General features: G+C 68.2%; 186 protein-coding genes, 3 tRNA genes and 2 pseudogenes (2 of these 191 cut by a window edge). 86 read left to right on the top strand and 105 right to left on the bottom strand.

Going from position 1 to position 230,686, the window contains the following annotated elements:
• Positions 1 to 732, bottom strand: the 5' portion of a protein-coding gene (locus BO221_RS31600; protein ID WP_043405802.1) for a deoxyhypusine synthase family protein. Its footprint begins 480 nt before the window's first position; 732 of the gene's 1,212 nt are visible here — the first part of the coding sequence; the start codon lies at positions 730 to 732; its stop codon lies off the left edge, out of view.
• A gap of 44 nt (positions 733 to 776) precedes the next feature.
• Positions 777 to 1,037 (bottom strand): hypothetical protein, encoded by a 261-nt coding sequence (locus BO221_RS31605; protein ID WP_073564558.1) that lies wholly within the window; start codon positions 1,035 to 1,037, stop codon positions 777 to 779.
• Between the two features lie 105 nt (positions 1,038 to 1,142).
• Here BO221_RS31605 and BO221_RS31610 point away from each other — a divergent pair, with 105 nt between their 5' ends.
• Together BO221_RS31610 and BO221_RS31615 are read left to right on the top strand one after the other, a co-directional pair.
• On the top strand, positions 1,143 to 1,970 hold the full coding sequence (locus BO221_RS31610) for a PHP domain-containing protein (protein ID WP_073564559.1): 828 nt from the start codon (positions 1,143 to 1,145) through the stop codon (positions 1,968 to 1,970).
• 92 nt (positions 1,971 to 2,062) lie between these two features.
• Complete coding sequence (locus BO221_RS31615) at positions 2,063 to 3,418, top strand: cytochrome P450 (RefSeq protein WP_158079945.1); 1,356 nt, start codon at positions 2,063 to 2,065, stop codon at positions 3,416 to 3,418.
• 85 nt (positions 3,419 to 3,503) lie between these two features.
• Here the strand turns inward: BO221_RS31615 and BO221_RS31620 are convergent, their stop codons facing one another.
• Positions 3,504 to 5,102: a methyl-accepting chemotaxis protein gene (locus BO221_RS31620; protein ID WP_073564561.1), complete on the bottom strand. Its 1,599-nt coding sequence runs from the start codon at positions 5,100 to 5,102 to the stop codon at positions 3,504 to 3,506.
• 211 nt (positions 5,103 to 5,313) lie between these two features.
• Between BO221_RS31620 and BO221_RS31625 the strand changes: the two genes are divergently transcribed.
• From BO221_RS31625 to BO221_RS31665, 9 genes are all read left to right on the top strand, one after another.
• Positions 5,314 to 5,697: an NADH-quinone oxidoreductase subunit A gene (locus BO221_RS31625; protein WP_073564562.1), complete on the top strand. Its 384-nt coding sequence runs from the start codon at positions 5,314 to 5,316 to the stop codon at positions 5,695 to 5,697.
• Between the two features lie 15 nt (positions 5,698 to 5,712).
• Positions 5,713 to 6,270 carry an NADH-quinone oxidoreductase subunit B gene (locus BO221_RS31630; protein WP_073564563.1) on the top strand — a complete coding sequence of 186 codons (558 nt, stop codon included), beginning with the start codon at positions 5,713 to 5,715 and terminating at the stop codon, positions 6,268 to 6,270.
• 187 nt (positions 6,271 to 6,457) lie between these two features.
• Entirely contained in the window at positions 6,458 to 7,801 is a 1,344-nt protein-coding gene (locus tag BO221_RS31635; RefSeq protein WP_233166330.1) for an adenylate/guanylate cyclase domain-containing protein, read from the top strand.
• Positions 7,802 to 7,889: 88 nt separating this feature from the next.
• Positions 7,890 to 8,402 carry an NADH-quinone oxidoreductase subunit C gene (locus tag BO221_RS31640; protein ID WP_073564793.1) on the top strand — a complete coding sequence of 171 codons (513 nt, stop codon included), beginning with the start codon at positions 7,890 to 7,892 and terminating at the stop codon, positions 8,400 to 8,402.
• Between the two features lie 36 nt (positions 8,403 to 8,438).
• Positions 8,439 to 9,704 (top strand): NADH dehydrogenase (quinone) subunit D, encoded by a 1,266-nt coding sequence (nuoD, locus tag BO221_RS31645; protein ID WP_073564564.1) that lies wholly within the window; start codon positions 8,439 to 8,441, stop codon positions 9,702 to 9,704.
• A complete protein-coding gene (locus tag BO221_RS31650; RefSeq protein WP_073564565.1) occupies positions 9,701 to 11,572 on the top strand; it encodes a 2Fe-2S iron-sulfur cluster-binding protein in 1,872 nt (623 codons plus the stop codon). The genes nuoD and BO221_RS31650 overlap by 4 nt, the downstream gene beginning before the upstream one ends.
• 2 nt (positions 11,573 to 11,574) lie before the next feature.
• Positions 11,575 to 13,059, top strand: coding sequence for a complex I subunit 1 family protein (locus tag BO221_RS31655; protein WP_073564566.1), 1,485 nt, complete (start codon positions 11,575 to 11,577; stop codon positions 13,057 to 13,059).
• A 17-nt stretch (positions 13,060 to 13,076) separates the two neighbouring features.
• Entirely contained in the window at positions 13,077 to 13,838 is a 762-nt protein-coding gene (locus tag BO221_RS31660; RefSeq protein ID WP_073564567.1) for an NADH-quinone oxidoreductase subunit I, read from the top strand.
• 177 nt (positions 13,839 to 14,015) lie between these two features.
• A complete protein-coding gene (locus tag BO221_RS31665; protein WP_073564568.1) occupies positions 14,016 to 14,372 on the top strand; it encodes a ferredoxin in 357 nt (118 codons plus the stop codon).
• Positions 14,373 to 14,395: 23 nt separating this feature from the next.
• Here BO221_RS31665 and BO221_RS31670 read toward each other — a convergent pair whose 3' ends face one another.
• A complete protein-coding gene (locus BO221_RS31670) occupies positions 14,396 to 16,969 on the bottom strand; it encodes an adenylate/guanylate cyclase domain-containing protein (RefSeq protein ID WP_198956223.1) in 2,574 nt (857 codons plus the stop codon).
• A gap of 113 nt (positions 16,970 to 17,082) precedes the next feature.
• On the opposite strand from BO221_RS31670, the gene BO221_RS31675 reads away from it, so the two are divergent.
• Positions 17,083 to 17,955, top strand: a complete 873-nt coding sequence (locus BO221_RS31675; RefSeq protein ID WP_233166331.1) for a hypothetical protein — start codon at positions 17,083 to 17,085, stop codon at positions 17,953 to 17,955.
• A gap of 66 nt (positions 17,956 to 18,021) precedes the next feature.
• Here the strand turns inward: BO221_RS31675 and BO221_RS31680 are convergent, their stop codons facing one another.
• From BO221_RS31680 to BO221_RS31715, 8 genes are all read right to left on the bottom strand, one after another.
• Positions 18,022 to 19,272, bottom strand: coding sequence for a hypothetical protein (locus BO221_RS31680; RefSeq protein ID WP_369865905.1), 1,251 nt, complete (start codon positions 19,270 to 19,272; stop codon positions 18,022 to 18,024).
• A 119-nt stretch (positions 19,273 to 19,391) separates the two neighbouring features.
• On the bottom strand, positions 19,392 to 19,673 hold the full coding sequence (locus tag BO221_RS31685) for a YtxH domain-containing protein (RefSeq protein WP_073564569.1): 282 nt from the start codon (positions 19,671 to 19,673) through the stop codon (positions 19,392 to 19,394).
• Positions 19,674 to 19,713: 40 nt separating this feature from the next.
• A complete protein-coding gene (locus BO221_RS31690) occupies positions 19,714 to 20,151 on the bottom strand; it encodes a hypothetical protein (RefSeq protein WP_043403451.1) in 438 nt (145 codons plus the stop codon).
• A 37-nt stretch (positions 20,152 to 20,188) separates the two neighbouring features.
• Positions 20,189 to 20,389, bottom strand: a complete 201-nt coding sequence (locus BO221_RS31695; protein WP_073564570.1) for a hypothetical protein — start codon at positions 20,387 to 20,389, stop codon at positions 20,189 to 20,191.
• A gap of 52 nt (positions 20,390 to 20,441) precedes the next feature.
• On the bottom strand, positions 20,442 to 20,663 hold the full coding sequence (locus tag BO221_RS31700; protein ID WP_073564571.1) for a DUF3618 domain-containing protein: 222 nt from the start codon (positions 20,661 to 20,663) through the stop codon (positions 20,442 to 20,444).
• Entirely contained in the window at positions 20,653 to 21,096 is a 444-nt protein-coding gene (locus BO221_RS31705; protein ID WP_073564572.1) for a phage holin family protein, read from the bottom strand. The genes BO221_RS31700 and BO221_RS31705 overlap by 11 nt, the downstream gene beginning before the upstream one ends.
• Positions 21,097 to 21,228: 132 nt before the next feature.
• Entirely contained in the window at positions 21,229 to 21,993 is a 765-nt protein-coding gene (locus BO221_RS31710) for an endonuclease/exonuclease/phosphatase family protein (RefSeq protein ID WP_073564573.1), read from the bottom strand.
• Between the two features lie 21 nt (positions 21,994 to 22,014).
• Positions 22,015 to 22,479, bottom strand: coding sequence for a hypothetical protein (locus tag BO221_RS31715; RefSeq protein ID WP_073564574.1), 465 nt, complete (start codon positions 22,477 to 22,479; stop codon positions 22,015 to 22,017).
• Between the two features lie 239 nt (positions 22,480 to 22,718).
• Here BO221_RS31715 and BO221_RS31720 point away from each other — a divergent pair, with 239 nt between their 5' ends.
• Positions 22,719 to 23,630, top strand: a complete 912-nt coding sequence (locus BO221_RS31720) for a M23 family metallopeptidase (protein WP_073564575.1) — start codon at positions 22,719 to 22,721, stop codon at positions 23,628 to 23,630.
• A gap of 17 nt (positions 23,631 to 23,647) precedes the next feature.
• Here the strand turns inward: BO221_RS31720 and BO221_RS31725 are convergent, their stop codons facing one another.
• The 12 genes from BO221_RS31725 to BO221_RS31780 all read right to left on the bottom strand — a co-directional run bounded on the left by BO221_RS31725 (position 23,648) and on the right by BO221_RS31780 (position 38,371).
• Positions 23,648 to 24,436 carry an enoyl-CoA hydratase/isomerase family protein gene (locus BO221_RS31725; protein WP_073564576.1) on the bottom strand — a complete coding sequence of 263 codons (789 nt, stop codon included), beginning with the start codon at positions 24,434 to 24,436 and terminating at the stop codon, positions 23,648 to 23,650.
• On the bottom strand, positions 24,379 to 25,092 hold the full coding sequence (locus BO221_RS31730; protein ID WP_073564577.1) for a TetR/AcrR family transcriptional regulator: 714 nt from the start codon (positions 25,090 to 25,092) through the stop codon (positions 24,379 to 24,381). Before BO221_RS31730 ends, BO221_RS31725 begins: the two co-directional genes overlap by 58 nt.
• A 92-nt stretch (positions 25,093 to 25,184) precedes the next feature.
• Positions 25,185 to 26,729: an Ig-like domain-containing protein gene (locus BO221_RS31735; RefSeq protein ID WP_073564578.1), complete on the bottom strand. Its 1,545-nt coding sequence runs from the start codon at positions 26,727 to 26,729 to the stop codon at positions 25,185 to 25,187.
• 88 nt (positions 26,730 to 26,817) lie between these two features.
• Positions 26,818 to 27,168, bottom strand: coding sequence for a helix-turn-helix domain-containing protein (locus tag BO221_RS31740; RefSeq protein WP_043403443.1), 351 nt, complete (start codon positions 27,166 to 27,168; stop codon positions 26,818 to 26,820).
• A gap of 391 nt (positions 27,169 to 27,559) precedes the next feature.
• A complete protein-coding gene (locus BO221_RS31745; RefSeq protein WP_233166332.1) occupies positions 27,560 to 29,008 on the bottom strand; it encodes an AMIN domain-containing protein in 1,449 nt (482 codons plus the stop codon).
• A gap of 175 nt (positions 29,009 to 29,183) precedes the next feature.
• A complete protein-coding gene (locus BO221_RS31750) occupies positions 29,184 to 30,461 on the bottom strand; it encodes an alpha/beta fold hydrolase (protein ID WP_073564580.1) in 1,278 nt (425 codons plus the stop codon).
• Positions 30,462 to 30,470: 9 nt separating this feature from the next.
• Complete coding sequence (locus BO221_RS31755) at positions 30,471 to 31,775, bottom strand: folylpolyglutamate synthase/dihydrofolate synthase family protein (protein ID WP_073564581.1); 1,305 nt, start codon at positions 31,773 to 31,775, stop codon at positions 30,471 to 30,473.
• 12 nt (positions 31,776 to 31,787) lie between these two features.
• The gene (gene accD / locus BO221_RS31760; RefSeq protein WP_073564582.1) at positions 31,788 to 32,633 is read right to left on the bottom strand and encodes an acetyl-CoA carboxylase, carboxyltransferase subunit beta; all 846 of its coding nucleotides are present in this window, start codon (positions 32,631 to 32,633) and stop codon (positions 31,788 to 31,790) included.
• A 160-nt stretch (positions 32,634 to 32,793) separates the two neighbouring features.
• Positions 32,794 to 34,419, bottom strand: a complete 1,626-nt coding sequence (locus BO221_RS31765) for a VWA domain-containing protein (RefSeq protein WP_158079946.1) — start codon at positions 34,417 to 34,419, stop codon at positions 32,794 to 32,796.
• A 179-nt stretch (positions 34,420 to 34,598) separates the two neighbouring features.
• Positions 34,599 to 35,240: a hypothetical protein gene (locus BO221_RS31770; protein WP_143195792.1), complete on the bottom strand. Its 642-nt coding sequence runs from the start codon at positions 35,238 to 35,240 to the stop codon at positions 34,599 to 34,601.
• A gap of 1,723 nt (positions 35,241 to 36,963) precedes the next feature.
• Positions 36,964 to 37,719, bottom strand: a complete 756-nt coding sequence (locus BO221_RS31775; RefSeq protein ID WP_073564585.1) for an MBL fold metallo-hydrolase — start codon at positions 37,717 to 37,719, stop codon at positions 36,964 to 36,966.
• Position 37,720: 1 nt separating this feature from the next.
• Positions 37,721 to 38,371, bottom strand: a complete 651-nt coding sequence (locus BO221_RS31780) for a Crp/Fnr family transcriptional regulator (RefSeq protein ID WP_043403437.1) — start codon at positions 38,369 to 38,371, stop codon at positions 37,721 to 37,723.
• A gap of 200 nt (positions 38,372 to 38,571) precedes the next feature.
• Between BO221_RS31780 and purM the strand changes: the two genes are divergently transcribed.
• The 8 genes from purM (at position 38,572) to murQ (ending at position 45,766) form a co-directional block, all read left to right on the top strand.
• Positions 38,572 to 39,609, top strand: a complete 1,038-nt coding sequence (gene purM, locus BO221_RS31785) for a phosphoribosylformylglycinamidine cyclo-ligase (RefSeq protein WP_073564586.1) — start codon at positions 38,572 to 38,574, stop codon at positions 39,607 to 39,609.
• Positions 39,606 to 40,268 (top strand): phosphoribosylglycinamide formyltransferase, encoded by a 663-nt coding sequence (gene purN, locus BO221_RS31790; RefSeq protein WP_073564587.1) that lies wholly within the window; start codon positions 39,606 to 39,608, stop codon positions 40,266 to 40,268. The genes purM and purN overlap by 4 nt, the downstream gene beginning before the upstream one ends.
• Positions 40,265 to 40,744, top strand: a complete 480-nt coding sequence (locus BO221_RS31795; RefSeq protein ID WP_073564588.1) for a DUF523 domain-containing protein — start codon at positions 40,265 to 40,267, stop codon at positions 40,742 to 40,744. Before purN ends, BO221_RS31795 begins: the two co-directional genes overlap by 4 nt.
• Before the next feature lie 97 nt (positions 40,745 to 40,841).
• Positions 40,842 to 42,092, top strand: a complete 1,251-nt coding sequence (locus tag BO221_RS31800; RefSeq protein ID WP_073564589.1) for a S8 family serine peptidase — start codon at positions 40,842 to 40,844, stop codon at positions 42,090 to 42,092.
• Positions 42,093 to 42,182: 90 nt separating this feature from the next.
• A complete protein-coding gene (locus BO221_RS31805; RefSeq protein ID WP_073564590.1) occupies positions 42,183 to 42,944 on the top strand; it encodes an arginyltransferase in 762 nt (253 codons plus the stop codon).
• Between the two features lie 83 nt (positions 42,945 to 43,027).
• Positions 43,028 to 44,548, top strand: coding sequence for an NAD(P)-binding protein (locus tag BO221_RS31810; protein ID WP_073564591.1), 1,521 nt, complete (start codon positions 43,028 to 43,030; stop codon positions 44,546 to 44,548).
• Between the two features lie 100 nt (positions 44,549 to 44,648).
• Positions 44,649 to 44,840, top strand: coding sequence for a 50S ribosomal protein L28 (gene rpmB / locus BO221_RS31815; RefSeq protein WP_043403428.1), 192 nt, complete (start codon positions 44,649 to 44,651; stop codon positions 44,838 to 44,840).
• 23 nt (positions 44,841 to 44,863) lie between these two features.
• Positions 44,864 to 45,766, top strand: a complete 903-nt coding sequence (gene murQ, locus BO221_RS31820) for an N-acetylmuramic acid 6-phosphate etherase (RefSeq protein ID WP_073564797.1) — start codon at positions 44,864 to 44,866, stop codon at positions 45,764 to 45,766.
• A gap of 113 nt (positions 45,767 to 45,879) precedes the next feature.
• Here the strand turns inward: murQ and BO221_RS31825 are convergent, their stop codons facing one another.
• The 3 genes from BO221_RS31825 to BO221_RS31835 form a co-directional block, all read right to left on the bottom strand.
• Positions 45,880 to 47,055 carry a DUF6051 family protein gene (locus BO221_RS31825; protein WP_073564592.1) on the bottom strand — a complete coding sequence of 392 codons (1,176 nt, stop codon included), beginning with the start codon at positions 47,053 to 47,055 and terminating at the stop codon, positions 45,880 to 45,882.
• 117 nt (positions 47,056 to 47,172) lie between these two features.
• Positions 47,173 to 48,918, bottom strand: coding sequence for a VWA domain-containing protein (locus tag BO221_RS55020; protein WP_073564593.1), 1,746 nt, complete (start codon positions 48,916 to 48,918; stop codon positions 47,173 to 47,175).
• Positions 48,919 to 49,364: 446 nt separating this feature from the next.
• Positions 49,365 to 51,173: a hypothetical protein gene (locus BO221_RS31835; RefSeq protein WP_143195793.1), complete on the bottom strand. Its 1,809-nt coding sequence runs from the start codon at positions 51,171 to 51,173 to the stop codon at positions 49,365 to 49,367.
• Positions 51,174 to 51,643: 470 nt separating this feature from the next.
• Between BO221_RS31835 and gstA the strand changes: the two genes are divergently transcribed.
• Positions 51,644 to 52,252 (top strand): glutathione transferase GstA, encoded by a 609-nt coding sequence (gstA, locus tag BO221_RS31840; protein ID WP_073564595.1) that lies wholly within the window; start codon positions 51,644 to 51,646, stop codon positions 52,250 to 52,252.
• Between the two features lie 122 nt (positions 52,253 to 52,374).
• Entirely contained in the window at positions 52,375 to 53,694 is a 1,320-nt protein-coding gene (locus BO221_RS31845) for an amidohydrolase (protein WP_073564596.1), read from the top strand.
• An 8-nt stretch (positions 53,695 to 53,702) separates the two neighbouring features.
• Here the strand turns inward: BO221_RS31845 and BO221_RS31850 are convergent, their stop codons facing one another.
• The 3 genes from BO221_RS31850 to BO221_RS31860 form a co-directional block, all read right to left on the bottom strand.
• Positions 53,703 to 54,449, bottom strand: coding sequence for a hypothetical protein (locus BO221_RS31850; RefSeq protein WP_073564597.1), 747 nt, complete (start codon positions 54,447 to 54,449; stop codon positions 53,703 to 53,705).
• A gap of 191 nt (positions 54,450 to 54,640) precedes the next feature.
• Positions 54,641 to 55,528, bottom strand: a complete 888-nt coding sequence (locus BO221_RS31855; RefSeq protein WP_073564598.1) for a pirin family protein — start codon at positions 55,526 to 55,528, stop codon at positions 54,641 to 54,643.
• A gap of 87 nt (positions 55,529 to 55,615) precedes the next feature.
• Positions 55,616 to 56,071 (bottom strand): MarR family winged helix-turn-helix transcriptional regulator, encoded by a 456-nt coding sequence (locus BO221_RS31860; protein ID WP_073564599.1) that lies wholly within the window; start codon positions 56,069 to 56,071, stop codon positions 55,616 to 55,618.
• Between the two features lie 191 nt (positions 56,072 to 56,262).
• Between BO221_RS31860 and BO221_RS31865 the strand changes: the two genes are divergently transcribed.
• The 4 genes from BO221_RS31865 to BO221_RS31880 all read left to right on the top strand — a co-directional run bounded on the left by BO221_RS31865 (position 56,263) and on the right by BO221_RS31880 (position 61,316).
• The gene (locus tag BO221_RS31865) at positions 56,263 to 57,447 is read left to right on the top strand and encodes a hypothetical protein (protein WP_143195794.1); all 1,185 of its coding nucleotides are present in this window, start codon (positions 56,263 to 56,265) and stop codon (positions 57,445 to 57,447) included.
• A 269-nt stretch (positions 57,448 to 57,716) separates the two neighbouring features.
• Entirely contained in the window at positions 57,717 to 58,907 is a 1,191-nt protein-coding gene (locus BO221_RS31870) for a hypothetical protein (RefSeq protein WP_073564601.1), read from the top strand.
• Positions 58,908 to 59,001: 94 nt separating this feature from the next.
• Positions 59,002 to 60,147, top strand: coding sequence for an anhydro-N-acetylmuramic acid kinase (locus BO221_RS31875; RefSeq protein ID WP_073564602.1), 1,146 nt, complete (start codon positions 59,002 to 59,004; stop codon positions 60,145 to 60,147).
• Positions 60,144 to 61,316 (top strand): ATP/GTP-binding protein, encoded by a 1,173-nt coding sequence (locus BO221_RS31880; protein ID WP_073564603.1) that lies wholly within the window; start codon positions 60,144 to 60,146, stop codon positions 61,314 to 61,316. The genes BO221_RS31875 and BO221_RS31880 overlap by 4 nt, the downstream gene beginning before the upstream one ends.
• Positions 61,317 to 61,328: 12 nt before the next feature.
• Here the strand turns inward: BO221_RS31880 and BO221_RS31885 are convergent, their stop codons facing one another.
• Genes BO221_RS31885 through BO221_RS31895 form a run of 3 tightly spaced genes read right to left on the bottom strand, consistent with a single transcriptional unit; the run spans position 61,329 to position 63,871 of the window.
• Positions 61,329 to 61,874 carry a non-canonical purine NTP pyrophosphatase gene (locus BO221_RS31885; protein ID WP_073564604.1) on the bottom strand — a complete coding sequence of 182 codons (546 nt, stop codon included), beginning with the start codon at positions 61,872 to 61,874 and terminating at the stop codon, positions 61,329 to 61,331.
• Between the two features lie 18 nt (positions 61,875 to 61,892).
• Positions 61,893 to 62,729, bottom strand: coding sequence for an SIR2 family protein (locus tag BO221_RS31890; RefSeq protein ID WP_073564605.1), 837 nt, complete (start codon positions 62,727 to 62,729; stop codon positions 61,893 to 61,895).
• 59 nt (positions 62,730 to 62,788) lie between these two features.
• Positions 62,789 to 63,871: a DUF4388 domain-containing protein gene (locus BO221_RS31895; RefSeq protein ID WP_073564798.1), complete on the bottom strand. Its 1,083-nt coding sequence runs from the start codon at positions 63,869 to 63,871 to the stop codon at positions 62,789 to 62,791.
• A gap of 33 nt (positions 63,872 to 63,904) precedes the next feature.
• On the opposite strand from BO221_RS31895, the gene BO221_RS31900 reads away from it, so the two are divergent.
• The 4 genes from BO221_RS31900 (at position 63,905) to BO221_RS31915 (ending at position 67,376) form a co-directional block, all read left to right on the top strand.
• Positions 63,905 to 64,840: a metalloenzyme gene (locus tag BO221_RS31900; protein WP_073564606.1), complete on the top strand. Its 936-nt coding sequence runs from the start codon at positions 63,905 to 63,907 to the stop codon at positions 64,838 to 64,840.
• Between the two features lie 2 nt (positions 64,841 to 64,842).
• Positions 64,843 to 65,694, top strand: coding sequence for a hypothetical protein (locus tag BO221_RS31905; RefSeq protein WP_233166333.1), 852 nt, complete (start codon positions 64,843 to 64,845; stop codon positions 65,692 to 65,694).
• A gap of 156 nt (positions 65,695 to 65,850) precedes the next feature.
• Positions 65,851 to 66,375, top strand: coding sequence for a GbsR/MarR family transcriptional regulator (locus BO221_RS31910; RefSeq protein WP_143195795.1), 525 nt, complete (start codon positions 65,851 to 65,853; stop codon positions 66,373 to 66,375).
• Positions 66,376 to 66,542: 167 nt separating this feature from the next.
• Complete coding sequence (locus tag BO221_RS31915) at positions 66,543 to 67,376, top strand: carboxypeptidase regulatory-like domain-containing protein (protein ID WP_073564608.1); 834 nt, start codon at positions 66,543 to 66,545, stop codon at positions 67,374 to 67,376.
• A 56-nt stretch (positions 67,377 to 67,432) separates the two neighbouring features.
• Here the strand turns inward: BO221_RS31915 and BO221_RS57115 are convergent, their stop codons facing one another.
• On the bottom strand, positions 67,433 to 68,260 hold the full coding sequence (locus tag BO221_RS57115; RefSeq protein WP_073564609.1) for an Ig-like domain-containing protein: 828 nt from the start codon (positions 68,258 to 68,260) through the stop codon (positions 67,433 to 67,435).
• 315 nt (positions 68,261 to 68,575) lie between these two features.
• On the opposite strand from BO221_RS57115, the gene BO221_RS31925 reads away from it, so the two are divergent.
• The 4 genes from BO221_RS31925 (at position 68,576) to BO221_RS31940 (ending at position 73,694) form a co-directional block, all read left to right on the top strand.
• Entirely contained in the window at positions 68,576 to 70,171 is a 1,596-nt protein-coding gene (locus BO221_RS31925) for a serine hydrolase (RefSeq protein WP_073564610.1), read from the top strand.
• 103 nt (positions 70,172 to 70,274) lie between these two features.
• Positions 70,275 to 71,225 carry an NAD(P)/FAD-dependent oxidoreductase gene (locus BO221_RS31930; protein ID WP_073564611.1) on the top strand — a complete coding sequence of 317 codons (951 nt, stop codon included), beginning with the start codon at positions 70,275 to 70,277 and terminating at the stop codon, positions 71,223 to 71,225.
• A 31-nt stretch (positions 71,226 to 71,256) separates the two neighbouring features.
• Positions 71,257 to 72,201 carry an AraC family transcriptional regulator gene (locus tag BO221_RS31935; protein ID WP_073564612.1) on the top strand — a complete coding sequence of 315 codons (945 nt, stop codon included), beginning with the start codon at positions 71,257 to 71,259 and terminating at the stop codon, positions 72,199 to 72,201.
• A 98-nt stretch (positions 72,202 to 72,299) separates the two neighbouring features.
• Positions 72,300 to 73,694 carry an NAD(P)/FAD-dependent oxidoreductase gene (locus BO221_RS31940; protein ID WP_073564613.1) on the top strand — a complete coding sequence of 465 codons (1,395 nt, stop codon included), beginning with the start codon at positions 72,300 to 72,302 and terminating at the stop codon, positions 73,692 to 73,694.
• Here the strand turns inward: BO221_RS31940 and BO221_RS31945 are convergent.
• Together BO221_RS31945 and BO221_RS31950 are read right to left on the bottom strand one after the other, a co-directional pair.
• On the bottom strand, positions 73,682 to 74,173 hold the full coding sequence (locus BO221_RS31945) for a VOC family protein (RefSeq protein ID WP_143195796.1): 492 nt from the start codon (positions 74,171 to 74,173) through the stop codon (positions 73,682 to 73,684). The two genes, BO221_RS31940 and BO221_RS31945, sit on opposite strands and share 13 nt — an antisense overlap.
• Positions 74,174 to 74,228: 55 nt before the next feature.
• Positions 74,229 to 74,864 (bottom strand): hypothetical protein, encoded by a 636-nt coding sequence (locus tag BO221_RS31950; RefSeq protein ID WP_233166334.1) that lies wholly within the window; start codon positions 74,862 to 74,864, stop codon positions 74,229 to 74,231.
• A 96-nt stretch (positions 74,865 to 74,960) separates the two neighbouring features.
• Here BO221_RS31950 and BO221_RS31955 point away from each other — a divergent pair, with 96 nt between their 5' ends.
• The gene (locus BO221_RS31955) at positions 74,961 to 75,449 is read left to right on the top strand and encodes a YciI family protein (protein ID WP_083681665.1); all 489 of its coding nucleotides are present in this window, start codon (positions 74,961 to 74,963) and stop codon (positions 75,447 to 75,449) included.
• Between the two features lie 75 nt (positions 75,450 to 75,524).
• Positions 75,525 to 75,866, top strand: a complete 342-nt coding sequence (locus BO221_RS31960) for a DUF2845 domain-containing protein (protein ID WP_073564615.1) — start codon at positions 75,525 to 75,527, stop codon at positions 75,864 to 75,866.
• 121 nt (positions 75,867 to 75,987) lie between these two features.
• On the opposite strand, the gene BO221_RS31965 is transcribed toward BO221_RS31960, so the two are convergent.
• Entirely contained in the window at positions 75,988 to 77,301 is a 1,314-nt protein-coding gene (locus tag BO221_RS31965; protein WP_073564616.1) for a pectin acetylesterase-family hydrolase, read from the bottom strand.
• A 141-nt stretch (positions 77,302 to 77,442) separates the two neighbouring features.
• On the opposite strand from BO221_RS31965, the gene BO221_RS31970 reads away from it, so the two are divergent.
• From BO221_RS31970 to BO221_RS31980, 3 genes are all read left to right on the top strand, one after another.
• Positions 77,443 to 78,129, top strand: coding sequence for a hypothetical protein (locus BO221_RS31970; RefSeq protein WP_073564617.1), 687 nt, complete (start codon positions 77,443 to 77,445; stop codon positions 78,127 to 78,129).
• Positions 78,130 to 78,223: 94 nt separating this feature from the next.
• The gene (locus BO221_RS31975; protein ID WP_073564618.1) at positions 78,224 to 78,529 is read left to right on the top strand and encodes a hypothetical protein; all 306 of its coding nucleotides are present in this window, start codon (positions 78,224 to 78,226) and stop codon (positions 78,527 to 78,529) included.
• 198 nt (positions 78,530 to 78,727) lie between these two features.
• On the top strand, positions 78,728 to 80,107 hold the full coding sequence (locus tag BO221_RS31980) for an L-serine ammonia-lyase (RefSeq protein WP_073564619.1): 1,380 nt from the start codon (positions 78,728 to 78,730) through the stop codon (positions 80,105 to 80,107).
• Positions 80,108 to 80,195: 88 nt separating this feature from the next.
• Here BO221_RS31980 and BO221_RS31985 read toward each other — a convergent pair whose 3' ends face one another.
• The 5 genes from BO221_RS31985 to BO221_RS32005 are packed head-to-tail and all read right to left on the bottom strand — an operon-like array spanning position 80,196 to position 87,633.
• Positions 80,196 to 83,333, bottom strand: coding sequence for an efflux RND transporter permease subunit (locus tag BO221_RS31985; protein WP_073564620.1), 3,138 nt, complete (start codon positions 83,331 to 83,333; stop codon positions 80,196 to 80,198).
• A 9-nt stretch (positions 83,334 to 83,342) separates the two neighbouring features.
• Entirely contained in the window at positions 83,343 to 84,956 is a 1,614-nt protein-coding gene (locus tag BO221_RS31990; protein ID WP_073564621.1) for an efflux RND transporter periplasmic adaptor subunit, read from the bottom strand.
• Complete coding sequence (locus tag BO221_RS31995) at positions 84,953 to 86,236, bottom strand: TolC family protein (RefSeq protein WP_158079947.1); 1,284 nt, start codon at positions 86,234 to 86,236, stop codon at positions 84,953 to 84,955. Before BO221_RS31995 ends, BO221_RS31990 begins: the two co-directional genes overlap by 4 nt.
• 18 nt (positions 86,237 to 86,254) lie before the next feature.
• On the bottom strand, positions 86,255 to 87,241 hold the full coding sequence (locus BO221_RS32000; protein WP_073564623.1) for a M56 family metallopeptidase: 987 nt from the start codon (positions 87,239 to 87,241) through the stop codon (positions 86,255 to 86,257).
• Complete coding sequence (locus BO221_RS32005; protein ID WP_158079948.1) at positions 87,241 to 87,633, bottom strand: BlaI/MecI/CopY family transcriptional regulator; 393 nt, start codon at positions 87,631 to 87,633, stop codon at positions 87,241 to 87,243. Before BO221_RS32005 ends, BO221_RS32000 begins: the two co-directional genes overlap by 1 nt.
• A gap of 230 nt (positions 87,634 to 87,863) precedes the next feature.
• On the opposite strand from BO221_RS32005, the gene BO221_RS32010 reads away from it, so the two are divergent.
• Positions 87,864 to 88,505: an SRPBCC family protein gene (locus BO221_RS32010; protein WP_073564625.1), complete on the top strand. Its 642-nt coding sequence runs from the start codon at positions 87,864 to 87,866 to the stop codon at positions 88,503 to 88,505.
• Between the two features lie 38 nt (positions 88,506 to 88,543).
• On the opposite strand, the gene BO221_RS32015 is transcribed toward BO221_RS32010, so the two are convergent.
• Positions 88,544 to 89,032 carry a tetratricopeptide repeat protein gene (locus BO221_RS32015; protein ID WP_073564626.1) on the bottom strand — a complete coding sequence of 163 codons (489 nt, stop codon included), beginning with the start codon at positions 89,030 to 89,032 and terminating at the stop codon, positions 88,544 to 88,546.
• A 101-nt stretch (positions 89,033 to 89,133) separates the two neighbouring features.
• Between BO221_RS32015 and BO221_RS32020 the strand changes: the two genes are divergently transcribed.
• Positions 89,134 to 93,486 (top strand): carbohydrate binding domain-containing protein, encoded by a 4,353-nt coding sequence (locus BO221_RS32020; RefSeq protein ID WP_073564627.1) that lies wholly within the window; start codon positions 89,134 to 89,136, stop codon positions 93,484 to 93,486.
• A 75-nt stretch (positions 93,487 to 93,561) separates the two neighbouring features.
• Here the strand turns inward: BO221_RS32020 and BO221_RS52955 are convergent, their stop codons facing one another.
• On the bottom strand, positions 93,562 to 96,474 hold the full coding sequence (locus BO221_RS52955; protein WP_143195797.1) for a hypothetical protein: 2,913 nt from the start codon (positions 96,472 to 96,474) through the stop codon (positions 93,562 to 93,564).
• A 413-nt stretch (positions 96,475 to 96,887) separates the two neighbouring features.
• On the opposite strand from BO221_RS52955, the gene cglD reads away from it, so the two are divergent.
• On the top strand, positions 96,888 to 99,626 hold the full coding sequence (cglD, locus tag BO221_RS32030) for an adventurous gliding motility lipoprotein CglD (RefSeq protein WP_073564628.1): 2,739 nt from the start codon (positions 96,888 to 96,890) through the stop codon (positions 99,624 to 99,626).
• Between the two features lie 50 nt (positions 99,627 to 99,676).
• On the opposite strand, the gene BO221_RS32035 is transcribed toward cglD, so the two are convergent.
• The 6 genes from BO221_RS32035 to ptsP all read right to left on the bottom strand — a co-directional run bounded on the left by BO221_RS32035 (position 99,677) and on the right by ptsP (position 108,059).
• Positions 99,677 to 100,162: a hypothetical protein gene (locus BO221_RS32035; protein WP_083681672.1), complete on the bottom strand. Its 486-nt coding sequence runs from the start codon at positions 100,160 to 100,162 to the stop codon at positions 99,677 to 99,679.
• A 216-nt stretch (positions 100,163 to 100,378) separates the two neighbouring features.
• Positions 100,379 to 100,990, bottom strand: coding sequence for a hypothetical protein (locus BO221_RS56490; protein WP_233166335.1), 612 nt, complete (start codon positions 100,988 to 100,990; stop codon positions 100,379 to 100,381).
• A 124-nt stretch (positions 100,991 to 101,114) separates the two neighbouring features.
• Positions 101,115 to 102,296, bottom strand: a complete 1,182-nt coding sequence (locus BO221_RS32050; protein WP_198956224.1) for an epoxide hydrolase family protein — start codon at positions 102,294 to 102,296, stop codon at positions 101,115 to 101,117.
• A 98-nt stretch (positions 102,297 to 102,394) separates the two neighbouring features.
• Positions 102,395 to 104,224: a PTS fructose-like transporter subunit IIB gene (locus tag BO221_RS32055; RefSeq protein ID WP_073564630.1), complete on the bottom strand. Its 1,830-nt coding sequence runs from the start codon at positions 104,222 to 104,224 to the stop codon at positions 102,395 to 102,397.
• Complete coding sequence (gene pfkB / locus BO221_RS32060) at positions 104,221 to 105,186, bottom strand: 1-phosphofructokinase (RefSeq protein WP_073564631.1); 966 nt, start codon at positions 105,184 to 105,186, stop codon at positions 104,221 to 104,223. The genes BO221_RS32055 and pfkB overlap by 4 nt, the downstream gene beginning before the upstream one ends.
• Positions 105,186 to 108,059: a phosphoenolpyruvate--protein phosphotransferase gene (ptsP, locus tag BO221_RS32065; RefSeq protein ID WP_073564632.1), complete on the bottom strand. Its 2,874-nt coding sequence runs from the start codon at positions 108,057 to 108,059 to the stop codon at positions 105,186 to 105,188. Before ptsP ends, pfkB begins: the two co-directional genes overlap by 1 nt.
• A gap of 112 nt (positions 108,060 to 108,171) precedes the next feature.
• Between ptsP and cra the strand changes: the two genes are divergently transcribed.
• The 11 genes from cra (at position 108,172) to BO221_RS32115 (ending at position 120,941) form a co-directional block, all read left to right on the top strand.
• A complete protein-coding gene (gene cra, locus BO221_RS32070; protein WP_073564633.1) occupies positions 108,172 to 109,155 on the top strand; it encodes a catabolite repressor/activator in 984 nt (327 codons plus the stop codon).
• A gap of 105 nt (positions 109,156 to 109,260) precedes the next feature.
• Positions 109,261 to 110,298 carry an aldo/keto reductase gene (locus BO221_RS32075; protein ID WP_073564634.1) on the top strand — a complete coding sequence of 346 codons (1,038 nt, stop codon included), beginning with the start codon at positions 109,261 to 109,263 and terminating at the stop codon, positions 110,296 to 110,298.
• Between the two features lie 71 nt (positions 110,299 to 110,369).
• Positions 110,370 to 110,879, top strand: coding sequence for an enoyl-CoA hydratase/isomerase family protein (locus tag BO221_RS54110; protein ID WP_073564635.1), 510 nt, complete (start codon positions 110,370 to 110,372; stop codon positions 110,877 to 110,879).
• 150 nt (positions 110,880 to 111,029) lie between these two features.
• Entirely contained in the window at positions 111,030 to 112,913 is a 1,884-nt protein-coding gene (locus BO221_RS52960) for a diadenylate cyclase (RefSeq protein WP_233166336.1), read from the top strand.
• Positions 112,914 to 113,164: 251 nt separating this feature from the next.
• Positions 113,165 to 113,917 (top strand): hypothetical protein, encoded by a 753-nt coding sequence (locus tag BO221_RS54120; RefSeq protein WP_143195798.1) that lies wholly within the window; start codon positions 113,165 to 113,167, stop codon positions 113,915 to 113,917.
• 124 nt (positions 113,918 to 114,041) lie between these two features.
• Positions 114,042 to 114,836 carry a hydroxyethylthiazole kinase gene (gene thiM, locus BO221_RS32090; protein WP_233166337.1) on the top strand — a complete coding sequence of 265 codons (795 nt, stop codon included), beginning with the start codon at positions 114,042 to 114,044 and terminating at the stop codon, positions 114,834 to 114,836.
• Between the two features lie 13 nt (positions 114,837 to 114,849).
• Positions 114,850 to 115,512 carry a thiamine phosphate synthase gene (gene thiE / locus BO221_RS32095; RefSeq protein WP_073564637.1) on the top strand — a complete coding sequence of 221 codons (663 nt, stop codon included), beginning with the start codon at positions 114,850 to 114,852 and terminating at the stop codon, positions 115,510 to 115,512.
• 90 nt (positions 115,513 to 115,602) lie between these two features.
• Entirely contained in the window at positions 115,603 to 116,688 is a 1,086-nt protein-coding gene (locus BO221_RS32100; RefSeq protein WP_073564638.1) for a hypothetical protein, read from the top strand.
• Between the two features lie 124 nt (positions 116,689 to 116,812).
• The gene (locus BO221_RS32105; RefSeq protein ID WP_073564806.1) at positions 116,813 to 117,730 is read left to right on the top strand and encodes an aldo/keto reductase family oxidoreductase; all 918 of its coding nucleotides are present in this window, start codon (positions 116,813 to 116,815) and stop codon (positions 117,728 to 117,730) included.
• A gap of 99 nt (positions 117,731 to 117,829) precedes the next feature.
• Positions 117,830 to 118,654 (top strand): SDR family oxidoreductase, encoded by an 825-nt coding sequence (locus BO221_RS32110; RefSeq protein ID WP_073564639.1) that lies wholly within the window; start codon positions 117,830 to 117,832, stop codon positions 118,652 to 118,654.
• Between the two features lie 97 nt (positions 118,655 to 118,751).
• The gene (locus BO221_RS32115; protein ID WP_073564640.1) at positions 118,752 to 120,941 is read left to right on the top strand and encodes a spermidine synthase; all 2,190 of its coding nucleotides are present in this window, start codon (positions 118,752 to 118,754) and stop codon (positions 120,939 to 120,941) included.
• 100 nt (positions 120,942 to 121,041) lie between these two features.
• Here BO221_RS32115 and BO221_RS32120 read toward each other — a convergent pair whose 3' ends face one another.
• The 3 genes from BO221_RS32120 to BO221_RS32130 all read right to left on the bottom strand — a co-directional run bounded on the left by BO221_RS32120 (position 121,042) and on the right by BO221_RS32130 (position 124,806).
• Positions 121,042 to 122,160, bottom strand: coding sequence for an arginine kinase (locus tag BO221_RS32120; protein WP_073564641.1), 1,119 nt, complete (start codon positions 122,158 to 122,160; stop codon positions 121,042 to 121,044).
• Positions 122,161 to 122,403: 243 nt separating this feature from the next.
• A complete protein-coding gene (locus BO221_RS32125) occupies positions 122,404 to 123,267 on the bottom strand; it encodes a ketopantoate reductase family protein (RefSeq protein ID WP_073564807.1) in 864 nt (287 codons plus the stop codon).
• 81 nt (positions 123,268 to 123,348) lie between these two features.
• The gene (locus tag BO221_RS32130) at positions 123,349 to 124,806 is read right to left on the bottom strand and encodes a chondroitinase-B domain-containing protein (protein ID WP_233166338.1); all 1,458 of its coding nucleotides are present in this window, start codon (positions 124,804 to 124,806) and stop codon (positions 123,349 to 123,351) included.
• A gap of 202 nt (positions 124,807 to 125,008) precedes the next feature.
• Here BO221_RS32130 and BO221_RS32135 point away from each other — a divergent pair, with 202 nt between their 5' ends.
• From BO221_RS32135 to BO221_RS32150, 4 genes are all read left to right on the top strand, one after another.
• On the top strand, positions 125,009 to 125,743 hold the full coding sequence (locus tag BO221_RS32135; RefSeq protein ID WP_255408497.1) for a patatin-like phospholipase family protein: 735 nt from the start codon (positions 125,009 to 125,011) through the stop codon (positions 125,741 to 125,743).
• Positions 125,744 to 126,485: 742 nt separating this feature from the next.
• Positions 126,486 to 128,510 (top strand): hypothetical protein, encoded by a 2,025-nt coding sequence (locus tag BO221_RS32140; RefSeq protein ID WP_073564643.1) that lies wholly within the window; start codon positions 126,486 to 126,488, stop codon positions 128,508 to 128,510.
• A gap of 22 nt (positions 128,511 to 128,532) precedes the next feature.
• Positions 128,533 to 130,356: a GMC family oxidoreductase gene (locus BO221_RS32145; RefSeq protein ID WP_073564644.1), complete on the top strand. Its 1,824-nt coding sequence runs from the start codon at positions 128,533 to 128,535 to the stop codon at positions 130,354 to 130,356.
• Positions 130,357 to 130,504: 148 nt separating this feature from the next.
• The gene (locus tag BO221_RS32150) at positions 130,505 to 131,938 is read left to right on the top strand and encodes a DUF4476 domain-containing protein (RefSeq protein ID WP_158079951.1); all 1,434 of its coding nucleotides are present in this window, start codon (positions 130,505 to 130,507) and stop codon (positions 131,936 to 131,938) included.
• Between the two features lie 63 nt (positions 131,939 to 132,001).
• Here BO221_RS32150 and BO221_RS32155 read toward each other — a convergent pair whose 3' ends face one another.
• From BO221_RS32155 to BO221_RS32170, 4 genes are all read right to left on the bottom strand, one after another.
• On the bottom strand, positions 132,002 to 133,345 hold the full coding sequence (locus tag BO221_RS32155; RefSeq protein ID WP_073564646.1) for a TfuA-like protein: 1,344 nt from the start codon (positions 133,343 to 133,345) through the stop codon (positions 132,002 to 132,004).
• Entirely contained in the window at positions 133,342 to 134,574 is a 1,233-nt protein-coding gene (locus BO221_RS32160; protein ID WP_073564647.1) for a YcaO-like family protein, read from the bottom strand. The genes BO221_RS32155 and BO221_RS32160 overlap by 4 nt, the downstream gene beginning before the upstream one ends.
• On the bottom strand, positions 134,574 to 135,299 hold the full coding sequence (locus BO221_RS32165; protein ID WP_073564648.1) for a hypothetical protein: 726 nt from the start codon (positions 135,297 to 135,299) through the stop codon (positions 134,574 to 134,576). Before BO221_RS32165 ends, BO221_RS32160 begins: the two co-directional genes overlap by 1 nt.
• Positions 135,300 to 135,362: 63 nt before the next feature.
• Complete coding sequence (locus tag BO221_RS32170; protein WP_073564649.1) at positions 135,363 to 138,761, bottom strand: serine/threonine-protein kinase PknK; 3,399 nt, start codon at positions 138,759 to 138,761, stop codon at positions 135,363 to 135,365.
• 121 nt (positions 138,762 to 138,882) lie between these two features.
• Here BO221_RS32170 and BO221_RS32175 point away from each other — a divergent pair, with 121 nt between their 5' ends.
• Positions 138,883 to 140,613 (top strand): sigma-54 dependent transcriptional regulator, encoded by a 1,731-nt coding sequence (locus BO221_RS32175; protein WP_073564650.1) that lies wholly within the window; start codon positions 138,883 to 138,885, stop codon positions 140,611 to 140,613.
• A 183-nt stretch (positions 140,614 to 140,796) separates the two neighbouring features.
• Positions 140,797 to 143,523: an alkaline phosphatase family protein gene (locus BO221_RS32180; protein ID WP_073564651.1), complete on the top strand. Its 2,727-nt coding sequence runs from the start codon at positions 140,797 to 140,799 to the stop codon at positions 143,521 to 143,523.
• A 92-nt stretch (positions 143,524 to 143,615) separates the two neighbouring features.
• Here BO221_RS32180 and BO221_RS32185 read toward each other — a convergent pair whose 3' ends face one another.
• A complete protein-coding gene (locus tag BO221_RS32185) occupies positions 143,616 to 146,015 on the bottom strand; it encodes a hypothetical protein (protein ID WP_073564652.1) in 2,400 nt (799 codons plus the stop codon).
• Positions 146,016 to 146,183: 168 nt separating this feature from the next.
• The gene (locus BO221_RS32190; RefSeq protein WP_073564653.1) at positions 146,184 to 148,850 is read right to left on the bottom strand and encodes a penicillin acylase family protein; all 2,667 of its coding nucleotides are present in this window, start codon (positions 148,848 to 148,850) and stop codon (positions 146,184 to 146,186) included.
• Positions 148,851 to 149,240: 390 nt separating this feature from the next.
• On the opposite strand from BO221_RS32190, the gene BO221_RS32195 reads away from it, so the two are divergent.
• Complete coding sequence (locus tag BO221_RS32195) at positions 149,241 to 150,023, top strand: Dickkopf N-terminal cysteine-rich domain-containing protein (protein WP_158079952.1); 783 nt, start codon at positions 149,241 to 149,243, stop codon at positions 150,021 to 150,023.
• Positions 150,024 to 150,081: 58 nt separating this feature from the next.
• Here the strand turns inward: BO221_RS32195 and BO221_RS32200 are convergent, their stop codons facing one another.
• Both BO221_RS32200 and BO221_RS32205 read right to left on the bottom strand, forming a co-directional pair.
• Positions 150,082 to 151,659 (bottom strand): DUF2357 domain-containing protein, encoded by a 1,578-nt coding sequence (locus BO221_RS32200; RefSeq protein WP_083681687.1) that lies wholly within the window; start codon positions 151,657 to 151,659, stop codon positions 150,082 to 150,084.
• 2 nt (positions 151,660 to 151,661) lie between these two features.
• The gene (locus BO221_RS32205; protein WP_073564656.1) at positions 151,662 to 153,941 is read right to left on the bottom strand and encodes an McrB family protein; all 2,280 of its coding nucleotides are present in this window, start codon (positions 153,939 to 153,941) and stop codon (positions 151,662 to 151,664) included.
• A 491-nt stretch (positions 153,942 to 154,432) separates the two neighbouring features.
• On the opposite strand from BO221_RS32205, the gene BO221_RS32215 reads away from it, so the two are divergent.
• Positions 154,433 to 155,338: a hypothetical protein gene (locus BO221_RS32215; RefSeq protein WP_073564658.1), complete on the top strand. Its 906-nt coding sequence runs from the start codon at positions 154,433 to 154,435 to the stop codon at positions 155,336 to 155,338.
• A 79-nt stretch (positions 155,339 to 155,417) separates the two neighbouring features.
• Here the strand turns inward: BO221_RS32215 and BO221_RS32220 are convergent, their stop codons facing one another.
• From BO221_RS32220 to BO221_RS32230, 3 genes are all read right to left on the bottom strand, one after another.
• Positions 155,418 to 156,170, bottom strand: a complete 753-nt coding sequence (locus BO221_RS32220) for an SDR family NAD(P)-dependent oxidoreductase (protein WP_073564659.1) — start codon at positions 156,168 to 156,170, stop codon at positions 155,418 to 155,420.
• A gap of 704 nt (positions 156,171 to 156,874) precedes the next feature.
• Complete coding sequence (locus tag BO221_RS32225; RefSeq protein ID WP_143195800.1) at positions 156,875 to 158,353, bottom strand: hypothetical protein; 1,479 nt, start codon at positions 158,351 to 158,353, stop codon at positions 156,875 to 156,877.
• A gap of 11 nt (positions 158,354 to 158,364) precedes the next feature.
• Positions 158,365 to 158,688: a hypothetical protein gene (locus BO221_RS32230; protein WP_073564661.1), complete on the bottom strand. Its 324-nt coding sequence runs from the start codon at positions 158,686 to 158,688 to the stop codon at positions 158,365 to 158,367.
• A 796-nt stretch (positions 158,689 to 159,484) separates the two neighbouring features.
• On the opposite strand from BO221_RS32230, the gene BO221_RS32235 reads away from it, so the two are divergent.
• A complete protein-coding gene (locus tag BO221_RS32235; RefSeq protein WP_073564662.1) occupies positions 159,485 to 159,856 on the top strand; it encodes a leukotriene A4 hydrolase C-terminal domain-containing protein in 372 nt (123 codons plus the stop codon).
• A gap of 90 nt (positions 159,857 to 159,946) precedes the next feature.
• Here the strand turns inward: BO221_RS32235 and BO221_RS54130 are convergent, their stop codons facing one another.
• The 6 genes from BO221_RS54130 to BO221_RS32260 form a co-directional block, all read right to left on the bottom strand.
• Positions 159,947 to 161,320 carry a hypothetical protein gene (locus tag BO221_RS54130; protein WP_143195801.1) on the bottom strand — a complete coding sequence of 458 codons (1,374 nt, stop codon included), beginning with the start codon at positions 161,318 to 161,320 and terminating at the stop codon, positions 159,947 to 159,949.
• A complete protein-coding gene (locus tag BO221_RS32240) occupies positions 161,320 to 162,477 on the bottom strand; it encodes an ATP-binding domain-containing protein (RefSeq protein ID WP_073564663.1) in 1,158 nt (385 codons plus the stop codon). The genes BO221_RS54130 and BO221_RS32240 overlap by 1 nt, the downstream gene beginning before the upstream one ends.
• The gene (locus tag BO221_RS32245) at positions 162,477 to 163,838 is read right to left on the bottom strand and encodes a serine/threonine-protein kinase (RefSeq protein WP_158079953.1); all 1,362 of its coding nucleotides are present in this window, start codon (positions 163,836 to 163,838) and stop codon (positions 162,477 to 162,479) included. The genes BO221_RS32240 and BO221_RS32245 overlap by 1 nt, the downstream gene beginning before the upstream one ends.
• A gap of 425 nt (positions 163,839 to 164,263) precedes the next feature.
• Positions 164,264 to 165,763, bottom strand: a complete 1,500-nt coding sequence (locus BO221_RS32250; protein WP_073564665.1) for an IS66 family transposase — start codon at positions 165,761 to 165,763, stop codon at positions 164,264 to 164,266.
• 56 nt (positions 165,764 to 165,819) lie between these two features.
• Entirely contained in the window at positions 165,820 to 166,218 is a 399-nt protein-coding gene (gene tnpB, locus BO221_RS32255) for an IS66 family insertion sequence element accessory protein TnpB (protein ID WP_083681689.1), read from the bottom strand.
• Positions 166,215 to 166,592: a transposase gene (locus BO221_RS32260; RefSeq protein ID WP_073564666.1), complete on the bottom strand. Its 378-nt coding sequence runs from the start codon at positions 166,590 to 166,592 to the stop codon at positions 166,215 to 166,217. The genes tnpB and BO221_RS32260 overlap by 4 nt, the downstream gene beginning before the upstream one ends.
• A 79-nt stretch (positions 166,593 to 166,671) precedes the next feature.
• Between BO221_RS32260 and BO221_RS32265 the strand changes: the two are divergent.
• Positions 166,672 to 167,319: pseudogene (locus BO221_RS32265) on the top strand (IS3 family transposase); the annotation flags it as partial.
• On the opposite strand, the pseudogene BO221_RS32270 reads toward BO221_RS32265, so the two are convergent.
• A pseudogene (locus BO221_RS32270) lies at positions 167,267 to 167,920 on the bottom strand (IS5 family transposase); the annotation flags it as partial. The pseudogenes BO221_RS32265 and BO221_RS32270 overlap by 53 nt on opposite strands.
• Before the next feature lie 296 nt (positions 167,921 to 168,216).
• Positions 168,217 to 169,944, bottom strand: a complete 1,728-nt coding sequence (locus BO221_RS32275; RefSeq protein WP_073564668.1) for a TldD/PmbA family protein — start codon at positions 169,942 to 169,944, stop codon at positions 168,217 to 168,219.
• A gap of 147 nt (positions 169,945 to 170,091) precedes the next feature.
• On the opposite strand from BO221_RS32275, the gene BO221_RS32280 reads away from it, so the two are divergent.
• A complete protein-coding gene (locus tag BO221_RS32280) occupies positions 170,092 to 170,871 on the top strand; it encodes an SDR family oxidoreductase (RefSeq protein ID WP_073564669.1) in 780 nt (259 codons plus the stop codon).
• Between the two features lie 110 nt (positions 170,872 to 170,981).
• Here the strand turns inward: BO221_RS32280 and BO221_RS32285 are convergent, their stop codons facing one another.
• Positions 170,982 to 172,307, bottom strand: coding sequence for a nucleotide sugar dehydrogenase (locus tag BO221_RS32285; protein WP_073564670.1), 1,326 nt, complete (start codon positions 172,305 to 172,307; stop codon positions 170,982 to 170,984).
• Positions 172,308 to 172,365: 58 nt separating this feature from the next.
• A complete protein-coding gene (locus BO221_RS32290) occupies positions 172,366 to 174,441 on the bottom strand; it encodes an alginate lyase family protein (RefSeq protein ID WP_073564671.1) in 2,076 nt (691 codons plus the stop codon).
• Between the two features lie 245 nt (positions 174,442 to 174,686).
• Between BO221_RS32290 and BO221_RS32295 the strand changes: the two genes are divergently transcribed.
• The 4 genes from BO221_RS32295 to BO221_RS32310 all read left to right on the top strand — a co-directional run bounded on the left by BO221_RS32295 (position 174,687) and on the right by BO221_RS32310 (position 177,489).
• Entirely contained in the window at positions 174,687 to 175,655 is a 969-nt protein-coding gene (locus tag BO221_RS32295; RefSeq protein ID WP_143195802.1) for a histidine kinase dimerization/phospho-acceptor domain-containing protein, read from the top strand.
• 23 nt (positions 175,656 to 175,678) lie between these two features.
• A complete protein-coding gene (locus BO221_RS32300; RefSeq protein WP_073564673.1) occupies positions 175,679 to 176,230 on the top strand; it encodes a YaeQ family protein in 552 nt (183 codons plus the stop codon).
• Positions 176,227 to 176,586, top strand: a complete 360-nt coding sequence (locus tag BO221_RS32305) for a hypothetical protein (RefSeq protein ID WP_073564674.1) — start codon at positions 176,227 to 176,229, stop codon at positions 176,584 to 176,586. The genes BO221_RS32300 and BO221_RS32305 overlap by 4 nt, the downstream gene beginning before the upstream one ends.
• A 120-nt stretch (positions 176,587 to 176,706) precedes the next feature.
• Complete coding sequence (locus BO221_RS32310) at positions 176,707 to 177,489, top strand: alpha/beta fold hydrolase (RefSeq protein ID WP_073564675.1); 783 nt, start codon at positions 176,707 to 176,709, stop codon at positions 177,487 to 177,489.
• Between the two features lie 6 nt (positions 177,490 to 177,495).
• Here BO221_RS32310 and BO221_RS32315 read toward each other — a convergent pair whose 3' ends face one another.
• The 7 genes from BO221_RS32315 to BO221_RS32345 all read right to left on the bottom strand — a co-directional run bounded on the left by BO221_RS32315 (position 177,496) and on the right by BO221_RS32345 (position 185,377).
• Positions 177,496 to 178,125 carry a DedA family protein gene (locus BO221_RS32315; RefSeq protein ID WP_073564676.1) on the bottom strand — a complete coding sequence of 210 codons (630 nt, stop codon included), beginning with the start codon at positions 178,123 to 178,125 and terminating at the stop codon, positions 177,496 to 177,498.
• A 90-nt stretch (positions 178,126 to 178,215) separates the two neighbouring features.
• Positions 178,216 to 180,741 (bottom strand): response regulator, encoded by a 2,526-nt coding sequence (locus tag BO221_RS32320; RefSeq protein WP_073564677.1) that lies wholly within the window; start codon positions 180,739 to 180,741, stop codon positions 178,216 to 178,218.
• A gap of 12 nt (positions 180,742 to 180,753) precedes the next feature.
• On the bottom strand, positions 180,754 to 181,332 hold the full coding sequence (locus BO221_RS32325) for a chemotaxis protein CheW (protein WP_073564678.1): 579 nt from the start codon (positions 181,330 to 181,332) through the stop codon (positions 180,754 to 180,756).
• A gap of 9 nt (positions 181,333 to 181,341) precedes the next feature.
• The gene (locus BO221_RS32330; RefSeq protein WP_043403209.1) at positions 181,342 to 181,719 is read right to left on the bottom strand and encodes a response regulator; all 378 of its coding nucleotides are present in this window, start codon (positions 181,717 to 181,719) and stop codon (positions 181,342 to 181,344) included.
• Positions 181,720 to 181,750: 31 nt separating this feature from the next.
• Positions 181,751 to 183,364, bottom strand: coding sequence for a methyl-accepting chemotaxis protein (locus BO221_RS32335; protein WP_073564679.1), 1,614 nt, complete (start codon positions 183,362 to 183,364; stop codon positions 181,751 to 181,753).
• 28 nt (positions 183,365 to 183,392) lie between these two features.
• Entirely contained in the window at positions 183,393 to 184,814 is a 1,422-nt protein-coding gene (locus tag BO221_RS32340; RefSeq protein WP_073564680.1) for a CheR family methyltransferase, read from the bottom strand.
• Complete coding sequence (locus BO221_RS32345; protein ID WP_043403340.1) at positions 184,811 to 185,377, bottom strand: chemotaxis protein CheW; 567 nt, start codon at positions 185,375 to 185,377, stop codon at positions 184,811 to 184,813. Before BO221_RS32345 ends, BO221_RS32340 begins: the two co-directional genes overlap by 4 nt.
• 246 nt (positions 185,378 to 185,623) lie before the next feature.
• On the opposite strand from BO221_RS32345, the gene BO221_RS32350 reads away from it, so the two are divergent.
• Positions 185,624 to 187,642 carry a TonB family protein gene (locus tag BO221_RS32350; protein ID WP_073564681.1) on the top strand — a complete coding sequence of 673 codons (2,019 nt, stop codon included), beginning with the start codon at positions 185,624 to 185,626 and terminating at the stop codon, positions 187,640 to 187,642.
• Between the two features lie 86 nt (positions 187,643 to 187,728).
• Here the strand turns inward: BO221_RS32350 and BO221_RS32355 are convergent, their stop codons facing one another.
• The 4 genes from BO221_RS32355 to BO221_RS32370 are packed head-to-tail and all read right to left on the bottom strand — an operon-like array spanning position 187,729 to position 190,901.
• The gene (locus BO221_RS32355) at positions 187,729 to 188,427 is read right to left on the bottom strand and encodes an HAD family phosphatase (RefSeq protein ID WP_073564682.1); all 699 of its coding nucleotides are present in this window, start codon (positions 188,425 to 188,427) and stop codon (positions 187,729 to 187,731) included.
• 28 nt (positions 188,428 to 188,455) lie between these two features.
• Entirely contained in the window at positions 188,456 to 189,400 is a 945-nt protein-coding gene (locus tag BO221_RS32360) for a myxosortase-dependent metalloprotease, MXAN_2677/MXAN_2678 family (RefSeq protein ID WP_369865906.1), read from the bottom strand.
• Positions 189,397 to 190,314: a myxosortase-dependent metalloprotease, MXAN_2677/MXAN_2678 family gene (locus tag BO221_RS32365; protein ID WP_073564683.1), complete on the bottom strand. Its 918-nt coding sequence runs from the start codon at positions 190,312 to 190,314 to the stop codon at positions 189,397 to 189,399. Before BO221_RS32365 ends, BO221_RS32360 begins: the two co-directional genes overlap by 4 nt.
• Positions 190,311 to 190,901, bottom strand: coding sequence for a hypothetical protein (locus tag BO221_RS32370; protein WP_073564684.1), 591 nt, complete (start codon positions 190,899 to 190,901; stop codon positions 190,311 to 190,313). Before BO221_RS32370 ends, BO221_RS32365 begins: the two co-directional genes overlap by 4 nt.
• Before the next feature lie 120 nt (positions 190,902 to 191,021).
• Between BO221_RS32370 and gltX the strand changes: the two genes are divergently transcribed.
• The 5 genes from gltX (at position 191,022) to BO221_RS32395 (ending at position 193,305) form a co-directional block, all read left to right on the top strand.
• Positions 191,022 to 192,461, top strand: coding sequence for a glutamate--tRNA ligase (gene gltX / locus BO221_RS32375; RefSeq protein ID WP_073564812.1), 1,440 nt, complete (start codon positions 191,022 to 191,024; stop codon positions 192,459 to 192,461).
• A 69-nt stretch (positions 192,462 to 192,530) separates the two neighbouring features.
• Positions 192,531 to 192,950, top strand: coding sequence for a hypothetical protein (locus tag BO221_RS32380; protein ID WP_073564685.1), 420 nt, complete (start codon positions 192,531 to 192,533; stop codon positions 192,948 to 192,950).
• 85 nt (positions 192,951 to 193,035) lie between these two features.
• Positions 193,036 to 193,106, top strand: a tRNA-Gln gene (locus BO221_RS32385).
• A gap of 27 nt (positions 193,107 to 193,133) precedes the next feature.
• A tRNA-Glu gene (locus BO221_RS32390) sits at positions 193,134 to 193,205 on the top strand.
• Between the two features lie 28 nt (positions 193,206 to 193,233).
• Positions 193,234 to 193,305, top strand: a tRNA-Glu gene (locus BO221_RS32395).
• A gap of 88 nt (positions 193,306 to 193,393) precedes the next feature.
• Here BO221_RS32395 and BO221_RS32400 read toward each other — a convergent pair.
• Positions 193,394 to 194,359: a response regulator gene (locus tag BO221_RS32400; RefSeq protein ID WP_073564686.1), complete on the bottom strand. Its 966-nt coding sequence runs from the start codon at positions 194,357 to 194,359 to the stop codon at positions 193,394 to 193,396.
• Between the two features lie 66 nt (positions 194,360 to 194,425).
• On the opposite strand from BO221_RS32400, the gene BO221_RS32405 reads away from it, so the two are divergent.
• Positions 194,426 to 195,028, top strand: a complete 603-nt coding sequence (locus tag BO221_RS32405) for a hypothetical protein (RefSeq protein ID WP_083681723.1) — start codon at positions 194,426 to 194,428, stop codon at positions 195,026 to 195,028.
• Here BO221_RS32405 and BO221_RS32410 read toward each other — a convergent pair.
• The gene (locus BO221_RS32410; RefSeq protein WP_073564688.1) at positions 195,000 to 196,157 is read right to left on the bottom strand and encodes a sensor histidine kinase; all 1,158 of its coding nucleotides are present in this window, start codon (positions 196,155 to 196,157) and stop codon (positions 195,000 to 195,002) included. The two genes, BO221_RS32405 and BO221_RS32410, sit on opposite strands and share 29 nt — an antisense overlap.
• A 204-nt stretch (positions 196,158 to 196,361) precedes the next feature.
• The gene (locus tag BO221_RS32415) at positions 196,362 to 196,661 is read right to left on the bottom strand and encodes a DUF2795 domain-containing protein (RefSeq protein WP_073564689.1); all 300 of its coding nucleotides are present in this window, start codon (positions 196,659 to 196,661) and stop codon (positions 196,362 to 196,364) included.
• Between the two features lie 174 nt (positions 196,662 to 196,835).
• On the opposite strand from BO221_RS32415, the gene BO221_RS32420 reads away from it, so the two are divergent.
• On the top strand, positions 196,836 to 197,048 hold the full coding sequence (locus BO221_RS32420; RefSeq protein WP_073564690.1) for a hypothetical protein: 213 nt from the start codon (positions 196,836 to 196,838) through the stop codon (positions 197,046 to 197,048).
• Positions 197,049 to 197,105: 57 nt separating this feature from the next.
• Here BO221_RS32420 and BO221_RS32425 read toward each other — a convergent pair whose 3' ends face one another.
• From BO221_RS32425 to BO221_RS32445, 5 genes are all read right to left on the bottom strand, one after another.
• A complete protein-coding gene (locus tag BO221_RS32425) occupies positions 197,106 to 198,713 on the bottom strand; it encodes a pyruvate dehydrogenase complex dihydrolipoamide acetyltransferase (RefSeq protein ID WP_073564691.1) in 1,608 nt (535 codons plus the stop codon).
• Positions 198,714 to 198,720: 7 nt separating this feature from the next.
• A complete protein-coding gene (locus BO221_RS32430; RefSeq protein ID WP_073564692.1) occupies positions 198,721 to 199,707 on the bottom strand; it encodes a pyruvate dehydrogenase complex E1 component subunit beta in 987 nt (328 codons plus the stop codon).
• A gap of 48 nt (positions 199,708 to 199,755) precedes the next feature.
• Positions 199,756 to 200,880, bottom strand: a complete 1,125-nt coding sequence (gene pdhA, locus BO221_RS32435) for a pyruvate dehydrogenase (acetyl-transferring) E1 component subunit alpha (RefSeq protein WP_198956235.1) — start codon at positions 200,878 to 200,880, stop codon at positions 199,756 to 199,758.
• Between the two features lie 147 nt (positions 200,881 to 201,027).
• Positions 201,028 to 201,771 carry a hypothetical protein gene (locus BO221_RS32440; RefSeq protein WP_073564694.1) on the bottom strand — a complete coding sequence of 248 codons (744 nt, stop codon included), beginning with the start codon at positions 201,769 to 201,771 and terminating at the stop codon, positions 201,028 to 201,030.
• 49 nt (positions 201,772 to 201,820) lie between these two features.
• Positions 201,821 to 203,383 carry a hypothetical protein gene (locus BO221_RS32445; protein WP_073564695.1) on the bottom strand — a complete coding sequence of 521 codons (1,563 nt, stop codon included), beginning with the start codon at positions 203,381 to 203,383 and terminating at the stop codon, positions 201,821 to 201,823.
• 148 nt (positions 203,384 to 203,531) lie between these two features.
• Between BO221_RS32445 and BO221_RS32450 the strand changes: the two genes are divergently transcribed.
• Both BO221_RS32450 and BO221_RS32455 read left to right on the top strand, forming a co-directional pair.
• On the top strand, positions 203,532 to 203,990 hold the full coding sequence (locus BO221_RS32450) for a YidH family protein (protein WP_083681693.1): 459 nt from the start codon (positions 203,532 to 203,534) through the stop codon (positions 203,988 to 203,990).
• A gap of 101 nt (positions 203,991 to 204,091) precedes the next feature.
• The gene (locus BO221_RS32455; protein WP_073564696.1) at positions 204,092 to 206,254 is read left to right on the top strand and encodes a cation:proton antiporter; all 2,163 of its coding nucleotides are present in this window, start codon (positions 204,092 to 204,094) and stop codon (positions 206,252 to 206,254) included.
• A gap of 52 nt (positions 206,255 to 206,306) precedes the next feature.
• Here the strand turns inward: BO221_RS32455 and BO221_RS32460 are convergent, their stop codons facing one another.
• The 4 genes from BO221_RS32460 to BO221_RS32475 form a co-directional block, all read right to left on the bottom strand.
• The gene (locus BO221_RS32460; RefSeq protein ID WP_073564697.1) at positions 206,307 to 207,125 is read right to left on the bottom strand and encodes a helix-turn-helix domain-containing protein; all 819 of its coding nucleotides are present in this window, start codon (positions 207,123 to 207,125) and stop codon (positions 206,307 to 206,309) included.
• A 10-nt stretch (positions 207,126 to 207,135) separates the two neighbouring features.
• Positions 207,136 to 209,259, bottom strand: coding sequence for a cation:proton antiporter (locus BO221_RS32465; RefSeq protein WP_073564698.1), 2,124 nt, complete (start codon positions 209,257 to 209,259; stop codon positions 207,136 to 207,138).
• 27 nt (positions 209,260 to 209,286) lie between these two features.
• Positions 209,287 to 210,756 (bottom strand): MFS transporter, encoded by a 1,470-nt coding sequence (locus BO221_RS32470; RefSeq protein WP_073564699.1) that lies wholly within the window; start codon positions 210,754 to 210,756, stop codon positions 209,287 to 209,289.
• 77 nt (positions 210,757 to 210,833) lie between these two features.
• Positions 210,834 to 211,508, bottom strand: a complete 675-nt coding sequence (locus BO221_RS32475) for an NUDIX hydrolase (protein ID WP_073564700.1) — start codon at positions 211,506 to 211,508, stop codon at positions 210,834 to 210,836.
• A 122-nt stretch (positions 211,509 to 211,630) separates the two neighbouring features.
• Between BO221_RS32475 and BO221_RS32480 the strand changes: the two genes are divergently transcribed.
• From BO221_RS32480 to BO221_RS32495, 4 genes are all read left to right on the top strand, one after another.
• Positions 211,631 to 214,030, top strand: a complete 2,400-nt coding sequence (locus tag BO221_RS32480) for a bifunctional UDP-sugar hydrolase/5'-nucleotidase (protein ID WP_073564701.1) — start codon at positions 211,631 to 211,633, stop codon at positions 214,028 to 214,030.
• Positions 214,030 to 216,090 carry a hypothetical protein gene (locus BO221_RS32485; RefSeq protein ID WP_073564702.1) on the top strand — a complete coding sequence of 687 codons (2,061 nt, stop codon included), beginning with the start codon at positions 214,030 to 214,032 and terminating at the stop codon, positions 216,088 to 216,090. The genes BO221_RS32480 and BO221_RS32485 overlap by 1 nt, the downstream gene beginning before the upstream one ends.
• A 90-nt stretch (positions 216,091 to 216,180) precedes the next feature.
• Complete coding sequence (locus BO221_RS32490; RefSeq protein WP_198956225.1) at positions 216,181 to 217,716, top strand: hypothetical protein; 1,536 nt, start codon at positions 216,181 to 216,183, stop codon at positions 217,714 to 217,716.
• 153 nt (positions 217,717 to 217,869) lie between these two features.
• Entirely contained in the window at positions 217,870 to 219,945 is a 2,076-nt protein-coding gene (locus tag BO221_RS32495) for a neutral/alkaline non-lysosomal ceramidase N-terminal domain-containing protein (RefSeq protein WP_073564703.1), read from the top strand.
• A gap of 193 nt (positions 219,946 to 220,138) precedes the next feature.
• Here the strand turns inward: BO221_RS32495 and BO221_RS32500 are convergent, their stop codons facing one another.
• Positions 220,139 to 220,327 (bottom strand): hypothetical protein, encoded by a 189-nt coding sequence (locus BO221_RS32500; protein ID WP_073564704.1) that lies wholly within the window; start codon positions 220,325 to 220,327, stop codon positions 220,139 to 220,141.
• Between the two features lie 81 nt (positions 220,328 to 220,408).
• Between BO221_RS32500 and BO221_RS32505 the strand changes: the two genes are divergently transcribed.
• Positions 220,409 to 220,780 (top strand): VOC family protein, encoded by a 372-nt coding sequence (locus tag BO221_RS32505; RefSeq protein WP_073564705.1) that lies wholly within the window; start codon positions 220,409 to 220,411, stop codon positions 220,778 to 220,780.
• A gap of 69 nt (positions 220,781 to 220,849) precedes the next feature.
• On the opposite strand, the gene BO221_RS32510 is transcribed toward BO221_RS32505, so the two are convergent.
• The 5 genes from BO221_RS32510 to BO221_RS32530 all read right to left on the bottom strand — a co-directional run bounded on the left by BO221_RS32510 (position 220,850) and on the right by BO221_RS32530 (position 227,680).
• Complete coding sequence (locus BO221_RS32510; protein WP_073564706.1) at positions 220,850 to 222,187, bottom strand: TldD/PmbA family protein; 1,338 nt, start codon at positions 222,185 to 222,187, stop codon at positions 220,850 to 220,852.
• 11 nt (positions 222,188 to 222,198) lie between these two features.
• Entirely contained in the window at positions 222,199 to 223,749 is a 1,551-nt protein-coding gene (locus BO221_RS32515) for a TldD/PmbA family protein (protein ID WP_073564707.1), read from the bottom strand.
• A gap of 181 nt (positions 223,750 to 223,930) precedes the next feature.
• A complete protein-coding gene (locus BO221_RS32520) occupies positions 223,931 to 225,778 on the bottom strand; it encodes a GspE/PulE family protein (RefSeq protein WP_083681695.1) in 1,848 nt (615 codons plus the stop codon).
• 88 nt (positions 225,779 to 225,866) lie between these two features.
• A complete protein-coding gene (locus tag BO221_RS32525; RefSeq protein WP_233166353.1) occupies positions 225,867 to 226,598 on the bottom strand; it encodes a uroporphyrinogen-III synthase in 732 nt (243 codons plus the stop codon).
• A 158-nt stretch (positions 226,599 to 226,756) separates the two neighbouring features.
• Positions 226,757 to 227,680, bottom strand: coding sequence for a hypothetical protein (locus BO221_RS32530; protein WP_073564710.1), 924 nt, complete (start codon positions 227,678 to 227,680; stop codon positions 226,757 to 226,759).
• A 62-nt stretch (positions 227,681 to 227,742) separates the two neighbouring features.
• Here BO221_RS32530 and BO221_RS32535 point away from each other — a divergent pair, with 62 nt between their 5' ends.
• Together BO221_RS32535 and BO221_RS32540 are read left to right on the top strand one after the other, a co-directional pair.
• Complete coding sequence (locus BO221_RS32535; RefSeq protein WP_073564711.1) at positions 227,743 to 228,984, top strand: MFS transporter; 1,242 nt, start codon at positions 227,743 to 227,745, stop codon at positions 228,982 to 228,984.
• A gap of 19 nt (positions 228,985 to 229,003) precedes the next feature.
• Positions 229,004 to 229,381 (top strand): hypothetical protein, encoded by a 378-nt coding sequence (locus BO221_RS32540; protein ID WP_073564712.1) that lies wholly within the window; start codon positions 229,004 to 229,006, stop codon positions 229,379 to 229,381.
• Between the two features lie 41 nt (positions 229,382 to 229,422).
• Here BO221_RS32540 and hemC read toward each other — a convergent pair whose 3' ends face one another.
• Both hemC and hemA read right to left on the bottom strand, forming a co-directional pair.
• Complete coding sequence (gene hemC / locus BO221_RS32545) at positions 229,423 to 230,364, bottom strand: hydroxymethylbilane synthase (protein WP_073564713.1); 942 nt, start codon at positions 230,362 to 230,364, stop codon at positions 229,423 to 229,425.
• A protein-coding gene (gene hemA / locus BO221_RS32550) for a glutamyl-tRNA reductase (RefSeq protein WP_073564714.1) crosses the window boundary here: on the bottom strand, positions 230,361 to 230,686 show its final stretch. It continues 985 nt past the right edge of the window; the window shows 326 of its 1,311 coding nt (coding positions 986-1,311); its start codon lies beyond the right edge, outside the window — the gene reads right to left on this strand; its stop codon occupies positions 230,361 to 230,363. The genes hemC and hemA overlap by 4 nt, the downstream gene beginning before the upstream one ends.

Raw genomic sequence — 230,686 nt, forward strand, 5'->3', positions numbered from 1 at the left:
GATCGCCGACATCCAGTAGACGTCGTCGTTGATGTCGATCTCGAACTTGAACTCATCGCCCATGAGGCGCTTGAGCTTGACGGCGTTGAGGAAGATGGAGCCGTCCTGCACGGCGCCCACGAAGATGGGCACGCCATACTTGTAGCAGGTGGACAGCAGCGAGGGCTGCTTCACGCCGAGCTTCTTCTCGATGGCCTGGATGTTCTTGCCGAGCAGGTAGTGGAACTCGGGCGTGGTCATCTTGCGCTGGAACTCGGGGCGGCGCAGGAGGGCGGAGAAGAGCCGGTCGGTGTCCAGCAGGGCCTCCTCCCAGAAGCCCAGGTCGTAGATGCGGATGATGCGGGCCAGGCGGTACTGGAGGTCACCCGCGTTGGGGTTCACCTCGCGGATGGCGTGGCCGATGATGCGGTGGGCGTCGTGGTAGAGGTTGGCGCCGGTGGTGGTGAGGGCGGAGATGACGCCCTTCTCGATGAGCGGGATGATGCAGCTCTGGTGCAGGCCGGCCGGCGTCATGGCGCCCGAGAGCGTGAGGAAGATGGAGGCATCCACCTCCATGGAGCGGCGCATCAGCTCGAACGCGGTGCGCTCCTGGCGTCCCACGTAGGCCGAGAAGGCGTGCTCGAGCAGCTCGGTGGGCGACTCCTTGCCGGTGATGGGACGCGGATCCGCCTTGCGTGCTCCCGAGTAGTGGGCGCGCAGGTTCTTTCGGTTGTTCGAGGGGTTCTTGGCCATGGCGCGCGATCTACCACCGCCCGCGCGCCGAGGGGAACACGGGTTTACTTGCGCTTCTTGTCCTTGGCGCCCTTGTCATCCGTCTCGGGAGTGCCAAGCACGCGCTCGCGTACCTGCTCGGCGGTGAGGTGCCCGGTGTCCGACACAACACAGGACACGTACGCCAACTCCGCCAGGGCCCGCCGCGCCCGGGCGCGCACGGCCTCGTCGTCGGAGGACAGCATCTCGGACGCGGCGGAGATGTAGCTGCTCGCCAACGACTCGAAGAGGTACACGCGGTTCTCGATGGTGTCGTCCTTGGCCATGACGCTCCTCCTCCCGGGGAACCCACAGGCTGGCGAATCCAAGGGATATCCCACATCCTATGGATGGTAGGCGGAGCGTACAACCCGAGGCCCCTGGAGTGAGCCGTGATCGATCTGCATTCCCACACCACGGCGAGTGATGGCCAACACTCGCCCGCCGAGCTGCTGTCCCTCGCGGCGAGCGCGGGGGTAACGGCGCTGGCGGTGACGGACCACGACACGGTGGCGGGGCTGGCGGAGGCGGCGGAGGCGGCGAGGGCGCACGGGGTGGAGCTGGTGCCGGGCATCGAGGTGTCCGCGTTCGTGCTGAAGAAGGAGGTGCACATCCTGGGGCACTTCGTGCGGCCGGACTTCCCGGAGCTGGCCCGTTTCGCGGAGCGGCTGCGGGTGGAGCGCGAGCAGCGCATGGAGCGGATGGTGGAGCAGATGCGGAAGCTGGGCTTCCCTGTGCGGATGGAGGAGGTGCGGGCGATTGCCGGGAGCGCGCAACTGGGGAGGCCGCACCTGGCGCGGCTGCTGGTGGAGAAGGGCTGGTGTCTGGACGTGAAGGAGGCGTTCGACCGGTTCCTGGGCGCGGGCAAGCCAGCGTGGACGGACCGGTTCAAGCTGGAGGGACGGGACGCCATCCGGCTCATCCACCGCGCGGGAGGCACGGCCACGCTGGCGCACCCGGGCAGCTCCAAGCTGGAGCGCTACGACATCCTGCAACTGGCTCGCGAGGGCCTGGACGGGCTGGAAGCGCTGCACACGGACCACAACCCGAGCGTGCGGGAGAAGTACCTGAGGTTCGCGAAGGAGTTCGATCTGGTGACCACCGGGGGCAGCGACTTCCACGGCGAGCAGGTGACGCCGGGCCGGCGCCCCGGTGACTCGACGACGCCCCCGGAGAACTTCGAGAAGCTGCGCGCCCGGGCCGCGTCGGCGCGGGCGTAGGGAATGGTGACTGTCGTGCAGATGCTACGGGCAATCCCATACACCGCGGGGTGGGGTTGTGCCGGGCCCGCGACGTTTGTATGCACGGTTCCATGCAAGCGCTGAAGAACCTGTTCTCCCGCTCCCCCGAGCAGATGGAACTCCGCGAGGGAATCCCCGTCCTCCCTGGCGCCTTCCCCATCCTGGGACACGCCCCACACACCCTGGGCAATGCCCTCGCCTTCCTCCGGGACGCGGAGGACAAGGTGGGCCCGCTGTTCTGGACGAAGAACATCGGCCGCTACACGCTCGTGTGCATGGGCGAGCCCGGCTTCGAGCTGCTCAAGAACAAGGTGACCAGCAGCGAGTTCATCCGCGAGGGGTCGCCGGATTTCATCGGTGACTCCCTCATGTCGCGGGATGGGGCCTCCCACCGGAACCTGCGCTCGGCCATGAGCGCGGCCTTCACGCCCCGGGGCCTGACCGCCAGCGGTGCCTCCGCCATCGCGGCCGAGGTCGTCGAGTCCTACACGTCCCGCATTCCCCAGGAGCCCTTCTCCCTGCTGGAGCTGACCCAGAGGATCACGCTCGACGTCATCTTCCGCATCATCGGCATCGACAACGAGGAGCTCGCGGCCTGGAACCACAACTACCGCGAGTTCGTGCTGGGCGCCCTCCCCATCAAGCTCGACTTCCCCTACTCGCCCGCGCGGCGCGCCAGGCAGGGGAAGCAGTGGCTCGATTCGCGCCTCTCCAGCCTGATCTCCAAGGCGCGCGGCAAGCCGGAGATGCCGGGCACGCTCTCGGCGCTGCTCAAGGCGCGCGATGAGGAGGGCAAGGAGCTCACCGAGGACGAGCTCATCCAGAACCTGCGCCTGCTGGCGCTCGCGGGGCACGAGACGTCCGCGTCGGTGATGGCGTGGATGGGCATCGTGCTCGCCCAGCAGCCCGCGCTCTGGGAACAGCTGCGGGATGAGGCCATGGCGTCTCCGTCCATGCCCCGCTCGCCCGAGGAACTCAAAAGCCATCCCTTCGCCGAGGCGCTCTTCCGCGAAGTGCTGCGCCTGTACCCGCCCGTATCGTGGACGGGCCGCGAGGCCATCCAGGACCTCGAGCTGTACGGCAAGCGGGTGCCCAAGGGCACGACGATCCTCGTCCCCGTGGGAACATACGGCCACGACCCGAAGCTCTTCCCGGATCCGGAGCGCTGCGATCCCACGCGTTGGATGGGGAGGCGGCTGCCGCCGTCGGCCATCGAGACCGCGGCGTTCGGGGGTGGTCCCCACTTCTGCCTGGGCTACCACCTGGCCTGGGTGGAGATCGTGCAGTTCGCCACGGGCTTCGCTCGCGAGGTGGCTCGCCGGGGAATGAAGCCTCAGCTGGCTCCGGGATCCGCGGAGCCCAAGCTGACCTACTTCCCCTTCGGTGCGCCCCCGAAGAAGACGCGCATCCAGCTCGTGCCGGCCTGATGGCGCTCACTCGTAGTCGACTACGAGTGGTGAACCCGGGGTGCGGATACCCTCACCCCGACCCTCTCCCGGAGGGAGAGGGAGTTCAGCGGTCGCGGGCCACCTTGAACTTGCTGGTGAGCACCGTGAGGCTGTCCGCCACGTTCTGCAGATCCTGCGCGATCCGCGTGGTACGGCCCGTGGCGTCCACGCCCTGCTTCACCAGCTCGGCCACGTTGCGCGCGCCCTGCACCGCCTGCTCGCTGGACTGACGCTGCTGCCTCGTGGCGATGGTGATCTGCCGCGCCGCCTCGCTCGTGCCACGCGCCAGCTCGACGATCCGCTGGAACACCGCCGAGGCCTGCTCCGCCACCTCCACGCCGCGGTCGCTCGTGGCCATGCCCACGCGCGCCTTGGTGGCCGCCTCGTTGCCCGAGTCCTGCACCTTCTCCACGATGCGGGCGATGTCCCGCGCCGACGCGGACACGTTCTCCGCCAGCTTGCGCATCTCCGCCGCCACCAGCGAGAAGCCCCGGCCCACCTCGCCCGCCTTGGTGCCCTCGAGCGCCGCGTTCAGCGCCAGCAGGTCCGAGCGCTCCGCCACCTGGTTGATCACCTGGGCGATCTTCGACACCTGCTGCAAATCCTGGTTGAGGCCCACGATGGCGTCCGCCACGCCCTTGGACTCCATGCGGATGTCGTTGATGCCCGCCACCACCTGCGCCACCACCGCCATCGCCTCGGCCACCGCCTCGTGCGTGCGCCGCGCGCTGGACTCCACCACCTCGGTGGAGCTCGAAATCTGTTCCGCCGTGCGGCTCAGCTCCTCGAAGGTCGCGGCGATCTGCTGGGCATACGCCGCCTGCTGGCTGATGACGTGCTCCTGGTCCGCCGACGCCCCCGTCAGCCCGCGCGAGGCGCTGGAGAGCTGCTCCAACCGCGCCAGCAGCTCCGACACCGTGCCGCGCAACGTGCCGAGCATCTCGTTGAAGGAGTGCGCCATCATGCGCACCTCGCCCGCGGAGGCCACGTCCATCTCGCTCAGCGACAGGTCTCCCTGCGACACCTCGCGCGCCGCCTGCGTCATGCGCGTCACCGGCTCGGCGATGGCCCGCCCGATGAAGAAGGTGATGAACAGGCCCACCACCATGGCGCCCAGGTACACCCAGAGGGCCTCCCGCATGGACTCCGGCTTCACCTGGTCGGCGTCGGCGTCCAGACCCACCACGTAGGTGTGGTTCCCGGACAACCTGCAGAAGACTACCGGCACCGGGTAGCCGGGCAGCTCCACCATCGAGCACTCCTCGCCCTCGGCCGGTCCACCCTTCAGCCCCTTCGGCACGGTGCCACGCTCGGACAGCACCTTGCCCCCGGGGGTGAGCACCGTCTGGAAGGACACCCCACCCGCCTGCTCCACCCGGTCGAAGACATTCAGGACCTGCGGCACGGCCCGCAGACTGGTGTCCCGCGAAGCCGTCGGCTGGGACTCTGAACGATCCGGGGCCGTCACCCCGGCCTGCTCCAGCACGGCCGAGAGATCATGCGATGCGATCAGGCCCACCACCCGGGTGCGATCCTCGAGCCGCGCCAGCGCCGACTTCCGCTGCTGATCCGGAAAGTAGAAACCGCTGAACAGGGCCACGGCGATGCTGGGAACCAGCACCGCGAACGCCACCTGCCAGCGCAAACTGAGACGACCCCACATGCCCGGGCTCTCTCCTATCTGATCGGAAGCCGCACCAGTCCGTGACCCTAGGCGCCCGGTGCGCGGAGCGTCAAACTCCCCGCCCCGGCCGCTGGGACCGGAGGGCGGACGGCCAGGCGTGTCCCGGGGCTTTCCGCTGTCATGTCCAGGGCTTGGCTTCCCGGGTTTCTCCATTGACACGGCTGCCCGGTGTCCCTAGGGTCCGCGCCGAATGAACCCCACGCTCGACCCCAATCCCCTGGCGCCCTACCTGCCGCTGGCGATCGTGCTGCTGCTCGCGGGTGTGCTGTCGCTCATCATCGTGAAGCTGGCCGCCGCCCTGGGCCCCAAGCGTCCGAGCTCCATCAAGTCCGCCCCCTTCGAGGCCGGCTCCGAGAGCAGTGGTCCGGCGCGCCAGCGCTTCGCGGTGAAGTTCTACGTGGTGGCCCTGCTCTTCATCGTGTTCGACGTCGAAGCCGTCTTCCTGTACCCCTGGGCGGTCAACTTCCAGGCGCTCGGCTGGTTCGGCTACATGGAGATGCTCGTTTTCGCTGCGACCCTCGTGGTGGGCCTTATCTACATCTGGAAGAAGGGCGCCCTGGAGTGGGAGCACTGAGGGCACTGAGGAATCATGGCTGAATCTGATATCGCACCCGTACTGACCACCCGCCGCGACGACGCCATGGGCTTCTTCGAGCGGATGGTGTCCAAGGGCCTGGGTTGGGCGCGCAAGTACTCGCTCTTCACCTACCCGTTCGCCACCGCGTGCTGCGGCATGGAGTTCATGTCCGTGGCCGCCGCCCGCCACGACATCGCCCGCTTCGGCGCCGAGTTCCCCCGGTTCTCGCCCCGTCAGGCGGACATGCTGATGGTGATCGGCACCATCAACCAGAAGCAGGCGCCCATCCTCAAGCGCGTGTACGAGCAGATGGCCGAGCCCAAGTGGGTCGTCGCCTTCGGCGTGTGCGCCTCCTCGGGCGGCTTCTACGACAACTACGCCGTGCTGCAGGGCATCGACCGCATCATCCCGGTGGACGTCTACATCCCCGGCTGCCCGCCGCGTCCCGAGCAGGTGCTCGACGGCCTCAAGCTGCTGCAGGACAAGATCGGCAACCAGGTGCACCGCGTGGGTCACAGGGGCTCGGCGCCGCACGATCTGCTGGCCTCCCAGTACAACCTCGGCAAGTAGGCCTCCGCGCACCCCACGGTGCCGCGGCCCCAGGGCCCCGCGAACCTCTCCGGAGGTGGCGGGGCCCTCGCCTTTTCACTGCCTCCAGTTGCAGTGGCAATCGAGTGGCGAGCAGGCGGGCTCGCGAACCGTGCGGACCTCCAGGGTACGTGCGAGAATGCGCCATTCCCCTTAACGCCGAGATCGCGTGGACGAGTCCGGGCAGACACGACCCCCTCTCATCGACTTCCTGAGGGAGCCGGTGGGGAGGGCCCTCGAGGAGGAGCGCCGGCACAACACCGTGCGCCTGGCGCTGCTGCGCTTCCTCGGCGTGTCCGCCATCCTGGCCGTCACGGTGTACCTGGCCCGGGTGCAGGGGCTGGCGGACTGGGAGGTGTACCTCCCGCCCTTCAGCGCCTACTGGGTGTGCACCGCGATGACGGTGGGCGTCGTGCTGCGCTGGCCCCCGGGAGCGAGCTGGGCCGGGCTGTCGCTCGCGGTGGTGGACGTGCCGGCCATCTACTGGCTGCAGCACCTCGCCCTGCCCGTCTCGCCTTCACCTGGAGGCGTGGCGGGTTTCACCCTGGGCCTCTACTGCTGCGTCATCGTCCTGTCCGCGCTGTCCCTGCGCCGTCCGGTGATCATCGCCGTGACGGTGACCGCCGCCCTGGCCGAAGTCACCTTGCAAGCGGAGGCCTCCATCGGTGTGGGGGCGCGGGTGGTGGCGGTGGTGGTGCTGGTGCTGACGGGCGCCGCCGCGCGCTACCTCTTCCACCGCATCCGCGTGCTCATCTCCGCGGTGACGAGCGAGGAGCTCAAGCGCGCCCAGCTCGGCCGCTACTTCTCCCCCGCGGTGGCCGATCGCCTCCAGGACCTGGCCTCGCCCGTGTCCACCCCCGAGCTGCGCGAGGTGACCATCCTCTTCTCGGACCTGCGGGACTTCACCTCGCTCAGCGAGCGGCTGCCCCCCGAGGCCGTGGTGGCCGTCCTCAACGAGTACTACGGGCACATGGTGGAGGTGGTGTTCCGCCACGGCGGCACGCTCGACAAGTTCATCGGGGACGCACTCATGGTGTACTTCGGCGCCCCCCTGCCCGATCCGGAGCACCCCCGGCGCGCCGTGGAGTGCGCCCTGGAGATGGTGCGCGAGCTGGAGGCGCTCAACGCCGAGCGGACCGCCCGGGGCGAGCCCGGCCTGCGCATGGGGGTGGGCCTGCACACCGGCCGGGTGGTGCTCGGCAACATCGGCTCCACCGCCCGCCGCCTGGAGTACACCGCCATTGGCGACACGGTGAACCTGGCCAGCCGCATCGAGTACCTCACCAAGCAGCACCGCACCCCGGTGCTCGTCTCCCGCGAGACCCGGGAGCGGGCGGGCGAGGGATTTCACTGGAAGGAACTCCCCCCCACCCCGGTGGCCGGCAAACGCGAGCCCGTCTCCACCTTCATTCCCGGGCCGCCGGGCGCCCGGGAGGGCACCGAGGAGTCGGCCCGGAAGTCCCATTCCGGCGAACGCCGGCTTCTGACTCGCGTAAGTAGTGAGGATGCCTGAGGGATTACGTTGACGCCCCCCGGGCCGCATCCTTATAACGCGCCGGATTCCATAGCCAGCATTGGGGCCCCCTTTGAGCACTTTCGCACTGGACAGGGTCACCGCCCAGTTTCCGGAGGCGGTGGCGGAGCGCTACCTCGACCGCACTGGCGGCGCCTGGGCCGTCATCCACGCGGAGCACCTTCCCAAGGTCGCCGCGTTCCTGAAGAACGAGCTGGACTTCAAGCTCTTCACTTCCATCGACGCGGTGGATCGCCTGCACCTCGCGGAGAATGATCCGCGCTTCGAGGTCGTCTACTTCGTCTACTCGCTGTCGCGGCACGAGCACGTGCGCTTCAAGGTGCGCGTGAGCGAGGCCCATCCGGAGCTGCCCTCCATCGTGTCCGTGTTCCGCGGCGCCGACTGGTGGGAGCGCTTCGTCTGGGACTTCTACGGCATCCGCTTCTCGGGGCACCCGGACCTGCGCCGCGTGTTGCTGTACGAGGAGTTCCAGGGCCACCCGCTCCGCAAGGACTACGCCCTGCGCGACCGTCAGCCGCTCATCCCCGAGCGGCCCATCAAGGACATCTTCCGCGGCCCCGGTACCAGCGGCGTTTCCTGAGCGCCCCCCACCGGCAGCCCCCCGAGGACAGACATCATGGCGGACTCCCACAAGCCCGTGTCACCCCCCACCCCCGAAGCGCCCAACCCGGACACCGACGCCTACGCCCACGAGGCGGAGCTGGAGGCCCACCTCCAGACCAAGCGGATGTACGTGAACATGGGCCCCTCCCACCCCGCCACGCACGGCACCGTGCGTCTGAAGGTGGAGCTCGAGGGCGAGAACATCGCCGAGATCGACTGTGAGATCGGCTTCCTGCACCGCGGCTTCCAGAAGAGCTGCGAGAACGTCACCTGGACGCAGTGCCTGCCGTACACGGACCGGTTGAACTACGTGTCCGCGATGATGAACAACTTCGGTTTCCTCAACGCCGTGGAGAAGCTCATCGGCCTGGAGATCCCGGAGCGCGCCCAGTACATCCGCGTCATCGGCTCGGAGCTGCACCGCATCCATGATCACCTGACGTGCGTGGCCGCGACGGGCATGGAGCTGGGAGGCTTCGCGCCCTTCCTCTTCGGCGTCGAGGCGCGCGAGCTCATCATGGACCGCGTCGCCGAGCTGACGGGCGCCCGGCTGACCACCAACTTCGGGCGCATTGGCGGCATGAACCGCGACCTGCCCGAGGGCTGGAGCGAGAAGGTCCTCAAGTCGCTCGACAAGGTGATGGAGCTGGTCGGCGAGATGGACGGGCTGCTCACGCGCAACCGCATCTTCGTGGACCGCACCAAGGACACGGGCATCATCACGGCCGAGGACGCGATCGACTACGGCTGGACGGGCCCCTGCCTGCGCGCCTGCGGCATCGACTACGACGTGCGCAAGGCGAAGCCCTACTGGGTCTACGACCGGATGGATTTCGACGTCCCGATCGGTGAGAAGGGCGACAACTACGACCGGTACCTGATGCGCATCGAGGAGATGAAGCAGTCGGATCGCATCATCCGCCAGGCGCTCAAGCAGATTCCGGCCGGCCCCATCATCCTGGACGACTGGCGCATCGCGCTGCCGCCCAAGCCCGAGGTGTACGGCACCATCGAAGGTGTCATCTCGCACTTCAAGCTGGTGATGGAGGGCGTGCAGGTGCCCGCCGGCGAGGTGTACGACGCCACCGAGGCGGCCAACGGCGAGCTGGGCTGGTACATGGTGAGCGACGGCAGCGGCCGTCCGTACAAGGTCCACGTGCGCGCGCCGGGCTACCCCATCCTGTCCGCCGTGCCCCACATCATCAAGGGCAAGCTGCTGGCGGACCTCATTCCCACCTTTGACACGATCAACATGATCGGCGGCGAGGTCGAGCAGTGAGCGACAACGACACCAAGAAGCCCACCGGAGACGCCCAGCCGCCCCCGAAGGGCGCGCCCACGGATACGCCGGCGGCGAAGATCGGCTCCGAGCCCTCCAACCCGCCCGCGGGCGCGAAGCTGGAGACGCCTCCGGCCGCGCACAGCGCTCCCACCGCGGCGCCTCCCCCGCCGCCCGCGCCCAAGCCGGCCGGGCCGCCCCCGCCGAAGAACCCGGGGTTCATCACCTGCACCATCGACGGCAAGGAAGTCGTCGTGAAGCCGGGGACGAACATGGTCGAGGCGGCCAAGATGGTCGGCTCGGACATCCCCTACTTCTGCTACCACCCGCGCCTGTCCATCGCGGCCAACTGCCGCATGTGCATGGTGGAGGCCTCCAACGCCCCCAAGCTGGTGCCCGGCTGCCAGACTCCGCTCGTCGAGGGCCAGGTCATCAAGACCAACACGCCCAAGGTGAAGGAGCAGCAGCGCGCCGTCATGGAGTTCCTGCTCCTCAACCACCCGGTCGACTGCTCCATCTGCGACCAGGCCGGTGAGTGCAAGCTGCAGGACTACTACATGCGCTACGACTACCGCCCCTCCCGGCTCGAGGGCGGCAAGGTCATGAAGAACAAGCGCAAGGTCCTGGGGCCCCGCGTGGTGCTGGACCAGGAGCGCTGCATCATCTGCAGCCGCTGCGTGCGCTTCATGAACGAGATTCCGAAGGAGCCGCAGCTCGGCATCTTCGGCCGTGGCAGCCACGAGGTCATCGACACCTTCCCGGGCAGCGAGCTCAACAGCAACTACTCGCTCAACACCGTGGACATCTGCCCGGTGGGCGCGCTGCTCAGCCGCGACTTCCGCTTCCGAGCCCGCTCCTGGTTCCTGTCCGCCGCTCCGTCCGTGTGCACCGGCTGCTCGCGCGGCTGCAACATCTACGCGGACTTCATGGCGCAGGACACCTACCGCTACCGCCCGCGCGAGAACGAGGCCATCAACAAGAGCTGGATGTGCGACCACGGCCGCGAGACCTACAAGGGTCTCAACACCGGGCGCGTGCTCAGCGCCGTGGTGGGCCGTCAGCAGGACACCGGCACCGCCCGTCCGGAAGTGGCGCGCAAGGAGGCCCTCCAGGCCGCCGCCAAGGCGCTCTCCGGCGTGAAGGGCCAGGTGGCCGTGCTCGCCTCGCCCGTGGCCTCCAACGAGGATCTGCTCGCCACGCTCACCTTCGCCAAGGCGACGCTGGGCGCGAAGGAGCTCTACGTGGGTGGCCGCCCGCAGGGTCAGGCGGACCACTTCCTCCTCACCGCGGACCGCAACCCCAACCGCAAGGGCCTGGAGCTGATCGCCCAGGGCCTGGGGCTGACGCTCAAGCCGTTCGAGGACCTGGTGAAGGCCATCGACGGTGGCAAGGTGAAGGCGCTCTACGCCGTGGGCACCGAGGTGCCGGGCAACGTGGAGACCTTCGCCCAGGCGGCCGCGAAGCTGGACGTGTTCGTGGCGCAGGCCACCAACGAGTCGCCCATCACCGCGCAGGCCACCGTGCTGCTGCCGGCCTCCGCGCATGTGGAGTTCGATGGCTCCTTCGTGCAGGGGGACGGCATCGTGCAGCGCTTCCGCAAGGCCTACCCGTCCAAGGGTGACGCCGTGGGGCACTGGGCGCTGGCGGCCGAGCTCACCCGTGAGCTGGGTGGCACCGCGGCCTGGACGTCCTCTCGCGAGGTGTTCCGCGAGCTGGGCAAGGCCGTGAGCGCGTTCGCCGAGTTCGATTGGGACAAGGCGGCTCCTCCCGACCGGGAGAAGCCGGGCATCAACCCGCTGCCGACCGCCGCCGACGGCCGGCCTCCGGGGTACCGTGAGTTCGGCGCTCCCAGGGTCCGGGGTATCTGACAATGAAGCGCACACTCACCATGCTGTTCTGGTTCGGCGTCATGTTCGCCCACTTCGTGGGCATCATGGCGTTGGCCTATGCCGTGGGCGGTCTCGTGGAGGGCGTCCTCCCGGGCGGCAGCCGCCTGACGAACATGGCCATCCTGATGGTGGCCGTCGTGATGGGCATCGCGTCCCTGCTCACGGTGGCCGAGCGCAAGTGGAGCTCGCTGATGCAGAACCGCATCGGCCCCAACCGCGCCCGCATCAACCTGCCCCTCATCAAGGACAGCGCCCTGGTGGGCATCCCCCACTTCCTGGCCGACGGCATGAAGATGCTGTTCAAGGAGGACTTCCTCCCGGCCACGGCCAACAAGCTGCTCTACAACCTGGGGCCCATGCTGGCCTTCGCGCCGGTGTTCGCCCTGTACGCGGTGGTGCCCTCCGGCCCCACGGTGCAGGTGTTCGGCCACACCGTGGACATGGTGGTGGCCACCCCGGACTTCGGCCTGCTCTACGTGTTCGCCATCGCCTCGCTGGCGGTGTACGGCACGTCGCTGGCCGGCTGGTCCTCCAACAACAAGTTCGCGCTGCTCGGTGGCGTCCGCGCCGCCTCGCAGATGATCTCCTACGAGGTCGCGCTGGGCTTGTCGCTGGTGGGTCTGATGATGGCCTTCTCCACGGTGCAGCTGCCCGCCTTCGTGGGCAACGTGACCAACGAGCTGGGCCTGGGCAACGCGGCCACCGGCCAGGCCCGCTACCTGTGGGAGGGGAAGATCGGCGGCTTCGACATCGGCCTGCCCGCCTGGGGCTTCCTGCTGCAGCCGCTGGGCTTCTTCCTGTTCTTCGCCGCCGCCTTCGCGGAGACCAAGCGCGCCCCCTTCGACACGCCCGAGGGTGAGTCGGAGATCATCGGCTACTTCGTCGAGTACTCGGGCATGAAGTTCGGCCTCTTCATGATCTCCGAGTTCGTGGAGATCGTGGTCCTCTCCGGCCTCATCGTGGTGCTCTTCTTCGGTGGCTACCACCTGCCCTTCGGCGGCGAGTGGCTGTCCAACCTGGCGCTGATGAAGGAGCACGGCTGGCTGTACGGCACCATCCTGGGCACCGTGTTCTGGGCGAAGGTGATGTTCTTCGTGTGGCTGCAGCTGGCCATCCGCTGGACGTTCCCGCGCTTCCGCTACGATCAGATCCAGACGCTGGGCTGGAAGATCCTCCTGCCCATCGGCCTCTTCAACGTGTTCGCCACGGGCGCGCTGGTGCTGTGGGATCCGTCCCTCCGGGCGCTGGCGGTGTTCGGCCTGCTGCAGATCGGCGTGCTGATCGCCCTGACCACGTCCTCCGCGCTCAAGTCCGAGGAGGGCCACGGGGGCGGCCATGGACACGGCCACGATGCCCACGGGCACGGTCACGATGCGCATGGTCACGGCCTGCCGGCCCACGGCCACGCCGCCCACGCGGACACCCATTCCGGTGCGCACTCCGGTGCCGCCGCGGCTTCGCACTAGGCTGAGAGAAAGACACCATGGCTTACAAGGCGACTCAGGATCCCCGCACCGACATCCGCGAGCGTTCCTACCTGCCGGAGCTGATCAAGGGTCTGGCCATCACCACGCGGCACTTCCTGCGCAACCTCTTCGGGACCCGCGAGGTCGGCGTCCCGTTCGAGGATCGCAAGGGCACCAGCCTCGTCACCACCGTGCAGTACCCCGAGGAGAAGGTTGCCTATCCTCCCGGGTACCGCGGTCTGCACCGGCTGGTTCCGCGCGAGGACGGCAAGCCGCGCTGCGTGGCCTGCTACATGTGCGCCACCATCTGCCCGGCCCAGTGCATCTACATCGAGGCCGGGGAGTACGAGGCGGAGGCGGCCGAGGGTGAATCGCGCGTCATCGAGAAGTTCCCCACCCAGTTCGTCATCGATGAGCTGCGCTGCATCGTGTGCGGCCTGTGCGTGGACGCGTGCCCCAAGGACGCCATCCGCATGGACACGTACACGCACACTCCGCCGGAGTACAACCGGCAGGGTTTCGTCTACGACATCCCCAAGCTGCTCAAGGGGCCCGCCGTGTCGCACCCGTCCGATCCGTGGAACAAGCGCCCGGGCTCGGAGCAGCCGGCCCACGTGCACAAGGAGGCCCATACCCGCATCGGCGAGGGCCACGAGGCGCACCACGGCGGCCACGAGCTCGCTGCGGGCCACTCGCACGGCGACCACGCCACCCCGGGCACCCGCTCCACCGTCGTCTCCAACGAGGGCCCGGTGCCCGTGACGAAGTTCCTCAAGTAGGACACGTCCGGCTCCGCCGGCTTCCGGCCCGCCTTCCCCGCTCGCATGCGGTGGACGGCGGGCCGGTGTCGTTTCAACCCCTACCTGCAACCCGGTTCCCTGCGTGCGAGGGGGCTGGCCCTCACCGGCCGCGCGACCCTTTCCGCCCATCCGCAAACGCCGTAGGGTGGGTGACGCATGAAGCGCTACCGCCTCTCCGTGTGCAAGGGCTCGAGCTGCAAGGCAGGCGGCTCCGACTCCGTGGCCGCGGCCGCCCGTGACGAGCTGTCCGCCCGCAAGCTCCAGGTGCGCTGCGAGCTGTACCGCGGAGGCTGCTACGGCTTCTGCCACATGGGTCCCAACGTCGTCATCCGCGAGGAGACGGGACGCAAGAGGGATCCGCTCTCCCCCGAGGACTTCCAGCTCATGGGCTGGGAGGGCGAGGTGTACTACTCGCACATGACCCCGGAGAAGATGAAGCGCGTGGTGGCCGAGCACATCGAGCAGGACAAGCCCGTCGTCGAGCTCTTCGGCCACCCGGACGAGGCGGAGTAGCCCGCCCCGCCGTCAGCCCTCCTTCACTGCCCCTCGAGCGCGAACACGCCGTCCCAGTCCTCCGGAGGCGCCGCCGCGGCGAACTTGCGGCAGCGCTCGGCATAGACGCCGGCCACTGGATCCTGGAACGTCTCCACGCCCTGCGTGAACAGCGCCAGCGCCTCGTCGAAGCGCCGCTGGTGGTACGCGGTGAGCGCCTGCTCGTAGAGCGCGAGCTGCTCCTGCATCTGCTGGGAGATTTCTCCCTTGCGGCCCACCAGCTCGTGCAGGCGCGAGGGCTCTGCCCGGTTCTTGAGCCGCACCCGATCCACTTCGCGGAAGACGTAGGCGTCCTGCGCCAGCCGCGCCGCCGTGTCCCCCACCAGCACGAAGGTGCCGTACGCACGGTTGAGGCTCTCCAGGAACATGGAGAGCTTCACCGACTCGCCCATGACGGAGTACTTGGACTCGAAGTCGCTGCCCATGCCGCCCACCAGCACCTCGCCGCTGTCGATGCCGATGCGGCACTGCAGGTGCTGGCCATACGTCTTGTCCCAGTACTCCCGGCGCTCCGACAGCGCCGTGCGCACCTTCAGCGCGGCCTCGCAGGCGTGGTGTGCATGGCGCTCGGTGCGCACGGGCGCGCCCCAGAAGGCCATCACCGCGTCGCCCATGTACTTGTCCACCTGGCCTCGCGTGGATCGCACCACGTCCGTCACGTCCGTCAGGTAGTCGTTGAGCAGCTGGATGAGGCGCTCGGGCGTCAGTTCCTTGGAGAGCCGCGAGAAACCAGCCAGGTCACAGAAGAAGACCGTTACCTCACGGCGCTCGGGCCGCGTCAGCAGGCGCAGGTCACGCGTGACGAGCCGCGCCACCTCGGGGCTGACATAGCGGCCGAGCACGTCGGTGACGAAGTGGCGCAGCTGCCGCTCGGAGCGCGAGGCCTGGACGATGGTGAAGATGAAGGTGAGGCCCATGGCCAGCAGCGGGCCCATCATCGCCACCCACATGCGCTCGTTGATGAAGACGTACCAGGCCCCCCATGCGTAGAGCAGGCCCACCGCGCCCATGGCGCTCAGGTACATCAGCACGTCTCCGAAGGAGCGCAGACCCCGGTTGAAGGTGAGCGCCACGAAGGCGCCAATGAAGGCCATGCCCAGCGTCAGGAAGAGATCCATCCGCGGCGTGGCGCGGGTGATGCCCTCGGACTGCAGCAGGTTCACCAGGGACTGCGCGAGCACCGCGCCCGCGGGCGTGTACTGACCAATGGGCGTGTGCTGGTAGTGCATGCCCTGGCGCGAGGTGTTGGTGAAGACGATGAGGCGGCCCTCGATGTCGTGCACCGCCCGGGGCGGCACTCCCTCGCGCACGGCGAAGAGGTTGAGCAGCAGGTTCCACGCGGGAATGGCCCGCGACACCGAGCCTCGTGAGCCGCGCCCTACTTCCGCCGCATCCCAGCGCACCAAGGTGTAGCCGGACTCATCCATGGGGATGGAGAAGCGGTCCCCCACGTACAGCCGACCATCCGCGTAACGCAGCTGGCGCGTGTTCGCCAGGCGCATCGCCGCCATCAGCGGCAGCGAGGGCAACACGTGCCGGGTTCCCTCGCGCGAGCGGTAGCTCACCAGGTGGGGCACGGACCTCACCACGCCGTCCGGCTCGGGCAGCACGGTGGTGGACCCGTACAGGCTCGCCGAGCCGAGCAGGGGCGCCACCGGGTGCTCCAACTGCCTCACCTCCTCCAGCTGCGCCACGTCCAGCCCCTCCACCTGCACCTCGGCCAGCGACACGAAGAGCTCGAGCGGGCCCACGCGGTGCGTGTCGTCCGTGACGCGGCGCTCCTGCACCTTCGGCGGCTCGCGCACGCCCTGCTCCAGTGCTACCCGCTGGCCCTCCTGCTCACTGGCCACGCCTGCCCACACCTCCAGCGCGTTGCCCGCGGGGAGGAGATACGCAGGACGCTGATCCGCCAGCACCTTCTGCACCCGGCTCCGGGCCTCGGCCTCGTTCGGGTAGGTGCCCAGACGCACGCGGTACGGCCACAACCGGCTGCCCGCGGGGATGCCCCGGTCCAGCGACCAGGAGAAGGCCAGCAGCGACTTCTCCGGGTGGCGATCCAACAGCTTGCGGAGGGCCTGATCGTCGTCCAGCCCCTCCAGACCCGGCGTGCCCTGCGCGAGGCAGGCGCGCGGGCTGCGCTCGGTGAAGGGGAAGTCGAGCAGCACCAGCTCCGCGCCCTCGTCGACGAGCCGGTTGGACAGGCCGCCCAGAATTTCCCGGGGCCACGGGTTGGAGGCGATGCCGGGGTGATCGTCCTGGCGGGCCTCGGCGAGCGTCTCGTCATCGAGCGCCACCACCACCACGCGATCCGAGCGCGAGGAACGGCCTCCCAACGAGCGGGCGCGCCAGTCATAGGTGCCGCGCTCCCAGGACTGCAGCAACGCCGAGGGCTGGGCCAGCAGCGCGATGGGTGTGGCGTCCTCGGTCAGCAGGGCACGGGGGACGCGGTAGAAGACGAGCAGCCCCAGGATGGCGCCGAAAAGCGTGGCCTGCAGGAGCGAGTAGCCGAGCCGCTGCAGGAAGCGGAGACCGGCCGAGTAGATGGGAAGGCTTCGCACGGGAGCAGGCACCATACCGCGTTCGGCCCCCGTCCCCAGCCCTCCCGTGGCCCTGATATGCTCGCTCGCCGGGCCGTCCTTCTGGACCGGGCCCTCCTTCTGGAAAGACGCATATGAAACGCATCCTGCTGTCCGCCGCCGTGACCGCTCTCCTGCTCGTCCCCCTTGCCTGCAACTTCGACCAGCTCCTGGCCGAAAAGGTGATGGTGGGTACCCTGCTGTCCACGCCGGACGTGGACGTGTCGCTGGTCGCCATGGCTGGAGGCGACGCCGGCACGCTGCCCGACGGCGGCATCCCCCCGGGCGAGGAGCGGATCACCATTCCGGGCCAGACGGCCGCCTTCGTCTTCCTCGCCACGCGCAACGGCGAGCAGGGCACCCCGGAGCCCATCACCGACGCCACCGTGCGCATCGAGGTCCAGAACGGAGGCACCATCGCCCTCGAGAACAATGCGTCGGGCACCTACGGCCTGACGAGCGCCTTCGGCGACGAGTCCGGCGTGAAGTATGTGAACGGCGCCACCTACAACTTCGTCGCCGTGCACGGCGGCAACTCGCACGTGGGCCAGGTGAAGGACGCGCCGGCCCTGGAGCGGATTGAAACGCTCCACCCGACCGGGGGCTACGTGCGGCACATGGCCAGCCAGTCCCTCTCGCTGACGCGGCCCCCGGTGGCTGGCGGCAAGGCGCGCACGCTCGGCTTCGTCACCGTCTTCCCGCTCGGCGACGGAGGCGCGAAGGGTCAGCCCACCTACACCAACATGCCGAAGGAGCCGCTGGACTTCCTCCAGCTCGTGACGGCGACTGGCGAGTGGCAGAAGGATACCCTCTCCATCCCGGGCAGCGCCTTCCCCCAGAAGGACAGCAACTACCTCGTCGTCTTCCAGACGGCGCAGCTCGGCGGTGCGCAGTCCGACAACCTGTTCACCGGCAGCACGCTGCTCGTGGGCACCGCCGACATCGGCCTGGTGCACACCCTGGAGTAGCCGCGGCCAATCCTCCCTCTCCCCTCGGGAGAGGGTCGGGGTGAGGGTGCCTGCCCCTCGGGTTCCCTACCCCGCCTCCACCTCGAGCTCGAGCCTGCCCTCGAGCTTGAGGCGCAACAGGTGGCCCGCGAAGCGCTCGGACTCCTCTCGCGTGAGCACCCCGCGGAAGCCCGGGCCCTCGGCCACCTCCACTTCCATCACCGGCCCGCGCTGCAGCAGGCGGAAGAAGTCCTCGCCGCCCTCGGGACGCGGGACGAAGACGGGCAGGAACCCCTTCACGGGCAGCACCTCTCCCGGCGCGCGCACCCGGGCCACCAGGGCCGGGGCCTCCGGACGCACCTCCGCCGGCGCAACCCCCTCCTCCGGGTAGAGCGGCGCGGGCGGGAGCGCCACGTCCTCGGTGGAATCATCGAAGAGGAACCCGTAGCGCGAGGGAATGCGCCCGGAGAAGAGGTACACCAGCAGCACGGGAGCATCCCCGCCCACCCGCTCCACATGGAGGATGGCGCGCGTGGCCCCCACCTTGCGCAGCAGCAGCCTCAAGCGAGGAGGCGAGCCGGCCAGATAACGCCGCACCCGGTCCATCACCGTGGAGCGGATCTCCTCGAAGGCAGCCTGGAAGCGCGCCTCGCTCTCGGCCTCCTCTTTCGCGAGCGCCTCGCGGGCCCGCGTCAGCTTCTCCTCGGCCTGGCGCAGGAAGTCCCGCATGGGGGCATCCCCGGAGGTGAGCGCCGGCTCCGCCGCCGGGGCGGGTTCCGCCGAAGCGGCCCGCTCCTGACTCGCCGCGCGCACCGCGCCCACCAGGAAGGAGCCCTGTTGATCCAACCGCTCACGCTCCTCCTGGAAGCGCACCCGCGCGGCGCCGTACGCCAGCCGCAGCTCGAGCCAGGCCTCATAGGCGGGCTCCAGCGTCTCCATGCCACGCACCCGGGCCAGGACTCCGCGCGTCACGGACTCCGCGGACGCCACGGGCGCTTCTGGCTCGCCGCTGGTGTGAGCCGCGGGCGTCCCTGCCCCACCACCCACCGCGGGCAGGTCGCGCGGAGTGTCCCGGCGCGGCGAGGACACGCGCCTGGACGAAAGCTCCTGTGCCGCTGGCCGCCGGGGCCGCACGGGCGCGGGGAGTGGACTCCCCTCATCCCACGCCCCATCGATGGCGGGCATCTCCCTCGGCGTCGCGCGGCGCAGGGGCGATTCCTCGCGCCTCACCACATCACGACCCCGGACGGAGGCCTCCACCTTCGGGTCCGTACCGGAGGCGCCCTTCCCTGCCCGGCCCTTGCCACTGGCCGGCTTGCGTCCCTTCCTCGACGTCACGCCGCGAGCTCCCGCATGGCCCTGGACTCTACCGCCTGGAAAGTCGAAGGGGCGACCCGGTCCGAGCGGATCGCCCCTCGACGGCCGCCCGGGTCACGGGCGGAACACGGACGACGGAATCAGGCGCCGCGAGACACGGGCTCCGGGCGCTGCTGGCCGGTGCCGTTGGACAGCGTGTCCCCGCCCTGCAGCCGGGTGCGCAGATCTCCGCGCAGCTCGGCACCGGGCTTGGGCGCCATCAGCAGGCCGAGGCCCGCGCCCACCAGCATGCCCACGGAAAAGGCGCCCAACGCGGGCAACAGCCAATCCGTGGGGCCCTTCTTCGTCTCGAGGCCAATCAGCTCGAGCACATCGTCCCTGTCCATCTTCTTCAGATCCCTGAGATCCTTGGCGCTGAACATCACGGGCACTCCATGTGAGGCGGGTGGGAAGGCCAGTCAATCACACCTGTGAACCCTGGGGGCGATCCGAACCACCGGCATTGCCGGTTCCGGCCATGCGGGCGCCCGTCTCGACGCCCCGCAGCGCCGCCTCGGCCATGCCGATGAGCTCGTCCTTGACCATGGGCAGCGCCGCCAGGCGCACGCCCAGCCGCAGCAGCCGTCCCGTGGTGCGCGTGAAGAGCCCACCGCCGAGCACGTAGCCCACGCCCAGGGCCGCGGCCATCATCAGGTACGGATTGCGATCCACGCGGCCCTTGATGTCCAACGTGTCCTGCAGGTCCGTCACCGCGCCGCGCGCGTCGTCCCACAGCTGCTGCGCGTCCGAGCCGATCCGGTCCACCCGATGGCCGAAGCCGTCCTGCCCCTCATTGCCCTGCGCCTGGGTGCCGTTGGAGGACGGGCCGCCATTGCCCGGGTTGCTCTGGAAGGTCGTCATGTCGGAACTCCGATGCGTCGAGAAAACGGTGATGGGCTCAGCGGCGCGAGGCGATCCGCCCGATGATGAAGCCCACGGCCACGGCGCCCAGCAGACAGGTGCCCGGGTTGGCGCGGATGAAGCTCACCGCGCGCGTGTTCATGTCCTCCAGGTTGCGCCGCGCCTCGTCGAGCTGCGGCAGGAGGTTCTCCTGAATCTGGCGGGCCTTGTCCTGCAGCTGCTGCGAATTGACGTCCATGGGAAACCGTCTCCTCTCGGGGATTGAAGGGTGGTTGCGAAGATGGGGCGTCTCAGCGCCTTTGGCTATTGCCGATGAGGAATCCGATGAAAAAAGCCGCCCCCACGCACGTATAGGGCCGCTCGATCACCCACTGGCGCCAGTCCGTGCGCCGAGCCACCTCCTGGCGCAGCTCGCCCACGGACAGGGCCAGCTCGGCGCGGGTGCGCTCGATCTCCGCGCGGATCTGCTCGGACGTCTGGGGCACGGCGCGCGCCTTGCCATCAGCGGCCATTGCCGGCCTCCGGGGGAAGGGTCGCGGGCTGGACCGCCGGAACCGGGGTCTGCGCGAGCGCCGTCACACTGCGGTTGAGCTCCTGGGCGGTATCGTCCATGAGCTGGAAGGACTTGAGCCGCGAGGCGGCGCGCGCGATGCCCAGGCCTCCACCCACGAGGTTGACGGCCCCCACCAGCGCGAGCGAGCCGTCCCAGCCGATCCACCGGGCCAGGAAGGCGGACAGCGCCGCGCACAGGAAGGCGTATCCCACCAGCACGAAGGGTACGAATGCGGCGATGCGCGCCACGTCCGAGCCCATGACGCGCGCGTCCTCCATCAACTCCACGCGCGCCAGCGTGAGGTGCTGAGTCACCAGTTTGCTGAAACCATCCGTCAAGCGCCCGAGAAGCACGGTCAGTCCGCGCTCCGTTTGTTCGCTGCCCAAGCCCATCTGCTCCCCAGCCGTCGCTCTCATTCGGAGGTCCCAACGTAGGATCCTCCCTTTCTCCGCGACAACCCTGTCACGAAGGAATCTGTCCGGCGTTCGTCAGCGTCGGCCATCCAACGGACCGGAGGCCCCAGGCTAGCCGATGAGCTCCACCGGTGCCGAGAGGGGGGGCTGGGCTTCCATGGGCGCCTCGAAGCGCATCACCAGGGGAAGATGGTCCGAGGCCACCGCCGAGAGCGGAGTACGGTGGGCCTGGAGGAACAACGGCTTCACACCCGCGTCCACGTAGATGCGATCCAACCGGAGCATCGGCATGCGGGAGTGGTAGGTGCGCACCCGGCTGCCCAGCTCCAGGGCCACGTCGTGGATGGCCTGGCGCACCAGCCCGGGCACCGCACCGGGGCCCCAATAGTTGAAATCCCCACACACGACGACCGGATCATTCCGCACGGCGTCGCGGAGGATGTCGGCGGACAGCAGCAGGGCCTCCTGGCGGCGGCGCTCGCTGATGCTCAGGCCCAGGTGCAGACAGAAGACGTGAAGCTGCCGGCCCTTGCCCAGATCCAGGTCACAGCGCAGGGCGCCCCGGGGCTCGCGGCGGGGCACGCTCAGGTCATAGTTCTTCGACTTGAGGATGGGCAGCCGCGAGAGAATGGCGTTGCCATAGCGGCGCCCATTGCGGACCACGTTGGGCCCGAAGGCCATGTGCAGCCCGAGCAGGTCCGCCAGGTGCTCGGGCTGATCCTCGCGGGGCGTCACGCCCCGGTAGTCCCCCACTTCCTGCAGGGCGATGACGTCCGCGTTCACCTCGCGCAACACGTCCCCCACGCGGTTCAGATCGAACCGGCCATCCGTCCCGACGCCACTGTGGATGTTGTAGGAGACGAGCGTGAGCTCCACGGGTGGCCTGCTCCCGGGCGACTAGCCCTGCACGAGCCGGATGCGCTGCGCGGCGAGACGGGCCGCTTCCATGGGCAGCGACAACAGCCGCCCCGTGGCCCGGGTGGCGTCCTGGAGGCCCGACTGGAGGGCGCGGAACTGGCGCAGGGCCTCGTCGAACACGTCCCGCAGGGCCGCGCGCGAGATCATCGTGGGCTCCTCGGCCACCGGCAACGCGCCGATGGGCTGGCCCCGGTTGGTGGCGGTGGGCTTCACCGGCGCGTTGGCCGACAGCCCCGCCAGCGCCTCGAGCTGCGCGTTCATGGCACGTACCTGGAACATCTCCTCCGTCTCCGCATGGCTGCGGCCGTAGTGGATCTCCTTGTCGGATCGGCGCTCCACCGCGTGCCGCGCGGACAAGGCCTGCTTGTCCCGGCGGCGCACCCCACGGGCCGGAGTCGACGTCTTGGGTGCGTTGAAGTGCTCGAAACGAAAGTTGCGCGGCATCCGATTATCTCCCCCTCAGAAACAGAAAACGGATGACGCGCAAGCTAGGGAGCCATGCGAGCGGAGGGAACTTCGAGGCTCACCATGGGCCCGCCCGTCCGCCTGCTCCTCGAAGGGCGGAGCATGCGCCCTCCCTCCCTCCGGCAAGCGGCGCTGACAGCCACGCGGCGGACATTCGGGGGGTTGGCGCTGTCGGCATTCGTTGACGCCCCCCCTCCCCGCACGCATATCTCGCCCCCGTGCACATCGCCCCGCTCAGAAGGCTTCCGTTCCTCCTGCTGGCCCTCGGCCTGTCCGCTCTCGCCGCCGAGGAGCGTCCCCTTCTCTCCCTTCAGCCCGCCACGGCCCGTCCGGGTGACCCGGTGCTCGTCACCGTGCGTGGCCTCACCCAGGTTCCCACCGGGACGCTCGGAGAGCGCCCCCTGCGCTTCTATCCGACGCGCGAGGGCTTCCAGGCCCTCACCGGACTTCCGGTGGAGCTGACGCCGGGCCAGGTGCCGGTGAAGGTGTCGGTGCCCGCCCAGGGGCTCATCGCGCCCATGGAGCTCACGGGCTCGCTGGACGTGGTGGCCGCGGGCTGGCCCTCGCGCACGCTGAAGGTGGCCAAGAAGTTCACCGTGAAGAAGCCCGCTCCGGAGGTGCAGGCGCGCATGGAGGCGGACAAGGCCGCCTTCGCCGCCGCCTTCGCGCAGGCCTTCGTCGCGCCCGTCTTCAAGGAGAACTTCGCCTGGCCGCGCCAGGACACCATCACCGCGCCCTATGGAGATCTGCGCACGTACAACGGCAAGAAGCAGAGCCAGCACTACGGCACGGACATCCGCGGCGCCACGGGCACGCCCGTGTACGCGGCCAACGCGGGCACGGTGGTGATGTCGCGCGATGCGTACGCCTCGGGCAACACGGTGCTCGTGCACCACGGCGCGGGCCTCTACACGGCCTACTTCCACCTGTCCGCCACGGACGTGAAGGATGGCGAGCGCGTGGAGCGCGGCCAGCTGCTCGGCAAGGTGGGCGCCACCGGCCGCGTCACCGGCCCCCACCTCCACTGGGGCGTGAAGGTGGATGACATGTGGGTGGACGGCGAGACGCTGCTCAAGCTCGACTTCACCGGCGAGCCCGCCCCCGCCGTCACCCAGCGCGACAAGGAGTAGCCGTCAGCGAGCCGCCGTCAGCGGTCCTTCCACTTCGGGGGCCGCTTCTCCATGAAGGCGGTGATCCCCTCGGCGGCGTCCTCGGCCAGCACGTTGAGGGACAGCTGCGAGGACAGGAACTCCAGCGCGGCGGGCAGGGGCATGTCCTCGGCGGTGAAGAAGGCGCGGCGCCCGAGCGCCAACACCGCCTGGCTCTTGCCCGCCAGCTTCTCCACGAGCCCCTCCACCACCGCGTCCAGCCCCGCCGCGGGCACCACCCGGTTGAGCAGCCCCAGCGCGAGCGCGTCACGCGCCGGCACCCGCTCGCCCGTCAGCACCATCTCCAGCGCCCGCTTGCGGCCCACGTGCCGCTGCAGCAGCGCCATCATCATCATGGGGAAGAGCCCCACGTCGATCTCCGGCGTGCCCAGCTCGGCGTGCTCGGCGGCCACGGCCAGGTCACACGCGAGCACCAATCCCAGCCCACCCGCGAGCGCGTGCCCGTTGACGCGTGCCACCGTGGGCTTGCGCACGTCCTGGAGCCGCAGCAGCAACCGGCCATAGGCACGGCGGCCCTCGTGGGTGGCGAGAAAACCTCCCTCCCCACCCATCTGCCCGAGGTCTCCCCCGGCGCAGAACACCTTCTCGCCAGCGCCGGTGAGCACCACCACGCGCACGGCGGCATCCGCCTCGGCGCGATCCAGCGCGGCCATCAACTCCCGCAACACCTCGGGCGAGAGCGCGTTGCGCGCCTTCGGCCGATCGATGGTCAGGAGCGCTTGCCCGCCTTGGGCCTGGTACCGGACGACACCTTCTCCTGCTTCCATGCTGCCTCCGCGGAAGGGGCGGCGCCGGGAAGGACGCCGCGAAGGAAGGACTCGGCGATCTGCAGCTTGGCGCGCTCCAGCGCCTCGGGGCCGCGATCCTCCATCAAGCCGGACACGAAGGCGGTGAGGCCCAGCTCGATGGCGCCGAAGAGCAGTGAGGCGCACAGCATGGGATCCAGGTCCGCGCGCAGCTCTCCGGTGCCCTGGGCGCGCGCGAACATGTCCGCGGCCATGCGGATGGTGTCGAGGAAGGCCTGCTGCCGGCTGACGACCTGGGTGCCCGCGGGGCTGCGGGCCACCTCGAGGATGAGCACCTTCACCGCACGCGGGTCCACCCGGTAGGCCTCGAAGGCCACGTCCGCGATGCCGCGCACCTTCTGCTCGAGCGAGTTGCCCTCGTCCTCGGCCACCGCGCGCATGCGCGAGACGAAGCCGCTCCACCCCGTCTCGACGACGGTCTCCAGCAGCTCGTCCTTGTTCTTGAAGTAGTGGTAGACGAGCCCGTAGGCCACGCCCGCCTCTCGTGCCACGTCCGCGATGCGGCACCCGTGGTAGCCCTTGCGCGCGAACACGTCGATCGCCGCGCGCAGGATGGTGCGGCGCCGCTCACTCTCCCGGTTCCCTGCCGCCTCCGACTTGCTCTGCCGCTGACTCACGCGGTGTCTCTCCCCGGCCGGTTGATTCGCCAATCAGCCGGGGAGGACGCTACGGATGCAGGGGCCCGGGGTCAATGCCCTTGCCGGGCCGCCTACTGAATGGTGCCCTCGACGGTGGGCGAGTTCACGATGACCACGTGACCCTGCACCGGCGAGGCGGTGAAGGCGCACGGCGCGGTCACCGAGTAGGCGATGGGCCGGGGGTAGTCCGGCGCCGGGGGGTTGGCGGCGGGATCGCGCACGTCCTTCACGGCGTAGGACATGAGCGTGACGGGCGGATAGGTGAAGGCCTGGCCCTTGAGGAACGTGGTCACCTCCACCGGGCCCACCGAGCCGTTCTCGCAGCCATCCGCCTCGCCGTTGCGGGCGATGCTGTTGAACCAGGGATCCGCCAGCAGGAACGAGGCGACGTACGCGTCGAACTTCAGCATGTTGCGGATGTTCCGGGGCGGGGTGCCGGTCGGCGCCGGCACCAGCTGGCGCACGACGGCCTTGGGGTTGCGCGAGGTGATGCCGCGGTCCAGGTCATGCGGCCAGCCCGTCCAGATGATGCGCTCCTGGACCCAGATGAGCGTGATGGGATCGTACTTGCCGTTCTTGCCGTCCCACTTGCCATTGCCGTTGGCGTCGACGTAGCGCTCCTTGGGATCCCACGTGCCGTTGTCGTTGTTGTCGACGAAGGGCTCGGTCAGGTCGACGTAGGGCTCCTCCGCGTCGCGCACGCCGTTGTTGTTGAGATCGTCGAAGGCTTCCTCGCCCGTGGTGACGGCGATCATGCTCACCAGGTTGTCGCGGGGGTTGTTCTCCTTGCCCGGACGGATGGGATCCGGCCGGCGCGGCTCCTGGAGGGTGGGCTCCGCGAGGTAGCCGGTGATGGGATCGTCCTGCCAGGTGAACGGGTGCATCCACAGCGGCGCGATGTACTCGCCGGTATGGGTCTCGTCGTTGAGCGGGGTCCACGAGAAGGTGCCCGGGGACACGTCGTCGGGCATCGGCAGCGAGGTCTTGTAGATGACCTGGGCGTTGCCCACCACGTCGGTGACGCTGGTGGCGCTGGGGCCGATGGTGCCGGCCTCGGTGAGGAAGGACACCTGCGCCCCGGCGATACCATCACCGTTGCGGTCGGCCACGTGGGCGATGCAGTCCACCTTCACGCCCGCGATGAGGTACCGCGTCTCGTCGTAGGCGCCAATGGAGTGAATACCACCGGAGCCATTGCCGGCGATGGAGCCGCACTGGAACGTGAACTGGCGGGAGTTGGAGGCGGAGCCCGCGAAGGTGACCGCGGGACTGGTCACCGTCAGCTCCTCCACCCGGGCGATCACCACCACGGAGGACACACGGCCGCCCTTGGCCACCACCTGGGTGGAAGCGATGCCGGTGCCTACGTCGGTGACGGACTCCGGGGGATTGATTTCGACACCCGAGACGGGCGCCTGCGTCTCGAAGACGATCCGCACACCCGGTTGCGGCTGACCACGAGAGTCGATCGCGCGGAAGCGCAACGTGGTGATCTCCCCCAGCTTGGGCTGAAGGGGCGATTGATCCACGAACTCCAGCGTGGCCGGGAGTGAGGGCTGGCATGCCGCGAGCATCCCACTCGCGATCGCCATGCAGACGGCGAGACCCAGACGCATCTGAGAAGACTCCTTAGAAGAGGACTTCCATCTTCCTGGTCTCAGATGCGTCCAGTCAAGGACAGCGGCCTTTTCAGGGCTGCCTGGGTCAGGCCGCGGAGCCGTTGAACATGGCCCGGGCCACGCCCAGCAGGCGGTCGACATCCCGGGCGGTCAGGCCCCTCGCGCGAGCGAAGTCCGACAACGGCCGCAGCAAATCCTCTGTCTGCGCCGGCGTCTCCTCCGTTCCCGCGAAGAGTTCGCCCAGGCTCACGCCCAGGGCCAAGGCCAGGGCGGCAAGGGTTTCCACATGCGCAACGCGCTCTCCCCGCTCGATCATCGAGAGGAAGGAGACACTGATTTGCGCCCGCTCCGCGAGTTCCTCCTGCGTCCAACGCTCCGGGCGCTGGGTGCGAAGTTCACGAATACGCTGTCCGATACGTTTGCCGAGTTCCGACACGAAAGACCTCGTCCTCCTCAGGGGGAATCCAGTCAAGGAGTGAAGAACCACGCACACGCGGCCGGGATTCCTGCCTCCCGGATCCGAACGTCCCCACGCTCCGTAACCATGCGGTTCACTCCGAAGCCCGGACACGCCCGCCCCCTTCTCGAATCCCGCCGTCCCTACCAAATGAGGAGGAAGAACTCGCCGCGAGTTTGTGGCGGTGTTGTAACGAACTCGTACCGCATCCCGAGTCCAAAGCCGAGCCCCACGTTCATACCCGCGGTGCGTCATCGGCCGCGTGGCCGTGGAGGGCACGTGGGAGCGGGCCCTTCAGGCAAAAAATTCAGGCTCGAGAGCTGGCATCCGAGCCCACGCTCTCCTACCTGGTGAAAGCCCTTACGGGAGCTCAGCGGCCGGAGGGGCTCTGGAACTCGATGGAGACCTCGTTGCCGTTCTGGCGCGTCTCGAACTGCACCTGCTCCTTGAGCTTGATGGCGACACGAACCGTGCGAGAGGGACCCGGGTCGGCGTCCACCGAGACCACCGCCGTGTCGAAGAAGGAGGTGTTCAGCGAGCGGGTGTTGTTTGACTCGGAGATGCGGGTGTTCTCCAGCTCCAGCACCACTTCCTTGTTCCCCTCGGTGACGTTGTAGCTGACGGGCTCGTTGGTGCGCACGAAGACGCGCGAGCCCGAGGGGGCGGGCCTGAAGCCCACCAGCGTCATGACCTTGCTGCGCGAGGAGACGTCCGCGCTGTCTCCCTGCGAGGGCGCCTGACGAGGCCGCTCCGCCTGGGCGACGCGGGCCTGGCGCGCCTCGGCCTGCTGACGCCGGCGCTCCTCGGCGGCGGCACGAGCCTCCTCGAGCTTCGCCTCCCGCTCCTCGGCGGCCAGCCGCTTCTTCTCCTCGGCGGCGGCGCGCGCCTCGTCCTGCTGGCGCTTCTTCTCCGCGGCCGCGGCCTGGGCCTCCGACTCACGGCGAGCCTTCTCATCGGCGGCCTGCTGCTTCTTCGCCTCGGCGGCGGCACGGGCCTCGTCCTGCTGGCGCTTCTTCTCCGCGGCCGCGGCGGCCTCCTTCGCCGCCCGCTCCTCCTGGAGACGCCGCTGCTCGGACTGTTGGGCCTGCTGGGCCGCCACCTTCGCGGCCTCCTCCTGCGCCTTGCGATCGGCCTCCGCCCGGGCCTGCGCCTGCCGCTGGGCCTCGGCCTCCGCCTGGGCCGCCGCAGCGGCCTGGGCCGCCGCCTTCTCCTGCTGCTGGCGATCCGCCTGGGCCGCCGCGGCCGATTGGGCCACCGCCTTCTCCTGCTGCTGGCGGTCCGTCCGCGCCGCCACGGCCGCCTGCTCCGCGGTGGTACCGGGCGTCGCCGCTGGAGCCGTACCCGTTGCCGCCGGAGCCGTGCCCTGGGCGGCGGCGGGCCGCTCCGCCACGGCCGTGCCTCCACCGCCCGCGATGGTCACCACCAACGTGTTGCCGGAGGCCTGGATGTCCGTCTCCACCTCCCGCTCGTAGCCGATAAGCACCCGGGCGATCGAGGACTCGTCCGAGCCGTAGCTGGCCGTGCGGATGCCGGTGATGGTGCCGTTGCCGACGGCGATCTCCTCCTTCACGCCGGAGAAGACGGCCTCGGAGATGTCGATGACGAGGCGGGGCGGATCCGTCATGGTGAAGGTGGTGAAGTTGGGCTTCTTCGAGCCCACGATCTCCACCCGGCCGCCCGTCACGTTGACGCTCGTGATGGTGTTGAGATTGCCCGGGGCCTGCCCCTCCTGCGCCAGGGCCAGGGCGGGCACCATCACGCAGGCAAGCACCACAACCAGGATGGCCTTCATCGGCGACTTCCCTTCGAACGGACGCATTGCGTCTCGAAGCTAGCACGCGGTGCCAGGGCTCCAATTTTCCAGCAATCCCGCCGCGAGCGTGGTGTTTCGTGCCTTGAAGATGGCCATCCGGCCCGGCACTTCCAGCCTTGAACGGCTGCTCCCCGGAAACCGGTCTACGAGCGGCGGTCGCTCCCCCCGTGCGGCGGCCCGCTCAGCGCAACCGGGGCAGTGCCGGCTTGCGGGTGCGGTGGGTGCGCGCGTACTCGATGAGGTTCTTGATGTCGTAGCAGATCTGCCGGATGTCGTGCCCCATCGTCAGCTCGATGTGGCTGTTGCCCTTTACCGGCCGCCACAGCAGGTACTCGCTCTGGGCCGCGTGGTACACGCTCCGGGTGGACTCCACCGAGGCCAGCGGATCCATGTCCCCGAAGATGATGGCCATGGGGATGTGGATCTTCGAGAAACCGCGCTTGAAGTCGAAGCCGGTGCGGTAGCAGACCATCTCCCCGCGGCGGATCCACCGGGCGAACTGCTCCACCACCTTGCGAGGCTCGCGCTCCCCGCCCTCGCGCAGCAGCCAGCGCACGTCCTTGGAGCTGACGCGGGCGGGATTGCTCAACCGGTTGATGCGGGTGGTGAGGCGGTTGAAGACGGGATGGTCCTCGGCCCGGGCGAGCTGCTTCTCCGCGAACTTCAGCCAGTCATCCACCGGGATGTAGTGGAAGCTGCGTTGTTGGGGCCCGTCCTTGGGCTCGAACCACCGGGCCAGCTTCTCGTTGACGGCGGAGGCGCCACGCGCGAGCAGCATCCGCCCGGTGTGCCCGACGCGCTCCTCCAGGTTGAGGCCGGCGATCCCCATGTCGATGGCCGCGCCCAGCAACGGAGTGCCCAGGGCCAGCACGCGCAGCGCCGCGATGCCCCGGCCCAGGTCCGCCGGAGAGCCGATGGTGATGAGGCCCTCGAAGTCGTCGTGGATGCCGGCGTAGCCGTACCCGAGCATCCCGCCCATGGAGTGGCCACAGTAGAAGATGCGCTCGCGCCGGGTGATGCGCTTGACCCCCGACACGGCCGCCGGCAGGTCATAGAGGAAGTAGCTGTCGATGTCCCAGCCGTAGTCCAGGTCCTGCGGCAGCGGGCGGCGGAAGCGCGCGGCGCGCTCCTTCTGGAACTCGATGGAGCTCTTTCCGTGCCCGCGCAGCTCCAGGATGTGGATGTCCACCCCGAAGAAGAGCAGGTTCTTCACGAACTGGCCGCTCGTCCACGCGTGCCGGTTCTGTGAGAAACCGTGCACCAACAGCAGGGGCTCACCGAACAGGGGCTGCGCGAAGGGCTGCTTGACGGGGCGATAGCGGGTGATGACGAGAGACCAGCCATCGGCCGTCTCCACCACGTACTTCGTCTTCTGATACAGCGACCGGAAGTCGAGCTCATCGACCGTCGGTGTATGGGGACCCGTTGGAGTCGCCGCTCTCCAATCCGGCAAGCGCATGCCTTGAATCTACGAACTGTGATGCAACGCGCCAAGGTTTCCGCCGATCCTGGCGCGTACGGAACCCACCAGGAACAGTGAACCGGTGCACAGGATGACGTCTGCTGGTGCGGCGCGAGCGCGTGCGCCTGCCAGGGCCGCGTCCAGCGATGGCCAGGCGCACACGTCCGCACACAAAGCACGAGCCTCGTCGAGGTAGCGCTCGGGGGCCAGCGAGCGAGGGGTATCGAGCGGCGTGAGATGGACCGACGTACAGCTTGGCAGGAGTGCGCTCAGCATCGGTCCGCGATCCTTGTCGGCCACGACGCCGAATACGCAATGTACCTTACGGCCCGGGTACAAGGAGCGCAGGCCCGCGAGCAGCACTTGCACACCGGCGGGGTTGTGAGCGCCATCCAGCAGCACAGGGGGCGAGCCGCCCAGTTCCTCCAGGCGTCCGGGCCAGCGAGCCCCGGCGAATCCCGCCCGCAGGGCCTCCGGGGAGACGGAGATACCGCGCGAGGCGAGCAGTTCCAGGCAGGCGAGTGCCACCGCGGCGTTCTGCCGCTGATGCTCGCCTCGGAGGCCCAGGGTGAGACCCTCCAGCGAGAGGCCCGGTCCCTCGTAGGCGAGGCGGCCGTCCGGGCGCGGCACCATGGAGAAGTCACGGCCCTCGAGCAGCACGGGAGCCCCCACCTCCCCTGCCCTGCGCTCGATGGCGGCGAGGGCCTCGGGTTCCTGGCGGCTCACCACCACGGGCACGCCCGGCTTGAGGATGCCGGCCTTCTCCCCGGCGATGGCCCCCAGGGTGTTGCCCAGGTACTCCATGTGATCGAAGGACACCGCGGTGATGGCGGTGACGAGCGGCTGGCACGCGCTCGTGGCATCCAGCCGTCCGCCGAGGCCCACCTCCACCACCGCCACGTCCACGGCCTCGCGGGCGAAGTGCCAGAAGGCCACCACGGTGCCGAACTCGAAGTACGTGAGCGAGGTGGCCGCGTCCGGGTGCCGCTCGAGCACCTCCAGAATCCGCTGACCGAACACCTCGTCGGAGATCTCCTCCCCGTTCACGCGGATGCGCTCGTTGACGCGCACCAGGTGGGGCGAGGTGTAGAGCCCCACCCGGTGGCCCGCGGCGTGGAGCGCGGCGGAGGAGAAGGCGCAGGTGCTGCCCTTGCCATTGGTGCCCGCGACGTGGAGCGCGGGGTAGCGGCGCTCGGGGTGGCCGAGCGCCGCCAGGGTGTCCTGGACGCGCTCGAGGCCGAGCTTGATGCTGGAGGGGCTGAGCCGGGAGAAGAACTCCAGGGCCTCCGCCGGCGTCCGGGGCAGCACCATGTCTCGCGGGGACTAGCCGAGCAGCGTGACGAGCTGGCCCAGCTTCGCGCGCAGCTCCTTGCGATGCACGATGGCGTCGATCATCCCGTGCTCGACGAGGAACTCGGAGCGCTGGAAGCCCTCGGGGAGCTTCTGGCGGATGGTCTGCTCGATCACGCGCGGGCCGGCGAAGCCGATGAGGGCCTTGGGCTCGGCGAGGATGATGTCACCCAGCCACGAGAAGGAGGCCGCCACGCCGCCGGTGGTGGGGTGGAGCAGCACGGAGATGTAGGGCTTGCCCACGTTGCGGAAGCGGGCGATGGCCGCGCTCGTCTTGGCCATCTGCATGAGGGAGAAGATGCCCTCCTGCATGCGCGCGCCGCCCGAGGCGGAGAACACGATGGCCGGGCACTTCAGCTCATGGGCGCGCTCGAAGACGCGGGTGACCTTCTCGCCCACCACCGAGCCCATGGAGCCGCCCATGAACTCGAACACGAAGCAGCCGATGGACACCGGCTTGCCCTCGATGCGGCCCACGCCGGAGATGAAGGCGTCGTTCTCGCCGAGCGCCTTGCGGGTGGAGCGCAACCGGTCCTTGTACTTCTTCGAGTCGGAGAACCCGAGCGGGTCCTGCGGCTCCAGCTCCTTGTCGAACTCCTCGAAGCTGTCGGGGTCGAGCAGGGACGTCAGGCGGGCGCGCGCCGCCCAGGGAAGGTGGTGCTCGCAGTGGGGGCAGACGTTGAGGTTCTTCTCCAGCTCCTGCCGGTAGATGATCTCGTCGCAGCTCTCGCACTTGGCCCAGAGCCCCTGCATGCGGCTGGGGGCTTCGATGGGCTCGGGGGCGGTGGCGATACGGGGCTTCTTGGAGAACCAGGCCATGGATGGGCGGTTAATCCCACTGCCCGGGGCCCGTCAACTCCCATGCGCGTCCGTGCCAGGGGAGAAGACCTGGGAAGTCGTCCGCCCGGGGAACGGCCGAGCCGCAGGACCCTGGGGGCCCTGCGGCTCGTTGTCTACATAGGGGTCTACCTGGGGCAGCTCACTTCTTCAGGCGTCGAACGATGTTCACGTCCGAGCAGCCCAGGAAGTCCAGCCCTCGGATCTCACCGCTCAAGCACCCCTCGACATCCGTCGGATCCAGGTGGGTGGCTGGGAAGTAGAAGTGGAACACCTTATCGGACACGCCATCACTGTTGTAGTCCTCGATGGCGCCGCGCTTGGCGAGCGCGTCCCCGATGGTCGTGGGCGCGTCACCAAAGTACACGGTGGAATTATCCACCTGGGTCACGTTGAAGGTGGCGGATCCGATGAGCGCGACCGGGATGTTCCCCTTGGAGTTGGCCCCGTAACTGCTCGGATCGCTGTGAGGCTTGATGTCGATGGACGCCGGCAGGGGCAGCCAGGTGTGCGCGGCGGTATCCGTCAGGACCCGGCTGACGTTGGGCTGCACGGCGGCGGTGGCCGTGATGGTATCGGGGGAGGCCTGCACATTGGTGTACGAGAAGGGCACCTGCCCGTTGGCATCAGTGATGCCACTTCCCGCGGAGGGGGTCGGGGCACTCGGCTCCCCATCCACGATGCTCGGCCCACCGGTCACGGAGAGACCCACCGTCACCCCGCTCACCGGATCACCGAAGTCATCGAGAACCCGGGCGAAGACCGTGTGCGTCTCGCCCACATAGTGGGTGCCCACCTTGGGCGTCAGGACCAGGATCGCGGCGCAGCCACGCACGTTGACGGTGGGGTTGGCGAACATCACCACATTGCCCTCGGCATCCGAATAGGTCGCCGACGCGTGGATCGGCAGCGCCCCACCCGGCTTGAGGTTGTCATGCGTGGCCACATACGTGAGCGTCACCGTTTCGGACATGAGCTGATCGATGGACCAGGTGATGAGGGACGGGGAGGCGGAAACGCTCCCCTTGCTCGCCGATGCACCACTCGCCGAGAAGCTCGGCTGGACGGCGAGCTTGACCACGACCTGCGTGGCCGCCGGCCGGACGATGACCGTCCCGATCTCATCGAAGATCTGCTGGAGGGTGCCTGCATCCTCCGTGAAGTAGGCGTGCTCGCTCACGGGCGCGGACACCCAGGAACGGACCGCGTTCTGGTTGATGGAATTTCCCAAACCGATTCCGAAGATCTCCGTACCGGCGTTGCGCGCTCTCTCCGCATCATCCAGCGGGTCATCACCCGCCGTGGTGTTCCCATCGGTGAAGATGATCATGACACGGGCATTCGGTGAAGAGGCAAGCTGCCCCTGACCGGTGGAGATTCCCGCCTCATGGTTCGTCTGGCCCGAAGCCACCAACCCATTGATGGCGGTCTTGACGCTATTGGCGGTCGAAGTGAGCGGCCGATCCAACGTGGCCTCGGACGCAAAACTGACCATGCCGATCCGGCTGCCATTGGCAAACACGCCATCTTTGGCCCCGTCGCCCGCGTCGAATTTGTCGACAAAGTCCATGGCCGCCTCCTTCAGGGTCCCCATGGAGCCCGCCATGCTTCCAGAGCGATCGAGCACCAGCATGATGTCCACGGGACGCCCGGAAGTACTCGACCCAGCGTCGAGCGTCACCTTGACCGTGGTCGCCCCATTGCACGGAATGTCGAGTGGACTGGCCGTGAGCTGACCACTCACCGCCTGCTCCATCGCCGCAGACATCGTCGTAGGCCCATCCTCGGCTCCACCGCAAGAGGTGAGCAGTCCGAGGGCAATACACCAACGTAACACGAGCTTCTTCATCGCCCGACTCCTAAGTCAATCATGGATTATCGACACACGCTCCCCGTGAGCGCCGGGAGAGCCGACACTTGAGAATGACCGCAAATACCTACAGTGCTCTATTCGACTGAAACCGTCAGGTTCCGGGTGACGGCGGGTGCAGTACCGTCATTGACGGTGAAGGCATAGGTCCACGTCTTCCCGGCTTCGCTGGCCTGGGTGCTCCAACGCCAGACGACCTCATGCGGCGTCTGGCCCGATCCCCCAAAGGGTGTAGCCTCGTTCTGAGGCGTTGACCCGGAAGCCAGCGCATAGGACCAGGAGAGCGTATCGGGATCCGGATCGACGAACCGCACCGTACAGGTGAGTTGGGCCCCGGCCGATACACGCACCGAGCCATCCGTGTCTCCACCGCAGTTGAACTCGACGCCAGGCGCTCCGTTCACCCCATCATCGGGGACGATGTTGACCTCGAGCCGGTAGCGAGCCGTGTGCTCGCCATCATCCGCCACCCAGACCACGGTGCGCTTCCCGCTCCCGAGCCTCGCGGTGGACATGATGAACAGTCCATCCTTGACCGGGAGTTTGTTGGAACCGAACGGCTGAAGCTGCATGGGCGAGGAGGAACCGCAGTCGATGGCGGCCCCCGACGCATCCTCACAACGGGAGGAGACAGAGCGGCCCGCTTCCCCCTCCAGGCGGAAGACACAGCTCAAGGACTTTCCTTCGACGATGGTCTTCCCACCCGAAACATCAGGCACACACTGGACATCCTCGAATCGGGGAGAGCCATTCCCTCCTGGATTGCCCATCGGATCTCCGCCCAGGCCATTACAGCCCGATAGCGCGGAGACGAGCAGCGCACTCCCAATCAACACCCGACTCTCAAACATGCATCGCATGAATATCTTCCCCCTCGTGACAACTGACAGTGACTCAAGAACGCTACTGGACCGTGACAACCAGGTCGCGAGTGACTGCCGGCGCGGTGCCGTCATTGACCGTGAATCTGTAGGTCCACGTCTTTCCGGCCTCGCTCGCAGCCGTGCTCCACCTCCAGGTGACTCCCAACGGTGCCTGACCGGAACCGCCGAAAGGCGTTGGCTCGTTCACTGGGGCCGCTCCAGTAGCCAGGGAATAGGACCAGGACAGCGAGCCCGGATCCGGATCAACAAACCGCACGGCACAAGTGAGTTGAGAACCTGCGGTCACACCCACCGAGCCATCCGTGTCCCCACCACAATTGAACTCGATACCAGGAGACCCGTTCACGCCATCATCGGCCACGATGTCCGCCTCGAACCGATGGCGGGCCTGCGTCGCCCCCTGCTCGGCCACCCAAACAACCACGGCCCTGGTCCCAGCAAGTCCATTGGTGCGCATGATGAACAAGCCATCCTTGATGGGCACCGGGTTGGAGCCGAAGGGCTGGATCTGTGTTGTCGAGGAGGCGCCACAATCGACAACAGCGCCAGACCCGCTCTCGCACTTCAGCGCCGCGTTCTCTCCCGAAGTGCCCTCGAGCTGAAACGTACAGCTGATGGACTGCCCCTCGACTACCGCCTTGGCCGATGGATTCGGGACGCACGAAATCTGCGTGAACTGGAGCGTCTCCGAGCCACCGTCTGGTTGATTCCCCGGACCACCGTCTGGTTGATTCCCCGGACCACCGTCTGGTTGATTCCCCGGACCACCGTCTGGTTGATTCCCCGGACCACCGTCTGCCCCTTGCCCATTTCCAGGCCGGACGGTGCCCGTCCCATCTTCTGTGCATGCCACGAACAAGCCGCACAGCAGCGCAGCAATACCTACCCGCATCCAATTCATGTCGCCCCCTCGCTGACAATCGGTCTGACTCAAGGCAGCAAAGCCAGGTTCACCGAAACCAGTTCGTTCGCTACGACAGAACAGCATTATTCCGGCTGTCGTGGATGCGGTCGAGTACCATTTTCAAAAAAAATGGAGTCGCCTGATTCACGACATTCATCCAAGACAACAAAGAAAGCCACGCATACCAAGAGGACGCGAGACACTGGTGGTACCTGGAGGCAGCCGCTCGTCCCTCGCAGGTCTCTCTTCACTGCAAATCGCAATCAAACGGAATTGCAAGGCAACTCAAAATCAAACGGAATCAATGAATATCGATCAGGAACGGGCCTCAAGGCCAAGACATGGGAGCGGCACATCGTCGAGGTGAAAGGTGGCGCGCACCTCCTCCACCTCCACCACGACGTGAGCGCTTCTTCCCAGGGCGAATGGGCTCCAACGGCCACGCACCGAGCATCTTTCGCTCCATGCCTTCGGGGCCCTGGCAGTTCCGCACTCGCTGGCATCCAGGGCGTGCTCCCGGTTGCCTTGTCACCGCCAGCAGCACGTGAAGCCTGCCCGCGTCACGGACAGACGGTGCGGAGGAAGTGCAGTCCACATCCCGCGCCACCGCAACGGGGGACACCCGCCTCTCGGCGGGGTGTCATCGGGCCCGCCTCAGAACTCGAAGGTATCCCCCAGCTCGAGGACTTCCACCGGCATGGTCCCCAGTTCCTTCTTGAGCTGGGGAAGGAAGGCCGGCTTGAGGTGGTAGACGAGCACGTTGCAGCCGTTGCGCTGGAACTTGGTCAGCTCGCTCTCGAGCATCTTCGGCGTGAGGTGGCCGGAGACGTCCGCCAGTTGATGCAGTGCGTTGGGGAAGCTCGTCTCCACCAGGAGCGCCTTGAGGGTGGGCGTCTGGTTGAGCACCTTCCACAGCTTGTCGGTGGGCCCGGTGTCCCCGCTCATGGCCATGGAGGTGCGGCCGCGGGTGATCACGAAGCCGCAGGACTCCACCGGGTGGTGCACGGGGATGGACTGCACCGTGTACGGGCCCACCTGGAAGGTGCTGCCGGCCCGGAAGGGCTTGATGCGCAGCACCGGCTCCTTGCGCGTGGGGATGCGCGTGAAGTCCGGCCAGAGCGCGTTGTTGAACATGTTCTCGCGCAGCGCACGGGCGCACTCGCGCGAGGCATGGATGGTGACCGGCTTGTCCCGCCGGCCGATGATCAGATCCGCCATCAGCGGCAGATCCTTCACATGGTCGAAGTGGCTGTGGCCGACGAGGATGTCGTCCACCTTGCAGAGCTGCTCCAGCGACAACGTGCTGGTGAGCGAGCCCGCGTCCAGCGCGAGCACGTCATCCACCAGGAAGCACGTGGTGCGGCACGAGGGAAGCTCACCGCCATGGCAGCCGAGGACCTGGAGCTTCACGCTAGAGCTCTCCGAACTTCCACTTCATCTCCAGGTATTGGAGGAAGTCGTGGACCCGGGCCGTGTCATACACGGTGAGTCTGTCACCGGAGCGATCCACCAGGCCGGCCCGCTCCAGACGGTCCAGCATGTTGCGGATGGCCGGCTCGCCCACGCCGATCTGCCGGGGCAGCTCGCGCACCACCAGCTCGATCTCCACGCCTTCCTCCGTGGGCCGCCCGCGCGTCTGGCACACCTGGAGGATGTGGTGCACCACCCGGCTGGCCGGGTCCGCGTGCAGCAGGTTCTCGATCTGCGCGTCCGCCTCGGACAGCCGCTCCGCCAGCTTCTTGATCATCCGCACGGCGATCTCCGCGTTGCCGCGGATCATCCCCTCGAACGTCTTGGGATCGATCACCAGGAGCTTGGCGTCCTCGCTCACGCTGGCCGAGGCGTTGCGCGGCTTGTTGGAGATGATGGCCATCTCGCCGAAGAACTCGCCCGGACCGAGCACGGCCAGCACCTTCTCCACGTCCCGCACTCGCTTGGAGATGGCGATTCGTCCCGACTGAATGACGAACATCTCCTTGCCAGGCTCGCCCTCTCGAAAGAGGACGGTGCCCTTCGGGAATTCCTTGCCGAAACGTTGAAAGAGGGTTTCCTCGGCGCCCATCGCAGGGCGAGTTAAGCCGTCCCCATCGACAGGGTCAAATTCCGACCGGAAATTGATGCCTTGTGGCCCTGAGGTGTCGTCCAGGCGCCCACCCCCTCGGGGCCCACCTGACGGGCAGCCGTCCAGGACGACGCGAATGTGACACCCGGGGTGCTTCCGGCCGAGACAAGCAGAGGGAGAAGCCGATAGAAGGCCCGGCCGTGGGAACGACCTACAAGCAGGCGGGAGTGGACATCGAGGCGGGCGATGCGTTCGTCGAGCGCATCAAGCCCTATGCGGCGCGGACGATGCGGCCCGAGGTGGTGGCCGGGGTGGGAGGCTTCGGGGGACTGTTCGCCCTGCCACCCGGGAAGTACCGCGAGCCGGTGCTGGTGGCGGGGACGGACGGGGTGGGCACCAAGCTGAAGGTGGCCTTCCAGGCGGGCCGGCATGGCACGGTGGGAGTCGACCTGGTGGCCATGTCGGTGAACGACATCCTCACCTGTGGGGCCGAGCCGCTCTTCTTCCTGGACTACTTCGCCACGGGCCGGCTGGAGGTGGACGCCGCGGCCGAGGTGGTGAAGGGGATTGCCCAGGGATGTGAGCAGGCGGGGTGCGCGCTGCTGGGCGGGGAGACGGCGGAGATGCCGGGCTTCTACGCGCGGGGCGAGTACGACCTGGCCGGCTTCTGCGTGGGCGTGGTGGAGCGCTCGGAGATCATCGACGGAAAGAGCGTGGCGCCGGGCGACGCGCTCATCGGACTCCCCTCCTCCGGCCTGCACTCCAACGGCTACTCGCTGGCGCGCAAGGTGCTGCTGGAGGACGCGAAGCTGAAGCTGGACGCGGTGCCCGAGGGCCTGGATCGGCCGCTGGCGGACGCGCTGCTGGAGCCCACGCGCATCTACGTGAAGGACGCGCTGGCGCTGGCGAAGGCGGTGAAGGTGAAGGGCTTCGCGCACATCACGGGCAGCGGGATTCCGGGCAACCTGCCGCGGTGCCTGCCGGACGGGACGCGGGCGGTGCTGGACGAGAAGACGTGGAAGCGGCCGGCCATCTTCGAGCTCATCCAGAAGCTGGGAGGAGTCGAGCGCAAGGAGATGTACGACACCTTCAACATGGGCCTGGGGCTCATCGCGGTGGTGGCGAAGGCGGACGTGTCGGCGGCGCTGGCGCTGCTGAAGGGGCGCGGGGTGGAGGCGGCGGAGGTGGGCCGGGTGGAGGCGGGCCAGGGCGAGGCCACGGCGGTCATCGAGGCATGAGCGGCCGGACGAAGCTGGGCGTGCTGGTGTCGGGCAGTGGGAGCAACCTGCAGGCCCTGCTCGACGCGTGCGCGAAGCCGGACTTCCCGGCCGAGGTCGCGCTGGTGGTGTCCAACGTACCCACGGCCTTCGCGCTGGAGCGGGCGAAGAAGGCCGGAGTGCCGGCGGTGGTGTTGGAGCACAAGGCCTTCGGCTCGCGGGCGGACTTCGAGAAGGCGCTGGTGGAGAAGCTGGTGTCGGCGGGCGTGGAGTGGGTGTGCCTGGCGGGCTTCATGCGGCTGCTGGGCGTGGACTTCCTGGGACACTTCGCGGGGCGGGTGCTGAACATCCACCCCTCGCTGCTGCCGGCCTTCACCGGGCTGCATGCCCAGCGGCAGGCGCTGGAGCGCGGGGTGAAGGTGGCCGGGTGCACGGTGCACTTCGTGGACCCGGGCATGGACACGGGCCCCATCATCGCGCAGGCGGCGGTGCCGGTGCTGCCGGGAGACGACGAGGCGGCGCTCACGGCGCGCATCCTGAAGGAGGAGCACCGGCTGTACCCGCTGGTGGTGAAGCTGGTGACCACGGGCGGGGTGCGGCTGGAGGGCGGACGCGTGGTGACGTCGGCGGGCCCGGCGGTGGGCGAGCTGAGCCTGCGCAACCCCGGGGAGCCGGGATGACGCGCGAGGAGCGGCTGGCGGCGCTGCGCGAGGCGCCGGTGGTGCTGGTGAGCGCGTGCCTGCTGGGCGAGGCGTGCCGGTACGACGGCAAGTCGAAGGGCTCGAGCCCGGTGATGCGGGCGCTGGAGGGCAAGGAAGTCGTCCCCGTGTGCCCGGAGACGGGCGCGGGCCTGGGCATTCCGCGGCCGGCGGTGGAGCTCAAGGGCGGCGCGGGGGCGGAGGTGCTGGCGGGCCGGGCCCGCGCGGCGGAGGTGGAGTCGGGGAAGGACCGGACGGAGGCCTTCCGGCAGGGCGCGGAGTTCGCGTTGGAGGCGGCGCGGAGCTTCGGGGTGCGCGTGGCGGTGCTCAAGGAGCGCAGCCCCTCGTGCGGCACCCAGGGCACCCACGTGGACGGCATGGTGGTGCGGGGCCAGGGCGTCACGGCCGCCCTGCTCTCCCAGGCCGGGCTCATCGTGGTGAGCGACGAGGAGCTGTGACGACGGAACGCCACTGACGCGGTGCGACAGTGATGGGGACGCAACATCCCCGTGGCTCTTCTCGATAACCAGGAAAACGGTTTTCGTCGGAGCCCCCATGTCGCTCAAGTCGATTGGCAACCCGCATCGCCCCCAGGTCCGCACGGAGCCGTCACAGGCCCAGACGACTCGTTCGCCCACCACCGCGCCCGCGGCCCCCGCCAACCAGGTGCTGGTGAGCCGCTTCGACAAGACGGCCGCGCAGCAGGGAGCGCGCCTGTCCCAGGCAGCGGATGGAACGAGTCCCGTGCGCTCCTTCCAGCAGCGCGCCGTGGAGGCCCGTGCCGCCACCACCAGCACGCAGGTGGACGGCGGCAAGGCGGTGAAGGACTTCCTCTCCCGCCTCAACCCGGGCGACGACAACATCGCCATCTTCGACTCCTTCGGTCCGGGCACCACCCACGGCGATGACGTGCAGCACGTCGTGGACGAGAACAGCGAGTACTCGGACGGGGACATCCGCACGGTGGGCGTGGGCTCCAGCTCTGCCCCCGCCGGCGCCTCCCTGGACGAGCGCATCGAGCAGCGTGCCTCCAGCTTCCTCGACAGCACCTCGGACGCCATGCAGGGCGTCCTGGACAACCCGGACGACATCACCGTCATCAATCAGTCCCAGAGCATCAGCCCGGTGCGTATCGCCGACGAGATGTGGAGTGACGTGCGCAACGATCCGGAGGCCAAGGCCGAGCTCGCCCAGGAGCTGGGGCTGGAAGAAGGCGCCTCCGATACGGAGATCCTCCAGGCGCTCGTGGACCGCGTGGACGGCGTCTTCGAGAACAGCCCGGAGATCGCCGCCTCCAAGAAGCGCTACGACAAGCTGTCCGGAGAGCTGGAGGACGCGGGCATCCTGCACGTGGTGACGGCCGGCAACACCGGAGACTTCCTCGACACCCTGGATGAGATGGGCGTCGAGTACGACGGGGACTTCGCCAACTCGGTGCTCTTCAACGAGCACACCCTCGTGGTGGCCGCTTCCACCGGGGGCAAGCGGGACCAGATCGCGGACTTCTCCACGCCGAGCGACTTCGTCACCGTGGCGATCGACGGCACGGACATCGAGGTCGCGGGGGGAGATACGGCCAACGGCACGTCCTTCGCCGCGCCCCAGGTGACGGCGCTCATCGCCGAGATGCGCCGCATCAACCCCGAGCTCACCAACGACGAGGTCCGCGACATCCTCGCCAAGGCCGCCACGGACACCTCGGCCACCTCGCAGGAGGAGGGCCACGGCATCCTGGATCCGGACAAGGCGCTGACGCTGGCGCGCCTCTCGCTCCTGAAGGACGTGCCCATCATGCGCGCGGTGTAGGCACCGCCCGCCTGCCCTCCGGCCATCCGCACGGCCCGTCCATCCCGCTTGACGGAAGGGCCGCCATCGCCCAGGAACCAGGGGGAAGCCATGGCCACCATCCTGGGACATACCGTCGAGCCGCCCGGCCCCTGCAACTACCTGCCGGAACAGAGTGCCTCACTCGAGCAGCTGGTGATGCAGGACGTGACGGCCGAGGAGTACGAGCGGATGCTCGTGCGCGGGTGGCGCCGCTTCGGCCCGCTGTACTTCCGGCCTGCGTGCCAGGCGTGCAACCGGTGCGTCTCCCTGCGCATCCCCACGGACACCTTCCAGCCCAACCGCAGCCAGCGCCGGGCCCGGGCCGCGTGCGCCCACTTCCGCGTGGAGGTGGGCCCGCCTCGCGTGGACGAGACCCGGCTGGCGCTCTACCGGGCCTGGCACGCCGAGCGGGAACAGACGCGCGAGTGGGACGCCTCACCGCTCGGGATGCGCGACTACTTCCTCCAGTTCGCCTTCCCCCACCCCTCCGCGCGCGAGGTGGCCTACTACGACGACACCGCCGAGGGCGGGCCCCGGCTGGTGGGCCTGGGCATCTGCGACGAGACGCCCAACGCCTGGAGCGCGGTGTACTTCTTCTTCGATCCGGCGTACGCGCGTTGTTCGCCGGGCTCCGCCAACGTGGTGTTCCAGGTGGAGCTGGCGCGGGCGCGGGGCATTTCCCACGTGTACCTCGGCTACCGCGTCCAGGAGTGCGCGTCCCTGCGTTACAAGGGCACGTTCCGCCCCCACGAGTTGCTCGAGGGCCGGCCCGATCCAGAGGAGCCGCCGCGCTGGCTCGCCCCGGAGCCGTCCGGGGAGCCCCCGCCGTAGCGGCGCATCCCCCCCCTTTTTGGACCCCTGGAGCGGGAAAGCGCTGCCGGGCCCACGGCAACGTGTGTAGTGTGCGCCCCGCAATGTCGACGCCAGTCGCCAGATCCAAGCCGCTCCCATCCGCCACGGCACCTTCCCGGCACGTCTATGACGTGATCGTCCTGGGCAGCCAGCTGGGCGGAGCACTCGCTGCGGCACTGCTCGCCAAGCGGGGATACAGCGTGCTCCTGGTGGAGCACGATGGGACCGGGCCGGGCTACGAGCATGACGGCTTCGTGCTGCCCTACGCCCCCTTCATCGCCCCGGCCCTCAAGGCGATGCCGGCGGTGGAGGAGGCCTTCACCGAGCTGTCGCTCACCGCGGCGCTCCAGCGCAACCTCCAGCCCCACACGCCCGAGCTGCAGTTGGTGATGCCGCGCCACCGCGTCGACCTGCACACCGACGCCGCCCGCCGGCGCGCCGAGCTGGTGCGCGAGTTCGACGCCGACGGCGAGCGCATCCTCGCGGACCTCACCGCCTCGGCCCTCCAGCACGAGCCCTCCGACGCCTTCCTGAAGGAAGGCCCGCCACTGCCCCCGGACGGCATCCTGGAGTCCTGGAACCTCAAGAAGCGCGTGGGCCAGCACCCGGGACTCCAGACAGAGCCGCGGCTGGCGGGAGAGGACGAGCCCTCCAAGCTGCTGCGGGGCCTGCTGCCCTTCGTCGTCCACCTGGATCAGCCCGCCACGCCCCTGGCGCGCACGCGCCCCCTGTCCCAGGCCCTGCAGAGCCCCTGGCGCTACCCGGGCGGCCGCGCCGGCCTGCGCAAGCTGCTCTTCGAGCGTCTCGTGGAGCTGGGCGGAGACCTGCTCAGTCCCGAGAACACGGACACCTACGTGGTGGAGGAGTTGCACTTCGACGGAGGCCGCTTCTCCGCGATCAAGCTGCTGCGCTCGGACACGCTCTACCGGGCCTCGTGCCTGGTGTCCGCCACGGACGCGGGGGCGCTGCGCCGGCTCATCACGGACCGCAAGAAGCACCGCGGCTTGAGCGAGCATCTGGACCTGTCCACCCTCAAGTCCTTCCTCTTCGCGGTGAACTGGGTACTGCCCGAAGCGGCGCTGCCCCGCGGGATGGGCGAACTGTTGCTGATGGACACCCAGGACGCCGAGCTCGGCCCCCTGCTCGTCCAGCAGCACCCCGCCCGCACGCCGGAGGGCAAGGAAGATCCCTCACTGCGCGTCATCTGCGCCGGAGGCTTCGTGCCCGCCAGCGTGCGGGACCTGGGCGAGGGCTACCTCCAGTCGCTGGCCATGCGCATCGACGCCCACCTGGACGCGCTGATGCCCTTCTCGAAGGACAAGCGCCTGCTGCGCTCGGCCCCCTACCTGGATGCGGGCGCGGTGCGGGGCAGCCGGCTCATGCCCCACCCGCATTACGTCTTCGACACGGAAGCGGTGCTGGGCGTCACGGGGTTGAAGCAGCACACTCCCACGAAGAACCTGCTGCTGGCCGGACGCGAGGTCCTCCCCGGCCTGGGGCTCGAGGGAGAGTTCCTGGCGGGAGCCCGGGCGGTGCGCCTGGTCCAGGAGATGATGAAGAAGAAGGCGGTCCTCAAGCGCTGAGGCCCGATCAGACTGGATTTTCCGGTGGTTTGTAGATAGGTTCCGCCGCTCTCTTAGGGCGGGCTCTCATTTCGTCCCTGATTTCAAGGAGTTGGCAGTCATGGCCTGGAAGTGTGACATCTGCGGGAAGCGGCCGCTCGTGGGCAACAACGTCAGCCACGCGAACAACAAGACGAAGAAGCGGACCCTCCCGAATCTGCAGAAGATCCGGGCGTCCGTCGAAGGGCGCACGGAGCGCGTGCTGGCCTGCACCCGCTGCATCAAGGCGGGCAAGGTGACGAAGGCCGCCTGAGGCAGCCCGTCGTGAGCTCGCGGGTGGGAAGATCGCGTTCGAAGAAGACCGCGCTTCCGCCCAGCGAGCGGCAGCACCCCCGGTCGGAAGATCTGGACCTCGTCTCCACGGAGGAGCTCGTCCGCCGGTTGCATGAAGAAGACGTAGCCGCCGTCCGTGCGGTCCGTCCCGCGCTCGCAGAAGTCGCGAGAGTGGCACGAATCGCAGCGGATGCATTGCGGGCGGGTGGCCGCCTGCTCTACGTGGGCGCGGGCACCAGTGGACGCCTCGGGGTGCTCGACGCGAGCGAGTGCCCGCCCACGTTCGGAACCTCCCCTTCCCAGGTGCAAGCGGTGATCGCCGGTGGACGCCGGGCGATGACGCACGCGGTGGAGGGCGCGGAGGATGACGTCGAGGCCGGGGCCGCGTCGATGGTCCGGCTGCGCGTGGGTCCCCGGGACGTGGTGTGTGGCATCTCCGCGAGTGCCCGGACGCCCTTCGTGCTGGGCGCACTGGACGAGGCCCGGCGGCGGAAAGCGCGCACGGTGCTGGTGTGCTGCAACCGTCCGGGCCCGAAGGCGAAGGCGGACCACGTGCTGCTGGCCGAGACGGGGCCTGAGTTGGTGGCGGGCAGCACGCGGCTGAAGGCGGGCACGGCGACGAAGCTGATCCTGAACGCGCTCACCACAACGGCCTTCGTGACCCTGGGGAAGGTGTACCGGGGACGGATGGTGGACGTGCGGCCCACGAACGAGAAGCTGCGGGCACGGGCGGCGCGGATGGTGGCGGAGCTGACGGACCTGAAGCCGGCGGCGGCGAAGCAACTGCTGGAGCAGGCCGGCCACGAGGTGAAGGTGGCGCTGGCGATGCACTTCACGGGGCTGTCCGCGAAGGACGCCAAACGCCGCCTGAAGCAAACCACCCTGCGGAACCTGGTCGATTCCTGATCCCCAACCACCCCCAATAATCCCCAACCACCCCAAAAACCCCTCTCCCCCCGGGAGAGGGACGGGGTGAGGGTGCCCGGGCCTCGAGTTCACCCCGAGAGCCCCCACTGTCCCTACCCGCGCAACCACTCGACCGCGCGGTCGAACACGGCGGTGAATCCGCGCTCGACCTCCGCCTCGTCGGCGCCCTGCAGGGGAAAGGGGTTCGCGTGGTCGTACTCATAGGCCATGTCCAGTATCTCCACACGAGCACCAGAGCCCGACAGCGTCCCAGCCACAGCATCGGCGGGCATCACACTGTCCTTGCGCAGCGGAATGGCCCGGACCCGCGGACCAATCCGCTGAAGAGCGGCCTCGCGAGCGGCGTGGAGCCGGTCGTCCCGCACCATGAGCTCGAAGGCCTGGCCCACGGATTCATCGGAGAGCAGCCGGCCCAGTTCGGGCCGGCTCTGCTTGTGCGAATCGAGCTGATCGAGAAACACATGCAGCGCCCGAGCGGCGGCGCTGTCGAGGATCTCCCGGGCAAGGGGGGACGTCTGCGACAAGAGACAGCCCCCGCAGAAGTTCACGAGCCGTGAGTCGGCGAACCGCCCGCTGTCATCGGACATGAAGAGGACCTCGGCCAGGAACGCGCCGATGGAGTAGGCGAAGACATCGAGCCGGGCCCCGGGCGCCAGCAACGCCTCCTCTCCCCGGTGGACGCTCTCGGACAGGAGCGAGAGATCCCTCAAGGTACGGACCCCGGACCAGACGAAGCGCTCCGGCCGGGCGTGGATGCGGGTGCTCAAGGCGGCGTTCGCGAAGCTGGAGGCCTCGAGCTCCGGCATGCGGCGCATGCGCTCGCGGCTGAGCTGCCGCATGGAGCGAGGGTCGGACCAGAGCGCTGGGGACCTGTCCATGTGGAAGGCGGTGGGGAAGAGGATGACGGGGACGCCGAGCCCCTCGACGAGGGCCTTGGCCCACGGCAGGTATTTCTCCCAGCGGCGCTCGTTGAGACCGTGGAGGAGGAGCACGCCCCGGGAATGCCGCTCTGAACCAGGCGGCGCGAGGACGCGGTACGGAAAGTCGAGGTTCTCCTCGACGCCCTCGTCCCGGTCGAGCAATCCCTTGTGGGACTCGGGCTCGAGTGCGGCCTCTGGCACCGGGAACTGCGAGGGACTCCCGCCGGACGGCTCTCGCACGGAGCGGAACCGGCGTTGATGCAGGACGAGCCCGGTGTCCATGCTTCCGGCACCGCGCCCATCCTGAAAGGCCTCGGCGAGCCTGCGGTACGTCCCGATGTAGCTCATGCAACCCCCTCCCGGTGGAGGACCGCCCTTCCGCGCCCCATGGTGTCACGAGGACGCGGGGCAGGACAGGGGCGCGCAACCCCTCCCCTGCCCCAGGCTCATCCCAAGAAGGTGGAGTTACGGCGCGGAGCAGCTGTTCCTGCTCTGGCCCACGGCGAACAGGAGGGCATCACGCAGAGTGCCCGGTTGGTCCGCGCGGAAGAAGCTACCCCGGCCCGCCAGCGCGATGCTCTGGAGCATGGGGCTGCTGTCCCCGTAGCCGACCACGAACGTCCGCACCGTCTGGCTGTTGGCCATGTCGCTCCGTAGATCCGTGTGCGACAAGAAGAACGCCACATCATCCATGAAGTTCTTGTTGCCCACGCCAAGACCAGTCGGCCAGTTGTAGTAGGTGTAATCACACGCTTCCTTGGTGACGCCAAACAGGTGGCAGTAGTTCACGCCCCCCACGTTGGGATTCGTCTCGGGATTGATCGGGTTGAACGTGAGCAACGAGCCATCCGGGTGTCTGGCACCATTGGCCTTGAGAATGTCCATCATCTTGGTGATGGGCACCGAGTTGTCGGACCGGGGTGCTCCAGCGCTCACCACGATGATGTTGTTGCTCTGTGAAGCGTTGCAAACAGATTTGTCATATCCGGTGCCCTCCCAGGGCTGACCCGGCAGGACCTTGCCGGAAACGGGGTCCGAATAGTGCGGCTTGAGCCACTCATCCATGGCCACGCCCCAGTAATCCCCCTGCTTGCCGGTGTACGGGTCATCGTAGGTGCCACCATTGCAGCAGCCCGGCCAGCCGAAGTCCCCAGGATTGACGGGCTGCTGGAACCAGGACCCCCACCGGTTGTCCGCCATCTGAGAGGAGAAGTAGCCACCCAGCCCGAAGAGGGCCTCTCCGATGGAGCGCTCGTTGTTACGGAACAGCATCTCGTTGACGGCCTGCCTCAGCCTGGGCCGGTTCAGCGCCGCATCATCGAAGATGGGGTAGGACTGGTCACACGTTGGACGGAGCTTCTCGAGCATCGCTGGCGGATCGAACCAGCCGTGATCCTCGCCGAAAGTGGCTACGCCCATGCGCACGTTGGTCACCGAATCGATGACGTCCTTGAGCGCCTTGCGCGCAATCACGAATCTGGGCGGACGCACGTTGAGCACGCGGCCGCTGAGGATCCACTTGCGGAACGCTTCGGGCGGAAGCGGCGGCTCGTCCAGTTCCTTGAGGGGACCGGCTCCGCTCGGATTGGTCGCCTGGGTATTGGCGGTCACGATCGGACCCCGCCACCAGCCCTTGCTCGCCAGACATGCCCGGCACTCGGTCATGAGGGGCGAGTCGACGGAGCCATAAGGGTAGTCCGTCGTGTTCCAGCCCACGCTCGCGTAGCAGGCCGACAGAATGTCCCCGATGCTGTTGAGGGGACCCGCGAAGTTATTGCCGTTGATGGTCCACGGGCCCTCCTTCACGTTCCAGCCGAGGCGCCGGCCGCGCGAGAAATAGAACCGGTTCGGCTCGAAGAACGGCGACTTCAGGTCGCTGTCGGAGTCATAGACGATGGAGCCATTCTTCGCCGGATCCGCGCTGTTCTTGTCGAACCAGCTCATCGCGGCGACGAGCGCCGGGTCCTCGCAGCCCGTGTCCATGGCGAGACCGGCCGAGCCCTCGCTCCCTTGATCTCCCTTGGGGGTCACGGGCACCGGGGGCACCTTATTGGCCGCGTACCAGCCCGGCGTGAAGTCCTCGGGCAGGAATTGCGGGTAGTTCTGCATGGCCTCGCTGTTGTCCATCAGGAAGACCACACCCGGCGGCACCTCCTGCGCCTGGGCCGGCAGGGACAACAGCCCCGAGACCCCGGCCGCCACCACTCCCACGGCCAATCCCAGCCGCTGGCCGGGCGACCGCCTGGAAAAACCTACACGTCTCCCCAAATCACTGTGCATGTCATGGGCTCCTGGGGTGGATGCTTCAACGCCTCATGCGGCCACGGCCGGGCTCGAGGCGCCCGTCTTGATACCGCAATGAGCAAGCACTTGTATATGCCCCTTCAACCATTGACAGCCCATCCCCGTCGCCGTTCAGCCCGGAAACAAAGATACCGTGACAGCGAAAGGCCCATCGTGTCAAACCATGCAAGGAGTGCGGTATGCAAGGTTTTCGGTGTGCAGGTTTTGCGATGTGCAAGGATTGCGAAGTCCTACTGGAGCCCCTGCGCACTTCGTACGCAGTTCTCTGCATGACCACCGCTGGAAAGGACGCGGGGCAGGACAGGGCCGCATGGCACCCTGCCCTGCCCCAGGCTCATCTCGTGGAGATGGCGCTACGGCGCGGAGCAGCTGCCCCCGCGGGTCTGGCCGATGGAGAACAGGATGGCATTCCGCAGCGTGTCCGGCTGGTCCGCACGGTAGAAGCCGCCCCGGCCCGCCAGCGCGATGCTCTGGAGCATGGGGCTGCTGTCACCGTAACCGACCACGAACGTCCGCACCGTCTGGCTTCCGCCCATGTCGTTCCGCAGATCCGTGTGCGACAGGAAGAATGCCACGTCATCCATGAAGTTCTTGTTGCCCACGCCAAGGCCGGTAGGCCAGTTGTAGGAGGTGTAGTCACACGCCTCCCTGGTGGTGCCAAACAGGTCGCAGTAATTCACGCCCCCCACGTTGGGATTCGTCTCGGGATTGATCGCGTTGAACGTGAGCAGCGAGCCATTCGGGTGTCTGGCTCCATTGGCCACGAGAATGTCCATCATCTTGGTGATGGGCACTGAGTTGTCGGACCGGGGCGCTCCGGCGCTCACCACGATGATGTTGTTGCTCTGTGAGGCGTTGCAGACGGATTTGTCATACCCGGTGCCCTCCCAGGGCTGGCCCGGCAGGAACTTTCCGGTATAGGGGTCCGAATAGGGCGACTTGAGCCACTCCTGCGCGTGCACGCCCCAGAAGGCACCCGGCTGACCGGTGTAGGGGTTATCGTAGGTGCCACCATTGCAGCAGCCCGGCCAGCCGAAATCCCCGGGATTGACGGGCTGCTGGAACCAGGACCCCCACCGGTTGTCCGCCAACTGGGAGGAGAAATATCCACCCAGCCCGAAGAGGGCCTCGCCGATGGAACGCTCATTGTTGCGGAAATTCACCTCGTTGACGGCTTGTCTCAGCCTGGGCCGGTTGAGCGCCGCGTCATTGAAGGTGGGGTAGGACTGGTCGCACGTCGGACGAAGCTTCTCGTGCATCAGTGGCGGGTCGAACCAGCCGTGATCTTCGCCGAAGGTGGCCACGCCCAGGCGGACGTTGGTCACCGAGCTGATGACGTCCTTGAGTGCCTTGCGCGCCACCACGAACTTGGGCGGACGCACGTTGAGCACGCGGCCACTGAGGACCCACTTGCGGAACGCTTCGGGCGGAAGCGGCGGCTCGTCCAGTTCCTTGACGGGGCCAGCCTGGCCCGGACTCGTCGCCTGGGTATTGGGTGTCACGATCGGACCCCGCCACCAGCCCTTGGTGGCCAGACACGTCATGCACTCGTTCATGAGGGGTGAATTGCCGGTGGCCCCTCCATACGGGTAGTCGCTGGTGTTCCAGCCCACGCTGCCGTAGCAGGCCGACAACGTGTCTCCGTAGCTGTTGAGGGGGCCCTCGAAGTCGCTGCCGTTGATCGTATACGGACCCTCCATCACGTTCCAGGCGAGGCGCCGGCCACGCGAGAAGTAGAACCGGTTCGGCTCGAAGAACGGCGACTTCAGGTCGCTGTCGGAGTCATAGACGATGGAGCCGTTCTTGGCTGGATCCGTGCTGTTCTTGTCGAACCAGCTCATCGCGGACACCAGCGCCGGATCCGAGCAGCCCGTGTTGATGGCGAGTCCGGCTGACCCTTCCCCTCCCAGGTCGCCCCGGGCGGGGTTGGTGGGCGTGGGGTAGTAGCCCGGTGTGAAGGCCTCGGGCAGGAACTGCGGGTAGTTCTGCATGGCCTCGCTGTTGTCCAGCAAGAAGACGATTCCCGGCGGGACCTCCTGCGCCTGGACCGGCGGGGACAACAGCCCCGAGACCCCGGCCGCTACCACCCCCACGGTCAATCCCAGCCGCTGACCGAGCGGCCGCCTCGAAAAAAACACACGTCTCCCCCAATCATTGTGCATGTCACGGGCTCCTGGGAAGGAATGCTGCAACGCCTCACACGGCCATGGCCGGCCTCGAGGCGCCAATCTTGATACCGCAACGAGCAAGCACTTGTACATGCCCAAATCAAACCCTGACATCGAATTCCCCTCTCCATCCGCCACTGAAACAAAGGTGCCGTGGGAACGAAAGACTCGTCATGCAAAACCATGCAGGGATTGCGGTGTGCAGGGATTGCGGTGCGCAAGAGTTGCGGTGCGCAAGGTTTGCGGAGTCCGGAGGAAACACCCGGGAGCCTCGTACGTGATTCTCTGTAGACGTCGAGGTCACCGCGGTGGAACGGCTCCGTTCGCCCAGTCAAGAGGGGAGCGGTTCCCATTCCCGGTCCTTCCGGTGTGACTCCAGGTGCGGGTGGATTTCATGGCGCGGACCCGGGCACGCGTGCAAATTGCCGCCGCCTGCCAAGGCGAAACTTCAAGGAGTCCCACGAATGAAGCTCTACTACTCCCCGGGTGCCTGTTCGCTGTCGCCGCACATCGTCCTGCGCGAGGCGGGCCTGACCTTCGACATCGAGAAGGTGGACCTGCGCAGCAAGAAGACGGAGTCCGGCAAGGACTTCACCACCATCAACACCAAGGGCTACGTCCCGGCCCTGCAGCTCGACGACGGCAGCGTCCTCACCGAGGGCCCGGCCATCGTCCAGTACCTCGCCGACAAGGCGCCCCAGAGCAAGCTCGCCCCGGCCAACGGCACCATCGAGCGCTACCGCCTCCAGGAGTTGCTCAACTTCATCAGCACCGAGCTGCATAAGGGCTTCAGCCCCCTCTTCAACCCCACCTACCCCGAGGACGCGAAGAAGATCGTCATCGAGAACCTCGGCAAGCGTCTCAACCACCTGAACACCGCCCTCGAGAAGGGTCCCTTCCTCACGGGCGAGCAGTTCACCGTGGCCGACGCCTACCTCTTCACGGTGCTGGGCTGGACGGCGTTCGTGAAGATCGACCTGGGCCAGTGGCCGGTGCTCCAGGCCTACCACGCGCGCGTGGCCGGCCGTCCCGCCGTGCAGGCGGCCCTCAAGGCCGAAGGTCTGCTGAAGTAGTCCCCTGAAGTCCCGGTGCCCGGGCCCTCCACGGTCCGGGCACCCCGTGCGCGACAGGAATGGGCAGTGACGGCGCGGCCGTGCTGTAGTCGGCGCCCCTGTACCGGACCGGAGACCGCACGGTGAAATCCCTCCCCCTCCTCGCCCTCGTCCTCGCCGCGATTGTCTGGCCCGCCACCCCCGCGCGCGCCGCGAAGGCTCCCTCCCCCGCCCTCGAGGGTCTCGACGCGCTCTACCCCGAGCTCGACGCCCTCTACAGGGATCTGCACCAGAACCCGGAGCTCTCCCACCAGGAGGAGAAGACCGCGGCGAAGCTCGCCGAGCGCCTGCGCGCGCTGGGCTTCGAGGTGACGCCCAAGGTGGGCGGCCATGGCGTGGTGGCCGTGCTGCGCAACGGCAAGGGCCCCACGGTGCTGCTGCGCACCGACATGGATGCCCTCCCGGTGGAGGAGAAGACGGGGCTGCCCTACGCCAGCAAGGCGATGGCGAAAGATGACACCGGCCAGAGCGTGCCGGTGATGCACGCCTGCGGGCACGACGTCCACATGACGGCCTGGGTGGGCACCGCCACCCTGCTGGCGCGCGCGAAGAACCGGTGGCGAGGCACCCTCGTCATGGTGGGCCAGCCCGCCGAGGAGCGGGGCAGCGGCGCGCGGGGGATGCTCGCGGATGGCCTCTACAAGCGCTTCCCCAAGCCGGACTTCGCCGTGGCCCTCCACAACAGTGCCTCCGCCGCCGCGGGCACCATCGAGTACGTGGCCGGCTACGCCCTGGCCAACGTGGACTCCGTGGACATCACCCTCCACGGCAAGGGCGGGCACGGCGCCTACCCGCACACCACCGTGGACCCCATCGTGCTCGCGGCCCGTACCATCCTGTCACTGCAGACGCTCGTCAGCCGGGAGAAGCACCCGCTTGAGCCCGCGGTGGTGACGGTGGGCTCCATCCACGGCGGCACCAAGCACAACATCATCCCGGACGAGGTGAAGCTCCAGCTCACCGTGCGCTCCTACAAGCCCGAGGTCCGCAAGCAGCTCCTCGCCGGCATCGAGCGCGTGGCCAACGCCGAGGCCGCCGCGGCCAACGCGCCCCGCAAGCCCGAGGTGTCCGTCACCGAGGGCACTCCCGCCACCTACAACGATCCGGAGCTGACGAAGCGGCTGGTCGGCGCCATCACGCGGGTGCTCGGCAAGGAGAACCTCCGCGAGGCCACGCCCGTCATGGGCGGCGAGGACTTCTCCGAGTACGGCCTCGCCGGAGTCCCCGCCGTCATGCTCTGGCTGGGCACCGTCGAGCCCAAGCGGCACGCGGAGGCGAAGGCAGCGGGCGAGACACTCCCCTCGCTGCACTCGCCCCTCTTCCACCCGGACCGCGAGCGGACCCTCCGCACCGGCGTCACCTCGCTGACCACCGCCGCCCTGGAGCTGCTGGGCAAGCCGTAGGGCAGCGCTCAGGGAGGCTGCACGCAGAGGTAGTTCGACGCCGTCACGACGTTGCTGCTCACGCCCGTGGCGTCGATGATCCGGAACTGCACCTGCGCGTTCCAGTAGTAGGCGTCCACGTAGAAGCCACGGGGGCAGTACTCCGACAGGGTCGTGCCTCCGTCGAACCAGCCGCTGCTCCAGTTCCCCAGGTCACTGGAGTAGAGGATGTTCCAGCTGTACCGGTAGGGCCCGGTACCGCCGGTGCCGCTGCCCGTGCAGTTGATGTTCGTGGAGGGCCGCGAGCAGAAGAGTGAAGCCGTGGCACAGGGCTGATCGACGTACTGCGAGACGGTGCGGGGGCTCTCCACGCAGACGGTGCGGTTGCCGTTGCTGTCGATGACCATCGGGTAGGCCCTGATCTCGAAGGCGTGCGAGCCGCAGGCATGCCCCGCGCTACTGAAGAACCAGGTGCCGGAAGCGCCAGTGCGATCCTCGAAGGACCGCAAGACACCATTGACGTAGTAATTCAGGCGCACCGCATTGGCGCCGGAAGACACGCTCCAGCTTCCGCTGCCGGCGATCTCTCCACCGTACGAGCTGATGCCGCCGATGGAGAGTTGGGTCACGCTCGAACCGGAGCACAGGGCCGACTCCGCGGTGCCCAGCGGCTCACCGGCGGGAGCCAGTTCCACTTCCGAGGGCGCACCGCAGGCGGTCAGCAACAACCCGGAGAGCCACAGGCATAGAGGTGCACGAGCAGGCACACGTGACATCGCAGATCCCTCCAAGAATGAGTATTGACTGAATTGCTAGCACAATACCATATTCATGTTTTCCTGGAATATCCACAGATATCGAAGAATCGTCCGTGACGTGGTGCGCCCAGCGGAGGCTACTCGCTTGGCCGCAGCGCTCCTGAAGACAACACCACGGCCCCAGGGGTTGGGGCCGCGGCGTTGCCCGGTCAGCGATGGATACGACCCATCCTGCCGCTCTGGTAGTCCTCGAACGCCTGGATGATCTCCGACTTCGTGTTCATCACGAACGGCCCGTAGCGCACCATCGGCTCCTTCAGGGGCACTCCCGACAGCAACAGGAGCTGCAGGGGCTCGTTCCCCGTGTTCTCCAACACCACCGTGTCCGCGTCGTTGGTGAACAGCACCGCCTGCCCGTCCACCGCCCGCGTCCCCTCCGGCCCGAACCTGCCCTCACCCCCGAACACGTAGGCGAAGGCGTTGTGGTCCCTCGGCACCGGCTGCTCGATGCGGCCTCCCGGCTCGAGCGTGAAGTGCAGGTACTGGATGGGCGTACGCGTGTCGATGGCCGCCCGCACACCGAGCGACTCGCCAGCAATCACCTTCACCTTCACCCGGCCATCCGGCGTCGAGGCCACCGGGATGCGCGCGGACGGCAGCTCCTGGTAGCGCGGCGGCATCATCTTGTCGCGCTTGGGTAGGTTCACCCACACCTGGAAACCGTGCATGCGGCCACCCGTCCGCGCGAACTCGCGCGCCGGCATCTCCGAGTGCACCACCCCCGCCCCCGCCGTCATCCACTGCACGTCCCCGGGCCCCAGCTCGCCCGCATGGCCCGCCGAGTCCGCGTGCTCGTGCCGGCCCTCCAGGATGTAGCTGACCGTCTCGAATCCCCGGTGGGGATGATCCGGCGCCCCCTTCGCCTCGCCTGGCGGCAGCTCCACCGGGCCCATCTCGTCCAGCAGCAGGAACGGATCGAACTGCATGAAGCCCGGGATGGGGAACGGACGGCGCACCACGAAGCCCTCGCCCTCCAGGGTACGGACGGCGTCCACCACCTGCTGGATGGAACGCGTGCTCTTGCCGGTCTTGCTCATGACTGTCTCCTTTTACTTCGGACCCTAATGGTTCGTACTGGAAGTAAATGCGCGAGCGGGAACTTCGTTGCGGGGCCCTCGGAAGGTTCAGCCCTCGGAGAGCGAGAGGCCGAGCTTCTTGCAGAGCTCGCCGAGCGACTCCTGCTCCTCGGCGGTCAGGGCCCCCATCAGCGCCGTGACGTGGGCGGCATGCGCGGGAAACACCCGCTCGATGACGCGCCGGCCCTCGGGGGTGAGGCTCACCACCACCACCCGGCGATCCTCCGGGCTGCGCTCCCGTTGAATCCACTTGCTGCGCTCGAGGTTGTCCAGCAGCGCCGTCATGTTGGGGTTGCTGCGCAGCAGCTTGCGGCCCAGTTCGCTCTGGTTCATCGGCCCCACGTGCAGCAGGGCCTCCAGTACCGCGAGCTGCGGCGGGGTGATCTCCAGGCTGGCCAGGTGCCGCTGGAGCTGCGCCCCGAGCGTCTCCGTGGCCCGCGTCAGCTTCACGAATGTGTCGAGCGCCCGCACTTCCCGTGCGCTCCCCTTGTAGCGGCCCGGCATCGTTCGTACCCGAATGGTTCGGACCTTGAAGGTCGCGAACGAAAAGGTTCGTATTGGAATTAATCCCGTTCCGGGCCGTTCGCAAGCGCGCGCTCCCATCCCATCCGAAATCCCGGGCTTGCGCCAGTCCGCCCGCCCGCCCCCTGGACAGCGCTCCATGACTCGACGGAGAGCGCACTAGCATCGGCTCCGTGATGCGCGCCGTACTGCTTCTCCTGCTTCTGCTTCCCGCCCTGGCGTCCGCCACGGACGTGCGGGGAACCCTCTCCACGTCCACCGTCTGGACGAGGCATGGCAGCCCCTATGTGCTGCAAGGCGATGTCACCGTGGCCTGGGGCACGAAGCTCACCATCGAGCCCGGCGTCCAGGTCATCGCCGCCGCCAGCGACGCACTGAAGTCCGGTGTGGATCCCCAGCGCGTGGAGTTGATCGTCGATGGGACGCTGGTGGTGCGCGGCACCGCGGCGAATCCCGTCGCGCTCACCTCGCACGGTGGCAGCGGCTCCTGGTACGGCATCCGGGTGCGCGGAGGCCGCGGCACGGAGATCCACGGCGCCGTCATCACCCAGGCGCACCAGGGCATCGCGCTGAGCATGAGCGCGGCAGTGAGGAATACCTCGGTGAGCGCCACCGCGGAGGACTGCATCCTCGTGAGCTGGGGCACCGCCACGCTGTCGGGCAACGAGCTGAGCGGCTGTGGACCTCGCGAGCCGGAGCAGGCCCCGCGGATGGCGGCCCTCCCTCACGCCCCCTCGAGCGAGCCCAGCATCCGGGGCCGGCGCATCGTCATGGTGGCCAGACAAGGTGCCCGTGGCGGAGTGCTCGCCACCCACATCCCCCGGCTCCGCGAGGAGCCCCCTTCCCTTCCCACCCCGCTCGCGCAACACACACCGGCTCTCGCGCCCGCCGTCCTCGTCCGCCCGGCGGGTGAAACCCGCGCGCGCATCGCCACCTTCCGGCCGGCGGAGACCCTCGGGGCCTTCTTCAGACGAAGGCCCTGGAGCCGGCCTGTCCCACCTGCTGGGGCTCCCGATCCCGATACACCTTCCGTCTCCGGAGCCATCCAGGGCTCGCGCCCACCCGGCCGTCCGGCACCGTCCCTTCTGTCTTCAGGTGCCGGAGACTCCACCGCGGATCCCCCTTCAGGGGAGGAGTGCGCCCGCGTTCCGCAGGTGGACGAATCCCCACGGTGTCCCGGCCTCCGACGCTGGAGACAGGAGCAGCAACGTCTCGGTGGCGCCCTCTCCGGCGTTTCGGGAGCGCGTGAGCCCGCTCCAACGCCCCTCGTGTCACCCCAGGCGAGCGCGGGCGAACGCGGTCCAGCACCACCAGGACCCTGGCACCTGGAACGCGGGCGCCTGACAGCCCCTGGCTGACCCGGGACACCCGCCCGTCAACGAAAGCCCCTCCCCCGGGGACGACACGGCTGGCCCTCGCCGCGAGCGATGTGCATCCGTGAACGGGAGAGGTCCGTCCCGAATGGGCGGAGCACGGTACCCGCCTGGCGGGGAGGCATGCCCTCCCCTCGTCCGGGGAGACGGGACGGCCATGCGCGCCGAGCGTCCGCCCTTCCCCGCGCTCCGGACCGGGAGGCGGCGTCACAATCCCGCGTGGCCTCCATCCTTCCCCGGGAGGAGGCCATGCCATGGAATCCAACCGGCCGCGGCACCACACCGGCAGGCGCTGGGCGAAGCTGCGCAGCCTGGAGTCCACCCTGCGCTTCCTGGAGGAGCAGCAGGAGGAACCGCGCGTCCCCCACGCCGCGAACATCATCAAGAACCTGCACGAGCGTCTGAGGCAGGCGGAGGCCGTGCTCGAGGCACCGCGCTGGAGGCCCCGCTTCCCGCTGGACAACTGTCAGTTCTGGGAGCTCGTCCACGGCGTCGCCGCGGATCTGCTGCTGCTCCTCCCGCTCGACATGCTCACCACCGAGGCCCTGATGGTGGAGGAGAACTTCCGGCGCAACATCCACGAGCCCGTCGCCCGCGCGACCTGGCTGGGGCACGATGAGAAGTCGGGTCCGCTGTGCGCCGCGGTCCGGTGCGTCGTGACGCTCTCCCACCAGGTGGAGGACCTGAAACCCGAGGAGGCGCTGAGGCTGCGCCACGCCCGGCAGATCCTTCGCAGCGCGCTGCGCCAGGTGCTCCGGCACTCGGACAAGCACTACCTGCAGCTCGACCTCACCATGATGATCCGCAGCCTGAGCGGGACGCTGCTCGTGCTGATGTTCGTCCTGACGCTGCTGACGCAACTGCCCGCGCAGTTCGCCGGGCTCATCCTCCGCAACCCCATCGAGCTGCCCTGGAAGGGAACCACGATGAGCACGCTGTCGCTCGTCCTGCTCGGAGCGGGGGGCGCCATCACGGCCAACATGCTCTCGGAGCGGCCGGTGCTCGTCATGCGAGGCCCCTTCTGGAGGCAGTTCGTCTACTACCTGTTCGTCAAGCCCTCCATCGGCGCCGTCGCCGCGTTCCTCTTCTACCTGCTGGCCGTCTCCCAGCTCTTCTTCAGCATCGAGACCGTTCCGCCCTCGCCAGGCTCATTCGATGCCCTGCGGGACACGGCCCAGCTCCAACCCGCGCTGCGCATCGTCCTGGGCAACAACGAGGCCCTGGTGTGCACCTACGCCATCCTGCTCATCGCGGTGGGCTTCTCCGCCGAGCGCCTCCTCAGTCCCATCATGGACCGGGTGATGAACAAGCTCTTCATCACGGCGGACAAGGCCGAGTCCTCTCCAGGCACACCCGTCCCGGCGCCTCCTTCCCCGAGGACGCCGGACCCGAGCTCCCCTCCACCCGCCCCCTTCTTGCCCGGAGAGCCCATCCGGAGCACGTAGACCGGAGCCTGGAGGATGGTTCCCAAGCCTCCGGGCTGACACTCCGCCCCGGCCGGGGCGGCGGATGTGGGGCCCGGGGCTTACACTTGCGGGCATGGACTCGCGACCGCCTCCTCCCAACTCGCGGCTGTGCGTCGGCCTGCTGTCTGGCACCAGCGTGGATGCCGTGGAGGCCGTGCTGTGCCGCGTCGAAGGCACCGGCCCCGAGGTGCGCATCTCCCTCGTGGCCCACGTCTCCCGGCCCTTCACCCCCGAGTTCACCCGGCGCGTCCTCGCCGCCAACGACGCCCGCTCGCTCTGCGAGCTCAACTTCGCCCTGGGTGAACACTTCGCCCAGGCCGCCCTGGAGGTCATCGCCCGGGCGGGTCTGCGCCCCGGGGACGTGGACGTCATCGGCTCGCACGGCCAGACGGTGGCCCACCTCCCCGCGAGCCTCTCCGAGACCCCCTCCACGCTCCAGCTGGGGGAGCCCGCCGTCATCGCCGAGCGCACCGGCCTGCCCGTGGTGAGTGATTTCCGTACCCGGGACGTGGCCGCCGGGGGCCAGGGGGCGCCGCTGGTGCCCTACCTGGACTGGGCCCTGTTCCGGAAGCCGGGGGTGGCGCGGGCGCTGCAGAACATCGGCGGCATCGGCAACGTGAGCGTGGTGAGCGACCGGATCGAGGACACCATCGCCTTCGACACCGGGCCGGGCAACATGGTGATGGACGGGCTGGCCCGGCGCATCTCCGGCGGCCAGCTCCAGTGCGACCTGGACGGGAGCCTCTCGCGCCAGGGCCGGGTCATCCCGGAGCTGCTCGAGGAGCTGCTCGCGCACCCCTTCCTGACCCTCCCCCCGCCCCGCAGCGCCGGCCGCGAGGGCTTCGGCGACGCCCTGGTGGAGCGGCTGTGGGAGCGCCATGGCGCCTCGCGGCCCCATGACTTGATGGCCACGGCGGTGGCGTTCACGGTGGAGGCCACCGCCCGGGCCTACGAGCGGTGGCTGCTGCCGCGCTTCGCCCTGGAGGCGGTGTACGTCTCCGGCGGCGGCACCCGGAACCCGGTGCTGATGGAGCGGCTCACGGAGCGGCTGGCACCCCTGCCCGTCCGCCCCCTGGACGTGCTCGGACTGCCCGAGGGCGCCAAGGAAGCCGTGTGCTTCGCCCTCCTGGCGAACGAGCACCTCTCGGGGACCCCCGCGAATGTGCCATCGGCAACTGGCGCGAAGCGTCGAGTCGTTCTAGGTAAGCTCACACCGTGAGCAGCGTGAACCTGGTGGCCCGCGAAGTGGCCGTGAAGATCGTCTTCTATGGACCGGGCCTGTCCGGAAAGACGACGAGCCTGCGGAAGATCTACGAAACGGTGCGCCCCGCGCATCGTGGCGAGATGATGTCCATCGCCACCGAGGGAGACCGGACGCTCTTCTTCGACTTCCTGCCCGTGAAGGTCGAGCGGGTGAATGACTGCACGGTGCGGCTCGCGCTGTACACGGTGCCCGGCCAGGTCTTCTACAACGCCACGCGCAAGCTGGTGCTCCAGGGCGCCGATGGCGTGGTGTTCGTGGCGGACTCGCAGCCGGAGATGATGGACGCCAACCGCGAATCGCTGGCCAACCTGGAGGAGAACCTGCTCGAGCAGGGCGTCCGGTTGGAGCGCTTCCCGCTGGTGATCCAATGGAACAAGCGCGACATCCCCAAGGCCCTGCCCGTGGCCGAGCTGCGCGCCGCGCTCAACCCGCGCAACGTCCCCGACTTCGAGACCGAGGCCCTCAGCGGCCGCGGCGTGCTCGACGCCCTCAAGGCCATCACCCGGCTGGTCATCCAGGACCTGCGCATCAAGCGCATCGTCCCCCCGCCCCGCACCGCGACCCCGGCGGTGCCCTCCCTGGGCTCCCCCAAGGCCAGCAGTGGAGGCGGACTGGAGGCCCAGCTCAGCCAGCACCTCGCGGGCCGCACCGCCGGCGTCACGGCCCCGGCCGCCGCGACGGCCTCCGCCCCCATGGTGGCGCGCCCCTCGCGCAGCATGCCGGCCATCGCACCGCAGCCCCAGGTGCAGGTCCAGGTGGCACCGGCCGTCGCGCCTCCCGCCCTCACCGGACAGCGGCCGCTCGGGCCCGCGAGCGCCCTGGCGCCCTCGGACCTGTTCGACCACGCGCGCGCCGCCGAGGGGGCCTTCTCCTCCGGGGATTATGGGACGTGCATCCAGGCCTGCCTCGATGCCACGCGGCGTGGGCTCGCGTTCGCCGGCGAGGGGACGATGGGCGCCCAGGCCCACCTGCTCCGCGTGGACGGAGCGGATCTGCTCCGGCTGCAGACACTGGCGGCACGGTCGAGCAACCGCGTGGATGACGCGGCGTTCGCGCTCTACGTGCTGATGCAGATCTTCTCCCGGCTGCACGCCGCGGGACTGCCCGCTCCGGCGGCGGAGTAGCGGTCCCCGGGCCTACAGCCCGAGCTCCTTGCGCAGCCGCGTGTGGAGCCTGCCCAGGGGAGAGAAGCTCAGCTTCTCGTCGAGGCTCATCTCCGCGAACGTCCGTGTCGCTCCCTTGGGGATGAAGATCGGATCCCAGTGGAAGCCGCCCGTCCCACGTGCGCTGGTGGCGATCTCCCCCTGGGTCTCCTCGATGAGGACGTGGCGCACGCGGCCGTCGCAGTAGCAGAAGGCAGCGCGGGCCATGGCCGTCCGATGGCCCGCGGGGACCACTTCACAGAGCCGGTTGTCCAGGGACTCCCAGAACGGTTTGACGAGTGCACCGGGCAGCCCGTTGAGGGCATCGATGCAGAGCGCTCCGTGCTCGACGATGACGGGCACGCGGACGGCCCGGTAGGCCGCGATCGCCTTGGCCCGGATGACCGTCTCGAGCTCCTTGTCGAGGATCTCCGTGATCTTCTCCTTGAGGTAGCCGATCCGTGCCGAGCCCCCGAAGACGTGCTGGAACTCGCGCAGCTTCTCGGGGTTGGTGGTGTTGTAGAACCAGGTAGGCGCCATGGTGTGCAGGCTCCGGACTCAGGCGATGCTCTCGAGGAGTTTCGCGACGCTGGCGGACTTGTCGGTGGGATCGAGCTGGATGACGTCGATGTTCCACTGCTCGAGGATGTCCGGCTGCACGAGCCCGGCCCCGTGCGTGGCGAAGAAGCACCGCCGGGCCTGGGCGTGCTTCACGCCCATCTGGCTCTGCTCGCGGAGCTGGTTCATCCGGTACCAGATGTAGCGGATGTTGGTGTCGCTGAAGCTGTAGCCGATGAACAGGAAGCTGTTGGAGAGCAGGTCCGCGCGCAGCCGCTGGTCCGGCGGGGCCTCCAGCGCCATCCGCCGGAAGTAGGAGCTCTCGGTGAGGACGATGGTTTCCGGCTGGTTCAGCGTGCCGTGGAACTTGACGACCTCACACACGTCCCGAGCGCGAGGCCCCTGGAAGTCCGCGAAGGAGGCCAGCACCGACACCTGTTTGCCCGCGTCCTCGAACGCCCCCTCGACGTGCCTGTCGTAGTTGGTGGTGTAGATGGTCCGCCACGGGAGCGCGGCGAGGGCGAGGTGCATGGGGGACGTCTTGCGGAGCGTCTCGGCCTCGGCGGAGTCGAAGCCCCGCGTCATCGTGTAGACCAGCTCCTTGAAGCGGGTCGGCCCGGAGAGCTCGAAGAACTCGGCGAGCTGCTCGAAGCGGCCATGCATGTCGAACAGCTCGGGCTCGAAGCCCAGGGTCTTCGCCAGGGAGGCGATGAGCTGGCTCCCGTCCGGCAGCTTCAACGGCTTGGAGAAACCAGCACCCAGGAAGGGAATGAGCCGCCCTTCCCGGAACTCCTTCTTCAACAGGGGGGCCGCCTCGGAGAGGGTCAGGGTGGTCATCGTCTCGCTCGCTCCGCGCAGCCTACCCGCTGGCGGAGCCGGAGCCCCCCCATTTCCGCTCAGCGCATCTGCAGCAGGCCCATCCGCATCAGCTTGGCCAGCGTCTTCAGCGTCTCCAGCTCGCGCGCGGAGCTGGCCAGCACCAGGGTGGACACGTCCCAGGAGCCGTTGACGAGCGCCGACACCTGCCGCTCCTCCTGATTGAGCAGCGTCTGCGTCTCCGGATCCGGCCGCAGCACCGGCACCGACAGCGGCGGCAGCTTCGCGTAGAGCGACGCCACGTGCTCGCTCTGCACCATGCGGGCGAACTCGCGCACCCGCCGGTCCGTCGGATCGCTCGCCAGCAGGGACGAGCACACCAGCTCCGCCGCGTCGTACTGGCCCTCGCGGATGAGCACCGCGCCCTTCTCCAGCATGTCCGTCACCGGATCCACCACCACCTCCGGTGCTCCCTCCACCTCCACCTGCTTGGCCCGCAGCAGCTCGAACACCCGGCGCGTGGTGGCCGAGCGCGACAGGCCCAGCGACAGCCGCAGCCGCCCCAGGTTCTGCCCGCCCGCGCACATCGTCAGCAGGATGCGGTGCATCAACGGCTGGCGGGGGGTGGGCTGCACGCGCGAGCGCACCGTCAACGCGTCTCCCGGCAGCACCCGGTCCACATCCGGCTGCTCATCCACCCAGCGCAGCGACTCGAAGAGCAGCTCCCGGAGGCTCATCTCGCAGGGGCCCCACTCCTCGCCCGTGCGGTCCAGGTCCTCCGACCAGTGGAAGGCACCGTGGCCCCCGCGCGTCTGGTCCACCATGGAGCCGAGCATCTCCTCGCGCACCAGCTCGCGCACCAGCTTCAGCTCCACATTGTGCTTCTTGAAGAACGGCTCCACGTCCTCCGTGCCCGGAGGAACCGCGTTGAAGGCCGCCAGCACCTCCGCGCCATCCGCCAGCTTCGCCAGCGAGAGGACCCGGGCCACGCGCCCCCACAGCCCCTCATGGGCCACCGAGAGTACCTGCCCGGAGAGCAGGAACAGTTTGCGCTCGCCGCCCTCCCAGGTGAGGAGCTGGAGCGTGCCCGTCTTGCGGGAGCCATCCAACCACTGGAGCAATTCGGGAAGGGGGAAGCTGGAGAAGTCGCCGTGGATAGCCATGGGTGTCTTGAAGCCAGGATACAGTCCCACGCAATGCGCGTCGTGGTCCTGTTCATCGATGGGGTCGGCATCGGACGAAACGAGCCGGAGGCGAATCCACTCGCCAACCGCGACTATCTCCTCTCCCACTTCCGGGATGAACCCCCCCGCGCGCTTCCCGAGGGGGGGCAGTGTTTTCCGGTGGACCCCACCTTTGGCGTGGCCGGGCGGCCGCAGTCCGCCTCCAACCAGACGGCCATCCTCACCGGCCAGCCCGCCCCCGTCCTGATCGGCCGACACGTGCTGGGCTACCCGGACGCCCCCCTGCGCGAGCTGCTGGCGCGCCACTCCATCGTCAAACGGCTGGTGGGCGCGGGGCGCAGCGCCACCTTCGCCAATAGCTACCCCGTGGCCTATCTGGACGCGCTGAAGCTCACCCGGCGCCCCTCCTCCAGCCCCCCCGAGTTCACCCTCCCCCCGGCCGCCCTGCGGCGCCTGAAGGCCTCCGCCAGCACCCTGGCCTTCGCCGCCGCGGACGTCCCCCTGCGCACCCTGGAGGACGCCCGGGCCGGCCAGGGCCTCACCCATGACATCACCGGCGAGCGGGCCCGGGACCGGAGCCTGTCCGCCCCCCAGCGCACCCCGGCCGAGGCCGCCGCCGTCTTCTGGCGGGTGGCTGGGGAGGCGGACTTCACCTTCTTCGAGCACTACCTGGCCGACGAGGCCGGACACGCCCAGGACTTCGCCGCCGCCCGCGAGGCCCTGGACACCTTCGACGCCTTCGCCCGGGCCGTCATCGCCACCCGCCCCCCCGACGCCCGGGTCCTGGTGTGCAGCGACCATGGAAACGTCGAAGATCTGACTACACGATCCCACACCCTCAATGCCGTCCCCGTGCTCTACTTCGGTCCGCCAGCTCCCGGACTGGAGTCCCTGGCCACCGTGGCGGACGTGGGCCGCACGGTGCTGCACTGGCTGGACGTGGAATGAGGATGGAGATGCGCATCGTGGCGTTGGGCGTGCTGGTGCTGCTGTCGGGCTGCGCCTCCAGCCGGTTCTCGGCCCCCGGAGCGGCACTCGAGGCGTCGCTCCCCCTGAAAACATCCGCCGGCGAGTTCCGCATCGACTACGACCACGAGGACGCGCGGGACGCCGCCCGCATCCGGCAGGCGGTCACCGAGGCCCTGCCCAAGCTGGAGCGCTGGGGCGCGCTGCGCGAGCCCGTCACCATCAAGGTCATGCCCGACCACGCGTCACTGGAGGCCGCAGTCCGGCAGCACGGCTACAGCTGGCTGCGCGCCTGGAGCCGTTATGACGACGTGTTCGTCCAGGCCCCCGCCTCCTGGGCCCCGGCCGGAGCCACCCAGCCGCAGATCAACGAGCTGCTCCTGCACGAGCTGACCCACAGCGTGATGTACCAGCAGGCGTCGAACCGGCGTGACTGGTCGCGCAAGCAGATTCCCCTGTGGTTCCGCGAGGGCATGGCCTCGTTCACGGCGGAGCAGGCGTACCGGTGGGTGTCGCTGGAGGAGATCGCCCGGCATTACGAGCGCTCGCCCACGAGCGATCCGGTGAACAATCCCGGGGATTTGTACCGGGACGATTCGAACTTCATCTACGGGGTGGCCCACCACACCTTCGCGTTCCTGGTGAAGCGCTACGGCGAGGAGCCGGTGCGCGGTCTGCTGCGCGAGATGAAGGGCGGCAAGGAGTTCCCCCAGGCCTTCGAGAGCGCCATCGGGCTGCCGCCGGAGGCCTTCGTGCGCGACTTCACCCGGTATGTCCGCTGGCGCGGGTTCAGCGGCGGACGGGTGCAGCCCCGGGCCCCCGCGCCCTCGAATTGAGCCGTTTCGAATAGACCCGTTTCGTCGTTCAGGAACATCCGAATGTCATCTGATTCCCACCGGATGACATTCAGTCCGGACCGGATGCCATTCGGATGGAATCGAATGGTATGCGGTTGTTCCTGGAGACAATCCAGGAGGAGCTGGACGATGAACATGAGCCGACCCCCGGCCGGGCGCCCCTCCGCGGGCGGGCGCACGCTGCCCCAGGTGATGGAGTCCCTGGGGCGGTTCTTCCACCAGCTCGGCATGCCGCCCATCGCCGGACGGATGCTGGCATGGCTGGCGGTGTCGGAGTCCGGGAGTGACTCGCTGGACGCGATGGCCGTGGCGCTGAAGGCCAGCAAGGCCTCGGTGAGCAGCATGGCGCGGCTGCTCGCGGAGCGCGGCCTCGTGGAGCGGGTGCCCGTGCTGGAGCGGCGGGATTGTTACCGGCTCCGGACGGACGCCTGGGAGAATGTCCTGCGCACCCGCCTGGCCGCCATCGCCAGCGCGAAGGGCCTGGCCGACGAGGGCCTCTGGCTGCTCGGTGACGGGGAGCACCCCGCCCGCGCGCGCCTCGAGTCCCTGCGGGAGTTCAGCGAGCTGTGCGCCTCCCTCGAACGAGAGCTGCCTTCGTTCCTCGAGCGCCTGAGGAGATCCAGCACCCGCGCCCGGCGCGCCTCCCCACTCCCCCGGTGAAGGCGCGGTGCGTTGGCGCCCGCCTCCTCGCGGGCCTACCTGCCACCTCCTGAGGGTGTCCCCCCACCCCATTGGCCCACCGGCCTGCTTTTCTGTTACGACAGCCGTGGACATTCCCCACCCCGGTCCGCGCCCCCCTCGGACCGGGAGTGTGAGGAGATTGCACGATGAAGCTGCGTACGCTGGGCCTGTCGGTACTCGGTGCGGTGGGACTTTCCGCCCTGACGGCCTGCAAGAAGGACGAGGCCGCTCCGGCTCCCTCCGCCGCCCAGGCTCCGGCTCCTGCCGCCCCCGCCATCAAGGCCGCGCCCCTGCCCGCCGACACCCCCCTGCCCCAGGAGCCCCAGGAGGAGGCCGCCCAGGCCCCCCAGGGCGGCGGCACCGTGCGCGGGCTCGTCACCTTCAAGGGCAAGCCCCCCGCCCCCAACCCCATCACCCCGGGGACGGATCCCAACTGCGACGGCATGGAACTGGTGGACCAGCCCGTGCTCGTGACGGACGGCAAGCTGGCCAATGTGCTGGTGCGCGTGCAGGGCAACGTGCCCGGCCAGCCCACCACGCCGCCGAGCACCATGGTCGTGGTGGACCAGAACCGGTGCATGTACAAACCGCGCGTGCAGGGCGCCGTCATCAACCAGCCGCTGGTGCTGATGAACAGCGACAGCACGCTGCACAACGTGCGGGGCGTGTCCGGGGGCAAGCAGCTCTTCAACGTGACGCAGCCGCCCCTGAAGACGAAGGAGGCCCTGCCTCCGAAGGAAGCGGACGTCATCCGCCTCAAGTGCGACATCCATCCGTGGATGACGGCGTTCGTGGTGCTGAGCCCCCATCCGTACTTCGCCACCACCAGCGAGGACGGCGCCTTCTCCATCCAGGGCCTGCCGCCGGGGACGTACACGCTCGAGGCGTGGCACGAGACGCTCGGAACGAAGACGGCGCAGGTGACGGTGCAGGAGGGCCAGGAGGCCACGGCCTCCTTCGAGTTCGTGGCCGCGAAGTAGCGGCACGGGTTCTCGGGCTCCAGGCGGAACCGCACCCGGAGCCCGGTACCGCGGGACTACTTCTTCTTGATCGTCAGCTTCGCCTCGGTGGCCTTGCTGCCACCCTCGGCCTTGATGGTGACCGCGCCGGCCTTCACCGCCGTCACGTTACCGGTGGCGTCCACCGTGGCGATCTTCTCGTCGCTGGTGGTGAAGGTGAAGGACACGCCCTTGATGGCCGCGCCGTCCGTGCCCTTGGCCACCACCGCCAGCGCCGCGCTCTCGCCCACCTTCAGCGCCGCCGGCACCGTCTCGAACGCCACCGCGTCCACCTCGGGCAGCTTCACGCTGACCTCGAACTCCTGCGTCAGCTTGCCGGACGTCACCGTCACCTTCGCGGTGCCCACCGCCTTGGCCACCAGCTTGTTGCCCTCCACCTGCACCACGTTCGCGTCCGCGGCGGCGTAGTCCAGCTTCGCGTCCTTCACCGGACGGTCCGCGTCATCCTTCACCTCGGCCTCCACCACCGCCTCCGAGCCCAGGCCCGTCAGCGTGAAGGGCGCGCCCTGGATGACGATCGCCGAGGGAATCACCACCTCCACCGGGGCCGAGGCGCTCACCTCGCCCGACGTGACGGTGATGTTCGCCGAGCCGCTCTTCACCGCCGTCACCTTGCCCGCGGCGTCTACGGTGGCGACCTTCGCGTTGGTGGAGGCAAATGCCAGCTCCGCCTTCTCCACCGGCTTGCCCTCCGCCGTCACGCCCTGCGCAGACAGCGCCACGGACTGGCCCGCCTCGGACAGCTCCACCTTGGCCGGCTTCACCTCGATCCGCTCCACCTTCGCGCACGCGGACGCCAGCACGACCACGGACGCGGCCATCAGCGGATTCAGAAACCTCTTCATTGAATGTGCCTCCCACTCGCCCTCGGGCGAGCGATTGATGTCGGATTCACTCGAGGAACTTGGTGTTCCAAGGAACCGGGTGGTAAAACCCGTTACGCCTCAGCAATTCGTGTTCCATTTCCAACAGCCCTCTGAGGGCTTCCGGAGACCGTGGAGAAAAGGGGCAGCCCACCCGGCGCGTTGTCCTTTTTCTCCACACCTGCGCGCGGCAGCCCGAATCCGGATACGGTGGGACGCGCCAGCATCGAGCACCATGGATCGCGACATCAGAGCCGCTGAGACACACGCCAGGTCCGAGCCCCGGAGGAACGCACGGTGAAGGGGCTGTGGCTTCCGTTCTTCCTGGTGGGACTCACCGCGTGGGCCGTCCCGCCGGGGATGCCCGTGTGCGAGCGGCCCTATGTGGTGGCGCCAGCCGAAGAACAGCCCTTCCCCGAGGAGGTGCAACGAGCCCTGGATGCGCTCGTGCGCGCGGAGCTCACGCGGGAGCCGCACGCGGGCCTCGCGGTGGGCGTGCTGCGGGGCGCCCAGCGCTGGGTGGGGACCTACGGGCAGAGGGACGTGGCGCGCGGACTGCCCGCCACGCCGCGCACCACCTGGCGCCTGGCCTCCATCACGAAAACATTCACCGCCGTGGCCGTGCTGCAGCTCGTGGAGCAGGGCCGCATCGGCCTCGACGCGGACATCCGCACGCTGGTGCCCACGTGGCCGGAGAAGCGCTGGCCGGTGACGGTGCGGCAATTGCTCGGCCACCTGGGCGGCGTGACGAACTACGGCCGCTTCGGCCCCAGCCATGACAGCGGCCTGGTGGACACCACCGGCGCGCTCGAGCTCGTGGCGGGCTACGCGCTGGAGGCCGAGCCCGGTACCCGCTTCATCTACAGCACCTGGGCCTACAACCTGCTCGGCGCCGCCATCGAGGCCGTGTCCGGGCAGAGCTACGGCGAGTACCTCCAGGAGCACGTCTTCGGCCCCGCCGGCATGGTGCACGCGGCGCTGGACGATCGCCGCACGCGCGACGAGCACCACGCCGCGGGCTACCGGATTCGTGACGGGCAGCGGGTGGCCTCCAAGGTCATCGACGTGTCCGGCCGCTTCGCCGGAGGCGGCACCCGTGCGTCCATCGAGGATCTGCTCGGCTTCGGCGGAGCACTGCTCGACTACCGGCTGCTGTCGCGTACCAGCTCGGGGTGGATGCAGACGCCAATGAGCACCCGGGATGGACGGCTCACCGACTACGGCATGGGCTTCGCCACCTGGCCGCTGCGGGGCCACTACGTGGTGGCCCACTCGGGAGCCCAGCCGGAGACGTCCACGCTGCTGCTCCTGCTGCCCGGGGAAGACGTGGCCATCGCCCTGGCGAGCAACGTGGAGGGCCAGGCCGCCTCGCTCAAGCGCATCGCCTACGGCGTCATCGAGTTGCTGCTCGAGGACAAGGGGCCACGGCTGAGCGCGCACCGCCAGGGCCCGGTGGACGCGGTGGTGAACGAGGCACTGGGCCGGGTCTTCGGCTACGGGCTCGCCTATCACCAGTGGGCCACGCATGGGCCGGGGACCCTGCCCGGGACGGGCGAGCTCCCCGAGGCCTTCGAGCAGGTGGCCCGGTTGCTCGACCGGTCGGCCATCGAGCGGGCTCCGAACGCGGCACGTGAACGCATCCTCGCCGCCCATGAGCCGCGCGAGGACTGGCTCTTCGTCCGGGTGGGCGCGCACATGGCCCGGACCCTGGAGGAGGCATGGGGGCCCGAGCGGCTGCGCGGCTATTCCGCCCGGGGCCCGCTCGCCTTCTTCAACGATTACCTGGCCGTCTGCGAGTCGAGGCAGTGCCCCGAGCCCTTCCGCTTCAACGAGGCCCTGCGCGCGGACCTGCGCCGGTTCACGGGGAACAACATCGAGCCCTCACGGCACTGAGCCCCCGCGCTCCAGCCACCGGAAGATCCGCCGATTCCGCACGAGAATCCGCTCTGACGCCGGGCCAGGCCCGCGCGTATCCGTTTCTCATGCGAGGACGGACATGAAGACGGCTCCGGAACAAAAGGACGTGATCATCATCGGTGGCGGCCCGGCGGGCCTGAGCGCGGCGCTGATGCTCGGGCGCGCCCGGAAGCAGGTGCTCCTGTGCGACGGGGGCCCGCCCCGGAACAGCGCGGCCGAGGGCATCCACGGCTTCGTCACCCGCGACGGGATTCCCCCAAAGGAGTTCCGGCGCATCGCCCACGAGCAACTCGCGCCCTACGGTGTCGACATCCTGCTGGACACGCGCGTCACCGCCGTGGAGCGGCTCGAGCCGGGATTCCGGGCCGTGCTCACGGGAGGCCGGGTGGTGGAAGCCCGCCGGGTGCTGCTCGCCACGGGCATGGTCGACGAACCCCTGGACCTGCCCGGCTATCGCGAGCTGTGGGGCCGGAGCATCTTCCAGTGCCCGTATTGCCATGGCTGGGAGGTGCGAGATCGGCCCTGGGGACTGCTCGCCACGGGCCCGCACGCCCTCGACTTCGCGCTCTTCATCACGGGCTGGTCCCGCGACCTGGTGGTCTTCACCCACGGCTCCATGGAGGTCACCGCCGAGCAGCACCAGCGGCTGGAGCGCGCCGGGGTCCGCCTGGAGACCCGGAAGATCCGCCGGCTCATCGCCAGCAGCGGACACGGAGCCCATGGAGCACACCTCGAAGCCGTGGAGCTGGAGGACGGAACGCGGGTGGCGCGAGAGGTGCTCTTCTCCCATCCTCCACAGCATCAGACGGAGGTGGTGAAGAAGCTCGGGGTCGCGCTCGACGAGCAGGGCTTCGTCCGCGTCAACGAGCACATGGAAACGTCCGTTCCAGGAGTCCACGCGGCGGGAGATCTCACGACCCGATTCCAGGGCGCGAGCGCGGCGGCCGGTGCTGGCACCATGGCCGGAGCCATGATGAATCACGCCCTCAACATGGAGAACGCGGCCACCGGATTGTGGCCAGAAGGTTGAGCCCGGCCCACGCCGTCGCTACGAAGGAGCCATGACGAGGAGGAAGACCCCTCAGGAAACGACGAAGCCCTCACCGACCCACGAGGACTTCAAGCGGCACCACCTCCCGGTCTGGGTGGGGCGATACAGCCACAACCGCAGCCACAACCATTCCGCCCGGCCGGGAACCTTCACCCATTCGTATGCCGTCATCTTCCTCGTGACGCGCGGCCAGTCGACGATCCACCACAGCGGCGAGCAGGTGCTGCGGGCGGGAGACGTCCACATCATTCCTCCCGGGGACCCTCACGGAGCGCCGCACGCCGGTGACGCGGAAGGATGGGTGATCTCCTTCCACCCGGAGGCGTTTCCCCACGAAGACCCGAACTGGGGGAGCCGCGAGGGACTCCGGCTGGGTCCCCTGCTTCGCATCCGGAGCGGTTGCCACCCGGTCCTCCGCCCGAAAGCCGCCCAACGCAAGCGGCTGGAGCGGTGGATGCGGCTCATGGAGTCCGAGTTCACCGGCGACGAGCGTTCCCGCGACGAGGCCGTGGGCGCCCTGCTCCGCCTGGTACTGATCGAGCTGGAGCGCATGACGGGCCTCGAGGACACACCGGACCCGGCGGGCCAGAGCCTGGCGCGGCGGGCGCTCACGTTCATCGAGGCGAACGCGCTCGGGCCGCTGTCCCTCACGGAGGTGGCACGGGCCGTCGAACGGTCCGCCACACACGTGGCCGGAGTGGTCCGCAAGGAGACGGGCCGCACGGTGGGCCAGTGGATCCTCGAGTACCGCATGGCCGAGGCCCGGCGCAGGCTCCGGGGCACGGACGAGCGGGTGGACATCATCGCCGAGCGCGTGGGCTACGCGGACGCCACGCACTTCATCCGCCTCTTCCGGCGGGCCCACGGCCTCACGCCCGCCGCGTGGAGACGCCAGGCCACGCTGTCGACTCGTACACGGGCCAACGAAGGAAGCCCGCTCCAGCCTCCGGAGTGACACCTTTCGGATGAAAGCCCGGCCGCGAGCCGCATGGTGCCGCCGCCCGTGCTCCCCTACGTTTTTCGTTTCGGGGACTCGAAGCGCGGAGAGGGCATATGGCGGACGCATTCGACGTGGTGGTCATCGGCGGAGGCCCGGCCGGGGAGAACGTGGCGGGGCGGACGGCCGCGGGAGGACTGGCGACGGCCCTCGTGGAGACGGAGCTGCTCGGCGGGGAGTGCTCCTTCTGGGCCTGCGTTCCCAGCAAGGCGCTGCTCCGGCCCTCCGAGGTGCACTGGCTGGCCCGGCACTCGCCCGGTGTCCGCGAGGTGGTGAAGCAGCCGCTCGATGCCTCCGCGGTCCTCGCCTACCGGGACAAGATGGTCCACGGCTACGACGACAAGGGCCAGGCGGAGTGGGCGCGAAGCGCGAAGCTCGAGGTGGTACGAGGGCACGGCCGGCTCGCGGGCCCTCGGGTGGTCCGGGTCACGACTCGTGATGGGGCGACGCGCGAGCTGACGGCGCACCGCGCGGTGGTGCTGGCCACGGGCAGCCGCGCACGCATCCCGGACATCCCTGGCCTGCGCGAGGCGAAGCCCTGGACGAACCGCGAGGGCACCGGCTCCAAGAAGGTGCCCCGGCGGCTGGCGGTGCTGGGAGGCGGCGTGGTGGCCACGGAGCTGAGCCAGGCCTGGAAGGCGCTCGGAGCGGAGGAGGTGACGCTCATCCAACGCGGCGGGCACATCCTCTCACGCCTGGAGCCCTTCGCCGCCGGGCTCGTGGAGAAGGCCCTGCGCGAGAGCGGCGTCACGGTGCGCACGCGCACCCAGGTGACACGCGTCCACCGCTCCGGAGGCCAGGGCGAGGCGACGCTCACACTCGACTCCGGCGAGACACTGCGCGCGGACGAAATACTGGTGGCGCTGGGCCGGGAGGTGGCCACGCGGGACGTGGGCCTGGAGACGGTGGGGCTGACGCCGGGCAAGCCGGTGGAGGTGGACGATCTGCTCCGCGCCAGGGGCGTGGAGGGCGGCTGGCTGTACGCGTGCGGAGACGTGAACGGGCGCAACCTCCTCACGCACATGGGCAAGTATCAGGCGCGTCTCGCGGGAGACAACATCCTGGGCCGGCAGGAGGAGGCGTGGGCGGATGCGCGAGCCACGCCCCAGGTGATCTTCACGCACCCGCAGGTGGGCGCGGTGGGGCTCACCGAGGCCGAGGCCCGTGAGCGGGGCCTTCAGGTGCGCACGGTGCAGGTGGGCCTGGACTCGGTGGCGGGCACGGACCTGCTGGGACAGGGCTTCGAAGGAGGGGTGAAGCTGGTGGTGGACGAGCAGCGGCGAGTCATCCTCGGGGCCACCTTCGTGGGCCCCGGAGTGGGCGAGATGCTGCACGCGGCCACCATCGCGGTGGCCGGTGAGGTGCCGCTCGACAGACTCTGGCACTCGGTGCCGGCCTTCCCCTCCGTCAGCGAGGTGTGGCTCCGGCTGCTGGAGGCCTATGGCTTGTGAGCGGCCTTCGCGAAGGAGTCGAAGGCGGAGATGACCTCGGGCGGGGCCTGCACCAGTTCGATGAGCACGCCCTCGCCCCCGAGCGGGAACTGCTCGTTGCCCTTGGGGTGGATGAACGTCACGTCGAAGCCGGCCGCGCCCTTGCGGATGCCGCCGGGAGCGAAGCGCACGCCCTGCCCTTCCAGCCACGTCACCGCCGCGCGCAGGTCATCCACCCAGAGGCCCAGGTGGTTGAGCGCGGGGTCGTGCACGCGCGGCTTCCCGTTCGGGTCCACCGGCTGCATCAAATCCACCTCCACGCGGAAGGGCCCGGCTCCGGCCACGATGATGTCCTCGTCGACGTTCTCGCGCTCGCTGCGGTAGGTGCCATGGGGCTCGAGGCCCAGCACGTCCACCCACAGCTTGCGCAGGGGCGCCTTGTCGGGCCCGCCAATGGCTACCTGCTGGAGGCCCAGGATGCGAAAGGGTCGTGTCGTCATGGCCACGCACCGTCGCAGAGGGCGCGGCCGCGGACAAGGGCCCGTCGCGCCCACGTCAGAATCCCGGCGGCACCCGGCCATGCAGACACGTGATGGTGTTGGGCACCCGAGGCCCCGACCACAGCGCATGCCGCATCCCCGTGCGCACCTCGGGTGGAACCCCCTCCTCCACCGGCCAGTGCGGCTCTTCACCGGGGCGCAACGAGTGCAACCCGCTCTGCCAGGGCCCGATGACGTAGGTATGCCCCGCGGCGCGGCAGCCGAAGAAGCGCGTCCACGCTTTCGCGAAGGCATGGCCCCGGGCCGTCCCGAACGTCTCGCAGGTGCGGAACCACCAGAGCGAGTCTCCGCCGGGCACGAGCCGCTCGCGCAATTCCGCCAGCCGCGCGTGCCACGGATGGCCCGGCGCGAGCGCCCGCACATCCATCGGCACCCGGTCGATGAGCACACACCCCCAGTTGCCATGACCCCAGAACTGGATCTCCGCGATGGGCCGCTCGCGCGAACGGGCGAGCAACCAGTCGAGAGCCTCGGGCCAGCTCGCCACGCCCTTCCAGTCATCCAACCTTCCGAGCGCGCGGTACAGCACGCCGCCCAACCGCCACGAGAAGGTGAGGCCCGGAAGGCCCCAGCGCCCGCCACAGGTTCGGTCGTACACCATCAGCCTCGAGCCCACGGTCCGCTCAGCCATGGCCGGTCCTCCGATGAGTCGCTTTCGAGAAGATAAGGGGTCCCGAGCGCCGCGAGCCAGGGGCTGTCGGTAGGCCCTGGTAGGGTCCGCGCCACCATGACGACCCCCTCCCCCCTTCCTCGTTTCCACTCCCGCCACGCGGCCCTGGCCGCCCTGCTCTGCTGCACCCTGTTCGCCGGTACCGCCGGCGCCCAGCAGCCGAAGGACAAGCCCGCCCAGGCCGCACCGCCCGCGAAAGCCGCCCCGAAGGTGGAGTTCGAGAAGCACTACCTCGTCATCCTCCGCCGCGGTCCCTCGTGGACGCCCGAGGTGACACCCGAGGTCGAGCGCATCCAGAAGGAGCACCTCGCGCACCTCGACCGCATGGCGGAGTCCGGCAAGCTGGTCATCGCCGGGCCCTTCGCCGAGCAGCAGGATCCCACCTTCCGGGGGATGTGCCTCTACAGGACCGAGACGCTGGAGGAGGCCCGGAAGCTCGCCGAGGAGGACCCCGCGGTGAAGGCCGGGCGCCTCGAGGTGGAGATCATGGCCTGGTACACGGAGAAGGGCTACATGACCTTCCCCAAGGCGAAGCCCACGAAGTAGGCCCGGCGAATGAATATCTCCCGGGGGTAGGCCGTCCGACTCATCCCCGGAACCCACATCGAAGGAACTCTCCGAATGCGTGCCCTCCTGGCGGCCCTGACCCTCTCGTTCTTCCTGCTCCCCTCCTCCAGCAACGCGGCCACGCTGCGCTGCGGCAACGCGCTCGTCTCGGATGACGCCTCCAAGGCGGATGTCCTCATCAAGTGCGGCGAGCCCATGGACAAGAACACCCGCACCGAGAGCGTGGGCGAGAAGACGAGGCAGAAGGGCCAGGAGACCGAGACCACCCAGGAGCGGGTCGTCTACAAGACCATCGAGGAGTGGACGTACAACTTCGGTCCCCGCCAGCTGATGCAGGTGGTGGTGTTCGAGAACGGCCGGCTCGTGGAGGTGAGGAGCGCCGGCTACGGGCGCTGAACACCGCAAAGGCAGGGCAGCACGGAACCGAACGTGCCGCCCAGGTCATCGGCTGCTTCCGAGTCCATGGGCGGGGCAACATACCCCGCCCGGACCTCATGTCAGCCTGGAGTCAGCCGGGTTAGCCGCCCAGCGCGCCGTTGATCAGCGGCGCGAGGATGCCCATGCCCGGATCCTCATCGTTGAAGCCGTTGGCCGGCTCGTAGATGCGGATGCGCTGGTTGTCGTTGATGAAGCGCGAGAGGAACGTGTCCATCGGCACGAACTCGCTGTTGCACTTCCAGCTCTGCCACGGCTCGGAGACGTACTCGTACCAGCGCTTCTTCTCCATCTTCTGGCAGGCGTGCGCGCCAACGAAGGTGATGATGGTGCTGCAGTGGCTGACGTTGATCGGCCGGCTGTGCGGGATGAAGTAGCTGAAGTTGTTGTAGAGGTTCAGCTCGGCCACGAGCCGGTCCTGGTCCTGCTTCCAGTAGCTCAGCACCGACTCCTGGTCGTTGGGCGTGTGGAAGCGCTCATAGGAGAAGCGCGAGTAGTTGTAGTCCCGCGTGTAGGCCGTGTAGGCGAGCTGGTCGCCGGGGAACTCCGTGGCCACCATGCGGTTGATGGTGCCCATGTTGTTCTGGTCGAACGACGCCGGCAGCTGACCGAACACCGAGTTCAGGTTCCACGACTGGCGGATCTTGTCGTGCAGGGCGCGCGAGCGGTCATTGACGTTGGCCGCCAGGTAGATGGGGCCCGAGTCATTGATGTAATAGCCACGCGCCGGGTTGATGGCCTTGCGTACGAAGTAGTACCCGGCCGCGGTGGCGGTGCCGCCGGCGCTGAAGCCGGTGACGAGCAGCTTGTTGACCCGGGGGAACTGCGCCTTGGCGTAATTGGCCGCGGCGATCGAGTTCGTATATCCCGAGTGGTGCCAGGTGAGCGGCGGCTCCACGCCCGTCGGGTCCGTGTAGGTCACCGCGTTGTTGCCCACGTGCACGTCACCCGTGCAGTACGGCATGTAGACGATGTTCCAGTCCTTGGTGACCAGGTCCTTGCGGCTGCGGAACGGCAGGCCCGGATCCGCACCGTTCACGATCGGCGAGACGTACTTCGCCGTGAACTGCTGCATGTAGTCATCCGTGAGGCCGTTCGGATTGGCCGCGCCCAGCAAACCCGCGCGTCCGCTGCAGGTGTCGTAATCCCAACACGCACCGCCGCCCTCGAACATGAACAGCAGGTTCTGCGAGCCCGTGTCGCTGCGGTGGACGAAGAACTTGTACTGGGAACCGTTGCCACACTTCGTCCCCGGCAGCTCGACCTTCTGCCAGGTGTAGTTGTTTCCTCCGTCCACGAGCACATCGACAATGCCAGAGACGAGGACCTCGGCCTGGGCGGTGGCCGCCGGAACGGCCGCGGCCGCGAGAAGACCCATCAAGAGATGGTTTTTCATCCCAACTCCTTCCATGGTTGGTTTGTGGGGGGAGACACACACCTAGCACAATCCGTGAAATAGTTGTATCTCCAGAAGGCACGGCGAATTCCCACTTTACGAGATTGTGACAACCACGCATCCCGAGGTATCTCATCCGTCATGGCTGTGAATGGTCGACCGAAGATTCTGCCGTGGTTGCTCGGGGCCGCGGCTGTCGTGCTGCTGGCGCTGGTGCTCGTCGGTGTCTTGTTCGCGAGTCCCTCCACGGATGACGCATCAAGACAAGAATCACGGGCCGCGGTGCCCGGGCAGCGCGCACCCACCCCGGAGCCCCGGGCCGCCCCCACGTCATCCGCTCTCGCCACGGTGCCGAGCGATGCCGGAGTCCCGGCCAATCCCATCGCCGAGGCTGCTCCCAGCGAGACACCCGCACGGCATCCGGTGGATCTGGAGAAGCTGCGCACGCTGCTGCCCAACAACCTCTATTGGGAGACGGGCGTGCCGACGAAGGACCCGGAGGTGCTGCGCAAGCGCGACGAGGAAGGAAGGCGCTGGAACGCGCTCTACGGCAAGGTGCAGTCGAACACGGCCACCGAGCAGGAGATCCACCAGTACTACGAGCACCGCCGCCAGGTGTCGGAGGATGCCATCTCGTTCGCGACGACGGTGCTCGAGCAGTACGGCACCCAGTTGCCGGACCAGGAGCAGGGCCTGTACGCGCTGAGCATCCGGATGCACCGCACGCGCCTGGAGGAGTTGCCCCGGCAGATCGAAGAGGCGCTCTCGCGCAAGAGCGTCCAGGACCAGCGCCGCGAGGCCTGGCAGCGGAGTGGTGGCGGCAACTGAGCGGCGGGCCCGTCCGTTCTGTCGGTCTCCATGCAACCAGCACGCGGGGACCCCTTCCCGCCCGCCATGCGCGCCCTCACCCTGTAGGGCAGCCATGGATCTCTCCGCTCTGTCCGAAGCCGACAAGCGGCGCTGGCTCGCGCTCGCGGGCCTGGCCGCCATTCCCGTCTACGTCATTCCCGTGGGCCTCTTTGGCCTGCGTGCCCTCTGGCCGCGGACGCTGCGCACCGCCACCTCGGGGGCCATCGCCCTGGGCATGGTGTCGCTGCTCGGCCTCGGCTTGAAGGGGCTCACCCGGGTGAAGAGCAGCCAGCCGGGCGACCGCGAGCGCTGGCGGCTGCCCTTCCGCGCGCCCGTCATGCCGGAGGAGTTCGCCGCCTCGGCTGCCTCGGGCCACTGAGTCGTTGGGGCTCCAGCGGCAACGCCTTGCGTCATCGGGACGCCTTGCGTCATCGAGGGTGGAAGTGTGCTCGATGATGCATTCCGCCGGACACATCCAGCTCATGGCCGGGAGGACGCCCCTCGCACGAGGGACCCGCGCGGCAAGTGGCACCCGCTTGCGGTATAGGTTCGCCTGCCCTCGGGCGGGAGGCGGTTCGTGTCACTCAGTGTCTTCGATATGTTCACCATCGGCATCGGGCCCTCGAGCTCGCATACCGTGGGACCGATGCGTGCGGCGCGGCAGTTCGTGGAGAGTCTCGCGAAGGAAGCGGGAGGGCTCGGCGGCGTCGAGTCCGTGAAGGCGGAGCTGTTCGGCTCGCTCGGGCACACCGGCAAGGGACACGGCAGCGACATCGCCGTGCTGCTCGGGCTGGAGGGCGAGCGTCCCGAGGAGGTGGACTGTGACGCCGTGCCCGCGCGCATCTCGGGCATCACCGAGACGGCGAAGCTGAAGCTGCTCGGTCAGCACACGGTGAAGTTCCGTCCCTCCGAGGACATCGTCTTCCACAAGCGGCAGTCGCTGCCGCGCCACCCGAACGGCATGCGCTTCACCGCGGTGCTCTCCGGGCGGAGCGAGCCCTTCAGCCGCGTCTACTACTCGGTGGGCGGCGGCTTCGTCATCAACGACGATGGCAGCTCGGCGCACGCCGTGGGCGTGAAGGACTCGCGCATCCCCTACCCCTTCAAGACGGGCGCGGAGCTGCTCGCGCTCTGTCACCAGCACGGGCTGAGCATCAGCACGCTGATGATGGAGAACGAGAAGGCGCTGCGGCCGGAGGCCCAGGTACGGGCGGGGCTGCTGCGCATCTGGGAGGTCATGCAGGCGTGCGTGAAGCGCGGCTGCGAGCGCGAGGGCATCCTCCCGGGCGGGCTGAAGGTGAAGCGGCGCGCGGCGGGCATCTACCGCAAGCTCAAGGGCGACATGCGCGGCAACGCGGATCCGCTGCTGGCCATGGACTGGGTGAACCTCTACGCGCTGGCGGTGAACGAGGAGAACGCGGCGCAGGGGCGCGTGGTGACGGCGCCCACCAACGGCGCGGCCGGCATCATCCCCGCGGTGCTGCACTACTACCGGCGCTTCGTGCCGGGCGCGGATGACGAGGGCGCCGTCCGCTACCTGCTCACCGCCGGAGCCATCGGCATGCTCTACAAGCTCAACGCCTCCATCTCCGGCGCCGAGGTGGGCTGCCAGGGTGAAGTGGGCGTGGCCTGCTCCATGGCGGCCGCGGCCCTCACCGAGGTGATGGGCGGCACGCCGGAGCAGGTGGAGAACGCGGCGGAGATCGGCATGGAGCACAACCTGGGCCTCACGTGCGATCCCATCGGCGGGCTCGTCCAGGTGCCCTGCATCGAGCGCAACGCCATGGGCTCCATCAAGGCCATCAACGCCGCGCGGCTCGCGTTGCAGGGCGATGGCAAACACAAGGTGTCGCTCGACAAGGTCATCGCGACGATGCGCCAGACGGGCGCGGACATGATGACCAAGTACAAGGAGACCGCGCGCGGCGGCCTCGCGGTGAACATCATCGAGTGCTGAGCGGCCGCGGCACGTCCACGGCCGCCGCTGTCTGTCTTCACGCGAGGGCTGCATCGTGACGCCCATCACCGGCGTCACGCCCTGGACGTCACTCGCCCAGGGCCTCCCCGGCCCTGGGCGGCCTGCCGTAGAGCTGGAAGAGCACCGGTACCACCAGCATGTTGAGGAAGGTGGAGGAGAGCAGCCCGCCCAGGATGACCACCCCCATGGGGGCCTGAATCTCGTTGCCCGCCTCACCTCCGGCGATGACGAGCGGCACCAGCGCGAGCCCCGCGCACAGCGCCGTCATGAGGATGGGCGCGAGGCGCTCCATCGAGCCCTGCACCACCGCTTCCGGGAGGCTCTTCCCTTCCTCGGTCATCAGGTACTCGAAATGGCTCACCATGAGGATGCCGTTGCGCGTGGCAATCCCAAACAAGGTGATGAAGCCCACCAGCGAGGCCACGCTCACCACGCCGGACGTGAGCACCACCGCCACCACTCCGCCGATGAGCGCCAGCGGCAGGTTGATGAGGGTGAGCAGCGCGTTGCGTACGGACGAAAAGGCCACCACCAGCAGCAGGAAGATGCCCACCACCACGCCCAGGCCCAGCAGGGTGATGGTGCGGGCGGCCTGCTCGGCGCTCTCGAACTGGCCGCCGTAGGCGATGTAGTACCCCTCGGGGAATTGAACCTCGCGCGAGACCCGGGCCCGGAGCTCGTCCACCAGCGAGGACAAGTCCCTCCCGGACACGTTGGCCTGGACCACCATCTTCCGCTGCACGTTCTCGCGGGTGATGGTGTTGGGGCCGGTCTCGCGTGTGAGGCTCGCCAGCATCTTCAGGGGAATCCGCGGGCCCGAGGGCGTGTCGAGCGGCGTGGAGGCAATGGCATCCAGGTCCGCCCGTGAGGCGTCATCCAGGCGCGCGACGAGCTCCACCGCCCGCTGCCCCTCCAGCAGGGTGCCCACCGTCTCACCGGAGAAGGCCCGCTCCACCGCCTCGGCCACCTCGCCCGTGGTGAGGCCGTAGCGCGCCACGGCGTCACGGTCCATGCGGATCTCCACCTCCGGGATGTTCACCTGCTGCTCGATGGATACATCCACCGCGCCCCGGGTCGTCTCCGCTACGGCCTTCACGCGCTCGGCCAGTCCGCGCAGCGTGTCCAGGTCATCACCGAAGAGCTTCAACGCGATGGCCGCACGCGAGCCCGAGAGCATGTGATCGATGCGGTGTGAGAGCGGCTGGCCGATGGTGACCACGGCCCCTGGCACCTGCGCGAGCGCCTGACGCATCGCCTCCAGCAACTCCTCCTTGTCGCGCTTGCCCTTGGAGAGGTCCACGCCCACGTCGAGCTCGGAGGCGTTGACGTCCTGGGCATGCTCGTCCAGTTCCGCGCGCCCGGTGCGGCGTGAGGTGGTCACCACCTCGGGAAGGGCCAGCAGCGCCTGTTCGACGCGACGGCCGAGCCGGTCCGACTCTTCCAGCGACGTGCCCGGCAGCGTGACGACATTCACGGTGAACGTCCCCTCGTTGAACTCAGGCAGGAACGCGCGCCCGAGGAAGGGAACGAGCGCGAGCGTGGCGAGGAAGGCCAGGCCGGCCCCACCCAGGATCGCCTGGGGGCGCCCCAGTGCCCACGTGAGGACGGGCTGGTAGCGCTCCTTCAGCCAGCGCAGCACGGGCCCCTCCTCCGCGCCCAGGGAGCGGGCTCGCGGCAACAGGTACGCGCACAGCGCGGGAGTCACCGTGACGGCCACCGCCAACGAGGCGGCGATGGCCACGATGTAGGCCAGCCCCAGCGGTGCCAGCATCCGCCCCTCCAGCCCCGAAAGGAAGAAGAGCGGCACGAAGACGAGGATGATGATGAGCGTGGCGAAGACGATGGAGGCCCGTACCTCCACCGACGCCCGGTAGATGACCTCGAAGGCGGAGCGGCGCTCGCTCTCGGGAAGGTGTGCGTTCTCCCGCAGGCGCCGGAAGACGTTCTCCACGTCGATGATGGCGTCATCCACCAGCGCCCCGATGGCGATGGTCAGCCCGCCGATGGTCATGGTGTTGAGGGTGACGCCAAGCGCCTTGAGCACCAGCACCGCCACCACCAGCGACAACGGGATGGCCACGAGCGAGATGAACGTCGCCCGCAGGTTCATCAGGAACACGAGCAGGATGACGGCGACGAGGATGGCACCGTCCCGGAGCGCCACGGACACGTTGTGCACCGCCACCGAGATGAAGTCCGCCTGCCGGAAGATGTGGCGGTTGATGATCAGTCCCCTGGGCAGGGTGGGCTGGATGTCGTCCAGCACCGCGTCCAACTGCCGGGTGAGCTCCAGGGTGTTGGCGTCCGGCTGCTTCATCACCGCGAGGATGACGGCGGGCTCCGCGTTGGCACTTCCCTCCCCGCGTTTGACTTTGGGCCCCACCCGTACGTCCGCCACCTGCCCCACGCGGATGGGCTGGCCCGCACGCACGGTGACCACCGTGTTGGCCACGTCCTCCACGTCCTGGGCCCGCCCCACGGCCCGCAGGAGGTACTCCTGCCCCCGCTCCACGAAGAAACCACCGGAGGTGTTCCGGTTCGTCGTCCGCAGCGCGTGCACCACCTGCTCGAAGCTGACGTCGAGCGCCTGGAGGGCTTCGGGCCGGAGCAGCACCTGGTACTGCTTCACCGCCCCGCCAATGGGCACCACCTGGGAGATGCCCGCCACGGACAGCAGGCGCTTGCGCAGCACCCAGTCCGCCGCGCTGCGCGCCTCCATCATCTGCGCCTCCCGCCCCGCCGCGTCCGGCGCCTGCGCGCCCTTGTCCCACGAGACGGACAGGAAGAGGATTTCCCCCATCACCGAGGAGATGGGCGCCAGCGTGGGCGGCGGCACATCCGGCGGGAGCTGGCTGGCCACGAGCTGGAGCTTCTCGTTGACCACCTGCCGGGCGGTGTAGATGTCCGTGCCCCAGTCGAACTCCACCCAGATGATGGAGATGCCCACCGCGGAGGCCGAGCGCACCCGGCGCACGCCCGTGGCGCCATTCACCGTGGTCTCGATGGGGAACGTGATGAGCGTCTCCACCTCCTCGGGCGCGAGCCCGTGCGCCTCGGTGAGGACCGTGACGGTGGGTGCGGTGAGATCCGGAAAGACGTCCACGGGCATGTTCCGGGCGGTCTCGATGCCCAGGACGAGCAGCAACACGGAGGCCGCCACCACCAGCAGACGGTTGTCGATGGACCAGCGAATGAGGCGATTCATGCCGGGCCCTCAGTGCGTGTGCCCATGCCCGACGGCGGCTCCCGCCACGGTGGACAGCTTGATTTCGTAGGCCCCCTGGGAAACGACCCGCTCCCCCTCCTTCACGCCCTCGAGCACCTGGACGTAACCGCCCGAGCGCACCCCGGGCTGGATGGCCCGCTTGAAGAAGGACTCGCCCCCCTCCATGACGAAGACGGTGGGCTTGCCGTTGTCGTCGACGATGGCGGACTCGGGGATGGCCACCCCGCGCACCGTCTCCCCCGTGTAGAGCACCACCTTGGCGAACATGCCCGGCTTGAGGACGCCCTCGGGATTGGGCAGCTCGAAGATGACGGGCAGCGTGCGCGTCACCCGGTCCACCACCGAGCCCACCGCCACCCGGCGGCCCGTCTTCTCGTCCACGGAAAACTCCCGGTCGAAGCCCGCCACCGTGAAGGCCGCACCGGGCGAGCGCTCCACCTTCGCGACGTCCGCTTCGTACACCCGCGCCTCCAGCCACAGCCGCTCGGGGTTGACCACCGAGACGAGCCGCGTGCCCACGTCCACGATGGCCCCGGGCGTCACCTCCGCGTAGGACACCACCCCATCCACCGGAGAGCGCAGCTCGAAGGCCGCGCCACTGGGGCCTCCCGGCGACCCGCTCTGCGTGCTGCGGTAGAGCGCGAGCTGACGCTCGGTGGCCGCCACCCGCGCCGCCGCCACCTCCCGCGCCACCCGCGCCGCGTCGAGCTGCTTCTCGGGGATGGCCTTGCCCGCGAACATCTCCTCCGCGCGCTTCACCTCGCGCTCCGCCAGGCCCAGCTCCGCCCGGGCCCGCGCCGACTCCATCTCCACCGTGGCCACATCCATCCCAGCGGCGGCGCTCGTGGGCATCAGCCGTACGAGCACCTCGCCCTTGCGCACGCGCTGCCCCAGGTGCACCACCCGGTCCCCCACGGGGATGCGCCCCGCCACGGGAGCCGACAGTTCCGCGGCCTGGCCCGCCACGGGCTTGAGCTCACCGGTGGCGCGCACTCCACCCTGGAGGACTCGCGGCTCGGCCGGCGCCGTCGCGTACTGCGTCTTCCACTGCTGCTCCTTGAGGAAGGGCACGGTGGCCTCACCGCCCTCCTCGGGAGGCGCGGCGGCCACGGCCGCGGCGACGGTGGGGTGCACCACCACCTTGCCCACGTCCACGGTGCCCGACACCTGCTCGCCCTCCAGGCGCAGGGTGAGTGTGCCCTCTCCAGCCCGGGTGGGCTGCACGGCCGGCTTGAAGATTCCGTCGCGCAGGAGCTTGTCGGCCACGAAGCGTTCCTCGGTGCCGTCTACGTAGCGCAGCGTGGCCGTCACCCGGCCCTTCGTCACCACCCGGAAGGCGTTGGGATCGCGGGCGTCGGTGAAGTGCGCCACCAGCGGCGAGGGCTGGCCCACCACGAACGCCGGGTACTCCATGAAGAGTTCCAGGCCATCCTGATAGACGGTGACGGACTCGTCCGGACGCTCCGGCCCACTGGCGGCGGGAGCGCTGTGCTCGTGACCATGCTCATGGCCTTGTCCGGCGCCGTGTTCATGGTCGCTCGGGGCCCGTTTGCAGGCGAGCATGCAGGCCAGGAAGAGGAAGAGAAGCAGGGAGCGGCTCATCGGGTGGCACTCCGGGGCGCGGCGCCGTCATAGGCCCCCGCGAGAAGAAGAAGGTCTGTCTCCGCCTCGACCAGGGACACCGCCAACTCGACAGCGGTCAGCCGAGCCTCACGGGCGGCACGCTCGGCGTCGACCAGGACGAGGAGCTCGGCACCTCCCCCCCGGTAGGCGGTCGCGGCGATCCGGCGCAACTCCTGCGCGCGCTCGAGCACGTCCGCCCGGTGCCGTGCCTGTCTTTCCCGCCGGCCTGACACCGCCTGGAGAACCACCGCGAGCCGCGTCCGTGCTTCGTGCAGGAGTGCCGCGCGGCGCGCCTCGGTGAGCCCCCGGCGCGCTTCCGCCCGAGCCGCCTCGCCCTGCCCGCGGTCGAAGAGAGGCAGCGGCAGCCCCACGCCGACCACGTACCCCACCCCGGCCCCCGGCAGTCCCACGTCGAGGAATTGCGCGCCCGCGCGGACGGAGGGCTCCGGAATCCAACCACGGCCCGCCGCACGCCGGGCGGACTCCGCGCTACTGGCTTCGAGCGTGAGGGCGCGCAGGTCGCCGCGCCGTTCCCCGAGCTCCGCCAACAGCGATGTCCCCTCTGGCAGGGGCCGCTCCCCCTGAAGCGAGCCCTCGAATGGAGGAAGCGCCACCACCTCGGGCCCGAGGAGACGAAGCGCCTGGGCTTCGGCCTGGTGCTCGTCCAGCACGGCGCCACGCAGCGCATCCTGCACCGTCGCCGCCTCCAGCTCGACGCGCAGCCTGTCGTAGCCCGCGGCATCCCCCGCCCGCTCGCGGGTGGCGATGGCCTCGGCCAGGCGCCGCAGCTCGGCGAGTGACTGCTCCAGAATGCTCCGGCGCTCCCGAGCCGCCAGCACCGCGGAGAACGCCCTCGTCGCCTCATGCCGCAGACCGGCCCGGGCCCACTCATGCCGCGCCTCGGCGGCCTTCGCGTTCAGCTCGGCCGCCTGCCGCTCCAACCCCAGCCGTCCGGAGAGCACCAGGGGGATGGAGGCCACCAGCACATCCTGACTCTCCCCATCCCGTGTTCCGGAGGTCGTCTTCTGGCGCTCCCATCCCAGCTCGGGATTGGGCCACAACCCAACACCCACGGCTTCGGCCCGGCCGAGCGCGGCTTCGAGCTCGGCGACGCGGGCCTCCAGGCTCGCGGAGAGCACGCGCTCCACGTATCGCGATTCGTCGAGCGCGGGCTGTGCCACGGCCGTACCGGCCAGCAGCAGGAGGGCAATACTACCCAGGGTAGTAGATGAAGCCAGACGCCGAGAATGCGAACGCATGCACATGGCCTGGAGCTCTCAGAAGAGGAGATGGAGGGCCGTCTCCACCGCGTGGTGGAGGAAGGCGGTGTGAGCGAGTGCGAACAGCCCGGCCGCGAGGGCCACGGCTCCGGAGACTCGAAGGGCGTGCGCCGTGGAGGCTCGCGCCTCTTCATCGAGCAGGAGCCGGACACGGCGCTCCAGCGCGAGCGCTCCAAATGCGGGAGCCTCCCCTGCGACGTGGGACACCCGCCGCTGGAGGGCCGCCACCTTGACGAGCGCGCCCGCCACCAGCCCGCCATCGCCCATCACCGCTGCCGCTTCGGCATCACACGCCTCCTCCGCGGCTGTCTGGTAGACGGCGGCGCAGGCCCGGGCGAAGAACGGCGCGGCGAAGAGCCCGGCCACTCCAAGGAGCAAGCCGAGCAACGGATCTCGACGGCGCAGGTGGGCCTCCTCGTGCGCCAGTGCCGAACGCAGCTCCGTCGGGGTGAGCGACTCCTCCAGGCTGGCCGAGAGCAGGATGCGCCCGCGCACGAATCCAGCCGCGTGGCAGAGCTGCGGCGCCCCGGGGACGGCGACGATGAGGAAGTGCCCCGGGCGCGAGGTGCCGAGCGACTCGAGGGCGGACAGCCGCGCCCGCATCCGCAGCACCCGATGGACGAATCCCCCGGCACGGAAGAGGAACACGGCGAGCGCGGACGCCCCCACCAACGCGAGCAGGGGCCTCACATGCGTCGAGTGGAGGAAGCAGAGGTGGACGTGATGCCCATGACCCAGACAATGGTCCGCCGCCAGACCGGCCGCGGCGGCGAATGGAGGCGCGACCGCGGCGGCCACCATTCCCACCGAGACCAGGGCGGGGAGCGTGCCGAGCACGAAGGCCATATCCGCCCGAAGCGCGGGAGCGCGCTGCAACACCCGGCCTCGGAGGACCAGGAGCGCTGGCCACACCAGCATCGAGACAGCCAGCCCGATGAGGGCCGCCGTCGCCGCACACTCCAGGAGGAAGGCCAGGGCCGCCATTACCCACGCCCCTTGCGCCGCTGCGCGATGAGCCGCGCCAACTGGTCGAGCAGTCCCTCATCGACCTCGGCCGTTGCATCGACGAAGGCCGAGAGCGCGACCTCGCCGTGCGCCTGCAGAATCTCCGCCGCCAGGCCGTCCGCGAGAGCCTTCTCGAACTCGGCCCTGCCGAGCGCGGGCGCGTACCGCCAGGCCAGCCCGTCCTTCTCGCGGACGAGCAGCCCCTTGCGGTGCAGCCGGTCCATGGTCGTCATGATGGTGGTGTAGGCCCGCTCCTCGGCCCCCGTCATCCGGTCGCACACCTCGCGAGCCGTCACCGGGGCTCGGGCCCAGACGACATCCATCACGGCCGATTCCAGGTGGCCCAGCGGTTCCCAGGTGCGTTTCTTCACGATGCCCGCATCTGAGCCCGGCCAGCTACTACCGTCAATAGTAATGGACCCCCAGCTCTTTCCCAACTGCTGGGCGCCGTCCTTCAAGACGCACCATGGGAGGAAGCCTGGCATGCCTGCTCGGCCAGACCGCCGGAGCGGGTGGCCCGGACGCTCTGTCCGGAGACGCGGAGCATTTGCCGTCCAGCCGCCAGGGACATACGGTTCAACCCCGCCTCTCTGGAGACGAAATGCTCAAGAAGATTTCCCTCTCGCTCGTCGTTGCCCTCATCGGCGTGGGTGCCGTGGTGGCGTCGCGGCCGTCCACCTTCCGCGTCGAGCGGTCCATCACCATCGCCGCCCCCGTCGAGCTCCCCTTCGGCACCGTGAACGACTTCCACAAGTGGAAGTTCTGGTCTCCCTGGGCGGCGAAGGACCCGAAGATGCAGACGGCCTTCGACGGGGCCTTCGCGGGGCCCGGCGCCATCTACACCTGGTCCGGCAATGATCAGGTGGGCAAGGGCAAGATGACCATCGTGGACGCGAAGCTCTACGAGTCCATCCAGATCCAGCTCGAGTTCTCCGAGCCCTTCGCGGCCACGAACACCACCTTCTTCACGTTCAAGCCCGCGGGCGAGGGCAACATCCAGGTGACCTGGGCCATGGAGGGGAACAACACCTTCCTGGGCAAGGCCATGTCCCTGTTCATGGACATGGACGGGATGATCGGCAAGGACTTCGAGCAAGGCCTGGCCACCATCAAGACGCTGACCGAGAAGGAGGCGAAGAACCGCATCGAGCGCGAGCTCCAGCTCCGCGCCCGGACCGCCGCCGAGGCCGCCAGGGTCGAGCAGGAGGCCCAGGCAGCCCAGGCGGGCACCTCCACGCCGTGAAGTCCCCGCTGTCCCCTTGAGCGCCGCCGGGCGGGCCTTCAGCGGCCGCCCAGGTTGGCGCAGGCGCGTTTGTCACCGCCATCGCACGCGCGCTGGATGAGCTTGTTGGCCTCCGCGTCGTTCTTCTCGGCGCACGAGCCCGTCCGGTGGCAGATGCCCGCGCTGAAGCACCCCCCCGGATCTCCGCCGTCACAGGCGCGCTTGTAGAGCGAATAGGCCCGAGCCGGATCCGGCGCGCCCACGCCCCGCCCCTGCCAGACGAAGGTGCCCAGCACGTTGCACGCCCGTGCGACGCCCGCGTCACAGACGCGCGTGTACAGCTCCACCGCGCGCGGTGCCTCACCGCGCCGATCGGCCTCCATCGCCCCGTCCAGACACCCCTTCACCGTCCCGCCAGGGCACTGCGCGTCCTGCTTCGCCAGGGCCGCCGCTTCCTTGTCCTGCGCGCTCGGCCCGGACGCACTCCCCTGCTTCTCGGAACACGCCGCCATCAGGAGCAGCGCGCACACCCAGAACCCCTTTTTCATGTGAACTCCTAATAAAACTGGATTTCAGAAGAAAGTGACAAAAACAGTTAGCCCTACTAATCCGTCCGGCGCCTCCCCAACCCCTCTCCCCGAGGAACCCCGTGAACCGATTGAAGCCATTGCTGCTGCCCGCCGTGGCGGCGCTGCTGTGGGCCGGGCCGGCGCAGGCGCAGATCGCCGCGTCGCACGTCTACCACAACCACATGCCCAACTTCTGGGCGTACTACGACGTGAGCAAGTACGCGTCGACGCCCGTGGGCGGAGCCATCCGCTACACGTATGACGGCCAGGTCATCAACCTGAAGCAGAACCCGCCGTCGAACTACACCTATTACCTGCCGTCGGGCGCGCCGATGCCGCACGACGATCTGGTCACCTACTACTCGCACCACGCGAAGACGGGCGCCTATATGTACTGGCCCCCGAACGTCGCGGCGGACATGAGCACCAATGCCCCCACCGGGCAGATCCACGTGACCATGTCCGGGTCGGTGGTGAACAACGTCCAGGATCTCAACACGCTGCAGAACGTCCCCGGCTACAACAACACCAGTTGGGGCACGCCGTGGCGGGACCGGTACAACACGCTGCGCACTCCGGCGGGCAACCGGACGCTGGATCTCATCCACTTCACCGGCCACCACTCCATGGGGCCGCTGGTGGGGCCGGAGTACTTCCTCAAGGATCTCATCTACCAGAGCACCACGCTCGCGCAGCCCTACTTCCTGGGCGGCAACTTCCAGTCCTCCAAGGGCTTCTTCCCCACGGAGCTGGGCTTCTCCGAGCGCCTCATCCCCACGCTGGCGAAGCTGAACATCCAGTGGTCCGTCATCGGAGACAACCACTTCTCGCGCACGCTCAAGGACTACCCCTTCCTGAACGATCCGGGCTCGGACACGCTGGTGTCACCGCCCAACCGCGCGGACCTGCAGAACACCAGCAACGTGGGCAGCTGGGTGAGCGTGCAGATGGCGCACGAGCAGCAGACCATCCGCAACAAGTACCCGTTCGCCTCCACGCCACACTGGGTGCGCTACGTGGACCCGGCCACGGGCGCCGAGTCGCGCGTGGTGGGCATCCCCGTCAACCAGAACGGCTCCTGGCTCGAGGGCTGGGAGGGCGAGGCCACCGTCGACGTCGTCAACCTCCGGAGCTTCGAGGGGCTCGTGCCGCAGAAGCAGTTCTTCGTCATCGCGCATGACGGAGACAACTCGGGCGGGCGCGCGGGCTCGGAAACCACCTGGTACAACGGCCGCAGCGTCACCTGCACCAATGGCGTGCAGTGCATGGGCATCAGCGAGTACCTCGTCAACCACACGCCGCCCGCCACCGACGTGGTGCACGTGCAGGACGGCTCGTGGGTGGACACGCGTGACTCCTCGTCCGACCCCCAGTGGCATCACTGGAAGCTGCCCTTCGGCATCTGGAAGGGCCAGTTCCCCGCGTTCAACTCGGCCACCGGGCTCAACCTCGCGCCCAAGACGAACCTCAGCGGCGTGCAGGAGGGCATGACGGTCTCCTTCGAGCACGGCTGGCATTACCTGGAGCGCAACTTCGCCCTGCTCCAGGCCGCGCTCAACTACGCGAAGACGGCCGAGCAGATCTGGCTCGACGGCCACCCCAACCACTGGAAGCCCACCACCACCCTGGACAATCAGGTGACGCACGCGGGCAACCAGCTCAACCCGTGGATGATGTCCTTCCCGGTGAAGGGTGACGCGGCCAACGACTGGGCGGGCGGCGCCAACCCCGCCGAGCTGGCCTGGTACTTCCTGCTGCCCGCCATGGACTCGGGCTTCGGCTACTACGACGAAAACCAGGACGACAACGTCAAGCCCACGCTCGCCTTCAACCAGTCGCTCTACTTCTCCAAGCCCTACGTGCAGGACCGCCTCACCCAGGACCGCACCGGGCCGTCCGTCTGGTGGCCGCAGCGCTGGCCCTACAACCCGGGCAGCGCCAACACGGACAAGTCCGAGGGCTGGACGCTCCACCACTTCAACAACAATTTCGCCATCTACACCTACGCGTACGACCTGAGCGGCATCACCAGCATCAAGGCCCGCGTGCGTGTGCACACCAGCAAGAGCATCGACCCGCAGGACAACACCCACAAGGTGTATGACCCCGCCGCGCGCAAGGCCGCGGGCGTGCCCAACATCGACACCACGCGTGTGGGCGCCTGGGTGGACTTCCCGTTGACCCGGCGCGATCTGAAGCCCGTCATCAACGGCGTCGCGTGGCAGCCCGCCTACCTGCCCGTCATGGCGAAGGTGCCCGCGCAGGAGATCGGCGACCTCTACTACGTCTACCTCGGCAACTACCGGGACCAGCTACTCGACTACTACATCGAGGCCACGGACAGCCGGGGCAACGTCACCCGCAGCGAGATCCAATCCGTCTACGTCGGCGCGGGCCGGTACAACCTGGTGGGCGGCAAGTACATCGAGGACCTCAATGGCACGGTGCAGGGCACGCACCCGTTCCTGGTGGTGGACACCACGGCGCCCTCCACGCCCACGGGCCTGGCCCTCTCCACGAGGACGGATCGCTCGGTGAAGCTCACCTGGAACGCGGCCACGGACAACGTGGCGGTGACGGGCTACGACGTCTTCCGCAATGGCACGCAGGTGGGCTCGAGCAGCACCACGAGCTACACGGACAGCGGGCTCACCGCGAGCACCGCGTACAGCTACACCGTGAAGGCGAAGGACGCGGCGGGCAACACCTCGGCGGCCAGCACGGCGCTCTCCGTCACCACCCTGGCGCCGGACACCACCGCGCCCTCGGCGCCCACGGGGCTGACGGCCTCGGGCACGACGAGCTCCTCGGTGGCCCTGCTCTGGACGGCCTCCACCGACAACTACGGCGTGGCCGGGTATGACGTCTTCCGCAATGGCACCCAGGTGGCCTCCGTCACGGGCACCAGCTACACGGACACGGGCCTGTCGCCGAGCACCGCGTACAGCTACACCGTGAGGGCGAAGGACGCGGCGGGCAACGTCTCGGCGCAGAGCACGGCGATCTCCGCCACCACCGGCGCGGGCAACACCGCCACCGTCTATTACAAAAAGGGCTTCGCCACGCCGTACATCCACTTCCGTCCCACGGGCGGTACGTGGACGGTGGCGCCGGGCTACGCCATGCCCGACTCCGAGGTGAGCGGCTACGCGAAGTACACCGTCAACCTGGGCTCGGCCACGCAGCTCGAGGCCGTCTTCAACAACGGCAGCGGCACGTGGGACAGCAACAACGGGAGCAACTACTTCTTCCCCACAGGCGTCTCCACCTTCAGCGCTGGCACCATCACCGCGGGAGCACCGGTGGCCGACACCACGCCGCCCAGCGTTCCCGGTGGCCTCACCTCGCCCTCGAAGACGTCCGCGTCCGTGTCCCTGTCGTGGACGGCGTCGACGGACAACATCGGCGTGACGGGCTACCTCGTCTTCCGCAACGGCACGCAGGTGGGCACGCCCACGGGCACCACGTATACGGACAGCGGGCTCGCGGCGAGCACCGCGTACAGCTACACCGTGAAGGCGCGGGACGCGGCGGGCAACACCTCGGCGGCCAGCACGGCGCTCTCCGTCACCACCAGCTCGGGCAACTCCGTCACCGTCTATTACAAGAAGGGCTTCTCCACGCCCTACATCCACTACCGCCCCGCGGGTGGCACGTGGACGACGTCACCGGGTGTCGCCATGCCGAACGCGGAGGTGGCTGGCTACGCGAAGTACACCATCAACCTGGGCTCGGCCACACAGCTCGAGGCCGTCTTCAACAACGGCAGTGGCACCTGGGACAACAATGGCGGGCTCAACTACTTCATCCCCGCGGGCGTGCAGACGTTCAACGCCGGCACCATCACCGCGGGCGCGCCGTCCGCCGACACCACCGCGCCGAGCGTGCCCACGGGCCTGACGGCGCCCTCCAAGACGTCCACTTCCGTCTCGCTCACGTGGACGGCTTCCACGGACGCCAGCGGCATCGCCGGGTATGACGTGTACCGCAACGGCTCGCTGGTGGGCTCGCCCACCTCCGCCAGCTACACCGACACCGGCTTGAGCGCCGGCGCCACGTACAGCTACACCGTGCGCGCCCGGGACACCGCGGGCAACGTCTCCGCCGTGAGCACGGCCCTGAGCGTCACCACCAGCACCACCGGCGCCACCGTCACCTTCAACGAGACGGCCAGCACCGTGGTGGGCCAGAACATCTACGTCGTGGGCAGCATCGCCACGCTCGGGAGCTGGAACACCGCCAATGCCATCCAGCTCTCGCCGGCCAACTACCCGGCGTGGAGCGTGACGCTGAGCCTGCCCGGCTCCACGGCCTTCGAGTACAAGTACATCAAGAAGGACGGCAGCGGGAACGTCGTCTGGGAGAGCGGCGCCAACCGCACCTCCACGACGCCCGCGGCCGGCACCGTGACGCTCAACGACACCTGGAAGTAATCCGTAGCGGGAAGTGCCCCGGCGCGAGGCCCATGAGCCTCGCGCCGGTGGTCCCCGCCGCTCCCCTGCTCTTCTCTACGTACCGCTGGCCAGGGTGTGGCTGCCGCTCCAGGCCCGGTTGAGGGTGAGCCACAGCACGCCCGAGGTGGAGTCGAAGGAGGCGAAGTAGTCCACGTCCGCATTCAGAAGCACGCCGTCCAGGTAGAGGCGCGCCGGCACGCCCGCCGCGGCACGAACCATGAAGAGCGGATTCTGCAGCTCGCCTCCTGCGGCGTTCAGGGTCGCGTTGAACTGGCCGGACAGGTCCGCCTGGAACTCGTAGGCCGCGTAGTTGCTGTTGTACCCGGGCACCGGATAGGTGGTGGAGTCGGAGCGCGCCACGCCGCCCGGACCGGAGGTCACCACCGCGCCCTGAACCACGCTGAGCCGCGCATTGAGCATGCTCTCCACATGCGTCGCCTGAGCCAGGACTTCCCCAGCGCTCTGCTGACCCATGACCATGAAGACGGAATAGCTCTGGTAGGGATGACCCACGAACGACCCCTCGTAGCCATAGCCGTCGTAGAAAGGCTTGCCCACGGCGTCGTACATCAAGCCCCACGCGAGGCGCTTGCTGCGAGTCTGGCTGGTGTCACCCATCTCGTACTGGCACATCTGGTAGGGCCAGTTCCAATTGGGCGGCATCATCCAGGAGCCGAAATTACCGGGGTTCGCACGAGTCTCGGAGGTCCGGCCCCAGTTGTCGCTCAACCAGGTGCCGCCCGTGTTGTGCTGGAGCCAATTGAGCGTCTGCACCATGCCCATCTCGGCATCGGCGGCGCGGGAATAGAGCATGGTGTAGGGGACGACGTTGGGCTGGCTGTAGTCCCATTGGCTCTGGGCCGTGAAGGGTTCGGTGCGGGAGAAGAACTTGTACTTGTCGCCCCACTTCACGCCGTCCACGAACGCGTTGGTGCCATCACCATCCCAGGCGATGTCGCCATAGGGCGTGCGGGAGTCCGCGCTGGTGGGCAGGCCAGAGGAACCCGCGGCACTCGTGTCGAAGGTGACGGCGTAGACCGGATGATCCCGCCCCGTCGCGAAGAACCAGTGCACCGTGACTTTGACCGGAGTGCCGCCGATGGGCATGTTCCAGGAGAACTCGTGGATGGCATGGTGGCGGCCAACGAAGACCCGGCGGTAGTTGCCCGCGAGGTTTCCGGAGTGGCTCACCCCATTGCCGCTGAAGTGACTTACCACATAGCCCCAGCCGTTCCAGATGTAGCCGGCGCCGCTGGTGGCGCCGGTGCCCGTGGCGACGCGCTCCGACGTGCCAGTGTAGAAGCGGAACTGGCGAAGCATGCCGCCGTAGCTGCCGCCGGGATCACGGGCGGTGTTGCGCGTGAGAACGGCCGTCCGCTGCTGCTTGCCCGCATCCAGCCAGCGGTAGACGTCCGAGTCGTAGTTGCCGGGCAGCTCGTTGGCCCAACTGAGGGACGCCCAGGTGTCCACGGCCGGAGGATTCACCGTCACCGAGACAGAGGCCGTGACGCTGCCCGCCTCGTTCGTCGCCGTCAGTGTGTAGGCCGTCGTCGCGGACGGGGTGACCGTGACGCTCGTCCCCGTCACCGTTCCCACTCCCGGCGCGATGCTCAGGCTCGTAGCCCCGGTTGACGTCCAGCTCAGCGTCGCGCTCTCACCCGCGGTGATCGTCGTGGGCGCCGCCGTGAACGAGGAAATGGTGGGCCGCTGCCGCACCGTCACGGTGGTGGTGGCCGTGACGCTGCCGGCCTCATTCGTGGCCGTCAGCGTGTAGGTCGTCGTCGTGGCCGGGGTGACCGTCACGCTCGTCCCCGTCACCGTGCCCACGCCCGGCGTGATGCTCAGACTCGTGGCGCCATCAGCCTCCCAATTCAAGGCCGTGCTCTGGCCCACGTTGATCGTCGCCGACGCCGCCGTGAACGAGGAGATGGTGGGCCGCTGCCGCACCGTCACCGTGGTGGTGGCCGTGACGCTGCCCGCCTCGTTCGTGGCCGTCAGCGTGTAGGTCGTCGTCGTGGCCGGGGTGACCGTCACGCTCGTCCCCGTCACCGTACCCACGCCCGGCGTGATGCTCAGACTCGTGGCGCCATCAACCTCCCAATTCAAGGCCGTGCTCTGCCCCACGTTGATCGTCGCCGAGACGGCCGTGAACGCGGAGATGGCCGGTAGCTGCCGCACCGTCACCGTGGTGGAGGCAGTCACGCTGCCCGCCTCGTTCGTGGCCGTCAGCGTATAGGCCGTCGTCGTGGCGGGAGTCACCGTCACGCTCGTCCCCGTCACCGTGCCCACTCCTGGCTCGATGCTCAGGCTCGTGGCTCCCGCGACCTCCCAGTTCAACGTCGTGCTCTGCCCCACGTTGATCGTCGCCGACGCCGCCGTGAACAAGAAAATGGCCGGCGGCTGCCGCACCGTGACCGTGGTGGTGGCCGTGACGCTGCCTCCCTCGTTCGTAGCCGTCAGCATATAGGTCGTCGTCCTGGCCGGGGTGACCGTCACGCTCGTCCCCGTCACCGTGCCCACATCCAGCTCGATGCTCAGGCTCGTGGCTCCCGAGACCTCCCAGTTCAACGTCGTGCTCTGGCCCACGTTGATCGTCGCGGACCCCGCCGTGAAGGCATGGATCGTCGGCGGCGGCGGCTTCGTCACCGTCACCACGGACTCCGCGTACCGCGCCGTATCCGCCACGCTCGTGGCCCGGACCCTGTACGTCCCTTCCTGCCTCGGCGCCTTGAACTCGCCCTCCTGGGTGATCTCCCCGCCCGTCGCGGTCCAGGTGACCGACGTGTCGCTCGCTCCCGCCACCGTCGCCGTGAAGCGTTGCGTCCCAGCCATGGGCAGTGTCACCGCCGCCGGCTCCAACGCCACCGTCACCTGGGGGCCGTCCCCTCCTCCACCGCCAGGGTCACAACCCAGCAGGGCCAACAAGGGCAGCATCAGCACCAGGGAACTCGAGTTCCGGCACATCATGGGCCTCCGATTCAGAAGGGGATGCACGCGAGGGGGGTGCGTGCCGACGGCACTTTCTTATGTCTTCCCATTCTGACGAAGCACGTCCGTTGAGAGCCGAAATAGACAACATCCCGGCACGAACTCCGTGAGTCCCGCTCCGAGGCACACCCCTGTTCGCATACATCCGCTCCACGCACTGTCCGTATGGAGCACGCGCTGGAGCCAAAGCCTGTTGGTGCAATCAATCTCTCTCAAAATGCACGCATTCTTCCAACACATGAAATCCCTTACCGGCAACGGAATCCGCCTCGGGCCGTAAATCCCAGCCCCAGCGAAACAAGATGGCATACGTCCACAAACGTATATGATTCAGATTGCCGTGTGGGGGGGCGGTATTCCAGACACCTCAGAGCATCCATGAGGAAGGCCCCATGAATCCAAGACAACTGATCAGCGCCGCACTGCTCGCCATGAGCCTGCTGGCGGCCCCCGCGTGTACCGATCCCAACACGGGACCCGTCGACACACCGGACACCGGACCCACGCCACTGCCCACCGATCCCAATGATCCGAACAACGCCGCCAAGGACACCGACTGTGATGGCCTGAGCGACAAGTTCGAATTCGAAGCGGTCTACGACGGGCAGAAGACCCACCCCGGTCTCACGGACACCGATCAGGACGGACTGCCGGACGGGCTCGAGGTGGGCGTTGGCAAGGCAGTGGACGGGACGTCCTGCACCATCCCCGCGGACGCGGATGCCTCGATGCAGACGAGCCCCGTGAAGGCGGACTCGGACGGGGACGGCCTGCTGGACGGCGTGGAGGACGCCAACCACAACGGCAAGGTGGACGATGACGAGACACACCCGCTGCTCGTGGACTCGGACTGTGACGGCCTGCGCGATGGCCCGACCAGCGGGAGCGTGAAGGGCGAGGACCAGGACGCCAACGGCACCCGCGCGCCCTCCGAGACGGACCCGCGCCACTTCGATACCGATGGAGACGGCATCTCCGACGGCGTGGAGGTGGGCGCCACCACCAACCTGGACGAGTCCAACTGCGCGGGCATCTTCCGCCCGGACGCCAACCCCGGCACGGCCACGGACGCGACGAACCCGGACTCCGACGGCGACGGCGTGAGCGATGGCGCCGAGGACACCAACCAGAACGGCAACGTGGACCCGGGCGAGCTGGATCCGCGCACCAGCGACGCCTCGGGCCCCGCCGGCCAGGTGTGCACCACCAACAACCTGCGCCCCGTGATCTTCCAGTCCGAGGAGGGCGCGGACATCAAGCTGGCCCTGCCGCCCACCTTCACGGAGGTCACGCAGATCAAGTCGGGCACCGAGGTGAAGGGGCTCGTCGGCTATGACAGCACCACCAAGGTGGCCTTCCTGGCCTTCCGGCGCCCCGCTCCCGCGAACTCCACGACCGCGCTCGGTGACGAGGAGGAGTTGCAGCCCGCCATCGCATCCAAGGGCGCGCTGAGCAACCGCACCCACCAGTCGTTCAAGACGTGGGAGGGCTTCGAGGCCGTGCAGGCCTTCTATGACCAGGCCGGTACGACCACGGACCTCAAGCGCCGCACGGATCAGCTGGTGGACGCGCTGGTGCCGGGCAGCACGGGCCGCCTCAGCAGCGCCGCCGCGGGCGTGACGGGCAACTTCCGCGTCCAGTCGCTCTTCGTGCACCGCTCCAACCAGAGCCTCGTGGTGGTCATCGCGGTGGCACCCCTGGCGGGCGTGACGGGCGGCAACCGCAGCACCCCCGCCGCCTTCTCCATCAAGGATCTCTCGGATGGCTCCGCGCTCGCCCAGTTCGGCGAGCCCACGGCGGCGCAGTGCGAGCGCTTCACGCTCCCGGTGGCCAAGGTGGACTTCCTCTTCGTCGTGGACGACAGCGGCTCCATGAAGACCTCACAGCTGTCGCTGGCCGCCACCGCCCAGTCCGCGGCGGACGCGCTCAACGCCTCGTCCATGGACTGGCGCATGGCGATGGTGACCTCGGCCTACCACGTGGGCAATGCGGGCGACGGACCCAACGTGGCCCGGCTGCGGCGCTTCACCCGCAACGTGAGCAAGGTGAAGTCCTGGCTGACGGAGAACAGCACGTGCTCGTCCGGCACGTGCAGCCTCCCCGCGGCGCCCGAGTCCGCGCCCTGCCCCGGCGGCTCCACCGAGGGCGCCAACGGCGGCTGCTGGGTCGGACTGTCGGGGAACGGCTTCGAGGGCGTGCTCGGCGCGGCCCGCAAGTCCATCGACGACATGACGCCCGGTACCGAACCCGGCGCCTCCGAATCCCCTGCCCTGGCGCGCAAGGACGCCATCCTCGTCGTCGTGCTGCTCGGTGATGCGGACGATCAGACCACCGGCTACAGCACCACCGAGGAGAACTGCGGCACCGGAGGAAGCAAGGACAAGGCGGGCAGCAAGTGCGTGAACGTCCTCGAATTCGCGGAGTTCTTCGGCACCAACTCGGAGCTGTCGGTGCCCAAGAACAAGACGGGCAGGCACATCACCGTGCACGGCATTGTGTGTCCGGCCGGCAAGGCCTGTGGCTGCAGTGAGGGCACGACCTGCACCGTGACCACGGGCTCACGCGAGTTCAATCCACTGCCCGCCAACGGCCCGCAGCGCCACGCGTCGGTGGTCAACGCCACGGGCGGCGTGCTCGGATCCATCCTCGACACCGCCTCCATCGAGACCTCGATGGACGCCATCATCGACGATACCATCGGCAAGGCGGGCTACAAGACCCTCAAGCCGCCCATTGGCGCGTCCATCAAGGTGGCCATGGAGAACGTGCGAGACCCGGCCGTCTGCAAGGCGAGCGGCGACATCCCGCGCAGCACCGCCAACGGCTTCGACTTCGACGGTAGCGAGCGCACCCTCTCCTTCTTCGGCGCCTGCCGCCCCTCGAGCGAGACCACCCAGGTGGCCGTCTCGTACCAGTACTGGGTGGATGCGGTGAAGTCTCCCGACGGCGGCGCCCCCTGCGAGGACGACCCGAACCACAGCGAGATCGAGCCGGATCACTGCACGGGCCCGCTGCTCGGCTGCAACGAGTCGGGTGACCAGTGCGTCTGCAAGCCCAACTGCGGTGACACCTGCGGCCAGGCCGCGCGGTGCGACATGACCAGCTGCCGGTGCATCCCGATCATCAACTAGTGCCCGGTGCGCTCCGGACCCGATAGAAGACGGGTCCGGAGTGCGCCCCCCTATTTGGCCGCGGGGGCCAGCGCGAACAGCAGCAGGGCCGCCTGCTCCGCGGGACTCCGCTCGCGGAGATCGGGCGGCACGGAGAAGCGCACCGGAGGCAGCAGCCGGCTGTCACAGCTGCGCCGCCCTTCGTATACCCCCTGGGCGAACGCCAGCTCATAGCGGCACTGGCTGATGTAGACGTGGAGCTCCTTCGGGCTGAAGCGCAGCGTCACCGGCCCATCGATGAAGCCCCCCTCGGCGAGCAGGGTGTCTCCCTCCGTGCGGACCTTCAGGTTCACGGGCGAGGTGCCCACGGCACCCGAGACGCCGTCCTTCTTGAGCGTGAGCTGCGCCACCGAGCCGAGCGCCCGCCCGCGGAGCTCCGTCCCGACGCGCTGGAGCTGGAGATCGCGCGACACGATGTCAGCACCACGCAGTTGCAGGTTGTAATTGTCATACGGAAGGTCCACGGAGATGACCGAGGTGCCTTCGGCCAGGGCCACTCCTCCCACGAGGAGACCGAGACCCAGAACACTTGACCAGGAGCGTAGAAGGGGCATTCCGTCAGTGTAGGCACAAGCCCGCCTCCTCGCATCACCGTCTCTCCGCCTCCACCGCGTACCCGACGTTCGCGAGGGTGTACCTCCCTCTCCGCCAGCGATTGCCTGCCTGGCCTGCGGGCGGATCGGTGCTGCGCGGGCACTGACCCACACCGTGGGTTACGCCACCATCCACCAGCCGCCGAGCATCACCGAACCGAACGAGGCGACCGCCGGCACGTGCCGCAGGAGCGCCTCGGGCTTCGGCATGGCGCTCGTGCCGGCGGACAGGGCCGCGGTGAGCCCCGCCATGGCCACGGTGCTTCCCACGACGAAGCCGCCGAGGTACAGCGCCTGCCACACGGGCGAGGAGGCCACCGCCGCCGGGAGCAGCATCAGCACCGCCGCGGCGCCCGTCAGGCCATGGATGAAGCCGATGGAGAGCACCCCCCACGTGCTCGCCCCGCCGGCCTTGGATGCGGCCGCTTCCTTGGCCGGCGTGCGATGGGCCAGCCAACGGCGCAACCCCACCATCCCCGTCATCACCAGTGCACCACCCGCGATGCGTTCCCCCCACGTCTCCAGCACCTCCAGGTTCAGTGCGGCGGCGACCAGCACCACGGCCGCCACGCACAGCAGGGTGCCGAGCGCATGCCCCAATCCCCACATCAACCCCACGCGCCAGGCCTTCCGGCCGATGCCCAGGGAGAGGGGCGCCAGGCTCAGCAGATGATCCGGGCCGGAGACGGCGTGAAGCGCTCCTGATCCCAATCCGGCAAGGGCAGCAACCATGAACTTCCTCCCAGTACGCCAACGCGGCGACACGCTGGTTTCGTGCAGAGAAAGATGCGTCCCGCGCCCGGATGTGACCAAGACAAGGTTTTCATCGGAGTGATAGGCCCAGCCTATCAGTGGCTCAGCGCTCGAGGCCCCGCAGAGGCCGGAAGAAGTCCCGGATGTCCTGGACCAGGCGCTCCGGCTGCTCCATGTGCGCGAAGTGGCCGCCCGCCGGGAGGACGTTCCAGCTGCGCAGGTCGAAATACTGCTCGGCCCAGCTGCGCGGCATCTGGACGACGTCCCTGGGCATGATGGACACGCCGGTGGGGACATCCACCACGCGGGAACCCGGGTGCGAGGGCTGCCAGGGGTGGTGGGCCGTCTCGTAGTAGAAGCGCGTGGCGCTGTTGAAGCTCTCGGTGACCCAGTAGAGGGTCATCGCGGTGAGCAGTTCGTCCTTGGAGAAGACCTTCTCCACATCCCCGCCGCAGTCGCTCCAGGCCCTGCGCTTCTCGAGGAACCAGGCGCACATGCCGGCGGGTGAGTCGTGCATGGCATACGCGAGCGTCTGCGGACGGGTGCTCTGGAGGGCCACGTAGCCCGTCCCCTCCATCAGGAAGCGCAGGGTCCGGGCCAGGGCCTCCTGCTCGCCGGGCGCGTAGGCCTCGGGCGGAGAAATACTCCGGGGGTTGGTGTTGGCATCGAGCGGCATCGGGAAGGTGGTGTGGAGGCCGAGCACCCGCTCCGGGTACTTGTGGCCGAGCTGCGCGGAGACGAAGGCGCCCGCGTCACTCCCCTGCGCACCGAAGCGCGAATAGCCCAGGCCCTCCATGAGGCGCACCCAGAGATCCGCCGTCTTCATGAAGTCCACCCCCGTTTGCTTGAGGGGAGTGGAGAAGCCGAAGCCCGGCAGCGAGGGCACCACCACATCGAAGGCATCCTCCGGCTTCCCTCCGAACTCGGCCGGGTGGGTCAGCGGGCGGATGACCTTGTGCATGTCCCAGAACGTCCAGGGCCACCCATGGGTCAGGACGAGTGGAATGGGGCTCGGGCCCTGGCCCTTCTCGTGGATGAAGTGGAGGGGGATGCCCTCGAGATTCACCCGGTAGTGAGAGAAGGCATTCATGGCCCGCTCCTGGGCGCGCCAGTCGAAGTCATTCGCCCAGTAACGCACGAGTTCGGAGAGGTACCCCTGCTCGGTGCCGTAGGCCCAGCCCTCGTTGCCATGGTCCCCCGCCCACCGCGTCCGTGTCAGACGCTGGTGGAGATCCGCCAGGATGTGTTCGGGAATGGAGACCGTGAAGCGTTCTGCCACCATCATGCGCTGACTCCTCTTCTGGCGATGAATCCTGGCCAGGGAGGAGACTAGAGCATTGCTTTCACCGAAAAGTGAAACCGCTCACCCGGAAGCCACCCGGCTCAGGCCGCCGCGCGATCGCTCCCGGACCCCATGTCCCAGCGATTGTCCCCAGAGGGATTCACCGCGCCCGGCAGCTCGGCCCGGCCGGTCTTGATCAGCGCATACCCGGCGCCCACCGCCAGCGAGCCGGCGGCAATCGACAGCAGATACAGCAGCACGTGATTGACCGCGTTGGGGATCAGCAGCACGAACAACCCCCCGTGCGGGGCCATCAACTGCACGCCGAAAAACATCGACATCGCGCCCGTCAGCGCTCCCCCCACCATGCTGACGGGAATCACACGCAGGGGATCCTTGGCCATGAAAGGAATCGCCCCCTCGGAGATGAAACACAACCCCAGCACCAGCGAGGCCTTGCCCGCTTCACGCTCCGGCCCCGAGAACTTGTTCCGGGCGAGCAGGCTCGCCAGGCCCATGCCAATGGGTGGCACCATGCCGGCCGCCATGATCGCGGCCATGGGACCGTACGAGCCAGCACCCGCCGACAGCAGCCCCACGCCAAAGGTATACGCCGCCTTGTTGATGGGTCCGCCGAGATCGAAACACATCATCGCGCCCAGCAGCACGCCGAGCAGGATCGCATTGCCGGAGTTCATGTTCGTCAGGAACCCCGTCACCGCCGACATGATCGCGGCCATGGGAGCACCGACGACGTAGATCATCACCAGCCCGGTGACGAGGCTCGCCACGAGCGGGATGATCAGGATGGGCTTCAGGGATTCCACGCTGGCTGGGAGCTTGACGTAACGGCTCAGGCCTCGTGCCGCGTAACCGGCGATGAAACCCGCGGCGATGCCCCCGAGGAAGCCGGCCCCGAGCTCACTCGCCAGATAGCCGCCAATCATCCCGGGAGCGATTCCGGGCCGGTCCGCGATGGAATAGGCGATGTAACCGGCGAGCAGCGGCACCATCAGCTTGAACGCCGCTCCGCCGCCAATGCGCATCAGCGCCGCCGCCAGCGAGCCCTCCTGTTTGAAGGCGTCGATGCCGAACACGAAGGACAGGGCGATCAGCAGGCCGCCCGCGACGACCATCGGCAGCATGAAGGACACGCCGGTCAGCAGATGCTGATAGGGACCGCCCCGGCCGGCGGCCTTGCCTCCCGCGCCCTCCGCCGCCGGACGTCCTGGCGCACCCGCCATGACCTGGGCCTTCTCCAGCGCATCGCGAATCGTCTGCTCGGATTTCTTCAGCGCGGTGCCAGTGGAGGTCCGCCACACCCGCTTGCCCGCGAACCGCGACGAGTCGACCTCGATGTCGACGGCCAGGATGACCACCTCGGCATCCCGGATCTCCTCCTCGGTCAGCGGATCCTGCGCGCCCACCGAGCCTCGCGTCTCGACGCGGAGGGAATGACCGAGCCCCTGCCCGGCCCGGGTCAGCGCCTCGGCCGCCATGAACGTGTGGGCGACCCCGGTGGGACAGGCCGTGACGGCCACGATCTTCTTCCCACCCTCCGTGGACGGCCGGGCCAGGGGCACGGGCGCCGCCTCGGTATGGCTGGCCGCAGCGGCCGTCGTCAGTGGCCTGGCGTTCAAGTCGGCCTGCTTCAGGAAGGCGTCCGGATCTGGCAGCGCCTCGGAGATCGGCGCCTGGTGGACGCGCTTGCCGACGAAACGGGTGAGGTCCACGGGCGCGCTCGCGGCGACAACGACCAGGTCGGCGGCCTCGATCGCCGCGGGGCCGGGCGGGACGACCGGCTCGAGCTGGCTGTGCATCTCCACCGTCACGTTCCAACCGCGCTGCTTCGCGGCACGCTCGAGCCCCCGAGCGGCCAGGAAGGTCGTGGCCACGCCACTCGGACAGGCCGTGATGATGATCACGTTCATCGCTGCGTCTCCCCGGTGAGGGGTTGCACGGTCAAGCTCCGCACGATCGTCTGCTCCTGAAGCATGCCGAGATCCCCGGCGGATGGGTCACCCACGCCAATGTGGCGCACGGACTCGGCGGCGAGCGCCGTCGCGAACCGCAGGCTGTGCTCACGCGGCCAGCCGGTCAGGACGCCGTGCAGCGCCCCCGCCAGCAGCGTATCTCCAGCGCCGACGGTGCTGACGACCGTCACCCGCGGCGACTCGGCCATCAGGGCCTCACCCCGCTGGGCCCAGATCACCCCCTCGGCCCCGGCGGAAACCAACACGTCCTCGATACCCTCGGCATTGAGCTGCAGCGCGGCCTGGAGCCGTGCTTCGGAAGTATCGAGCGGGTGGCCGGCCCAGCCGGCCAGCTCGGTCTCGTTGGGTTTGACGCCGGTGGGCCTCGCGGCCAGACCCGCCAACAGCGCCGGACCACTGGTGTCCAACCACACCGGCATCTGGCGTTCGCGGATGCGGGTGATGAGGCTGGCGAGCTGTGCGGGCGTCATGTTCGGCGGCAGGCTGCCGGAGATCACGACCGCATCGATTCCGGGCAGCAGCGGCCCCAGGCGCACGGACAGCATGTCCAGGGCATGCGCCGGAATGAGTGGACCCGGCCCGTTCAGGTCGGTGACCCGCCCGTCCGGCTCGGAGAGCTTCGCGTTGATGCGCGACTCGCCCGGTATCCGGACGAACGCATCGTGCAATCCGTAGCGGGCGAAGGCGCGCACGAAGGCCGTCTCGTTGTCGGCCCCCAGCAGGCCGGACACGGTGACGTCATGGCCCAGGTCCCTGAGCACCCGCGCCACGTTGATGCCCTTGCCGGCGGCGTCGAGCCGGGTGCTCTCGGTGCGGTTGACCTCACCCAGCCGGATGGGCCCGAGGCGGATCGCGAGATCCAGGGCGGGGTTCAGCGTCAGCGTCAGGATCCGTGCCATCAGACCGCCTCCAGGGCTTCGCGTACCGCGGCGGCGGTCGGCTGCCTCAATGCGAGCCCGGCCAGTTCGCGCGCCCGCGGCAGCGTCAGCTCGCGGACGGCGGCCTTCACCAACGGGACGCGGCGGCTGCTGACGGACAGCTCATCCACGCCCAGGCCCACCAGCACCGGGATGGCCTGGGGATCCGAGCCGAGCTCGCCACAGACACCCACCCAGCGGCCCTCGGCATGAGCGGCCTCGACCGTCAGCTGGATCAGCCGCAGCACGGCCGGGTGCATCGCATCGGACTGCGCGGACAGCTGCGGATGGCCACGGTCGATCGCGAGCGTGTATTGGGTGAGATCGTTGGTGCCGATCGAGAAGAAGTCGGCTTCCTTCGCGAGCGTGGGCGCGAGCAACGCACAGGACGGCACTTCGATCATCACCCCGAGCTGGACGTCAGCGGCCTTCACCTCGGCCTGCACGCGGTCGAAGATCGCCTTGCCCGCGCGGAACTCCTCGATGTCCTTGATCATCGGGAACATGATGCGCACCGGACGCGTCCCGGCGGCCATCAGCAGCGCGCGGATCTGCGTCTCGAGCACCTCCGGCCGCATCAGCGTGAGGCGGATGCCACGCACGCCGAGGAACGGATTCTCCTCGTGGGGCATCGGCCAGTACGACAGCGGCTTGTCACCACCAACATCGAGCGTCCGCGCGACCAGGGGACGGCCCGCCAGCGCATCGAACGCCTCGCCGTACTCGGCGATCTGCGCCGCCAGGTCCGGCGCCTCCGAGTGCTCCATGAACACGAACTCGGTGCGCAGGAGGCCAATGCCCTCGGCCCCTCGCTCGACGGCATCCGCGGCATGCGCGGTGTTGCCGAGGTTCGCGGCGATCTCCACGCGATGGCCGTCCCGGGTGCGTGCCTCCTCGTGCCGCCGGGCATGCGCCGCCCGCCGCAGCACTTCCTGCTCCTCGATGCGCCGCTCGGTGCGCTGGCGGCGCTCCGGAGCCGGAGCGGCGACCACGCGGCCACCCTCGCCATCGACGATCAGCTCGACACCGGTGGCCAACGCCAGCACGCGCTCACCCGCGCCCACCACGGCGGCGATGCCGAGGGCCCGTGCGAGAATCGCGCTATGCGAGGTGGCCCCTCCGCGCGCGGTGACGAGCCCGCGCACCTTCGCCGTATCCAGCCGCGCGACATCGGACGGGCCCACGTCGTCGGCCACCAGGATGTAGGGCTGCTCCGGTGGCATCGGCATCTCGACACCGCACAGCAAGCCGAGCACGCGGCGGCCCACGTCGCGCAAGTCCGCGGCGCGCTCCGCCAGCAACCGGTCCGCCAGCGATTCCTGCGCACGCGCCGCGATGTCGATCGCACGCCACCAGCCGGCCTCGGCCGATGCACCTCCACCGATGGACTCGAAGGCCGCGTCGCGCAGGTCCGGGTCTCCGAGCATCTCCGCATGGATGGAGAGGATCTGCGCGACCTCTCCCCCCACCGTCCGCTTCACCAATGTCTCGAGCTGCTGACGGGCACCGTCGAGCGCACGCTCCAGCCGTCCGCGCTCGTGCGTGGAGTCCTCGGCTTGCTCGGGGTAACTGAAATCCGGCAGGCGCAGCACGTAGGCGGGCGCGATCGCGAGTCCTGGCGCGGCTGGCACGGCCGTCAGCGGCTCGTCGGCCCCAGGAGGGACGACCGGCTCCACCGGAGCGGCCCGAGGGGCCTGAGCGGTCCGGGCGGCGCCCTCCTCGCGCGTCTCCTGGAGCGGCGTCACCGGCTCACCCAGACCGCCACGCACCGCGTCGGCCAGTGCCACCACGGCCGCCGCGGCGCCCTCCCCTTCCGCGGAGAACACCAGCGTCTGGCCCCGCCGCGCGCCGAGACTGAGCACACTGGTCAGACTGGCCGCGGAGACCGTCTCCCCGCTGCCCTCGAGCAGGCGGACGCGGACCTGGGCGGTCTGCGCCCGCGCTACCAGCACCAGTTCCTTCGCCGGCCGGGCATGGAGACCGTGCGCGTTGAGCAGGCGGACGCGCGCGGTCTGGGCCTGGGCGGACTCACCAGACAGCCGTGCCAGGAGCTGCTCGGCCGGCAGCTCCGCGAGCCCGGCGCCGTCTCCGCGCGCGAGCAACTCATCCAGCCGCACGAGCAGCGCGCGATGCGTGTCCCCCTGGGCCGCCAGACAGAAGACGCCGGAAACCTCCCCCGCGTCGACACGGAAGCGCTGGGCTGGAGTCGCCAGCGCCAGGGCCGGCGTCTTGACGCCGGAGGAGCTGTACACGAGCCAGAGTCCCTGGCCCAACGGCAGCGGCGTCTGACCGGCGATCGCCGCGACGAAGCCCGCGTCCACACAGCCGGCATGGCGCAGACGAGCCCCCGCGGCCAGGGCCAGCTCCAGATGATCGCGAACCGGCACGCCCAGACAGAGCGTCCCGGCATCGAGCCTCGCCGATACCGGCGCGCGGGACAGCGCCGCGATGACCTGGTCCGCGGTCGTCGCACGGGCCAGCGTCTCGGTCACGCCGTCACGCCTCAGCACGTGCGTGAGCTGACGCAGGATGTCGAGATGCTCGTCGGACTGCGCGGCGATCGTCACCAGCAGGTTCACCTGGGAGCCGTCGTGCCACGGGACGCCCTCCGGAAACTGCAGCACGCGCACGCCCGTGGAGCGCACATAGCGACGGCTCTCCGGCGTGCCATGGGGGATCGCGATGCCGTGGCCTAGATAGGTGGAGGACTGGGCCTCCCGGGCGAGCAGCCCCTCGCGGTACTCGGCTGATACCCGGCCGGCCTCCACCAGCGCGGCGGCGGCCTGGTCCAACGCCGCACGCCAGTCGGCGGCGCGGCAGCCCAGCCGGACATCGTCCCGAGTCAGCGTCAGCATCCGTTGCGTCCTTCCCGTCCCAAGGCTTATAGATGAACCTGCTGAATCGTGTCACCTAGATGGGTTGAATGCCAGGGACCCCACTGAAATTCCCCGGCCTCAGGAGGCCGAAGTGACATTGGCGGACATTGCCCGGCTGGCGGGCGTCTCTCGGACCACGGCCAGTTATGTGCTGAACGGACAGGCCGAAGCGCGCCGCATCAGCCCCAAGACGGTGGCGCGGGTGATGGCCGTGGTCGAGCACCACAACTTCCGCATCGACGCCCAGGCCGCCGCATTGCGCCGCGGTGCCAGCCGCACGCTGGGCTTCATCGTGCCGGACCTCGAGAACGCCAGCTACGCCCGGCTCGCGAAGCTGCTCGAGCACGGCGCCCGGAAGAAGGGCTACCAGTTGCTGATCGCCGGCTCTGGCGATGACCCCCAGACGGAGCGGGAGCTCGCGTTGACCCTGCGCGCGCGGCGCTGTGATGCGTTGATCGTGGCGAGCGCACTGCCCGCGAAGGACTCGTTCTACACCGGGCTGATGGAGGGCGGCACGCCGGTGATCGCCGTGGACCGCGCGCTGGACCCGAAGCACTTCGTCTGTGTGCTCAGCGACAACGTGTCCGCCGCCGAGGCCCTGACGCACTCGGTGCTGGATGAGCACACCCGGAGCATCGCCTGGCTCGACGCGGTGCCCGCGCTGTCGATCAGTGTCGAACGGCGCAAGGGCTTCCGGCGCGCCGTCAAGGGACGCATCGAGCACGTCCACGAGCTCACCGGCGCCCGGTACGACCGCGAGAGCGGCGCCCTGTTGATGCGCGAGCTGCTCGCCCGCCACGGCCTGCCGGACGCCCTGGTCACCAGCTCCTATACGTTGCTGCAAGGCGTTCTCGACGTGCTGCTCGAGTCACCTTCCGGCCTGCCCCGGTCGCTGCGGCTGGCGACGTTCGGAGACGATCGCCTGCTCGACTTCCTTCCGTTGCGCGTCAACTCGCTGCCGCAGCGGCACGAGCGCATCGCCGAGCTGACGCTGGCGCGCGCGCTGGAAGCGGTCCAGGGCCACTACGAGCCCGGCTGCGAGGTGGTGGCTCGTGAACTCAAGCGCCGCGGTTGAGCGGACACGGTGTCGCCTGGCGAACCGGTGGAGCGGATGGGCGTGGCCCGGGGTATCGCGCCGCGCCGGTCCAGTTACGTTCCGCCCTCCGTCATTGGAGGGTTCATGGATTCATCGCGCAGGAAGTTCTTGCAGCTGGCAGGCGTGGCCGCCGTCACGGCGAGCGTGGGAGGCATGACACCGGAGGCCGAGGCCGCCGAGGGCAGCGCCGCTCCGAGCCCCGATGCCATCCCCATGCGGACCTTCGGAAAGACGGGGGTGAAGGTCTCGGCCATTGGCGTGGGCGGGTTCCACATCGGAAAGCCGAAGGATGAGCAGGTAGGCATCCGCATCATCCAGGAAGCGCTCGATGCCGGCATCAACTTCATGGACAACGCCTGGGACTACCACCAGGGCCGCTCCGAGGAGATCATGGGCAAGGCGCTCGAGGGCCGGCGCGACAAGGCCTTCCTGATGACCAAGGTGTGCACGCACGGCCGCGACAAGAACGTGGCCATGAAGCAACTGGAGGACTCGCTGCGGCGGCTGCGGACGGATCACCTGGACCTGTGGCAGATCCACGAGGTCGCCTACGCCAACGACCCCGAGCTGCACTTCCAGAAGGGCGGCGTGGTGGAGGCGCTGGAGCAGGCGAAGAAGCAGGGCAAGGTCCGCTTCGTGGGCTTCACCGGGCACAAGCACCCGGAGCTGCACCTGCGCATGCTGAAGCACGGCTTCCCCTTCGACGCGGTGCAGATGCCGCTCAACGTCTTCGATGGCAGCTTCCGCAGCTTCGAGCGGGAAGTGCTCCCCGTGGTGCTCCAGCGCAAGATGGCGCCCCTGGGCATGAAGAGCCTGACGGGGAACGCGAACCCGGTGAAGCAGGGCGTGGTGACGGCACAGGAGGCCATCCGCTACGCGATGAGCCTGCCGGTCGCCGTCACCATCACGGGCATCGACTCCCCCGACATCCTCCAGCAGAACCTCGCCATCGCGCGCGGCTTCAAGCCGATGACGAAGGAGGAGATGGCGGCCCTGCGCAAACGGGTGGCGCCGCTCGCCGCGGACGGGCGATTCGAGCTGTTCAAGACGACGGCCGTCTACGAGGGCAACGAGGGACGGCAGCAGCACGGCTTCCCGCCCCAGGGCGAAATGCAGGGCTAGGAACGCCAGCGGCCCCGGTATAGTGCCCGGCGCGAGAGTCGCTCCACGTGCACGCCAAGGGAGACAGGTGAATGTCGGGACGCTTCGAGGCACGCGGTGACGTTGACATCATTTGGATCGACAACCCGCCGGTGAATGCCATCAGTCAGGCGGTGCGGGTGGTGCTCCTCGATGGGCTGAAGCAGGCGGAGGCCAACGGCTCCATCCAGGCCGTGGTCATCGCCTGCGATGGTCGCACCTTCATGGCGGGCGTGGACATCACCGAGTTCAGTGGCCCGCTCAAGTCTCCCGGCCTGCCTGAGGTGATCGACACGCTCGATGCCTTCTCCAAGCCGGTGTTGGCGGCGCTCCACGGCATGGCCTTCGGTGGAGGCTTCGAGGTCGCACTGGCCTGCGACCATCGCGTGGCCGTGACCAGCACCCAGGTCGGCCTGCCTGATGTGAAGCTGGGCCTGCTGCCGGGCTCTGGCGGCACCTCGCCGCCGACCAAGCGGACAGCACGGACGAGCCCGCGATCACCAGGGGCGCTCTCCGCCGCCAAGGTCCAGATTGGCCGCTCCGGCCGCTTCATCGGCCAATGAGCCATCCAGCTACACGGCGGCATTGGCACCACGATGGAGTACGGAGCGGGCCACTACCTCAAACGGCTGACCACCATCGATCGCACCTTCGGCGATGCCGATTTCCACCTGACCCGCTTCGTCACCTCGAACGCGGCGTAGATGGCTATAATGCGACCTGATTCGATGAACCTACTTCAATACTCTTGGTGTGAAGGCTCGCGTATTTATCTCTGCTCCAGCAGGCGGACAACGGACTCACAAATGGTTCAAAGAAAAATGTTCATGTGGGAGTGGCAGCATGTCTTCCGGGACACCGTCAATGATTTACTGAAAGACATTCTCCACCTACTGCCTTTTGAAAGCCGCCATGAAGTATTCGTGCTGGGCATCCCCACAAACAAGGACACAGGGGCGATATGTCTTGAGCCTGAGAGAAGTAGCTTTATCCCGAGCGACTTCAACGATGTTTTTCAACACGCCGAGTCAAAATACGCCGAGGACGCCAGCCAAAACATAGTCATTGCAGCTGACCACTTGATGGCTCGGTACGAAGCATCGCTATGGCCCAATGCAGTAAGGGAGGCAGTACTTCAAATCCTGGGGAAACACGATGCAAAGCGCAACACAATGTCCTTTTGCTCTTTCCCTATACGCATGGATGCCCATTGGGTAATGAGTATCCTGCAACTTGATCGACAAGCAGTGAGTTCGCTCTACCGACTGCAGACCGAACAACAAAGAATCAACTCCGTACGAAACCTCTTCCTGGAACGCTCGCTGCTTGACGCGGCAGTCCACCGCGCTCTTGCTGAGTCACAAAAAGAACTCCAACGCGAAAGTAGAGGGGAGGACATTTTCTTCGCAAATACCGAACGGATTCTTGAGGATGCAGCTTCATCCCTCCTGTCGACCATCAGCATGCGTACACGGGGCATGGGTGGAAGCATTCTCAATCTCGCCAATGCAATTTCCGCTGAACGATACGAAGGCGCGGCGGGTCGCGGCAGGATATTACTCGCGCGTCAAAGCCACCCAGACATTCTCGCTCGAATTCGATTGAAGGATCCCGTCAGCACTAGTCATTACCGCGGGATTCGTAAGCTACTCGAAACGTCCAGCGAAGACATGGCTCTACTGAGTGATGGAGCGCAAGTATGGGGGCTCGGAACTCTCAAAGGAACATATGACCCTTCTCGCGAGGACTTGTTCGAACTTCGCTTCACCGCCCACTACAAATGGGAACTACTCCACGCAAACAATGTGATGATGCGTGTCGAGTATCGACGTCCAAGGCTACCCATGGAGCGTTTCGACAAAGCCTTGTTTAGAGACCATTTTGAAAGAATTTTTCAGCACGAAGCACAAAGCTTGAATGCAGTCACAGACGCCGTACAAGCAGCCGTGGAGCAAAAACATGGAACCCTAGTTGTAATTACGGCTGCGGCCCCAGATGAGTCGCTCAGGCTGAGGACACAGAGCAGTGCGATTGAAGCAGAACCAATTACGCATGAGGTTATGAAACATGTTTCCAAGATCGATGGAGCCGTGCTGGTAGCGCCTGACGGGCTGATGCATGCATTCGGAGTCATTCTCGACGGAGTTGCTTCGAGCAACGGCACACCGACGCGGGGGGCTAGATTCAACTCCGCAATCCGCTACGTTGATGGGCAGAAGGAGAAGAAAGTTCCTTGCTTAGCCCTGATTGTTTCCGAGGATGGCTACGTCGATTTGTATCCGAAGCTAAGGCCACGCATTCTTCGCAGCAGGCTCCTCGGCCTAATCGACAGATTGGAGGACCAAGCCAAAACAACAAGAGGCTTCGACCCTGAAGTCTCATGGGAGGTTCTCTCCGAACTAGATCGCCTAAGGTTCTACCTGCTCGAGAATGATGTCGCACGAGCAAATGCTACGAAAGAAGTCGTCCTCAAACGAATAGATCAGGCACGCGCTGCCGAGGTTTCTGGAACATTACTGGGTTATTTCATCCCCAACGTTCCCGACTTCACTATCTCACCCGAGATGTCAGACGCCTACTATCTCCCGGAGGAGTGAATACGTCGCTGTCATCCTGCTGTACCAAATGTCACGTGAGACTGCACCAAGTGTCACGTGAGACTGTAGAGACCCCGCCACTACAGTAGCGACTCCTCAGCACATCAAGAAGGAACTTCGGTGCGTCCGTGCATCAGCCTCGCTCAAGAATTACTCTATTCTTGCCAAGCTCGGTACGGGTGTGACACACTCACGAGTCACCGTCAAAAGCAAACAACAAAAAAATCTCCATACAACGCTAGAAACCAGGAATGGCACTCTCCAAAGACGAAGAAAAGTTACTCGGCTTTGTTCCAGAGGATGGAACAGCGATCGGAAATATACGCCTGCGAGGATTTCTGGGATGGAAGGAGCAACGATATTGGGACGTCCGTGACAGTCTCATTGAAAACGGCATTCTACTTATTGGGCGAGGTAAAGGCGGTAGCGTCTTCCGAAAAGCCATCAAAAAATCATCAGGAGCCCCACTCAGCGGTCCAGAGAGCAAACTGTATGAACCGCTTGAACGATTCTTAGGGAAATGGGCTGCTGACCAAGGCATTGTAAATTCCCATATCCAGATCACGGCCAATCAAGGGGGAAAGACTACCGGCGGTTTGTGGACACGTCCGGACTTAACCCTTATCAGCTTGGAAAAGTTTTCGTTTATTGTTCCACGAGAACTGATGGAGGTAAGAACATTTGAGGTAAAGAGCCGAAACAACTGGGATATCCAGTCTGTTTTTGAGGCTCTCGCCCACTCCAGGGTTGCGACACGCAGCTACTTGATGATTCAAAGTAGCCTCGAAGAACGTGAAGAGCGCGAGGAACCACTTAGCAGAATCGAATCCGAATGCGAGCGGCATGGAATTGGATTGATCTACTTTGACGATCCAGAAGATTATGACAGTTTTGAGTTCTATCTAGACCCACCTAGGCGCCAGCCAGAACCACGAGATGTTGAGCAATTTATTGAACGACAAATCTCAGAGGACGGGAAAAGAAAAATAAAGAATTGGTATTAATCCTCTTCCCAAGTCATCAACCCGACTCCACTAATGCCAGGCCAGCGGTTCGGGCAAATCAAGAAGAGCTGCGGCTATGTCGAGGTCATTGCCCGAAAGGCAATGGCTGGAGAGGAAACTTGCGGTGGACCTGATCTCAGGAGTGTGGGAATCGCTGAAGGCGGTGCGGGAGCGTTCGCCGCTCGTGCACAACATCACCAACTACGTCGTGATGAACAACACGGCCAACGCCCTGCTCGCCGTGGGGGCCTCGCCCGCCATGGTCCACGCGCGGGAGGAGGTGGCCGAGTTCGCCGCCATTTCGCAAGCACTGGTGGTGAACATCGGCACCCTGTCACCCGAGTGGGTGGAGGGCATGCGGCTGGCCATCCAGTCCGCGCGCCAGTCCCGGGTGCCCTGGGTGTTGGATCCCGTGGGCGCCGGGGCCACGCGCTACCGCACCACCACCGCCGCCGAGCTGGCACGGCAGGCTCCAGCCGTCATCCGAGGCAATGCCTCGGAAGTGCTCGCGGTGGCCGGTGAGGCGGGAGCCACGCGCGGGGTAGACAGCACCCAGTCTTCCGAGGCCTCGCTCGAGGCGGCCCGGCGGCTGGCCTCCGACCTGAGCACGGTGGTGGCCGTCACGGGTCAGACGGACTACATCACCGACGGCTCGCGAGTGATGGCGGTGGACAACGGCCATCCGCTCATGTCCCGCGTGACGGGCATGGGGTGCACGGCGTCCGCGCTCGTGGGCGCCTTCCTGGCCGTGGAGCCCGACGCGGTGCTGGCCGCCTCGCGTGCCCTCGTCGTGCTGGGCCTGGCCGGAGAGCTCGCCGCCGCGCAGTCCAAGGGACCGGGCTCGCTGCAACTGCACCTGCTGGACGCGCTCCACACCCTGGACGAGTCCACCGTGCGCGCCCGCGCCCGCGTGCGCTGAGGAGACTCCCGCCATGCCCCGCCGTGTGCCCGACCTGTCCGTCTATCTCGTCACCGACCGCCTCTTGTCGCGTGGGCGGGCGCTCGTGGACGTGGTGCTCTCCGCGGTGCGCGGTGGAGCCACCGTGGTGCAACTCCGCGAGAAGGAGGGCTCGGCCCGCGAGACGCTGGAGCTGGGCCGGGCCCTGCTCCACCGGCTGCGGCCGCTCGGAGTGCCGCTCATCGTCAACGACAGGGTGGACCTGGCACTGGCGCTCGGGGCGGATGGCGTCCACGTGGGACAGGGCGACCTGCCGCCCGAGGTGGCCAGACGGCTGATGGGGCCCGACGCGCTGGTGGGCCTGTCCATCACCGGGGCGGCGGACCTGCCCACATTGGACCCGGCGGTGGTGGACTACGCGGGCGTGGGCCCCATCTTCCCCACCGGCTCCAAGGCGGACGCCACCCCGGCGCTCGGACTGGAGGAGCTCGCCCGGCTGCGGTGCCTGCTGTCCGTCCCCATCGTGGCCATCGGTGGCATCACCACCGCCAACGCCCCGGCGGTCATCGCCGCGGGGGCGGACGGCGTGTCCGTGGTCTCCGCCATCTGCTCCGCGGACGACTGCGAGCTGGCCGCGAGCGCCCTCGCCAAGGCCGTCCGGGAGGGACTCGCGCGCAGGGCCTCACCGGAAGGTTAGGAATTTTTTCCCTCGGGTTGCCCGGAACACCCCCTCACGGGTCTCAGGTCCTGAAAGCAAGGCCCTGCCCGAAGGCCCGGAGGGATACCCATGCCCCAGCAACAGCGAATCCGCGACACGAAGACCTACAACGGCGACAACGAGACGACGTGGGGATACCCGCCGTACGCGGGCCAGGTGGGTTACTGCAATCACTGCCAGAACTACAACGACGACACGGCGGAGAGCTGCGAGATCTGTGGAGGCAAGGTCCGGCTGATTCCGCTCAGCAACGCCTCGGCACAGCCAGACATCAAGGGCGCGAAGAACTACAGCTTCGACGACCAGCAATCGGAGGCGCAGAAGAACGGCAACGCCGCGGACAAGCACAAGTACCGGGCTCTCAACGACGAGATCCGGGCGAACAACTTCTCCGGACACTACCTCAAGCCCGTGGCCAACCACCTCAGCGAGCATCTGAGGCAGATGGTCTTCGTCCCGGCGACCGCTCCCGACAACCTGACGAACCAACTGTCCTACGCCCTCGCGCTGAAGGGCGAGCTGTATCTCCACGGTGACTCCCGGACCCGCCATGGGAACACCTCCCTGCACCGGGTCCAACAGCCCGTGCTCCAACCCAACTCCTACGTGCTCGACGCACTGAAGTGGGGGGGACGGCTCTACATCGTCGGGCATGGCAACGCGGGCGGCGCGATTGGCAACCACGATGACAAGTTTGGCGCCAACTCCCTCGTGCAACTGCTCATCGACGAGCGGCTGCCCAAGAAACCCAAGGCCCCTGTCACCCTCTGGCTCTTCGCCTGCGCCACCGGTGCGGCGGTGAACCCGGGCTACTACCCGGTTCCCGTCTACCGCAAGGATCCCTTCGTCCTGCGCTTCTCGAAGGCCCTGTGGGACAAGGGTTTCTCGAACTACTACGTGGTGGGCATCGCGGGCTTCGTGGGGACGGATGCGGACATCTGCGTCGACTACAGCGTGGATGACAACAAATCCGAGCTCCGGAAGTGGAGGCTCACCTCCACCGAGGAGCGCATCGTCTACCACGCCACCTCGGACGGATACGCAAAGGTGCACGGTGGTGAGTTCATCCAACAGACCGACTTCCGGTGGCTGGGCAACCCCAAGAAGTGGGACTGGACCAACACACAGCTCAAGGTGAAGGCCAAGAACAGCTGAGCACCACGGGCAGCGCTTCTTCCATTCAGGGCCGCCTGGACGACGAATCCCCCTCGGTCTTTTTTGTCCGAGCCCGTGAACCTGACGCTATGGTCGCGGGATGCGTTCCTCGAACAGCGGATTCATGACCGTTGGCAGACAGCGGCTGCACCCCAATGGACCGGAGTTCTCACGCCTCGTGGCGGGTCTCTGGCGAGCATTCCAGGGCGAGGAGACGCGTGAGCCCATCGGACTCGCACGATGGCTCGATGCCTGTCTGGAGTTGGGCATCACCAGCTTCGACCATGCTGATATCTATGGCGACTACCAGGTCGAGGCGCTCTTCGGCAGGGCGCTACGGGAGTGGCGTGGCGACCGCGGCCGCATCGAGTTGATCACCAAGTGCGGCATCATGCTCGAGAGCGGCCAACGGCCAACGCACCGGGTGAAGCATTACGACACCAGCCGCGCGCACATCCTCGCCTCGGTCGAGAATTCCCTGCGTCACTTCGGGACCGATTACCTCGACCTGCTGCTGCTCCACCGGCCGGATCCCCTGATGGATGCTGACGAGACGGCAGCGGCCCTCGATGAGGTGTGCCAATCCGGCAAGGTCCGGCACGTGGGAGTCTCCAATCACACGCCCGAGCAGATCGATCTGCTTCAGTCCCGCCTGTCCCGGCCGCTGGTGACGAACCAGATAGAGCTGTCGGTGCTTCACATGGAGCCGCTGCACGACGGAACGTTGGAGCACGCGCAGCGGCTGCGCATGGCGCCCATGGCCTGGTCTCCGCTCGGGGGAGGCAACCTCTTCACGGCCCGGGGAGAGCGGGAGCGGCGGGTCCGGGAGGCCCTGGTGTCCGTGGGGGCGGAGCATGGCCATGACGACCCGGGTGCGGTCGCCATCGCGTGGCTGATGCGCCACCCCGCCCGTCCGGTGCCGGTCCTTGGCACGAGCAGGGTGCGGAGGCTGCGCGACCTGGTCAGCGGCGTGTCGCTCGCACTGACCCGCCAGCAGTGGTTCTCCATCTGGCAGGCCTCCGCTGGGCATCCCGTGCCGTGAACGGGATTGAGTCAATCTTCGCTCCCTTGGAGCCCACGCCCACCTGTGTCATTCCAGTGCTCGTGAGAATGCTCCGCCTCTCCCTCCAAGGAACACCGCATGCCATCCACTGAAGCGAAGGTCGTCCTCGTCACGGGAGCATCCTCGGGTATCGGACAGGCCTGTGCGCGGCTGCTGAGCGCACGGGGTCACACCGTCTACGGGACGAGCCGCAAGCCTGGCACCACGCTGGAGGGCGGGCGGATGCTGGAGCTGGATGTCACTCGGGACGAGTCGGTGCGGCGGGCGGTGGACACCGTCCTGGCGGAGTCGGGCCGCATCGACGTGGTCGTCAACAACGCGGGGTTCGCCCTCGCGGGCGCGGTCGAGGACACCTCCCTCGAGGAGGCACAACGCCAGTTCGACACCAACTTCTTCGGCGTGCTGCGCGTCTGCAAGGCGGTGCTCCCGGACATGCGCGCGCGGGGCTCGGGGCTCATCATCCAGGTGAGCTCCCTGGGCGGAGTGGTGGGCCTGCCCTTCCAGGGACTGTACAGCGCGAGCAAGTTCGCGCTGGAGGGCCTCACGGAGAGCCTGCGCCAAGAAGTGGCACCCTTCGGCGTGCGGGTGACGCTGTTGCAGCCCGGGGACGTGCGCACGCCCATCACGGACAACCGCGTACGGGTGCGCCAGGCGGGCCCCGGTTCCACCTACCAGAAGTACTTCGAGGCCGCGCTGGGCATCATCGAGAAGGAGGAGCGGGCCGGCGTCACGCCCGAGGCCGTCGCGGAGCAGGTGCTGGCGTTGATGGGCCGGCGGGTGCCCGAGGTGCGCTCCACGGTGGGCCACCTGTCGCAGCGCGTGCTCACGGCCACCAAGGCCTTCCTGCCCTCGAAGACCTTCGAGAAGATGGTCATGTCCTACTATGGCCTGACCCGGGGTTGAGCGAGCCTCCCTGCCCGGGATTTCGACAGCAAGCGGCCAAGCATGGGCGATGCCTTTCCCCTCGCGCGGGATATGCTGCGCGCGAGGCGACCCCCCCATGCTCCGATACGCCGTCACCCTCTTCCTCAGCGCCTTCCTCCTCTTTGGTGTGCAACCGCTGGCGGGGAAGTACTCGCTGCCCTGGTTCGGCGGAACGCCGGCGGTGTGGACCACGTGCATGCTCTTCTTCCAGGCGATGCTCCTGGGAGGGTATGCCTACTCGTATGCCAGCGTCCGTTGGCTGGGGCCGAAACGGCAGGCGCGCGTCCACCTGGCACTGCTGGGCATCACGGTGGTGGTGCTGCTCGGCCGCGCGCTGCTGGTGGGCTCGCCCGTGGCTCCCGGGCTCGAGTGGCGGCCGGCGGCGGATGGGATTTCCACCACGCGGCTGCTGGCCATGCTCGCGGCCACCCTGGGGTTGCCCTTCTTCACGCTCTCCACCTCCGCGCCGCTGCTCCAGAGCTGGTTCAGCCGGATGCGGCCGGGCGCCTCGCCCTACAGGCTCTACGCCCTCTCCAACACGGCCTCGCTCCTGGCGTTGCTGGCCTATCCGCTGCTCGTCGAGCCCTGGCTGGGCCGAGGCGTGCAGGCCTGGGTCTGGGGAGGGGGGTTCCTCCTCTTCGCCGCTGGCAGCGCGATGTGCGCCGTGGGCGTGCTGCGCCATGAGGAGGCACCCGCGCAGGTGGCCCGGGAAGAGGCCGCGGCCGAGTCTCCAGGCGTGGCGCCCACCCTGGCCTGGCTGGGGCTGAGCACGTGCGCCTCGGTGCTGCTGCTGGCCACGACGAATCAGCTCTCGCAGAACGTGTCGGCGGGGCCCTTCGTCTGGGTGCTGCCGCTGGCCCTGTACCTCGTCACCTTCATCATCGCCTTCGAGCGAGAGGCGCTCTACTCGCGCCTCTTCACCGCGCTGCTGCTGTTGGTGGCCGTGGGCGGCGTGACACGCATCACCTACCAGGGCGCGCACGTGTCCCTGCTCGTGCAGCTTCTCGTGCACTCGACGGCGCTCTTCTCTGGAGCACTGCTGTGCCACGGGGAGCTGTACCGGCTGCGGCCCGCGCCGCGGTTCCTCGGGGCCTTCTACCTCTGGGTGTCCGCGGGTGGCGTGCTCGGCGCGGGGCTCGTCCACCTGGCGGCCCCTCGTGTCTTCAACGTCTACCTGGAGTACCCCCTCACGCTGATCCTCTGCTGCTTCCTGGCGGTGCTCCTGCTGCTGCGGCGCGCCCCGGACGAGACGGTGGCTCGTGCCGCCTTCCGGTATGTGCCGGCCCTGCTGCTGCTCCTCGTCGCTGGCGGACTCGGGCTGGCGGTGTCGGACGAGCGCCACGTGATCGGCTCCTGGCGTGGCTTCTTCGGCGTGGTGCACGTGACGGAGCCGCTGGGCCGGGAGCAGGAGGAGCACGCCTTCGTGCTGCGGCACGGAGACATCATCCACGGCTTCCAGTACACGCGGCCCGAGCGGCGCATGCGGCCCACGGCCTATTACACGGCCGAGAGTGGGCTGGGTCTGGCCCTCACCGAGCAGCGGCGGCTCAAGGAGCTCGCGGGGCAGCCACCGGGGCTGCGCGTGGGAATCCTGGGGTTGGGCGTGGGGACCACGGCGGCGCTGGGACGCACCGGGGACACGCTGCGCTTCTATGAGATCGACCCGCAGATCATCTCCCTGGCCAAGGGCGAGGGCGGCTACTTCTCCTATCTGAGCGACACACCGGCCCGGGTGGAGGTGGTGGAGGGAGACGCGCGCATCCTGCTCGAGCAGGAGTTGGCGCGCGGCCAGGCGCAGGGCTTCGACGTGCTCGCGGTGGATGTCTTCAGCTCGGACTCCATCCCGGTGCACCTGCTCACCGAGGAGGCGGTGGAGGCCTACCGGAAGCACCTGGCGCCCGGCGGGGTGCTGGCGCTGCACATCAGCAACGTGCACCTGGACCTGCTGCCCATCGCCGTGGCGCACGCGTGGTCCTCTGGCCTGCCGGCCACGCTGGTGACGACGGAGAAGAAGGACGACGCGCGCGGCAGCTTCTGGGTGGTCATCGACCAGGACGGGCGCTTCACCCGGGGAGATACCTTCACGCGCGAGGGCAAGCGGGTGCAGCGGCTGGCCTTCGCCGAGGCACCGAAGAAGCGGTGGACGGACGAGCGCAACAGCCTGCTCCCGTTCCTCCGGGCACTCGGGGTGAACCGGGAAGGCCTCGTCGAGCTCGAGGAGCCCGCGGTGGCGCCCGCTCCCGTGGCCGCTCCCGCCGAGCCCTGAGCGCACAACGGTACCGCTCGCCACTCCACCGGTCTGGCGGAGTGGCTCGTATGAGCTTGATGCTGGGGATTGGCCACCCACCCAGGCGGCTCGGGTAGCGCTACGGCAACTTCATCCGTCTGAGCTGTGGCTTTCCGTGGCCACCTCGGCAGGAAGGTGTTCTGGCTACGCCGTTGCGTCTCGTGCGCTCCCTGGCGTGACGGACCGACACCCCGGGCCTTTGCATCTTCATCAGGGCGGATTCCAACGCGATCAGCCGTCTGACCCCATTGTAGAGTCCCTGGTAGATTTCACGCTCCGTGACGCCGAGCCGGTACTTGTTCGAGATGTCATGGATGCCATCCACGGCCTCGGAGTGCTCGCCGTGGATGCCGCGAATGGACAGCCCCAGCTCGTCGCAGATTCTTTCGAATCCGGGCTGCCCGGCAAGAAGGGGTAGCTTGATGTGCACCGATGCGCGCATGGCCGTGCCGAGGTTCGTGGGGCACGCCGTGTGAAAGCCACGAATCTCGTCGGAAGCGAAGTCGAGCTTGCCACTGATGGCGTCGAGCGCGGTCTTCAGGCGGGTGAACGCTTCCGCGATATCAGCCCCCTCCTGCATGCTGATGATTCGCATGGAATCCTCCTCGCCCACCCAGACCAGGAATTTCTTGTCGGGCGAGTGATAGATGCCGCGGCCCACGGGCCAATCCCGGTTCACGCCCGCGCTCTCCAGGAAGCGATCTCCCTGTTTGAACAAGAAGTGGCCATCGACCATCTTCTGGCGCTCTTCCCCGGTCATCCCGCCCAGAGGGTGATACGTGCCCTTCAGTTCGCCCGTGAGCCCCGAAAGCACGCCGACGATCTCAGCCTCCATTCGTGCACGATCCTCGGCGCTGATGGCCGGCGGAAACGCGTACTTCGCGAGGTTGCGACCGGCACGGATACGGGTCGAGATGACGAATCTGCCCTCGGGGTCCAGGTTTTCCGTAGGGAGCCCTTCGAGCGAGAAGTCGCTCTGATGCCCACTCATTTTGTATCTGGAATGCTCGCGGATGACCGGGTCGAAAACCCGTGAGAACAGTTCGTACGAATCGCTGTCGCCCGCATAGATGCCGATGCTGGAATCGGGATTGTCAATTCCGCTTTGTACGGCATGTTGCAGGGTCCAACCGTTCCTGGTCGCCAGGCCCTCGAGCTCCACCTCTGCTTCGGGCGTGAGATGTTTCTTCATCAGCATGTCTGGATTCGCCGGTTCGATGGCACTTCATGTCCCATGTCCCGTCCATGCGGTGACGAGGCACGATGACCGGCTGCACATCCCGCGCCAGTTCCGCCTCCCCTGGGAAGTGGATCCGGAAGGAGGAAACTGACACGTCAACGGGCCTTGATGACGTGTCAGCGGCGTCGGCGGACACGTCCTCGCATGAGGCCCCAACCCATGCGTCCGTCCCGAGCCAGACGCAGACGATGCCGGGTGGCCTCACGGCCTCAGGGACTGAAGCGTCGCACTCCGCTCTGGTGCGGCGGCAACCATGGCGTCGATCAGCGTGCGCGCCTCGCCGGGTCCTTGCCCTCCGAGGGCGGCAATCGTGGGGTTCCGGCTGAGCAACCACATCCCGAGCGTGAGGACAGGAGCCGGAACCCTGCCAAGGACCGCCAGGTTCGAAGGCGTCACGGGATGACCGAGGGAACGAACGATTTCGAGTCCCTCGGTCAGGCCGGAGGCGATCTGGCGCGATTCCGTCCATGACAGCCCGGACCCACGCTTGTGAGCACGGTCCGCGGTAATCATCACCGGCACCACCAGCGCGGCATGGGTTCGCAGCCAGCTGTGCATATCGGGCTGGGTGTCGGTGGGGATGCCAGCCCTTGAAAAGGTGTCGGCCCACGCCGGGCCGGTGACGATCGTGAGCTGCACGGCGGAGAGTGAGCGGGGAATGACCCGGGCTTTGAGCTTGCCGTCCTGGAGTTCGGCGAGGATGGCGGGAAAGCCAAAGACGAACCGCTGAGCCCCCACCGCGTCACGCAACCGGTCGAGCGGCGCGAAGGTGTTGAACATGAACATCACCTGCCTGGCGGCGCTTTGCCGCAGCGCGGGCAACACCGCATCGACCTGGGATTCGAGCACGGTGACCAGCACCAGATCCCACGGGGTGGTGGTATCGAGAGCAGCGCTCACGTCGACCGGTGCGCGCCGCCCATCCGTGGTGACAATGGCGCGCTCCTTCTCGAGCCACGCGAGGCGTGCGCCACGCGCGACGACCGTCACTTCATGACCTGCCCGGGAGAGATGGAAGGCGAAGGTGCTGCCGATGGCGCCTGGACCGACGATGGCGATTTTCATGCGGACCTTGGTAATCCGCGAGGGGGGCACCTCGCCATGCGGGTTTCGCCAACTGTCCGCCTCCAGGTACGAATGCGCCCCTCAGCGCTCCGCCGTCGGATGTGCTCGCCGCCAGCGCCGGCGTGATGCGGCGGATAGCGGCAACAGGATGAACAGGAGCCCAGCCGTGAGACCCGGGCTGGCATTGCAGCCCCCGCCCGGGGAGCTCTGCCCATTCCCATCGCCAGTATCCGGGAGGGGGTGGCCGCCGTCGGTCCCCGCGTCCGAGGGCACCCCCGCATCCGTGCCGGTTCCCCCATCCGAGGCCGTTCCCGCGTCCGCACCGGTTCCCATGCCACAGTCTCCCAGCGAGTGCTCGAGCGCGCCGAGCGTATAGGCACCTCCCGAGGGACGAGGGCGGGCACAGAAGTCGTCCGTCACCGTGGCCCGCGCCTCGGCGGCACCGAGGAGCTGCGACACACTGCCCTTGAGCCGCAGGTCTCCGCTCAGGGGCGCCTGGTACCAGGTGGTCCAGGTGCCCGTGGCCACGTTCATCATGTTCGTGCCGGCAGTGAAGCTGCCGCTGTCGCGAACGCGAATGGCCGAGGACAACACGTTGCCATGGGCTTCTCCGGTGGTGGAGGCGAAGCGGAAGTCCACGCCCGTGGTGGAGATGAGCGTGTTGAACAGCACCTTCGTGTTGGCGGCCTTGTTCAGGTAGATGCCCACGTCCGAGCAGTTGATGATGACGTTGTTGCGTATGACTCCGTCCGTGTGCTCGGGGTTGCAGGGGACGCTCGCATCGAAGGCGGGCGCACAGAACGCATTGCCCGTTCCTCCGCCGCCGAAGGACAGGCCGATGCGTGTGTCTCCGCTCGGCGAGTCCTTCACGCAGAGGATGCGGTTGCGCTCGAAGACGCCCCGCTTGCCACCGCTCTTCATGAAGGCGCCGTAGGAGATGCCACCCACCTTGGAGAAGTCGTGCACGTCGTTGTCGCGGACCACCCAGTCATCACCGGTGTCGATGTTGATCTTGTTGACGGGGCTGGAGGTCGAGCGCGCGTGCGTATCGTAGAACTCGTTGTGCTCCACGAGGCCCCGGTGGGGCATCTCATAGACGCCACTGCCGTTGCGCACCGCGTTCACCTTGAGTTGCGCGTTGAAGTCGCGGATGCGGCTGTTGCGCAGCACGAAGCCTTCCGCGTGGCCCGTGACATGGAACGCGTGCTCGCAATTGGGGTCCTGAGGGCAGACCCCCTCGATGGTCAGGCCGTCGAAGGTCCAGTATCGGCCCGACACCTTGAAGCCCTCGAGCGCGTTGAACTGGATGCGCGCGGCGTGCCGGTTCGCGGCGCGAACGGTGATGGGCTGGGAGACGGTGCCCTCCGCCGCGCAGTTCAGGTTGACGTTCACCGCGTATGTGCCATCCGCGAGGACGATGTCATCGCCCGCTTGCGCCGAAGCGAGCGCGGACTGCAACTGGGCAACCGTCGAGACGTTCTTCACCGCGGCCACGGCGTGCAGCGGCAGGAGGATCAAGGCAAGGAAGGTCATCCGCATGACCGGTGAGGCTACCCGATGCCCGCTGGGATTGGCGGAGTTGCTGCATGCAAATGACAGGGAGGCCTGGAGCGGCTGTGCAGGTACAGAGCGCGGGGAGCCCTTGCGATGGAGCGCTTCGAGGAGGCAGAAGACGGGCGCATCGCCTACTGTATGATTGCACTCGAGTGCCGAGGACCGTGAACCGATGAGCATCGAAGCAATGAGGAGGGAGGCGGCGCCGGCTGTGTCCCGGGGCATCCCCTTGCCATCCATCTCCTTCTGTGGGTGCGCGTGGCTCATGTCCTACCATCTCGGTGTCATCGATGCGGCGCGCGAGGTGTGCGACCTGTCGCGGACGAAGTTCCTGGGAGCCTCCTCGGGAAGCCTGGCGGCGATCCTGGCGGCCGCGGGAATCGAGACGGCGGACGCACTGGACTTCATCCTGACGATGGCGCGAGACGCGGAGTCGAGGTGGTTCGGGCCCTTCGGGCGGATGAGCCGGACGGTGACCGCGGGCCTGCGGCGGCTGATGCCCGAGGACACCTATCTGCGCGTGCAGGGGCGTGTGTTCATCTCCGTCACCCGCTTGCCGACCCTGCGCAACCTGCTGCTGCCAGAGCGAGAGCTGCGCTCGAACGAGGAGTTGCTCCGCATCGCGCTCGCGTCCTGCTACATCCCCCTGTACTACGAGCGGCCCGTCTTCTACGGCGGCTTTCCCGCGCTGGACGGGGGAGCCTCGGACAACGTGCCCCAGCTGGATGCCCACACGGTTCTGGTCTCGCCTTCGCCTTCCGCTCAAAGCAAGCGAATCGACATCTTCCCCAAGGACGAGCCCCCGCTGATCACCGCGCTCCTGCCTCGGGTGAGGGTCGTCGAGCGTCTCTTCGAGCAGGGGCGCGAGGATGGGCGGGAGTTCTTCACGACGACGCTGGCGGCGCGCGCTCGCCCCGGATGACCCGGCAGCACGCCCAGGTGGAGCAGCTCAGCTCCACCCGTGGCGTGGAACCCGCCTCATTCTTCCGAAAGCCCGTCTGTGCATTCCCCGTTGCCGAGCCGGTCAGGCGGTGGACTCGTATAAGAGGACGCAGGCCCGCTGACAGAGATTGAGGGTTGGCGACATGGGCTCTCCGGGGCCACGGTTTGGGCACCAGGGTTGCGTTCATAAGCACGCGGTGTGCCAGTCCGTGCGGGCCGGGCGGTGTCGAGGTGGTGCCTTCCCTGACGGGCTGCGCCCGTGGATCCTCCTTCGAGTGGGCCCATCAGGCCGTGGGGGCTGACGTGTCAGGAGGGCGGTTGACGCGTCAAAAGGGCGGTTGACGCGTCAAAAGGGCGGTTGACGCGTCAAAAGGGCGGTTGACGCGTCAAAAGGGCGGGCTGACGTGTCAATGATTGCAACTGACACGTCAGCGTCGAGGTCCAACCGCTGGCAGGGATGCTGTGCTGGAATTGCTCTCAATGGTTCCCTCTCGACTCTGTCCCCCAACTACGAGTACAAGTATTGACTCACCCGACGTACCGCGTGGCTCGGGTTCTTCTTCCTTGGGGACAACATGCGACAATGGAATAAAGGATTCCTGGTAGGCGCTCTAGGCACATCTCTGAGCGTCTTGTTTTGGGCTGGTTGCGCCCATCAACCTGTCAAGCCGAGCTGGAACTACTCAGACTTCAAAGAGGTGCCCTTCGATCCCTTCCCTGGAATGTCGACGCAGGGCAAGCAGGTGCAGTGGACCGAGCGCGAGCTGCAGGGCCGCATCCTCTGGAACCTGTGGACCGGCGACAACGGCGGCTTCTGGGATTGGCTCTCGACCCACGGCTTCGGGACTACCGATCTGCTCAAGGTCGTCACCTCCCCCCGCGATCAGCGCTTCCAGAAGTATGGCGTGTTCAATCAGCCAGGGTTCGTGCGGCCCGACAAGCCTGATGCGAATGGCCTCTACATCGAGGTCCCGAAGAGCGCCTCGTACGACATCGACAGCAAGCTCGATACGTACACCTATGGCTACTCCAGCGGCATCATGGGCCTGCGCGTCTTCAAGAACCCGAACTTCGATGCGAAGGCGCAGGCGAAGTGGGACGTCAACCGCTACTACAATGATCCGACGTACTACAACGACCGCAACCTGGTGCGTCCGTACGTCGTCGGCATGACGTGCTCCTTCTGCCACACGGGTGTGGATCCGGTGAACCCGCCGGCCAATGTGAACGAGCCGGAGTACGCCAACCTCAATGACTACGTTGGCCAGCACTTCCTCAAGGTGTGGGAGCTCTTCGCCGCTGACCTCAAGGAGGACAACTTCATCTGGCAGCTCCTCCACTCCAACCCGGCGGGCTCGCTCGACACCTCCTTCATCGCCACCGACTACCTCAACAACCCCGGCACGATGAACGGCATCTTCGTCATCCCGGGCCGCGCGACGGCTGCCGCTCCGGAGACGATCGCGGGCGGCGCGCGCTCGTTGAAGAACATCGAGTACGATGCCCAGGGGCGCGTGGTCACGCCGCGCGTGCTGAAGGAAGGGGCGGACTCGGTCGGCCTCAACGGTGCGCTGAGCCGCGTCCACCTCAACATCGGCGAGTACTGGGAAGAGTGGCTCCAGCACTTCAACCCGCTCATTGGCATCAAACCTCAGTCTCCCATCCGGGTGAAGGACGCGCAGAAGATGTCGCCGCACTGGAATTGGAGCGAGAGTCACTCGCCGATGCTCGGGGAGTATCTCTCCCGCGTCGCTCAGCCGCTCAAGCTCGCCGACGCCCCCGGGGGGGACAAGTATTTGACGAAGGATGAGCAGATCCTCGGCCACGGCAAGCGGGTCTTCGCTCAGCAGTGCGCGGCCTGCCACTCCAGCAAGCAGCCCCCGCAGGGCGTTGATCCGATGTCGGCCCAGGGCCAACAGTGGTTCGAGGCCGAGGTCATGAAGCCCGACTTCCTCGACAGCAACTTCCTCGGCAACGAGGTCCGCTACCCCGTCACGTACATCAAGACCAACGCCACGCGCGCCGTCGCCACCAATGGAATGCGCAATCAGGTCTGGGACAACTTCTCGTCCGAGACCTACAAGACCCTTCCGCCCGTTGGCACCATCGACGTCTGGAACCCGTTCGAGGACAAGAACGTGCCTTGGCAGGTGCCAGGTGAGGGCCGTGGCTACTACCGTCCGCCCTCCCTGGTCGCCATGTGGGCGAGCGCGCCCTACTTCCACAACAACGCCCTGGGCGAGCACGTGCATGGTGTGTCGGTCGACGACCGGATGAAGGCGTTCAACGACGCGGTGACGAAGCTCATGTGGCCGGAGAACCGGCTCGGCGTGAACTCGATCTGGCGCACGACGCAGGAGAGCTATCTGGAGATCCCCAAGTCGTACATTCCGGAGATCGCCCGCAAGCTCCGCGACTCGGCCGACGCGGAGGGCTTCATCCGCATTGGCCCCATTCCGAAGGGGACTCCGGTCAACCTGCTGGCCAACACCAACCTCGAGCTCAGCGGCCTGGGCAAGGATATCGAGCTCGCCGAGTTGCTCCTCAAGATCTCCTCGGCCCTCAACGACATCAAGCGCGACAAACTGGAAGGAGAGGCCGCGTCCGACCGCCTCATGGAGCTCGTTCCGGATCTCTACAAGCTCAACTCCTGCCCCGACTTCGTCGAGGACAAGGGGCACTACTTCGGAACCGATCTGCCGGATGTCGATAAGAAGGCGCTGATCGAGTACCTCAAGACGCTGTAATCGAAAGAGAGCGCAGATCACCATGTCAACACCCAACACGCAATACGATTACATCGTCATCGGCTCCGGAGCGGGTGGCGGTCCGGTGGCCGCGAATCTCGCGAAGGCGGGTTACACCGTCTGCCTCATCGAGGCTGGCCAGCAGCCCGAGTCCGCCAACTACTCGGTGCCCTGCTTCCATCCGTTCGCGAGCGAAGAAAGCGACATGTCGTGGGACTTCTTCGTGCGGCATTACGCGAGCGACGAGCAGTCGAAGCGCGACGGGAAGTTCGACCCGAAGGAGAACGGCGTCTTCTACCCGCGAGCCGGCACGCTCGGCGGCTGCACCGCGCACAACGCGATGATCACGACCTACGGTCACAACAGTGACTGGGATTACATCGCCGAGCTCACCGGTGACTCCTCGTGGGCCTCGGACAAGATGCGGAGCTACTTCGAGCGGCTCGAGCGCTGCGGGTACGTCACCAAGCCGAAAGCGGGGGCGGCGAACCCGACGCGCCACGGCTTCGATGGCTGGCTCAACACGACCGGTCCGGACATCAAGCTCGCGTTCGGCGACCCGGAGCTCCTGGAGACCGTCCTCAGCTCCATCAAGGGCGTCCTGGCCGATCACGTCGGCACCTCGCTGGGGGCGGATCTCGCACCGCAGGATCCGAACGACTGGCGCACCCCGCAGTTCCAGGGGCTCTGCTTCGCCCCGCTCGCGACGCGCGAGGGCCGCCGCATCTCGACGCGTGAGCTGATCAACTCGGTCCGCAACGCCTATCCGGAGCGGCTCGTCGTCAAGGGCAGCAACCTGGCGACGAAGATCCTCTTCGACAAGGACATGCGCGCCATCGGGGTCGAGTGCTGGGAGGGCCAGCACCTCTACAAGGCCGACCCGAATGCCCAGGACCAGATCAAGGAGGGGCTGGACTACAGCGTCAAGCAGTACTACTGCTCGCGCGAGGTCATCCTCTGTGGCGGGGCGTTCAACTCGCCGCAGCTGCTGATGCTCTCCGGAATCGGGCCGAAGGCACACCTCGAGCAGCTCGGCATCCCCTGCCTGGTGGACCGTCCGGGTGTCGGCTCGAACCTGCAGGACCGCTACGAGGTCGGCGTGGTCGCGGAGATGAAGCGCGACTGGAAGGTGCTCGATGGCGCCACCTTCAAACCGCCCCTGCCGAACGAGCAGGGAGATCCCGCCTACCAGCAGTGGCTGAAGGGAGAGGGCGTCTACACGACGAATGGCTCCGTGCTCGCCGTCATCAAGAAGTCGGCGCCCGAGCGGAGCGACCCCGACCTCTTCATCTTCGCCCTCCCGGGGAACTTCCACGGGTACTACCGCGGGTACTCACAGGACATCGAGCGGACGAAAAACTACCTCACCTGGGCGATCCTCAAGGCGCACACGAACAACAGCGCCGGCACGGTGCGGCTCAAGTCGGCCGACCCGCGCGAGCGGCCGGAGATCACCTTCCACTACTTCGACGAGGGCAACGACCTGCAGGGCACCGACCTGCAGTCGGTCGTCGAGGGGGTGCAGTTCGTCCGGGAGATCTCCAGGAGGAACAGCTCCATCAAGCAGGAGCTCATCCCCGGGCCGGAAGTGCAGACGAACGAGCAGGTCTCCCAGTTCGTCAAGGACAACGCCTGGGGCCACCACGCCTCGTGCTCGAACCCGATGGGGCCGCCGAGCAACTCGAATGCCGTCGTGGACAGCAGCTTCCGCGTCTACGGCACCCAGGGGTTGCGCATCGTGGATGCCTCGGTGTTCCCGCGCATCCCCGGCTTCTTCATCGTCACGCCCATCTACATGATCGCGGAGAAGGCCAGCGATGTGATCCTCGCCGACGCCAAGGCCTGAGTGGCATGAGGCACGCGAGAGAATGAAGGGAGGGGCCCGGTGGAGAGCGCGCCGGGCCTTCTTCATTTCCGGGAGGGCTCCCCTTGGGGTGGAGGAGCCGCGGCGCGGGGCATTGCCGCGCCCCCCGGCTTCCTTCACCATTCCAGACATGAACCCTTCCAGTTGTCTGGTCATCTGGCTCGCGCTCGCCGCGTTGCTGCCCGCGCCGGCTCGGGCGATGGACGGTGCGCTCTTTCAGCAGCTCGAGGCTCGCGTGGACGACGAGCACCTCTCCGACGCGAAGCTCACCCTCCTGAAGACCGCGGCCTCCACCAACACCTTCACCTGTGCGCAAGTGGCGCACCTGGTCGAGCAGTTCTCCTTCGGCGATGACAAGCTCGAGGCGCTCTCGACGCTCAAGGACCGCATCGAGGATCCGGAGAACAAGCGCAAGCTCGTCACCCTCTTCGGCTTCGACGACGAAAAGAAGAAGGCCCAGGCGCTCCTCGCCCACATCCAGAAGGCCGCGCCCGCTGCCCCCAGTGCCGCGCCAGCGGACACCGGCAGCGAGTCCACCCGCGTCAGCGCGGCAACCCGGGGCAGCAGCACGGGCGAGATGACGCCACTGCTGGTGAACCAGGTGGGCGCCTGGCCGGACGCGGACGTCCGCGCGCTCGCCGCGGCGCTCCAGAAGGAGGACTTCACCGACGGCAAGATGAGCGTGCTCCAGGCGGCCATCTCCAGCCGCCCCGAGGGCTTCACGTCCGCGCAGCTCCAGCAACTCGTCCCGGGCCTCACCTTCAGCGACGACATGGTGCAGGCGGTGAAGATGATGGACGAGCACATCCTCGGCATGACGTCGCGCGAGGTGCGCGAGGTGCTGGGAACGTACTCCTTCAACGATGACAAGCTGAAGGTGCTGCGCGTGCTCAAGGACGCCATCACCGATGCGGAGAACAAGTTCATCATCCTCGACGAGTTCACCTTCGGGGCCCACAAGGAGGAGGCGCGCCAGATCCTGGAGACCATCAAGCCACGCAGCCCGGTGTACGGCACCATCCGCAGCAAGCGCGCCATCTTCGTGGTGGACGTCTCCGGCAGCATGGAGGCGCGTTTCACCACCAACCGGGGCGAGTCGCTCACCCGGCTCCAGTTCGTGCAGCGCGAGCTGCAGTCCGTGCTGAAGGAGCAGCTCCCGGAGGACGCGAAGTTCAACCTCGTCGTCTTCTCCACGCGCGTGCAGACGTGGAAGCCTCGCCTCGTCCCGGCCACGCCTCGGTCGGTGCAGGAGGCGGTGCAGTACGTGGGCGCGCTTCAGCAGGGGGGTGGCACCAACATCCACGGCGCTCTGGAGAAGGCCTTCGCCGACTCCGAGGTGGACGCCGTCTACTTCCTCACCGACGGCATGCCGACGGACGGAAAGAAGAAGGCCCCCGCGAAGATCCTCGAGGACGTGGCCGCCTGGAATGCCCGGCGGAAGGTGGTGGTGAACACCGTTGCCTTCCTGATGGGCAGCTTCAACAGTGACAACAAGCCCAGATCGCGCGAGCTGATGCTGCAACTGGCCAAGGCCACCGGCGGCGTCTACCGCGCCATCGAGTAGGACGCACGCCAGGCACGCAATGCAGCAGGCGGTTCATCCCCACCGGCGATTCGGCATGGCCTTTCAAGTCCCTGGTGGGACAGCAAGCCTCTCGCTCAGCACGGCCCGGCGCAGCGCGTCCACGCCGGTGAATCCGCTGTCTCGCGCGTACTGCTCCAGGTTCGCGGGCACGGGCCGTCCGAGCTGTTGCTCGAAGAACCACCGCCACAGCTCCGCTTCCGTCATCCCCGCGTCGGCGAGCATCGGCCGCTCCAGCCCTCTGGCCGCGAGCACCCGCTCCTTGTTCCGGGCCCGCTCCCACAAGGCACCGTATTCGCCCGTGGCCCGCAGGTGGTCCGGCAGGTGGCGCAGCGCGTCCGTGGCGAAGAGCGTCTCCACCCAACGCACCTGTGACTCGTCCTCGAGGAAGCGCTCCAGGTTCTCGACCCGCTGCGTCTGCCGCCAACGCTCGAAGTCCTCGGCGGAGAACAGCCCGCGCTCGACACGGAAGACCTCGGCGGTCCGCTGGAGCTCCACTTCGTCGGCGGTCCTCCCCAGGCGCGAGGCCTGCTCCACCGCCAGCGCGCGGGCGAGCGCCGCCCGGTGGGCTCCGGTGAAGCCACCTCTCAGCCGTAGCTCGTCGAGCAGGGCCTCCGGCACCACCTCGTCCCCCTCGTCACCCCCGAGCGGTAGCCGGCTCGCGCGCCGCCGGACCTCCTCCCAGGCATCGGTGTGCTCGAAGTGGTAGCGGACCTGCTTCGGCGCGAGCCCTTCGGCGAGCCGGGTCCGCAGGGTGCGCAGCATGCGCAGGGCGTCCCGGCGCTTCTGGTCCACCCGGCCCGTGGGCAGCCACGCGCGCAGGGCCTCCAGCTCCCGGGCGGGGAGTCCTTCGCGGGCGGCCCGCGTCAGCACCGCCGGCCACGCCCGCTCCATGTAGAAGAGCTCCTTGGCCACACGCTCCAGTGCGGCGCGCGTCTTCGCTCCCACCACCCCCGAGGATTCCGCCGCCGCCAGCGTGGCGCGGATGTTCACCATGGCCTCGGACAGCAGCCGGTAGCCGTCCTCGGCGGAACCATGCGCCACGGCCACCTCGTCGTCGTCCTCGAGCTCGCCACTCTGGAAGGACTCGAAGATGGAGCCCACTCCCTCCATGCCGAACGCGGCGAGCTCCGCCGCTCGCAGGGCCCCCATGCTGGCGCAGCCGAAGACGTGGATGCCCTCGGACATGGCCCACAGGATTTCCTTGTGCCAGACGGAGGGCACGCGTTCGAAGTAGCCATCGATGATGCCGATGGCCACCGGCCGCTCCAGCGTGGCCCGGTACACGTCCCCTTGTGCCGCGGGCGGCAGGAAGATGGCGTCCAGCTCGGCCCGGCCTTCCTCCGCCGGCAGCGTGGGTCCGGTGAAGATGTAGAGGGGGCCACTCATTCGTCCCGTGCCTCCTGGAGGACGCGCCGGGCCCTCGCTCCGGGCGTGTAGCCGGGGATGTCATGCAGGGGCTCGAGCCCGGGGATGATCACCCTCACCACGGGGATGCCCAGCTCCCGCTTCGTGAGCTCCACCACGACCACCTGCCGCAGGCCCGCCGCGCGCAGCCGCTCCAGTTCCCACGCCAGGTCCTCGTCGAAGGAGTCCCCCTCGAAGGTGGGCACGTCCTGGAAGCAGCGCACCGGCGGCTCGGAGCGCATGTGCTCCAGGGCGCGCACCGTACGGTCCAGGTCCCGGATGCCCTCGTAGCGCTGGCGGCTCGCGTCGTCCCGCGCTCCGGAGATGAGGGTCAGCCGGCTTTGCGCTGCCTCGGTGAGTGCTCGCAGCAGGGCGACCCGCCGCGATGGGTGGCACCCCATGCCCTGGGTCACCGGCAGGGGCCGCAGCGGGTCCGGCGTCCGCTCGGCGATGCGGCACAGGAAGGCGGGGATGCCCACGTCCGTCGTTGTCTCCCAGACCGCTGCCTCGACGCCCGCACGCTCGTAGCGCGCGAGCATCTCGCGGCAGGCCGCGTCGTCCACCGTCCCCAGGTCCAGCCGCGTCCGCCGCCGCGCCCGCGCGGCTCGCAGGTTCCAGAGTGTGGTCGCGTCCCGCTCCACCACTTCGCACAGGGCATGGCTCGTCGCTTCCAGCACGTGGTTGCCGGAGGCCAGCCCATTGGAGCTCATCAGGAACGCACCGCTCCCCGTGGGCAAGGGCAGGGTGAAGCAGGTGTGGACCAGATCAAACGGCACCCAGGCCGGCCGGCGCTCCATCAACTCCGCGCCCTCCACCCAGAGCAGACGCAGCCGCTCGTGGAAGATGCTGGCCGACAGCCGCGGCAGGCCGGTGACATCCACGAGCGGATGGCTGAAGCGCAGCTCGGCGTGGCTGGCCAGCTTGAGCGGCAGGTGGACGTTCTCCGCGTGGTAGCCCTCCACGGACTCCATCAACCCGGAGGCCTTCGCCGAGGCCAGGTCCATCCCCTTGCCGGGCGACACGGCCAGTGAGCGCGAGTTGGGGCGGTACACCATCACCACCGGGAGGCCCAGCGTGTCCAGCCCGGTGACGTTGGCGATGCGGGTGATACCCATGATGGGCATGAGCCGGCGGATCCGCTGGACGGTCTCCTCTGGTGGCACGAGCCGGTGCGTGCCAGCACGGAAGTGTTTGGGCGCGTGGGGCGTCATCAGCGCTTGCGGCGGGTGGGCGGCGGCTTCGTCTTCGCGGCGGGCTTCGGGCCTGGCGGTTCCTTGGGGGGGACGAGGGGGACCAGGGGCAGTGGCGGCGTTTTCGGCGAGTAGCTCAGCGCGATGCTGTTGAGGTTGAGGAGGAAGCAGGTGATGTTGTCGCTCGGCTCGGTGGAGTCCACGGCCGGGAGAGGTCCCGTGATGCCGCTCGGGACATTGGCCAGCGTCACTTCGTTTTCCAGCATGTTCCGGACGTGGAGGGGCAGCTTGTCCGGGTGGTAGCGAACCACCTTGTCGGGGTGGTGCTCCTTCGGGTTGGTCTCCGCCGCTCCGGTCCAGACTTCGGTGGGGATCTGATAGACGAATCCGTCTGGCGCGTAGACGAGCATGTCCGACTCGAGGATTTCGATTTTGATCTGGAGCGAGCGTTTCCGGTACGTGGCTTGGAGCAGTGCGTTGCCCTTGGTGAGTCCCTTCAGATGGAGCTCCTGCTTCTTCCACTCCGTTTCGAAGCTGCCTCCGCTGCCCGGCAAGGAGACGGATTCCCACTTCACGGACCTGGTGATGTCCTTGGGCTGCCCGCTTCTGGGATCGATGGCGTGCGCGGTGAAGCGGCTGCTGAAGCCCTCGACAAGGGTCGCCTTGAACGCGAGGCCGCCCTTGTGTTCGGAGGTCTTGACGGGGCTGATGTAGAAGGCGGTATTGGGGCGGGCGCGGCTGGGCATGGTCGAGGTTCCTGGGGGCTTCGCGAGGTGCGCGGGAGGGGGTGAAGGGAAGTGGGTGGGGCCCTAGAGATATCCGAGCCGGTGTGCCGCTTCGAGCACCGGGGCCAGGTGGAGCCGCACATGCTCGGGTGGCGTCCGCTCCCAGTCGGGCGCGTGCTCGAGCGGGCCGGTCAGCTCATCCGGCATCCGCTGTTGGGTGGGGTCGAGCAGGGCCCGCACGTGACCGAGGGCCTCGGTGAGCCGGTGCCGTGCCAGCTCGACCGCCATCAACGGCCAGTGCGCCAGCCACTGGAAGGGATAGACGAGCGAGAGCGGTTGCCAGCACCGCAGCGCGGTCCGTGCACGGTGTTCGGCCTCGGCGGAGAGGCCCTCGCGCCAGGCCACCCAGCCCAGGTTGGCGTGGGCCGCGCCGACGTAGTCCGCCATGTTCGCCGCCGTGGCGACCTCGAGGCCGCGCGAGGCCTGGCGCCGTGTCTCCTCCACCCTGCCCTGCCTTCGCTGGAGAACCGTCAGGTACGTCAGGCAGCGCGACTGCAATGTCACGTCTCCCACGCGTTCGGCCTCGGTCAGCGCGTCGTGTATCAGCGCCTCGGACTCCGCCCACTCGTCGTGGAACAGCAGCGTCGTGGCCATCACGAAGCGCGTCATGGAGAGCTCGCTGGCCACCTTCGACTCCTGGCTGGCCCGGACGAGCGCGCGGGCGTACGCCACCGTCTCGCCGGACACCCGGTAACGCTCGGTCCGGCAGCGCATCTGGACGAGCGATTGGAAGAAGCGCGCCCGCTGCAGGGGGGCGCCGCGCGCCTCGACGATGGGGCGCACCCGCTCCACCAGCTCCGTCATCTCCTGGACTCGCGCCTGCCAGTAGTACGTGGTGATGCGCTCGTTCTGGATTTGAAACCACTCCTGCCACACGTCCTCGGGAAGCTCGCCCGGGCTGGCATTCAACGCCGTCTCCGCGGCCGCGTAGGCGCGCAGGGCTTCCTCGTGCTGGTGATGCGTCTCCCATGACTTGCCCGCGCGGCGGTGGATGCTCGCCCGGCGCACGCGTTCGTGCTGCGAGAGCCGTGCCAGGGCTTGCGTATAGGCCTCGCGGGCTTCGGCCTGCCGTCCGGTGAGGGCACGCACGTCACCGAGGCTCTCGTATACCCGCTCCAGCGCCAGTGACTCCGCGTCCTGGGAGAACGCACCCGCGTCCCGCTGGAACGCGGCGTGACGGAGCGCGGCCTCGTAGAAGGCGATGGCCTCGTTATTGGCGTAAGCGGTGCGGGCCTGGTCTCCGGCGAGCGCGAAGAAGCGGCTGGCGCGGCCGTGGATGCCGGCCTGGGACCAGTGGTGGGCGAGCGTGGCCGCGTGGCGCGGAAGCTCGGAGGCGTGGCGGTGCTCCACGGCCTCGGCGGCCCGGTGGTGCAGGGCACCGCGCCGATCGGCGGGAATCCTCCCGTAGGCCACCTCGCGCAGCTTGTCGTGGACGAAGCGCAGCCGCCCCTCTCCGGCCTCTTCCAGCACCTGGCGCAGGCGCAACTCCTCGAGCGCCTCCAGCGTCGCCTCGTCCCCCAGGGCGGCGGCACCCGATAGCAGCTCGCCGTCGAACTCACGGCCCAGCACCGCGGCGAGCTGCACCAGCGCGCCCCCGTCCTCCCCGAGCTCCGCCAGCCTCCGCTCGATGAGCTCGGCGATGGAGCGAGGCAGGGGGAGTACCAGGGCTCCCGCTCGTTCCCCGGGCACTTCCAGCCGCCACTCGCCCGTGGTGGCGCGGGAGAGCAGTCCCTCGCCGATGGCCGCGCGCAGGTACTCGGCGATGAAGAAGGGATTGCCGCTGGCGTGAGTGACGAGCGTGTCGAGGAAGGCAGCGGGTGCCTCACGCAGGGCGAGCATTCCGCGCACCATGTCCCGGATGCTGGCGGCATCCAGCCGCTCCAGCTCGAGGCCCATTGCTCCGGGGGCCTGGACGAGGCGCCTCAATGTGTCGCCCGCTTCGTCCAACCGGTAGGTGCCCACGACGAGCACCCCGTGTGTCCCCAGGTGCTCCGGCGTCAGCTCCTGGAGGAAGCTCAGCGACAGTTCGTCGGCCCACTGCAGATCATCCAGGACGAGCAGCAGCGGTTGCGCCCGGGCGAGGGCGAGCAGGGTGTCGCGCAGGCTGGTGAGGACACGGGCTCGCGCCTGCTGGGGCGGGAGCGAGACGGGCTCGGGTTGCGTGTCCTCCTGTCCGGGGAGCTGTGCCAGGGTGGGCTCGTACGCCGCGAGCACCTTGCCCCGAGGGCCCAGCAGCCGCTCCGTCTCCCCGGCGCCGTGCTCGCGGCACCGGTCCGCCACGGCGAGCAGCAGGGAGCGGAAGGGGTGGAGCGGGGCCGCACGCACCTCCGAGCCACCGCCCACGCCCAGCGGGACGCACTCGCCCGTCACCACCGCGAGCCGGCGGTACGTGGCCTCGGTGGCCAGTTCCATGGCCAGGCGCGTCTTGCCCACGCCGCTCTCTCCTCCGATGAAGACGCACCCGCCGCGTCCCTGGGTGGCTTCCTCCAGCGCCCGGGCGAATCGTCCCAGCACCTCCCCGCGTCCGGAGAAGTCCGGCCGGTAGAGGTAGGGCGCGGGACGGAGCGTGCCGGGCTCATCCGCTCCGGCCCCGAGCGCGGTGAGGGCCGCCGCCACGTCCTCGGCGTAGCCCAGTCTCTCCTGGGGCCGCTTCGCGAGCAGCCGCGACACGAGCGCGTCCAGCTCCGGGGGCACTCCTTCCACGGCTCGCGAGGGCGGGAGGGGCTGCCGGCGCAGATGTTGATGAAGCACGCCGCCCGCGCTCCGGCTCGCGACGAAAGGGGGCTGTCCTGTCACGGCCTCGTAGAGGATGCACCCGAGCGCGTAGAGGTCCGTCCGGGCGTCCACGAAGTCCCCGCGGATCTGCTCGGGAGCCATGTACGCCTCGCTGCCCACGACGCTGCCTCCCACCTGCAAGACTTCTCGAGCGCCGCCAGACTGAGCCGCGATGCCGAAGTCCACCAGCACCGGCCTGCCGTCCGGGCGGATGAAGACGTTCTCTGGCTTCAGGTCCCGGTGGACGAGCCCGTTGCCATGCAGAAAGGCCAGGGGTGTGCACAGCCGGCGCAGTTGGGTGAGCGTGGCCGCGAGCGGCGGCCGCGCGTCGATGAAGCCGCGCAGCGTCTGACCGCTCAGCAACTCCATGGCGTACCAGGGCAGCCCGTCCCACACGCCCTCGGCGACGATGCGCACCACGCCCGGGTGGTGCAGCCTGCGCAGCGCATGAATCTCCCGCCGGATGCTGGCCAGCACGGCTTCCGAGGCCACGCGCACCGTCTTGAGGGCCACGGCCTCGCCGGTGTCGCGGTGCTCGCCCCGGTACACCACGCCCATGCCTCCCTGCCCGAGCACGCCGAGGAGGCGGTAGGGGCCGATGCTCTCGGGATGTGTCTGGGACGCGGGCGTGTGCACCTGCTGCATCATGGGGGTGAATCATAAAGCCACCGGGGATGTGCGTCCGGTGGGGACGCAGGCGGCGTCATCCGGGGACGCCGGGCCTCTGACGGGGTGCGCTACACTCGAGGTGCGCATCGGGAGAGACGCAATGCACGAGAGCTTGTCCGCGCTGGTGACGGGATTGAGGGGAGTAGAGCACTTCGAGGCGGCCGCGACCCTCACCTTGCGGCGGATGTTGGAAGTGGCGGAGGAGGCGGTGTCCTCCAGCCTCTACGCGGGCCGGGCCCGGGTCCTGCGGGGCATGGTGCACCTGCGGCCCGGGGATGCCTACCGGCGCCTGGTATCGCTCGAGCGCGGGGCCGAGCGGGCACAGCCGGCCGTACCCGAGGAGGGCGCGGCGCTGCTGACGTCGGCGACCGCGTGGCGCTCCGTGGTTCGCTACCGCTGTGCCGTGTCCATCGACGTCAACCTGGGCACGCTGGAGCCGCACGCCGAGGGCGCGGAGGTGGAAGGGGACGTGGCGCTCTCCGAGGGAGGAGGTTTCAGTAGCAACGACAGCCGCCAGCGCTTCCTGGGCCGGCAGGCCTCCCACGTCTGCGTGCTGCCGCTGCGCGCCCCGGGCGGCGAGGTGGAGGGGATGATCTCCCTGGAGGCGGACTGCCCGGCGGCAGTGGGACGGGAGTTCGTCTGGCGTGAGCGGGGCGAGGCGCTCCAGCTCTTCACGGATGTGGCGGCGCCCTACTTGTTGGCACTGCCCTCGCGTCCGGTGGCGGCCGCGGAGGTGGACGAGTTCCTCCCGGTGGTGGGGGCCACGATGGCGGGGCTGCTGCCCATCCTGCGCGTCTTCGCACAGCAGGAGGAGACGCTGCTCGTGAGTGGGGCCACGGGCGCGGGCAAGTCGCGGCTGGCACGCTGGTGCCACGAGCGCTCCGAGCGCCGCCGTGGCGCCTTCGAGGTGTTGGACCTGGTGACCGTGCCCGAGGAGCTGCAGATGGCCGAGCTCTTCGGATGGAAGAAGGGGGCCTTCACGGGGGCGATGCGGGACAACGTGGGCAGCGTGGCGCGTGCGGAGGGGGGCACGCTCTTCATCGATGAGATCGACAAGCTGTCGCTCAAGGCCCAGGCGGGACTGCTGCACCTGCTGGAGGAGCGGAGCTACCGGCCGTTGGGAGAGGGCACGGGCGAGAAGCGCGCGGACGTGCGCTTCATCATCGGCACCAACGCGGAGCTGCTGGGCGCGGTGAGGGCGGGCCGCTTCCGGGAGGACCTCTACTACCGCGTCAACGTGCTGCCCATCCGCATGCCGCCGCTGGACGAGCGCCGGGACGAGATTCCCCTCTGGGCGCGCTACATGGTGGGCCGGCGGCACCGCGAGCGCGTGCCCTCGGGCCTGGCGCGGCTGACGGAAGGGGCGGAGCGGTTGCTGTCGGGGAGCTCCTGGCCGGGGAACTTGCGGCAGCTCGACAACATCGTCCGGCGGGCCTACACGCTGGCGATGGTGGGCCACGGCGGCTCGGGCGAGGTGGTGATGGAGGAGCGGCACGTGGCCCAGGCGCTCTCCTATGAGGGCGCGCCCGGAGGCAGGCCCCTGCCGGAGGCACTGCGGGTGGCGGCCCTGGCCTTCGTGCAGGAGGCGCAGCGGCGCGGGGGCTCGTTGGACCTGGACCTGGCGGATGCCTTCCGGGGCTTCGTGCTGGGCCTCGCGGTGCGTCAGCTCGGCCGGGACGAGGCCTTCCGCGCGCTTGGCCGGGAGAGCCTGGTGCGCAACCGCAACCACCACAAGGCCCTCAAGCGCGAGGTGGAGAAGGTGGACGCGTTGCTCAAGGCCCTGGGCGAGGGGGGCGCGCCCTTCGCGGACTTGCTCGCCTCGGAGGAGTAGCGGGCGCGTTGGCGCCGGACGCGGTTGCGTTCCCGCGGAACGCCGGGAGCCGCGGCCGGCGGGTCGCAACCGATGGAAAGGACGAGCGCCGCTCGTGGCACCGCCCTTGCTCTGGGGTGAGCACGGGCCGCCAGGCGGCCCTTTACTTCCATCTGGAGCGACACCGTGCTGGGAAACAATCCCATGAGGGACCGGATCAAGCATGTCGTGGTCATCATGCTGGAGAACCGGGGGTTCGACAGTCTGCTGGGCTACCTCTACCGTCCGGGAGACGAGCCCGCGAAGCACATTCCCGAGCTGACACCCGGGGGCAAGAAGTTCGACGGTCTGGCCTTCACCGACACGCAGGCCCTCACCAACGAGCTGCGCAGGGATGGACGGCTCTGGATCAGCCAGGCGCCCGTGCCGGGCGTGCGCGCCACCAACAGTCCGGGCACCAATCCCCACGAGGACTACACCAACGTCAACGAGCAGCTCTTCGGCGCGAAGGCCAACCCGCCAAAAGGCACGGAAGCGAAGATGCTCGGCTTCCTCCAGAACTACGCCTCACACTGGAGCCATCTGGGGGAGAACGAGCTGAAGACGATCAGCCAGGTCATGCACGCGTACCGGTCAGTGGACGCGCCGGTGCTCAGCGGCCTGGCCAGGGGCTACGCCGTCTCGGATGACTGGTTCTCGTCCGTGCCGACGATGACCAACGCCAACCGGGCCTTCTCGCTGGCCGGAACGTCATTGGGCCGGGTGGACAACAAGCCGCCGCTCGCCGACGACCGGTACGACACGGACACGGTGTGGCACGTGCTGGAGCGCAACGGCTACAAGGACTGGGCGGTCTTCTACCACGGCGCGTTCCCTCCCTTTGGGAACAAGCCGTACACCCGCGGCATCTTCCCCCGCCTGGAGCAGCTCCCCAATGTCGACACGCGCTTCCTGACCATGGACCGTTTCTACTCCATGGCGGAGGCGGGGATTCTGCCTGGCTTCAGCTACATCGAGCCGAAGTGGGGAGGCGATCTTCTCGGCATTCCGATCCGGGGCAATGACTATCACCCGAACGGGGATGTGACCGATGGCGAGGCGCTCCTCAAGCAAATCTACCTGAGCCTGAGCCGCAACAAGGCCGCCTGGGAGCAGACGCTGCTCGTCATCACCTTCGACGAGCATGGCGGCACCTACGACCACGTCGCGCCGCCGTGGACGGCCCGGCCGCCCTGGGGCTCGGGGAAGCCCAGCTTCGAGCTGCAGCACGACTTCCAGTTCGACCGCTTCGGTGTGCGCATTCCCACCGTCCTGGTGTCGCCCCTCATCGATGAGCGCACGCTGCTGCGCTCCTCCACGGAGATGCCGTTCGATCACACCTCGGTGATCGCCACCCTCCTGGAGTGGAAGGGCATCGACCGGAGCCAGTGGGGGCTCGGCGAGCGCGTGGCCAACGCGCCCACCTTCGAGAAGGTGCTGACGCGGAGCACGCCGCGCACCGACAACATTTTCTCGCGGCCGCCTCCGGCTGTCGGCACACCGCTGGAGTTCGGTGCCCCCTTCTGCATGCGGCACAAGAATGGCGAGTACATCACCAATGCCTACTCCGGGAAGCTCTACTACTTCCCGCGGCTCGGCCAGGTGGGGCGCGTGGCCCTGGACTTCCGGCTCGGCCAGGGCGTGGTGCAGAGCGGCGCCGTCGTGCAGTTGCGCACCTCCGAGGTGTTGCCGGACACGAGGCTCGTTCCCAACTTCCTGGGCGCCTGGAGCGACGATCACGACTGCTACTACTACTGCTCGGATGACACGAAGGACTACGGCCAGCAGTACTGGAAGGTCACCCGGGCCGATGGCAGCTCCGGTCCCATCCGGTACGGCGATGAGGTCTATCTCAGCAGCAACTTCGAGAAGTTCCTCGGACAGCGGTTGTGCAAGGACGGGCAGTGGATCAGCACCGCTTCGGGGGCCAGCGACACGTGGATCATCGAGCCGCCTCCGGCGCAGTCTCCCGGCCAGGACGTGGTGAAGTTCGAGGACTCCATCCAGTTGCGGCACCAGACGGGGGACTACGTCATCACCGCGGAGAACGCGAAGTACCACTGGCCCCGGCTGGGCTCCACCGGTCAGGTCAAGCTCCAGGTCGTGGGCGGCATCGGCGACGTGACGGACGGAAGCACCCTCCAGCTCAAGTCGGCCGAGGAAGGGTTGGGAGACCAGAACATCCTGGGCGCCTTCGGAGACAGCCACGACTGCTACTACTGGACCCGGGACTACGACAACAACAAGCAGGGCTGGAAGGTCACGCGCGCCGACGGGAGCGGAGACGGGAAGATCCGCTACGGCGACAAGGTCTACCTGACCAACCTCTCGTACAGCGGGCAGAAGCTCGTCCGGGACACGCAGTACGCGGGCTTCATCACCACGGCGGAGGGCCAAGGCGAGTACTGGATCATCGAGCGCGTCCCGGCTCCGCCGCCCCCGGACGTGGTCAGGTTCGGTGACAGCTTCTACCTGTGCAGCCAGGACGGCCGCTACGTCATCACCGCCGACCGCTCCAAGTACCAGTGGCCGCGGCTGGGCAGTACCGGCCAGGTGAAGCTGCAACTGCTCAACGGCGTCGGCGAGCTGACGAACGGCCAGACCGTCAAGATGAAGTCGACCGAGGACGGGCTGGGGAACCAGAACATCCTGGGCGCCTTCGGAGACAGCCACGACTGCTACTACTGGGACAACGGTTACGACGACAACAAGCAGGGCTGGAAGGTCACTCGCGTCGACGGGGGCGGAGACGGGAAGATCCGCTACGGCGACAAGGTCTACCTGACCAACCTCTCGTACAGCGGGCAGAAGCTCGTCCGGGACACGCAGTACGCCGGCTACCTGACAACGCAGGCGGACAGCACTGAGTACTGGATCATCATGAAGGCCTGAGCCAAGGCCCACGCGAGGGCCTCCGCCTCCCGAAAGGTGGGGCGGGGGCCCGGCGGCATGGCAGCCCATGGTGGTGGCCGCTGCCCTGGGCCTCAGCGGACCGAGGAACCGGAGCCCGTGAGCCTCCGCCCCTGGACGCGGGTGTTCATCACGTCCTCTTCCGTCACGAACTCCGTGTAGAACACCGCCGTACGCCCTGCCCTGTCGGAGACGACGAGGGGGTTGTACTCGGGCTCGTCGTGCCGGGCGATGGGCCGCCCACCGGGGTCGCGCACCGAGCCGTCGGGCCGGATGCGCGCGCCGTGCACGTCCACGGGCTCGTTCTCGGGGATCGACTGCCCGTTCTCCTCCCATACCAGCCAATGGTTCGAGCCATCGAACGTGGCGGTGGGCCGCGTCCGGGACGTCTCCCCCATCGCGACGGTGATGGGCACTGCGTCCAGGACGGCACCACTCCCGCTCACGCGGGCCGCGGAGATCATCGAGCCGGCCGAGAACGGACCTTCCGCCCAGGCCACCAGCACGTTCGTCCCGTCGAAGGAGAGCGCGGGCGGCGCGAAGGAGGCCGGACCCGGAGCGATGAGGAGCCCCGGCGAGTCGAGCACCGTGCCGCTCTCCGTCACGCGAGCGCCGCGGATGCTCGTCTCCGTGTCGAACTTCGTGAAGTCGAAGTGCACCCAGGAGATGAAGGAGTGGCCACCGGCGTCGATGACCGAGGGCGTCTCCTCGGTGGCGAGGGTGCCCGCGATGAGGAAGCCGCCGGGGTCCAACACCGCGCCGGCGGAGCTGACGCGAGTCCCGAAAAGGTCGGTGACGTTGCCGAACTCGCCGCTGGTCCGCCCGTCCTCCCACACCACCAGGAACCCATCCCCGGAGGAGGCCACCGAGGGATGGGTCTGGGTGTCCTCCAGCGCGGCGATGGGCAGGCTGGTGGCATCCAGCAGCACGCCCGCACTGCTCACCCGGGCCCCCCGGACGTCTCGTTCGAAGGTATCCGGCGAGACGTCTTCATCCCAGACCACGAGGAAGGTAGCTCCGTTGAAGGCCACCGAGATGGTTCCGGGATTGAGCCCGGTGGGCAGCGTGACGGGGGAGCCGAGGCGGCGGCCATCCGTGCGCACGCGAGTGGCCAGCAGCCGCTCCTCCTCGCCGGCGCGTGCCTCCCGCCAGACGGCCAGATACTGGCCATCGCCATACGCGGAGGCGGCCAGCTCCTGCGCGGTGGCCGAGCGGGTGAACAGGAGCGGCGGCGAGTCCTGGATCGTCGTGTCGTGCTTCACCCGGGTTCCGAGGATGTGGCTCCCCGCGCCGAAGGGCTCGGCGTCCTCGGCCTGGGCGCTGAAGGTGACGAAGTAGTCGCGGCCGTTCGAGGCCACCGCCGGGGCGCTCACTTTCGGGGAGTCCCCGGAGGACGGCAGGGAGAATCCCGCCGGCTCCAGCACCTCCCCATCATCCGACACGCGGGCGCCACGAATGAGGAAGTCCTCGTCGCGGGTGTCGCCCCAGGCGACGAGCGATTCGCGGCCGTCGTGAGCCAGGCGCGGGGCGGACTGGGCTCCAGGATGGGTGGCGATGGGAAAGCCCGTGGGCTCCACCACCCTCAGGTCGCCCTGCACCCGCGCGCCGTAGATGTCCGGCTCCCCGTCACGGCCGTCCTCCCAGACGACGAGGAAACGCTCCCCGGTCCAGGTCACGTCGGGGCTGACCTGGCCAGCGGGCACTTCGATGAGGGGCACTCCCCTTCCGTCCAACACCGTGCCGTCCTTCCGGACCCGAGACCCATAGATGTCTCCCTCGTCCCCGCCGCGCTCGTCGCTCCAGACGACCAGGAACTGTCTTCCGTCCCACGCCACGGCGGGATCGAACGCGTTATTGAACCCGGGGGAGAGCGACCGCCGGTCGAGCACCGTGCCCCTGGAGTCCAGGCGCGCGGCGGCGACGACGTTCTCGTCGTCACCGGAGACGGTGAAGACCACCAGGCACAGCTTCTTCGTACAGGCGATACCAGGTGGCCCGCCCACCTCGTCGCTGAAGCTGAGGGTGAAGTGACGGCGCACGTCTCCGTCGCCCTCCACGTGGGCGCCGAAGATGCCATCCGAGCTCACCCAGACGACCACGAACTGGGTGCCGTCATACGCCACGCGGGGGCGGCCTCCCGAGATGCCGGTGGTGAGGTTGAGCGGGATGCCCGCCGGGTCGAGGATGTGACCATTGGGCTTCACGCGCGAGCCAAAGACGCCGCCGGTGCGTTCGTCCCTCCAGACGACCAGGTACACCTTGCCGTCGAAGGCCACGGAGGGCCCGGGGGAACCCGTGCGTTGCGCCTCCAGGACGGGCCGGCTCACGTCGAAGGGGCTGGAGACGCCAGAGGAGAACCGAGCCTCCGAGCCCAGCAGCCGCACGCCGTCCGTCCCGGCCTCGAGTGACAGGTGCTCGACGTCCGGCTCGTCCTCTGGCGCCGGTCCACACGCGAGCGCCAGCGTTCCGAGCAAGGCCGCACCCCAACACGCGAGCCACGTGGCACTTCTCCTGGTCTGTTCCATATGCGCCCCCTCCGGTAGGGATGGGGCGCAACCTCATGTCAGCCCGTCGATGGGGCAATCCGCCTGAAGGGGCGAGCCTGCATCCAATCGCACACGCCTCACGGAGCCGCAGGTGGCTCAGTCGCCGGCTGGCGCATACGAGATGCTCGAGGCCCGGTGCGCGTTCACCTCCGCATCCGTGAAGTAGAGGGCAGGAGCCTTGTTCCGGCGCCAGTGCTCCATCTCGTCCGCGTGGTGCGGGCTCCGTGGGTCGAAGACCTGGCCGCCCGGCAGCGCGTTCCACGCCCGAGGCCCCTCTTGCGTCATCTCCACCACCAGGCGCTGCACGGGGCCGTTCTCGTACGAGAACTTCTCCGGGTCCGAGAGCCCGAACTGCGACGCGTCCACGACGAAGTTGTCTCCCGGCCGCGGGAAGCCGTTCGGGAAGGTGGTGTCACCCGGCGCCGGGATCGTGGCAGCGCTCTCGCCCGGCGCCGGCGGCACCAGCGAGACCAGCTTCACCGTGTGCAGCTTGCCCCACCGCCACTGCGTCTGATCCGCACCCAGCTTGTCGCGCAGGTAGTTGGCTCCGAGAATCATGGACGCGGCGATCCGCTCGTCCCGAGTCTCGACCACGCCAGTCGTCGAGAGGTCGTCCCACAGCACCGTGTCGCCCTGAGCGGTGCTGTACGTCGCGAGCTTGCTCGGATTCAGGATGGCCAACTGAAGCACCTTGGCCATGAAGCCGCTGGCCGGACGCAGGCGGATGGCACTGATCTCGTCATCGAACGCGAGCTTGATCAGCCGCGGCACGGAGGCGTTGAAGATCGAGGTCGCGACGGAGTCCGAGATCTCCGCCTCAGAGGGCTCGCCGTCCCCGATATTCACGCCCGGCGGCGTCTCATACGTCCATGCGGCCAGCCGGTTCGCCACCTGCTGCAGCACGTCCAGGTCCGCACTGGTGGACCGCTGCACCAGGTCCGCCAGCTCGGGGTGGGTGCCGGGCGTGGACCGCTCCTCCTGCACCCGCTTCGCCACCTCCACGAACTTCGGCGCCAGCAGCGCTCCCAGCGGCGAGCGGTGGTCGCCCTGGAGCGCCATCATGTCCTCCGGCGTCACGCCGCCCTTGCTCACGAGCGTCTGGAGCCGCTCGGTGATGCGAGCGATCCGGTGCCCGACGTCGTACTTGAACCCGATGTAGTGCGCGTCGTTGAACGGGTTGCCGTCCTTCGTCGTGCCCACGAGATCGTTGTTGGCCGTCGCGATGAAGCCCTTGGACGGGTTCGTGTCCTGCGGGAGGAACTGCGTCTCCAGCTCCCCAACCCACTCACAGCTCCCATCACCCGGCAGCACCATGGCGGGTGACAGCCCCGTCTGCGTCACCGGGTCATACGTCAGCGCCCGGGCATCCCGCACCGGCAGCCGCGACTGCGTGGACCAGAAGATGTCTCCCGTGTGCGTGGCGACCACGAAGCTCTGCGCTCCGACCTTGAAGTTCTCGAGCGCCTCCCGTGCCTCGGCCGCGTTCGCCGCCGCGTTCAACCCCAGGAACGCGGCAATCTCGTTGGACACCTCGTCGCCCGTCCACCGCACCGACAGCGCCCTGTTCTCGGTGCGCGGCACCACCGCGCCGTTCTGGATCGTCGGGATGATGATGCCGTGGTGCGGAACGTGCTCCAGCTTCAGCACCACGTCCTCCCGCCCCGCGACCTTGATCGTCTCCGTGATGATCTCGATCGGCACCTGCTTCCCCTTGAAGAGCACCGTATCCGGCCCGCCGTTCGCCCCCGGAGTGAGCGCCTCCGAGTACACGTCCGTCACGTCGTGGTTCGCCGTCGTGCTGCCCCAGGCGATGCGGTCGTTGAAGCCCAGGATGATGCCGGGCACGCCGACGAGGGAGATTCCCTCCACGTCCAGCTTCCCGCCCGCCCGCTTCGTGTTCAGGTGCGAGTACCAGAAGAGCGGCGGGCTCGGCAGCTGCAGGTGCGGATCGTTCGCCAGCAGCGGCGCTCCCGAGGCCGTCTTCGACCCCGACACCACCCAGTTGTTCGACCCACGGCTCTCGTCACCCATCACCTCGCGCAGCCGCCTCGCCGCGTCGAAGAACCCCTGCGCATTCGCGAGCACCTCGCCGTTCGGGAGCACGGACTCGCTCGAGAGCTTCCGGGCTGCCCGGCTCTTCGCCGCGTCCGCCCCCTCTCCCGCCAGGGAGAGCCCGTCCCGAGTGAACACGTCACGTGCCGGCGCGAACGCCCAGAAGTCCCGGAAGAGCCCCGCGCGGGGGTTGCCCGTGGGGAAGGCGGCAGCGACCGCCATCCGCGCCTGGGTCAGTCCCGTGTCGTCCTCGGCCGAATACGACAGCGAGTACGACAGGTACCGGCCAATCGCCAACGAGTCCTGCGGCGTCCAGTCCTTGAAGGCCGCGGGGTTGCTCACCATCGGCCCGAGCAGCTCCGCGCCCGGGGGCAGCTTCGACGTGCCGCTGCGCACCTCCGCGATGTACACGTTCACGCCCGCGGCGAACGCATCCAGCGCGATCTTCGCCGGCGAGTCCGCGCTCAGCGCCGGGTAGATCCGGTCCGCCACCCGCTTGAAGCCAATCACCCGCGCGGAGACGTCCCCCGCCAAGGCTGACGCGGACGGCGTGCCGATGAGCTCGGCGAGCTGCCCGGTCACGTTGCGCTTGAGGATCTCCATCTGCGGGTATCTGTCGCGCGCCATCAGGTAGCCCTGCACCAGCGCCGCGTCGTGCAGGGACGACGCGTAGATGTGCGGCACCGCGCGATCGTCCACGACGATGTCCACCGATCCTTCGAGCCCCGGCAGCTTCGGGCCGCTGGACCCCGGTGGTTGAGGGTCAGGAGGCTGGGTTGTCGAGTCATCGCGACAGCCGCTGACCCCACCGAGCACCGAGAGTACGACCAGAGCAACCGAGCACAGATGAACAGGACGTCGCACGAGCACCTCCGCGCCGAGGAGCGCGCGAAGTTATCACAGGCGATCTGACCTGCACCGCTTCTACAGCAGCGCGCGAACCTTCCTACTTGGGGACCCTGGACGAGGGGGTGACGGAAGTACGGCTGAACGACAGAGCCGCATCTCCAGACGTCCAGAAGGCGTCGCAGGCTCCGGCCGCCCATGGTGCCGGGAAAATCTTTGCCCATGTTGGGAAGCACCGCCCTCACGGAGTGCTCCATGCCGAACGTTCTCCCCCGCAGCGCTTCCCTTGTGCCCCCCCTGCTCGCGCTCATCGTGGGCCTTGCCTCCGGATGCATCATCACGGACTACCACGGTGAGCACGGAGAATGGTGCGGGGACGAGCACCACTCCTGTGCCGACGACTCGGATTGCCACGCCAGCCAGTACTGCATGCGCGGGATGTGTGAGGACACTCCGTTGGATTCCAAGTCCTGCACCAGCTCGCGGGACTGCGCTTCCGGAGACACCTGCGTCAATGGCGTGTGCAACCACGCGTGCTCGCGTGACTCGGACTGCGGCCGGGGTGGATGGTGTGATGGTTACTACTGCCGCTCGAGGACGGGTGACGGCGGTACCCGGCCTCCTCCGGCCGATGGCGGAACCTCCTGCCCGACGCCTCCTCCCGGGGACGCGGGCACGCCGGGCAACTGCGTGCGCAACACGGACTGTGCCTCGGGCAGCTACTGCATCAACGGCGCCTGCCTCAGTGGCTGCTCCTACGACTCGCAGTGCGCCTCCACGGAGACGTGCGCGAGTGGCCTGTGCCGTCCGCGCCCGTCCCCCGCGTGCACCAGCGCGGCTCAGTGCGCCACCGGCTCAGACTGCGTGGACGGTGCCTGCCGCTCGCCCTGCACCTCCAGCACCGCGTGCCCCAGCGGCTCCGTGTGCAAGGTTGGCTACTGCATGCCCTCGTCCACCCCGAGCAGCGGCAAGACGTGCTCCGTCAACTGCGACTGCCCCTCGGGCGAGCGCTGCGTGGAAGGCGTCTGCCGCATCTGAGCCCGCGGTTCATCTGCCCCCGGCGCGAGGCGCCCCCATGCGCGGCGAACGGGTAGGGTCACCGTTCGAGCAGTCTGGCCAACCACTCGGACAGTGGCCCTGGCTCGGTTCCAGGCGTGAGGCGGAAGACGCCCACCTGGTGCTCCGCGAGAAAGCCTGGCTCGAACCAGGGGGCACAAGCGGGGAGTTCCGCCGGTGCCAGGAGCACGGCCGCCTCGCAGCGACCGCCCCACTCGGGCCATCGCAGGCTGTCCCGGTAGAGGTGTGCCGATTCGAAGGCGTCAGAGAGGCCGTCCCTCGCGACGCGGTACTTGGCATCGAGGCACACCCAGCGCCGCCGCTCTCCCTCACTCCAGAGCAGCACCAGGTCTGGTCTCCTTTCCCCCGAGACGCTGAAGCGAGGTGCCTTGCCCCGTGACAGGTACCCGCGGAAGGTCGGGTTGAAGAGGAGCCGCAGCGTGCCCCCTGGGCCAGTGCCCTCGAACGAGGCTCCGTCGAGGGGCTCGCCCAGGGTGGCGAGCGGCTCGAGTCCCTGGGACGTCCACTGGTACTCCGGGAGCAGCCTTCCCAGCAGTCCGCGGAGCGCCAGGAACGTCCACAGTTCGTAGAGCTCGTAAGACGGGCGGGTTGCCGCCCCCGGCGCGTCGGGGACCGTGCCGAGCCGGAACAGCGGCGAGCGGAAGTGCCGTCCCAGCCGGTGGAGCCGAGCGTAGCTGGGGTCGTCCACCACGACCGCCATCGCCGCCTCGGTGGGCGGAGACGGCGTCAGGGCCGCCAGCCAGGAGCGTCGTCCAAGGGCCTGGAGCACCGCGGAGGCCTCGCGCAGTGCCTCCGCGCGTGCGGCGCACCACCGGACCCAGTCTCCAGCGTCGGTCCCCGCGGGCGCCGCGCCCCCCTGGGTGGTTCCCTGTAGAACTTCCGCGTAGGTGCCGAGGTCCCGCGCAATGGACCGCACCAGCCACGCCACATAGCGGTTCGCCGGATGGTCGAGCGTCTCGGTCGCGAGCCCCGCGGGCACGAGCGGTGGGCGTCTCGCGTCCGCCTCCGTGTCCCACCGAGCGCTCAGCGCCCGCGCGGCCTCCGGGTGCCGCTCGAGCCATCCCAGCGTGCTCCTCTCCACCCGCCGCACCCGATTCGCCGGGAGAACGGTCTCGCTGCGACTGGTCCGCTGGCGGGGGGCGGAGATGATTTCGCGGACTGCCTTCATCAAGGCAGGTACGAGCGGGAGCACTGCTTCCACGAGGTGCGATACCCGGGAGCCACCCGTGACGACCGCTCCCTGGAGGCCCGGCTGCTCTCCCACGCTGAGCGCTGGAAGCCACGCCTCCAGGTCCGAGAGCAGCACCGCCCAGGCGTGCTCGGAGAGCTTGTCCGCGCGCGGCACGACCTGGACGGCAGCGGTCCACTCCTCCCCCTTGCTGGCCACGCGCAGCACCTGGGCTCCCACCCATTGCGCGATGGGAAGCCGGAACGCGCGCTCCTCCGAGTCCCACTCGAGCGCGAGCGGACCCAGTGACGCCCGGGTGTCGCCAGGGCCTCCAGCCTCGGGGGCGACGAAGTATTGCCGTGCCTCCTCGAGGTACAGCACTCCCTCCGTGAGGGGGAGTGGCTCACCTCGCCGCTCGTACACCTCCATGATCAGGACCAGAACCGGGTGATGCCGGTTGTCTTCAACGTCGCCTCCATCTGCGCCACCTTGGCGGCGCTCCGGTGGAGGGCTCGGGCCACGCAGAGCTTCCGGAGCGCCTGCAGCATCGCCTCGAACTCCGCGGACTGCTCGCCGCGAATGCGAGGGAGCACCTTGGCGAGCACTGCCTGATCCAGCAACTCCGCGCGCAGGTCCGGCGAGATGTCCTCGCCCGCTGCGGTGACGAAGGCCAGCACCTCTCCCGCCGTCCGGTAGCCGAAGTGCCGGCGCGAGGGCTCGAGGAGGCCATGCAGCTCGATGAGAAGTTGCTCGACGTCCGGCTGCCGCCGCGCCTGCCGGCTGAAGAAGTTCTCGAGGTCCACCTCCCAGAACTCCAACGTGAACGCGCGGTCGAGCACCTTGTCGCTGAACGGGTGGGTGGTCTCGTCCATGTTGACGGTGCCCGCGATGAAGAGGTTCTTTGGCCAGGATACCGAGGGAGGCACGTCGTTGACGGGCGTTTCGTGGCTGTGGAAGTGCAGCCGCCCGTTGTCCTGCTCCATGGTCGAGAGGAAGGGCGCGAAGTATTGCTCGGCACGCGCCAGGTTCATCTCATCGAGCACGAGGAAGTACGGGTTCGCGGAGTCTCGCACCGCGCGAAGCACGAGTCGCAGCGCCGGTTCGGCCTGGAACGTCGGTTCCGCGTGCAGGGCATTGAGGTAGCCAACCAGTCCCGTGGGGTCGCGCCAGTCGGGCGAGACAGGAACCACGGCGACGTGCTCGTTCAGCGGCAGGCCGAGGGCCTGACAATAGAGCCGCGCGTACTGCCGGACCACCGCGGTCTTCCCCGTTCCCGAGAGCCCCGCCAGCAGCACGAAGCGCCGCTGCGGATTGCAGTGCCATGCCAGGTGGAGCGTGCGCAGCTGGCGATCGTGGAGAACGAAGGCCTTCGCCGTCTCATCCTCGGCGAAGGCGCGGCGGAGTTGCTCGAACGTAGGCCACTCCTTCTTCCCGGCCGTGGAGGAATCCCCGCTGGCGGCCTGGGCGCCGGTCCGCTCGGCATCCTCCCGGTCCTGCTCCGTCATCGGAGCCGCAGGGAGCACCGACGGGAGCCGCTTCTCCCACCCCTCGCCATAGGCGGTGAGCCGGTAGCGCCCATCCGGCGTGGGCTCGAGCAGGTCGAGCAGCTTCGCCCACTTCGCGAGCTGAGACGGCCCCATGGTCTCCGTCCAGTTGGGGTAGAGCGTCTGCAGGTGCCGGTGGATTTCGCCCGTGGCGCGCTGCCCGGCGGCCAGGAAGCGCAGCAGGCCCGCGAAGGGGAAGACGCGCTCGATCATCCGCTCGACGAGCACGTCGGGGAGGTCGTTCTCGAGCAGGCCTTCCCCCGCGTCCGTCGGCCGCAGGGTGTCGCCCTGTGACTCGAGCAGGCCGAGGCCCGCGATTCGGGAGATGTGGACACGGAGCGCGCTGGGTGACTGGGAGGAGAACTCGGGCAGGTTCCGGAGGATCTCCACCAGGTCCGCACGCGGAGTGCCTGGGAGGCACTCCTGGATGATTCGCCGGTACAGCTCGAGGGCGTTGCTGGGGCAGGAGTTGCCCTTGAACTGCTTTCCGTAAGGCCAGAGGGTGAGAGGGCTGGAGTCACGGTCCGCGGACGTGGCCACCGAGGCGATGGGAGCCGTTCCACGGGAGATGGCGTCGAACTGCTCGTGCAGCCACCAGCAGAAGGTCGAGCGCCGCACGTGCTCGGCCATGTCGCCGCCCTCGGGCCCGAGCACCTCGCGCAGGCGCGCGCGGATGAGTACGTGACTCGGCTCCGAGCCCTCGGGCAGCAGCAGCTTCGTTGCTCGAACGTGGGCCTCGTACCGGAAGATGCAGTGGAATTCGGTGGGGAGCAGTGCGGCGAAGGCCCGCCACAGCTTGGCATACGGTTGCCGTTTGGCGTGCCGCTCGCGAACGAGACGCAATATGCGCTCGCCTTCCTCCTGGATGGCCTCGGCGCGGGAGGTGGGATCCGCCGGCCACTTCTTCTTTCGCAACGCCACGAAGCCATCAACGACCTCGGAGTCCGTGAAGGCCCCCGTCACGTTGACGCTCTCGCCCGGACCTACAGGGGTAATGGCGCGTGCCTTCCACAGGCGCTCCTGGCTCGCCGGGTTCCGGAGTTCCGCGTCGCTGAGAGAGCGCACCCAGCCGAGAAACTCCGAATAGTTCTTCTGCCACTCCGCCCAATCGGCAGGGGCGAATCTTCCGTTCGCGTAGAGCTCGCGTACTTGTGTATCGGTCAGCATGTCGGGCCTCGTGAATCGAGCCGGAGCATAGGAGAAATCGAGGCCTCCCCGGGTCCAGAGAATGAAGGGGTGGGTGGCGTGAGCTCGTCTACGATCGACGGATGACGTATGTCTCCTCAGTCGGTCGTCGCTCCTGGTTCGGTCTACTGGTGGTGCTGCTGTGTTGTCAGCATGCACCCGCGGTTCCGGCCACGACCCAGAAGCAGCCTGCCCCCGCTTCCTGGCACGGCCTGCTGTACATCAAGGATGAGCGCCCGAGGAAAGACCTCTGGGTGCAGTCACTCGACGGGAGTCGGCACCAACAGCTCACCGACAGCGGGAGGGTGGCGGCTTGGCCGCGACCGGGTCTGGAGGGCCCCTTCAACGGCGCTGTCATCTCTCCCGATGGCCGGCGAGTGGCCTACGCCGAGCGTCATCCTGTCGTCGCCGGAAAGGTCCAGCTTCCGGAGCATGCGCCCGGCCTCAGGGGCCATTGGGAGCTCCTCTTCGTCATGAACGCCGACGGGACCGGCAGGCGCAAGCTCGTCGACCTGCGCGAGGTTCCTCTTCCGGAGGGCCAGACGCGGTCAGGCTCCTTCGTGTGGTCCTCCGATGGCACCCGGCTGGCCTATGCACTCGAGACGTTCGAACAAGGCTGCTCGCACCTGACCCTTCACGTGGTGGAGGTGGCCTCGGGCCAGGTGACTCCTGTGTTGACCGGGAAGCCCTTGGGCCAGGTCCAACTCCTGACGTGGTCCTCGCCTCGAGACGAGCTCACCTTCGCCAGCGTGTGTGATGAGAAGGCCAGCACGCCCGAGGGGGGCCGGCTTCTCGGCACCCTCCACCTGCCCACGGGCATCATGCGGACACGTCCGGCCTGGAATCCGGTTGTCTCGACCGATGGCACTCGGGCTTTCATCTCGGGAGAACCCGTCCCGCAGCAGCGCCCCACCCTCGTCCGGGTAGACGAGACCTTCACGGTCGAGCACCTCCTGAAGGCTCCGTCGTGGGGACACCTGCTCTGGTACCACCAGCGACCCGCGGGGCTCTTCACCGCGAAGACCCCGGAGCGGCCTCAATTGGAGTGCCAGGGGATGACGCCGCTCCCGCAGAGCTTCTACCGGCTGGAGGCCGGGACCCAGACCCTCTCGCTGCTGCGCCAGGAGGCCACCGCACTGCGGGTGCTGGACTTCTCCCCGGATGACACCCAGGCGCTGGTCTACATCCTCATCGGCCGTGACGAATCCTCGTGGGGTGTCTGCGGGGCGGCATGGAGCCAAAGGCTCTACCTGGTACGGCGCGACGAGCTCGAGAGCGAGCTGCCAGTGCACGAGCTCCTCGCGCGCGGTATCGCCCTGGCGCCCGCATCGTTCTGGCCCGGGCCCACCAACACGCTCTTCATCGGTTGGTTGCGCTGACAGGCACGGGCTCCGCCATGACCGCGGGCCCGGTCGCGGGTGCATGACCGGGCCCTTGCCTCACGAGTGGCCGGGGGCCTTACCGGGCCGTATACCCGCCGTCGATGGCGAGCGTCGTGCCGGTGACGTACGAGGACCAGTCGGACAGCAGGAACAGCACCGGCCTGGCCACCTCCTCCGAGCGGGCGGCGCGCTGCATCGGCACGCCTTCGACGAAGGCATGGCGGAGCTGCTCGCCCTGGTCGACGTGGCCCCAGAGCTCCGTCTCGATCGGACCGGGCAGCACTGCGTTCACGCGGATGCCCTCCGTCGCATAGTCGAGGGCCGCGGCCTTGGTCATGCCCAGCAATCCATGCTTGGCCGACGAGTAGGCGCTGAAGCCGGGCCCGGAGACGACTCCGAGGATGGAGGCGCAGTTGACGATGGAGCCGCCACCGCGCTTCTTCATCGCCTGGATTTCGTAGCGCATGCAAAGGAGGGCGGAGTCCAGGTTGACCGTCATGAGCTGGCGGTACTCGGCCGGCGGGAGGTCCGCGAGCTTCCCAAGGGGGCCGGGGATGCCGGCGTTGTTGAAGGCACCATCCAGCCTGTCGTACTCGCGAACGGTGCGCGCGACGAGAGCCTCGATGTCGGCCTCCTTCGAGACATCCGTGCGGACGAAGAGCGCATGGCCTCCGTTGGCTCGGATGTGACCCGCCAACGCCTCGCCCTTCTCCTCGCGGCGGCCGGCGAGCACCACCCGGGCGCCCTGCCGGGCCGCCTCCATGGCGGTAGCGGCTCCAATGCCAGACGTGGCGCCGGTGACGATGATGACCTTGTCCTTGAGCAGCATGGATGTCTCCTGTTCCTGCGTTGAGTGAGAGCCTCGAGCGAGCGCACCATAGCAAGACGAATGCCAGTGCACAGCCGCGAGCCCCTCGGAGTAGCGGAGGGCCCGCACCGCGAGGAACGCTTGTGTCAGACGGGTTGTCTGACGTGTCAACTGACGCGTCAGCGCCGCCCCGGTGCGTGTCAACGGCGTTGTCACCATCAACCCCGCTGCCCACGTCACCGGGCTGAGGCGCTGGGGCCACCGCAGCAGGCGTTCTGGGAGTCACTCTCGGCTGAGGGTCGCTCCCTCTCGAGCAGCTCGCGGCAACCGCTCGCCCTCGCAAGGCAGTGGTGCGCCTGGAGCGCGACGTGCAGGCCTCCTTGGGGGGCCTCCTTCACCTTCCAGCGCATGTCGCAAGGCCCTCCTGGCCCACCACCTACCCCGGCCCTCCCCCGCAACAGCGCTCCCATGCCGCCTATGCTCCACGCACGCGCCGAGGACATTCCCGAAGCGCCCCAGCGTGAGCGCTTCCTGCACCAGGTGCCTGAGAACGCTCGCGCCCTGTCCCTGGCCCGAGAGCGCGGGCTGCTGCCTTGATGTTGTATGCAGGGGTGAGGGACAACGCTGTCCGTAGCTGGCCCAGGAGTGAGCCGCGGTGCCCACTCAGGGGGCCGCGTCGAACCGTGGCCCCCCGGATCGAGTCAGGCCAATGAAGGCCTGCACGTTCAGAACTGCATCGCGGTCAGCACGAACACAGGAATCGAGTACTGGAGATCGCGCAGCTCGGTAATGGGCGGAGTTTTGGTGGTGTCGCCCGCCCGCGTGACCGTTTTCACGTCCAGCTGGAGACCCGTCCGAACCGCCAGTTTCTCGGTGAAGCGAAACTCGAGCCAGACTGCCGCGTTAGCCTTATCCACCGGGCGCGGATGCGTCTTGGGCCGCACCGTCGCGAAGGCGACGGAGCTATCAAAGCCCAAGAGCAGCAGCGGAGGCAACTCCCCCTTGCGTAACAGCAGATTCCCAGTGGGGTCGGTGAGCTCACCTGCGAGTGATCCTAGGACATAGCTGACCTTGACTGACGGTCCGACGCTCAGCAGATCGAGAGGATCGGTGTGTTTGGTTCGCTCCTGGCCAAACAGCAGCCCGAGCTTGAGGGATGCCCGCTCGCGACCGACGGAGCCTGCCAGCTCTATCCTCCAGGCGGACAGCTGCGCCTGCGGTAGTGGGTTCTTCTCGGGGTCTGGATCCGGGTTGAAGCCGAACGTTTGAGGGAACGCTTCAATGCGTCCATCGACGCCGACCACCCAACGGGTGCTTTTCCACGCAAACCGGCGGATGGAGACCTTCAGTGCGTCGTCGTCAATCCCTGAGAGGAAACCGGGCGTTTTGTAATCCTTCAGGGCCGTCTGCTCGATGTTGATGGCCCTCAATTTCTCGGTGTATTGAGTCCGCTCGCTCTGGGCTGGAGCACCGAGCGCATTCAGCCGCTCCGTCTCGTTGTCCAGGGCCCTGACAATCCGTGCGGCAGCATCCTCGAACGTCCATGCGACCTTGCATGCGCCTGGTGCGGTAGGAGGTTCAACCTGAGGAGCCTCTGCAACGCCACAGAGGAACCGGGAGGTTCGCCATGTCTGCCGTTCGCGCGGCTCCTCCCCCGGAGCGAAGGTCGGGGCAGGATCCGGCAGCGCCGCGATCAGCTCGCAGGTCTGGTTCATGGAGGAGCCGAGCTTGTCGAGGCTCGCCCGATACGCAGCTTCGTCATAGCCACAGAAGGAAAGGCCGAGATCCTGCGGAGATGGGTCGGCCGCAGTGTACGCGAGATTGAGAGCCGCCCCCAGTCGTGTCCTTCCATCCTCGAAGGCGGCGACCGTTAGTTGGACATTCACCGGTCCGGCATAGTCCTTGTCGAACTGAAGGGGCGCGATGGTAAATCCCGCCTTTGCGCCTTCGACCGAAGCCTGGAGCGCGACCTCCGCACGGGCCAGGAGTTCACCCGCCGCCGATTGTGCATCCACCGGTGACGTGGTTTCGCGAACGCGAACGAACCGGGCTTTGGGGCGTACCTGCTTGCTCAACTCTTTTGAATCGAGCTGCTTGCAGAGGCACTTGCGCTCTTCGAGGCTCGCCTGCTTGAGTTGCTCCAGGTCTGGGGCAGCCACGGCGGCCCCGTTTAGGCTGAGATAGGCCAATGAAAGCCACGCCATGACGCTCCGGATCACAGTGCCCCCGAGTCTTCCCAACGGTTCTCCTTCTCACTTCCACTTCCCTTGTTGAGGGGGGAGAATTTCTTGTCGGATTTATAGCGCGCCACGGCGACTAGGCCCGTTAGCTTCTTGTTCGGAAACCAGAGCAACCACTCGATGCGGTGAATATCGGACTTCGGTACGTCGTATGAGATGGTGAGTTCCTGCTTGCCGGACACGTCGTCCTTGTCGCTGTGAGGGTCGAGCACAATGGTGCCATTATCGATGAGGTAAGTGAGCCGTGCTTCGACCGCCTCGTTCCATGAAACCCTGAATGTTACCTTCTCCGTTGCCATGACAGGCCTCCTCCTGGTGGCTCCACGGTAATCCCCTGACCAGACTATCTGGAATGGAAAAACGATACATCGGTAGAGCAGTTCTTCTAGCCACCCATCCCTCGAAGAGATGTGCTTCGGGTCTACGCGTCAGGTGCAGCGCTCTCGCCCGGAACGTGGATACCCGTTCCCCTGAGCATGACGCAGCCACCGAGCCACGGGCTCGATGACCCTCATCCCAGCCCTCTCCCGGTGGGAGCGGGATGGGTTGCTCGGCGCTGCTCCGGCTACCCTGTGGGATTCACTGGCAGCGAAAACGCGATACACGGTGGGGCGAATCCATTTGATCCCCAATGAGCGTACATCCCCATAGAAACAGCTCCGGCCGCCGTCCATCCCTTCAGCGTTACCTCGTGTTTTCCGCCGCGCTCGCGCTCCTCTGCGCCTGCGCGACGACGCTCGTGCCCAAGGTGCGGAGGCCAGCGACGGGTGCTGGCATACCTGACGCAGGGCGCCCTCATCCGGCGCATTCTCCGTCACCTTCAGCTGCCCGAGCGGCCGCCGCGCTTGGCTCCAGCGCTGGGGCCAGCGCAGCAGGCGCTCTGGGAGTAACTCTCGGCTGAGGGTTGCACCCTCTCAAGCAGCTCGCGGCAACCGCTCGCCCGCGCAAGGCAGTGGTTCGCCTGGAGCGCGACGTGCTGGCCTCCTTGGGGGCCTCATTCACCGTCCAGGGCCTGTCGCAATGCCCTCCTGGCCCACCACCTACCCCGGCCCTCCCCCGCAACAGGTCTCCCATGCCGCATATGCTCCGAAAGACGTGTTCCAGCAGTTGGACGAGCGCTTCCATCTGACGAAGAGCCAGAACGCGGAGGTGCTGGTGTCGTGGCTGACGGCGTCGCTGCGGGCTGGCTGGGCGCCGGCCCTGGGGCGTACGGAGTCCTTCCTGGGCGAGGAGGGGCGCATGAAGGACCTCAAGCCGCTGTACGGCGTGCTGGCAGCCACCTCCGAGGGCAAGGCGCTGGCCGCACAGCCTGTTCAACCGCTACGCCGAGCGCTACCACCGCATCGCCTGGGGCGAGGTCGAGTTCACCCTCAACCGCGCGTAGGCTCAAGCCTCACAGAGGCGGCGGCTTCACGGCCCGCCGACTCCATGGGATGGAGCAAGGCCATCCGCAGGTTGCCCCAATAGCGAGGTCTGCTGAAGCGTTTATCCATCCGGGAATGAACCGGTTCATGTTCCGTCGACTCGCCAGACTGCTCCGGTTCAAACCCTCTCACTCTATTTCTTGCGCCCCCTCTTGCTAGAAAGCGCACCGAAAAGATCTTCGTACGACGAAGCGGAGGACGGTTCTCCGCCAAGTGCACGGATTATCTCACCCAGTTGGCGGCGCATCGCTTCGAGGTCGCGAGTAATCAACTCACGAGCAATGCGGTGACTCTTCTCCGTGTTGCCTCCGGTATTCTCCGTCGCAGGGTGACGACGCTTTGTGGGCCAGTTGACGGATGAATAAACACCGGGCGCGAGTTCCACCACTAGGTAGTAAGGATTACCGTGCGTGAAGTCCTCTATGCGCCGATCGCCAGTCAAAAGAGCGTCCAACTCCATTATAGCAATGTCACATTGCGGAGAGCCGACCAGAGCCTCGGGCATCAGCAGATCACGTAGCGTTCGCCGTCCAATCCCACCATATTCGTCGAGCACGTGAGTTTCGGGTTGAAAACCTGCGCACACGCCGAACCAAATGAGGGATGTCTTGAATCGTTCAAGCAGAGGCGTAACGAGTGATGCGTGACGCAATGATCCAGGAAAAATGCGACTCGCAATATAACCGACCATGAAGCTCCCTTCCTGGGAGGGGGCATCACTAGCGGCTAGCGACTTTGAGATCCGCTCAAAGGCGACGACTCGCTCCTCCCGTGTCCCACTGATGAGGGCGTCTTCATTAACGCCAGGAATCAGCGTGTCGAGTACGGCGCCGCCCTCGAATAACTCGCGACCAAGCCGCGAGAAAAGATCGTCGCGAGAGCGAGGCGCGGTCGCAGGCTCTTTGGTTAGCCCCTGCAAAAACATTGCAATTTCAGCAATGTCGTCAGCGGGAACACCTCTGTTCGGTTGCTGTGTCAAACTGCGTGAGCGCAACCAACGCTGTGCCAAATCAGCGGCGGGCATAGCCGCACCGCAAAGTGCATGCTCGCGTGCGAGGGCATACAACAAACTGCTCTGAAACGCCGAGGCCGTCAGGTCACCACGCGCCAAACGCTCCGATGCAAATTGGTAAGATAGGATCTCGCCGATGATTCCGCCAACGATCGAAGTGTCAACGCGGCTCAAAACTGGTTCACGCCAAGCACGGGCACGTGCGTTGAATTCCTCAAGCTCGATAATACGGCAGTAGGCTGTGAATGGGCGCAGCGCCGGCGCATACGTCATAATCCAAGAGAGCAGAGCCTGCGCCTCCCCATCTGGCGTTACAATCAGGTGCGGAAGAACGTTAGCTGTTTCTGTCGGGTCCGTACTCCAGATGGCTACGCTGGTCCCAGGATACACCATCCCGGAGGCATGCCGAAGATTTGGCAGTCGAGCAGCGTTTGCACGGCGCTTTCCACCGATTAGGTCTATGAGCGTAGCCCGCTGGAACTGTTGAGCGAACATCACTTCTTTCTCCCCGGAAACAAGCTGCGAGCGTCCGCCCGCATTTTTGGACCAGCCTCATCGCGAGCTTCCTCCAGGTAAGCTGGAATCCGCTTTATATAGTACACGGTTAAGGATGTCTTTGCCCGCGTAACGCTGGTGTATACGGTGCGCTTCTGCTTCTCCTTCAATCTGTGAACGTTATGTCCGTGAGTGATGTGAACGGCGCGATATTCGAGCCCCTTCGCATCGAACATATTACAGACATGGATCGTCTTGTCATCGTCGGATGCCAAGCCACCTTCATCAATCAGATTCGGCGCGAGCGACGACGCGGCGATAGCAGCCCTAATACGCGCGGCGTCCTCATTGCGCGGAGAAATGACCCCAAGCAGCTCGCCAGGATACGTTCTTACCTGAATCTCCAGACGCTTTATGACTTCGTCAGCTTGATGATCTTCTGCATCGCACGGCACAAACTTGACGTCGGATTTTGCCTTTGATTCTTTATAGTTGCTGGTCGGAAGAATCGGCTCTTCGCCAAAATTCTTACCAATGACGTCCGCGGCTTTACAGACCTCATGGCCACTACGGTAGTGGTGTGTCAGAGCCAGTGTCTCATCCACACGGCTCTTTACATAATCAACAATGTCATCGGTTCGGTAGATCTGTTGCCGAGAGTCGCCAGCAAAGAACACGTGCCGTGCGGCGCGGAAGAACAGGTCGATCTCTGGCTTTAAACAGTCCTGAACTTCATCCACAAGGATGCATTCCAGATGATGCTCAAGCTTTGGCTTCCGATCGAAGAGCGCGTGAAGCCGAGAGGCAATCTCAAGCCTGCGTGGCTCGAAGTCTCCCGGCAAGTCGTCAGTGCGGACTCCGTGCTCTCGCAGCAGACCGAGGGACCATTTCATTATGGTCAGAATCTTCTCGTCGGCGACGTTGTAGTTTTTGCTGCCGCGCTGGATGAAGGATTGCAGTTCCTTCGTGAAGATAAGAACAATGACATTCGGTCTCTTCGACCCAACGAAATCCGATGCTCGAAGAAGCACCAGATTCGTTTTACCAGAGCCTGGGGGACCGAGCAGAAGATGCTTGCCGTTTAGGGGCAACTTGATGATGGCCTTCTGCTCGTCATCAAGGTCATTGAGATCAAGCCACCATGTATCGTCAGCCATTATTTACCCTGAGGCACGTTGACCCAGAAAGCAAGGTCTGTATGGATTGCGGGATCCTGCTGCGAGGCGTCGAGGGCGAGCGTCAAGTAATCTGCGATCTTGGCGTCGAGTACCGCTCCGGCGCCGTAGGCACCTTCGAAGATGGGCACGGTATTAGCGGAATCTGCCGACGGTTCCCCACTACGCGAGATAAATGCGTTTGCCGCGATCCGAACGACCTTCGACGGAACATCAGTCACTTCGACCCGAAATCTCACATGCAGCGGGCTCGGCAATGCGTACGTCTCAGACTGCGCGAACACCACGTTTACGGCTGAGATGGAGTCGTTCGTATCGATGCGCCGCGGGGGAAAAATGTCGTCGGATTCGACAGCGGCACGAATAATACGTGCGAGATCATGGTGAACCTCTTCCGCAATCTGCCTGCGGGACTCGGAGTCGCGCTGCACAGTGGAAGCGGCCGTCGTCGCAGCCCTTCTCCGCTGCGCAACCCGCAGCGCAGCAGCACGAGCATCGGTTCGATCAGCGGGCGGTTTCTGGAAGCACGCCCAGTTCACCAAGCTCAAGCGAAGGCTTGGATCCTTTACGAGACAATTTGCGGCTAGGAGTCGCAAGTCTGCTGGCACATCTGGGGCGTTAATGGCAGGGAGTTCGGTGCGGGCAGCCTCAACGAGTTCGGCGTACGGTTCCGTGTGATGCGCGAACAGCGGTCGTTGCATTATGAGATCGTGAAGAACACCTCCAAGCTGGTAAAACGAAACGGCGCGCCACCCATCGAGCGTGTCTTGCTCTTCGCGGATTAGCAGTTCAGGTGGGCTGTAGCGCAGTGTGCCGACAAAGCGCTTCTGGTCTCCTTCGTCAGTGATGTTACCGAGGCCAATCGGTCGGACGACTCCCAGATCAAGCAACTTAGCAGACGAGAAATCTGCGGACACCCCGATGTTCTCGGGCTTGATATCTCGGTGTGCTAGTCCTAGCGACTCAAGAAACTCAGCAGCGCCCGCGACCTGAGCAATGAGTGTATGAATACGGTCACGAGGGATGCTCAACAAAGCATCGGCAAGAGTCTGTCCCGGTACGAACTCCATCACGACGAAAAACACGGCTTTGTCGTCGTCATATCCAGCGTCGATGATCTCCACGAGGTGAGGGTGATGTTTACCGATGAGTTTACGCTCGCGGTATACGCGTTCCTGCTGCGAGGCGCGCCCAAATCGCTCCACTATCTCCCGATCAAACACCTTGACGGCGGCTGAGCTACCACCCTTCGTAGCCCGAAAAACGATCGCCGATTTCCCGTACCCCGAAACCTCTTCGAGGTGCCACCCTGCGATCTCGTTCCCGAGCAACTCAGAGGCCATGCGCTTCGCGACGACGGGGTCCATAGTGTCGGCACAGTAGCAGGGATGATGCCATCACCGCACCGAATAATACGAACTCACTCAGGAAGGATGTCGTGGACGAAGTTCCCAATTCCGGTTCAGCTTGAATAACCGTTCACCGCATTGGCTTGGTTGAAGAGGCGTCGGGCTCGACGTGACCGGAAACGTGGTGCTGTACAAGAGGACGTCTGGAGTGGTGTAGCCAGGGCATGGTGGAGGTGGATGCCCGAGACTCGTGGATAGCGCCGTTGGAGAAACGGCTCACCTTCAGCGTAAATGCTCGCCGATCCCCGTAGCCGAGGAGCTTGACGACGAGCGCAGGGCATGAGGGGTCGCTCACCGCAGTGCGACAGTCACCGCGGCGTCCAATCATCTCAGGACATGCAGCAAGCGAGTGTGGCGCGTCAGCCCGCCCCCGGCGGCTCGAGCTGGTTGGGCAGGGGAATTGGCTCCCCACGCAGGGCCGCCAGCGCGGCCTCTCGCAGGTAGCGCTTGGGGTCTACCCCGCACAGCTTCGCCGTCTCCATCAGGCTGTAGTAGAGGGCCGCTACCTCCGTGCCACGCCGACTCCGGCTGCCGTAGTGGTTCTTGCGGCCAACCGCCAGTCCGCGCATGGCGCGCTCGGTGGCTCCGTTGTCCAGTGGCACCCGTGGGTCCGTCAGAAACCGCGTCAGCCCTGTCCACCGGTTGCTCATGTACTTGATTGCCTGGCCCAGGCCCGACTCCGGTAACACGCGCTGCTCGCACGCCCACTGCCGCAGGCGCTCGATTACAGCACGACTCTTCTGCTGCCGCAGCGCCAGCAGACGCTCCAAGTCAGCAGGCCCTTCCTTGTACTCGCGCTCCACCGCGTACAGCTCGGCAATCATGTCCAGGGCTTCGTTCGCCTGGCGAAAAGCTTCCGCGCACTCCACGTACTTGCGCCGCGCGTGCATCCAGCAGTTCACCAGGGACATGCCCGCGCTCTTGCCCGCCACGCTCTCGTAGGTGCTCAGCCCATCCGTCATGAGGATTCCGCGGAAGCCCTTGAGCATGTTCCGCGCGGCCTCGGTGTCCCGGCCCTCCTGTATCCGGTACACCACGGCGTCGGGGGCGCACAGCGCCCAGGCGTGCCAGCGCGTCTGGCTCTTGCTGCCCAGCAGCGGCCAGCGCGTCTCGTCTCCCCCCAGAATCTCGCGCGTCAGCAGCGCCTCGTGCAGCGCCTCGTGCGCGGGGGACAGCAACCGCGCCAGGGCTTCTATCTGGTCCCAGAGCGTCTGGCTGTCCACCACCAGCCCCTCGCGCTCCATGGTTTTGGCTTGCCGCTCAAGCGGCATGTGGTCAAGGTATTTGGCCACGGCCACCTCCACGGCGAAGTCCACGGAGTAGCGCCCGCCGGCCTGGAGCTTGGGCGGGCCCAGGGCCGTCTCCACGCACCCGCCGCAGCCGCAGCGGTACTTCTGGCGCTTGTGGCGGCGCAGCACGAAGCGCCGCTCCACCACGTCCACCTCCTCGGCCTCCTCGTAGCAACCCTTCATCTCCGCCAGCGCCCCGCCGCACTTGGGGCACTGCTTGTCCGGCTCCTCCAGCGTGTACACTTGCTCCAGCAGCGGCAGCGTGGGCTGGGCGCGTGGACCGTGGCCGGGCGCGGGCTCGGCCGGCCCGGCTTGTTTCCCCTCGTCCTGCTCGCGCTGGGGGCGTTTCTCGCTGGAGCGGCCAAACAACTCGCCGGTGCGCTGCGCCAGCTGCCGCTCCAACTCCTGCAAGCGCAGTTGCAACTCCTCAGCGTCCTTGCCCTGGGCGCTCATCAGCTTGCGCGTCAACTCCACCACGCGCGCCACCAGGCGCTTGTTCTCCGCTTCCAGCAGCAGGGCCGCCTGGCGCAGCCTCTCCACGTCCTTCTCCGTCTCCAGGTGGAAGCTCATGCACCCGGTAGTGACATGGCTTTACCCTCCCGCGCAAGTAGTGCGCATCGCATGACTCACGAAGTCACCGCGCCAGCCGCTTCCGGCTGGAAGAGCGGTGCCAGCGTGTACGGCGCGGGCGACAGCGGCGCTCGTCCCACCAACTCGCTGCCCTCCAGGAAGAGGGCCAGCTCCGATACCGTCAACTCAAGCGGCTGCGCGCCACTCTCACGCTGCCACAGAGGCGCGAAGCGTCCCTTCTCCAACCTCTTGGCGTACAAGCACAGCCCGGTGCCGTCCCAGAAGAGCGCCTTGGCCCTCTTCCTGTCGCGTCCGACGAACAGGAAGACGTCGCCCGAGAGAAAGTCGCGCCCCAGCGCCTGCGTCACCAGCCCGCACAGCGCATCGAAGCTCTTGCGCATGTCGCACGGCTGCCCGTAGGCGTACACCGCGAGCCTGCGCGTGGAGCCAATCACAGCAGCCCTCGCAGCAGTCTCACCGCGTCCTCGACGCACAGCCCCTCCACCCGGACTCCCCCCGGCCCGTGCACCACCAGCCCTCCTCCTCGCCCCTGGCCACGCTCGGCCTTCACCTCGACGGGGACCAGCGCCTCCCTCGCGGGCTGCTGCTTGCCGGCTCGGCGCGCAGCGCTGCCCCACCGGCTGAGCGTCCAACTGCTCATGCCCAACTCCTTCGCCGCTTCCTCCACGCTCGCCCCCTGCTGCTGGCGGGCTCGCACGTACTCCACCGCCTCCTGTCTCTGCTCCGCTGTGTAGCGCGCTCGCGGGCCCACTCCTCCCCGCTCGAGCACTGCCTTCCGGAACTTTTCCGCCTGCTCCTTCATGTCCATCGCTTCCGCCTCCTTCAGGGGGCGACGGACATGCTCATGCCTCGGCCCTCACGTCACGACGGGCTCGGGCGAGCATTTACGGGTGAGTCGCAAGCGCGTGGCCCGCCTCATGGGCCAACAGAGCCTGGCTGCTCGCAAGAAGCGTCGCTTCGTGCAGACGACGGATTCACGCCACGCTCAGCCCGTAGCTCCCAACATCCTCGAGCGCGACTTCTCCCCCGGTCAGCCCAACAGCTCCTGGGCTACGGACATTACCTACGTCTGGACGAGGCAGGGCTGGTTGTACCTGGCAGTCGTCATGGACCTCTTCTCTCGCATGATTGTCGGCTGGTCGATGAGCGAGAACATCGACCGGCACCTGGTGCTCAACGCTCTGGACATGGCCCTCAAGGGCCGACAGCCAGCGCGAGGACTGCTGCACCACTCGGACCGGGGCAGTCAGTACGCCAGCGAGGACTACCAGAAGGCGCTGGCTGCTCGCGGGATTCAGTGCAGCATGTCGCGCAAGGGAAACTGCTGGGACAACGCCGTGGCCGAGAGCTTCTTCAGCAGTCTGAAGATGGAACTCGTCCACGACGCCGACTTCGCCACGCACGAGCAGGCTCGCACCGCGCTCTTCGAGTACATCGAGGTCTTCTACAACCGCCAGAGGCGGCACTCGACGCTGGGCTATGTCAGTCCAGTGGATTTTGAGCTTGCAGCCTTACCGCAGAAGTCGGCATCTTAATCCTACTGTCCACGTAACCGGGGCAAGCCCACACCACCTCGAGAGTGATGCCGCTCTCACTGGCCACCTTTTCTACCTGCTGACCCTGATAGGCCCCGTCAGCCCACGTCTTCTGAAGCGTGGGGTAGTCGTGTGCCGCCAGGGGCAACACCGCCTGGGCTGCATCCCTGTCCTGCACATCCGCCGTCGACATCCACACCAGCAGCACCAGGCCCAGCGTGTCCACCAGCAGGTGGCGCTTGCGGCCCTTCACCTTCTTGCCCGCGTCGTAGCCCTTCGTCTCCGCCTCCTCCGTTGTCTTCACGCTCTGACTGTCCAGCACGCTCGCTGTCGGCGCCTCCTCGTGGCCGACCTTCTTGCGCACCTTCTTTCGCAGCGTGTCGTGGAGGCGCTTGAGCATGCCGTCCTTCTTCCACTCGTCGAAGTAGTGGTAGACGAGCTGCCAGTCCGGCAGGTCATGCGGCATGTAGCGCCACTGCGCTCCCGTGTGGGTGATGTAGAGGATGGCATTCACCACCTCTCTGCGCGGATGCAACTGCTCCTGGGGTCCACATTGGCTGGCTTGGACGAAGGGCTCCACCAACGCCCACTGCTCGTCGGTGAGGTCGTATGAGGAGGAACAGGGGCCGCTGCGCGTGCCCTATGTGTGCTGCACGGCAAAGGCATCGGCGCGGCGCACCGCCCTGGGCTTACCCCAACCGCCATCCTCTGCCCCTACGGACCGGTCTCCCCTCATGCAAGGCGGCCCCTGTCCCTCCCATGCGTGGCTGCCACAGGAGAAGGGGGCCAGAAATGGAGACGGGCTGGAGACGAGAAAAGCCGCCAGCCCATAACCCAGTGATTTCAACCACTTGACTGAACAGGGAGACAGGATTTGAACCTGTCTCCCCGCAGCCCCTACTTCACTTCATCGCTGGCGGTGGTGCCCGCCGTCGGGCTGAGCAGGATGGGGGGCCGGTCCTTGCCCTCCACCGTGCGCTGCAGCTCGATCTCCTGCAGCAGCAGCGCCGGCGCCACCGTGGACACCGGCACGTTCCCGCTCTCCGCTCCGCAGTAGCCGTTGAAGATGCCCTGCTTGCGGCCCGTCGACATGATCCGGTTGATCGACGACAGCGGCGTGCCCACGATCTCCACCCCGCGCACCAGCGACTCCTGCCCCGTCTTCACGTCCACCCGGTACACCATCCGCGGCACACCCTTGAACGCCTGGTAGCCGTAGCTCGACGTGTTCGTGTTGCCACCCGTGATGTCCCGGATGATGAGCCCGTACGGCTTGCCCTGACGCTTCGCCTCGGCGATCAGCTGCTTCTTCAGCTCCGCGTCATCCACCTGCTTCGACGACTCGACGATCAGGTTCGCCATGCGCGCCACCGGCTTGCGCGTGCCCTGGCTGCGCCCGTGCCCGTTCGAATGAAGGAAACCCTCCACCGGCCGCCTCGACAGCAGGTAGCCCTTCAGCACGCCCTTCTCCACCAGCACCGTCCGCTGCCCCTTCACGCCCTCCTCGTCGTACTCATAGAAGCCATTGAGCGGCTCATCCCGCAGCCTGCGCACGGTCGGGTCATCCACCAACGTGATGAACGGTGGCAGCACCTGCTTGCCCACCTGGCCCCGGAACGTCTTCCCCTCCCCTTCCCCATCCTGCCGATCACCCTCCAGCCGGTGCCCCATCGTCTCGTGGAACAACACCCCCGCCGCCTCCGCCGCGAGGATCGCCGGGCCCGTGTACGGATCGATCGCCGGTGCCTTGCGCAGCGCCAGCAGCTCCTCGATCACCTTGTTGGCGGCCTCGGCCAGCTTCTTGTCGTCCGGCAGTCCCGCCTCGGTGGGCGAGTAGTAGTTGCGCGAGTTGTCCAGCAGCTGCCCGTCCTCGGCCCGCGTCACCGCCATCACGTGCAGCCCGTACATCGTCTCTTCCGACACGATGCGGCTGCCCTCGGTCGACACGAACAGGCGCCTCGTCCTTTCCGCCGTCACCCGCACTTCCGAGTCGAAAATCTCGGGGTGCGCCTTGAAGCGCGCCGACACCTCCCGCGCCACCCGGACCCACCGGTCGTGGTCGAACGGGTAGGCCACCGCCGGCTGCACGTACGTGACCGGCTTCTCCTTGGTGAAGGACGCCGTCTTGCTCGGCTCCTCCACCGCGTAGACGTTGTCGGCCTTCTTCTTGAGGAACTGCGAGAGCGCGGCCTTGTACTTCTCGTCCGTCACCAGCCACAGCGCGGTGCGCAGCGCCAGCGGCGAGTCGTCGACGGGAGCGTCCTTGTTGGCGATGTAGCTGGAGCCCTTGCCGCCACCGAAGAAGTCGTACTCCTCGGGTCCCGAGTTGTCGAAGTCGTACGAGCCCACCCGCACGTCCACGTACAGCTTGCGATCGCGGTACGTGTCATCCAGGAAGATCGCCCCGTACCGGGCGACGATGCCGGCCTGCTCGCCCTCCTTGAGCTGGTAGCTCATGAAGTACGGCGGCTCGTGGTTCTGCAGCTTGAGCTGCTTCTGGTTGCGTTGGAGCTCCTCCGCCATCGCGTCCAGCAGCGCTACACGCGCGTCCGGAGGGGGCGCGGCGGCGGTGAGCAGAACGGAGGCGGCGAGCAGGGGAAGGACTGTCCAGTTTCGGGTTCGCACCCCCCGACTCTAGCCGAGCCCGCCCCAGCCGGCATGTTCCACCTCGCATGAACGCCGGGTGAAAACCCCCCTCGCGTCGCTTGCCTGGACGGTCCAGGGGCACGGGGATAGACAGCACCGCGAACAGGGGTTCCTCAGGAGACGTTCATGGACGACAAAGTGGTGGTGATCACCGGGGCGAGCTCGGGCATCGGGGCCGCCCTGGCGGAGCAGGCGGGGAAGAAGGGCTGGAAGGTGGTGCTCGCCGCGCGGCGCGAGCCCGAGTTGCGCCAGGTGGCGGCACGTGCGGGCTCCGAGGCGCTCCCGGTCGTCGCGGATGTGTCGCGGCGTGAGGACGTGCAGCGCATCCTGGACGTGGCGCTCGCCCGCTTCGGGCGCGTGGATGTCTGGGTGAACAACGCCGGGCGCGGCATCAGCAAGCTCGTCTCCCAGCTCACCGACGAGGACTTCGACGAGATGATGCGCGTCAACGTCAAGTCCGCCCTCTATGGCATCCAGGCGGTGCTGCCGCACTTCCAGGCGCGCGGAACGGGGCACATCATCAACGTCTCGTCCATGCTGGGCCGGGTGCCGTACGTCCCGGTGCGCTCGGCCTACAACGCGGCCAAGCACGCGCTCAACGCGCTGACGGCCAACCTGCGCCAGGAATTGCGCGAGCAATACCCGGGCATCCATGTCACCACCTTCCTGCCCGGTGTGGTGTCCACGGAGTTCGGTGTGAACGCGCTCGGCGGTGGCGTGGACTCGCGGAAGATTCCCGGCGCGCAATCCGTCGAGGAGACCGCGGGCGTCCTCGTGGACGTCATCGAGCGGCCCCGCCCGGACGTGTACTCGCGGCCCGAGTACCGGCAACAGGTCATCGCGTACTACACGTCCGAGGACCTGACCCTCCCCGAGGACGGCCCGCCCGGCACCCGGCGTCCGTGAAAAAGCGGAGGCCCCGCCCCGGCGCCCCCCCTCAAGGCGTCGAAGCGGGGCCTCCGGCGTTCGGGCGGAAACGGCAACCGGGCCGGTCCGCCTTCACGCCTGGCTGTCTCTCAGGCCTTGGTGACCTTCTCGCGGCCCGGGCCCACGTTCTTGCAGGCGTTGCGCGTGTCCACCACGCACTGCGACTGCTTCACCACCATGTTGTAGTCGATGCTCGAGTGGTCCGTGAGGATGACGACGGCGTCGTAGTTGCCGATCGTCTCCGGGTGCAGCGGCACCGACTGCATGGTGAAGTGGAAGCCGTGGCCCTCCTCGAGGCGGGGCACGTACGGGTCGTGGTAGTCGACCTCGGCGCCCTTCTCCTTGAGCAGCGTGATGACCCGGAGGCTCGGGCTCTCACGCATGTCGTCGATGTCCTTCTTGTACGCCGCGCCGAGGCACAGCACCTTCGCCCCGTTGAGCGTCTTCTTGTTCTTGTTGAGCGCCTCCATGGTGCGAGTCACCACGTAGTACGGCATCTGCGTGTTCACCTCGCCAGCCAGCTCGATGAACTTGGTGTGGAACTCGTACTCGCGCGCCTTCCACGTCAGGTAGAAGGGATCGATCGGGATGCAGTGACCGCCGAGGCCCGGGCCCGGGTAGAAGGCCTGGAAGCCGAAGGGCTTGGTCGCCGCGGCGTTGATGACCTCCCACACGTCGATGTTCATCCGGTCGCAGAGCATCTTCATCTCGTTGACCATGGCGATGTTGACGCAGCGGTAGATGTTCTCCAGCAGCTTGGCCAGCTCGGCCACGCGGGTGGAGGACACGGCCACCGTCTCCTTGAGCGCGCTCGAGTAGAGCGCCTGCGACACCTCGAGGCACGCCGGGGTGTGGCCACCGACGATCTTCGGAATCGTCTTGGTGTTGAAGTTCTTGTTGCCCGGATCCTCGCGCTCGGGGCTGAAGGCCAGGTGGAAGTCCACGCCCGCCTTCAGGCCGCTCTTCTCCAGCAGGGGCTTGAGCACCTCATCCGTGGTCCCCGGGTACGTGGTGGACTCGAGGATGAAGAGCTGACCGGGACGGACGTGAGGCGACAGCGCCTCGCCCGTCTTCACGATGTAGCTCATGTCGGGCTCGCGCGACGCCGTCAGCGGCGTGGGCACGCAGATGATGATGCAATCCATCTCGCGAGCCTTCGCGAAGTCCGTGGTCGCCTTGAGTTTGCCCTTGCTCGTCAGCTCCGCCAGCGGTGCGCTGGGAATGTGCTTGATGTAGCTCACCCCCTTGCTGATGTTGTCCACCTTCCGCGTATCCACGTCGAGCCCCATCACGGGGAAGCCGGCCTCCGCGAACGCCATACCGAGCGGCAGACCCACGTAGCCCATCCCCACCACGCCCACCCTCGCCTCCCGCCGGCGGATCTTCTCCAGCAGCGGGCTCACCATGACGCGCATCTGACTCACCTCTCCTGAAGGCGTGCGGGTCCCCCCCGTCACACCCCGTCACGAGTCTTCACTTGAAGACGACCACCCACCTCAGACACACCGGAGGCGACACCCGCCCCCGGAACACCACCACCTGCGACGGCACCACGAGGCCGTATCCCGGCGAGTACCGGGCCGGCTCCAACCGTGGCTCCAGGCCCACCGCGAAGAGCACCAGCGCTTCCGGTGCCTCCGCCGGCCCCAATTCCACACCCAATGTCTCGAATCCCTTCGGCGCCTCCGGGACACGCAGCGCCCGAGCCAGCTCCTCGGGCGTTGGCGCCTTCATTCGCGCCGCGCGGTCCGGAAGGTGGATCCTCCCCTTCACATCGTGAAGCCCCACCCCCACCAGCGCGTCCGTCACCCCGAGCGCACGCTCGCGCTTGTCGAGCACGAAGGTGCGCTCCACGCCCACCGGAGAAGACAGCGTGCGGTAGCCATCGTGCCGCACGGTGAGGCGATCCAGCTCCGCGCCGGGCTGGAACACCTGCACGCGGGCCCGAGCCGCCTCGGGCAGCGCGAACAGCCGGTTTGGATCCAGCGGAGCCTGCTCCACGCCGTCCAGCTCGAGCGTGTTGTGCGCGGCCGTGGAGCGGAACGCGTTGCGCACCAGCGGATCCCGCGTGTACGTGCCCGTGCCTGGATCCACGATGACGGGCCGCCCGTGCAGGTGCAGCTCGAAGGAGAGTTTGTCGTTGTGGCTGTGCCCGCCCACGCCGTGCTGGCCCTGCGCGCCAGCGCTCACCGTCACCACCGCGTCCGCCCCGCGCAGGACGTGGAAGCCTCCCTCGGGGAAGCTCACCGAGCTCGCGGGCCTTGCCCTGGGCAGCTCCCGGAAGCATTCGAGACCCGACAGACCCAGCAGCCAGGCGGCCTCGTCCGGGAACGTCCCCTCCGCCAGGTTCTCATCACCGAAGAGCGCGGCCCCCAATGGTGCGAGGTAGCCCTGCTCGCGCGGATCCCTCTCCTGGAAGGGGAAGACGCGGCCCGAGTCGTTGTCGCCCACCTGCGGCGCCAGTCCCCGCTCGGAGCTCCAGGCGTGCGAGGCCTCGTACATGCGGTGCAGCCGCGCCGTGTACCGCGACCCCAGGTCCACGCCCCGCCCATGCGCCACCAGCAGCGCCAGGGTGAAGAGCTCCACCGACAGCCGGTGGTAGGGAATGGAGCCCTCGAAGGACGTGCCCTCGGGGTGCACCTGCGCCTCCATCTGCGTGCGCAGCCCCGCCACCGCGCGAGCCACCTGCCTCGGCGCGTCCGGCAGTTCCGGGAAGAGCACGCCCGCCACCAGCAGGCCCACGTAATTGGACACGAGGTGGTTGTTGGGTACCGCGCCCTGATCCTCCAGGTGCGCCTCCACCCAGGCGGTGTGCTCGGAGAGCGACTCCAGCACCGGCACGAGGAACTCCGGCCTGCGCGCCTCGGGCGCGTCCGAGAACATCACCAGCGCCTGCGCCAGGTTGGCCGCACGCAGCGCCACCTCCATGGCGCACGTCCAGTGGACGCCCTGCCCCACCGGGTTGGCCTGGAGGAAATCCAGGGTCCGCATCACGAAGGCCCGCGCGAAGCCCCGGCGTGCTTTCTCGTCGCGCGCCACCCAGTAGCCCTGACCGAGCGCCACCAGACAATCCAACCGGCCGAGCACCCAGGGGAACTTCGGATCCACCCCCGGCTGGGCCAGCCGCAGCTGCTCCACCGGGACGACCGGGTAGCGGTAGCCGCTCACCGGATCCCTGCTCCAGTCCACCGGCCGACCCTCGCCGAAGCACACCCGGGTGCCGAAGACGTCGAACTCGCCCCTGAGCGCGGCCCGGGCCCGCTCCAGGGCCCGCTCGCTGGCGCCGGGCAGGGCCGCGAGCGCCTCCAGGACGGAGGCCCGTTGCCCCACCTCGCACCAGGCCTTGCCCGGGCGCGAGGTCAGCGCCCGCTCGGCCAGTTCTTCAGAGGTGGCGGCCCCAAAGGCCTCCAGCAGTCCCGGCTCATCGAGCCGCTCGCGCCTCCGATAGAGGGCCTGCCGCGCCACTCCCTGGACCCGCCGTGCCATCCCCTTGGCGAGCCCTGCCGGCGCGAGCCTTGCGATCGTCGAGTAGTATCCCAGCGTCCCCATTGCGCCCCGTCCCATCCCGGACGTCAGCGATAGCAAGTGGTCGGCCAGCGTAAGCGCAGGGAAATACGGGGTTTGGGGACGGGGAATCCCCGCAGTCCAGTAAAAAGGTTGGGTGGCGGGGGGAGTGAGTGGGAAAGGGTTTTCCCTCCGTCACGCTTTTGTTTCCCACGCAGGGATGCGTTGCGCCGTTCGCCGGCCGTGGCCATTCCTCCTGTGTGCAGGCGGGTGCTTGGAGCGGGTGGCGCGTGGGAAGGACTGTCAGCGCCTCCGAGGTGGAGCGAACAGTCTCGGCCGTGGCCGAGCGGGCGCTGCACCTCGGGGCGAGGGCCGGACTTGCCGCGCTCGTGGAGTCGGTGGTGCGTCTGACGGAGACGCCTGGAGCCGCGCTGTACGCGGACGGCCGGTGCGTGGCGCTCGCGGGTGTGGCGCCACCGGTGCCGGCCCGGGCCCATCCCCTTCAGATGATGAAGCATGGGCGCACGGCGCTGGTGCTGGGCACGCCCTGTGTGGATACCGAGGATCGGCGGCACCTCGCCCGTCTGACGGAGCTGGGCAGCGCGTTGCTGGCGTGCCGGGAGCGGGAGGATACGGCGAAGGCCGAGCACAAGCGGCTGCGCCTGGAGCGGCTGCGGCTGATGGAGCGGCTGGCGCACCGGGAGCGGGCCTGGTCCCGCGCGGCCCACGACCTGCGCACGCCGCTGCTGGTGATCCAGGGTTATATCGACATGATGACCAAGGGCATGGCGGGCGTGCTCACGCCGTCCATGCAGCGCTACCTCGAGCGCATGGGCCGGGCGGCGGGAGAGATGAATGTCCGTCTCCAACAACGGCCCTCGGGCGAAGACGTGCCCGCGGAGGATCTGCGGGCGTCGTTGAGTGCCACCTTCGGACCCGGGCGGCCCGGCGCCGCGAGGTTGGAGCTGCCCCCGGGACCGGTGTTGCTGCGGATGCCGCGAACGGGCTCCGCGCTGTTGATGCGGACCCTGGAGCGGCTGCTGTCGGGGGCCGGGGCCTCGGAGGTGGTGCTCCGGGTGGATGCACCGGACGGGGTGGATGCGTGGCGGTTGCTCGTCCAGGCCCGGACGCAGCTCCCGTTGCCGGGCAGAGCGCTCGAGTCCCTGGAGCGGCTCGGGCGGAGATGGCAGGCCCGGGTCTCCGTGCAGGAGGGTCCCGGGCTCGAGCTGGCCGTGATGCTCCCGCGCCTCCCGGGTTAGCGGATGCGCTATAGCTCGCTCCGATGACCCTCGCTCCGACGCTGTACGACTTCCAGATCGCCTTGAGCCATGTCGATCGTGCCATCGACCAGCCCCAGCTGAGCTTCAAGGTCGCACGCCACCCGTCCGAAACCATGCAGCGCGTCTGGCTGCGGGTGTTCGCGTACTGCTGGCTCTGGGAGGAGCGGCTGGCCTTCGGCAAGGGACTGGGCGAGCCCGAGGAACCGGACCTCGAGTGCCGCGACTACACCAGCCTGGTCACGAGCTGGGTGCGCGTGGGCAAGGCGGACCCGGTGAAGATCCAACGGGCGGTGGACCAGAACCCGCACGCGAAGGTGTCGGTGCTGTTCGAGTCCCCCCAGCGGCTCGAGGCGTTCCTCACCGAGGCACGTGAGGCCAAGGCCCTGCGCGTGGCCAAGGCCGAGCTCGCCGCGATCGACGCCGGCCTGCTGCGCTCGCTCTCCGGCTTCGACTCCCGGCGGATCAAGCTGTCGCTGACCCTCGTTGGCGACCACGCCTATGTCGAGTGCGAGGGGCAGAGCTTCGACGGTCCACTGACCCGCGCGTCCCTGTGAAGCTCGAGCGTCATGTCGGAGGGCTCTCGATCGCGCGCAAGGCCAACTACCTGCGCGCGAAGGGCTGGCACGAGGAGGAACGCGGCTGGTCGAGCGAGATCTTCGGCCTGTATCCGATGGCCAAGGCCGTCCACCACCAGCTCACCGACGACCTCAGCCAGGCACTCCGCAAGCGGGGCTGGCTGGTCGTCGGCTTCTCCGAGCGCGGCTACGTGAAGATGCGCGATGGCGAGCAAGGCAAACCGTGCTCGCTGCCCAAGGCGCTGCGCACCCAGGCCCGCCGCGAGAAGCGGCCCGTCGCCGAGCTGACCTACGAGCTGTTCCTCGCGGCGCTGCTGGAGGCGGAAAGCGCATAGGCCCGCGCTCACGATGTTCGAAGGTGAGCGCATGAGCCCCGGCCCCTACGCGCGTTCCCACCGCGGTAGGTCAGACTTCGAAGAAGGCCCGGCCCGTACCGGAGGCCGGGAGCGGACACGATGAAGCACAAGGAAGCGACGACGGTGACGGTCCCCGGACCCGCGGGGCGGCTGATGGCGACAGTCGAAGGCGACGGCGGCATCCCCATCCTCTTCGTGCACGACTTCGCCGCCGACCGGACGCACTGGGCCGAGACGCAGCACGGCCTCGCGACCCGCAGCGTCTCGTTCGACCAGCGCGGAATGGGCGAGAGCAGCGGCGGCCACGGCCCCTTCGGCGTGGAGGCCTCGGTGGAGGATGTCACCGCCATCGCCGACGCGCTGCTGCCCGAGAAGTTCATCCTCGTGGGCCACGGTTTCGGGGCCGCGGTGGCCGGCGCCTTCGCCTCGTACTACCCCGAGCGGCTCGCGGGGCTCCTCTATGTCGATCCGGTGGGAGACCTGCGCCGCCAGGAGAAGGCCCAGGTGGACGCCTGGCTCGAGAACTTCAGCGCGGCGAAGTACGGCGGCTTCCACGAGCACTGGTTCACGCCCCTGCTCCTGGAGGCGAAGGAGAAGACGCGCGCGCTGGTCATGAAGACGCTGCGGACCTCGCGGCGGGAGGCCATCGCCGGAAACATGGAGTCGCTCTTCCTCTACAACCCGGACGAGGCCTTCGAGCGCTTCACCGGACCCACCCACGCGCTGGTGGCCACCACTGGCCCGGAGACACTGGTGGGCCAGCGGCCCGGGCTGTCCCACTCCACACTGCCGCACACGAGTCACTGGCTGATGCTGGATGCGCCGCAGTGGTTCCACACGGAGCTGGTCCGCTTCATCGGCCGCTGCAGGCACGAGCACTGAGTGACCTCAGGCCTTCCCCTCGGGAGCCTGCACCACGCGCGTGGTGCGCAACGCCGCCCGCCGCCGCCCCCAGCGCACGGCGAGCACGCTCACGGCCACCATCACCGCCGCGAGGAGCAGCCACCGCAGACCGCCCTGCACGTCCGCGAGCACCTGGGGACCGAACCGGAAGCCCAGCCACGTCATCCCCAGGGCGGGAGCCCACGCCGCCAGGGCATCGGCCAGGAAGAACCGGCGGTAGGGCAGCCCGGTGGCTCCCGCCAGCAGGAACGCTGGAGCGCGCAGCCCCGGCAGGAAGCGCGCGAGGAACACCGCCACCGCGCCCCTCCGCGCGAACAGCTTCTGGAGGAGCTCGATGCGCGCCGGTGTCAGCATCTTCGACAGCTTGGGATGCGAGAACACCCGGGGGCCCAGTGAGCGGCCAATCCGGTACAGCGCGCTATCCCCGGCGACGACCCCCACATAGGCGGCGAGCACCATCACCGGGAGGTTCGCCCCACTGCGTGCGACCACCAGTCCACCCGTGAGGATGATCAACTCCTCGCTCAGCGGCGCGCCCACTCCGCACAGAACGAGGAGCAGGAACACCGCCGGATACGAGAACCCCGCGATCCATAGTGCGACCTGCTCCTCCACGCCGCCTCCTGGTCCCGGCAAGTTGCACATGCCGGGACTTGAGGAGAAGGGACCCCTCCCTCCAGGGAGGGACTCGTCCCCTCGCCTGCTTCAGGCGCCCGAGGGGAGCAACTGGCGGACCAGATCCAACAGTTTGCCGCGCTCCACCTCGCGCTTGACGAGGTAGCCATCCGCCCCCGCCTCCAGGCCGGCGGCCCGCTCCTGCGGACTGTCCAGCGAGGTACAGAGGATGACGGGCAGGTGCGACAGCTTGGGGTGGGCACGGATGCGGCGGGTCAGCCCGATGCCATCCAGGCGCGGCATCTGCCAGTCACTCACCACGAGCTGACACGGCGTGCGCTCCAGGATGCCCAGCGCCTCCTCGCCGTCCCCGGCCGTCACCACCGAGTAGCCGGCGATCTCCAGCAGCGACTTGATGGCGAAGCGGGTGGTGAGCGCGTCGTCGCACACGAGGATGTGCGAGCGGCGGACCTCGGTGGCGGCACGCAGCACCACCGGAGCGGCGGCGACACGCAGCAGCTCGGGCGCGTTGAGCACCGGCACCACGCTGCCGTCGTCCAGCACGGCGGCTCCGGCCAGGTGCGACACCGTCTGCAGGTGCCGCCCCAGCGAGCGGACGACGATCTCCTGCTGCCCCACCACCGCGTCCATGGCGAACACCGCGCGCACGCCGCCGAGCGCCAGCACCATGGCCGTCTGCGGCTTGCCCGACTCGATGGCCAGCGGCAGCCGGGGCATGCCGATGGACGTGGAGAGCGGGTGGAAGGGCAGTTGCTCGTCGTCCACGCGCGCCACCACGTGCCCGGCCACCGTGCCCACGTCCCCGGGCGACAGGCGCAGCACGCGCTCCACCGCGTCCGAGGGAATGGCCACCACCGCCGTGCCCGTGCGCACCAGCAGCCCCAGCGCGCCCGCGAGGATCAGCGGCAGGTCGATGGTGAAGCGCGTGCCCTGGCCCTTCTCGTAGGAGAGGTCCACCGCGCCCTGCAACCGCGTGGCGGTGGTCTGCACCACGTCCAGGCCCACACCGCGCCCGGACGTCTCCGTCACCTGGTCTCGCGTGGAGAAGCCCGGCTCGAAGACGAGCCGCGCGGCCTGCATCTCGGTGAGCTTGGCGGCCTCCGCCTCGGTGAGCAGCCCGCGGCGCACGGCCGTGGCCTTCACGTTCTCCGGCGACAGGCCCCCGCCGTCATCCTCCACCACCACCGCCAGGCGCGTGCCCCGGGGCTCCACGCGCACCGTGAGCAGCCCGCGCGGCGGCTTGCCCGCGGCGGTGCGCTGAGCCGTCGTCTCGATACCGTGGTCCAGCGCGTTGCGCACCAGGTGCTGCAGCGGATCCTTCAGAACGTCCACGATGCGCCGGTCGATGCGCACGTCTCCACCGGCGAGCACCAGCTCCACGTCCTTGCCCAGCCGCGCCGCCAGCTCGCGCACCGTGCGCTTGAGCGGCTCCAGCATCTGCGAGGCCGGCACCATCCGGAGGTCGCGCAGATCGTCGCGCACCACCTGGGCCACCAGCGACAGTTGCTCGCCCTCGCGGTGCACGTCCTTGGACAACTGCACCAGCCGCTTCTGCACGCCGCGCACCTGCCCCACGCCGGCACGCAGCGACTCCAACGCGCCGCCGCCTCCGGAGAGCGCCAACTGCTGGGCCGCGCGCTCCAGCTGCAACAGGGCCTGGTGCGTCTGCTCCAACAGCTCGCGGTGCGCCTCGGCACGGCGCAACTGCTGCGCCCGGCCCGCCGCGAGCTGCTCCACCTGGAGTGCCAGCGAGTCGAGCGTCCGCACGGACACGCGCACCGCCCGGTCCATGTCCTGCTGGCGGCGGCCGGCCGCCGAGCGTGCCGTCACCTCGGGCTCGACCGGGGCCGCCGCGGGCTCGGCCGGCGTCTCCTCGGCGAGCGACTCCAGGGCGGTGCGCAGCTGCACCAGCGAGCCCGCGATGTCCGAGGCCGCCACGCTGGCCCCGACGCCCGCCTCCTCCATGCGCGCGAAGCCCGCGCGGACGGAGCTCGCCAGCGACTCCACGGCGGAGATGCCCGCGGTGTTGGCCGCGGCCTTCAGCAGTTCGGCCAGACCCACCGCTTCCCAGACGGCGCCCGGGCGGTCCTCCAGGCCCGGTGAGCACAGCCGGGTCAGCGACGTCTCCAGCTTCTCCAGCGTCTGCAGGCCGTCGCGCCGGAACTGCGCCGGCACCTTGTTGGCCTTCACCTCGGGAGCCTGCTCGAAGCCGCCACGCCCGAGCGCGGCCAGCAGCGGACCCAGGCCCTCGATGGCCGGCATCTCGCCCGCGTCACCGCGGTTGAGCGCGGCCTCCATGGCCGAGAGGATCCGCAGCGTCGTCTCCACCAGTCCGGGAGGCGGCACATGGCCGGGAGCGCAGCGCGCCAGCCCGTCCTCGAGGGCGTGCATCAACTGCTCGATGTCCGCCAGGCCCAGACTGGCCGCGGACCCCTTGAGGCTGTGCACCTCCCGCTTGAGCGCGATGAGCTGCTCGGCCGATTGATCGGCCGAGCCCTGCTCCAGCCCCATCACGGCGGTGCCGATGGTCTGGAGCTGCTCGCGCGTCTCCGCGGCGAAGATGGGCCAGAGGCTCCGCAGAACCCGAGGATCCATTCGTCCCTCGTCCTATCCCCGCCCCACTACCGCGGGATCGCTGAGCTGGGCGAGATCCAGCACCATCAGCCGCTCCCGGGTGAGGAACGTGAAAGGTCCAGGCGGAGGCTGGGACAGGTCCGCGCGAGGCAGCTCCTGCCGTCCGTCCACCTCTTCGGCCGCCAGTCCGAAGAACTCCTCGGACACCTCGACCACCACCACGCGCGTCAGGTCGGACATGCCGCCCCCTTCCAGGCCGAGCACCTGCCGCAGATCCAGCACCGGCACCACGCGCGAGCGTGACACCAGGGCGCCCAGCACGTGGCGCGGGGCTCCCGGCAGCGGGCACAGGCCCTTGGACTCCAGCACGTGGTCCACCGCGTCGATGGGCACGGCGTAGCGCTCACCGCCCACGCGGAAGGCGAGCACCGACATCGTCTCGCGCCGCTCCTCGTGGCGCGACTCGGCCAGCGCGCGCGCACGCTCGGCGAGCACCTCGCGGCGCCGCTCCGGGCTGAGCACCTGGGCGCCCTCGAGCACCGCCTGTGCCTCGTCCAGCTTGCGGCGCAGTGCCGTGTAGTCGATCTTCTCGCGCGACTGGTCGCCGGCCATGACCCCTCGTCAGTACTTGCTGGCGGGAAGCTTCAGGATGCTGCGCACCTTCTCGCGCAGGTCCTCCACCGCCACGGGCTTGTTGAGGAAGGCGCTCGCACCCACCAGCCGTCCGCGCTGCCGGCTCGCGTCATCCTTGAGCGACGTCAGCATCACGAAGGGCGTGGAGAACAGGATGGGGTCGGCGCGTACGGCCGCGCACAAGGCGAACCCGTCCATCTCCGGCATCTGCACGTCCGAGATGATCAGCTCCGGCTTGATCTCCCGGGCGCGCGCCAGCCCCTGCACTCCGTTGCTCGCTTCGAAGAACTCCAGTCCCCACCCCATCAGGTACACCTGGATGAGGTTGGTGATGGTCTTCGTGTCTTCGACGATCAGAACCTTCATACGTCCCTTGCCTCCACGAACACGCCCCCGGTCATAGCTGGTACTTCCCGACGAGGTCGGAGAAGCGCTTGGAAAGATTGGAGAGATTACCGGCCACCTGCTCGATGCGCTTGGTGCCCTCCACGTTGTCCTGCATGGCGATGGTCAACTCGTTCATCGCCGCGGCGATCTGCTCCACGCCGATGGTCTGCTGCCGGGTGTTGCCGGCGATCTGCCGGGCGGCACCCGAGGAATCCCGGATGACGTCGGACAGGCCCTTGATGGCGGCGCCGGCGCTCTGGGCCAGCTCCATGGCGGCCAGGGCGCGGCGGCTGCCCTCCTCGGTGGCGGACACGGCGGCGCGGGTGCCCTTCTGCACCTCGCCCAGCAGGGCGCGCACCTGGTTGGCGGCCATCTTCGACTGCTCGGCCAGGGTGCGCATCTCCATGGCCACCACGGCGAAGCCGCGGCCCTGGTCTCCGGCCTTGGCCGCCTCGATGGAGGCATTGAGCGCCAGCAGGTTGGACTGCTCGGCCACGTCCTTCACGGTGGTGATGATGTCGCCAATCTGGAGCGTCTGCTCGTTGAGGTCGGTGATGGCCAGGGCGATGGCCTTCACCTGCTCGCTGAGCTTCTCCATGGCGGCCACGCTCTCGTCGACGACCTTCTGGCCATCGGCGCCCAGGGAATCCGAGCGGCTGGTGCCGCTGATGACGCTGTCCGCGAAGGAGGTGGCCTGCTTGGACGTCTGGGCGATCTCCGCCACCGTGGCGCCCGTCTCGTGGATGGCGGAGGCCTGCTCGTTGGCCATGGCGGACTGCTGCGAGGAGGTGGCGAGCACGTTGGTGGCCTCGCGCTCCATGTCCGCCGCCGCGCCGCGCAGGTCCTTGAGCAGGTTGGTGAGCATCTCCGCCATGGTGGCGATGCTGCGCGCCAGGTCTCCCACCTCGTCGCTGCCGTTGGCGTCGATCTGCTGCCGCAGGTCTCCCGAGGCCATGCCGGCCGCCGCGCGCGCCAGGCGCTCCAGCGGGACGATGAGCACGCGGCACAGCGCGGCCACGCCCAGCAGGCACACGGCGAGCGCCAGCATCCCCAGGCCCAGGGCACGCAGGGCCATGCCCTGGACGGCCTCCTCCAGCACGTCCAGCTCCAGGCCCACCTGCACCGAACCCACGAGTTCCCGCGGCTGCGAGCCGCCTTCGGTCCGGGGGCCGCGCGGCTCGAAGTAGATGGGGGCGGACGTCTCCAGCACCGGCCGCTTGCCCACGGACAGCTCGCGCCGGGCCGGAGCCTCGTCGGGCAGGGACGGCAGCATGGCCGGGTTCACCAGGCGCTGCACCTCGGCGTGGCCGAGGATCTCCCCCTGGCGGTCGCGCACCACCACGTACGCCATGTTGGGGTTGGTGCGCAGGGTGATGGCCGTGGCCTGCCGCAGGCTCTCCTCGTCCCGGGACCAGGTGGAGATCCCCATGTGGTGGGCCAGCTCCTGGCTGGCCGCCGTGGCGCGCCGGGTGAACTCCACCTTGAGCGACTCGCGCATCTGGAATGAGAAGACGGCCACGAGCACGGCCGTCACCAGCGCACCCGACACGCCGGTGATGGCCAGGATCTTGGTCCTCAGGCTGAGCCGGCGCATGTCCAGCCTCTGGATCTCGGGCGGTTTCATGCCAGTGACGTCCACAGCGCCTCCAAGCTCATCGCGCACCCGACTTTCCCAGCCTCACGCCCGGAACGAGCGCGCGCCGCAGCCCTCCCGCCGTCATCGCCTCCACTCCGCGCAGCACGTGTTCGTCATCCAGTCCTTCCAGCGCCCGCAGCGCATTGCGGCGGGCCCGTTCGGCCTCCTCGGGTTGGCCCAACCGTCCATACAACGCCACGAGCATCGCATGAGCGATGGCCAGTTGAGGCTCCAGATAGAGCGCCTTGCGCACCGCGGCCACGGCCCCCTGCACGTCCTCCCGCCCTTCGGCCACCATGGCCAGCAGCAGGTAGGCCTCGGGGGACAGCTCGCGAGCGGCCAGGCGGGCGAACTCCTCGGCCACCTCGAACTGGCCGGCACGCGCCGCGGCCAGGGCCTGCTCCAGCGAGCCCGCGGCCGGAGTGGACGCCTGGGGGATGGGCGGAGGAGTCATGGCCGAGCCCCCTCGGATGGCTTGCGCCACGGGAGGGGCCAGGGGGGCCGGTTCCTGGGAGGCCGGAGTGGCCCGGGAAGGCGTCTGCACGCGCCGCAGCGGGCTGGTGGGAGCACGGGGGGCGAGCACCCGGAGGGGCGCGGAGCGGGCGGCCTTCGGAGTGGACCGCGGCTCACCGGGGATGGGCTTGCACAACACGGGCATGCCCTCCACCTCGCGCTCCTCCAGTCCCATGCCCTTGGCGAAAGGCACCTCGGCGGGGGCGAGGAAGAGCCAGCCGCCGGGGGCCAGCGCCCGGACCAGCCGCTCCAGCACCGTGGGGATGACCTCCGCGGGGAAGTAGATGAGGACGTTGCGGCAGAAGACGGCCTGGGCGCCGGACACGGGCGGGGGATCCGTCACCAGGTTGTGCCGGCGGAACTCCACCCGGGCGCGGACCTCGGGAGGCACGCCCACGGACTCCGGGCGGATGGAGAGGAAGCGCCGCTCCAGCTCGGGCTCCATGCGCCGCACGGACCAGGGGGAGTAGGTGGCCTGCCGGGCCCGCTCCAGGGCCCGCCCGGACACGTCCGTGCCCACCACGCGGATGGACTCGGGAGACAGGCCCGCCGCCAGCAGCGTCATGGCGATGCTGTAGGGCTCCTCGCCGCTGGCGCACCCGGCGCTCCACACCAGGAAGGGACCGGAGTGGGAAGGAGCCATGCGCGCCAGCTCGCGCAGCTGCTCCGGGTGGCGGAAGAAGTACGTCTCGCCGATCACCGCGTAGCCGATGAAGGCCTCCACCGCCGCGGTGTCGCGCGCCAGCAGCCGCTGGAGGAAGTCGGCGGTGGGGAGTCCCTGGGACTCGGCGGCGCGATTGAGGGCGGTCCCCAACGAGGGGCGCACACTGGGGGCCAGCACCATGCCGCACGCGATGCGCAGCACGGACTCGAGCCCGCTCAGTGTCGCCTCGTCGAGGCGCTCCACGCGCGCCGGTTCCTTCACGCACCCTCCGGAACGGCCAGGATGGCCGAGGCGCGCAGCAGCGGACGGATGCCCTCGGACGTGCGGCACAGGCCCGCCATCAACCCCGTCCCGTCCCAGGCGTGGGCTGTTTCCCCGGAGGCGGCGCCATCCACCAGCACCGGGGACTCGACCAGGTCCCTCACCCGATCCACCAGGACGGCCACCATGCGGGCGCCCCCACAGATGACCAGGTGCGCGTCCAGATCCGGCTCCCGGCGCACGCCGAGCAGCGCCGCCAGGTCCACCACCACCGCGGGGGTGCCCCGGTAGAGCATGGTGCCGCGCACATGGGGGAGCGCCGCCGGCAGGGGCTCGATGGCCACCAGGCGGACCACCTCCATCACCGCCTCCACGGGCAGCAGGGCGGTGGTGCCGGCCACCTCCACGGTGAGGTAGAGGCCGGGCAGCCGCTGATCCACGCCGAGCGTGGCCAGCTCGCGCCGGAGCCGGACGATCTCCTCTTCCACCTGCGTCAGGCGCTTCTGCACCGACGCACGCCTCGCCTGGGCTTCAGCCGCTGTCATCGGAGGGGAATCGACCATCGCGAGCCCGCTGGGGTCCATGCGGGAAGAGGATTGGACGGTAGTCCGACATTGCGGGACCCGTCAATGCGGGCCGTACATGAGGGCCGTTCATCCGGCTGCTCGCCGGGCACACAGTGGAGTTGGGGGGAAGGGAACCGGGCAGGCACCTCCCTCAACAGGTCGCGTGTTTCCGGGAGATGTGGTTTCATGGGAAGCCGTGCGGATGGTTCCGACCCAGGCCAAGACCGGGGGAGCATAAAGAAAATGGTGACCGGCGACTCGCAGGGCGACTCGCAGGGACCGGGCGATGGTGGCTCGGATCCCCTCATCGGGCGAACGCTCAACGGCCGTTTCAGCATCCTCGAGCCGATCGGCGTCGGAGGCATGGGCCGGGTCTACAGGGCCCAGCAGACCCCCCTGGACCGGGTGGTGGCACTCAAGGTGCTCAACCCCAACTTCCCCACCAGCAAGGATCCGGGCTTCCAGAAGCGCTTCCTGCGCGAGGCCTCGCTGTCCTCCAAGCTCCGCCACCCCAACACGGTGACGGTGATCGACTACGGGCAGACGGACGACGGCATCTACTACATCGCCATGGAGTACCTGGAGGGGCGCACGCTCGGCCAGCTCCTGGCGGAGTCGGGCTACCTGTCCTGGTCGCGGGCGCTGAGCATCGCCCAGCAGATCTGCCGCTCGCTGCGCGAGGCCCACAACCTGGGCGTGGTGCACCGGGATCTGAAGCCGGCCAACATCATGATCCTCAACGAGTCCGATCAGGATCTCGTGAAGGTGCTGGACTTCGGGCTGGTGAAGTCGATCTCCCCCACCGAGGACGCGCCCAACCCGGAGATCACCCAGAGCGGGACGTTCCTGGGCTCGCCGGCGTACATGGCGCCGGAGCAGGCGCGCAACGAGGCGGACATCCGCAGCGACGTGTACTCGCTGGGGGTGATGCTCTACCAGATGCTGGTGGGGCGGCCGCCGTTCGTCTCCAAGGATCACATCGAGCTCATCTTCGCGCACCACAAGGAGTTGCCTCCCGCGTTCAGCTCGGTGAGGCCGGACGCGCAGGTGCCGCCGGAGATCGAGTCGCTGGTGCGCAAGTGCCTGGAGAAGGATCCGGCGCGCCGCTACCAGACGATGGAGGAGCTGCTGGAGGCGATGCGCGGGGCCAGCATGGCCGCGGGCGGCAACAGCGGCATCTTCAAGCGGCCGGGTGGGCAGAACACCACGGGTCCGCACAAGACGCCGCTCTTCGCGGGCATCACCGGGGACAACTCGGCGGAGAACAACACGCTGGCGGTGGACATCAGCGTGGTGGTGCCGCCGGACATGCAGAAGACCCGCCGGCGCACGCTGCTGCTGGGCGGGCTGGTGGGCGGAGTCATCGCCGTGGTCCTCGTGGGGCTGCTGCTGTCCTCGGGGGTCTTCTCGCGCGCGGAGCCCAAGCAGGAGCCGGTGGCGGCGGCCGCGCAGGTGCCGGCACCCGCGGAGAAGGCCACGGAGCAGGTGGTGCGCTTCCGGCTGATGAGCCAACCCACGGGCGCGCGCGTCGTCTACAAGGGCGAGGAGCGCGGCACGACGCCGCTGTTGCTGGAGATTCCCAAGGAGCAGGGCCAGGACACGGTCACGGCCGAGCTCACCTTCTCGCTGGACGGATACCAGACGGAGACGGTCATCACCGGCGGCTCGGGTGACGTGGTGTTCTCCCAGAAGCTGCAGCGTGCGCGCGGGGGCTCCAGCCGGACCGCGTCCTCCTCGAGGAACCAGGTGGAGCACGCCTCGGGCACCGAGGGGAGGAACTCCACGGCGACGGCGCTGGGCTCCATGTCGGCGCCGGTGATGCTGGAGTCGGAGCCGCCTCCGGCGCCGCTGCCCGGCTCGGCGTCGAAGCAGGCGGAGCAGAAGACGGCGGCGGCTCCCGCGGGGAATGGTCTGGCGGTGCCGGTGCTGGCGCTGTCCAACGGCCTCTCGCCCACGGGAGACGGCCCGGTACCCTTCCAGGAGGGCATGCCGCGTCCGGTGGAGGTGAAGGGCAAGGACATCGTCTACACGCGCGAGGCGCTGGCGGCCAAAGTGGAGGGAACGATGGTGGTGAAGTGCACCATCACCAAGAAGGGCCAGGTGGAGAACTGCCGGGTCATCAAGGGCCTGCCTCACATGAACGAGGCGGTGGTGCAGGCGCTGCAGGCGCGCACCTACAAGCCCATCCAGCTGCAAGGCAAACCGGTGGCGGTGGACTACGTCTTCAACATCCGGCTGGTGGCGCCGCGGCGCCGCGGCTGAGCCCCTCCGCGCATCCTGCTCCCCTACTCCTCCCTCTCCCCCCGGGAGAGGGTCGGGGTGAGGGTGCCCGGGCCCGTGTGCGGCCCCTACTGTGAGGGCAGCTCGAGGGCCACGGTCCCCGCCGTCTCTGGCGTGCCCCAGTCCACCACGGGCCAGCCGCGCCGCAGGGCCTCGCGGCGCAAGCGGCGATCCGGGTGCACGGCCACGGGGCGGCCCACCACCTCCATGACGGGCAGGTCCGAGTACGAGTCCGTGTAGAAGGCGCACGCGGACAGCGGAACACCGGCCTCGGAGGCATGGGCCTGGGCGTAGAAGCGCTTGCCCTCGCCGAAACACACCTCGCCCAGGGGGCGCCCGGTGTAGCAGCCGGCGGCATCCACCTCGAGGCGGTTGCAGAGGATGGCATCCAGGCCCAGGTCCCGGGCCACCAACTCGGACATGTAGCCGGAGGACGAGGTGAGCAGGACGAGCCTGTCCCCGGCCGAGCGGTGCTCCTCCAGGGCGCGCAGGGCACCGGGCCGGTACCGAGAGCGGACCCACTCCTCGTAGAAGCGGACGGTGCGCTCGCGGATGGGCTGCTCGTCCCTGCCCCGCAGGTGGGCCATGCCCTGGAGCAGCGCGTCCTGCATGGAGACGCGGCCCATGTGGTAGCGGGCGAGCCACAGGGTGGCGCGCATGGCCTGAATCCGGGTGATGTGACCCAGGGCGAGCTCGCGGCGGATCCACAAGGAACCCGAGTTCACGGCGAGCAGCGTCTTGTCCAGGTCGAAGAAGGCGATGGCCATGGGCCCTTCTTCTTTAATCACTCCGGTGTCAGGAGGCCGCTCCGCCACGCCCGGCTGGCCGCTTCCTCCGCCGGCCGAGCGTCAACATCCCCAGCAGGGCCGCCGTGGGGAAGAGGGCCCCGGGCGCCACGCCACAACCCATGCCCGGGCCTTGCGACACGGCCTGGAAGTGGCGTCCGGGCTCGGGCCCGACGCATTGGGTGGGCGGCAGGCCCCGGGGGTAGGCCTGGCAGAAGCCGGCGGCACTGCCCGCGTCGATGATGCGCTTGTGGGTCTCCCCCGGCGGCGCGGTGGGCTCCATGGTGGAGCCGAGCTCGGACACATGGTCCAACCCCACCACGTGACCGAACTCATGGGTCGCCGTGTTCTGGACGTCCGTGACGACGCAACCGGAGGTCCGCTCGCCCTCGCACATCGGCGAGTCCACGGTGGTGAAGAGGAAGCCCCGGCCGTTGTCACTCGCGTTGAACTCGACGTCTGCGTCGAGGATGTAGGCGGTGCGGTAGCTGAAGGTGGTGGTGGTCAGCCCGATGACGGCGGCGCCATGATCCCAGCACGCGTAGGCGTTGGCGCAGGTGTCGGCCGCGATGCACGGGTCCTCCGGAGGGACGACGTCGTTGCAGTCCCGCTCGCGGAAGGTGATGACGTTCTCGTTGGCGTTGGGGTCCTGGGTGCCCCGCACGAACCCCACCTTGGGATTCTGGATGTCCGGGCCACGGGTGAAGGTGAAGTCGCTGCAGGTGGCGGACACCGCGCGCCAGGAGGCGAACGCGGCCTCGAGCGCGGAGAACTCGGTGTCCCCGGGCGTGCGGCGGCTGCCGGCCGCGTCCAGCCGGTACACGTAGTCCCGGCCGGGCCAGAGGACACAGTAGGAATAGCCCGGCACCAGGGTGCGCTGGTAGCGCTGGGCCTCCGCCCCGGGAGCGCAGAGGACGAGCGCCACGAGGGCGGACCACGAGGAAGCGCGCATCATCGACGGCCGCTCCGGCGGCGGCGCCACGCGAGCAGGGCCCAGCCCGCGGCGGCGGGCAACCAAGCCCCGGCGCCGGAGCTCGAGCACCCGATGGCGTGCGGGCCCAGCACGGTGGAATTCCCACTGCGCTCCAAGGAGGGGGAGGCGCAGCTCTGGCTGGCCTGCCCCTTCGGGTACGCCTCGCACACGAAGTCGGAGGAGCCCTCGTCGATGGTGCGCTTGGACACCTCGCCCTGCGGAGCGCTCGGGTTCATGACGGAGCCGAGCGCCCGGGTGTGGTCCAGACCGATCAGGTGACCGATCTCGTGCGTCATGGTGTTCTGCACGTCGGTGGCCACGCAGTTGCCGGGGTTGGTGCTGATGGGCCGCGAGCAGAGGGGCGCGGGCGGATCCACGGTGGTGAAGACGAAGCCGCTCGCGTTCAGCTGGATGTCCGAGTCGTAGATGATGCCGGACTTCTCGTCGTAGGTGGTGAGCGTGAGGCCGATGGTGTCCGCGTTGTTGTCCCAGCAGTCGAAGTCGTTGCCGCACGTCTCCTCGTCCCAGCACTTGTTGTCGGAGGGGACGAAGTCCACGCAGCTCCGGGAGCGGAAGAGGACGAGGTTGCGGTTCTCGCCCTTCATCTCGTAGCCCACCTTGCGGTCATCCACGAGGGGGCCCTCGGAGAAGCGGAGGTTCCCGCAGGAGGCGAAGATCTGCTGCCAGCTCTGGAAGGAGCGGCGGATGGCCTCGAACTCATTCTGCTTCTGGTCCTCCGTGCTGGTGTTCGGATTGCCCACGCTGCTGAGGTGCCAGGAGAGGGTGGGAACCGTCCAGAAGAGGCACTGGGCATCCGCGGTGGGATTCACGCGGCTGCGGATGAAGGGGTCGCTCTGCCCGAGGGCGAGCGAAACCAGGAGCGAGGCGACGATCACGGCCGCTTCTCCTGGACGCGCGTGGGAGGCTGCTTCCGCTCGAGCGCGGTGCGGATGGCCGCCTTGAGCTCCGGCAGGGACATGGAGCGCTGCGAGGAGGTGGTGGGCTGCCGCGAGTCCCGGTCCAACAGGAGCACGTCTCCGGCGGGCTCCGGCACGGCCATGGCGCTCTTTCCGTCCTCCGAGCGCTGCACCTGGTACTTACCCTGGACCATGCCCGACACGCGGAAGGCCCGCTTGCCGTGCTGCTCCAGGAAGACGACGACCTCCTCCCCGGGGGCGAAGGTGGCGAGGCCACTCACCCGCTGCCCGATGTCGCCTACCCGCCCACCAGGCTGGGAGACGAGCACCGTGCCACCCGCCTGCCCCTTCAGGGCCTCGGTGACCTGGATTTCCACATCGGTGATGATTCTGCGTCCATCCCCACTCCACCGGCTTTCCACCCGGCGCACCGTGCCGTGAACGATGGCATCGGACGTCTGGGCGAGCTCAGGCAGGTCGGCCCGCAGCATCGTGGTGGCGCTCGCCGCCTGGGAGAGCAGTAGGACGAACGGCAGGAGCGCGCGAAGCGCGATGTGAAGTTTCATGCAAGGGCCCTCGGTGCGCGGCAGTCTAATGCATTGACCGGGCCGCGGGCAGCGAAGACGGCCAGTCCCGGCCGCTCGTTGACCACCCAAGCCCGCTCCTGCTATCCGCGCCCCTTCGATATGGCTCCTGTCCCTCGCGTCCGCTTCGCTCCGTCTCCGACCGGCTATCTCCACATCGGAGGCGCTCGTACCGCCCTCTTCAACTACCTCTACGCCAAGCGCCACGGGGGTGTGTTCATCCTGCGCATCGAGGACACGGACCAGGAGCGCTCCACGCCGGAGTCCGTGAAGGCCATCCTCGACGGGCTCACCTGGCTGGGCATCGACTGGGAGGAGGGTCCGGGCAAGGAGGGCCCCGTGGCGCCCTACTTCCAGACGCAGCGGCTGGATCTCTACAAGAAGTACGCGGACCAGCTCATCGCCGAGGGCAAGGCGTACCGCTGTTACTGCACCCGCGAGGAGATCGACGCGCGGCGCACCGCGGTGGAGAAGGCCACGGGCAAGCCGGGTACCTACAAGTACGAGGGCACCTGCCGCGACCGCAAGGACATCCCCGAGGGCCGCAGCGCCGTCATCCGCTTCCGGATGCCGGATGGCGAGGGCCAGGTGACGTTCAACGACAAGGTGCTCGGGCCCATCACCAAGCAGTACTCGGACCTGGATGACTGGGTGATGATGCGGGCGGACGGCATCCCCCTGTACAACTACGGCTGCGTCATCGACGACCGCACCATGGACATCACCCTGGTGGGGCGCGGGCAGGAGCACGTCAACTCCACCTTCCCGCAGCTGATGCTGTACCAGGCCTTCGGGTGGAAGCCGCCCGAGTTCGCCCACTTCCCGCTCATCCTCGGGCCCGACCGCGAGAAGCTCTCCAAGCGCAAGCACCCCGAGGCGGACGTGATGCTGCACAAGCGCAACGGCGTGCTGCCCGAGGCGCTGAGCAACTACGTCATCCGCCTGGGCTGGAGCCACGGCAACGACGAGGTCATCTCGCGCGAGCAGATGGTGGAGTGGTTCGACTTCGACCACGTGGGCACCACCTCCGGCGTGTGGAGCCCGGACAAGCTGATGTGGCTCAACCAGCAGTGGCTCAAGATGCTGCCTCCCGCGGTGGTGGCCGAGCAGTTGGTGAACTTCCTCGCCGCCCGGGACGTGCAGGTGAAGGCGGGAGACCCGCGGCTGGAGCGCGTGGTGATGGCCTTCCGCGAGCGCGCCAAGACGCTGCAGGAGATGGCGGACATGGCCCTCAAGTACTTCCAGCACGGCGTGGCGCTGGACGAGAAGGCCGCGGCCAAGCACCTCACCGCCGAGTCCAAGCCGCTGCTCACCCAGGTGCGCGAGCAGGTGGCCGCGCTGCCGCAGTGGAGCGCCGCCGCGCTGGACGAGGTGGTGAAGAAGGTGAGCGAGGCGGCCGGCGTGGGCATGGGCAAGGTGGCCCAGCCGGTGCGCGTGGCGGCCACGGGCGGCACGGTGAGCCCGGGCATCGGCGAGACGCTGGAGCTGCTGGGGCGTGAGGAGACGCTCCACCGCCTGGACACCGCGCTGGCCCGGCCGTAGTCCCTCCCTTCAACAGGGCCCACAGGTTGGGGTGGACACCTCCGCTCGTGGGCCCTATCCTTCCGCCCCATGACTCGAACGCTTGACAGCCTGATCGGCCTTTTCTATAAGGCGCGCCCGCTCGGGGCGGCGGTAGCGGCGCTCTGGGTCTCGGTGGCGGCGGCGGAGGTGGTGAACGGGGCTCAAATCCCCGATGGCGCGCAGAAGGTCGGCGAGCTGCGGTACCGGGCACCGCACGATTTCGAGAAGACGCTGGAGTATTACAAGACGGTCTATCCAGCGAGCACCTTCCCTCGAAGGTCGGTGGTCAACCAGCCGGGCGTGAAGGCCGTCCACATCATCAATCCCTCGGGAAGAAACTTCGAGGGGTTGAACATTTATGAGGCGAACGACGAGGTCCGTATCTACGTCGTTCCGCTGCAGGCGGCGCCGGCTCCGGCGAAGCCAGCGAAGAAGCAGGAACCGAAGTCCGGGAAGAAGTCGAGGTAGCCGGGCGGTTCGAAAAAGGAAGTTGCAGTGGCAGGGCGGTTGCGGTAGTCAGACAGCACTTCGGCAGCACGCAGCAAGCAGTCCTTGGGGAATCGTCTAACGGCAGGACAGCAGACTCTGACTCTGCTTATCTAGGTTCGAATCCTAGTTCCCCAGCTGGTAGTACCCGGTGGTTGCAATACCGGCCCTGTCGTCTAGCGGTTAGGACGGTGCCCTCTCACGGCACAAACTCGGGTTCGAATCCCGGCAGGGTCACACGCAGTACAGTAGGGTTGGGTTGCACGGCCCTGTCGTCTAGCGGTTAGGACGGTGCCCTCTCACGGCACAAACTCGGGTTCGAATCCCGGCAGGGTCACTGAAGCGCCCGCTTCTCTCAGAGAGGCGGGCGCTTCGCTTTTGCGGGCTCGCGCGGGCCGGAGCGCACCGGCCCGCCCCGCTCGAGGCTAACCGTGCAGGCTCGCGCGGAAGGTGGCCAGGGCCGAGGCCAGGCTCGCCTGGGCACGCTGCAGGCTGCGGCGCATCAGCAGCATGCGCACCCGCTCCGGCAGCGACAGTGGCGACGCGGTGCCGAAGCCCACCAGCTCCAGGCGCAGGGTGATGGCATCCAGCAGGTCCGCCAGGTCCGCGTGGGGACCGGCCAGCAGCACCACATCCGGCGTGGCTGACTGGAGGCGCTCGGCGGTGTCCCACCAGTCCGATGAGCCCGTCTCCAGCACCACCACGGCCGCGCCCATCAGCGCCGGCGAGTCCGGGGGCAGCGCCACGGCCTCCAGCCCCTCGTCCAACAGGGTCCGGAGCGCATCCGGACTGCCCACCACGGCGATCTGCCCGCCCGGAGCCACCCGGCTCGCCTGCTCGTAGGCGCGCAGCTGCGTCTCCAGTTGCTCCCGCGCCTCGGGCGAGGCCTGCCCACCGGCCTGCAACAGCTCGGAGGCCTCGCGGGCCACCCGCCGCGCCAGCTCGCGCCCCTTCACCCGCTCCGAGCGGCGCTCCAACGCGGCGCGCACCTTGGCCCGCACCAGCCGCAGGTCCTCGAAGGGCTTGAGGATGTAGTCGCTCGCGCCCGCCGCGAAGGCGGCGATCACCGACTCGGAGCTGGAGTAGCCGGTGATCATCACCGCCTCCAACGCCGGTTGCAGGGCGCGGGCCTCGGAGATGAGCTCCACGCCGCCCATGCCCGGCAGGTTCTTGTCGGTGATGAGCACGTCGAAGCGCTGGGAGCGCAACAGCTCCAGCGCCTCCTCGGCGTCCTCGGCCAGGCTCACCACCAGGTCCGGCTCACGCGACAGCAGCCGGGCGCACACGTCGCGCACCACGGGCTCGTCGTCCACCACCAGCACGGTCGAGGCGAGGGTACCTCCACCCTCCTCACCCCCGCCGCCCTCGTCCGTCTCGAAGGGGAGGTCCATGCGGTCGAGAATCGCACAGCTCGCGTCAGACTTCGAGCAACGCCATGTGAGGCTATGCTGGGATCCGTGGCGAGCTTCTCGGAAGCGTTGGAGGAGAACCCCGCACCGCGGCGGCTGGGAGACGTACGACTGCGGTACGAGCCCGGCCGTCTGTTGGGCGAATCCCTCCCCCCCTCCTTCTGGCGGCGGCAACTCCCGGGCTTCTGCCTGGTGCTGGCGGCCCTGTGTACGGCGGGGGCGGTGGTGGGAGTCCTGCTGGGCGGCGACGGGGCGGTGGCCTCCGTCCCGCTGGCGCTGGGCATGGTGGCGGTGGCCCTGGTGGGCTTCGCGCTCCAGCTGGAGGGACAGCTCGGCCGGCGCCGCTTCGTGCTGCACTTCGCCACCGAGCGGCTGCGGCTGGAGCGGCTGCGATGGGCCCCGGGAGCCACCCGCACCGAGTGGGTGCCCTTCGACGAGGTGACCTCGGTGGATGTGGTGGAGCGTGCGCCCGGACGCTACGCGCTGGTGGTGGCGTGGCGCCCCGGGGGCAAGGACACGAAGAAGGAAGAGACGCGGCGCGAGGTGCTGGTGGAGCACATCGGCGCCCACGAGCAGGAGGCGCTCCTGCGCGTGTGGCGCCTGCTGCACAACGCCTTCGGGCTCAGTGGAGCTGGACTCGCTGGAGCGTGAGCTCCACCTCGGTGCCCTCGCCCTGCTTCGACGACAGCCGCACCCCGCCGCCCGCCTGCGTCACCAGCTCCTTGCAGATGGACAGGCCGAGGCCCGTGCCAATGCCCACCGGCTTGGTGGTGAAGAGCGGCTGGAAGACCTTCTCCTGCAGCTCCTGCGAGATGCCGCAGCCGTTGTCCGCCACGGTGAGCACCACGTTCTGCTCACGCGACGTCCACCGCACCTCGATGCGGCCCGGCCGGCCCGTGCCTTCCATGGCCTGCGCGGCGTTGACGATCAGGTTGAGCAGCACCTGGGTCAGCTTCACCGGGCCGAACGACACCTTCACGGGCTCGCCCATGGTGGTGATGCGAGCCCGATCGCGCACCTCGGCGCGCGCCAGCTTCACCGCGAAGGACACCACCTCGGCCACGTCCGCCGAGACCTCCATGTCCTCGCCGCGCGCCTGCGCCCTCAGACCCAACGCCACCCCGCGCAGGTGATCCGCGCCCGTGGCCAGGTCCTGCAGGAGCGACGGCAGATCCTCCAGCACGCTCGCCACCTCGGGCGAGGAATCCGTCGCCAGGTGCTTGGAGGCGTACTGCACCACGCACTCGAGATCCCGCCGCAGCGAGGCCACGTTCTGGGACAGGTAGCCCACCGGGCCCATCAGCTCGTGCGCGATGCCGGCCGTCACCTGGCCCAACGTGGCCAGACGCTCGGCCTTCATCATCCGCCCTTCCACCTCGCGGATGCGCAGCTCCAACCGGGCGATCTTCAGGCCGTCCTCGAGCGCGGCCAGCACCTCGGCGCGATCCCACGGCTTGACGAAGTAGCGGCTCACCTGGCCGCGGTTCACCGCGTCGATCACCGCCTGCATGTCGGAATAGGCGGTGACGAGCATGCGCTTGGCGTCCGGCGCCAGCGTGCGCGCGCGCTCCAGCAGCTCCACGCCCGTCATCTGCGGCATGCGCTGGTCCGACAGGATGACGCCGATCTCACTGCGCTTCTGCTCCAGCAGCGTCAACGCCTCGGCCGGCGTCGAGCAGCGGAAGATGCGGAACTTCGAGCCGAAGTTCGCCTCGAACACCCTCAGGTTGAGCGCGTCGTCGTCGACATAGAGGACGGCGGGCAGGTCAGACGGGTTCATGGAATTCCTCTCCGGGCCAGGCCCACCACCCCACTCACGCCATGCCTCCCCACTGCGCCCACGCCCCAAGAGATACCACGTCACGTCCAAAACCCGATGGGCCGTGTTTGAGCAGATGAGAACACCCGCACGCACCGGGAACCCCGGCACGCTCGCCGTCAAGCGCTCCCCTACCCGCTCCCAGGAGAGCGCACCTGGAAGCCCTCAGCGCGAGGGCATGGGAGCGAGCGAAGCCTCGGTGTCCTCCTCACCCGCGCCCGCCTGGGACTCCAGCGCCTGCTGGATGGCGTCCAGGGACTCGAAGCGCCGCGCCGGCAGGTTGCCCAGCAGGGAGACGACGAGCGAAGGGGCCTCGTTCTCCCGAGCCAGCAGCACGAGTTGCTCCACGGACAGGGGGAACACGGCCCCGAGCAGGGCCTGGTGAAGGGGCTGAGCCAGCGGCGAGGGAGTTCCCATGCGCGTCTCCAGCTCCTTCATGCCTTCCTCCAGCCGGGTGCGCCTCATGTCGTCGTTACTCATTTGCGAGAAGTTAAGCAGCTCACGAAAGAGTTGTACGCACTTTTCGAGGGCTCCCCCAGCAAGCGAGGGAGCGGCGCATCTGGAATCGGACCCAGCGTGGCCGTCTCCCACCTCAACCCCCACCGTATGGCGAGACTCCCACCAGCGAGGAGGCACGAGATGGCGGAGAAAAAGGACCCCCATTACGCCGAGCACATCGAGCACGTGCAGGCCACCCATCCGGATCCGTGGCCCGGTATCAAGGGCCGCTCCGAGGAGCACGAGAGCGAGCTGCCCACGGGCACCCAGCGCGCCGATCAGGCCGGCGTCACCGAGGCCCAGCGCAAGCTGGAGCACGAGATGCACGAGGAGAAGGAGCCGGCCCGCGAGTAACGGGCCGGAACCCCCGGGCGGGCCGCGCGTGTGGGCGGCCCGCCGGGGAAGCAGCGGCTAGAACAGCAACCGCATGGGGTGCTCGAGCAGCGCCTTGAGCTCCCGCAGGTACTCGGCGCCGATGGCCCCGTCGATGACGCGGTGGTCGCCCGAGAGCGTCACCGTCATCAGCTTGCGAACCACCATCTGCCCGTCGCGCACCACCACCTTGTCCGAGACGGAGCCCACCGCGAGGATGGCCGCCTGGGGCGGGTTGATGACGGCGATGAACGAGTCGATGCCGTACATGCCCAGGTTGGACACCGTCAGCGAGCCGCCCGTGTACTCGTGCGGCTTGAGGCCGCGCTTGCGAGCCCGCTCGGCCAGGTCACGCGCCTCGGCGGAGATGGCCGACAGCCCCTTCTTGTCCGCGTCGCGGATGATGGGGGTGATGAGGCCGTCCTCGATGGCCACCGCGATGCCGACGTCCACCGTCTCGAAGTGCAGGATGGTGTCACCCTGCAACGACACGTTCATCTTCGGGTAGCGGCGCAGCGCCATCGCCGACGCCTTCACGATGATGTCGTTGACGGAGACCTTGGACTCGAGCGCCTTGGCCTCCTCGCGGATCTTCAGCGCGGCGTCCATCTCCACGTCCACCGAGAGGTAGAAGTGCGGAACGCCCGGCTTCACCTCGGCCATGCGCTGGGCGATGACCTTGCGCATGGTGGTGACGGGCACCGCCTTCGGCTCGGGACGCACGCCCGGGGCAGCAGCCGCGGCGGCCGGAGCCTTCGTAGCGGCGGCGGGAGCCTGGGTGAGCGCCTTCTCGATGTCGCTCTTCACGATACGGCCGAGCGGACCGGAGCCCTGGACCTGGGAGAGGTCCAGACCGCGATCGCGAGCCATGCGCTTCGCCAGCGGGCTGGCACGCACCCGGCCTCCCGGCGTGGGAGCCGGAGCGGCCTTGGGCGCGGGAGCCTGGGCGGGCGCCGGAGCCGTGGCCTTGGGAGCCTCGGCCTTCGGAGCGGCGGGAGCCGGAGCCTGAGCGGGAGCGGCGGCCTTGGCGCCACCCTTCCCGGCCAGGAACGCGATGGGCGCGCCCACCTTGGCCATCTGGCCCTCCTGCACCACGATGCGAGCCAGCACGCCGTCGTCGTAGGCCTCCACCTCGAGGTTGGACTTGTCCGTCTCCACCTCGGCGATGGCCTGTCCGGAGGAGACCTTGTCCCCCTCCTTCTTCAGCCACTTGATGAGCTTGCCCTCCGTCATCGTCGGAGAGAGCGAGGGCATCACCACGGGGATGCCATCGCCTCCACCGGAAGCGGCGGCGGGTTGCGCGGCGGGAGCCGGAGCCTGGGCAGGCGCCGGAGCGGGCGCGGCGGCCGGCTTGGGAGCAGCGGCGGGCGCGGCGGCCTTGGCGGCTCCACCGGCGTCCACCTTCTCGCCCTTGGCACCGAGGAAGGCGATGGGCGCACCCACGGTGGCCATCTCTCCCTCGGGGACGACGATCTTCAAGAGATACCCGTCGTCGTAGGCCTCAATCTCGAGGTTCGACTTGTCGGTCTCGCACTCGGCGATCGCCTCGCCGGAGGAGACCTTGTCGCCCTCTTTCTTGAGCCACTTGACGATCTTGCCCTCCTTCATCGTCGGAGACAGGGAGGGCATCTGGATGGGGGTGGCCATACGGTTCTCAGGCTCCCTCGCGGTAGAGGACCTTCTTCACGGCCGCGATGATCTTGGGCGCGTCCGGCTGGATCGCGTTCTCCAGGTTCGCCGCGTAGGACATGTTCACGTCGAGGCCGGTCACGCGCGCGACGGGCGCGTCCAGTTCATCGAAGGCCTTGGACTGGATGATGTCCACCACCGACGCTCCCACGCCGGCCAGGGGCCAGCCCTCCTCGACGATGACGACGCGGTTCGTCTTGCGCACGCTGGCGAGGATGGCCTCCTCGTCCAGCGGGCGCAGCGTGCGCAGGTCGAGGATCTCCGCGGAGATGCCCTCGGCCTCGAGCTGCTTCGCCGCCTCCTCGCAGAAGTAGTACATGCGAGACCAGGTGATGAGGGTGACGTCCTTGCCCTCGCGCTTCACGTCCGCCTTGCCGATGGGGACGATGTGCTCACCCTCTGGCACCTCGCCCTTGAGGGCGTAGAGGCGCTCGCCCTCGAACATCATGACGGGGTTGTCATCTCGGATGGCGGCCTTGAGCAGGCCCTTGGCGTCCGCCGGGGTGGCCGGGGCAATGACCTTCAAGCCCGGGAAGTGGGCGTAGTTGGCCTCGAGCGCCTGGCTGTGCTGGCTGGAGAGCCGGCCGCCCGCGCCACCCGGGCCACGGACCACGATGGGGCAGCGCAGCTGGCCGCCCGACATGTGGCGCAGCTTCGCCGCGCTGTTGACGATCTGGTCCATCGCCAGGATGGCGAAGTTCCAGGTCATCATCTCCACCACCGGACGCAGGCCCACCATCGCCGCGCCCACGCCCAAGCCGGCGAAGCCCAGCTCGGAGATGGGGGCATCGATGATGCGCGCGCTCCCGTACTTGTCCAGCAGCCCCTGCGACACCTTGAAGGCGCCCTGATAGCGACCCACTTCCTCACCAATGAGGAACACGTTGGCGTCGCGCTCCATCTCCTCGGCGAGCGCCTGGTTCAGCGCCTCGCGATACATCAACTCGGCCATTGTTGGCTCCGAATGCGAAATCCGTAATCAGTGGTCAGTGGAAGAGGGCTAACGCTTGAGGCCCGCGGCCTTGTCCGCCTTCTCGGCCTGCTCGCGCGGCTCGAGATCCCAGGTCACCTTCAGCTCCTGGCCCGACGGGTACTTCGGCCACTTCGTCACCTTCTGGCCCAACACGCGCTCGCGGGGGCGCACGTCCTCCTCGCCCTCCTCCACGATGGTGTCCTTCCAGAGCTCGGCCAGGTCCGGCTCGGGCGACTCGTCGGCGAACTTCACCGCCGCGTCCACCTGCAGCTTCACCTCTTCCTCGATGGCGTCGAACTCCTCCTCCTTCGCCAGCTTGTGCTTGAGGGCGTAGTCCTTGAGGCGAGGAATCGGGTCGTTCTTGCGCTCGTCCTCCACCTCCTGCTTGGTGCGGTAGGTGGAAGGGTCGGCCATGGAGTGGCCGCGGAAGCGGTAGGTGTTGGCCTCCATCAGCACCGGGCCATTGCCCGCGCGGATGTACGCGGCCGCGTCCTTCACCGACTCGTACATCTTGAGCACGTCCATGCCGTCCGCGGCCTCGCCGCGGATGCCGTAGGCGCTCGCGCGCTTGTGGATCTCCGGCACCGCCGCGACGCGCGAGATGGCCGTACCCATGCCGTAGCGGTTGTTCTCGCAGATGTAGAGCACGGGCAGCTTCCACTTGGCCGCCATGTTGAGCGTCTCGTGGAAGATGCCCTGGTTGGCCGCAGCGTCACCGAAGTAGCACACGGTGATGCGGTCCTCATTGCGGTAGCGGCTGGCGAAGGCCATGCCCGCGGCCAGACCAATCTGGGCGCCGACGATGCCGTAGCCGCCGTAGTAGTGGTTCTCGATGTCGAAGATGTGCATCGAGCCACCCTTGCCCTTGCTGTAGCCGCCGGTGCGGCCGAAGAGCTCCGCCATGACCATGCCGGGGTCCGAGCCACGCGCCAGCGGCTGGGCGTGGTCGCGATAACCCGACAGCATGTAGTCATCCGGACGGATGGCCTCCTCGACGCCGGCGGCCACGGCCTCCTGGCCGATGTACAGGTGACAGAAACCGGCGATCTTCCCGAGGCCGTACTGCTGGCCCGTCCGCTCCTCGAAGCGGCGCATCAGGTACATCTTCCGGTACATCGTCAACAGCAGGTCCTTCGAGTACTTGCTGGCCACCGCCAAGCCTCCGAACATTGAGGCCGTCCCGGAAAAAGGGGACGGCAGACGCCGTGCGCCTCATAACGCGCGGACATGGGACTGCCAAAGCGCTTTTGTGCACCAAACGGGCGGGCCGTCCGGCGGCCCACCTTTAGGCGCATTGCGTCACGATTCGTGTGAGAAGTGCGGCACCGAGACGATTTCGTCGAGGAGCGTCACCGGACGGCCCGAATGGTCGGTCGCCAGGTGGACGACCTTGGCCCCCGGGAAGCGGTGCAGGTAGTCGTTGGCGTGGGTGGGCTCGTTGTCGAAGGCGGCGATCACCGTCCCCAGCTCGCCCAGGCGGGCATGGGCGGTGCGCTTGAACTCGTCATCGTTGTCCTGCATGGCCGGCTTCATCAGCAGGTGGATCCGCCCCTCGCCGGGCACGGCCAGGCCGTTGCGGCGCAGGCAGTCCACGGTGCCCGCCCGCATGCCCTCGTGGCGGCCGGTGACGTAGGCCAGGTGCGCCCCGGTGGCCGCCACCGCGTGGGTGAAGGCCGCCGCGCCCTGGATGGCCACGTCATCCACGCAGTACTCGCTGGTGAAAAAGCGCTCCAGCCAGAAGTCCCGGGCGGCGAGGAAGTGGCTCTCCACCTCCTCCGGGGACAGGCCACAGTTGCGCATGGCGCCCCGCATGTCGAAACCGCTCTCCCAGTGGCGCGGCTCGCAGGCTCCCAGCTTCTCCACCGCCCGGGCCTTGCCGAACTCCCGGAGGATGCGCGCCTGCCGGGGGAGGTTGTCGAAGAGGGTGGAGTCCAGGTCGAAGGCCAGCACCGCCTGGGGGCCGAGCGAGCGCGCCTGCTCCAGGATGCCGCGCAGCGTGTCCTGCCAGCCCTCCCGGACGCGGGTCTTGAGATCGAAAGACATGGCCCTTCTATAGGGCACCCGGCGCCCGGACCGCGCGGAAATCCGCCACTCAGGCGGCCGAGCGCATGGGCTGCTCGGGCCGGGGGGGCTGCTCAGGGTAGAGCCGCAGCATCCGCTTGATGCCATTGCGGTCCATCACCAGCCGCACCAGCTGCAGCGACACCCGCTCCTGCCCCGCCTCCTGGACGAAGAACCGGAAGGCCAGGTCCACCTGGTAGCTCTTGGCCCCCCTCACCCGCCCCACCGAGAAGTCCTCCAGGTCCACGTACTCCAGCGCGTACTCGGGCTCGTCCATGTCGCGCAGGAAGCGCTCCACGTTGAGCCGGATGATGTCCGTGATTCCACTCACGCCCCGCTCGGTGCGCGGCAACAGGTCCACGTCCAGCACCACCTGCTTCTGGTAGCGCAGCACCGTCTCGGACAGCTCGCCCTGGGTCGCGGTGATGAAGTCGTCCCGGAAGCGCAACGCCATCACCTCGGCGGGCACTCGCACCGCGCGGCCGTAGTCCATCTTCTCCTCGCAGGTGCCCAGGCTCCGCTCCGTCACCGGATCCACGATGTGCGCCGTCCGGTCGAAGAGGTGCCGCGCCGCCACCTGGCTGAAGATGCGGCGCATGCCCTCCTTGATGCGGTCCTTCATCATGTAGCCCACCACCATGATGAGGAAGAAGTTGAGGCTCGCCTGCGTGTAGCGGACCTGTGCCCAGAAGGCCACCGCCGTGGCGAACGTCATCGCCACGCCCGCCGCCAGCGCGAACAGCACCTCCTCCCAGCCCTGGCGCCTCTGCGCCCGCCGCGCCGACAGGAAGAGGATGTTCATGCAGAACTTCTTCAGGAACCCGAACCGGTGCATGTACTCCTCGTTGTCACCGGTGGGGCTGATCACCGAGCGCAGCTGGTGATCCTTGCGGTACCGCTCCTCGCGCAGCACCTCGTCCATCAAATCCTTGCGCAGCTCGATGTACACGCCCGAGCGCGGCAGCGCGTCCATGTCCGCCACGGCCTTGCGGAAGAATTGCTCCACCGTGAGGCTCAGGTACTCGTCCACCAGGCGGATGGAGGCGCGCGTCTTCTCCTGCAGCCGGTAGCGATTGGCCGAGCGCGCCCACACGCGGAAGCGCTCCAGCACCCGCCTCGCCCCCTCCGTCACCGCCCGCGCATCGCTCTCCAGCCGCGCGCACGCCCCTTCCGACGGGCCGCGCGCCATGCCCTCGCACTGCTCGTCCACGCCGTTGGCGAAGCGCCGCAGGGCTCCACGGAAGATGCAGGACAGCAGCTTGGCTTGATAGACGAGCTCCGCCTCGCTCACGAGCCCCGTGAGCAGTCCCGCCTCCAGCCGCGCCAGCGGCGCCACGTCCGAGGCCAGCAGCTCCTCGAGCGACATCACCGGCGTCTTGAAGCGGATGTAGTTGTGGATGTCCGCGTAGAAGGAGGCCCGCGGGTACGTCTCCGCGTCGATGTTCAAGCTCGCCGGAAGGAAGACGTACGTCTCCACGAGATAGCGCGTCTCGTCGTCCGCCCCGGAGGGCTGGTACTCGAGCTTGATCTCGAACTGCTTCCGGTCGTGGACGTCGAGCCGGTTCTGTAACAGCGGAGCGGGAGCCTGGGACACACCCGCAGTCTAGGTGACAGGCCTGTCACACGACAGTGGCCCCCAGGTCACATCCGTTCTCCCGACAAACATCGCGGTTCCCGAGGAACTGATTGGAGGTCCATGGACCCGCCTTGCCTCCCCCGCCCCCAGAGGATGAAATGGGCGGGTGAGCCGTTCCGCGGAACCCCTTCCCTCCGAGCCCACCCCCGTGGTGGTACCCCAGCCCCTCCCCGTGGCCCCTCCCCGCCCGGCGCGGGATGCGCGCTACGACTGGGCCGCCGAACGCACCCTGCTGGCCTGGGTGCGCACCGGCCTCGCGATGATGGGATTCGGCTTCGTGGTGGCCCGCTTCGGCGCCTTCCTGCGAGCGCTCGGGGTCACCGCGCCGGGGGCGCTGCCAGAAGAGGGACATGCGTCCGCCTCGATGGCGGCCGGCATCCTGATGGTCGCCTTCGGCGTGGTGGCCAACCTCGTGGCCGTCCGCCGCTTCCTGCGCAACCACCGCGCGCTCTCTCGTGGGGAGCCCATCGACCCGTCCCCCTTCGGCCCCGCCGCGCTCGCCGTCTTCGCGGCGCTGCTCGGGGGCGTGCTGGCGCTGCTGCTGGGCGGCGCCCTCCTGCACTGAAGACACTCCTGGATGTCGGATGGGGGCACACCTCCCCGCATTGACGCCTCGCGGCTTGGGCTGCTAAGTGCTCACTTATCACGCAAACTCCAGGAGGAAGCATGCACGCACTGGGACACAACGCACTCACTCTCCTGATAGTGCAATTCCTTGTAATCATTGGAGTTTCCCGGCTCATCGGGCGGGGGGCGCGGTGGCTGGATCAGCCACTGGTCATCGCCGAGGTGGTCGCGGGCATCGTGCTGGGCCCCTCCCTGCTCGGATGGCTCGCCCCGGGGGCCATGGAGTGGCTGTTCCCCGCCAGCTCCATGCCGGTGCTGAAGATGCTGAGCCAGGTGGGGCTCATCCTCTTCATGTTCCTCATCGGCCTGGAGTTGGATCCCAAGCTGCTCAAGGGCCGGGGACATGCCTCGGTGGTCATCAGCCACACCAGCATCATCGTGCCCTTCGCACTGGGCGCGGGGGCGGCACTGTGGCTCTACCCGAGGCTGAGCGAGCCGTCGGTGCCCTTCTCCTCGTTCGTGCTCTTCATGGGCGTGGCCATGAGCATCACCGCCTTCCCGGTGCTGGCGCGCATCCTCACCGAGCGGCGGCTGCTGAGCTCGCGGGTGGGGGCCATGACCATCACCTGCGCGGCGGTGGATGACGTGACGGCGTGGTGCCTGCTGGCCTTCGTCGTCTCCATCGTGCGCGCCTCGGACCTGATGCACGCGGGGCTCACCACGGTGCTCGCGATGCTCTACATCGCCTTCATGCTGTTGGTGGTGCGGCCCTTCCTGGCGCGGCTGGGCGCGCGCGTGGCGAACAAGGAGGGGCTCAACCAGAACGGCATGGCCCTGACGCTGATGATGCTGCTGGCGTCCGCGTGGGCCACGGAGCTCATCGGCATCCACGCCCTCTTCGGCGCCTTCATGATGGGCTCGGTCATCCCCAAGGAGGGCGGACTGGCGCAGGCACTGGCCGAGAAGCTGGAGGACGTGGCGGTGGTGTTGCTGCTGCCCCTCTTCTTCGCCTTCAGCGGCCTGCGCACGCAGATCGGCCTGCTGTCCACCAGCGACCACTGGGTGATGTGCGGCCTCATCATCCTCCTGGCCTGCCTGGGCAAGTTCGGCGGCAGCGCGGTGGCGGCGCGCCTCACCGGCATGCGCTGGCGCGAGGCCGGAGCCCTCGGCATCCTCATGAACACCCGCGGGTTGATGGAGCTCATCGTGCTCAACATCGGCCTGGACCTGGGCGTCATCTCCCCCACCCTCTTCACCATGATGGTGGTGATGGCGTTGGTGACCACGTTCATGACGACGCCGCTGCTGCGGTGGATCTACCCCCCCGAGGAGATGGCCAAGGACCAGGTGTCCATCACCCCGGAGGTGGAACGGGTGGAGGCGCCGCCCTTCACCGTGATGATGTGCGTGTCACACGGCCAGAGCGGAGCCGGCATGGTGACGCTGGGGCGCGCGCTCACCGGTGCTCCCCAGGAGCCCTCGCAGCTCTACGCCCTGCACCTCATCCGCCCCACCGAGCGGGCCTCCTTCCACCTGCGGCACGATCCCGAGAAGGCCAGCGGCGACAGCCTGACGCCCCTGCTCGGACGCGCCAGTGGGCTGGGCGTGCAGGTGCGTCCGCTCTCCTTCGTCTCCACCGATCCCGGGCCGGACATCTGCCGCACCGCCGAGGCCAAGCAGGCCGATCTCATCCTGCTCGGCTGGCACAAGCCCCTCTTCAGCCGCACCATGCTGGGCGGCACCGTGCACGAGGTGATGCAGGAGGCGGGCACCGGCGTGGCCGTGCTGGTGGACCGGGGCCTGGAGAACGTGCGCCGGGTGCTGGTGCCCTTCATCGGCAGCGCGCATGACCGGGCGGCGCTCGGGCTGGCCAGGCGGCTGCTCCACCACGCCTCCGCGGAGATCACCATCCTGCACGTCACCCAGTCGGACGGCACGCCCGGGCACTCGGGTGCACGTCCCCTCGTCGACGAGCTCTTCCCGCAGGGCTCCGGGCGGGTGCACTTCAAGGTGGTGGCGCACGAGTCCCCCGAGGACGCGGCCCTCGAGGAGGCGCGGCGCGGGTATGACCTGGTGGTGGTGGGCGTGGGCTCCGAGTGGGGTCTGGAGGACAGCCTCTTCGGCCTGCACCGTCAGCGGCTGATCGGAGACGCGCCCACGTCGCTGCTGGTCGTGCGGCACCCGGCCCCGGCGACCGCCGCCGAAACCACCTCCGAGCCGGAGACGGCCGGAGCGCTCACCGCGGGCAACGCGGTGTCCTGAGCTGTCCCCTCTCCCACTGGGAGAGGGAGCATGCGCAACCCGCTCTGTCGTCTCAGCGCAGGGCTTCCAGCTCCATGAGATGAGCCAGCACCTGCTGGGGCTGGTCCTCGTTGGCGAGCCGCTCCGCCAGACCATGGCTGGCCAGCCGCGACACATGGGCCAGCCGCATCAGGTGCGCACGCCCACGCTCCCCTCCCACGAGCACCACCAGCATCTGGAGGGGCACGCGATCCGGCGTCTCGGCCGGGAGGGGCTTGGCCAGGGTCACCAGGGCGGCGAGCGGCGCGGTGTGCTCGATGAAGGCATGGGGAACGACGACCCCGCCACCCACCATGCTGGAGGCCTCCGCCTCGCGGCGCTTCAGCTCCGTCACCAGCCGGAGCGCGCTCACCCCGGGACAGGCCGCCGCGAGCCGCCCCGCGGCCACGTCCAGCGCGTCCTCCAGCGCGGTGCAGGTGAGGCGCAGCACCATCCGCTCCGGAGCGAGGATCGAGGCCAGCGCGGGGATGGGCGACTCCTGTCCCGCGGCGCGCACGGGGAACTCCATGTCGAGGAACTCGCGCACGCGGGCGAGCTGCTTGCCCGTGAGATTGCGGCGCGCCAGCTCCAGCAGGAGCATGCTGGCCCCCGGCACCTGCTCCAGGTAGTGGGCCACGAAGGGACTCACCCGGTGCGCCGCGTCCATCAGCAGCGCGGGGGGCACGTCCAGCTCGCGGGCGATGGCGGCCAGCCGCTCCGGTGTGGGCACCGCGTCCAGGCCGTTCTCCACGCGGCTGAGGTAAGCGCTGGACACGCCAATGCGACGCGCGAGGTCTCGCAGGCTCAGCCCCGCGTCCACTCGCAGCAGTCGGATGGTCGCTCCCACGTGCATGGCGTCTGACTCAGGATGCGGAGACTGCAACCGGGGCCGCGCCGTGCGCGTCTCCCGCCTCATGGGTGACGGTGGCCAGAGCCGGATCGTGGACCACCAGCAGCGAAGTGGGCACCTCCCTGTCCTGCCCTCCCCATCCGGCTCCCATTCCCACCACTACCAGATCATACCCGTGCCGTGCCTCCTCCAGCGCGGCCTCCTCGAGCGATGCGTTGGAGATCGTCTTGAAGTGCACCCGCCCGGAGCCCTCCGGGAAGAGCTCGTCCACCAGCGCCTGGGAGCGCATCTGCCCCGGGCCGTGCCCGGGTGTGCCCACGCGTAGCACCGTCACCTCCGCTCCCGAGGAGCGCATCAGGCGCCGGGCCAGGGTGAGCACCGCCCGGTCCTCCTCGCGTCCACCGAGGGGAACCAGCACCCGGCGCACGCGCTCCAACCCCTGGTCCACCAACACCGCCACACCGCAACCCGCCTCCCGTATCACCTCGTGGACGATGCCACCCGGCAGGGTGCGGCCGGCGAGCGGCTTGTGCCCACCGAGCAGGATGAGGCCGGCCTGCTTGGCCTCGGCGGTGCGGCAGATGTCCAGGGCGGGCTCGGCGGAGACGAAGGAGAGCGGACGCACCTGAAGGCCCAGGCCGCTGGCACGCTCCACCAACGGAACCAGGGCATCGCCGCCACCGCGCTCCTGCCCGCGCGGAAGCTGCTCCGGGGCCCGATCCGCGGGCGGAACGAGGTGCAGGGCGTGGAATTGAAAGGACTCGCCGGGAGTACCGGTGAGCGCGCGCCCCACCACCGCCATGCCGGTCCCTGTCTCGCCCTGGGACACACACATCAACACGGTGAAGGGAGTCTGCGCCGCTGGGAGCATGAGGGGAACGAGCGGCACCCGATCCCGAGCCACCTCCTGGGGCGGATACACCCACCGCAGCAGCGGCGAGGTCATCAGGGCGGTCACCATCGCCATGATCACCATCATGGTGAAGAGCGTGGGGGAGATGACACCCAGGTCCAGGCCGATGTTGAGCACGATGAGCTCGATCAGCCCGCGCGTGTTGAGCAGGATGCCCAGGGCTCCGGCCTCGCGCCAGCGCATGCCGGTGAGGCGCGCCGCCAGCGTGGTGCCCCCGAACTTGCCCACACAGGCCACCAGGAGGATGAGGCCACACAGGGCCCAGTCCGAGGCATCGTCCAACAGCCCCACCTGTGTCCGCAGACCGCTGTTGGCGAAGAAGACGGGCAGCAGCAGCACCACCACCACGTCTTCCAGCTTCTCGGCCAGCGCCTCGGCGAGCCCGCCCTGCTTCGGGATGATGAGCCCGAAGAGGAAGGCGCCGAAGACGGCATGGATGCCGATGCGCTCCGTGGCCCAGGCCGAGGCCAGCAACATCATCAGCGTGAGGGCCACCACGTTCTGCGTGAGCCCCTCCTTGTTCGCCACGCGAGCGCCCAGCCGCGCCAGGAAGGGCCGCACCAGCCCCAGCATGAAGCCGATGTAGAGCAGCGCGAAGAGCGTGGTGTACCCCGCGTGCAGCAGGTCCGAGGCGCGCACGAGCGAGACGGCGAAGGCCAGCAGACACCACGCCGTCACGTCGTCCACCGCCGCGCAGGTGAGCGCGAGCATCCCCACCTTCGAGCGCAACAACCCGTGCTCGGAGAGGATGCGCGCCAGCACCGCGAAGGCCGTGACGCTCATCGCCGCGCCCATGAAGAGCGCGAACGAGGAGAAGGGCACCGACGGCTCGGACAGGCGCGGATGGAGCACCAGCGCCGCGAGCGCCCCGAACGCGAAGGGCACGAGGATGCTCGTGTGGCTGATGAACAGCGAGGCCCGGCCCTGCCCCCGGAGCACCCGGGGATCCAACTCCAGCCCGATGAGGAACATGAAGAGGATGGGCCCCAGCTGGCTCAGCATCCTCAGCACCGGCATGGAGCCGGCCGGGAACAGCGCGCCCATCACCCCCGGGGCCAGCCACCCCAGGAGCGAGGGGCCCAGCAGGATGCCCGCGAGCACCTCGGCGATGACCTGCGGCTGGCCCAGCCACCGCGCCCCGCTGCCGATCAACCGGGACAGGCCGATGATCACCACCAGCTGGATGATCAGCAGGCTGAGCGCGTTGTGGGCGATGGCTTGCATCGGTCCGCCTCCGTCCGGAGGTCCGTCTCAGCCCTCGGTGCCAGTCCGGCCAGAGCCCTGCGGAGCCGGGGCAGCCACCGCCACGGCGGGGGCGACCGGAACCCCCTTGGGCTGGGGCCGGGCGTTCCACACCCGGGTGGCCAGCAGCAGGCCGAGGAAGGACAGCGGCAGCAGGGCAATGGGCCAGTTGCTCCAGTTGGCCATGTCCTTCGCCGCATCCCCCGAGGGGAGGATCTTCCCGAGCAGCAGCGACTGGAGGGCGGTGCCTGCGTACACGGCGCCATCGATGATGCCCACCGCCAGGCCCGCGTTCTTCTTGCCGCCGAAGTCCATGCTGGCGGTGCCCGAGAGCATGCCGTGCACACCAATCACGCACAGCGACATGAAGATGACCGTCCAGCCCAACGCGGGCGTCTGGAGCACGAAGAGCGAGACCACGGCGCCCAGGCTCATGCCCGCGTAGAGCACCGCGGAGACGGGCCCGCGCCGCGAGTCGAACACCCGGTCCGAGATGAGGCCGGCGAACATGCCGCCGGTGATGCCCGCCACGCACAGCAGCATGCCCCAGTTGGACGCCACGAACGTGTCGGCGAGGCCCGTCGCCTTCGCGAACTTGGGGTACCACTGCATGATGGCGTTGCGCATGAAGCCGCTGCAGAACTCGACGCCCAGGATGGTGAGGATGATCGGATTGCGGATCATCTTCATGAACACCTCCCTGGGAGCGAGCTGGGGCCCCGTGTCCCCGGAGGAGGCATCCGCGGTGTCGAAGTCCGGGTGGCCCGTGTGGCTGGGCGTGTCGCGGATGATGAAGAAGTCCACCACCACGAAGACCGCGAGGATGGCCGCCGGCACGAAGAAGACCCACCAGGTGGGCGCCGCCTTGGCGATGAACCGGCTCCAGTCGTAGGCGAAGTACACGCCCAGCGAGATGAGGATGCCGAACACCCCGCCCAGCTGCCCGCGCTCCTTCACGTGGAACCAGGACGCGTTCACCTTGACGATGGAGACCGCGCCGAAGCTCTGGAAGTACATGTTCAGCGCGTAGAGGAAGGACAGCGTGGCCACCAGTCCGCCCGGCGGCTGCCACCCGTTCTGGACCACGCCGTACACCACCGCCCCCATCAGCACGTTGCACACCGCCGAGCCGGCCGCGGAGATGAGGATCGTCTTGCGGCCTCCCAGCTTGTCCGTCAGCGGGCCGTTGAGCAGGAAGGCGAAGCCGTACGTCAGCGTGCCCCAGAAGAAGATGGTGCCGAAGTCCGCGTTGCTGGTGTGCCCCTTCAGCGCGCTGGTGGCCTCGTTGAGGTTGTAGCGCCCCATATAGAGGAACGCGTACGTCATCCCCAGCGGGAACCAGTTGAAGAACCGCCGGCGCTTGAAGGCCTCGGTGTGCCCGAGCTCCACCTTGGGCAGACGGGCGAGCACCAAGGTGATCGCCGCCAGCAGGATGAGGATCGGCAGGAGCTGCTGCAACCAGGGGGGCAACGACGACATCAGATGACCTCGTTGGGAGAGACGAGACGGGGCACCCTACCCCGTCCCACGCTCCCCGGCCACCTTCACCCCTGGCGTCACGGCTGCTCGGCCAGCAACCTCAGGATGGACATCTCCGTCTTCGCGTCCGGCACCTCCCCCCGCCGGCACATCGCCAGCAGCTCGCGGATGGGCCTCCACTGCAGGTGCGTGCCCTCCTCCAGGGGTGAACCGTCCCCCTTCGGCGTCCCCTGTTGCTTGCCCGTCACGTCCACCGCCGTGGGGAAGATCTTCTCCGACAGAATCCCCGGCGCCACGAAGAAGCCCGCCCCCAACAATTGAACCTCCTCGGGTTTCACCTCGAAGCCCGCCTCCTCGAGCACCTCCTCCGCCGCCCGGTGCCGCAGGCCCTGCTCGCCCTTGTCCTCCGGCTCCAGCAGCCCCGCGACGATCTCCTCCACCCTCAGGTACGAGGCCCCATCCGGCACCGTCATCTCCTTGTCCCGCCGGAAGTAGGCCGCCGGCCGCAGGTTCATCCGCGTCAGCACCTCCAGCCCCGACGCACCGCGTCGGTACACCAGCACCGCCACCGCATCCAGCCGCGGCCGATCCACCACGTCCACCCGGTACACCTTGGAGGCCGTCCCGTCCGCGCGCCGGTTCTGGCAGCGCAGCCTCCTCACCCGCAGAAACCCCTCGTCACACTTCGCGGTCGACGAGAAATCCTCGATTACCTCGATATCCGTCACAACAGCCTGGCTGCTCGAACGCATGCCTGCTCCCATAGCGGAAGACCCTGACGCTGGGGCGTTGCTTGCCCACCTCCCATTTGTCTCGTACCTTGCGCCGTCGTCTAGCGGTCAAATTCTTCAAGCCCCCCCGGATCCGCCACCGAATGCGAAGCCTCCTGTCCGGACTCTTCTGCGTCCTGCTGTGCACCTCGTGCATGCCCCTGATGTCGGGCGAGCAGGACCTCGATCTCAGTGGCCAGGAGGTGCGTCTCACCCTCCTGCACACCTCGGACATCCACTCGCGCCTCATTCCGTACGATTTCGCGCCACTGAAAACGGACACCGACCTGGGCATCGTCCCCGAGGCGGGCCCCTTCGGTGGTGCCACGCGCATGGGTGCCATCCTCAAGCGCGAGCGCACCCGCTCCAGCCGCCTGCTGCACCTGGACTCGGGTGACTGCTTCCAGGGCGCCCCCATCTTCAACCTCAACAACGGCCAGGCGGAGATGAGCTTCCTGTCCAGGATGGGGCTGGACGCGGCGGTGATCGGCAACCACGAGTTCGACGCCGGCCTGCTCAACTTCGTGGAAAAGACGCGCGACTTCGCCACCTTCCCGCTGATGGCGGCCAACTACTACTGGGACAGCCCCAGCGATCCCGGCAACGCGCAGGCCCTGCTCAACACCGTCCCCTACGTCATCCGCAACGTGAAGGGCCTGAAGGTGGGCATCATCGGCATGGCCAACATCTCCTCGCTCAACTCGCTGGTGGAGGGCGGCAACTCGCTGCAGGCCACCCCGCTGGAGCAGAACGAGGCGGCGCGCGCCTATGTGGAGATGCTGCGCCCGGTGGTGGATCTGGTCGTGGCGGTCAGCCACCTGGGCATGCACGAGGACCAGGATCTCATCCGCGGCTACGAGGCCTTTTACGAGTATGAGCGCGCCAGGCCGTACCTGGAGCGCGAGCACGAGCCCTGGCAGCTGATGGAGTACGCGGACCCCAGCCAGGAGGGCAACCCCAAGGCGGTGGTGCGGGTGTTCATCCCGGGCGTGTCCGGCCTGGACGCCATCCTCGGCGGCCACCTGCACGTGGTGCTCAACCCGCCGCAGCAGCTCAGCGATCCGAGCGGCCGCAAGGTGTTGCTGGTCCACTCGGGCGCCTTCGCCAAGTACGTGGGCCGGGCGGACCTGGTGGTGAAGGTGCCCAAGGCCGACGAGCGCACCATCGACGGCGCGGAGATCGTCAGCAACGACTACCGCGTCTTCCCGCTGGACGGCCTGTGGTGCGACGACGCCATGCGCGCCTACTACAAGGACAACTTCTGGAACGCCGGCCAGTTCATCAACGCCCCGGGCGTGCGCCAGGCCATTGCCCGGTGCCAGGAGATGGAGGACCGGGAGACCACGGATCTGCTGCAGCCCTTCCTGCTGGGCATGGACTTCAACATGCAGCTGACGTCCATCTTCTCCTACGCCCCGCGCGACGTGGCCCGCCGCAACACCTCCACGGGCGGTGACTCGCCGCTGGGCAACATCGCCGCGGACTCCATGCGCAAGCGCCGCGCCGTCGAGGCGGAGATGGCGCTCACCAACTCGCTGGGCATCCGCGACAACCTCTACGCGGGCGTGGTCTCCCAGGAGTCCATGTTCAACGTCTTCCCGTTCGAGAACACCATCAACCTCATGTACCTCTCGGGCGTGGAGATCCAGGAGATGCTCGACTTCGTCGCCGAGCGCTCCGCCGAACGCGGCTGCGTCAGCCAGGCGCAGATCTCCGGCGCGCGCTTCACCATGGACTGTGCCCAGGTGCAGCTCAATGACCTGCGCATCCCCTGCACGACCACCGACAACTGCCCCTCGGAGAACCGCGAGGGCCATGCGCCCTGGCAGTGCCTCCAGGATCAGGACGGCTCGCGCTGCTACGCGCGCCCCGCCACGGACGTGGTCATCAACGGCAAGCCCCTCAACCCCAACGGCATGTACCGCGTGGCCGTCAACGACTACATCGCCAAGGGCGGCTCGGGCTTCAGCGTCCTCAAGCGCAACACCACCCGCCAGGAGACGGGCATCTCCCTGCGCGACTCGCTCATCGGCTACATGCAGGGCTTCTGCACCTGCGACGACCTCCTCGATCCCGACAAGCCGCTGCCGAAAACCTCCAAGACCGGCGAGTACTGCGGCACGCTGGTGAATGGCGAGTGGAAGATCGACGACCAGCTCATCAACTTCTGCACCCAGGCGAAGGCGTACAAGACGTCGCTGACCGAGGCGCTGAAGAACCAGACGGTGGGCACCTGCAGCTGCGAAGAGGTGCTCCCGCCCCGGGCCGATGCCGCCCAGCGCTGTGGCGTGGAAGGCCTCACGCCGGAGATCATCCGCTCCACCTGCCTGGGCAGCGTGCCCCAGGGCCCGTACACCGGACGCTGCTACTGCCGTGACGCCCTGGGCGGTGCCCAGGAGTGCGGCACGGTCACCAAGCAGCTGGAAACCTTCTGCAAGAACCCGACCGAGATGCCCATCGCCAACGCCGTCGAGGACAACCGTATCGGCCGGAGGGTGAAGTGATGAAGAAGCAGTGGCTCGTCCTGGCCGCGACCGCGGCCTCCCTGTCCGGTTGCTATGAGGTGACGTCCACCGGAACCCAGGCACTGGGCTCGTTCAGTGTGGTGGTGCAGAGCATCTCCGCGGTGGGCTCCGGCGGCGGGCTCCAGCCGCTCGAGGTCGTGCCTTCCTGCCTCAAGGCCCACAACGTCATCAGGACGGAAGACGTGCCGGCCAGGGTGCGCGGCACCCAGGACTGCCGCTTCGTCATCCCCAATGGCCAGGTGGAGCTGCTGCTGGACATCATCGCCCTGGACAAGACGGGCAAGCCGCTCGACTTCACCGGGCCGGTGACCTTCAAGGTGGTGCCGGGCGATCTCGCCGAGGACTACTCCTACGCCTGGACGACGATCAACCGCGGCCGCGGCATCGGCAAGGTGCGCGCCCAGAACGTCTACGGCGAGGTGCGCGTCTGGGCCATGGATGAGCCCATGGAGCTGCGCTACACGGATGGCGGCATCCGCTTCTACACCGATGGCGGCCTGGAGGACCCCAAGCAGTTCCCCCGGGAGCCCGACGCGGGCCGCTCCTTCACCGCCGGCTCCTCGGAGACCGTGTACTTCCAGGAGCCCACGCTCCAGGCCATCCAGTCGCCCCAGGGCTACGACAACCGCTCCTCGCCCTTCGTGGGGCAGTTCGTCACCATTGGCCGCGCCCCCGAGTCCGGCTCCGTGCAGTACCAGAACTGCCCGGACCGGGACCTCGACGGCGATGGCCTGCCGGATCCGGAGGCACCCAAGCCCGTCACGCTGCTGGTGACGGGGACGGATCCCTCGGGCTTCTTCGTCACCGACATCACCTCCTGCCCCGTGAAAGAGGACGTCAGCTCCGCGGCCCAGGTGCGCGTCCCCGAGCCGAGCGGCTCCCTGCCCGGCTCCTTCAACTCCATCTTCGTCTACAACTACAGCTTCCCCGAGGGCCTGGACCCGGGAGATCTGCTGTGGACGCTGTCCGGCTCGCTCCAGGAGTTCACCTCCACCACACAGCTCACCTTCCCCTCCTGGACGGTGCGTGAGCGCGTGCGCGAGCTGCCGCCGGAGCAGTGGACCAAGTACCTGGCGCTCGTCCCGCCGGTGGAGCTCAGCCTGCGCCACTGCGGCCTGGACAACACGCTGGCGCCCTTCGTCACGGACAGCACGTGCGGCCAGAACCGGCGCAACATGAAGCTGGAGAGCCTGGAGTCGGGCCTGGTGAAGCTGCGCCGCGTGCGCTTCCCCCAGGTCTTCAAGAACTGCGACTTCAACGGCGATGGGCAGGTGCCCATGTTCTGCGAGACGACGGTGGACAGCGTGTGGACGTGGGCCGGCTGCGCCTTCCCCGCGCCCGCGGTGGATCCGGACGCCGAGGAGCGCCAGTGCAGCATCGACTGCACCACCAGCGGCGGCGCGTACCAGAACCTCCGCTGCTCCGAGAAGTCCCAGTTCTCGAGCTTCGGCCAGTTCGTGGTGGAGCTCGCCGGTCCCGGTCCTCGTGAGGCGGGCCTGGATGACACGCTGGCCAACCGCCAGCAGAACGTGACCTTGTCCGACACCTCGTCCAAGCGGCTCTCCTCGGGCTACGAGCCCGGAGTCGGGGTGAGCCTCTGGTGCGACGTGGACACCCACGTGAAGCTCGGCGACGGCACCGTCACCGCCACCAAGGCGGACCAGCTGCTGCCGGCCAGGACGCGCATGGACGTCGTCATGGAGAACGGGAAGAGCCTGGTGGCCTTCCTGGCCGCGCAGCCGGTGAGCACTCCGGAGCCGCGCTGCTCCGTGGCGCGCAACACCCATACGCGCGTGCTCCTCATGACGAAGGATGCCGTCCCGGACCTGAACGTGGACTGCGACGAGGCCGCCGTGGATCCGGAGGCGGCCAGGCAGTGCCGCTACCTGCACGGGGCCTCCTTCGACGTCGTGGGCCACCTGCGCCAGGTGCAGGCCGCCCGGCCGCGCTGGATGGTGCTGCCGCGTGACCAGGACGATTTCTGCTGCTATCCCGGCCCCGGCCTGGAGTGCCCGAAGCCCATCAAGCCTTGTCAGTGAAGCCGTTGTCCTTGTCTTGAAAGAAGTGAGCGCCCCGCTCCCCGGGGCGCTGGGAAGGAGCGGCGCCCCCACGCCGCGCCTGGAGGGAATTTGAGAACGCTGCGCACGCTGGCCCTGACCGGGCTGATGACCCTCTCCGCGCCCGCATGGGCCGGAGACTTCGTCGATACCCGCTTGTCGTTCGCCTTCGCGGACGACAACGTCTTCGCCGACGCGGGCGAGACGACGCCCAACAGCCCCTCGGCCCGGTTTGGCGGCGGTCTGCAGAACACCCAGTTCTACGACAACTTCAACACCCGGTTCTCCGGCTTCGAGACGCTGTCCAACATCGTCCTCTACAAGCGGATGCCGGCCTTCTTCGAGGGCCTCACCACCGAGGCGGCCCTCACGGTGCTGATGTTGGAGCGGCCCTCGGGTGGTATCGATCTGCGGGACAACTCCAGCTACATCCGCCTGCACTACCGGCCGTCGGGCTGGAACGAGAACGAGGGCCTGTCGCTCACCGGCTTCCCGGTGTCCGCGGACCGCTTCCGGCTGGGCTACGCCTACCGCATCTCCTGGGGCGGCAGCGGCGTCTTCACCACCCGCGCCGCCGCGGCGGGCGTGCCGGGCGTCCGGCTCCAGCTCACGCGCGACCGGTGGTACGCGTACGCGGGCGCCAAGACGGCGCTGGTGCTCAATGATCTCATCAAGGAGCAGGAGACGCTCTACGGTGTCATGGCCGGCGCCGGCTGGGACGTGTTCGACACGCTGCGCCTGGAGGCCGGCGGCGGCTACTTCCAGAAGGGCATCGTCCCGGGCCTGGCCGCGCTGGGTGTCGAGGCGCCGGTGAACTCGGCGGGCCTGTCCGCGCAGGCCGTCTACCACGTGGGTGCCCCGGTAGGCACCAGCATCGACTTCCGGCTCTACAAGAACGATCCGGAGGTGTACCAGCGCTTCTTCTCGCCGGAGCAGTACCCGGGCGGCCTGGCCTACACGGTGTCGCTCGAGGGCAGCTACCTGTCGCAGTCGCTGTCGGATCCGGACGTGTTCGGCCGCACGGTGCCGCAGGAGGCCAAGGCGGTGGCGCTGCAGGCACGCGCCAAGTGGAACTACTGGCGCTTCCACGCGCTGGGCCTGTACCGCGACCTGTCCTTCATCCAGTTCGAGGTGCCCGGCCTGCCGCCCTTCAACGACTTCCCGGACGGCACCGAGGTGAAGCCGGAGATGTTCTTCGCGGTGGGCGCGGACTACCACATCCCCGCGTGGCACTTCACCCCGGGCTTCATCTTCGGCGTGCAGCAGCCGGCGTCGTTCCGCAGCCCGGATCCGCTCTTCGGCGGCAACAACCCGCCCCCGGGCCTCACGGGCACGCGCACCGTGGTGGTGCGTGACGTCAACGTGCTGAGCATCCTCCCCACCACGTGCGGCGACGACAACGCCATCTGCCGCGCCGATCCCATCATCTCCGCCAAGGCCACCTTCCGGTGGGATCTCTCCGAGAGCGTCTCGGCGGTGGGTGAGGTCTATTACACCTACGACCGCAACCGGACGACGTTCCGGGACGACGTCTTCGGCGTCGCGCAGCCCAGCTTCGAGGATCCCCACGCGCTGGGCTTCAACACGCTGCTGCAGGCGCGCTTCTAGGCGCGCGGCGGCAGGGCCACCCCGGAGGCGGGCTCACCTCCGGGGGCGAAAAGTGACCCCGGCCGGGGTGGCGAGCAGCCAGGCCCTGGGCAGCATGCCGTCACACGCGGGTGCCCGCCCCTCCATTCTGGTGACACGGGGGGCGGAGACACCATGGGACGAGACGACACGCTGTTGATGAACCTTCCTCCTTCGGTGGTCGAGGTCCCGCGACGCGCCCCGGAGCCGCTCCCCGTCACGGGACGCCTCCAGGCGGGCGCCTCCCGGGTGGACCTCACACCCGGCTTCCTGTCTCCGCTCGCGGGCTGGGGCCCCACCCTGCTGGGAGCACGGCGCGCACGTGCCGCGTGGGGCCGGCTCTTCGGACGGGTGCTCGTTCTGGACGACGGCCAGGGCGAGCGCGTGGCCCTCATCGCGGTGGACCTCCACGCCGGCACGCGCTACCTCACCGAGCGGCTGGCGGAGCACACCGCGGCCCTGGGCCTGCACGTGGGCCGCCTCTTCCTCGCGGGCACGCACAACCACAGCGGGCCGGGGAACATCTACGCCAACACGTACTACGACACGTTCGCGGCCACCGAGTCGCTCCTGAAGGAGCGGGGGCTGGACCAGGTCATGGTGGACTACCTCGTGGAGCGGCTCGGGCTGGCCGTGCGCGAGGCGTGCGCGCGCCTCCGTCCCGCGCGGGCCGGTCACGGCGTCGCCCGGCTCTGGGGGTACTCGCGCAACCGGAGCCTCGCGGCCCTGCGCGAGAACTTCCCCGGTGTGGATGACGCGGCCCTCCGCCAGCGGGTCGACGCGTTGGACGCGCCCTCGGGTCTGCCGGTGGAGCAGGCCTGTGTGGATCCGCGCATCCAGGTCCTCTGGGCCGAGGAGGCCGAGGCGCCCCATCGGCCCATCGGTGCCTTCGGTACCTTTGGCGCCCATGCGTCGCTGCTCGCCAAGGAGCATCCCATCTGCTCGCCGGATATCTTCGGGGTGGCCGCGCGCCACGCGGAACGCCTGCTGCGCGGCGCCTCGGCGGAACCTGGGCCCGTGGTGGGACTCGCCGCGGGGGCTATCGGTGACTCGGATGCGGCACTGCCCGGCATGACGCTCGAGGCGTTGAAGAAGGCGCGCCAGGATCGGACGCGGAATCTGTCGCTGTTGGAGGAGGTGGGCCGGGCGGTGGGCCATCAGCTCGCCAGGGCCTGCGAGGACGCGCGCGCGCACGTGAGCCCCTCGCTGAGCATCACCGCCCTCTTCGACGAGCCCACCATTCGCGACGCGACCTTGAAGGACGGCCGGCGTCTGGCGCTGTCGGCACTGATCGGCGCGCCCACCCTGCGGGGCTCGGAGATGGGCGGCGGCGTGCCCTTCTTCAAGGAGGGAGAGCGGCTGGAGGAGCTGCCGGACACGGATCCCCAGTGGCCCAAGGCGCCTCCGCGCGCCCTGGAGCGGCTGATCCGCGAGTCCCTCAAGTACCAGCCGCACACCCTGCCCCTGCGGCTGCTGAAGGTGGGCGATGTGTGGTTGATGGGCTGCCCCGGAGAGCCCACCACCTGGCTGACACATGAGTTGGCCCAGGTGATGCGCGCGCGGGGCGCACGGGAGGTCATGGTCGCGGCCGTATGCGGAGAGTACGCCGGCTACCTCACCACCGAGCGGGAGTACCAGGCACAGCACTACGAGGGCTCGAGCACGCTCTGGGGGCGGAACACGGAGCACTGGCTCGTCGAGCACTTCGATGCGCTCGCGATGAGCGCCGCGACGGCCGTTCCCTCGGGGACGGCGCGCTTCACGATGAACCCGGGCGTGCACCGGGCCCTCACCGAGCCCCGGCCGCCCACCGCCGAGCCCACCCCACTCTGGCCCCGGCCTCCCGAGTTCGCGGAACCGAGGGTCGTCAATGGACGGCTCGTGATCGCGGGCCGGTGGTTCGCCTGGGCCCCGCAGGAGCGGAGCGAGCTGGGCTGGGGCGCGTGGATCCGGCTCGAGGACGCGGATACGGGTGAGGTGCTGCGGAGCGCGAACCGGCCCCTCGATGACCAGAACCACACGTTCCTGCTGGAGTTCACCGAGACGTCCGGAGTGCTGGAGTGGCGGTGGCTGGTCGTGCTCGACGACTGGCGGCATTTGAAGGACCAGAGGATCCGCTTCCGCACCCAGGGGCCCCGGGGGGTAAGTGTCCGGCCGCCACCTGGAGCACGGTGGCCCGAGCAGCGGCTCGTGCTGAGCGTGGCGGCATGAGTACGCGGTGGCGAGCCCCTGGGCAGATGCGCTGATCCGCGGACATATCCCCTCGCCCTCCGGGAGAGGGACGGGGTGAGGGTGCCACGCATCCCGGGTTGAACCCCCTGTCCACACTGGAGGCCACGGGTTGAAGAACGGGTCCAGGCACCCTCACCCCGTCCCTCTCCCGAGAGGAGAGGGGAAATTGGGCTCAGTGTCCCCGGAGCTTCCTCATGATCGTCGGGAAGGCGATCAGCAGCCCGATGAGCAGATAGCCGATGGTCGTCACCCAATAGGCCGTGGGGTTCTCGGATCGGCGGATGGTGCCACGGTGATACGCCGTTCCAGTCACCAGCGAGATGGCGAAGAAGCTCAGGAAGAGCACACTGAAGCAATCCATGCTCCCCAGTGTGCCAGCCCGGGGGCCGGGGATTCCATGTCCGTGAGCGGCTGACACAGCCTCGTGTTACAGACGCCGCGTATGGATAGCGATCAGGTGTTGTCGTCCTTCGTGAAGGTGCTCGTGTCCGACCCCGAGCGCTCGGCGACGTTCTACGAGGCGCTCGGCTTCAAGCGGACCCAGGCCGCTCCACCCTTCATCCACCTGCAGTGGGAGAAGCGGGCGGAGGTGTACCTGGTCTCCCTGCCTCCGGTGGTGAAGCTGGAGGGCCAGCGAGGGCTCGGCGTACTGCTGGGCTTCCGCATCGGCGCCGTGGACCTGGAGGAGGTGGCTTCACGCGCCCGGGCCCAGGGCGCTCACGTCGAGGGGCCCACCGTCCAGCCGTGGTTCACGCGGGAGATCATCGTCACGGATCCCGACGGCTACCGGCTCAACTTCATCGAGCCCGCTTGACCCGTGGGCGCACTCCACTCCCCGGCCATCCACCGGGGAGCGGGTGCCCTCCACGTCGCGGGCCCGCGGTTACACGCCCGCGAACTGCACGCCCTCGAAGACGAGGGTGGGCGTACGCATCGAGCTGTTGACGTAGGGATCGTTCCCCACCGCCACGAGCCGCTTCCACAGGTCCATCTGGTTGCCCGAGATGTTCATCTCGCCGATGGGCTCCGCGATCTTCCCGCCGCGCACGCGGAAGCCCTGCACGCCGAGGGAGAAGTCACCGGTGACGCCGTTGGAGTTGCCTCCGAGGAACCCCGTCACGAGGACGCCTTCCTTCAGGTCCGCCAGCATCTCCGCCTGCCCCTTGCTCCCGAGCTTCCAGGAGAGGTTCGAGGCGCTGCCCGACGTCGGACGCGCCTTGAGCTTGCGGCCGTAGTAGGTGTCGATGAAGTACGTGCGGAGCACGCCCCCCTCGAACAGCGGCATGGGCCGGGCGGTGATGCCCTCGCCGTCGAACAGACGCGAGCCGAGGCCCCGCTTCACGTGCGGCTCATCGGTGAGCACCAGCAACCCGCTGCCCACCTGCTGGCCGAGCTTCCCATCCAGGAAGGAGCGCTTCTGCTGGACGGCGCCGCCCGACATGGGCCCGAGCAGCATCGACACGAGCCGGCCCGCGGACCGGTTGTCCACGGCCATGGTCAGCACCGCCGACGCGCCCTTCGTCGAGCCGATGCGCCCCAGAGAGCGCTCTCCGGCACGGCGGCCCAGGGAGGCCGCGTCGGGCAGATCCTCGAAGAAGCGCGCCACGGCGTAGTCGCCCTCCTCCGGCCGGCGCCCGTCCGGATCCTGCGCGCTCACCTCCGCCGAGGCGACGAACTGCGTCCCGCGCAGCCCGCCCTCGAAGCCGTTGGAGCTGACCCGGTACATCTCCCGGAGCGTGTCCCCGAAGGCGGTGGTGACGGACAGGATGGAGCCCTTCTTGTCCGTCGCGCGCGCGCCCGCCTCGAGCTCCTTGACGAAGCGCTGACGCTCGTCGGCGGTGAGCGCCGCCTGGCGCGGATCCTCGATGGACAGGTCCACCGCGGTCCGGCCCGCGTAGAACTCGGGCTCCGGCAGCCGGCGGTGCTCGTCACGCGCCAGCACCCGCGTCATCGCGATGGAGTCCGTGATGAAGCGCTCCAGCGCCTCCGGACGCAGATCGCTCGTGGCCACCGCGGCGTAGCGCCCATCGACGTAGAGCTGCAGCGAGAGGCCGCGCGTGGTGGCCTCGGAGACCTTGTCCAGCCGGCCATCGCGCCACTGCGTCTCCACATCGCGCGTGCGGTTGGCCGTGGCCGCCGCCTCGGAAGCGCCCTTCTGGCGCGCCAGGTCCACCGCCTGCCGCGCGACATCCGCCAGATTCGTGGTGTTCGTCGTGCTCATTCCCGCCTCCCTCAAGCGTTGCGTCCGCCCACGGTGATCGACGCGACCCGGACCGTGGGAATGCCCTGGGACACCGGCACGCCCTGGCCGTCCTTGCCGCACGTCCAGCCGCCCTCGTCGATGACGAGGTCATCGGCCACCATGTCCACCTTCTCGAGCACCTTCGGCCCGTTGCCGATGATGTTCACGTCCTTGATGGGCCGCGTCAGCTTGCCGTCCTCGATGAGGTAGCCGTTCTTCACGTAGAACGTGAAGTCGCCCGCGCCGATGTTCACCTGCCCGTTGCTGAAGTTGGAGCAGTAGATGCCCTTCTTCACCGAGGCGATGATCTCCTCCTGCTTGTGCGGGCCCGGGAGCATGTACGTGGAGCGCATGCGCGGCAGCGGCGCGTACCGGTAGCTCTCGCGGCGGCCGTTGCCCGTGGGCTTCACCTTGTAGTGCTTCGCGGAGATGGAGTCGTGCAGGTACGTGGTGAGGATGCCGTTCTCCACGAGCATCGTCTTGCCGGGCTCGTTGCCCTCGTCGTCCACGTTGATGGCGCCGCGCGCGTACTCGTTCGTGCCGTCGTCGACGATGTTCACGAAGGGGTGGGCGATCGACTTGTTGAGCTTGTCCGCGTAGATGGACGTGCCCTTGCGGTTGAAGTCGGCCTCCATGCCGTGGCCGATGGCCTCGTGCAGGAGGATGCCGGACGAGCCCGCCGCGAGCACCACCGGCATCTCGCCGGCGGGGGGCTGCACGGCCTCGAAGAGGATGGTGGTGCGGCCCACCGCTTCGCGCACGATGCGGTCCAGCCGGTCCGTCGAGTAGAAGTCCAGCCCCGCGCGGCCGGCGACGCCGTAGGTGTTCTGCTCGCGCTTGCCGTTCTGCTCGGCCACGCACGACAGGTAGAGGCTCGTCATCGGCTGCACGTCCTCGACGAGCCGCCCGTTGCTGTCGGCCACGAGCACGGCGCCGTGCTCATCCGAGAACGAGAGCGTCACCTTGGAAACGCGCTTGTCCGCCTTGAAGGCCGCCGAGTTCAGGCCCTCGAGGATGGGCAGCTTCTGCTCGGGGCGGACGGCGTCCCAGCCCATCTTGAGCACGTAGCGCTGCGGAATGTCCTTGTAGACGTGGAGGCGCTGGGGGCCGGGACGCGCGGGACCATCGGCGATGGCCGCGGCCGTGCGGGCGGCGCTGCGCATCGCATCCAGCGTGAGCTCCTCGGTGTACGCATAGCCCGTCTGGTCACCCTTGACGACGCGCACGCCCACGCCGAGCTCCACCGTGGTGAACGCCTTGTTCACCGCGCCGTCCTCGAGCGCCATGGAAGTGGCCACGCGGTGCTGGAAGAAGAGGTCGCTGTAGTCCCCGCCCCGCGACAGGGCGGCGGCCAACGTCTCGCGGATGAGGGTCTCGTCGACACCAAAGCGGGCGAAGTAGCCGATGGAGTTGGACGGTCCATCCGAGCCGCCGCCGGGCCCGCCCGCCCGCTGCGTCGTCGCACAGCCAGACAACAGCTCGCCCGCTCCCGCCATCGCCAACGCCGTCGTGCCGTAGCCAACGAAGTCACGTCGAGTCATTCCGGTCTTTCCTCCCGCCATGGCTCTCCCTTTTCAGTGAAGGTCACCGCGCATCCAGAGCGTAACCCCACGGGCAGGCGAGTATTCCGAAAATCCCCTCCCCCCGGCCATCCGTGGGCTACACGACAGGGAACGGGCCGGGCACCCGGGTGTCGCATCGGCCGCCTCCAGGGCCGCCGGCTCAGGCCACGGACGTCATGCGCACCACCTCGTCGAAGGAGGTGAGTCCCATGGCCAGCTTGCGCACCGCTGCCTCGCGCAGTGTCCTCGTGCCTCCCCGGCGCGCCGCGTCCAGCATCTGCTGATGATTACCGCCCCGGGAGATCTGCTCGCGCAGGTCATTGTTCAGGTTGACAATCTCGAAGGCGCCCGTCCGGCCCCAGTAGCCGGTGCCGCGGCAGCGCGGACACCCGGCGCCCTTCACGATGTTCACCCCACCCGGCAGCAGGGGGATGGGCGCCCCCAGCAGGGTCAGCTCGTCCGGCGTGAGCGCCGTGGGCTGCGCGCAGTGGGGACACACGCGCCGCAACAGACGCTGGGCCATCATGCCGATGAGGCTCTGCGCCAGCAGGAAGGGCGGCACGCCCAGGTCCTTCAAACGCGCCACCGCGCCGATGGCGTCGTTGGTGTGCAGCGTGGAGAGCACCAGGTGGCCCGTGAGCGCGGCCTGCACGGCGTTCTCCGCCGTCTCCGCGTCACGGATTTCTCCCACCATGATGACGTCCGGGTCCTGACGCAGGATGCTGCGCAGCGCGTTGGCGAAGTCCAGCCCCACCTTGGGCTGCACCTGCACCTGGTTGAAGCCGTCCCACACCATTTCGATGGGGTCTTCGATGGTGACGACGTTCACGTCCGGGCCGGCCACCGCCTTCAGGGCTGAGTAGAGCGTCGTCGTCTTGCCGCTGCCCGTGGGGCCGGTGACGAGGATGATGCCGTGGGGCTGGTCGATCCACGACTCGAAGACGCGCTTCTCGTCCGGATCGAAGCCGAGCTGGGCGATGTCCTGCACCAGCGTCTCGGGATCGAAGACACGGATGACCACCTTCTCGCCGAAGGCGGTGGGCAGCGTGGAGACACGGAGCTCCACCTCGCGGCCATCGCGCTCGGTCTTGATGCGGCCGTCCTGGGGCTTGCGCTTCTCGGAGATGTCGATGCGCGCCAGCGTCTTCACGCGCGAGACGATGGGCGGGTGCACGCCGGCGGGCAGCGTGTACACGGGGTGCAGCACGCCGTCGATGCGCAGACGCACCAGGGAGGTGTTGCGCTTGGGCTCGATGTGGATATCCGAGGCCCGGTTGTCGAAGGCGTAGCGCAGCATGTAGTCCACGGCCTGCACCACGGGCTGGTCCGCCGCGTCCAGCTCCTGGCGGCCGCTGAGCGTGACGAGCTGCTCGAAATTGCTGACCTGCGGCGAGTTGTGGGAGTTGTTGGTGAAGTCATCCGCGGCCTTCGCCAGCGTGCGCTTGAAGCCGTAGACGTCCGCGATGGCCTTGAGGATGTCCGTCTTCGAGGAGAACACCGGCTCGATGGGCATGCCGGTGAGCACGTGGATGCTCTCGAAGAGCTCCTTGTCGAAGGGATTGGCCACGGCCACCACCAGCCGGCCATCCTGGGCCTTCTCCAGCGGCAGCAGCACGTGCTTCTGCGCGAAGGGGCGGGACACGGTGCGGGTGGCCAGGGCCATGTCCAGCTTGAGCGGATCGATCTTCTTGTAGGCCAGGTTCGCCGCCCGGGCGACGAGCTCGGTGACGCGGTCCTCGTCGAGCGAGCCGCGGCCATCGGCCAGGGGAACCTGGAAGGCGGCGACGATCTCCACGGGGGAGACTTCGTAACGGGCGGCGTCCGTGCCGACGATGCCCTTGTTCTTGAGGACCCGGGCGCGGGCGGCGGCCTCACGGGCGGCGATGTTCTGCGCCTGTTCGGCGGTGAGGACCCGCTGCGAGACGAGCGCCTCGAGCGCGAAGGCGAGGGAGAAGTCGGTCTTGCTCCGGCTCGACGGAGCAGCAGGCGGGGTCACGGGCGCTGGCAACGGCGTCTCCTTGCGGCCAGGGGGAACGACATGGCGGGCCGGCCCATCCGGCGCTCGGGACGGAAGCCGTCCCCCTGGGGGCGACAGTCTACCCGCGAATGGCCCGGACGGTGGCCTCGACGAGTGCCTCGGGGGTGGGCCGCTCGGCGACCGAGGCCACCGGCAGCCCCAGGTGCGTCAGCGCCGCCGCCGTGGTGGGGCCGATGGCCACGAGCCGGGCCGCCCCGAGCCGCTCGCGTCCCACCGCCTCCAGGAAGGCCTCCGCCGTGCGCGGCGAGGCGAACAGGGCCACGTCGGGCGGAGAGGACTCGAGCAACGCCTGCGCCTCGGGCGGCAGCGGCGCGGGCCGGGAACGGTACGCCGTCACCCGCGTCACCCGCGCGCCATGCTCGCGCAACGCGTCCTCTATCTCGCGGCGGCCCTCCTCCGCCGCCGGCAGCAGGACCTCGTCCTCCGGATCCAGCCCGGGACGCATCACCTCGTAGAGCGCGGCGCCCGTGCCCTCGGGGGACTCGACGGCCACGGTCAGCCCATAGCCCTCCACGGTGCGCGCGGTGCGCGGCCCCACCACGGCGATGCGCACCCGGGACAGAACGTCCACCGTGCCCGCCTCGCGCAGCGCCTCCATGAGCGCCTCCACCCCCGAGGGGCTCGCGAACACCACCCACTTGTAGCGCTGGATGGACTCCGCGGCCGCCATCAGCGGACGTGGGTCCTCCGGAGGCAGCAGCTCCAGCAGCGGCACATGCAGGACTTCCGCGCCCTCGTCCTCCAGGAGGAAGCACAGCTCCTCCGAGCGTTCACGGGGTCGCGTCACCAGGATACGAATACCTTCGAGTCGCCTTTCCACGGCGGCGCACTCTAGGGCATTTGCGCCGATGTCACAGTCCCCTCTTCGAGTCCCATTCCGGAGATAGGTCATGCCTCCGGTGGGTGACCCGCGAGGTCCGTTCCCTGGGCGCCAGGAGCACCTCGCACTCAGTTGCAGTAGTACTGGGGGGCGAGCTCGAGGACGCGCTGCTCGGCCGAGGGGGAGAGCGCGCGCAGGCGCGAGAGGAACAGAGGGGCCTTCATCCCCATGCCGATGAAGGACCAGACGTACGAACGCTCCTGGGCCTTGAAGATCTCCTCGCGCTCGGCCTCCGAGAACGTCCGGCCCGAGGCCTTCTCCAGGGTCTGCAGATCCAACTGGAGCTGCGCGTTCAGGGTGCCGCGGAGCGCCTGGAGGAGCTCGGCGTACTCGTTCATGGCCGCGTCCACCGCCCCGGGCTCCACGGCGACGATCTTCTGGGCCTCGAGGAAGTCGAGCCGGGTGTGCTGCGCCTCCTCGAGCCAGTGGTGCTTGAGCAGGTTGCAGAAGAGGGGATCGAGCGTCTCGCGCTCATTGTCGCGAATGGTCTCCACGTAGTGCTGCTGCGTCATCAGCTCCATGTGGAGGTTGAAGATGAGCACGCCGAGGTTCGACTTCGCCATGATGGCCTTGGCCACCGCGACCTGGTTGTCGAGCAGGCCAGGGGCGACCTTGAATCCGCGGGCGAACGTGTCGGTGTACCGGGCGAAGAGCATCTGGTGCTTGAGCTCCTCATCGGTGAAGCGCACGAGCGCGCGCATGTGGGTCTGGTTCTTGTGGAGCTCGAGGCTGGCACGGTGCGCGGCCAGGGCCACGGCGTACTCCTCCAGGAACAGGAACAGGTGGGCGTAGCTGTTGGAGCGGATCTGATTGAGCAGCAGCTTCTCCTCCGCGCTCAAGCAGCCGATCCCCTCCGTTCCCGTGATGGCGTCCGAGAGGATGCGCCGGCTGAAGTCGATGACCGTGTCCTTGGGCAGCAGCTCGTCGAGCTTCCAGGACACGCGCTCGGAATTCTGGATACAGGACTGGTACTCGGCGTCTTGGTTGGTCATGGATTGAACGTCACAACCATTCAGTCTCATGTGTCAATGTAGGGCCGTGGAGGGGTGTTCTCTTGAGTGAGTCGAGAAGCGTCCAGCGCACCTATCTGCTGCTGACCTTGCTGTCGACGCTGGCGGCATCCTTCATCTGGGGCATCAACACCCTGTTCCTCCTCGATGCGGGCCTCAGCAACACCGAGGCCTTCGCCGCCAATGCGTTCTTCACCGCCGGACAGGTGCTCTTCGAGATCCCCACCGGAGTGGTAGCGGACACCTGGGGCAGGCGGGCCTCGTATCTGCTCGGCACCGCCACGTTGCTGGTCTCGACGTTGCTCTACGTGGCCATGTGGCGGGTCCATGCGCCGATGTGGGGCTGGGCCATCGCATCCATCCTGCTCGGCCTCGGCTTCACGTTCTTCTCCGGTGCCACCGAGGCCTGGCTGGTCGATGCGCTCACCTTCTCCGGTGCCAGGGACACCCTCGAAGCGGTGCTCGCCAGGGGCCAGACCATGTCGGGTGTGGCCATGTTGACCGGCTCGGTCATGGGTGGCGTCGTCGCTCAAATGACCAACCTGGGGATGCCCTACGTCCTCCGGTCGGTCCTGCTCGGAGTCACGCTGGCCGTGGCCTTCGTGTCGATGAAGGATCTCGGCTTCACGCCCGAGCGCGGAAAGGGCCCGCTGGAAACGGTGCGAGCGGTGGTGCGCGGGTCGCTCGACCAGGGCTTGCGAAATCCCCCCGCGCGATGGCTGATGCTGGCGGCGCCCTTCAGCATGGGGGTGAGCATGTTCACGTTCTATGCCCTCCAGCCCTATCTGCTTCAGCTCTACGGCGACCCACGCGCGTTCTGGATCTCCGGTCTGGCCGCGGCCATCGTCGCCGGGTGCGAGATCGTCGCGGGGTTGCTCGCCCCCCACGTGCGGAAGTCGTTCAGCCGGCGCACGCACGGGCTGCTCGTCGCCACGGCCCTCGGCGTGGGGTGTCTGGCCCTCATCGGAGGGACGACGCACTTCTGGGTGGCCATCGCCGCGCTCGTCGTCTCGGCGCTGTCCCAGTCGGCCACCCGGCCCATGAGACAGGCGTACCTGAACGGCGTCATCCCCTCCGGACAACGCGCGACCGTGCTGTCCTTCGACAACCTGATGGGTTCCGCCGGAGGAGTCGTGGTGCAACCCGCCCTGGGACGCGTGGCCGATGTCGCCGGCTATGCCTCGGCCTATGTCGTCAGCGCCGCCATCCAGGCCGTGTCATTGCCCTTCCTGGTGCTGGCCCGGCGGGAGCAATCGCCCTCGGATCGCATTGAAGGAGAGGAGTAGCCGGGGCAGAGTCGTCGCGATGGACACCCTCCTCCCCTTCTTCCAAGCCGCGGCTCCGCTCATGGCCGGCGCGCTCTCCGGAATGATGTTCAAGACGTTCGTCTACCCGATGGTGCTCGCACGGCTGGGGTCATTGGCCGGGCTGGTGAACTCCCGGGGCAACCGCCTGATGGGCCTCTTGTTCGTCGCCGTGCCGCTGGGTCTGGCGGTGCTCTGCCATTCCTCGAACGCGGAGAAGACACTCGCGTGGCTCCAGGCGCATCCCGGGCTGCTGTCTCCCGTCCAGCCCACGCCCTTCCTGCTCCAGGTCACCTTCCACGCAGCTGCCTTCTACTGCGCATTCCTGCTCGCCGCCTTCCCGGACCCGTCTCCACGAGGACAGGTGAGGCCGGAGTGAAGCGCGAGGGATGACCCGCCCCCGCGGCTCTCCGAATCCCGTCAGGACTCCGGCACGGGGGAAGCGCGGCCGAAATCCCGGAGGATCTCCGCCGCGCCGCGCGAGAGCAGCTCCTCGGCGAGCGCCTCGCCCACCGCGAGTGCCGTCTCCACCGGACCGCTGCGCTCGCCCTCCACCACCTTCGAGCCATCCGGCCGTCCCACCAGCCCACGCAGACGGACGGTGCCACCCTCCACGGTGGCGTGTCCGGCCAGCGGCACGGTGCACCCGCCCTCCAGCCGGGCCATGTAGGCGCGCTCGGCCGTCACCGCCACGCGCGTGGTGTCGTCCTCCAGCGCCGCGAGCAGGCCGCGCACCCCGGCGTCCTCGGTCCGGCACTGGATGGCGAGCACCCCCTGCCCCACCGCCGGCAGGCTGATACTGGTGGGCAGCACCTCGGTGATCTCCGTCTCCAGCCCCAGGCGCTTGAGGCCCGCGAAGGCGAGCACCGCGCCATGCAGGTCCAGCTCACGCATGCGCGCCAGCCGCGTCTGCACGTTGCCGCGCAGGCTGATGATCTCCAGGTCCGGCCGCCGGGAGCGCAGGATGCAACTGCGCCGCAACGAGGACGTCCCCACGCGCGCGCCCTTGGGCAGCATCTCCAGCGACAGACCCGCCGGACTGCAGAACGCGTCGCGAGGATCCTCGCGCTTGGGCACGGCCGCCAGCAACAGGCCCGCGGGCAGCACGGACGTCATGTCCTTGAGGCTGTGCACCGCCAGGTCCGCGCGGCCATCGAGCAGCGACTGCTCGATCTCCTTCACGAACAGCCCCTTGCCTCCCACGGCGGACAGGGGCGCGGAGAGGAAACGGTCTCCCGCGGTGGTCATCTCCACCAGGGTGCACTCCAGTCCGGGGTGCACCTGGGAGAGCAACGCGGCCACGTGCCGGGCCTGCCAGAGGGCCAGCGGGCTCTGCCGCGTGGCGATACGTACGGCCTTCATCCCTTGCCTCCGTTGGCCACGACATTGGGACCATTCGTCCCCGTGGGCGGAGCTGCTTCCTCGAGCCCGAAGAGCTCGGCGGCGGCACCGGCCAGCCGGTTGCCCTCGTGCTCTGGGCCCACCGAACGCAGCCGGGCCGTGGGCTCGTGGAGCAGCTTGTTGACGATGGCACGCGCCATCGCCTCGACACTCTTGCGCTGCTTGTCCGTGAGGCCGTCACCGATGGCCGCGAGCGTGCGCTCCACCTCGGCCCGGGCGATGGCCTCACCGCGCTGGCGCAACTGGGCGAGCACGGGCACGCCGTTGCGCACGGCCCGGTCGC

Source organism: Archangium sp. Cb G35, from assembly GCF_001896145.1.
GTDB classification, from domain to species: domain Bacteria; phylum Myxococcota; class Myxococcia; order Myxococcales; family Myxococcaceae; genus Archangium; species Archangium violaceum.

Bases quoted from the DNA above. Each gene is read 5' to 3' on its own strand.
- BO221_RS31605 (WP_073564558.1), bottom strand. From the start codon at position 1,037: ATGGCCAAGGACGACACCATCGAGAACCGCGTGTACCTCTTCGAGTCG.
- BO221_RS31615 (WP_158079945.1), top strand. From the start codon at position 2,063: ATGCAAGCGCTGAAGAACCTGTTCTCCCGCTCCCCCGAGCAGATGGAA.
- BO221_RS31620 (WP_073564561.1), bottom strand. From the start codon at position 5,102: ATGTGGGGTCGTCTCAGTTTGCGCTGGCAGGTGGCGTTCGCGGTGCTG.
- BO221_RS31625 (WP_073564562.1), top strand. From the start codon at position 5,314: ATGAACCCCACGCTCGACCCCAATCCCCTGGCGCCCTACCTGCCGCTG.
- BO221_RS31630 (WP_073564563.1), top strand. From the start codon at position 5,713: ATGGCTGAATCTGATATCGCACCCGTACTGACCACCCGCCGCGACGAC.
- nuoD (WP_073564564.1), top strand. From the start codon at position 8,439: ATGGCGGACTCCCACAAGCCCGTGTCACCCCCCACCCCCGAAGCGCCC.
- BO221_RS31655 (WP_073564566.1), top strand. From the start codon at position 11,575: ATGAAGCGCACACTCACCATGCTGTTCTGGTTCGGCGTCATGTTCGCC.
- BO221_RS31660 (WP_073564567.1), top strand. From the start codon at position 13,077: ATGGCTTACAAGGCGACTCAGGATCCCCGCACCGACATCCGCGAGCGT.
- BO221_RS31665 (WP_073564568.1), top strand. From the start codon at position 14,016: ATGAAGCGCTACCGCCTCTCCGTGTGCAAGGGCTCGAGCTGCAAGGCA.
- BO221_RS31675 (WP_233166331.1), top strand. From the start codon at position 17,083: ATGAAACGCATCCTGCTGTCCGCCGCCGTGACCGCTCTCCTGCTCGTC.
- BO221_RS31685 (WP_073564569.1), bottom strand. From the start codon at position 19,673: ATGTTCAGCGCCAAGGATCTCAGGGATCTGAAGAAGATGGACAGGGAC.
- BO221_RS31690 (WP_043403451.1), bottom strand. From the start codon at position 20,151: ATGACGACCTTCCAGAGCAACCCGGGCAATGGCGGCCCGTCCTCCAAC.
- BO221_RS31695 (WP_073564570.1), bottom strand. From the start codon at position 20,389: ATGGACGTCAATTCGCAGCAGCTGCAGGACAAGGCCCGCCAGATTCAG.
- BO221_RS31700 (WP_073564571.1), bottom strand. From the start codon at position 20,663: ATGGCCGCTGATGGCAAGGCGCGCGCCGTGCCCCAGACGTCCGAGCAG.
- BO221_RS31705 (WP_073564572.1), bottom strand. From the start codon at position 21,096: ATGGGCTTGGGCAGCGAACAAACGGAGCGCGGACTGACCGTGCTTCTC.
- BO221_RS31715 (WP_073564574.1), bottom strand. From the start codon at position 22,479: ATGCCGCGCAACTTTCGTTTCGAGCACTTCAACGCACCCAAGACGTCG.
- BO221_RS31725 (WP_073564576.1), bottom strand. From the start codon at position 24,436: ATGGAAGCAGGAGAAGGTGTCGTCCGGTACCAGGCCCAAGGCGGGCAA.
- BO221_RS31735 (WP_073564578.1), bottom strand. From the start codon at position 26,729: ATGCGTCTGGGTCTCGCCGTCTGCATGGCGATCGCGAGTGGGATGCTC.
- BO221_RS31745 (WP_233166332.1), bottom strand. From the start codon at position 29,008: ATGCGTCCGTTCGAAGGGAAGTCGCCGATGAAGGCCATCCTGGTTGTG.
- BO221_RS31750 (WP_073564580.1), bottom strand. From the start codon at position 30,461: ATGCGCTTGCCGGATTGGAGAGCGGCGACTCCAACGGGTCCCCATACA.
- BO221_RS31755 (WP_073564581.1), bottom strand. From the start codon at position 31,775: ATGGTGCTGCCCCGGACGCCGGCGGAGGCCCTGGAGTTCTTCTCCCGG.
- accD (WP_073564582.1), bottom strand. From the start codon at position 32,633: ATGGCCTGGTTCTCCAAGAAGCCCCGTATCGCCACCGCCCCCGAGCCC.
- BO221_RS31765 (WP_158079946.1), bottom strand. From the start codon at position 34,419: ATGTCTGCGGCGATGGAGCAGGCGGTGAGTGGTCAGCTCACGGCCAGT.
- BO221_RS31780 (WP_043403437.1), bottom strand. From the start codon at position 38,371: ATGGGCGCCGAGGAAACCCTCTTTCAACGTTTCGGCAAGGAATTCCCG.
- purN (WP_073564587.1), top strand. From the start codon at position 39,606: ATGAGCGGCCGGACGAAGCTGGGCGTGCTGGTGTCGGGCAGTGGGAGC.
- BO221_RS31795 (WP_073564588.1), top strand. From the start codon at position 40,265: ATGACGCGCGAGGAGCGGCTGGCGGCGCTGCGCGAGGCGCCGGTGGTG.
- BO221_RS31800 (WP_073564589.1), top strand. From the start codon at position 40,842: ATGTCGCTCAAGTCGATTGGCAACCCGCATCGCCCCCAGGTCCGCACG.
- BO221_RS31805 (WP_073564590.1), top strand. From the start codon at position 42,183: ATGGCCACCATCCTGGGACATACCGTCGAGCCGCCCGGCCCCTGCAAC.
- BO221_RS31810 (WP_073564591.1), top strand. From the start codon at position 43,028: ATGTCGACGCCAGTCGCCAGATCCAAGCCGCTCCCATCCGCCACGGCA.
- rpmB (WP_043403428.1), top strand. From the start codon at position 44,649: ATGGCCTGGAAGTGTGACATCTGCGGGAAGCGGCCGCTCGTGGGCAAC.
- BO221_RS31825 (WP_073564592.1), bottom strand. From the start codon at position 47,055: ATGAGCTACATCGGGACGTACCGCAGGCTCGCCGAGGCCTTTCAGGAT.
- BO221_RS31835 (WP_143195793.1), bottom strand. From the start codon at position 51,173: ATGCACAATGATTGGGGGAGACGTGTGTTTTTTTCGAGGCGGCCGCTC.
- gstA (WP_073564595.1), top strand. From the start codon at position 51,644: ATGAAGCTCTACTACTCCCCGGGTGCCTGTTCGCTGTCGCCGCACATC.
- BO221_RS31850 (WP_073564597.1), bottom strand. From the start codon at position 54,449: ATGTCACGTGTGCCTGCTCGTGCACCTCTATGCCTGTGGCTCTCCGGG.
- BO221_RS31855 (WP_073564598.1), bottom strand. From the start codon at position 55,528: ATGAGCAAGACCGGCAAGAGCACGCGTTCCATCCAGCAGGTGGTGGAC.
- BO221_RS31860 (WP_073564599.1), bottom strand. From the start codon at position 56,071: ATGCCGGGCCGCTACAAGGGGAGCGCACGGGAAGTGCGGGCGCTCGAC.
- BO221_RS31870 (WP_073564601.1), top strand. From the start codon at position 57,717: ATGGAATCCAACCGGCCGCGGCACCACACCGGCAGGCGCTGGGCGAAG.
- BO221_RS31875 (WP_073564602.1), top strand. From the start codon at position 59,002: ATGGACTCGCGACCGCCTCCTCCCAACTCGCGGCTGTGCGTCGGCCTG.
- BO221_RS31885 (WP_073564604.1), bottom strand. From the start codon at position 61,874: ATGGCGCCTACCTGGTTCTACAACACCACCAACCCCGAGAAGCTGCGC.
- BO221_RS31890 (WP_073564605.1), bottom strand. From the start codon at position 62,729: ATGACCACCCTGACCCTCTCCGAGGCGGCCCCCCTGTTGAAGAAGGAG.
- BO221_RS31895 (WP_073564798.1), bottom strand. From the start codon at position 63,871: ATGGCTATCCACGGCGACTTCTCCAGCTTCCCCCTTCCCGAATTGCTC.
- BO221_RS31900 (WP_073564606.1), top strand. From the start codon at position 63,905: ATGCGCGTCGTGGTCCTGTTCATCGATGGGGTCGGCATCGGACGAAAC.
- BO221_RS31905 (WP_233166333.1), top strand. From the start codon at position 64,843: ATGGAGATGCGCATCGTGGCGTTGGGCGTGCTGGTGCTGCTGTCGGGC.
- BO221_RS31910 (WP_143195795.1), top strand. From the start codon at position 65,851: ATGAGCCGACCCCCGGCCGGGCGCCCCTCCGCGGGCGGGCGCACGCTG.
- BO221_RS31915 (WP_073564608.1), top strand. From the start codon at position 66,543: ATGAAGCTGCGTACGCTGGGCCTGTCGGTACTCGGTGCGGTGGGACTT.
- BO221_RS57115 (WP_073564609.1), bottom strand. From the start codon at position 68,260: ATGAAGAGGTTTCTGAATCCGCTGATGGCCGCGTCCGTGGTCGTGCTG.
- BO221_RS31930 (WP_073564611.1), top strand. From the start codon at position 70,275: ATGAAGACGGCTCCGGAACAAAAGGACGTGATCATCATCGGTGGCGGC.
- BO221_RS31935 (WP_073564612.1), top strand. From the start codon at position 71,257: ATGACGAGGAGGAAGACCCCTCAGGAAACGACGAAGCCCTCACCGACC.
- BO221_RS31940 (WP_073564613.1), top strand. From the start codon at position 72,300: ATGGCGGACGCATTCGACGTGGTGGTCATCGGCGGAGGCCCGGCCGGG.
- BO221_RS31945 (WP_143195796.1), bottom strand. From the start codon at position 74,173: ATGACGACACGACCCTTTCGCATCCTGGGCCTCCAGCAGGTAGCCATT.
- BO221_RS31950 (WP_233166334.1), bottom strand. From the start codon at position 74,864: ATGGCTGAGCGGACCGTGGGCTCGAGGCTGATGGTGTACGACCGAACC.
- BO221_RS31955 (WP_083681665.1), top strand. From the start codon at position 74,961: ATGACGACCCCCTCCCCCCTTCCTCGTTTCCACTCCCGCCACGCGGCC.
- BO221_RS31960 (WP_073564615.1), top strand. From the start codon at position 75,525: ATGCGTGCCCTCCTGGCGGCCCTGACCCTCTCGTTCTTCCTGCTCCCC.
- BO221_RS31965 (WP_073564616.1), bottom strand. From the start codon at position 77,301: ATGAAAAACCATCTCTTGATGGGTCTTCTCGCGGCCGCGGCCGTTCCG.
- BO221_RS31970 (WP_073564617.1), top strand. From the start codon at position 77,443: ATGGCTGTGAATGGTCGACCGAAGATTCTGCCGTGGTTGCTCGGGGCC.
- BO221_RS31975 (WP_073564618.1), top strand. From the start codon at position 78,224: ATGGATCTCTCCGCTCTGTCCGAAGCCGACAAGCGGCGCTGGCTCGCG.
- BO221_RS31985 (WP_073564620.1), bottom strand. From the start codon at position 83,333: ATGAATCGCCTCATTCGCTGGTCCATCGACAACCGTCTGCTGGTGGTG.
- BO221_RS31990 (WP_073564621.1), bottom strand. From the start codon at position 84,956: ATGAGCCGCTCCCTGCTTCTCTTCCTCTTCCTGGCCTGCATGCTCGCC.
- BO221_RS31995 (WP_158079947.1), bottom strand. From the start codon at position 86,236: ATGCGTTCGCATTCTCGGCGTCTGGCTTCATCTACTACCCTGGGTAGT.
- BO221_RS32000 (WP_073564623.1), bottom strand. From the start codon at position 87,241: ATGGCGGCCCTGGCCTTCCTCCTGGAGTGTGCGGCGACGGCGGCCCTC.
- BO221_RS32010 (WP_073564625.1), top strand. From the start codon at position 87,864: ATGCTCAAGAAGATTTCCCTCTCGCTCGTCGTTGCCCTCATCGGCGTG.
- BO221_RS32015 (WP_073564626.1), bottom strand. From the start codon at position 89,032: ATGAAAAAGGGGTTCTGGGTGTGCGCGCTGCTCCTGATGGCGGCGTGT.
- BO221_RS52955 (WP_143195797.1), bottom strand. From the start codon at position 96,474: ATGATGTGCCGGAACTCGAGTTCCCTGGTGCTGATGCTGCCCTTGTTG.
- cglD (WP_073564628.1), top strand. From the start codon at position 96,888: ATGAATCCAAGACAACTGATCAGCGCCGCACTGCTCGCCATGAGCCTG.
- BO221_RS56490 (WP_233166335.1), bottom strand. From the start codon at position 100,990: ATGGTTGCTGCCCTTGCCGGATTGGGATCAGGAGCGCTTCACGCCGTC.
- BO221_RS32050 (WP_198956224.1), bottom strand. From the start codon at position 102,296: ATGATGGTGGCAGAACGCTTCACGGTCTCCATTCCCGAACACATCCTG.
- BO221_RS32055 (WP_073564630.1), bottom strand. From the start codon at position 104,224: ATGAACGTGATCATCATCACGGCCTGTCCGAGTGGCGTGGCCACGACC.
- pfkB (WP_073564631.1), bottom strand. From the start codon at position 105,186: ATGGCACGGATCCTGACGCTGACGCTGAACCCCGCCCTGGATCTCGCG.
- ptsP (WP_073564632.1), bottom strand. From the start codon at position 108,059: ATGCTGACGCTGACTCGGGACGATGTCCGGCTGGGCTGCCGCGCCGCC.
- BO221_RS32075 (WP_073564634.1), top strand. From the start codon at position 109,261: ATGGATTCATCGCGCAGGAAGTTCTTGCAGCTGGCAGGCGTGGCCGCC.
- BO221_RS54110 (WP_073564635.1), top strand. From the start codon at position 110,370: ATGTCGGGACGCTTCGAGGCACGCGGTGACGTTGACATCATTTGGATC.
- BO221_RS52960 (WP_233166336.1), top strand. From the start codon at position 111,030: ATGCGACCTGATTCGATGAACCTACTTCAATACTCTTGGTGTGAAGGC.
- BO221_RS54120 (WP_143195798.1), top strand. From the start codon at position 113,165: ATGGCACTCTCCAAAGACGAAGAAAAGTTACTCGGCTTTGTTCCAGAG.
- thiE (WP_073564637.1), top strand. From the start codon at position 114,850: ATGCCCCGCCGTGTGCCCGACCTGTCCGTCTATCTCGTCACCGACCGC.
- BO221_RS32100 (WP_073564638.1), top strand. From the start codon at position 115,603: ATGCCCCAGCAACAGCGAATCCGCGACACGAAGACCTACAACGGCGAC.
- BO221_RS32105 (WP_073564806.1), top strand. From the start codon at position 116,813: ATGACCGTTGGCAGACAGCGGCTGCACCCCAATGGACCGGAGTTCTCA.
- BO221_RS32110 (WP_073564639.1), top strand. From the start codon at position 117,830: ATGCCATCCACTGAAGCGAAGGTCGTCCTCGTCACGGGAGCATCCTCG.
- BO221_RS32115 (WP_073564640.1), top strand. From the start codon at position 118,752: ATGCTCCGATACGCCGTCACCCTCTTCCTCAGCGCCTTCCTCCTCTTT.
- BO221_RS32120 (WP_073564641.1), bottom strand. From the start codon at position 122,160: ATGCTGATGAAGAAACATCTCACGCCCGAAGCAGAGGTGGAGCTCGAG.
- BO221_RS32125 (WP_073564807.1), bottom strand. From the start codon at position 123,267: ATGAAAATCGCCATCGTCGGTCCAGGCGCCATCGGCAGCACCTTCGCC.
- BO221_RS32130 (WP_233166338.1), bottom strand. From the start codon at position 124,806: ATGCGGATGACCTTCCTTGCCTTGATCCTCCTGCCGCTGCACGCCGTG.
- BO221_RS32135 (WP_255408497.1), top strand. From the start codon at position 125,009: ATGAGGAGGGAGGCGGCGCCGGCTGTGTCCCGGGGCATCCCCTTGCCA.
- BO221_RS32140 (WP_073564643.1), top strand. From the start codon at position 126,486: ATGTCGACGCAGGGCAAGCAGGTGCAGTGGACCGAGCGCGAGCTGCAG.
- BO221_RS32145 (WP_073564644.1), top strand. From the start codon at position 128,533: ATGTCAACACCCAACACGCAATACGATTACATCGTCATCGGCTCCGGA.
- BO221_RS32150 (WP_158079951.1), top strand. From the start codon at position 130,505: ATGAACCCTTCCAGTTGTCTGGTCATCTGGCTCGCGCTCGCCGCGTTG.
- BO221_RS32155 (WP_073564646.1), bottom strand. From the start codon at position 133,345: ATGAGTGGCCCCCTCTACATCTTCACCGGACCCACGCTGCCGGCGGAG.
- BO221_RS32160 (WP_073564647.1), bottom strand. From the start codon at position 134,574: ATGACGCCCCACGCGCCCAAACACTTCCGTGCTGGCACGCACCGGCTC.
- BO221_RS32165 (WP_073564648.1), bottom strand. From the start codon at position 135,299: ATGCCCAGCCGCGCCCGCCCCAATACCGCCTTCTACATCAGCCCCGTC.
- BO221_RS32170 (WP_073564649.1), bottom strand. From the start codon at position 138,761: ATGATGCAGCAGGTGCACACGCCCGCGTCCCAGACACATCCCGAGAGC.
- BO221_RS32175 (WP_073564650.1), top strand. From the start codon at position 138,883: ATGCACGAGAGCTTGTCCGCGCTGGTGACGGGATTGAGGGGAGTAGAG.
- BO221_RS32180 (WP_073564651.1), top strand. From the start codon at position 140,797: ATGAGGGACCGGATCAAGCATGTCGTGGTCATCATGCTGGAGAACCGG.
- BO221_RS32195 (WP_158079952.1), top strand. From the start codon at position 149,241: ATGCCGAACGTTCTCCCCCGCAGCGCTTCCCTTGTGCCCCCCCTGCTC.
- BO221_RS32200 (WP_083681687.1), bottom strand. From the start codon at position 151,659: ATGGAGGTGTACGAGCGGCGAGGTGAGCCACTCCCCCTCACGGAGGGA.
- BO221_RS32205 (WP_073564656.1), bottom strand. From the start codon at position 153,941: ATGCTGACCGATACACAAGTACGCGAGCTCTACGCGAACGGAAGATTC.
- BO221_RS32215 (WP_073564658.1), top strand. From the start codon at position 154,433: ATGAACGCCGACGGGACCGGCAGGCGCAAGCTCGTCGACCTGCGCGAG.
- BO221_RS32220 (WP_073564659.1), bottom strand. From the start codon at position 156,170: ATGCTGCTCAAGGACAAGGTCATCATCGTCACCGGCGCCACGTCTGGC.
- BO221_RS32225 (WP_143195800.1), bottom strand. From the start codon at position 158,353: ATGGCGTGGCTTTCATTGGCCTATCTCAGCCTAAACGGGGCCGCCGTG.
- BO221_RS32230 (WP_073564661.1), bottom strand. From the start codon at position 158,688: ATGGCAACGGAGAAGGTAACATTCAGGGTTTCATGGAACGAGGCGGTC.
- BO221_RS54130 (WP_143195801.1), bottom strand. From the start codon at position 161,320: ATGTTCGCTCAACAGTTCCAGCGGGCTACGCTCATAGACCTAATCGGT.
- BO221_RS32240 (WP_073564663.1), bottom strand. From the start codon at position 162,477: ATGGCTGACGATACATGGTGGCTTGATCTCAATGACCTTGATGACGAG.
- BO221_RS32245 (WP_158079953.1), bottom strand. From the start codon at position 163,838: ATGGCCTCTGAGTTGCTCGGGAACGAGATCGCAGGGTGGCACCTCGAA.
- BO221_RS32250 (WP_073564665.1), bottom strand. From the start codon at position 165,763: ATGAGCTTCCACCTGGAGACGGAGAAGGACGTGGAGAGGCTGCGCCAG.
- BO221_RS32260 (WP_073564666.1), bottom strand. From the start codon at position 166,592: ATGGACATGAAGGAGCAGGCGGAAAAGTTCCGGAAGGCAGTGCTCGAG.
- BO221_RS32280 (WP_073564669.1), top strand. From the start codon at position 170,092: ATGGACGACAAAGTGGTGGTGATCACCGGGGCGAGCTCGGGCATCGGG.
- BO221_RS32285 (WP_073564670.1), bottom strand. From the start codon at position 172,307: ATGCGCGTCATGGTGAGCCCGCTGCTGGAGAAGATCCGCCGGCGGGAG.
- BO221_RS32290 (WP_073564671.1), bottom strand. From the start codon at position 174,441: ATGGGGACGCTGGGATACTACTCGACGATCGCAAGGCTCGCGCCGGCA.
- BO221_RS32300 (WP_073564673.1), top strand. From the start codon at position 175,679: ATGACCCTCGCTCCGACGCTGTACGACTTCCAGATCGCCTTGAGCCAT.
- BO221_RS32310 (WP_073564675.1), top strand. From the start codon at position 176,707: ATGAAGCACAAGGAAGCGACGACGGTGACGGTCCCCGGACCCGCGGGG.
- BO221_RS32320 (WP_073564677.1), bottom strand. From the start codon at position 180,741: ATGGATCCTCGGGTTCTGCGGAGCCTCTGGCCCATCTTCGCCGCGGAG.
- BO221_RS32325 (WP_073564678.1), bottom strand. From the start codon at position 181,332: ATGGCCGGCGACCAGTCGCGCGAGAAGATCGACTACACGGCACTGCGC.
- BO221_RS32330 (WP_043403209.1), bottom strand. From the start codon at position 181,719: ATGAAGGTTCTGATCGTCGAAGACACGAAGACCATCACCAACCTCATC.
- BO221_RS32335 (WP_073564679.1), bottom strand. From the start codon at position 183,364: ATGAAACCGCCCGAGATCCAGAGGCTGGACATGCGCCGGCTCAGCCTG.
- BO221_RS32345 (WP_043403340.1), bottom strand. From the start codon at position 185,377: ATGGTCGATTCCCCTCCGATGACAGCGGCTGAAGCCCAGGCGAGGCGT.
- BO221_RS32350 (WP_073564681.1), top strand. From the start codon at position 185,624: ATGGTGACCGGCGACTCGCAGGGCGACTCGCAGGGACCGGGCGATGGT.
- BO221_RS32355 (WP_073564682.1), bottom strand. From the start codon at position 188,427: ATGGCCATCGCCTTCTTCGACCTGGACAAGACGCTGCTCGCCGTGAAC.
- BO221_RS32360 (WP_369865906.1), bottom strand. From the start codon at position 189,400: ATGATGCGCGCTTCCTCGTGGTCCGCCCTCGTGGCGCTCGTCCTCTGC.
- BO221_RS32370 (WP_073564684.1), bottom strand. From the start codon at position 190,901: ATGAAACTTCACATCGCGCTTCGCGCGCTCCTGCCGTTCGTCCTACTG.
- gltX (WP_073564812.1), top strand. From the start codon at position 191,022: ATGGCTCCTGTCCCTCGCGTCCGCTTCGCTCCGTCTCCGACCGGCTAT.
- BO221_RS32380 (WP_073564685.1), top strand. From the start codon at position 192,531: ATGACTCGAACGCTTGACAGCCTGATCGGCCTTTTCTATAAGGCGCGC.
- BO221_RS32400 (WP_073564686.1), bottom strand. From the start codon at position 194,359: ATGGACCTCCCCTTCGAGACGGACGAGGGCGGCGGGGGTGAGGAGGGT.
- BO221_RS32410 (WP_073564688.1), bottom strand. From the start codon at position 196,157: ATGAACCCGTCTGACCTGCCCGCCGTCCTCTATGTCGACGACGACGCG.
- BO221_RS32415 (WP_073564689.1), bottom strand. From the start codon at position 196,661: ATGAGGCGCACCCGGCTGGAGGAAGGCATGAAGGAGCTGGAGACGCGC.
- BO221_RS32420 (WP_073564690.1), top strand. From the start codon at position 196,836: ATGGCGGAGAAAAAGGACCCCCATTACGCCGAGCACATCGAGCACGTG.
- BO221_RS32425 (WP_073564691.1), bottom strand. From the start codon at position 198,713: ATGGCCACCCCCATCCAGATGCCCTCCCTGTCTCCGACGATGAAGGAG.
- BO221_RS32430 (WP_073564692.1), bottom strand. From the start codon at position 199,707: ATGGCCGAGTTGATGTATCGCGAGGCGCTGAACCAGGCGCTCGCCGAG.
- BO221_RS32440 (WP_073564694.1), bottom strand. From the start codon at position 201,771: ATGTCTTTCGATCTCAAGACCCGCGTCCGGGAGGGCTGGCAGGACACG.
- BO221_RS32455 (WP_073564696.1), top strand. From the start codon at position 204,092: ATGCACGCACTGGGACACAACGCACTCACTCTCCTGATAGTGCAATTC.
- BO221_RS32460 (WP_073564697.1), bottom strand. From the start codon at position 207,125: ATGCACGTGGGAGCGACCATCCGACTGCTGCGAGTGGACGCGGGGCTG.
- BO221_RS32465 (WP_073564698.1), bottom strand. From the start codon at position 209,259: ATGCAAGCCATCGCCCACAACGCGCTCAGCCTGCTGATCATCCAGCTG.
- BO221_RS32470 (WP_073564699.1), bottom strand. From the start codon at position 210,756: ATGTCGTCGTTGCCCCCCTGGTTGCAGCAGCTCCTGCCGATCCTCATC.
- BO221_RS32475 (WP_073564700.1), bottom strand. From the start codon at position 211,508: ATGCGTTCGAGCAGCCAGGCTGTTGTGACGGATATCGAGGTAATCGAG.
- BO221_RS32480 (WP_073564701.1), top strand. From the start codon at position 211,631: ATGCGAAGCCTCCTGTCCGGACTCTTCTGCGTCCTGCTGTGCACCTCG.
- BO221_RS32485 (WP_073564702.1), top strand. From the start codon at position 214,030: ATGAAGAAGCAGTGGCTCGTCCTGGCCGCGACCGCGGCCTCCCTGTCC.
- BO221_RS32495 (WP_073564703.1), top strand. From the start codon at position 217,870: ATGGGACGAGACGACACGCTGTTGATGAACCTTCCTCCTTCGGTGGTC.
- BO221_RS32500 (WP_073564704.1), bottom strand. From the start codon at position 220,327: ATGGATTGCTTCAGTGTGCTCTTCCTGAGCTTCTTCGCCATCTCGCTG.
- BO221_RS32505 (WP_073564705.1), top strand. From the start codon at position 220,409: ATGGATAGCGATCAGGTGTTGTCGTCCTTCGTGAAGGTGCTCGTGTCC.
- BO221_RS32510 (WP_073564706.1), bottom strand. From the start codon at position 222,187: ATGAGCACGACGAACACCACGAATCTGGCGGATGTCGCGCGGCAGGCG.
- BO221_RS32515 (WP_073564707.1), bottom strand. From the start codon at position 223,749: ATGACTCGACGTGACTTCGTTGGCTACGGCACGACGGCGTTGGCGATG.
- BO221_RS32530 (WP_073564710.1), bottom strand. From the start codon at position 227,680: ATGACCAACCAAGACGCCGAGTACCAGTCCTGTATCCAGAATTCCGAG.
- BO221_RS32540 (WP_073564712.1), top strand. From the start codon at position 229,004: ATGGACACCCTCCTCCCCTTCTTCCAAGCCGCGGCTCCGCTCATGGCC.
- hemC (WP_073564713.1), bottom strand. From the start codon at position 230,364: ATGAAGGCCGTACGTATCGCCACGCGGCAGAGCCCGCTGGCCCTCTGG.